Annotated in this window: 149 protein-coding genes, 2 rRNA genes, 5 pseudogenes and 2 riboswitches (1 of these 158 only partly in view); of the genes and pseudogenes, 99 read left to right on the top strand and 57 right to left on the bottom strand. The window is 74.3% G+C overall.

The annotated features are described in order from the left end of the window. From POF43_RS08075 to POF43_RS08035, 9 genes are all read left to right on the top strand, one after another. Positions 1 to 110 (top strand): 23S ribosomal RNA (locus POF43_RS08075); the annotation flags it as partial. A 76-nt stretch (positions 111 to 186) separates the two neighbouring features. Beyond that, a 5S ribosomal RNA gene (rrf, locus tag POF43_RS08070) occupies positions 187 to 303 on the top strand. Between the two features lie 191 nt (positions 304 to 494). Next, positions 495 to 1103: a cardiolipin synthase ClsA gene (clsA, locus tag POF43_RS08065; protein WP_271315788.1), complete on the top strand. Its 609-nt coding sequence runs from the start codon at positions 495 to 497 to the stop codon at positions 1101 to 1103. A 137-nt stretch (positions 1104 to 1240) separates the two neighbouring features. Next, positions 1241 to 3736: a mannose-1-phosphate guanyltransferase gene (locus tag POF43_RS08060; RefSeq protein WP_271315789.1), complete on the top strand. Its 2496-nt coding sequence runs from the start codon at positions 1241 to 1243 to the stop codon at positions 3734 to 3736. 591 nt (positions 3737 to 4327) lie between these two features. Beyond that, positions 4328 to 5173, top strand: a complete 846-nt coding sequence (locus POF43_RS08055) for a double zinc ribbon and FHA domain-containing protein (RefSeq protein ID WP_372515893.1) — start codon at positions 4328 to 4330, stop codon at positions 5171 to 5173. 27 nt (positions 5174 to 5200) lie between these two features. After that, positions 5201 to 5956: a transcriptional regulator FtsR gene (gene ftsR, locus POF43_RS08050; protein ID WP_271324172.1), complete on the top strand. Its 756-nt coding sequence runs from the start codon at positions 5201 to 5203 to the stop codon at positions 5954 to 5956. 56 nt (positions 5957 to 6012) lie between these two features. Then, positions 6013 to 6486, top strand: coding sequence for a bifunctional nuclease family protein (locus POF43_RS08045; protein ID WP_271315791.1), 474 nt, complete (start codon positions 6013 to 6015; stop codon positions 6484 to 6486). A gap of 304 nt (positions 6487 to 6790) precedes the next feature. After that, complete coding sequence (locus POF43_RS08040) at positions 6791 to 7327, top strand: MerR family transcriptional regulator (RefSeq protein WP_303659256.1); 537 nt, start codon at positions 6791 to 6793, stop codon at positions 7325 to 7327. Positions 7328 to 7629: 302 nt separating this feature from the next. Next, on the top strand, positions 7630 to 9072 hold the full coding sequence (locus POF43_RS08035; RefSeq protein ID WP_282704477.1) for a DNA polymerase IV: 1443 nt from the start codon (positions 7630 to 7632) through the stop codon (positions 9070 to 9072). A 528-nt stretch (positions 9073 to 9600) separates the two neighbouring features. Here the strand turns inward: POF43_RS08035 and POF43_RS08030 are convergent. Next, the gene (locus tag POF43_RS08030; RefSeq protein ID WP_271322342.1) at positions 9601 to 9999 is read right to left on the bottom strand and encodes a PRC-barrel domain-containing protein; all 399 of its coding nucleotides are present in this window, start codon (positions 9997 to 9999) and stop codon (positions 9601 to 9603) included. 156 nt (positions 10000 to 10155) lie between these two features. Further along, positions 10156 to 10264: riboswitch (glycine riboswitch) on the top strand. 1 nt (position 10265) lies between these two features. Continuing rightward, positions 10266 to 10393: riboswitch (glycine riboswitch) on the top strand. Between the two features lie 65 nt (positions 10394 to 10458). Between POF43_RS08030 and gcvP the strand changes: the two genes are divergently transcribed. Further along, positions 10459 to 13344, top strand: coding sequence for an aminomethyl-transferring glycine dehydrogenase (gene gcvP / locus POF43_RS08025; RefSeq protein WP_271322341.1), 2886 nt, complete (start codon positions 10459 to 10461; stop codon positions 13342 to 13344). A gap of 90 nt (positions 13345 to 13434) precedes the next feature. Here the strand turns inward: gcvP and POF43_RS08020 are convergent, their stop codons facing one another. Then, entirely contained in the window at positions 13435 to 14019 is a 585-nt protein-coding gene (locus tag POF43_RS08020) for a hypothetical protein (protein WP_271322340.1), read from the bottom strand. A gap of 585 nt (positions 14020 to 14604) precedes the next feature. On the opposite strand from POF43_RS08020, the gene POF43_RS08015 reads away from it, so the two are divergent. The 3 genes from POF43_RS08015 to POF43_RS08005 all read left to right on the top strand — a co-directional run bounded on the left by POF43_RS08015 (position 14605) and on the right by POF43_RS08005 (position 18389). Continuing rightward, a complete protein-coding gene (locus POF43_RS08015) occupies positions 14605 to 16101 on the top strand; it encodes a glutamate-cysteine ligase family protein (protein ID WP_271315701.1) in 1497 nt (498 codons plus the stop codon). 162 nt (positions 16102 to 16263) lie between these two features. Beyond that, entirely contained in the window at positions 16264 to 17439 is a 1176-nt protein-coding gene (locus POF43_RS08010) for a YhgE/Pip domain-containing protein (RefSeq protein WP_271322339.1), read from the top strand. A 182-nt stretch (positions 17440 to 17621) separates the two neighbouring features. Then, the gene (locus POF43_RS08005) at positions 17622 to 18389 is read left to right on the top strand and encodes a CPBP family intramembrane glutamic endopeptidase (protein WP_271315703.1); all 768 of its coding nucleotides are present in this window, start codon (positions 17622 to 17624) and stop codon (positions 18387 to 18389) included. A 315-nt stretch (positions 18390 to 18704) separates the two neighbouring features. Here the strand turns inward: POF43_RS08005 and POF43_RS08000 are convergent, their stop codons facing one another. After that, complete coding sequence (locus tag POF43_RS08000) at positions 18705 to 19526, bottom strand: PhzF family phenazine biosynthesis protein (RefSeq protein WP_271322338.1); 822 nt, start codon at positions 19524 to 19526, stop codon at positions 18705 to 18707. A 199-nt stretch (positions 19527 to 19725) separates the two neighbouring features. Here POF43_RS08000 and POF43_RS07995 point away from each other — a divergent pair, with 199 nt between their 5' ends. The 3 genes from POF43_RS07995 (at position 19726) to POF43_RS07985 (ending at position 22179) form a co-directional block, all read left to right on the top strand. After that, entirely contained in the window at positions 19726 to 20376 is a 651-nt protein-coding gene (locus POF43_RS07995; RefSeq protein WP_271315292.1) for a PadR family transcriptional regulator, read from the top strand. Positions 20377 to 20696: 320 nt separating this feature from the next. Further along, a complete protein-coding gene (locus POF43_RS07990) occupies positions 20697 to 21395 on the top strand; it encodes a pyridoxine/pyridoxamine 5'-phosphate oxidase (RefSeq protein WP_271315293.1) in 699 nt (232 codons plus the stop codon). Between the two features lie 223 nt (positions 21396 to 21618). Continuing rightward, positions 21619 to 22179 carry a Clp protease N-terminal domain-containing protein gene (locus POF43_RS07985; RefSeq protein WP_271322337.1) on the top strand — a complete coding sequence of 187 codons (561 nt, stop codon included), beginning with the start codon at positions 21619 to 21621 and terminating at the stop codon, positions 22177 to 22179. A 197-nt stretch (positions 22180 to 22376) separates the two neighbouring features. On the opposite strand, the gene POF43_RS07980 is transcribed toward POF43_RS07985, so the two are convergent. Continuing rightward, entirely contained in the window at positions 22377 to 23039 is a 663-nt protein-coding gene (locus tag POF43_RS07980; RefSeq protein WP_271322336.1) for a pyridoxamine 5'-phosphate oxidase family protein, read from the bottom strand. A gap of 50 nt (positions 23040 to 23089) precedes the next feature. On the opposite strand from POF43_RS07980, the gene POF43_RS07975 reads away from it, so the two are divergent. Beyond that, positions 23090 to 24421, top strand: coding sequence for an aminotransferase class I/II-fold pyridoxal phosphate-dependent enzyme (locus POF43_RS07975; RefSeq protein WP_271322335.1), 1332 nt, complete (start codon positions 23090 to 23092; stop codon positions 24419 to 24421). Between the two features lie 246 nt (positions 24422 to 24667). On the opposite strand, the gene POF43_RS07970 is transcribed toward POF43_RS07975, so the two are convergent. Next, positions 24668 to 25780, bottom strand: coding sequence for a DMT family transporter (locus POF43_RS07970; RefSeq protein ID WP_271322334.1), 1113 nt, complete (start codon positions 25778 to 25780; stop codon positions 24668 to 24670). 38 nt (positions 25781 to 25818) lie between these two features. Between POF43_RS07970 and POF43_RS07965 the strand changes: the two genes are divergently transcribed. After that, the gene (locus POF43_RS07965) at positions 25819 to 26739 is read left to right on the top strand and encodes a LysR family transcriptional regulator (protein ID WP_271315298.1); all 921 of its coding nucleotides are present in this window, start codon (positions 25819 to 25821) and stop codon (positions 26737 to 26739) included. 50 nt (positions 26740 to 26789) lie between these two features. Here POF43_RS07965 and POF43_RS07960 read toward each other — a convergent pair whose 3' ends face one another. Continuing rightward, positions 26790 to 27269 (bottom strand): Rieske (2Fe-2S) protein, encoded by a 480-nt coding sequence (locus tag POF43_RS07960; RefSeq protein ID WP_271322333.1) that lies wholly within the window; start codon positions 27267 to 27269, stop codon positions 26790 to 26792. Between the two features lie 256 nt (positions 27270 to 27525). On the opposite strand from POF43_RS07960, the gene POF43_RS07955 reads away from it, so the two are divergent. From POF43_RS07955 to POF43_RS07920, 8 genes are all read left to right on the top strand, one after another. Continuing rightward, complete coding sequence (locus POF43_RS07955) at positions 27526 to 28350, top strand: HipA family kinase (RefSeq protein WP_271322332.1); 825 nt, start codon at positions 27526 to 27528, stop codon at positions 28348 to 28350. Next, complete coding sequence (locus POF43_RS07950; RefSeq protein ID WP_271315301.1) at positions 28347 to 28730, top strand: DUF3037 domain-containing protein; 384 nt, start codon at positions 28347 to 28349, stop codon at positions 28728 to 28730. Before POF43_RS07955 ends, POF43_RS07950 begins: the two co-directional genes overlap by 4 nt. A 527-nt stretch (positions 28731 to 29257) precedes the next feature. Beyond that, positions 29258 to 30031 (top strand): 3-oxoacyl-ACP reductase FabG, encoded by a 774-nt coding sequence (gene fabG, locus POF43_RS07945; RefSeq protein ID WP_271316154.1) that lies wholly within the window; start codon positions 29258 to 29260, stop codon positions 30029 to 30031. A 22-nt stretch (positions 30032 to 30053) separates the two neighbouring features. Beyond that, positions 30054 to 30827 carry an SDR family oxidoreductase gene (locus POF43_RS07940; protein WP_271322331.1) on the top strand — a complete coding sequence of 258 codons (774 nt, stop codon included), beginning with the start codon at positions 30054 to 30056 and terminating at the stop codon, positions 30825 to 30827. Positions 30828 to 30970: 143 nt separating this feature from the next. Beyond that, a complete protein-coding gene (locus POF43_RS07935; protein WP_271322345.1) occupies positions 30971 to 31642 on the top strand; it encodes a uracil-DNA glycosylase in 672 nt (223 codons plus the stop codon). A 176-nt stretch (positions 31643 to 31818) separates the two neighbouring features. Continuing rightward, the gene (locus POF43_RS07930) at positions 31819 to 32289 is read left to right on the top strand and encodes a hypothetical protein (protein WP_271316157.1); all 471 of its coding nucleotides are present in this window, start codon (positions 31819 to 31821) and stop codon (positions 32287 to 32289) included. Between the two features lie 796 nt (positions 32290 to 33085). After that, positions 33086 to 34357: an MFS transporter gene (locus tag POF43_RS07925; protein WP_271322330.1), complete on the top strand. Its 1272-nt coding sequence runs from the start codon at positions 33086 to 33088 to the stop codon at positions 34355 to 34357. 90 nt (positions 34358 to 34447) lie between these two features. Next, entirely contained in the window at positions 34448 to 35347 is a 900-nt protein-coding gene (locus POF43_RS07920) for a Gfo/Idh/MocA family protein (protein WP_271322344.1), read from the top strand. 45 nt (positions 35348 to 35392) lie between these two features. Here POF43_RS07920 and lnt read toward each other — a convergent pair whose 3' ends face one another. Together lnt and POF43_RS07910 are read right to left on the bottom strand one after the other, a co-directional pair. Beyond that, on the bottom strand, positions 35393 to 36886 hold the full coding sequence (gene lnt / locus POF43_RS07915) for an apolipoprotein N-acyltransferase (RefSeq protein ID WP_271322343.1): 1494 nt from the start codon (positions 36884 to 36886) through the stop codon (positions 35393 to 35395). A gap of 712 nt (positions 36887 to 37598) precedes the next feature. Beyond that, on the bottom strand, positions 37599 to 38387 hold the full coding sequence (locus POF43_RS07910) for a VOC family protein (protein WP_271325103.1): 789 nt from the start codon (positions 38385 to 38387) through the stop codon (positions 37599 to 37601). A 147-nt stretch (positions 38388 to 38534) separates the two neighbouring features. Between POF43_RS07910 and POF43_RS07905 the strand changes: the two genes are divergently transcribed. Together POF43_RS07905 and POF43_RS07900 are read left to right on the top strand one after the other, a co-directional pair. Then, positions 38535 to 39434 (top strand): Fpg/Nei family DNA glycosylase, encoded by a 900-nt coding sequence (locus POF43_RS07905; RefSeq protein WP_271325104.1) that lies wholly within the window; start codon positions 38535 to 38537, stop codon positions 39432 to 39434. 164 nt (positions 39435 to 39598) lie between these two features. Beyond that, positions 39599 to 41650 carry a phosphocholine-specific phospholipase C gene (locus POF43_RS07900; protein ID WP_271325105.1) on the top strand — a complete coding sequence of 684 codons (2052 nt, stop codon included), beginning with the start codon at positions 39599 to 39601 and terminating at the stop codon, positions 41648 to 41650. Positions 41651 to 41663: 13 nt separating this feature from the next. Here the strand turns inward: POF43_RS07900 and POF43_RS07895 are convergent, their stop codons facing one another. Continuing rightward, a complete protein-coding gene (locus tag POF43_RS07895; RefSeq protein WP_271325106.1) occupies positions 41664 to 42239 on the bottom strand; it encodes an Rv1733c family protein in 576 nt (191 codons plus the stop codon). Between the two features lie 381 nt (positions 42240 to 42620). Here POF43_RS07895 and POF43_RS07890 point away from each other — a divergent pair, with 381 nt between their 5' ends. Next, positions 42621 to 42743: a hypothetical protein gene (locus POF43_RS07890; protein ID WP_282704476.1), complete on the top strand. Its 123-nt coding sequence runs from the start codon at positions 42621 to 42623 to the stop codon at positions 42741 to 42743. Positions 42744 to 42801: 58 nt separating this feature from the next. On the opposite strand, the gene POF43_RS07885 is transcribed toward POF43_RS07890, so the two are convergent. Further along, on the bottom strand, positions 42802 to 43311 hold the full coding sequence (locus POF43_RS07885) for a mycothiol transferase (protein WP_271318027.1): 510 nt from the start codon (positions 43309 to 43311) through the stop codon (positions 42802 to 42804). A 231-nt stretch (positions 43312 to 43542) separates the two neighbouring features. Here POF43_RS07885 and POF43_RS07880 point away from each other — a divergent pair, with 231 nt between their 5' ends. Both POF43_RS07880 and POF43_RS07875 read left to right on the top strand, forming a co-directional pair. Next, complete coding sequence (locus tag POF43_RS07880; protein WP_303659254.1) at positions 43543 to 44511, top strand: DMT family transporter; 969 nt, start codon at positions 43543 to 43545, stop codon at positions 44509 to 44511. A 94-nt stretch (positions 44512 to 44605) separates the two neighbouring features. Beyond that, positions 44606 to 45526: an alpha/beta hydrolase gene (locus POF43_RS07875; RefSeq protein ID WP_271325499.1), complete on the top strand. Its 921-nt coding sequence runs from the start codon at positions 44606 to 44608 to the stop codon at positions 45524 to 45526. A 163-nt stretch (positions 45527 to 45689) separates the two neighbouring features. Here POF43_RS07875 and POF43_RS07870 read toward each other — a convergent pair whose 3' ends face one another. Beyond that, positions 45690 to 46724 (bottom strand): NAD(P)-dependent alcohol dehydrogenase, encoded by a 1035-nt coding sequence (locus POF43_RS07870; RefSeq protein WP_271325531.1) that lies wholly within the window; start codon positions 46722 to 46724, stop codon positions 45690 to 45692. Between the two features lie 785 nt (positions 46725 to 47509). Here POF43_RS07870 and POF43_RS07865 point away from each other — a divergent pair. Next, positions 47510 to 48601 (top strand): LacI family DNA-binding transcriptional regulator, encoded by a 1092-nt coding sequence (locus tag POF43_RS07865; RefSeq protein WP_271325530.1) that lies wholly within the window; start codon positions 47510 to 47512, stop codon positions 48599 to 48601. 231 nt (positions 48602 to 48832) lie between these two features. On the opposite strand, the gene POF43_RS07860 is transcribed toward POF43_RS07865, so the two are convergent. The 6 genes from POF43_RS07860 to POF43_RS07835 all read right to left on the bottom strand — a co-directional run bounded on the left by POF43_RS07860 (position 48833) and on the right by POF43_RS07835 (position 54149). Beyond that, positions 48833 to 49621 carry a 3-hydroxybutyrate dehydrogenase gene (locus tag POF43_RS07860; protein ID WP_282704475.1) on the bottom strand — a complete coding sequence of 263 codons (789 nt, stop codon included), beginning with the start codon at positions 49619 to 49621 and terminating at the stop codon, positions 48833 to 48835. A 96-nt stretch (positions 49622 to 49717) separates the two neighbouring features. Beyond that, a complete protein-coding gene (locus POF43_RS07855) occupies positions 49718 to 49876 on the bottom strand; it encodes a hypothetical protein (protein ID WP_271323363.1) in 159 nt (52 codons plus the stop codon). 41 nt (positions 49877 to 49917) lie between these two features. After that, positions 49918 to 50355 carry an SRPBCC family protein gene (locus tag POF43_RS07850; RefSeq protein WP_271323362.1) on the bottom strand — a complete coding sequence of 146 codons (438 nt, stop codon included), beginning with the start codon at positions 50353 to 50355 and terminating at the stop codon, positions 49918 to 49920. 54 nt (positions 50356 to 50409) lie between these two features. Continuing rightward, positions 50410 to 51642, bottom strand: coding sequence for an FUSC family protein (locus tag POF43_RS07845; protein ID WP_271323361.1), 1233 nt, complete (start codon positions 51640 to 51642; stop codon positions 50410 to 50412). Positions 51643 to 51726: 84 nt separating this feature from the next. Beyond that, entirely contained in the window at positions 51727 to 53847 is a 2121-nt protein-coding gene (locus POF43_RS07840) for a putative bifunctional diguanylate cyclase/phosphodiesterase (protein WP_271316143.1), read from the bottom strand. Continuing rightward, positions 53844 to 54149: an SAM-dependent methyltransferase gene (locus POF43_RS07835; protein WP_271316144.1), complete on the bottom strand. Its 306-nt coding sequence runs from the start codon at positions 54147 to 54149 to the stop codon at positions 53844 to 53846. Before POF43_RS07835 ends, POF43_RS07840 begins: the two co-directional genes overlap by 4 nt. Before the next feature lie 712 nt (positions 54150 to 54861). Here POF43_RS07835 and POF43_RS07830 point away from each other — a divergent pair. Both POF43_RS07830 and POF43_RS07825 read left to right on the top strand, forming a co-directional pair. Further along, a complete protein-coding gene (locus POF43_RS07830) occupies positions 54862 to 55776 on the top strand; it encodes a L,D-transpeptidase family protein (protein WP_271316145.1) in 915 nt (304 codons plus the stop codon). 161 nt (positions 55777 to 55937) lie between these two features. Continuing rightward, the gene (locus tag POF43_RS07825; protein WP_271316146.1) at positions 55938 to 56714 is read left to right on the top strand and encodes an aminotransferase class IV; all 777 of its coding nucleotides are present in this window, start codon (positions 55938 to 55940) and stop codon (positions 56712 to 56714) included. A gap of 333 nt (positions 56715 to 57047) precedes the next feature. On the opposite strand, the gene POF43_RS07820 is transcribed toward POF43_RS07825, so the two are convergent. Continuing rightward, on the bottom strand, positions 57048 to 58067 hold the full coding sequence (locus POF43_RS07820) for a PHP domain-containing protein (RefSeq protein WP_271323360.1): 1020 nt from the start codon (positions 58065 to 58067) through the stop codon (positions 57048 to 57050). 245 nt (positions 58068 to 58312) lie between these two features. Here POF43_RS07820 and POF43_RS07815 point away from each other — a divergent pair, with 245 nt between their 5' ends. The 5 genes from POF43_RS07815 to POF43_RS07795 all read left to right on the top strand — a co-directional run bounded on the left by POF43_RS07815 (position 58313) and on the right by POF43_RS07795 (position 64158). Then, complete coding sequence (locus tag POF43_RS07815) at positions 58313 to 60424, top strand: SpoIIE family protein phosphatase (RefSeq protein ID WP_271323359.1); 2112 nt, start codon at positions 58313 to 58315, stop codon at positions 60422 to 60424. A gap of 448 nt (positions 60425 to 60872) precedes the next feature. Beyond that, positions 60873 to 61496 (top strand): GNAT family N-acetyltransferase, encoded by a 624-nt coding sequence (locus tag POF43_RS07810; protein ID WP_271317152.1) that lies wholly within the window; start codon positions 60873 to 60875, stop codon positions 61494 to 61496. Between the two features lie 173 nt (positions 61497 to 61669). Next, a complete protein-coding gene (locus POF43_RS07805; protein ID WP_271323358.1) occupies positions 61670 to 62005 on the top strand; it encodes a YnfA family protein in 336 nt (111 codons plus the stop codon). 606 nt (positions 62006 to 62611) lie between these two features. Then, the gene (locus tag POF43_RS07800; protein ID WP_282704474.1) at positions 62612 to 63646 is read left to right on the top strand and encodes an NAD-dependent epimerase/dehydratase family protein; all 1035 of its coding nucleotides are present in this window, start codon (positions 62612 to 62614) and stop codon (positions 63644 to 63646) included. A gap of 35 nt (positions 63647 to 63681) precedes the next feature. Further along, positions 63682 to 64158 (top strand): GNAT family N-acetyltransferase, encoded by a 477-nt coding sequence (locus tag POF43_RS07795; RefSeq protein WP_271316013.1) that lies wholly within the window; start codon positions 63682 to 63684, stop codon positions 64156 to 64158. A gap of 132 nt (positions 64159 to 64290) precedes the next feature. On the opposite strand, the gene POF43_RS07790 is transcribed toward POF43_RS07795, so the two are convergent. Next, the gene (locus POF43_RS07790) at positions 64291 to 64578 is read right to left on the bottom strand and encodes a hypothetical protein (protein WP_271316012.1); all 288 of its coding nucleotides are present in this window, start codon (positions 64576 to 64578) and stop codon (positions 64291 to 64293) included. Positions 64579 to 64680: 102 nt separating this feature from the next. Further along, on the bottom strand, positions 64681 to 65061 hold the full coding sequence (locus POF43_RS07785) for a hypothetical protein (RefSeq protein ID WP_271316011.1): 381 nt from the start codon (positions 65059 to 65061) through the stop codon (positions 64681 to 64683). Between the two features lie 202 nt (positions 65062 to 65263). Between POF43_RS07785 and POF43_RS07780 the strand changes: the two genes are divergently transcribed. Beyond that, positions 65264 to 66028 carry a uracil-DNA glycosylase gene (locus POF43_RS07780; RefSeq protein ID WP_271316010.1) on the top strand — a complete coding sequence of 255 codons (765 nt, stop codon included), beginning with the start codon at positions 65264 to 65266 and terminating at the stop codon, positions 66026 to 66028. 151 nt (positions 66029 to 66179) lie between these two features. Here the strand turns inward: POF43_RS07780 and POF43_RS07775 are convergent, their stop codons facing one another. Together POF43_RS07775 and POF43_RS07770 are read right to left on the bottom strand one after the other, a co-directional pair. Then, positions 66180 to 66953 carry a class I SAM-dependent methyltransferase gene (locus tag POF43_RS07775; protein ID WP_271324255.1) on the bottom strand — a complete coding sequence of 258 codons (774 nt, stop codon included), beginning with the start codon at positions 66951 to 66953 and terminating at the stop codon, positions 66180 to 66182. 275 nt (positions 66954 to 67228) lie between these two features. Next, positions 67229 to 67624 (bottom strand): rodlin, encoded by a 396-nt coding sequence (locus POF43_RS07770; protein WP_271316008.1) that lies wholly within the window; start codon positions 67622 to 67624, stop codon positions 67229 to 67231. A gap of 223 nt (positions 67625 to 67847) precedes the next feature. On the opposite strand from POF43_RS07770, the gene POF43_RS07765 reads away from it, so the two are divergent. The 3 genes from POF43_RS07765 to POF43_RS07755 all read left to right on the top strand — a co-directional run bounded on the left by POF43_RS07765 (position 67848) and on the right by POF43_RS07755 (position 72899). Next, positions 67848 to 68453: a dihydrofolate reductase family protein gene (locus tag POF43_RS07765; protein ID WP_271324254.1), complete on the top strand. Its 606-nt coding sequence runs from the start codon at positions 67848 to 67850 to the stop codon at positions 68451 to 68453. A 228-nt stretch (positions 68454 to 68681) separates the two neighbouring features. Further along, on the top strand, positions 68682 to 72122 hold the full coding sequence (locus POF43_RS07760) for a phosphodiester glycosidase family protein (protein ID WP_282704473.1): 3441 nt from the start codon (positions 68682 to 68684) through the stop codon (positions 72120 to 72122). A gap of 228 nt (positions 72123 to 72350) precedes the next feature. Further along, on the top strand, positions 72351 to 72899 hold the full coding sequence (locus tag POF43_RS07755) for a type 1 glutamine amidotransferase domain-containing protein (RefSeq protein WP_271318383.1): 549 nt from the start codon (positions 72351 to 72353) through the stop codon (positions 72897 to 72899). Positions 72900 to 72987: 88 nt separating this feature from the next. On the opposite strand, the gene POF43_RS07750 is transcribed toward POF43_RS07755, so the two are convergent. Continuing rightward, positions 72988 to 74640: an FAD-dependent oxidoreductase gene (locus POF43_RS07750; RefSeq protein WP_282704472.1), complete on the bottom strand. Its 1653-nt coding sequence runs from the start codon at positions 74638 to 74640 to the stop codon at positions 72988 to 72990. 510 nt (positions 74641 to 75150) lie between these two features. On the opposite strand from POF43_RS07750, the gene POF43_RS07745 reads away from it, so the two are divergent. The 4 genes from POF43_RS07745 to POF43_RS07730 all read left to right on the top strand — a co-directional run bounded on the left by POF43_RS07745 (position 75151) and on the right by POF43_RS07730 (position 79201). Next, complete coding sequence (locus tag POF43_RS07745) at positions 75151 to 75462, top strand: DUF3140 domain-containing protein (RefSeq protein WP_271318721.1); 312 nt, start codon at positions 75151 to 75153, stop codon at positions 75460 to 75462. A 930-nt stretch (positions 75463 to 76392) separates the two neighbouring features. Further along, positions 76393 to 77454, top strand: a complete 1062-nt coding sequence (locus tag POF43_RS07740) for a 2-dehydropantoate 2-reductase (protein WP_271325543.1) — start codon at positions 76393 to 76395, stop codon at positions 77452 to 77454. Between the two features lie 21 nt (positions 77455 to 77475). Continuing rightward, positions 77476 to 78219: a nucleotidyltransferase domain-containing protein gene (locus POF43_RS07735; protein ID WP_271325544.1), complete on the top strand. Its 744-nt coding sequence runs from the start codon at positions 77476 to 77478 to the stop codon at positions 78217 to 78219. A 166-nt stretch (positions 78220 to 78385) separates the two neighbouring features. Beyond that, complete coding sequence (locus POF43_RS07730) at positions 78386 to 79201, top strand: PIG-L deacetylase family protein (protein ID WP_271325545.1); 816 nt, start codon at positions 78386 to 78388, stop codon at positions 79199 to 79201. A gap of 201 nt (positions 79202 to 79402) precedes the next feature. Here POF43_RS07730 and POF43_RS07725 read toward each other — a convergent pair whose 3' ends face one another. Beyond that, positions 79403 to 81472 carry a phosphocholine-specific phospholipase C gene (locus POF43_RS07725; protein ID WP_271324577.1) on the bottom strand — a complete coding sequence of 690 codons (2070 nt, stop codon included), beginning with the start codon at positions 81470 to 81472 and terminating at the stop codon, positions 79403 to 79405. A 268-nt stretch (positions 81473 to 81740) separates the two neighbouring features. After that, positions 81741 to 83102 carry a protein kinase domain-containing protein gene (locus tag POF43_RS07720; RefSeq protein ID WP_271324576.1) on the bottom strand — a complete coding sequence of 454 codons (1362 nt, stop codon included), beginning with the start codon at positions 83100 to 83102 and terminating at the stop codon, positions 81741 to 81743. A gap of 272 nt (positions 83103 to 83374) precedes the next feature. On the opposite strand from POF43_RS07720, the gene POF43_RS07715 reads away from it, so the two are divergent. After that, a complete protein-coding gene (locus tag POF43_RS07715; RefSeq protein WP_271316541.1) occupies positions 83375 to 84190 on the top strand; it encodes a YhjD/YihY/BrkB family envelope integrity protein in 816 nt (271 codons plus the stop codon). 182 nt (positions 84191 to 84372) lie between these two features. Beyond that, the gene (locus POF43_RS07710; protein WP_372515897.1) at positions 84373 to 86184 is read left to right on the top strand and encodes an MFS transporter; all 1812 of its coding nucleotides are present in this window, start codon (positions 84373 to 84375) and stop codon (positions 86182 to 86184) included. A gap of 477 nt (positions 86185 to 86661) precedes the next feature. On the opposite strand, the gene POF43_RS07705 is transcribed toward POF43_RS07710, so the two are convergent. From POF43_RS07705 to POF43_RS07685, 5 genes are all read right to left on the bottom strand, one after another. Beyond that, on the bottom strand, positions 86662 to 87090 hold the full coding sequence (locus tag POF43_RS07705; protein WP_271317638.1) for a GNAT family N-acetyltransferase: 429 nt from the start codon (positions 87088 to 87090) through the stop codon (positions 86662 to 86664). Positions 87091 to 87325: 235 nt separating this feature from the next. After that, a complete protein-coding gene (locus POF43_RS07700; protein ID WP_271317639.1) occupies positions 87326 to 88090 on the bottom strand; it encodes an SDR family NAD(P)-dependent oxidoreductase in 765 nt (254 codons plus the stop codon). Between the two features lie 80 nt (positions 88091 to 88170). Continuing rightward, a complete protein-coding gene (locus POF43_RS07695) occupies positions 88171 to 89502 on the bottom strand; it encodes an MFS transporter (RefSeq protein ID WP_271325262.1) in 1332 nt (443 codons plus the stop codon). Between the two features lie 3 nt (positions 89503 to 89505). Continuing rightward, entirely contained in the window at positions 89506 to 90150 is a 645-nt protein-coding gene (locus POF43_RS07690) for a helix-turn-helix domain-containing protein (RefSeq protein ID WP_271325263.1), read from the bottom strand. A 110-nt stretch (positions 90151 to 90260) separates the two neighbouring features. Beyond that, positions 90261 to 90686, bottom strand: a complete 426-nt coding sequence (locus tag POF43_RS07685) for a YchJ family protein (protein WP_271325264.1) — start codon at positions 90684 to 90686, stop codon at positions 90261 to 90263. Positions 90687 to 91113: 427 nt separating this feature from the next. On the opposite strand from POF43_RS07685, the gene POF43_RS07680 reads away from it, so the two are divergent. Continuing rightward, positions 91114 to 91506: a GNAT family N-acetyltransferase gene (locus POF43_RS07680; RefSeq protein ID WP_271314908.1), complete on the top strand. Its 393-nt coding sequence runs from the start codon at positions 91114 to 91116 to the stop codon at positions 91504 to 91506. A gap of 281 nt (positions 91507 to 91787) precedes the next feature. Next, on the top strand, positions 91788 to 93110 hold the full coding sequence (locus POF43_RS07675; RefSeq protein WP_271324091.1) for a geranylgeranyl reductase family protein: 1323 nt from the start codon (positions 91788 to 91790) through the stop codon (positions 93108 to 93110). Between the two features lie 107 nt (positions 93111 to 93217). On the opposite strand, the gene POF43_RS07670 is transcribed toward POF43_RS07675, so the two are convergent. After that, a complete protein-coding gene (locus POF43_RS07670) occupies positions 93218 to 94081 on the bottom strand; it encodes a lysozyme (RefSeq protein ID WP_271324092.1) in 864 nt (287 codons plus the stop codon). 362 nt (positions 94082 to 94443) lie between these two features. Here POF43_RS07670 and POF43_RS07665 point away from each other — a divergent pair, with 362 nt between their 5' ends. Continuing rightward, the gene (locus POF43_RS07665; protein ID WP_271314905.1) at positions 94444 to 94809 is read left to right on the top strand and encodes a DUF1304 domain-containing protein; all 366 of its coding nucleotides are present in this window, start codon (positions 94444 to 94446) and stop codon (positions 94807 to 94809) included. Between the two features lie 80 nt (positions 94810 to 94889). Here the strand turns inward: POF43_RS07665 and POF43_RS07660 are convergent, their stop codons facing one another. After that, positions 94890 to 95267 carry a hypothetical protein gene (locus tag POF43_RS07660; RefSeq protein ID WP_271324093.1) on the bottom strand — a complete coding sequence of 126 codons (378 nt, stop codon included), beginning with the start codon at positions 95265 to 95267 and terminating at the stop codon, positions 94890 to 94892. Between the two features lie 139 nt (positions 95268 to 95406). After that, positions 95407 to 96861, bottom strand: a complete 1455-nt coding sequence (locus POF43_RS07655) for an ABC transporter substrate-binding protein (RefSeq protein ID WP_271324096.1) — start codon at positions 96859 to 96861, stop codon at positions 95407 to 95409. Positions 96862 to 98076: 1215 nt separating this feature from the next. Here POF43_RS07655 and POF43_RS07650 point away from each other — a divergent pair. The 12 genes from POF43_RS07650 (at position 98077) to POF43_RS07595 (ending at position 108118) form a co-directional block, all read left to right on the top strand. Further along, positions 98077 to 99006 carry a DeoR family transcriptional regulator gene (locus POF43_RS07650; protein WP_271324094.1) on the top strand — a complete coding sequence of 310 codons (930 nt, stop codon included), beginning with the start codon at positions 98077 to 98079 and terminating at the stop codon, positions 99004 to 99006. Further along, entirely contained in the window at positions 99003 to 100358 is a 1356-nt protein-coding gene (locus POF43_RS07645; protein ID WP_271324095.1) for a 6-phospho-beta-glucosidase, read from the top strand. The genes POF43_RS07650 and POF43_RS07645 overlap by 4 nt, the downstream gene beginning before the upstream one ends. 190 nt (positions 100359 to 100548) lie before the next feature. Next, positions 100549 to 101541 carry a pyridoxal-phosphate dependent enzyme gene (locus POF43_RS07640; RefSeq protein ID WP_271325657.1) on the top strand — a complete coding sequence of 331 codons (993 nt, stop codon included), beginning with the start codon at positions 100549 to 100551 and terminating at the stop codon, positions 101539 to 101541. A 189-nt stretch (positions 101542 to 101730) separates the two neighbouring features. Continuing rightward, a complete protein-coding gene (locus POF43_RS07635; protein WP_271314899.1) occupies positions 101731 to 101952 on the top strand; it encodes a hypothetical protein in 222 nt (73 codons plus the stop codon). Positions 101953 to 102044: 92 nt separating this feature from the next. Further along, complete coding sequence (locus POF43_RS07630; protein ID WP_282698569.1) at positions 102045 to 103265, top strand: mechanosensitive ion channel family protein; 1221 nt, start codon at positions 102045 to 102047, stop codon at positions 103263 to 103265. A gap of 108 nt (positions 103266 to 103373) precedes the next feature. Continuing rightward, positions 103374 to 104153, top strand: a complete 780-nt coding sequence (locus POF43_RS07625; protein WP_282704479.1) for a hypothetical protein — start codon at positions 103374 to 103376, stop codon at positions 104151 to 104153. Then, positions 104150 to 104509: an MrpF/PhaF family protein gene (locus POF43_RS07620; RefSeq protein WP_271322677.1), complete on the top strand. Its 360-nt coding sequence runs from the start codon at positions 104150 to 104152 to the stop codon at positions 104507 to 104509. The genes POF43_RS07625 and POF43_RS07620 overlap by 4 nt, the downstream gene beginning before the upstream one ends. An 8-nt stretch (positions 104510 to 104517) precedes the next feature. Beyond that, entirely contained in the window at positions 104518 to 104853 is a 336-nt protein-coding gene (locus POF43_RS07615; RefSeq protein WP_271322678.1) for a cation:proton antiporter, read from the top strand. Continuing rightward, on the top strand, positions 104850 to 105164 hold the full coding sequence (locus tag POF43_RS07610) for a Na(+)/H(+) antiporter subunit B (RefSeq protein WP_271322679.1): 315 nt from the start codon (positions 104850 to 104852) through the stop codon (positions 105162 to 105164). Before POF43_RS07615 ends, POF43_RS07610 begins: the two co-directional genes overlap by 4 nt. Then, positions 105161 to 105916, top strand: coding sequence for an MnhB domain-containing protein (locus POF43_RS07605; protein WP_271317623.1), 756 nt, complete (start codon positions 105161 to 105163; stop codon positions 105914 to 105916). Before POF43_RS07610 ends, POF43_RS07605 begins: the two co-directional genes overlap by 4 nt. Next, a complete protein-coding gene (locus POF43_RS07600; RefSeq protein WP_271322680.1) occupies positions 105913 to 106257 on the top strand; it encodes a sodium:proton antiporter in 345 nt (114 codons plus the stop codon). The genes POF43_RS07605 and POF43_RS07600 overlap by 4 nt, the downstream gene beginning before the upstream one ends. A gap of 10 nt (positions 106258 to 106267) precedes the next feature. Continuing rightward, on the top strand, positions 106268 to 108118 hold the full coding sequence (locus POF43_RS07595; RefSeq protein WP_271322681.1) for a complex I subunit 5 family protein: 1851 nt from the start codon (positions 106268 to 106270) through the stop codon (positions 108116 to 108118). Positions 108119 to 108554: 436 nt separating this feature from the next. On the opposite strand, the gene POF43_RS07590 is transcribed toward POF43_RS07595, so the two are convergent. Then, complete coding sequence (locus tag POF43_RS07590; protein ID WP_372515886.1) at positions 108555 to 109112, bottom strand: DUF5709 domain-containing protein; 558 nt, start codon at positions 109110 to 109112, stop codon at positions 108555 to 108557. Positions 109113 to 109830: 718 nt separating this feature from the next. Here POF43_RS07590 and POF43_RS07585 point away from each other — a divergent pair. Then, positions 109831 to 110010: a hypothetical protein gene (locus tag POF43_RS07585; protein WP_271317867.1), complete on the top strand. Its 180-nt coding sequence runs from the start codon at positions 109831 to 109833 to the stop codon at positions 110008 to 110010. Positions 110011 to 110106: 96 nt separating this feature from the next. On the opposite strand, the gene POF43_RS07580 is transcribed toward POF43_RS07585, so the two are convergent. Further along, positions 110107 to 110334 carry a hypothetical protein gene (locus tag POF43_RS07580; protein WP_271317868.1) on the bottom strand — a complete coding sequence of 76 codons (228 nt, stop codon included), beginning with the start codon at positions 110332 to 110334 and terminating at the stop codon, positions 110107 to 110109. 168 nt (positions 110335 to 110502) lie between these two features. On the opposite strand from POF43_RS07580, the pseudogene POF43_RS07575 reads away from it, so the two are divergent. The 5 genes and pseudogenes from POF43_RS07575 to POF43_RS07555 form a co-directional block, all read left to right on the top strand. Beyond that, positions 110503 to 110826, top strand: a pseudogene (locus tag POF43_RS07575) (HD domain-containing protein); the annotation flags it as partial. A 123-nt stretch (positions 110827 to 110949) separates the two neighbouring features. Then, positions 110950 to 112128, top strand: a complete 1179-nt coding sequence (locus POF43_RS07570; protein WP_271322682.1) for a tyrosine-type recombinase/integrase — start codon at positions 110950 to 110952, stop codon at positions 112126 to 112128. Next, a complete protein-coding gene (locus POF43_RS07565; protein WP_271322683.1) occupies positions 112125 to 114743 on the top strand; it encodes a tyrosine-type recombinase/integrase in 2619 nt (872 codons plus the stop codon). The genes POF43_RS07570 and POF43_RS07565 overlap by 4 nt, the downstream gene beginning before the upstream one ends. Beyond that, positions 114740 to 115327, top strand: coding sequence for a DUF6262 family protein (locus POF43_RS07560; RefSeq protein ID WP_271322684.1), 588 nt, complete (start codon positions 114740 to 114742; stop codon positions 115325 to 115327). Before POF43_RS07565 ends, POF43_RS07560 begins: the two co-directional genes overlap by 4 nt. A gap of 150 nt (positions 115328 to 115477) precedes the next feature. Further along, positions 115478 to 115690: pseudogene (locus tag POF43_RS07555) on the top strand (HD domain-containing protein); the annotation flags it as partial. Between the two features lie 195 nt (positions 115691 to 115885). Here POF43_RS07555 and POF43_RS07550 read toward each other — a convergent pair. From POF43_RS07550 to POF43_RS07515, 8 genes are all read right to left on the bottom strand, one after another. After that, positions 115886 to 116248, bottom strand: a complete 363-nt coding sequence (locus tag POF43_RS07550; RefSeq protein ID WP_271317870.1) for a DUF6479 family protein — start codon at positions 116246 to 116248, stop codon at positions 115886 to 115888. A gap of 124 nt (positions 116249 to 116372) precedes the next feature. After that, on the bottom strand, positions 116373 to 116645 hold the full coding sequence (locus tag POF43_RS07545) for a hypothetical protein (protein ID WP_271322685.1): 273 nt from the start codon (positions 116643 to 116645) through the stop codon (positions 116373 to 116375). Positions 116646 to 116913: 268 nt separating this feature from the next. Next, positions 116914 to 117081, bottom strand: a complete 168-nt coding sequence (locus tag POF43_RS07540) for a hydrophobic protein (RefSeq protein ID WP_271315957.1) — start codon at positions 117079 to 117081, stop codon at positions 116914 to 116916. Positions 117082 to 117188: 107 nt separating this feature from the next. Next, positions 117189 to 119048, bottom strand: a complete 1860-nt coding sequence (locus POF43_RS07535) for a phospholipase C (protein WP_271322686.1) — start codon at positions 119046 to 119048, stop codon at positions 117189 to 117191. Between the two features lie 180 nt (positions 119049 to 119228). Further along, positions 119229 to 121241, bottom strand: a complete 2013-nt coding sequence (locus POF43_RS07530; protein ID WP_271322687.1) for a M3 family metallopeptidase — start codon at positions 121239 to 121241, stop codon at positions 119229 to 119231. Between the two features lie 193 nt (positions 121242 to 121434). Continuing rightward, positions 121435 to 121542 (bottom strand): LPFR motif small protein, encoded by a 108-nt coding sequence (locus tag POF43_RS07525; RefSeq protein ID WP_271315960.1) that lies wholly within the window; start codon positions 121540 to 121542, stop codon positions 121435 to 121437. Between the two features lie 18 nt (positions 121543 to 121560). Further along, on the bottom strand, positions 121561 to 122511 hold the full coding sequence (locus tag POF43_RS07520) for an SRPBCC family protein (RefSeq protein WP_271322688.1): 951 nt from the start codon (positions 122509 to 122511) through the stop codon (positions 121561 to 121563). A 7-nt stretch (positions 122512 to 122518) separates the two neighbouring features. Continuing rightward, entirely contained in the window at positions 122519 to 123259 is a 741-nt protein-coding gene (locus POF43_RS07515; protein ID WP_271322689.1) for a histone protein, read from the bottom strand. 256 nt (positions 123260 to 123515) lie between these two features. Here POF43_RS07515 and POF43_RS07510 point away from each other — a divergent pair, with 256 nt between their 5' ends. Both POF43_RS07510 and POF43_RS07505 read left to right on the top strand, forming a co-directional pair. Beyond that, on the top strand, positions 123516 to 123695 hold the full coding sequence (locus POF43_RS07510) for a hypothetical protein (RefSeq protein WP_271315963.1): 180 nt from the start codon (positions 123516 to 123518) through the stop codon (positions 123693 to 123695). Between the two features lie 885 nt (positions 123696 to 124580). Further along, positions 124581 to 124907, top strand: coding sequence for a DUF3040 domain-containing protein (locus POF43_RS07505; protein ID WP_271315965.1), 327 nt, complete (start codon positions 124581 to 124583; stop codon positions 124905 to 124907). 285 nt (positions 124908 to 125192) lie between these two features. Here POF43_RS07505 and POF43_RS07500 read toward each other — a convergent pair whose 3' ends face one another. After that, positions 125193 to 126566 (bottom strand): MFS transporter, encoded by a 1374-nt coding sequence (locus POF43_RS07500; protein ID WP_372515885.1) that lies wholly within the window; start codon positions 126564 to 126566, stop codon positions 125193 to 125195. A 694-nt stretch (positions 126567 to 127260) separates the two neighbouring features. Here POF43_RS07500 and POF43_RS07495 point away from each other — a divergent pair. Continuing rightward, on the top strand, positions 127261 to 127578 hold the full coding sequence (locus POF43_RS07495; protein WP_271324765.1) for a hypothetical protein: 318 nt from the start codon (positions 127261 to 127263) through the stop codon (positions 127576 to 127578). Then, on the top strand, positions 127575 to 128645 hold the full coding sequence (locus POF43_RS07490) for a Rossmann-fold NAD(P)-binding domain-containing protein (protein ID WP_271324766.1): 1071 nt from the start codon (positions 127575 to 127577) through the stop codon (positions 128643 to 128645). Before POF43_RS07495 ends, POF43_RS07490 begins: the two co-directional genes overlap by 4 nt. A 252-nt stretch (positions 128646 to 128897) precedes the next feature. Here the strand turns inward: POF43_RS07490 and POF43_RS07485 are convergent, their stop codons facing one another. The 3 genes from POF43_RS07485 to POF43_RS07475 form a co-directional block, all read right to left on the bottom strand. Beyond that, positions 128898 to 129308, bottom strand: a complete 411-nt coding sequence (locus tag POF43_RS07485) for a VOC family protein (RefSeq protein WP_271318465.1) — start codon at positions 129306 to 129308, stop codon at positions 128898 to 128900. A 9-nt stretch (positions 129309 to 129317) separates the two neighbouring features. Continuing rightward, positions 129318 to 129776 (bottom strand): helix-turn-helix transcriptional regulator, encoded by a 459-nt coding sequence (locus POF43_RS07480; protein ID WP_271324767.1) that lies wholly within the window; start codon positions 129774 to 129776, stop codon positions 129318 to 129320. Between the two features lie 208 nt (positions 129777 to 129984). After that, positions 129985 to 130701, bottom strand: coding sequence for a SigB/SigF/SigG family RNA polymerase sigma factor (locus POF43_RS07475; protein WP_271318467.1), 717 nt, complete (start codon positions 130699 to 130701; stop codon positions 129985 to 129987). 796 nt (positions 130702 to 131497) lie between these two features. On the opposite strand from POF43_RS07475, the gene POF43_RS07470 reads away from it, so the two are divergent. The 7 genes and pseudogenes from POF43_RS07470 to POF43_RS07435 all read left to right on the top strand — a co-directional run bounded on the left by POF43_RS07470 (position 131498) and on the right by POF43_RS07435 (position 139442). Next, positions 131498 to 131905: an STAS domain-containing protein gene (locus POF43_RS07470; RefSeq protein WP_271318897.1), complete on the top strand. Its 408-nt coding sequence runs from the start codon at positions 131498 to 131500 to the stop codon at positions 131903 to 131905. Between the two features lie 683 nt (positions 131906 to 132588). Beyond that, on the top strand, positions 132589 to 134043 hold the full coding sequence (locus POF43_RS34835) for an FGGY-family carbohydrate kinase (RefSeq protein WP_271324726.1): 1455 nt from the start codon (positions 132589 to 132591) through the stop codon (positions 134041 to 134043). A 175-nt stretch (positions 134044 to 134218) separates the two neighbouring features. Further along, on the top strand, positions 134219 to 134887 hold the full coding sequence (locus POF43_RS07460) for an aspartate/glutamate racemase family protein (RefSeq protein WP_271324727.1): 669 nt from the start codon (positions 134219 to 134221) through the stop codon (positions 134885 to 134887). A gap of 410 nt (positions 134888 to 135297) precedes the next feature. After that, positions 135298 to 135771 (top strand): MarR family winged helix-turn-helix transcriptional regulator, encoded by a 474-nt coding sequence (locus POF43_RS07455; RefSeq protein ID WP_271324728.1) that lies wholly within the window; start codon positions 135298 to 135300, stop codon positions 135769 to 135771. A gap of 26 nt (positions 135772 to 135797) precedes the next feature. Beyond that, a pseudogene (locus POF43_RS35120) lies at positions 135798 to 137224 on the top strand (MFS transporter). Between the two features lie 116 nt (positions 137225 to 137340). Further along, a complete protein-coding gene (locus POF43_RS07440; RefSeq protein ID WP_271324731.1) occupies positions 137341 to 137625 on the top strand; it encodes a hypothetical protein in 285 nt (94 codons plus the stop codon). 965 nt (positions 137626 to 138590) lie between these two features. Next, positions 138591 to 139442: a hypothetical protein gene (locus POF43_RS07435; protein WP_282698567.1), complete on the top strand. Its 852-nt coding sequence runs from the start codon at positions 138591 to 138593 to the stop codon at positions 139440 to 139442. A gap of 159 nt (positions 139443 to 139601) precedes the next feature. Here the strand turns inward: POF43_RS07435 and POF43_RS07430 are convergent, their stop codons facing one another. Beyond that, positions 139602 to 140300 (bottom strand): DUF6882 domain-containing protein, encoded by a 699-nt coding sequence (locus POF43_RS07430; RefSeq protein WP_271316332.1) that lies wholly within the window; start codon positions 140298 to 140300, stop codon positions 139602 to 139604. A gap of 98 nt (positions 140301 to 140398) precedes the next feature. Here POF43_RS07430 and POF43_RS07425 point away from each other — a divergent pair, with 98 nt between their 5' ends. Further along, positions 140399 to 141520, top strand: coding sequence for a DNA polymerase III subunit beta family protein (locus POF43_RS07425; RefSeq protein WP_271324678.1), 1122 nt, complete (start codon positions 140399 to 140401; stop codon positions 141518 to 141520). A gap of 98 nt (positions 141521 to 141618) precedes the next feature. Here the strand turns inward: POF43_RS07425 and POF43_RS07420 are convergent, their stop codons facing one another. Continuing rightward, positions 141619 to 143448 (bottom strand): glycoside hydrolase family 2 protein, encoded by a 1830-nt coding sequence (locus POF43_RS07420; RefSeq protein ID WP_271324679.1) that lies wholly within the window; start codon positions 143446 to 143448, stop codon positions 141619 to 141621. Between the two features lie 152 nt (positions 143449 to 143600). Next, positions 143601 to 144617 (bottom strand): LacI family DNA-binding transcriptional regulator, encoded by a 1017-nt coding sequence (locus POF43_RS07415; RefSeq protein WP_271324680.1) that lies wholly within the window; start codon positions 144615 to 144617, stop codon positions 143601 to 143603. A gap of 208 nt (positions 144618 to 144825) precedes the next feature. Between POF43_RS07415 and POF43_RS07410 the strand changes: the two genes are divergently transcribed. The 8 genes from POF43_RS07410 to POF43_RS07375 all read left to right on the top strand — a co-directional run bounded on the left by POF43_RS07410 (position 144826) and on the right by POF43_RS07375 (position 155800). Further along, the gene (locus POF43_RS07410) at positions 144826 to 146184 is read left to right on the top strand and encodes an extracellular solute-binding protein (protein WP_271324681.1); all 1359 of its coding nucleotides are present in this window, start codon (positions 144826 to 144828) and stop codon (positions 146182 to 146184) included. Between the two features lie 90 nt (positions 146185 to 146274). Further along, the gene (locus tag POF43_RS07405) at positions 146275 to 147210 is read left to right on the top strand and encodes a carbohydrate ABC transporter permease (RefSeq protein WP_271325720.1); all 936 of its coding nucleotides are present in this window, start codon (positions 146275 to 146277) and stop codon (positions 147208 to 147210) included. A 3-nt stretch (positions 147211 to 147213) separates the two neighbouring features. Next, positions 147214 to 148128, top strand: a complete 915-nt coding sequence (locus POF43_RS07400; protein WP_271318478.1) for a carbohydrate ABC transporter permease — start codon at positions 147214 to 147216, stop codon at positions 148126 to 148128. A 520-nt stretch (positions 148129 to 148648) separates the two neighbouring features. Next, complete coding sequence (locus POF43_RS07395) at positions 148649 to 149680, top strand: glycoside hydrolase family 43 protein (RefSeq protein WP_282698566.1); 1032 nt, start codon at positions 148649 to 148651, stop codon at positions 149678 to 149680. A 318-nt stretch (positions 149681 to 149998) separates the two neighbouring features. Continuing rightward, the gene (locus tag POF43_RS07390) at positions 149999 to 151741 is read left to right on the top strand and encodes a TIGR03767 family metallophosphoesterase (protein ID WP_271325396.1); all 1743 of its coding nucleotides are present in this window, start codon (positions 149999 to 150001) and stop codon (positions 151739 to 151741) included. Between the two features lie 164 nt (positions 151742 to 151905). Continuing rightward, positions 151906 to 153087 (top strand): MFS transporter, encoded by a 1182-nt coding sequence (locus POF43_RS07385; RefSeq protein ID WP_282704471.1) that lies wholly within the window; start codon positions 151906 to 151908, stop codon positions 153085 to 153087. Between the two features lie 157 nt (positions 153088 to 153244). Then, entirely contained in the window at positions 153245 to 153676 is a 432-nt protein-coding gene (locus POF43_RS07380; RefSeq protein ID WP_271324809.1) for an SRPBCC family protein, read from the top strand. Between the two features lie 690 nt (positions 153677 to 154366). Continuing rightward, complete coding sequence (locus POF43_RS07375) at positions 154367 to 155800, top strand: mannitol dehydrogenase family protein (protein WP_271324810.1); 1434 nt, start codon at positions 154367 to 154369, stop codon at positions 155798 to 155800. 593 nt (positions 155801 to 156393) lie between these two features. On the opposite strand, the gene POF43_RS07370 is transcribed toward POF43_RS07375, so the two are convergent. The 4 genes and pseudogenes from POF43_RS07370 to POF43_RS07355 form a co-directional block, all read right to left on the bottom strand. Then, on the bottom strand, positions 156394 to 156807 hold the full coding sequence (locus tag POF43_RS07370; protein ID WP_271324811.1) for a hypothetical protein: 414 nt from the start codon (positions 156805 to 156807) through the stop codon (positions 156394 to 156396). A 138-nt stretch (positions 156808 to 156945) separates the two neighbouring features. After that, complete coding sequence (locus POF43_RS07365) at positions 156946 to 157218, bottom strand: hypothetical protein (RefSeq protein WP_271324812.1); 273 nt, start codon at positions 157216 to 157218, stop codon at positions 156946 to 156948. A 51-nt stretch (positions 157219 to 157269) separates the two neighbouring features. Continuing rightward, positions 157270 to 157503 (bottom strand): transposase, encoded by a 234-nt coding sequence (locus tag POF43_RS07360; protein WP_271315548.1) that lies wholly within the window; start codon positions 157501 to 157503, stop codon positions 157270 to 157272. Positions 157504 to 158029: 526 nt separating this feature from the next. Further along, positions 158030 to 158155: pseudogene (locus POF43_RS07355) on the bottom strand (IS481 family transposase); the annotation flags it as partial. Positions 158156 to 158877: 722 nt separating this feature from the next. Between POF43_RS07355 and POF43_RS07350 the strand changes: the two are divergent. The 4 genes from POF43_RS07350 to POF43_RS07335 all read left to right on the top strand — a co-directional run bounded on the left by POF43_RS07350 (position 158878) and on the right by POF43_RS07335 (position 162082). Beyond that, a complete protein-coding gene (locus tag POF43_RS07350; RefSeq protein WP_271315547.1) occupies positions 158878 to 159309 on the top strand; it encodes a cupin domain-containing protein in 432 nt (143 codons plus the stop codon). 155 nt (positions 159310 to 159464) lie between these two features. Then, on the top strand, positions 159465 to 160604 hold the full coding sequence (locus POF43_RS07345; RefSeq protein ID WP_271315546.1) for a baeRF2 domain-containing protein: 1140 nt from the start codon (positions 159465 to 159467) through the stop codon (positions 160602 to 160604). Between the two features lie 453 nt (positions 160605 to 161057). Continuing rightward, on the top strand, positions 161058 to 161483 hold the full coding sequence (locus tag POF43_RS07340; RefSeq protein ID WP_271325368.1) for a MarR family winged helix-turn-helix transcriptional regulator: 426 nt from the start codon (positions 161058 to 161060) through the stop codon (positions 161481 to 161483). 29 nt (positions 161484 to 161512) lie between these two features. Next, positions 161513 to 162082 carry a YbhB/YbcL family Raf kinase inhibitor-like protein gene (locus POF43_RS07335; RefSeq protein WP_271325369.1) on the top strand — a complete coding sequence of 190 codons (570 nt, stop codon included), beginning with the start codon at positions 161513 to 161515 and terminating at the stop codon, positions 162080 to 162082. 557 nt (positions 162083 to 162639) lie between these two features. Here the strand turns inward: POF43_RS07335 and POF43_RS07330 are convergent. Continuing rightward, the gene (locus POF43_RS07330; protein WP_271325647.1) at positions 162640 to 163362 is read right to left on the bottom strand and encodes a TetR/AcrR family transcriptional regulator; all 723 of its coding nucleotides are present in this window, start codon (positions 163360 to 163362) and stop codon (positions 162640 to 162642) included. Positions 163363 to 163417: 55 nt separating this feature from the next. On the opposite strand from POF43_RS07330, the gene POF43_RS07325 reads away from it, so the two are divergent. Continuing rightward, positions 163418 to 164992, top strand: coding sequence for an FAD-dependent oxidoreductase (locus POF43_RS07325; protein WP_271325648.1), 1575 nt, complete (start codon positions 163418 to 163420; stop codon positions 164990 to 164992). 224 nt (positions 164993 to 165216) lie between these two features. Here the strand turns inward: POF43_RS07325 and POF43_RS07320 are convergent, their stop codons facing one another. Beyond that, entirely contained in the window at positions 165217 to 166290 is a 1074-nt protein-coding gene (locus POF43_RS07320) for a LacI family DNA-binding transcriptional regulator (RefSeq protein WP_282704470.1), read from the bottom strand. Between the two features lie 99 nt (positions 166291 to 166389). Between POF43_RS07320 and POF43_RS07315 the strand changes: the two genes are divergently transcribed. From POF43_RS07315 to POF43_RS07305, 3 genes and pseudogenes are all read left to right on the top strand, one after another. After that, a complete protein-coding gene (locus POF43_RS07315; protein WP_271324707.1) occupies positions 166390 to 167751 on the top strand; it encodes an MFS transporter in 1362 nt (453 codons plus the stop codon). A gap of 656 nt (positions 167752 to 168407) precedes the next feature. Further along, positions 168408 to 168620 (top strand): annotated as a pseudogene (locus POF43_RS07310) (FAD-dependent oxidoreductase); the annotation flags it as partial. Between the two features lie 146 nt (positions 168621 to 168766). Continuing rightward, complete coding sequence (locus tag POF43_RS07305) at positions 168767 to 168940, top strand: hypothetical protein (RefSeq protein ID WP_271324708.1); 174 nt, start codon at positions 168767 to 168769, stop codon at positions 168938 to 168940. A gap of 189 nt (positions 168941 to 169129) precedes the next feature. On the opposite strand, the gene POF43_RS07300 is transcribed toward POF43_RS07305, so the two are convergent. Continuing rightward, entirely contained in the window at positions 169130 to 169651 is a 522-nt protein-coding gene (locus tag POF43_RS07300) for a hypothetical protein (protein WP_271314962.1), read from the bottom strand. 353 nt (positions 169652 to 170004) lie between these two features. Here POF43_RS07300 and POF43_RS07295 point away from each other — a divergent pair, with 353 nt between their 5' ends. Further along, positions 170005 to 170893 carry the 5' portion of a chitinase gene (locus tag POF43_RS07295; RefSeq protein WP_271324709.1) on the top strand. The gene runs 149 nt beyond the window's last position, so the window shows 889 of its 1038 coding nt (coding positions 1-889); the start codon lies at positions 170005 to 170007; its stop codon lies off the right edge, out of view.

Raw genomic sequence — 170893 nt, 5'->3', positions numbered from 1 at the left:
CCCCTTTGAGGGGTTAAGGCTCCCAGTAGACGACTGGGTTGATAGGCCGGAAATGGAAGCACTGCAAGGTGTGGAGTTGACCGGTACTAATAGGCCGAGGGCTTGTCCTCAGTTGCTCGCGTCCACTGTGTGGTTCTGAAACCACGAACTATCATGGTCATCATGAATGCAATGGTTTCATTGTGTTTCGGTGGTCATGGCGATGGGGAAACGCCCGGTTACATTCCGAACCCGGAAGCTAAGCCTTTCAGCGCCGATGGTACTGCAGGGGGGACCCTGTGGGAGAGTAGGACGCCGCCGAACATTTTTTGGGCCGTTGGCCCCTGGTAGTCGTTGAGACCGCCGGGGGCCAACGGTCATTTTTTATTTGTGGGGGCGGTTCCCGGCGAACCGCGATGCGGGCGGCCGACCCCTGTGGGGCGGCGGCCGGCCGTCCTTGTAGGGTCAGGTGGCATTGTCGGCGACGTGAACAGCAGGTACAGGAGGAACCCCGGGTGGAGGTCCAGGAGACACGGGTCCAGACGGACCGGGTCCTCACCATCCCGAACATTCTGAGCATGGCCCGCCTGGTCGGCGTGCCGGTGTTCCTGTGGCTCATCCTGTGGCCCGAGTTCGGCGGGCCCAACTGCGACGGCTGGGCCCTGCTGCTGCTGGCGCTCAGCGGGGTCAGCGACTACCTGGACGGCAAGCTGGCCCGGCGTTGGAACCAGATCAGCAAGCTCGGCAAGGTCCTCGACCCGGCCGCGGACCGGCTGTACATCGTCTCGACCCTGGTGGGGCTGACCTGGCGGGAGATCCTGCCCTGGTGGCTGACCGCGATCCTGGTGCTGCGCGAGCTGATGCTCGGCGTGATGGTCCTCGTACTGCGACGGCACGGTTACGGCCCGCCACAGGTGAACTTCCTCGGTAAGGCGGCCACGTTCAACCTGATGTACGCGTTCCCGTTGCTCCTTCTGAGTGCGGGCAGTGGCTGGCTGCACACGCTCGCTGCTGTTTTCGGATGGGCTTTCGCGGGTTGGGGTACAACGCTCTATTGGTGGGCAGGAATCCTGTACGTGGTCCAGGTCCGCCGACTTGTCCGGTCGGACGCCACGGTCGACTAGCCCGCGCAACCCGGCATGCCGCACGGCAGCTGGAGTCCTGATGCGAGGCCGGCGCGCAACGATGCGCGAGGTCAGCGGGTCATCCCGGAGGGATGAGGTCGGCTTACTGTCGTCTCTTCGAGGAGGACGCTTCCGACATGAAGGCCGTCGTGATGGCCGGCGGCGAGGGCACGCGCCTTCGCCCCATGACCTCAAGCATGCCCAAGCCGCTCCTGCCGGTCGCCAACCGGCCGATCATGGAGCACGTACTTCGGCTGCTCAAGCGGCACGGTCTGACAGAGACCGTGGTGACCGTCCAGTTCCTGGCATCGCTCGTCAAGAATTACTTCGGCGACGGCGACGAACTCGGCATGGAGCTCACCTATGCCCATGAGGAGAAGCCACTCGGCACCGCGGGGAGTGTCAAGAACGCCGAGGACGCACTCAAGGACGATTCGTTTCTGGTCATCTCCGGTGACGCGCTCACCGATTTCGACCTCGGCGATCTGATCCGCTTCCACCGGGAAAAGGGCGGGCTGGTCACCGTCTGTCTGACCCGTGTTCCGAATCCGCTGGAATTCGGAATCACGATTGTCGACGACGAGGGCAAGGTCGAACGTTTCCTGGAGAAGCCGACCTGGGGACAGGTCTTCTCCGACACGGTGAACACCGGTATCTACGTGATGGAACCGGAGGTCTTCGACTACGTCGAGGCCGACACCTCCGTCGACTGGTCCGGTGACGTCTTCCCGCAGTTGATGAAGGAAGGCAAGCCCATCTACGGCTACATCGCCGAGGGCTACTGGGAGGACGTCGGCACGCACGAGAGCTACGTGAAGGCCCAGGCGGACGTGCTGGAAGGGCACGTGGACGTCGAGATCGAGGGCTTCGAGATCTCGCCGGGCGTCTGGGTCGCCGAGGGTGCCGAGGTGCACCCGGACGCGGTGCTGCGCGGGCCGCTGTACATCGGCGACTACGCGAAGGTCGAGGCCGGCACCGAGATCCGCGAGCACACCGTCATCGGCTCCAACGTGGTGGTGAAGACCGGCGCGTTCCTGCACAAGGCGGTGATCCACGACAACGTCTACGTGGGTCCGCAGACCAACCTGCGCGGCTGCGTCATCGGCCGCAACACCGACGTCATGCGGGCCGCCCGGATCGAGGACGGCGCCGTCATCGGCGACGAGTGCCTCATCGGCGAGGAATCCGTCATCCAGGGGAACGTGCGGGTCTACCCGTTCAAGACCATCGAGGCGGGCGCGTTCGTCAACACCTCGGTGATCTGGGAGTCGCGCGGCCAGGCGCAGTTGTTCGGCGCCCGTGGTGTGTCCGGCATCCTGAACGTGGAGATCACCCCGGAGCTGGCCGTGCGGCTGGCCGGAGCGTACGCCACCACGCTGAAGAAGGGCGCGACCGTCACCACGGCCCGTGACCACTCCCGTGGCGCGCGGGCGCTGAAACGTGCCGTCATCTCCGCCCTGCAGACCAGCGCCATCGACGTGCGGGACCTGGAGAACGTGCCGATGCCGGTGGCGCGGCAGCAGACGGCCCGCGGCAGTGCCGGCGGTGTGATGATCCGGACGACCCCCGGGGTACCGGAGTCGGTCGACATCATGTTCTTCGACGAGCGCGGCGCGGACCTGTCGGCGGCCGGGCAGCGCAAGCTCGACCGGGTCTTCGCCCGGCAGGAGTACCGGCGCGCATTCCCCGGTGAGATCGGCGACCTGCGGTTCCCGGCCAGCGTCTTCGACTCCTACACCGGCGCGCTGCTGCGCGAGGTGGACATCACCGGGGTCCGGGAGGCCGGGCTGAAGGTCGTGGTGGACGCCGCCCACGGCAGCGCCGGCATCGTGCTGCCCAGCCTGCTGGGCCGGCTCGGCGTCGACGCGCTGACCATCAACCCGGGCATGGACGAGGCGCGGCCCACCGAGACCGCGGAGGAGCGCCGGGCGGGCCTGGTGCGGCTGGGGGAGATCGTCGCCTCGGCGCGGGCCTCGTTCGGGGTGCGGTTCGACCCGGTCGGCGAGCGGATCTCGCTGGTCGACGAGCGCGGCCGGATCATCGAGGACGACCGGGCGCTGCTGGTGCTGCTCGACCTGATCGCCGCCGAACGCCGCAGCGGCAAGGTCGCGCTGCCGGTGACGACGACCCGGGTCGCCGAGCAGGTCGCCGCCTACCACGGCACCCAGGTGGAGTGGACCACCACGTCGCCGGACGACCTGACCCGGGTGTGCCGGGAGGAGTCGACCATCTTCGGCGGCGACGGGCGCGGCGGGCTGATCGTGCCGGAGTTCAGCAGCGTCTTCGACGGCTCGGCGGCCTTCGTGCGGCTGGTCGGACTGGTCTCGCGCACCCAGCTCACCCTGAGTCAGATCGACGCGCGCATCCCGCGGGCCCACGTGATCAAGCGGGACCTGCCGACCCCGTGGGCGGTCAAGGGCATGGTGATGCGCCGGGTGGTGGAGGCGGCCGGGGACCGGTCGGTCGACACCACGGACGGCGTGCGGGTGGTGGAGCCCGACGGGCGCTGGGTGATGGTGCTGCCCGACCCGGCCGAGGCGTTCACCCGGCTGTGGGCGGAGGGCCCGGACGACGCCTCCGCGCAGGAACTGCTCGACGAGTGGAGCCGGGTCGTGCAGGGCGACGGCGAGTGAGGGTCAACTCGGTCGCCGGGTAGGGCGAACCGTTTCCGCGGTGCCCCGCCGGGCCGGCCGGCGGGGCACCGCGCGTCCCGCGCCGGCCGGCTCGGCGCGTCATGACCGCCGCGTTCGAGAACAGCCGGTCCGACGTGCGACGATGTGCCGCACGACGCGCCGGCCGCGGTCCGTTCACCGGTCCCGGCGGCGGCCCTGGCCGCTGCCCGCGGCCAACCGCCGTGCCGGGGCCGGCTTGTGGAAGTCGTCCCGCCGGTCGGGAACGCCGGGGCGGTCCGGGGCCGTTCAGCGGGTGATGTCGCAACACGTCGGCACGGCCGGGGAGTTGGAACGCAGGTCGGGCGGGAAAGAGCGGTGTGACGGCCTGGTCGGGGGTATTCGCCGGGACGAGGAAGAAGATCGTCCGCGATGCCTTGCGGTCGGCGAATCAGCTTGACTACGCTCGGTTGTCAGGTCAGTGAGGTGGGAGAACATGGAGTGGAGCGGGGGCTTGGGAGACCGTGCGGGGGGTCGGCGTTCGGGCGGCGCGGTCGGTAGGGGAAACTCTGTAGTGACCTGGTTCGTTGTCAGGACGGCCGGGTCGGTCGGCTGGTGTTGCGAGGGTTCGTCCTGCCCCACGGGCGGGTCTGTTTCGTTCAAGGGGAATCGCCCGTGAAGTTGTTTGGGAAGCTGTTCGGAAAGAGCGCACGGCAGGAGGGTGACCCGGCTACGGCGCGTCACCGGGCACCGCGCAGTGCGCAGGATGACGCGGCCGAGGGGCCGCGCCCGCTGTTCCGCGACGAGACCGTTGCCCCGGACGGCGGTACTTCGGGCGGCCACGGCGGGGCGTCTGTTGACCCTGCCGCCACCGGCCGCATAGGTTTCGAGGACTCATCCACCTCGGGTACGGGGCAGCCGCAGGAGGCATCGGCCTTGGTGTGCAGCAGGTGCGGACACCACAACGCGGAAGCCGGCCGCTTCTGCTCGAACTGCGGTGCGCCGCTTCGTGGCGGGGTTCCGTCGGAGCGTGCCTCCGAGACCACCTCGACCATCTCCATCTCCGGTCTTGAGGCGTACGACTCCGAGACCACCGGCCAGACGGCGCTGCCGTCGCTGTCGCCGGAGGCACAGGCCGCCGTCGAGGCGCTGCCGCTCGGCTCGGCGCTGCTGATCGTGCGGCGCGGTCCGAACTCCGGCAGCCGCTTCCTGCTCGACAGCGAGCTGACCACCGCGGGCCGCCACCCGCAGAGCGACATCTTCCTGGACGACGTGACGGTCTCGCGGCGGCACGTGGAGTTCCGCCGCGGCGAGGACGCCCGTTTCACCGTCTCCGACGTCGGCAGCCTCAACGGCACGTACGTCAACCGGGAGCGGATCGACGCCGTCGCGCTGGTCAACGGCGACGAGGTGCAGATCGGCAAGTACCGTCTGGTGTTCTACACGAGCCAGCGGGTCTGACCAGCGGAGACCCGCGAGGGAAGGGTCATGGTTCGCACACCGTCGGGCGGTGCCGGAAACGGCACCGCCGCCTCGGCCGGAAGGCTGATGAGCATCGGAGCGGTGCTCGGACAGCTGCGTGACGAATTCCCCGAGGTCACCATCTCCAAGATCCGCTTCCTGGAGGCGGAAGGACTGGTCGATCCCCGGCGTACTCCGTCCGGGTACCGCAAGTTCAGCGAGCCGGACGTCGCACGGCTGGCGCAGGTGCTGCGGATGCAGCGTGATCACTACCTGCCGCTGAAGGTCATCAAGGAACACCTGGAGGCGGCCGGCGGCGACGAGCCGCCCGCCGGCTCCGGCACGGGCCCGTCCGCCGGCACCCTCGCGGCCGACCCGGCCGCCGTGCCGCGCGAGAGCGCCGAGCCCGGCCCGCCGCTGCTGCTGCGCCGTGCGGAGCTGCTGGACGCCACCGGCGCCGAGGAGGCGGAACTGGCCCAGTGGGAGTCCTACGGCCTCGTGGAGGCCGACGACGAGGGCCGCTACGACGTCGGGGCGGTCACCGTCGGCGCGCTGCTGAGGGAACTGGGCGCCTTCGGCCTGGAGCCCCGGCACCTGCGGGCGGTCAAGGCGGCCGCCGACCGGGAGGCCGGACTGGTCGAGCAGGTCGTCGCCCCGCTGCGGCTGCACCGCAACCCGCAGACCCGGGCGCACGCCGAGGCCACCGCCCGCCGGCTGGCCGATCTGTCGGTGCGGCTGCACGAGGCACTGGTCCACTCGGCCCTGCGATCACGCCACGCCTGACCAGCCGATCCGCTCCCGACTACCCAAAGTCTTCGGTGACGGCCTAGGGTTGGTGTGTGAATGAGCTCGACGTCGTGGGTGTCCGGGTTGAAATGCCCTCCAACCAACCGATCGTGCTTCTGCGGGAAGTAGGAGGCGACCGGTACCTGCCCATCTGGATCGGACCGGGCGAGGCGACCGCGATCGCCTTCGCCCAGCAGGGTATGACTCCCGCACGCCCACTTACCCATGACCTCTTCAAGGACGTCCTGGACGCGGTGGGACAGCAGCTGACCGAAGTGCGGATCACCGATCTGCGCGACGGCATCTTCTACGCGGAACTGGTCTTCGCCGGCGGTGTCGAGGTGAGTGCCCGCCCGTCGGACGCCATAGCGCTCGCCCTGCGGACCGGTACGCCGATCTATGGCAGCGACGGTGTGCTGGACGACGCCGGAATCGCCATCCCGGACGAGCAGGAGGACGAAGTGGAGAAGTTCCGCGAGTTCCTCGACCAGATTTCGCCGGAGGATTTCGGCACCAGCAATCAGTAACTGTTTGCTCACGCTCCGTCCGGGCGGCGGGCGAAAGGCCCCCTATTCCCCGTTCGAGGTCACGTCAAACCACACTCGGGGTGGAAATCACCCGGCGTGGCGAGTGTGGCGATCGTTGACGCACCCGGAGTGACTCCCTACCGTCGAGTTGGAGTGTCCTGGACAGGATCCGCATCGCGCGTCGTCCAGCGGCGGCGGGCAGTGCCGTGAATGCGCGCTCCCGGGATGCGAAGGGACGGAGGTCGACGTGAGAAGCACCGGCGACGGGACGGCAGTGGGCAGTGTTTTCCCGGTTCGCGGGGCGCTGGCGCGCTCCTCGCAGCCCGGGGCCGGTGACGACGACGCCGCCGAGCGGGTCGGCTACCGCGGCCCCACCGCGTGCGCGGCGGCCGGCATCACCTACCGCCAGTTGGACTACTGGGCCCGCACCGGCCTGGTGGAGCCCTCGGTCCGGCCGGCCCACGGCTCCGGCACCCAGCGGCTCTACAGCTTTCGCGACGTCGTGGTCCTCAAGATCGTCAAGCGGCTGCTGGACACCGGCGTGTCGCTCCAGAACATCCGCACCGCCGTCGGCCACCTGAGCACCTGCGCGCCGCAGGACGTCGCCCGGATGACCTTGATGTGCGACGGCGCGACCGTCTACGAGTGCACCTCCACCGACGAGGTCGTCCGGCTGCTGGAAGGCGGCCAGGGCGTCTTCGGGATCGCGGTGGGCGTGGTGTGGCGCGACGTGGAGAACAACCTCTCCCAGCTGCACGGGGAGCGGCTGGACACCGGCGAGACCCTGATCGGCCACAACCCGTCCGACGAACTGGCCCGCCGCCGCACCCGCGCCGTCTGACCGGACGGGCGGCCGCGTGCCGCCGCCCGGCCCCGGCGTGCCGCGGGCTTGGTCCGGTGGTGCCGCCGGCTCGTGCCTGCGGTGTCGCCGGAGTGGTCCCGCTGTGCCGCCCGGCCTGCGCGCCCGGCCTGTGTCGGCTGTGCCCGCCGCCGTGTCCCGCTCACCCCCGGCCTGTCCCCGCGGTGCGGTGCCGTGCTTTCGGTGTGCCGCCCCGGCCTGTTTCCGCGGGGCGGCCGTGCCGTTGCCGTACCGCCGTCGCGCGTTCCCGCCCGTTGTCAGTGCGGTAGGGCAGCATCGGGGGTGTGAGGAGCACGCCGACCATCCTGCATCTCGACATGGATGCCTTCTTCGCCGCGGTGGAGCAGGCGTCCAAGCCGAGCCTGCGCGGCAAGCCGGTGATCGTCGGCGGGCTGGGGCCGCGCGGGGTGGTCTCCACCGCGTCCTACGAGGCGCGGGTGCACGGGGTGCACTCGGCGATGGCCATGGCGCACGCCCGCCGTCTGTGCCCGAACGCGGCCTACCTGTATCCCCGGTTCACCCTGTACCGCCAGGTGAGTGACATCGTGATGACCCTGCTGCACGAACTGTCGCCGCTGGTGGAGCCGCTGAGCCTGGACGAGGCCTTCGTCGACCTGGCGGCGGGTGACAGCGGCCGGCGGCTGGCCGGGCTCGGGCACCGGGAGGTGACGGCGGCGGCGCGCGGGACGGCCGAGGCGCTGCGCGCCCGGATCGCCGAGGCCACCGGGCTGACCGCCTCCGTCGGACTGGCCGGCTCCAAGCTGCTGGCGAAGATCGGCTCGGAGGCGGCCAAGCCGGACGGCCTGGTCGTCATCGAACCGGGTACCGAACGCGACTTCCTCGGCCCGCGCAGCGTCCGCACCCTGTGGGGCGTGGGCCCGGCCACCGCCGAGCACCTGCGGCGGGCCGGGATCACCACGATCGCCGAGGTCGCCGAGACCGGGGAGGCCGAGCTGGTGCGGCTGCTGGGCAAGGCGCACGGCGCGTCGCTGCACGCGATGGCCACCGGTCGCGACGACCGGCCGGTGGTGGCGGAACGGGACGTGAAGTCGATATCCGTGGAGGACACCTTCGACACCGACCTGACCGACCGGGCCCGGGTGCGGTTCGAGGTGGCCAGGCTGGCCGACCGCTGCGTGCGGCGGCTGCGGGAGGCCGGCCGGTCGGGGCGCACCGTGGTGCTCAAGGTCAGGCACTACGACTTCACCACGCTGACCCGGTCCGAGACGCTGCGGGCGCCCACCGACGACCCGGGGGTGGTCAAGGAGACGGCTGCCCGGCTGCTGGAGTCGGTCGTGACCACGGGCGGCGTGCGGCTGCTCGGGGTGGGGGTGGCCGGGCTGGCGGACTTCACCCAGGAGGACCTGTTCGCCCAGTTCGCCGAGGAGACCGCCGCGCGGGAGGAGGCCGCCGGCGACGGGACCGCCGCGGCCCCGGAACCCGGCGCGCCGCCGCCGGAGCCCGCCGAGCGCCGCTGGAGACCGGGGCAGGACGTGAGCCATCCGGAGTACGGGCCGGGCTGGGTGCAGGGCAGCGGCCTGGGCCGGGTCACCGTGCGGTTCGAGGTTCCCACCGGCCGGCCGGGCCGGGTACTCACCCTCGCCATCGAGGACCCCGCCCTCCAGCCCGCCGAACCGCTCCCCCTGACGTCCTGGACCCCGCCGCCCGGTTCCCCGGAAGCGGGACCCCCGGAGGCCGGACGGGACGGGGACGCGGGGGCCGCCTGACGCGCGCGGAGGGGGTCGCGGGGTCGCGGGCGGGGCGCGGAAGGGGCTGGACGGGACCGTGGGCGCCGGCGCGCGGCCGTGGACGGGCCGGGATGGGGCTGCACGTCGGCGCCGCTCAAGGTGGCGGACGGGGAGGTACGCGCCCGTGACGGGCGCGGAGGGGGCTCGGCGGGGAGCGGGTGCCGCCCGGTGCCCGGCTTGGCCGGCGGGTCGCCGAAGGGGCCATGGGCGTCGTCCGGAGCACGTCAGGGCCGGAGCGGGTCAGGACCGGAGCTGATCGAGGTCCGGCGCGTCAGGGCCGGAGCAGGTCGGAGCCGGAGCAGGTCAGGGCCGGAGTGTGGGGACCGGCGCGTCAAGGCCGGAGCACATCAGAGTCGGAGCAGGTCAGGGCCGGAACGTCGGAACCGGCGCGTCAGGGCCGGAGCACATCAGGACCGGAGCACATCACGACCGGCACCTCAGAGCCGGAGCCGCTTCGTCGCCCGTGCGGTGCGGGGATCGCACGGCGGTCGGCCGGAGAACGTGCGGTCAGCCGGCCGGCCGGGGGCCCTCCTGGTCGCCGGCGACGTGGCCGAACGGCGGTGCGTCGGGGGTCGGGTGCTCGGTCTGCGGGGGCGGCACCTGGAGGCCGTAGTGGTGGTAGAGCTGGAGTTCCTGCTCGGGGGACAGGTGGCGGCCGACGCCGAAGTCCGGGGCGCCCTTGACCAGGGACCTGTCGAACGGGACGCGCAGGGCGTCGTCGCGCAGCTCGCTGGGTTCCAGGGGGACGAACGCGTCGCGGCCGAAGAAGCCGGTGCGTACCGCGGCCCACTCCGGTTCGCCGGTCGCGTCGTCGAGGTACACCTCGTCCACCGTGCCGATCTTGACGCCGTTGCGGTCGAAGGCTTTGCGGCCGATCAGGCTTCGAGGATCGATATCGGTCTGCACGGTTCCTCCAAGTGGTCGCAACCGGTCCAACGTAATCACGAAAAGCCACAATCGCAGACATGTCGAATCGAGCCGGTCGTGCGGCGACCGTCCCGGAAGGCGACCAGCGCCACATTCGCCAACGTCGGCCCCGCTGGTACGCTGGTCAACGGCTGCTGACCCCGTGCGGGAGAGTCCCGGAGACCGAGCGAGAAGCGACGTCACCGGGCGCCGAAGGAGCAAATCCTCCCCGGAATCTCTCAGGCATCCGTACCGCACGGACGAGGTCACTCTGAAAAGCAGGGGGAAGTCCTTCCGGTGTGCGCGCGACCGGACCGGTTCCCCCTCACCGACGGTGAAAATCGCGCTGCCCCCGGGCGGGCGGTGAAACTCTCAGGTTGATGACAGAGGGGGAGGCCGATCGGGCATCCGAGCAGAGGGTGCCCCAGCAGGTCGTTTCGACCAGGAGGCCCTCCGCTGATGACCGACCGACGCATCCCTCTCGCGCGCCTGGAGCGCGGCACCCCCTTCGAGCAGCGCCACATCGGTCCCGACGCCGCGGCGCAGGCGAAGATGCTCGCCCAGGTGGGATACGGCTCCCTGGACGAGCTGACCGCCGCGGCGGTGCCCGGCACGATCGCGATGTCCGGCGCCCTGGACCTGCCCGAGGCCCGTACCGAGGCCGAGGTCATCGCCGAACTGCGTGCCCTGGCCGACCGCAACCAGGTGCTGCACCCGATGATCGGCCTCGGCTACTACGGGACGTTCACCCCGGCCGTCATCCTGCGCAACGTCATGGAGAACCCCGCCTGGTACACGGCGTACACGCCCTACCAGCCGGAGATCTCGCAGGGCCGGCTGGAGGCGCTGCTCAACTTCCAGACGATGGTCGCCGACCTCACCGGGCTGCCCACCTCCGGTGCCTCGCTGCTGGACGAGGGCACCGCGGCCGCCGAGGCGATGGCGTTGTCGCGCCGGGTCGGCAAGGTCAAGGGCGGCGTCTTCCTGGTCGACGCCGACTGCTTCCCGCAGACCGTGGCGGTCATCGGCACCCGGGCCGAGCCGGCCGGTGTCGAGGTGGTCGTCGCCGACCTGTCCGACGGCATCCCGGCCGAGGTCGCCGAGCGCGGCGTGTTCGGCGTGCTGCTCCAGTACCCGGGCGCCTCCGGCGCGGTCCGCGACCACCGGGCGGTCATCGACCGCGCCCACGAGCTCGGCGCGGTCGTCACCGTCGCCGCCGACCTGCTCGCCCTCACGCTGCTGACCCCGCCCGGTGAGCTGGGCGCCGACCTCGCCGTCGGCACCACGCAGCGGTTCGGCGTGCCGATGGGCTTCGGCGGCCCGCACGCCGGCTACCTCGCGGTGCACGACCGGTTCGCCCGCAGCCTGCCCGGCCGGCTGGTCGGGGTCTCGGTCGACGCCGACGGCGACCGCGCCTACCGGCTGGCCCTGCAGACCCGTGAGCAGCACATCCGGCGCGAGAAGGCCACCAGCAACATCTGCACCGCGCAGGTGCTGCTCGCGGTGATGGCCGGCATGTACGCCGTCTACCACGGCCCCGACGGGCTCGCCGCCATCGCCCGCCGCGTCCACCGCTTCGCCGCCGTGCTGGCCGCCGGCCTGCGTACCGGCGGCGTCGACGTCCGCCACGGCGCGTTCTTCGACACCGTCACCGCCGCGGTGCCCGGCCGTGCGGGCGTCGTCGTCGCGGTGGCCCGTGCGACCGGGGTCAACCTGCGGCAGGTCGACGACGACCACGTCTCCATCGCCTGCGACGAGACGACCGGCCGCGAGCAGGTCCTGGCGGTCTGGGAGGCGTTCGGGGTGCACGCCGACCTCGACGCGCTCGACGCCGCGACCGGCGACGCGCTGCCCGCTGAACTGGTGCGCTCCAGCGACTACCTGACCCACCCGGTCTTCCACCAGCACCGCTCCGAGACCGCCATGCTGCGGTACCTGCGGCGGCTGTCGGACCGCGACTACGCGCTGGACCGCGGCATGATCCCGCTGGGCTCGTGCACCATGAAGCTGAACGCCACCACCGAGATGGAACCGGTCACCTGGCCGGAGTTCGCCGCGCTGCACCCGTTCGCCCCGATCGAGCAGGCCCAGGGGTACGTCACCCTGATCACCGAGCTGGAGGAGCGGCTGGCGGAGATCACCGGCTACGACCGGGTCTCCCTTCAGCCCAACGCCGGTTCGCAGGGCGAGCTGGCCGGCCTGCTGGCGGTGCGGGCCTACCACCGCGCCAACGGCGACACCGGCCGCACCGTCTGCCTCATCCCGTCCTCCGCGCACGGCACCAACGCCGCCAGCGCCGTGATGGCCGGCATGCGGGTCGTGGTCGTGCGCACCAGCGAGGACGGCGACGTCGACGTCACCGACCTGCGGGCCAAGATCGACGCGCACCGCGACGAGCTGGCCGTGCTGATGGTGACCTACCCCTCCACGCACGGCGTGTTCGAGGACAACATCACCGACGTGTGCGCCGCGGTCCACGAGGCGGGCGGCCAGGTCTACGTCGACGGCGCCAACCTCAACGCGCTCGTCGGCCTAGCCCGGCCGGGCGCGTTCGGCGCCGACGTCTCCCACCTCAACCTGCACAAGACGTTCTGCATCCCGCACGGCGGCGGCGGCCCCGGTGTCGGCCCGGTCGCGGTCCGCGCGCACCTGGCGCCGTACCTGCCCAACCACCCGCTCCAGCCGACCGCCGGACCGGACAGCGGCGTCGGCCCGGTCTCCGCGGCGCCGTGGGGCTCGGCCGGCATACTGCCGATCTCCTGGGCCTACGCCCGCCTGATGGGCGCCGAGGGCCTCAAGCGCGCGACCCAGGTGGCGGTACTGGGCGCCAACTACGTCGCCAAGTGCCTCGCGCCGTACTTCCCGGTGCTCTACACCGGCCCCGCCGGGCTGGTGGCGCACGAGTGCATCGTGGACCTGCGGCCGCTGACGAAGTCGACCGGCGTGAGCGTCGACGACGTGGCCAAGCGGCTGATCGACTACGGGTTCCACGCGCCGACGATGTCGTTCCCGGTGGCCGGCACGCTGATGATCGAGCCGACCGAGAGCGAGGACCTGGCCGAACTCGACAGGTTCTGCGACGCGATGATCGCCATCCGCGGCGAGATCGACCGGGTCGGCTCCGGCGAGTGGCCGGCCGGCGACAACCCGCTGCGCAACGCGCCGCACACCGCCGCCACCCTCACCGGCGAGTGGGACCACCCCTACAGCCGGCACGAGGCGGTCTTCCCGGCCGGTGTGGTGGCCGCCGACAAGTACTGGCCGCCGGTGCGCCGCATCGACGGTGCCTACGGCGACCGCAACCTGGTCTGCTCCTGCCCGCCGCTGGAGGACTACCAGGGCTGACCCCGCGACACGACACGACCGCCCGTCCCCGGAACGTTCCGGGGGCGGGCGGCCCTCGTCGGCGGGGTCGCGGCCGTGGCGGCGCGGCGGTCACACGGCGCGGTCCAGCAGCGGCGCCGGGGTCAGCCGGACCGCCAGCAGCGGCAGCAGGTCGGCGGCGCGGTAGGGGCGGTGCGCGGCGATGCCGGGCGGCGCCGGGGCCAGCGGGATGAGCACGTCGGCCGGCAGCGGACCGGCGCTGTCGTCGGCGCCGGTGTCCCCGTGCAGCCACAGGCACACCATGTACAGCCCCGGCACCGACAGCAGACGCGGCTGGTGGTCGCCGCCGAGCGCCTCCGACTGGCACAGGGCCCGTTCGGTGGAGGCCAGGTAGGGCCCGCCGCTGAAGTGCGAGAAGACCCAGCCGGCCGGGGTCAGCGCGGTCTCGGCCGCGGCCACCAGTCCGTCGGAGCCGCGCACCAGGAAGCGCCAGCCGGTCAGCCGGGCGCCCGGCAGACCGCCGCCGGCCGGCTCCGGGCCCAGCACGTGCACCGGCAGGGGGTGTTCGGCGACCAGGGAGCCGCCGGACTCGGTCCAGGACGCGGGCCGGAGCGCGCCGGGGACGGCGCTGGAGCCCAAGGCCGCGTTGACGCACTGGGAGACGGGCTCGGGGACCGGGGGAAGGTACAGCGGCATGATGGGTCGCCTCTCGTGGAGACAGGGGTGGTGCGGGCGGGTGCCGACGACGCTGTCAGCGCGTGCTGGTGCGATGGCGTTACGGGTCGCAGGCCCGTCCGGTCCGGCGTCCGGCGCGGTTGCGCCGTACGCGACAGGTACCGGCGGTGGCATCAGGACTCCGTGCGGCGCGCCGGCGTGTGCCGGGTGCGTCCGGGGAGTGCGACGTCTCAGCCTGTGGACGAAAGCTTATACGAGCGGTGTTCTCTCCCGGTTTCGGGCAGGAGTACACCGGGTTACAGCAAGGGGGTAATCAGCCTGATGTCGCGGGCAATTGACCCGAATTATGCCTGGTCGGCACTCCGCCGCCTGCGCGTACCCCCGAAATACAGATGGCTCATTCCCGGTCCCGGAACGCCGCCGGAGAATACGCGGAGCGGCCCCAACACTCCGTATGCCTCGGGAATGTGCCAAACGGGCCGCTTCTACGAGCCTAGCGCGAACCCGGCGCGCGCGGGAGCGTTACGGATCTGTTCGGTTGGGCATCATCGGGTCACGGCCCAAATGGTGAACGGGGCACGACCGGCGCGCGAGGAGGACGCTTCGATGGGAGAGAAGGTCGTGGCCACCGGGTTCGACCTGTCCGATCGGCAGCGGTACCGCAGGAAACTGCAGCAGTGCCTCACGGCGCTCGACCGGCTGCTGACGGAGAAACGGTTCGACCGGCCCCGCAACCTCATGGGTCTGGAGATCGAGTTGAATCTCGCCGATTCCGGGGGGCTGCCCCGGATGGCGAACGAGGAGGTTCTCGAACGCATCGCGAGCCGGGATTTCGTCACCGAACTCGCGCAGTGCAACATCGAGGTGAATATCGCGCCGCACCGGCTGTCCGGCCGGGTGCTCGACCAGTTGGCCGAGGAGTTGCGGATCGGGCTGACGTACGCCGACCGCAAGGCCGGCGAGGTCGGCGCGCACATCGTCATGGTCGGCATCCTGCCCACGCTCACCGCGCAGGACCTGGGCGGCGCCAGCCTCTCGCGCGCCGACCGCTACAAGCTGCTCAACGACCAGATCATGGCCACCCGCGGTGAGGACCTGGTGCTGGACATCGACGGGGTGGAGCGGCTGACCACCACCTCCGGCTCGATCGCGCCCGAGGCGGCGTGCACCTCGATGCAGATGCACCTGCAGGTGACGCCCGCGCGGTTCGCCGCGGTGTGGAACGCCGCGCAGGCCGTCATCGGGCCGCAGGTGGCCATGGGTGCCAACTCCCCGTTCCTGTTCGGCCGCGAGCTGTGGCGCGAGACCCGTCCGGTGCTCTTCCAGCAGGCCACCGACACCCGTTCGCCGGAGCTGGCCGCCCAGGGGGTGCGCCCGCTGACCTGGTTCGGCGAGCGCTGGATCAACGGCGCGTTCGACCTGTTCGAGGAGAACGTGCGCTACTTCCCGCCGCTGCTGCCGATCCTCGACGACGAGGACCCGCTGCGGGTGCTCGAAGAGGGCGGTGTACCGCGGCTGAAGGAGCTCACGCTGCACAACGGCACCATCTACCGCTGGAACCGCCCGGTGTACGCGGTCGTCGACGGGGTGCCGCACCTGCGGGTGGAGAACCGGGTGATGCCGGCCGGGCCGACCGTCACCGACGTGCTGGCCAACGTGGCGTTCTACTACGGCCTGGTGCGGGCGCTGGCCGACGCGCCGCGCCCGGTGTGGACCCGGCTGCCGTTCTCGGCGGCTGCCGCGAACTTCGACGCCGCCTGCCGGGACGGCATCGACGCCGAACTGCTGTGGCCGGGACCGGGCCGCGGCGGCCCGGTGGCGGTGCCGGCCGTGCGGCTGGTGCGCGACGAGCTGCTGCCGCTGGCCGCCGCCGGGCTCGACGCCTGGGGGATCGCCCCGGCCGACCGGGACCGCTACCTCGGCGTCATCGAGGAGCGCTGCCGGCGCCGCACCAACGGCGCGTCCTGGCAGGCGGCCGCCTTCCACGGCGCGCTGGAGCGCGGCATGGACCGGCACAAGGCGCTGATCGCGCTGACCCAGCGCTACAGCGAGCTGATGCGGTCCGGCGAGCCGGTCCACACCTGGTCGCCCGAGCTGCCCTGACCGGATGTGACCCACCGGACGCCGGGTGGCGGTCGCCCACGCGGTCCATCGGTTGTAATGTGCAACGTAGAAGTTGTAAAAGACAACCGATGTCCGGCGGCCGGCGCGCCACGCGACGCCGCCCCGCCCGGACTGAACGCACTCGGTCTGGAGATCCACCGCATGCCGGCGACCACCCACCCGTCGCACGCCGCCACCCCGCCCGGCGCGCTGCGCCACGTCCTGGTCCACCTGCTCACCCCGCTGCTGATGTGCCTCGGCATGGGCCTGGCCTACCTCGGCGCCTTCGGCGACCCGGCCCCGCACCACATGCCGGTCGCCGTCGTCGCCCAGGACGCCGGCCCGCGCGCCGCCACCGGCGCCCGGGTGCTGGCCCAGACGCTCCAGGACCACGCCGCCGGCGGACTCGACGTACGCACCGCGCCGAACCGGGCCGACGCCGTACGCCTGGTGGAGCACCGCCAGGTCGCCGGCGCCTACGTGATGAGCCGCGGCACGCCGGAACTGCTGGTCGCCACCGCCGCCTCGGGCACCGACGTGACGGTCGTCCAGAAGGTCTTCACCCCGGTCGCCGACCAGCAGGGCACCCCGCTGAAGGTGACCGACCTGGTGCCCACCGCGCCGCACGACCCGACCGGGCAGGGCCTGTTCTTCCTGCTGGTCGCCGTCAGCATCGGCTCCTACGCCGCGGTCGCGGTCATCGGCGGCACCGGCGCGAGCCTGCGGCTGCGCACCCGGGCGCTGACCGCGCTGGGCATGTCCGCCGTCGTCTCCCTGGCCGGCGCCGTCCTGGCCGGACCGCTCTTCCACATCGTCGACCACAGGCTGTGGGGCGTGTGGTCGCTGGCCTGGCTGTACTCGGCCGGCATCCTGCTGCTGGGCACCGGACTGCACACCTTCCTGCGCCGCTGGACCACGCTCGGGGTGATGGTCTTGTTCGTCATGCTCAACTTCACCTCCTCCGGCGGCGTGCTGGCCCCCGACACGCAGAACGGCTTCTTCGCCGCCCTGCACTCCTTCTGGAACGGCGCCGGCTTCCTGGAGGGCGCCCGGAACCTGGTGTACTTCGACGGCCGCGGCACCGGCCGGCCCGTAGTGACACTGGCCTGCTGGCTGGTGGCCGGCCTCGGCGCGCTGCTGGCCGCCGGCCTGGCCGAACGCGCCCGCCGCGCCGAACAGCGGCGCACCGCGCTCGACGCCTCCGCGGTCGCCTCCGCGGCCCTGCGCGCCGCCGGCCCCGGCACCCCGGCGCCCGGTCCGGGGCATGCGGCGGCCCGCGACGACCTGGAGCGCTGGAACGCCGAGGAGGAGGAAGAGGAGGAGACCGTCGCCGTCTGACGCCCCGGCCCCGCCCCCGCCGCCGTGCCGTTGTCGCGTTCCACAGACGTCCGGTCTACGGTGTGCGGTCTACGGGGACGACACACCAGGAGGCACGGGTGCGGGCGCAGCGGGACGGCGGAGCGGACGGCACCCGGCCGCACCGGGACGGCGGCGGGCCCGGCGGCGCGTCGGCGCTGACCATGGCGGACGGCTCGACGCTCGGCCGCCGGACGCTGGCGCACGAGACGCTGCTGGTGCTGGCCCTGTCGCTGGGCGCGAGCGCGGTGAGCGCGCTGATCAGCTTCATCGGTTCGGTGACCGCACCGGGACCGCTGAAGAACCAGGCGGCCACCCTCGTCGGATCGCAGGCGCCCGGCCGGCCGTGGCTGGACCTGGCCTGGCAGGTCTTCGGCGTGGCGACCGCGCTGGTGCCGGTCCTCCTGGTCGCCCACCTGCTGACCCGGGAGGGCGTGGGCCTGCGCTCCATCGGCTTCGACCTGCGCCGGCCGCGTTCCGACCTGGCGTGGGGCGCCTGCGTCGCCGCGGCCATCGGCGGCACCGGCCTGCTGCTCTACCTCGGGGCGCGCGGCGCCGGCTTCAACCTCACCGTGGTGCCCGAGTCGCTGCCCGCCGTGTGGTGGCGCGTTCCGGTCCTGGTGCTGGCGGCCGTGCAGAACGCGGTGCTGGAGGAGGTCGTGGTCGTCGGCTACCTGCTGCGCCGCCTGGACCGGCTGGGCTGGAGCGCCGGCGCCGCGCTGGCCGCGAGCGCGGTACTGCGCGGCTCGTACCACCTGTACCAGGGCCTCGGCGGCTTCGTCGGCAACATGGTGATGGGCGTGGTCTTCGTCCTGCTCTACCGCCGCTGGGGCCGCGTCGGCCCGCTGGTGGCCGCGCACTCCCTCATCGACACCGTCGCCTTCGTCGGCTACGCGCTGCTGGCCGGGAAGGTCGGCTGGCTTCCGACGTGACGGGGCCCGGCTTCCGGCGTGACGGGGGCGGGGCGGCGGTGACGGGGCCGAGGCGCGGGGGCTGACGTGATGGCGGACGGGGAACGCCGGCCCGCGTACCGCGCCGGCCGTGGCGTGGCCGGCGCCTGACGCGGCGTCAGGTCGTCCCGCGTCCCGCACGTCGTCTCCCGGCGCGGTGGCGGCACGGGACCGGGGCCGTCTCCCGGCGCGATGCGGCGCGAGGCCGGCCGGCGCCGCGCCGTTGCCGCCGCACCCGTTCCGCGCCCCCGGCCCCGCCCCCGTAACGTCACCGCCGTCGGCTCGGACGCCCACGGCTCAGACGCCCTCGGCCAGTTCGGCCAGCATGACGGTCACCGCGGTGCCGGTGAGCAGGACGCGGTCGCCGCGCAGGCCGGTGCCGACCAGGCCGGTGCGGGCGGAGGCCTGGAGGCCGGTGAGGTCCGGGCGGCCCAGGCGGGCCGACCAGAGCGGTGCCAGCGCGGTGTGCGCGCTGCCGGTGACCGGGTCCTCGGCGATGCCGACGGCCGGGCCGAAGAAGCGCGAGACGTAGTCGTAGCCGGCGGACGGGTCCTCGGCGAGCGCGGTGGCGATGATCCCGCGGTACGGCAGCGCGGCCAGCGCGCGCGGGTCGGGCGTCAGCGAGCGCACCGCCTTCTCGTCCGCGAGCTCCACCAGCAGGTCGCCGATGACGTCGCCGGTGTCGTGGGCGGCGAGCACGGTGGCGCCCAGGGCCTCGGCGGTGCCGGCCGGCGGTTCGACCGGGGTCAGCGGCGCGGTGGGGAAGTCCAGCGTGATCGAGCCGTCCGCTGCGCCGGCCGCGGTCAGCGCGCCGCCGCGGGTGGCGAACGACAGGGTGCCGCTGTCCGCCGCCGTCGTCAGCAGTACGTGCGCGGTCGCCAGCGTGGCGTGCCCGCACAGGTTGACCTCGGCGGCCGGCGTGAACCAGCGCAGCGCCCAGCCCGCCGGCCCGCCGGCCGGCAACCGGTGCGCGAACGCCGTCTCCGACAGGTTGATCTCCGCGGCCAGCAGCCGCATGCGCTCCTCGGCGGGGAAGTGGTCCTCCTCCAGGACCACGACCGCGGCCGGGTTGCCCGCGAAGGGCCGGTCGGTGAAGGCGTCGACGATGCGGATTCTCATGACAGCGGACGTTAGGCGGTCGCGGCGGCCGCGGGCGACGGCCAATTCGGGGTTCGTGGCACCGAAGCTTGTCGTTGACGAGTTTCCGATATATCGTTGAGGCATCGCGATCGATTGGCGACTGATCCGCAGCGGTGAAGCGGCGGACGGCCGGTCGGAGCGCGAGCATCCATCAGCAACCTCACAGAAGGAGCGCGCCATGCGTTTCCCAGGACAGGAATCAGAGCCCGGCAGCCGCGCCCACCGCGGCGGACACCACCACGAGCACGGCTGTGGCGGCCACGGGGAGTACGAAGGGCGCCGTCCGGCGTTCGGACCGTTCGGGCCGCCGTCCGGCGGACCCTGGGGCGGCGGGCCGTTCGGCGGCCCCGGCGGCCGGGGCCGCGGCGGACACCGCGGCAGGGCGCGGCGCGGCGACGTCCGCGCCTCCATCCTGGCCCTGCTCAAGGACCGGCCCATGCACGGCTACGAGATGATCCAGGAGATCGCCGAACGCAGCGGAGGGGCCTGGCGCCCGAGCCCCGGCTCGGTCTACCCGACCCTGCAACTGCTGGAGGACGAGGGCCTCATCGAGAGCGCCTCCGAGGGCGGCAAGAAGCTGTTCACCCTCACCGCGACCGGCCGCACCGAGGCCGAGGCCGGACCGGACGCCCCCTGGGAGGAGGCCGGGCGCGGCGTCGACTGGGAGGCGATGCAGGAGATCAAGCAGGCCGGCTTCGGCCTGGTGGAGGCGTTCCGCCAGGTGTGGGCCACCGGCAGCGCCGGGCAGCGCGACAAGGCGCTGAAGGTCGTCACCGAGGCCCGCAAGAAGCTCTACCTCATCCTGGCCGACGAGGACGTCGAGGACTGACGGCGGATCGCTGACAGCCGACTCCACCGTCGTCCACCGCCAGGCCACCGGCCGCGGCACGGAACCCACGTTCCGGCGCCGCGGCCGTGGCATGTGCCAGGATCACCGGGAACGCTGCCGGACCGGCGGGCCGGCCCGCCGGCGCCGCGGCGGCGTTCACCGGACGCGCCGGAATCCGCCGTGCCCGGTGAACGCCGTGTTCGGCCGGACGCCGGCGGACGAGGCGGGATGCCGACGGGCGCCCGGTGGATGCCGGCGGATGCCGAAGAACACCGGCGGACGGCACCGGCCGGCCGCCCGAACCGCTGGGGGAGTGGACCATGACCGACGACGACCGCCCGGACTCCGGGCCGGTGGCCGCGCTGCGCGGCCGGCTGCGCCACGCCCCCTCGGCCGGCGTGACGCTGCCGGACTTCGACCCGGACGCCGCCCCCGCGGCCCCCGCGCCGCTGGTCGCCGAGTGGCTGCTGCGGGCGCTGGACGAACACGTTCCGGAACCGCAGGTGATGACGCTCGGCACGGTCGACGCCGCCGGCCACGCCTCCGCCCGGGTGCTGCTGATGCGCGGGCTGGACGACGACGCGGACGGCTGCGGGTTCCGGTTCGCCTCCGACGCCGCCAGCCGCAAGGGACGCGAGCTGACGGCACGCCCCTACGCGTCGCTTACCTGGTACTGGCCGCAGCAGGGCCGGCAGATCCGGGCGGCGGGACCGGTCGAGACCCTGGACGCCGCCACCGCCCGCGCCGACTTCGCGCACCGCGGCGAGGCGTCCCGGGTCGCCGCGTTCACCGGCACGATGAGCGACCCGCTGGACGGCCCCGGGCAGTACGCGCGCGACCGCGACCGCGCCGCCCGCGAACTGGCCGCCGACCCCGGCGCGGTACCGGCCGGGCACACCGTCTACCGCCTGTGGGCCACCGAGGTGGAGTTCTTCCAGCTCGCCGCCGACCGTTTCCACCGCCGGCTGCGCTACACCCGCACCGCCGACCGCTGGGAACGCGTACAGCTGTGGCCGTGAGGCGTCCGGGCGCGGACCGGACCCGACCCGGGGGAGCGACGGTGTCCTGACGCGGGGAGGGCGACGGTCCCCCCGGCGCGTCGGACGGTGGACCCTCAGACGTCCGTCCGGGTTGTCCACCTGAAGGATGAGACGCCGTTCGCGCGTGCCCTTCCGCCGGAGGACGGGAAGATGCCCCCCGGCGGGGACGCCGGGGCCGTCGGCATCTGATGGGGTGTGAGGTGTGCGAAGCGACATCCGGCCGCAGGCCACCTCACGTGAACACGGCCGCGGTGGACGCCCGGCGGCGGCGTCCTGGGCCGGCCCCGAACTGCGTGCGGTGATAGCCGGCGCCCGGCGGCGGGCGCACCGCGACGCCGAACGGCAGATCGACACCGCCCACCTGCTGCACGCGCTGCTGGAGTGCGACGCGGGCGCCCGCGAGGCGCTCGGCCGGGCGGCGAACGGTGCCGCGGCCGCCGATCCGGCCCTGCGGGTCGCCCGGGTACTGGCCTACCTCGCCCAGCGCAGCATCGGCTACGGGCTGCGCTGGCGCTCCACCGTCGAGGGCGCCGCCGACCGGCCGCCGGCCGCCGGCTCCACCGGCTACAGCCCCTGCGCCCTGATCGCGCTCACCGACGCGGTCGGTCGCGCCGCCGCCCGCGGGGCCGGCCGGATCGAGGGCGTCGACCTGCTCGGCGCCCTCGCCGCCGACCCGGACGCCCGCGCGGCCGAGGTGCTGCGCGCCGCCGGGGTCGACCCGGCCCGCCTCGCGCCGCCCGCCGCGGACGTCGCCGAGGGGTGACGCCGGAGGGCGGTGGGCGCGATCAGGGCGCGTGGGGTCGGTACGCCCGGACGGTGGATGCCGGCCGCGGAGCCGGTGCTACGACAGTCCGATGAACGGCTCCCCCCGCTGCCGCTGCCGCTGCCGCTGCCGCTGCCGCTGCCGCTGCCGCTGCCGCTGCCGCTGCCGCTGCCGATACCGGCTCCCGGCTCCCCGGCTCACCGTTCCGTGCTGAGGTACCCGGGCAGTGCGATCGTCGGGTCGAGGTCGGCGGCGGGGGCCGGGGTGCCGCGGTGCTCGGTGACCGGGACGACGCCGGACCAGTAGGGCAGGGCCAGGTCGGCCTCGTCGTCGTTGGGGCCGCCGGTGCGGATCTTGGCGGAGACCTCGGTGAGGTCGAGCCGGACGACGGCGGTGGCGGCCAGCTCCCGGGCGTCGGCGCGGCGCGAGTCGTCGGCGCGGCCGGGCACGATGTGGTCGACCACCGCGTCCAGCGCGAGGGCGCGTTCCTTCGGGTCCGTCACCTGGTACGCGGTGCCGTGGACCACCACCGAGCGGTAGTTGATGGAGTGGTGGAACGCGGACCGGGCCAGCACGAGGCCGTCGACCAGCGTCACCGTCAGGCAGACCGGCAGGCCCGCGTCCTGCCCGGCGCCGCGCAGCGGACGCGAACCGGTCGACCCGTGCACGTAGAGCCGTTCGCCGATCCGCGCGTACAAGGTGGGCAGCACGACCGGCGCGCCGTCCCGGACGAACCCGAGGTGGCACAGGTAGCCCTCGTCCAGGATCGCGTGCACGCTCTCGCGGTCGTAGGCGGCGCGTTCCTTGGAACGGGTGGGGACGTTGCGGTCGGTGATCGGGTACGGGGTGGCCTGCGACATGGACGCGCTCCTCCTGGCGGACGTCATTGCACTAGTGCATAATGCATTTTGTGCTAGGAGAGTATCGAATCACTGGCCGGCGCGCCACGGACATCGCGGCCGACGTCGAACGGGCCATCGACCAGGGCGTGTTGATGCCCGGTGCCGCCCTGCCCCCGTTGCGGGAGCTCGCCGAGGAGCTGTCGGTCAACCCCAACACCGTGGCCGCCGCCTACCGGCTGCTGCGCGACCGCGGCGTCATCGAGACGGCCGGCCGGCGCGGCAGCCGGGTGCGGCAACGCCCCGCGACCACCTCCCGCGACGCGGTCCGGGTCGACGTGCCGCCCGGCGTGCGCGACGTCTCCGAGGGCAATCCGGACCCGGCGCTGCTGCCCGCGCTCGACCAGGCGTTCGCCGCCGCGCTGGAACGCCACGCGGCCGACCCGGCGCTCTACGGACGCCCGCCGGCCGACCCGGAGCTGGTGGCGCTCGCCCGGTCCGCGTTCGACGCCGACGGGGTCCCGGCAGGGCCGGTCGCGGTGACCTCCGGTTCGCTGGACGCCATCGAACGGGCCCTCACCGCCCACCTGCGGCCCGGCGACGCGGTCGCGGTCGAGGACCCCGGCTGGGGCAGCGTCTTCGACATGCTGCCCGCGCTCGGTCTGCGGCCGGTGGGCGTCGCGGCCGACGACGACGGGCCGCTGCCCGGCGAGGTGGACCGCGCGCTGCGGCAGGGCGCCCGGGCGCTGCTGGTCACCGACCGGGGCCAGAACCCGACCGGTGCGGCGATCGGCGCCGACCGGGCCGCGGCGCTGCGCGAGGTGCTGGCGGGGCATCCGGGCACGCTGGTCATCGACGACGACCACCTGCACGGCCTGTCCGACCTGCCGGTGCACCCGCTGTCCGGCGTCACGACGCACTGGGTGCTGGTCCGCTCGGTCGCCAAGGCATACGGTCCCGACCTGCGGCTCGGCGTGCTCACCGGCGACCCGGTCACCGTCGGGCGGATCGCCGGCCGCCACCGGCTCGGCCCCGGCTGGGTCAGCCACCTGCTCCAGCGGGCCGTCGTCCACCTGTGGCGCACCGGCGCGGTGGACCCGGCCGCGGTCGCCGCCGCCTACGCGGTGCGCCGCGACGGGCTGCTCGCCGCGCTGGCGGACCGCGGGGTGGCGGCGACCGGCCGCAGCGGGATGAACGTCTGGATCCCGGTGCCCGACGAGACGGCCGCCGTCACCCGCCTGCTGGCGGCCGGCTGGGCGGTCGCCCCCGGCGCCCGCTTCCGCCTGTCCTCCGGCCCCGGCGTGCGGGTCACCGTCTCCCCCCTGACCCCTGCCGACGTCGAACCGCTGTCCGCCGCGATCGCGGCAGCGGTACGGACGGCCGGCGCCGGGCGGTACGGGTGAGGGCGGTACGGACGGCCGGCGCCGGGCGGTACGGGTGAGGGCGGTGCGGCTCGGGGTCGACGGTTCGGCGGCTGACGGTCGGGGGAGTGGCGGGCGGTGACGTCCTACGGCCTTAGTCGGCGGCCGGCGCGGTCCCAAGGCGTTCCCGGTGCTGCCGTACCGCCGGTGCCGCCCGGCCGCCCGTGCCGCCCTGTCGGCCCGCCGCCGTGCCCTCCCAGGACGTCCCCGTGCCGTCCCTGTGCCCTCCTACGACGTCCCGCCACCGGGCTTGCCGGGCTTGCCGGCGCTCCGTGTCCGGGTCTGGGCGATGGCGGCGCCGGCCAGGACGACGAGGGCGCCGACCGGCTCGTTCCAGCTCAGGCCCTCGTGCAGCACCAGTACGCCGGCGGCGGTGGCGATGACCGGGACCACGTAGGTCACCATCGTGGCGATCGTCGGCCCGGCCTGCTTCACCAGGTCGTACTGCAACAGGTACGCCAGCCCCGTCCCCAGGGTCCCCAGCGCCACCACCGCCAGCACGCAGCGCACCGGGAAGCCGGCCGGCGCCGAGGTGAACAGCGGTACGGCGATGGCCAACTGGACGGTGCCCAGGCCCAGTTGCGCCGTCGACAGCGAAAGGGACGACTCGGGGACGCCGGCCAGGGTGCGGCGTACCCAGATCCAGCCGACGGCGTAGCTGGCCGCCGCGACCAGGGCCAGCGCGGTGCCCCGCGGGTCCTCGCCGGAGAAGCCCTGCCAGACGCCCAGCACCGTCATCACCCCCGCGAAACCGATTCCGGCGCCGGCCACCCGGCGCCGCGTCGGACGGTCCTCCGACAGTGCCACGAACGACAGCACCATGCTGAACAGCGGTGTCGTCGCGTTGCAGATGCCGGCCAGCGTCGAGGGGATCGTCAGCTCGGCGTAGGCGAACAGCGAGAACGGCAGCGCGTTGAGCAGGAACGAGGCGACCAGCAGGCGTGCCAGGGTGCGCGGTGAGCGCGGCAGCCGGTCGCGCCGCACGACCAGCACCGCGGCCAGCACCAGCGTGCCGCACGCCATCCGGCCCAGCGTGACCTGGAGCGGGGAGAACGCCTCGGTGCCGACCTTGATGAACAGGAAGCTGAAGCCCCAGATCAGCGACAGCGTCAGGAACCGGGAGCGCCAGCCGCCGAACCACCGGCGGAGCGGGGAGGAGGCCCGGTGCGCGGTGCCGTCGCCGCCGGGGCCGCGGTCGCCGGCGACGTCCGCGGGCGCGGCGGGCGCGACGAGCGCAGGCGCGACGGCCGCGGCGCCGGGCGGCGGGATGTCGAGGGGTGAGGGGCAGTCGGCGGGGGCGGTCATGACGCTAGAGTGCCGGGCGAGCATCTCGTAGGACAAGGCAATAAGAATAAGCAACCATGCTTAGGAACGCTTACATGTTGAATCTCGACCGCCTGCGGGTCCTGAACGCCATCGGAACCCATGGCTCGGTCAGCGCGGCGGCCGACGTGCTGCACGTGACGACCTCGGCCGTCTCCCAGCAGATGGGCAAGCTCGAACGGGAGACCGGTCAGCAACTGCTGGCGCGGCACGGCCGCGGCATCCGGCTGACCGACGCCGGACGGCTGCTGGCCGGGCACGCCGAACGCATCCTGTCGATGGTCGAGGTGGCCCACTCCGAGCTGGAGGCGCACCGCGGCGCGGCCGTCGGCACCCTCGCGGTCGGCGCCTTCCCGACCGCCGCGCGCGGGCTGTTCCCCGGGGTGCTCACCGCGTTGCGCGACGAGCACCCGCAACTGCGGCCGTACGTGGAGGAGATCGAACCGGCCGAGTCCCTCCCGCTGCTCCTGCGCGGCGACCTCGACCTGGCCGTCGTCCTCGACTGGTACAACAAGCCGCTGCCGTTGCCCGACGGGCTGTCCAAGGCGCCGCTGCTCGACGACGTCACCGATGTCGTCGTCCCGGCCGGCCATCCGCTGGCCGACCGCGCGTCGGTCGTCCTGGAGGACTTCGCCGCCGACGACTGGATCGCCTGGCCGCGCGGGCAGTTCTGCCGCGAGTGGCTGCTGTTCACGCTGCGCGGCAAGGGCGTCGAGCCGCGCATCGTGCACGCGGCGGAGGAGCACCAGACCCAGATGGCGCTGGTCGCGGCCGGTCTCGGGGTCGCCGTCAGCCCCCGGCTGGGCCGCGGCCCGGTGCCCGACGGGGTGCGGGTGGTGCCGGTGCGCCAGACCATGCGCCGGCACGTCTACGCCGCCTGGCGCACCGACACCGACCGGCGTCCGTCGGTCCGGGTCACCGTCGGCGCCCTGCGCCGGGCCGGCCGGGAGATCGCCGCGGCCGACGCTGCGCGGTGACGGGCGTCCCGGGCCCGCCATGACGTGGCGGCGGACCCGGGAGGCGGGCGTCAGCCCAGGGTGATCTCGCCGCCGGAGACGGAGAACTTCTCCGCCGGCAGCGGGCGCGGTGCCGGGCCGCCGGCCACGCTGCCGTCCGCGATGTGGAACTTGCTGCCATGGCACGGGCAGTCGATCGTGCCGTCCTTCACCTGCGCGACGGTGCAGCCCTGGTGGGTGCACACCGCCGAGAAGCACTTGAACTCGCCCGCCTTCGGCTGGGTCACCACGACCTTCTGGTCGGCGAAGATCTTGCCGCCGCCCTCCGGGATCTCCGAGGTCTTCGCCAGCGCGGTGCCCGAGCCGCCGGCGGGCGCCGAGGAGGACCCGCCCGATCCGCCGGCCGCGGACGGCGCCGCCGACGAGGTGGCCGACTTGCTGCCCGAACCGCCGCAGGCGGCCAGTGCCACGGCCAGCCCGCTGGCGCCCGCCATCGCGACCACGGTGCGCCGGGTGGTGGCGCCGGTGGGGGTTGCGGAGGTGATGTCCATACGTGTGTGTCCTTCTCGGTCGTCCCGCCGGACCCGGTGCCGCCGGGACCCCGTGGGAGGGCCGCCGGCCGGCTGGTCCGTACGTCTCCACCTCATACGCGCCGCCGCCTGTCGCCGTTCACCGGCGCGCCGGGAATCCTCGCGATCGTCCGCGCCGGGAATCCTCGCGGCGGTCTTGGACGGTGCCGTCGGCCGGCCGCCGCGGGCCGTGCGAAATCCGGTGGGCGCGGCACCCGCGCCCCGATAACCTGGCCGGATGCTCTCCGAAGTGACCGCGATCCGCTACATCACGCCGTTGCGTGAGGGCGGATCGGTGCCGGGGATCGTCGAGGCGGACGACCTGGGCACGTACGTGGCGAAGTTCACCGGCGCGGCGCAGGGCCGCAAGGCGCTCGTCGCCGAGGTGGTCGCCGGTGAACTCGCCCGCCGCCTGGGGCTGCCGATGCCCGAGCTGGTGCGGCTGGAGTTCGACCCGGTGATCGCGCTCGGCGAGCCGGACGAGGAGGTGCAGGACATCCTCAAGGCCAGCGGCGGCCTCAACCTCGGCATGGACTACCTGCCCGGCTCGGTCGGCTTCGACCCGCTCGGCTTCGAGGTCGACCCCGAACTCGCCGGCCGCGTCGTGTGGTTCGACGCGCTGATCAACAACGTCGACCGCTCCTGGCGCAACCCCAACATGCTCATGTGGCACGGCGGCCTGTGGCTCATCGACCACGGCGCCGCCATGATCTGGCACCACAACTGGCCCGGCGCCGCCGCCTCCGCCGCCAAGCCGTACAACGCCACCGACCACGCGCTGTCGCGGTTCGCCACCGAGGCCACCGTCGCCGCCGCGGCCGCCCGGCTGGCCCCCGAGGTCACCGCTGACCTGCTCGCCGAGGTCGCCGCCGCCATCCCCGACGAGTGGCTGGCCGGCGAACCCGGCTTCGACGACCCCGACGACGTGCGCCGCGCCTACGTCGCCACCCTCGCTGGCCGCGCCCCGGACATCGCCGGCCGCATCACGCTGACCGGCGCCCCGCGGCAGGCCGATCCACCGCCGCAGTGGCTGCGCCCGTGGGTGGAGGGGAAGGCCAAGTGACCTCCAGGGACGTCTTCGAGTACGCGGTCGTACGGGTCGTGCCGCGCATGGAGCGCGGCGAGATGATGAACGCCGGCGTGCTGCTGTACTGCCGGGCCCGGTCGTTCGTGGCCGCCCGCATCCACCTCGACGAGGACCGGCTGCGTGCCCTGGACCCGGCCGCCGACCTCGCCGGGGTGCGCGCCGCGCTGCGCGCCGTCGAAGGGGTCTGCCGGGGCGGGGCGCACGCCGGGCAGGCCGCCGGCGACGACGCGGGACGCCGGTTCCGCTGGCTGACCGCGCCGCGCAGCACCGTCGTCCAGCCCGGCCCGATCCACACCGGCCTGACCGCCGACCCGGCCGCCGACGTCGACCGCCTGCTGGACCTGCTGGTGCGCTGACCCCGCCCACCGGGCGGGTCGGCGGCACCGGTGCCCGTGGGGTCGGGCCGGGGATCCGGTGCGGCGTCGGCCCGGTACGGGGGTGCCGACGGCGGACGGTGTGAGGCCCGGCGGCGGGCTGCCATTGCGCAACGGGGGACCGGCCGCGGTGTCGGCCAGCCGCTGACCCGGGCCCGCCACCGGTGCCGACCTGCCACCGGCCCCGGCCGCCACCGGTGCCGACGCGCCCCTGGCCCCGACCCCTGCCGCCCCGGCAGGCATACGAATGCCACCGGCCCCGACCAGCCGCCGGCCCCGGCCGCCACCGGTGCCGACGCGCCCCTGGCCCCGACCCCTGCCGCCCCCACAGGCATACGAATCGCCCCCCGCACGCGTACGGGTGCCCCCCGGCGGGCGTGCGCGGCGCGCATGCGGTGAGCCACATCCGCCCGTGGGGCGTTGACACTCGGTCATGGCCCCCCTACCGTTTCGATGCCGGATACTAAGCGGTCGCTCATGCACGGCCGCTCCCGAAGCGAGGAGAGCAGATGGCCATCGAGCAGTCCGCCACCGAAGAACGCGTCGCGATCGTCACCGGCGCCGCCCGCGGCATCGGCGCCGCCACCGCGATCCGGCTCGCCGCCGAGGGCCGCGCGGTGGCCGTGCTCGACCTGGACGAGGCCGCCTGCAAGGACACCGTCGAGAAGATCACCGCGGCCGGCGGCCGGGCCCTCGCGGTCGGCGCGGACGTCTCCGACGAGGAGCAGGTCACCGCCGCCGTCGCCCGGATCGCCGAGGAGCTCGGCGCGCCCACCATCCTGGTCAACAACGCCGGCGTGCTGCGCGACAACCTGATCTTCAAGATGAGCGTCTCCGACTGGGACACCGTCCTCAACGTGCACCTGCGCGGCGCGTTCCTGATGTCCCGCGCGGTGCAGAAGCACATGGTGGACGCCAAGTTCGGCCGCATCGTCAACCTGTCCTCGTCCTCCGCGCTCGGCAACCGCGGCCAGGCCAACTACGCCGCCGCCAAGGCCGGCATGCAGGGCCTGACCAAGACCCTCGCCATCGAGCTCGGCAAGTTCGGCGTCACCGTCAACGCGGTCGCGCCCGGCTTCATCGCCACCGACATGACGGCCGCCACCGCCGCCCGCGTCGGCATGGGCTTCGAGGACTTCAAGGCCGCCGCCGCCACCCAGATCCCGGTCGCGCGCGTCGGACTGCCGGAGGACGTCGGCAACGCCATCGCGTTCTTCAGCGGCGACGCGGCCGGCTTTGTCTCCGGCCAGGTGCTGTACGTGGCCGGCGGACCGCTCGACTGACCCGAGAGAAGGCATCCACCCCATGAGCACCCCCGAAGGCGCAGCCAGCCCCGAAGGCGGCCGCGTCGCGATCGTCACCGGCGGCAGCCGCGGCATCGGACTCGGCATCGCCCAGGCCCTGGTGGCCCGCGGCGACCGGGTCTGCATCACCGGCCGCACCGAGGACACCCTGAAGGAGGCCGTCGCCTCCCTCGGCGAGGGCAACGCCATCGGCGTGGCCGGCAAGGCCCACGACGAGGCCCACCAGGCGGAGGCCGTCGAACGCACCATGGAGGCGTTCGGCCGCGCCGACTTCCTGGTCAACAACGCGGGCACCAACCCGGTCTTCGGCCCGATCGCCGACCTCGACCTGAACGTCGCCCGCAAGGTGTTCGAGACCAACGTCGTCTCGGCGCTCGGCTTCGCCCAGAAGACCTGGCACGCCTGGCAGAAGGACAACGGCGGCGCGATCGTCAACATCGCCTCGGTCGCGGGCCTGGCCCCCTCGCCGTTCATCGGCGCCTATGGCGTCAGCAAGGCCGCGCTGGTCAACCTCACCATCCAGCTCGCCGCCGAGTTCGCGCCCGGCGTGCGGGTCAACTCCATCGCCCCCGCGGTGGTCAAGACCCGGTTCGCCGCCGCGCTGTACGAGGGCCGCGAGGAGGAGGCCGCGGCCGGCTACCCGCTCAAGCGGCTCGGCGTCCCGGAGGACATCGGCGGCGCGGCCGCGTTCCTGCTGTCCGAGCAGGCCGGCTGGATCACCGGCCAGAACCTCGTGGTGGACGGCGGGCTCTTCCTCGGCATCGGCGTCGCCTGACCCGGGCATCGGCGCCGCCCGACCCGCGTCCGGATCCCGGCGGCACCCGCCGCCGGGGTCCGGGCACGGTCGATGTCCGAGGGTGACGGTACGTTTCCTACTGAGTAACGGAACGCGTACCGGAGGTTGTCGACGTGCCCAGCATGCTGCCCGATTCCTGGCAGGCCGTCCTCGGTGAGGAACTGGAGAAGCCCTACTTCCAGGACCTCACCGAGTTCGTGGAGAAGGAACGGGCCGAGCACAAGGTCTTCCCGCCCCGCGAGGAGGTCTTCGCCGCCCTGGACGCCACCCCCTACGACCGGGTCAAGGTGCTCGTCCTCGGCCAGGACCCCTACCACGGCGAGGGCCAGGCGCACGGCATGTGCTTCTCGGTCCGCCCCGGGGTGAAGACCCCGCCGTCGCTGCGCAACATCTACAAGGAGATGACCGACGAACTCGGCCTGCCCGTGCCGGACAACGGCTACCTGATGCCGTGGGCCCGGCAGGGCGTGCTGCTGCTCAACGCGGTGCTCACCGTCCGCGAGTCCGAGGCCAACTCGCACAAGGCCAAGGGCTGGGAGAAGTTCACCGACGCCGTCATCAGGGCCGTCTCGCGCCGCGAGGACCCGGCGGTCTTCGTGCTGTGGGGCGGTTACGCCCGCAAGAAGGCACCGCTGATCGACACCGACCGGCACATCGTCATAGAAGGCGCCCACCCCTCCCCGCTGTCCGTCAAGCTCTTCCGGGGCAGCAAGCCCTTCACCCGGATGAACGAGGCGATCGCCGCGCAGGGCCATCCGCCGGTCGACTGGCGCATCCCCGACCTCGGCGTCTGACCGCGCCCGGCGGCCGGCCCCAGGGAAACCTTCTCCCGCCGGCCGGCCGCCTCAGCCGTTCGGCTGTTGCCCGCCCGAGCCGCGCGCTCCTACCCGGCATCGTCCGCGCCCCGCGGTTAGCGTCGTAGGGGGCAGGCGGCGGCGAAGGAGGCGGTGTGGCGGTCAACCATGACGAGATGACGACCCGGATCGGGCAGGTGGTGATCCTGCTGCACGGCGGCGACCGGGAGGAGGCCCGCAACCGGTTCGCCGCGCTGTGGGAGGAACTCGGCGAGGACGGCTCGGCCCTGCACCGGTGCACTCTCGCGCACTACATGGCCGACAGCCAGGACGATCCCGAGGACGAACTCGCCTGGGACCTCGCCGCCCTCAAGGCCGCCGACTCCGTCGCCCGGGGCCGCGCCCCGGCCACCCGCTGGCGGGAGACCCCGCAGCCGTTCCGCGGCTTCTACCCCTCCCTGCACCTCAACCTCGCCGCCGACTACCACCGCCTCGGTGAGCACCAGCTCGCCCGCGGCCACCTCGGCCGGGCCCGCGAAGCGGCCGGCGCCCTCGCCGACGACGACTACGGCGACGGAGTACGCGCCGCCATCGCCCGCATGGGCCAGCGCCTGCCGTCCGATCCCGGCGCCGACCAGTCCGCGTGAGCCGGACGGCGCACCGTCGCCGTCAGTCCCCGTACGCGCGGCGGCAGGCCCGCGCCGCCGGACCGCCCGGCGCCCACCGGCCGTACGCCTGACCCAGACCGCACACCCCGGAAGCCCCGGACCGCCGCGTGCGGCCGGCCCCTTCGGCATGCCCGGACACCGGCGCCGCGGTGCCGCGCGGCCGGAGCCCGGGCGATCCCGAGCCCCGGGCCACCGTGCCGCGCGGTGCGGTGGCCGGTGCCGCGGCCGCGGTGCGCGGTGCGGCGGTGTGCGGCCTGTCGGTGTGCGGCGGGTTCGCGGGCGGTGGCGCGGCATGTGGTGCCGCGGTGTGCGGTGCGGCCGTGCGGGGCGCCGTGGAGCCCCGGGGCACGGGCGGCGGAGCCGTCCCGGTCACCGTCGCGGTGGGGCCGGCGGCGGTGGGCACCGGGCGCGGCAGGCCCGGCGTGCGGAACGCGCCCGGCGCCGGGGTGAGGCCGGCGGACGGGCGGGCCGGCGTGGCGGAGCCCGCGGGGGACGGCGGCGCCGAGGCGGACGCGGACGGGCCGCGCGTCAGCAGCGACAGGTCCAGCGGGGGCAGGGTGCCGCTCGCCTCCGGCGGGGAGGAGACGTTCACACACCCGGTGACGGCCACCGAGGCCGCCGTCAAGATCATCACTGCCGGCATTCGACTCACACCGGCCACTTTGGTGCCTTCCCGCCCGCCTGACCATTCCCCGCACGAGTGATCGCGCGGGCGCCGTGCTGCCGGAATCCGGACGCGTTCCCTCCCCGCCGGACGGCGTGTAGCGTGCGCGAGGTGCCCCGAGGAATACCGGCCGGATCGCTGTGGCGCCACCGGGACTTCATGCTGTTGTGGAGCGGCCAGACCGTCAGCCTGTTCGGTTCGCAGGTCAGTTGGCTCGCCGTGCCGCTGGTGGCCGTCGTGGTGCTCAAGGCCAGCACGTTCCAGGTCGCGCTGCTCGGCGCGCTCAACGCCCTGCCGCCCCTGCTGGTCTCGCTGCCGGCCGGCGTGCTGGTCGACCGGCACCGCAAACGCGGGTTGATGACCGCCTGCGACATCGGCTCCGGGCTCGCCATGGCGTCGATCCCGCTGGCCGGCGTCCTCGGCCACGTCACCCTGGCCCAGCTCTACCTGGTCAGCCTCGTCACCGGCTCCCTCGGCGCCCTGTTCGATCCGGCCGCCTCCAGCCTCACCCCGCGGCTGCTGGGCAGCGGCCGGCTCGCGGAGGCCAACGGCCGGCTGAACACCGCCCGCGGCCTCGCCGAGATGGGCGGTCCCAGCGCCGGCGGCTTCCTCATCGGCCTGTTCGGCGCGGTCCGCGCGGTCGCGGTGGACTCCGTCTCCTACGGCGTCAGCGCGCTGGCACTGGCCCTGATGCGCCACCGCGACCCGCTGCCGGAACCCGGCCCGGCCGGCCGCGGCTTCCGCGACGAGCTCACCGAGGGCCTGCGCTTCGTCCTGGCCCACCCCGTACTGCGCCCGCTCAGCCTCACCAGCGCGGTCACCAACGTGCTGTTGCGCGGCGTCAGTTCGATCTGGCTGCTGTACGTCCTGCGCGACCTGCACTGGAGCGTGCGCACCGCCGGTCTGGTCTACGGCCTCAGCCTGGCCGGCGGCGTCGTCGGCAGCATGGGCGCCCGCCGGCTGGTCGACCGGATCGGCACCGGGCGGGCCATCACCCTCGGCGCGCTGCTGTCGGCGCCCTTCGAACTGGTCACGCCCCTGGTGCCGACCGGGCCCTGCGGACCGTGGGCGGTGGCGCTGGTCTTCACCTGGCTGACGGCCGCCGGCATGGTCTACGGCACGGCGTCCGCCACCGTGCGCCAACTGGCCTGCCCGCCGGCCCTGCTGGGCCGCGTCGCCGCCTCCGGACGCTTCCTGCGGATGGGCCTGGTACCGCTCGGCCCGCTGCTGGCCGGCGGCCTCGGCACCTGGATCGGGCTGCGCGCCACCTTGCTGGTGCTGGCCGGCGCCACCCTGCTGTGCCCGCTGCTGCTGCTGGCCACGCCGTTGCGCGACATGCGGGAGATCCCGGTCCACGAGGCGTACGCGCGGGTCGCCGCCTGAGGTGTCCTATGCTGCCCGGACGGCACCCCAGGACGTACCGCACCGGCACCGGGAGAGCACGTGGGACGCGACGGCAGGACGGGCGGCACGCTGCGGGTCGGCGTCATCGGCCTCGGCGACATCGCACGCAAGGCGTACCTGCCGGTGCTCACCGCGCAACCCGGCCTGGAACTGCACCTGCACACCCGCACCCCCGCCACCCTGGACACGGTCGGCGACGCCCACCGGCTGCCGCACCGGCACACCACGCTCGACGCGCTGCTGGCGCAGGACCTCGACGCCGCCTTCGTGCACGCCCCCACCGCGGCGCACCCGCGGATCACCGCGCGGCTCATCGAGGCCGGCGTCCCCGCCTACGTCGACAAGCCGCTGGCCCGCAGCCTCGCGGAGGCCGAACACCTCGTCGCGCTCGCGGAGCGGCACCGCACCGGTCTCATGGTGGGCTTCAACCGCCGCTACGCGCCCGGGTACACCCAGTGCCTCGACCACGCCCGCGATCTGATCATCATGCAGAAGCACCGGGTGGGCCTGCCCGAAGAGGCCCGCTCGACGGTCTTCGACGACTTCATCCACGTCGTCGACACCCTCCGCTTCCTCGCGCCCGCCGCCGTCGAGCACGTCGACATCCGCACCCGGGTCCGCGACGGCCTGCTCGAACACGTCGTGCTCACGCTGTCCGGCGCCGGCTTCACCGCCGTCGGCGCCATGAACCGGTCGAGCGGCTCGGCGGAGGAGGTCCTGGAGGTCTCCGGCCAGGACACCAAGCGGGTGGTGACCAACCTCGCCGAGATCACCGACCACAAGGGCCAGCCCTCGCTGCGCCGCCGCGGCGACTGGGTCCCGGTGGCCCGGCAGCGCGGCATCGAGCAGATCACCCTCGCCTTCCTCGACGCCGTACGCTCCGGTGCCTGCCCCAATGCCCGCGACGCGCTGGCCACCCACGAACTGTGCGAACGGGTCGTCACCGCCGCGCAGGAACAGGCCGGCTGACCGCGTCCGCCGTCGGCCGGCCGCACCGGCCGGCCGCGACCGCCCTCATACGCGGACCCCGGTGCCGCGGCGGCCGGCCGCCACCCGCGCCACCTCGTACAGCGCGGCGAGCGCCAGCAGCCCCACCGACAGCGCGATCACCCAGTCCCCCCACCGGTCGTAGACCGTCTCGCCGGAGGCCAGCGGCACCGTGTACAGGTGCGCGGTGGACGAGCTGGTGCTCAGCCGGGGGCCGACCTGACGGCCGTCGGCCGCGTAGACGGCGCTGATCCCGCTCAAGGTGGCGTGCACCATCGGCCGCCCGGACTCCGCCGCCCGCAGCGCCGCCAGCGAGGCGTGCTGCTCCGGTGCCCAGCTGTGCTGGAAGGAGGACGTCGAGGACTGGGCGACCAGCACCTGCGCGCCGCGGTCCGCCAGGTGCCGGCTCATGTCGGGGAACGCGGTCTCGAAGCAGATCAGCGGCCCGATACGCACTGCCCCGACGTCCATCACCACCTGGTGCGTGCCGCGCTGCCGGTCGACCGGGGCCGCCCTGCCCACCCGGGTCGCCCAGCCGAGCACCGAACGGAACGGGATGTACTCACCGAACGGCACCAGCCGCATCTTGTCGTACCGGTCACCGGTCGGTCCCTGCGGCCCGATCAGTACCGACGTCTTGTAGATCCCCTTGCCGTCGGCCCGCGGCGCGTCCACGTTGACCAGCAGGTCCGCGCCGACCCGCCGGGACAGCGCGGCCAGCCGCGCGGTCAGCTCCGGGTGCACCGACAGGTCGAACGCCACACTGCTCTCGCCCCACACCACCAGGTCCGGGTGCCGGCCGGCCAACTGCTCGGTCAGCGCCGCGCTGCGGTCGAACCGGGCGGTGGTCGCCTCGATCACGCCCGGCTGCACCACCGCGATCCGCACGTCACCGGCGGCGGCCGGCGCGGGCACCAGGGTCCAGACCGCGCCCGCGCCCACCGACACGCCGACCAGTGCGCCGGCCGCCAGCACCCGGGCCTGCGGGAGTACCAGCAGTTCGGCGACCGCGGTGTTGACCAGCACGACCAGGAAGCTCAGCAGCCACACCCCGCCCACCGACGCCATCCGCAGCGCCGCCGGAACCTGCCACTGGCTCGCCCCCAGCAGGCCCCACGGCCCGCCGAGGTACTGCCAGGAGCGGACCAGTTCGACCATCATCCAGGCCGACGGCACCAGCACCAGTGCCGCCAGCAGCGCCGCCCCGCCCGGCGCCCCGCCGAGCAGCCGCCGCACCAGCCAGCCCCAGGGCGCCCACAGCAGTCCCAGCAGCAGGGCCAGCACCACGATGAAGACGTTCAGGCTCGGCAGCAGCCAGTGGTGCACCGCCAGCATGAACCCGGCCCCGCCGAGCCAGCCGTCCAGCATCGCGCGGCGCGGCGTCGGGGCGGACCGCACCAGCAGGATCAGCGGCACCAGCGCCACGTACGCCAGCCACCACAGCGACGGCGCCGGGAACGCCAGGCACGGCACCGCCCCGAAGCAGGCGGCCGTGGCCGCCCGCCACCACGGCGACGCCAGCGACGGCCTGCCGCGCCGCCGGCCCGGGGCCCGCGGCGTGCGGTCTCCGGTCGCCGGGGCGGTGCGCCGCCGGGGACCGGTCAGTCTGGCGAGAGCGGTCACGTCACGACCCTTCCCAGGCCCCCCGGGCGACAACCCGGTCCGACCGGTATACGCCCGATCGAGGGAACCAGCGAGACGTTCCGCCCGCGCCGGCCGGCCACGTCCGCAGGCCGGACGCCTGCTCGGAGGCCGCCGGAGAGGCGTCCCGGACCGGCTCGGGAGGGCTGCGGGAGGGCCCGGGAGGGCCCGGGAGTTCCGGGAGGCTCGGGGAAGGCGCGGGAGGGCTCGGCGCTCAGGTCCGGCAACGACGGAACGGCCGACCGGGACCGCCCGCTCCGGCCCTGACGGGGTGACCGGGGACGGGTGGCGGGGGTGCCCCCGCCGACCGCCTCGCCACCGGCATGGCCGCCGCCGGCGCGGGCCCGTCCCCGCCACCCGCCGTGTGCCCCGCCGACCGCCTCACCGTCGGCCCCGCCGGATCGCCCGACCGTCAGCCCTGCCTGAACGCCGGCCGGCCCTGCCCCTCCGTCCGCCCCGAATCCCGCCGGCCCGGCCGCTCGCTCCCCCTGCCCCCGAACCGCGCCCGGAGGCTCGACCCCTGCCCGGAGGCCCACCGCCCGGAGGCCCGTCCGCCGCCCGGCGACCCCACCTCCGTCCGGGAGGGCCCCGCTCAGGACTCCGGCGGCTGTGCCAGGACCGCGAACACCCCGCCCTGGGGATCGGCGACGACCGACATGCGGCCGGCCACCATGTCGAACGGCGGCGCCAGCACCGACGCGCCCGCCCGGACGGCCGCGTCGACCGTGCTGTCCACGTCGTCCACCGCGAAGTACGTCAGCCAGTTCGACGGCGTACCGGGCGGGAAGGTGTCGTCCAGCGCCCGCATGCCGCCCACCGCGCGCCCGTCGACCTCCAGGGTGAAGTAGCCGGGCAGGTCCTTGAACGGTGTGACGCCGACGCCCAGGGCCCGCCGGTAGAAGGCCGCGGAGGCGTCCAGGTCCCGGGAGTTCAGCTCGTTCCAGGCCATGGCGCCCGGCTCGTTGACGATCTCGGCGCCGAAGAAGTCCAGCGGCTGCCAGACCCCGAAGGCCGCGCCGGCCGGGTCGGCGGCGACGAACATCCGGCCGGTGCGCCCCGGCACGTCGTCCACCGGGGTCAGCAGCCGCCCGCCGTTACCGGTGACCGCGGCGGCCGCGGCGTCGGCGTCGTCGGCGCACAGGAACGTGGTCCAGGCGGTCGGCGGCGCCGGCAGGTCGCCCATCGGCTGCGCCCGGGCGATCCCGGCCACCGCCCGGTCCTGCCACACGCACACCGCGTAGCCCCCCGTCTCCGGCGGCCCGACCCGGCCCGACCAGCCGAACAGGTCGCGGTAGAAGTCCAGTGCGGCCTGCTGGTCGGGGACCGACAAGGTGGCCCAGCAGGGGGTTCCGGCGGTGTACGGGGCGGTGACCTCGGGCATGGCGTCCTCCGGACGACGACCGCCCGCGCGGCCGCGGACGGGTGGGTGTGCCGACGCCTCCAGCGTCACCGCGGCCCGGCCGGCCCGCCACCCGGACGCCGCGGCGCCGCCCGCCCGCGTTCCGGCGCGCTGCCGCACACTGGAGGCATGCCGGAACTGCCCGAGGTCGAGAGCCTCACCGCCTTCCTCGGCGAGCACCTCGCCGGCCGGACCCTCGAACGCCTCTGGCCGGTGGCGGTGAGCGTGCTGAAGACCTACGACCCGCCGCTGACCGCGCTGGAGGGCCGCGTCGTGACCGACGTGCGCCGGCACGGGAAGTTCCTCGACGTCACCGCGAGCGAGGTCTCCGCGGACGGCGAGATCGGTGCGGACGACCTCCACCTGGTGATGCACCTTGCCCGGGCCGGCTGGCTGCGCTGGCAGGACGGGCTGCCCGACATCCCGCCGCGCCCGGGCAAGGGGCCGCTGGCGCTGCGGGTGCGGCTGGCCGGGCCGTCCGGCGCCGGATTCGACCTCACCGAGGCCGGCACCCAGAAGCGGCTGGCGGTCCACTGCGTCCGCGATCCGCAGGACGTGCCCGGCATCGCCCGCCTCGGCCCCGATCCGCTCGACCCCGGTTTCACCCGGGAGGCCTTCGGGCGGCTGCTGGCGGGCGAGCAGCGACAGCTCAAGGGCGTGCTGCGCGACCAGAGCGTGCTGGCCGGGGTGGGCAACGCCTACTCCGACGAGGTACTGCACGCGGCCCGCATGTCGCCGTTCAAGATCGCCGCGAAGGCCTCCGACGCCGAGGTGGACGTGCTGTACGCGGCGCTCGGCGAGGTGCTGCGCTCGGCGGTGGAACGCGCCCGGGGCGTGGCGGCCGGGTCGCTGAAGGCGGAGAAGAAGAGCGGGCTGCGGGTCCACGGCCGCACCGGGCAGCCCTGCCCGGTCTGCGGCGACACCGTGCGGGAGGTCTCCTACCGTGACTCCTCCCTCCAGTACTGCCCGACCTGCCAGACCGGCGGCAAACCGCTGGCGGACCGCCGCATGTCCCGGCTGCTGAAGTAGCGCGCGGCGCCGCAGCGCCGCCGGTGCCCGGCCGGTGGCGCACGGCTGCCCGTTGACGTGGCGCCCGGCGCCGACTTGGGTGGGGCACGTTCACCGTCCGATTGTCATGTTCAGGTCGGACGTGACTCCGCGGGCGATGCCCACCCACGCGAAGGAACGCATCGATGCCAGGTATCAGCCGAAGAGGTTTCGTGGCGCTGTCGGCGGGCGCCGCCGCCGGAACCGTCGTCGCGGCGGCGGGCCGGTCGGCCGCCGCCGCGAAACCGGCCGCCGGTGCCACCGGCACCATCGAGGACGTCAAGCACGTGGTCGTCCTCATGCAGGAGAACCGCAGCTTCGACCACTACTTCGGGTCGCTGAAGGGGGTGCGCGGCTTCGCCGACCGCGCCACCATCAGCCTGCCCGGCGGGGCGTCCGTCTTCGACCAGCCCAACGGCTCCGGACGGCAGTACCCGTGGCAGCTCAGCGCCACCTCCCCGTTCCTGGGCAACTCGCCGGAGAAGCTCGCCCAGTGCGACGGATCGCTCGACCACGGCTGGTCCACCCAGCACGCCGCCTGGAACAACGGCCTGATGGACAGCTGGGTGGCCGCCAAGGACAACGTCCGCACCCTGGGCTACCTCGACCGCGCCGACATCCCGTTCCACTACGCGCTGGCCGACGCCTACACGGTCTGCGACGCGTACCACTGCTCGATCATCAGCGCGACCGGCCCGAACCGCACGTACCTGTGGGGCGGCATGATCGACCCCGGCGGCACCGCGGGTGGCCCGGCCTACGACGGCGCCGACGAGTCGGGGCTGACCTGGCACACGTACGCCGAGGCGCTCCAGGACGCCGGGGTCAGCTGGAAGGTGTACCAGCGCGCCGACGACAACTTCGGCGACAACGCGCTGGCGTACTTCACCCAGTTCGCCCAGGCCGACACCTCCTCGCCGCTCCACCAGCGCGGCATGGCCTCGGTGCCGGACGGCGCCGGCAGCACCGCCGACGACATCGTGGCCGCCCTGCGGGCCGACGCGCTGGCCGGCACCCTGCCGCAGGTCTCCTGGGTGGTCGCCGACCAGGGGTTCTCCGAACACCCCGACTCCCCGCCCGGCGACGGCGCGCACTTCGTCAACAACGTCCTTCAGGCGCTGGCCGCCGACCCGGACGTCTTCGACTCCACCGCCGTCTTCCTCAACTACGACGAGAACGACGGCTTCTTCGACCACGTGCCGCCACCGGTGCCGGCCGGCGGCACCGCCGAGGAGTTCTACGACGGCGCGCCCATCGGCCTCGGCTTCCGCGTGCCGATGATCGTCATATCGCCCTGGACGCGCGGCGGTTGGGTCGACTCCCAGGTCTACGACCACACCTCCGTCATCCGCTTCCTGGAGACCTGGACCGCCGCCCTGGGCACCCCGGCCGCCTGCGGAAGCATCAGCGCCTGGCGCCGCCAGGTCTGCGGCGACCTGACCGGCGCCTTCGACTTCGCCAACCCGGTCAGCGGCCTGCCGCCGCTGCCCGACACCGGCGCCGTCATCGGCTGGCTCGGCTGCAGCCTGCTGCCCAACCCGTCGCCCACCACCAACGCCCTGCCGGTCCAGGAGGCCGGGACCAAGCCGGCCCGCGCCCTGCCCTACCAGCCCAACGCCTACGTCGACCGGCTGGAGTTCGACGCGGCCGGCCGAACGCTGATTTACCTCGACCTGGCCAACACCGGCCCGGCCGCCACCAGCGGCGCCCACTTCGCGGTCTACGCCAACGCCCACCGCACCGGCGGCCCGTGGCAGTACACCGTCGGCGCCGGGGCCACCGCCAGTGACTGGTACAACATCGGCGCCGGGTACGGCGACGGCGCCTACGACCTGACCGTCACCGGCCCCAACCGCTTCCTGCGCCGCTTCACCGGCGACGCCGGCGGCCCCGGCGCCACCGCCGAGGCCACCAGCTCCTACCGCGTCGAGTCCGGCACCGGCAAGCTCGCGATCTGGTTCACCATGACCAACGGCGGCGCCCAGCCGGTCACCTTCGACATCCGGGCCGACAACTACCGCACCGGCGGCCCCTGGACCTACCAGGTGGCGGCCGGCGAAAGCGTCACCGACTTCTTCAACGCGGTCGCGCTCAGCGACGGCTGGTACGACCTCACCGTGACCGTCAGCAGCGACTCCTCCTGGTCGCGGCGCTTCACCGGCCACCTGGAGACCGGGGCGGCCAGCGTCACCGGCTGACCTCCGCCGTCCGTCACGCGTGGCGGCCGCTCCACCGCGGGCCGACCCGCGCCCACTCCCGCTGCCACCGGTGGGACCGGCGCAGGTCGAGCCCGGCCCGCAGCCCGCGATGCGTCACCAGCGCGGCCACGCACAGCCCACCGGCCGCCGCCGCCCCCATGACGTCGGTCTGCACCGTCGTCTCCAGCCGGTCCAGCGGCGGCTCGGTGATCCGGCCGCGGCCGTCGGTCCACACCGGGGTCCTGCTGCCGGCGCCGGCCCCCGGTGCGACCACCACGTGCGCGCTGTGCGTGCGGCCGTCGTGCCCGGTCCAGCGCACCGGCGCCCGGACCACCCCGGGGGACGAACCGCCACCGGGGGCCGAGCCGGAGGACGGCGCGTCCCGCTCCAGCACCGCCGAGACCTGGTGGCGCCCGTCGTTCTGCGCGGCCAGCGTCGCGTGCATGGAGTCCGCCGCCGCGATCCCGGTCAGCGGCGCGCCCGCCACGATCACCAGCCCCGCCGCCAGCCCCGCCCACGCCTCGACGACGTCGCTACGGCGCCTGAGCGGGTTGCGCCGCCAGCGCCACAGTCGCACGGTCCGTCGCATGGTCTCTCTCCCGAGGGACTTCCAGTATGTCGTCCTTGTGGCCTATGTCGCATCCGCCGAGGCGTCCGGCGGTGCAGATCATCGGCTGATACGCCCGCACCCCCGACCGGCGCCCCGGAAGCGTCCATCCCGCACCCCCGGCCCACGCCCCGGAAGCCCCGTCCCGCCCCCGGGAACCCCCGCCCCGCGCGCCGCCCCGGCCTTCGCGCCCTGCCTCCGGTGCCCGCCTCGGATACCCGTCCCGGGGGCCGTCCCCGGCGTCTCCCGCGTCGCGGCGGTTGCACGACCTACGACACGCAGTCGCAGGCCTCCACGGCGTGCCGCAGCGGCAGGAGCTTCCCGCGGCGCACGATCGACCTGCCGGCCGGCACGACGTACTTCATGCAGGACGCCGAGGGCGACGCCGACACCACCGACTCCCACACCCGCGCCTCGAAGCTCTCCGACGGCTACGAGTACACCGAGTGCGCCTACGTGGTCCACGCCGCCGGCTTCGACTACTGACCGTCCGCCCGCCACCCCGGGCCGCCGCCGCACCCGGTGACGCCGGCGGCCCGCAGCGTCAGGCCCGCCGCTCGACGATCCCGCGGGTGAACGCCGCCTGACCGGCGTGCTGAAGCGTGTCGCCGACCACGCTGACCAGCCGCACGCCCAGCGTCACCGGCGGCGACCACCCCTCGTCCACCACCCGGTCGAAGTCGTCGTCGGACAGCCCGCCCACGTACGCCGTCGTCCGCTCGCACACCGCGTCGTGATACCCCAGCAGCAGCCCGGCGTCCACCCGGACCGCCGCCACGTCGTCCACCCCGTGCCCGTAGCCGGTGTCCGACGCCGGCAGCGGCAGGGCGAAGCGGTCCGCCCAGCCCTGCGAGGTCCACACCTCCTCCGTCCCGGCGGCGTCGCCGACGTGGTCGTCCTGAACCCGGGTCAGGTGCCACACCAGCCAGGCCACCGAGTTGCCCTCCGCGTCCGGCCGCGCCGCCAGCTGATCCACCGACAGCCCGTCCACCGCCTCCCGCACCACCTCACGTACCCGGCCGAAGGTGTCCACCAGCAGCTCCGCGCCCGTCATCCGCCCACTCCAACCGTCGTCGGCGCCGCCGCTGCTGACGGCGCCCCGGATGCCCCGATCCCTACCCCGTGCCGGGCCGGCACGCCTGCCGCGGGCCGCCTGTGCCCCGGACGGCTCCGGCCACCGCGCGGGCGCGCCCCCACCAGGCCATAAGGTGGACGGGCCGCGCCACAGGTGATCCACACCGGTACCGGGCGGCGGAACCGGTTCGGGAGGAGTAGGCGGGTGGCGATGACGCTGGCCGTGGTGTTCGCCCTGCTGGCGGCGGCGAGCAACGCGCTGGCCACCGTGCTGCAACGGCGCGCGGCACTGACCGTGCCGTTGTCGGCGGGCTTCAGCCTCCAGCTGATGGTGGACCTGGCCCGGCGGCCGATCTGGCTGGCCGGCATCGGCGCGGTGATCTGCTCCGCCTGCTTCCAGGCGCTGGCCCTGATCAACGGCGCGCTGGCCATCGTCCAGCCCATCTTCGTGCTGGAACTGCCCTTCGCGCTGATGATCGCCGGGGTCGTGCTGCGCCGCCGGCTGCCGCGGCGCGGCTGGCTGGGCATCGGATGCATCGTGGTGGGCCTGGGCACCGCGCTGGCCGCCGCCGACTCCTCGGCCGGGGCCCAGCAGGCGCCGATGAGCCGCTGGGTACCCGCGCTGATGGTCTGCGCGGCGGCGTCGATCCTGCTGGTCGGCACCGCGCTGCGCCGCCCGGCCGGCCCGACCCGCGCCGCCTGCTTCGCCGCCGCGACCGCCATCGGCTACGCCCTCACCGCGGCCCTGATGAAGTCGGCCACCTACGCGTGGGACGTCGGCGGCCCGGTGGGCTTCTTCACCTCCTGGCAGACCTACGCCTTCGCCGCCGCCGGCGTCAGCGCGCTGTTCCTGCTGGAGAACGCCCTCCAGTCCGGACCGCTCGCCGCCTCGCAGCCGGCGCTGACCATGGGCGACGCGCTGCTGAGCATCACGCTGGGGGTGTTCGTCTACCGCGAGCAGATCCGCACCGGCTGGTTCCTGCTCCCGGAGCTTCTCGGCGCCGCCGTCACCCTGGGCGGCGCCCTGCTGCTGGCCACCACCCCGATCGCCCGGTCGCTGCTGGCCCCACCAGGGGAGACCGCGCCGGCCCATGCCGGGGGCGGGGACAGCGGCGCCCGGCACGACGGCGACGACGGCGACGACCGCGAGGAGTACGGCGACCGCGACGACTGGGACTGACCCCGGCGCCGGGAGCCCGCGCCGCGGCCCCGTTCCCCTCCTCCCGGGGCGCCGTTAGGCTGGCGCCGCCGACCACGAGGGAGGGCCGCCCGCCATGACCACCAGCGCGCCGCAGGACCAGCAGCCGCCCGGCGTCACCCCGTTCGAGGAGTGGGCGGTCCCGGTCGACGGTGGTGAGCTGTCCGTCCCGCGCTGGCCGGCCACGGTGCCGGACGCGCCGGTGGTGGTCGCGCTGCACGGCATCACCGCCAACGGTCTGGCATGGGCCCGCGTCGCCCACCACCTCGCCGGGCGCGCCACGCTGCTCGCCCCCGACCTGCGCGGCCGTGGCCGCAGCGGCACGCTGCCCGGACCGTACGGCGTCGACGCGCACCTGGCCGACCTGCGGGCGGTGCTGGCGGCCGCCGGTGCCGACCGGGTCACGCTGACCGGCCACTCGATGGGTGCCTTCCTGGCCGCGGTGGCCGCCGCGCGCACCCCGCGGGCGTTCTCCTCGGTGCTGCTGGTCGACGGCGGCGTGGGCTTCCCGCGGCCGGCCGGGCTGTCGCCGGACGACCTGATCACCGCCGTCATCGGCCCGGCCATGAAGCGGCTGTCGATGACGTTCGCCTCGGTCGGCGCCTACCTGGACTTCTGGCGGCGGCACCCGGCGTTCGAGGACTCCTGGTCACCGTGGGTCGAGGCGTACATCCGGCGCGATCTGGCCGGCCGCGAGCCGGAGTTGCGGTCCGCCTGCTCGATCGACGCGGTCCGGGTCGACGGGGTGGGGCAGTTCGACGACGAGGTGCTCGGCGCGGTCCACCGGCTGACCGGCCCGGCCCGCCTGCTGTGGGCCGAACGCGGCGTGATGAACGAACCCCAGGGCCTGTACGACCCCGCCCGCCTGGCGGCCGCCGGCCTGTCCGATACCGGCACGCTCACCACCGAACCGGTCCCGGCCACCAACCACTACACCGTCCTGACCAGCGACGAGGGCGCCCGCGTCATCGCCGACCGGTTGCTCGCCGCGGTGTGATCCGTCTGCGTCGACCGGCCGCACGGGAGGCGGGGCGCGGTGTGATCCGTCAGCGTTGACCGGCCGCACCGCTCACCGTTGACCGGCCGCACCGGAGGCCGCCCGCGCCGCCAGCCGCCCGCCGTTGACCGGCCGCAACGACACCCGCCCACCCCCGCCGACCTCAACCCCCCAGCGTCACAACCGACTTGATGTGTCGCGGGTCGGCGCCGGCCAGCAGCGCGGACTCGGTCTCGTCGAGGCCGAAGTGGCCGGTGACCATGCGGTCGAGCCGGATCGCGCCGGAGGAGGCCAGGGCGATGGCGGCGGGCCAGGTGTTGGCGTAGCGGAAGGTGCCGGTGAGGTTGATCTCGCGGTTCTGCAGGACGCCGAGGGGCAGGGTGAGCCGGTCGGCGCCCATGCCGACCAGGACCGCGGTGCCGGCCGGGCGGACCGCGCGGATGCCGGCGTCGATGGCCGGGGCGGCGCCGGAGCAGTCCACGAAGGCGTCGAAGCCGGTGCCGGTGCTCTCGGCGCCGGCCAGTACGGTGCCGGTGGCGCCGAGTTCCGCGGCGACGCCGAGGCGTTCGGCGCCGATGTCGGTGACCACGACCTCGGTGGCGCCCATGGCACGGGCGATCTGCGCGGTGACCAGGCCGATCGGGCCGGCCCCGGCGATCAGCACCGAGCCGCCGGGTACGGTGCCGGCCTTGCGGTTGGCCCAGATGCCGACCGACAGCGGTTCCAGCAGGCCGGCGGCGTCGTAGGAGAGCGCGTCGGGGATCGGGTGGGCGAAGTCGGCGGGCACCCGGACGTAGTCGCACAGCGCGCCGTCGACCGGGGGAGTGCCGAAGAAGGCGATGTCCGGGCAGAGGTTGTACCGGCCGTGCCGGCACTGGTCGCAGGACCGGCAGGGGAACCCGGGCTCGATCGCGACGCGTTCGCCGATCCGGTCGGCGGGTACGCCGGGGCCGGTCGCCACGATGTCGCCGGACGCCTCGTGGCCCAGCACCAGCGGCTGCCGCACCACGAAGTCCCCGATGCGGCCGTGCTCGTAGTAGTGCACGTCCGAGCCGCACACCCCGACCGAGCGCACCCGTACCACGACCTCGCCCCGCTCGGGACGCGGCGCGGCGCGTTCCTCCAGCCGCAGGTCGCGCGGCTGGTGCAGGACACAGGCCCGCATGCTGTCGGGGACCGAGCCGGTGACGCCTGACATGGTCTCACTCCTCGTCCTGCGGTGGGGAAACGTTTCCAGCGTGCAGGCGAGCGTAGGACGCCCGCCGGGTGCGGTCAACGGCCAACCGGGGGCACACCGGACATCCCGTCCCGCCCGCGCCGGGCGACGCGGTCACGCCGACCGCGTGCCGTTCGGCGCCCGGCCGCTCGTGGCGGTCCGCCGCCGAACCACCCCGGTGCGCGCGGCGGGAAGGTGTCATCGCCGCCGAGGAACCGGCGTGGAACCGGCGTGGAACCGGAGTGGAACCGGGGCGGAGCACGACGGGTGTGAGCCGTGCCGGGGGATGCCGGGGGATGGTGGTGTCGACGCGTTCGGAGCGCCGGAACCGTTCCCGGAGTGCCGTCGTCGCCGGCCGCGTGCTGACCCGGACCCCGTCCGGCACGCGCGTGTCGCGCGACGTGTCCGGCCCCGCGCCCGCCGGACCGCGCGGAGCCGCCGTGGCCGACGTCGCCCCGGCGACGGGCCCGACGGCCGGGCCCGCTGTCGCCGGCCGTGCCGCGGGTCATCACGATCGTCATCTTCACCGGCGCCCGGATGCGGAATGGCGCCGTCCGCCCGCCGGTCCACCCGCGCGAGCGGGACAACCGCGTCGTCCCGGCGGGTGTCCCGCGGCTCCGGGACCGGTCCGCCGGCGCGTCCGGGACGCGGGCGGGCGCGCCCGCCGCAGGGACGGCACCGGCCCGGCTGGTGTATCTCGTCTTCAGACGCCGGTTCGCGCGCGGCGTCGTCCGGGGCGCGATCACGGGACGAACAGGGAGTCGGGGATGAGCGACCACGAGGCAGCCGGCGGCCGGTGCCCGGCGGAACCGGGCCGGGCCATGACCATGAAGGACGTCGCCGAGGCGGCCGGGGTGGGCCTCGGCACGGTCTCCCGGGTCCTGACCGGCAAGGGCCAGGCCAGCGCGGCCGCCCGCGAACGCGTCCTGGAGGCCGTCCGCCGGCTGGACTACCGGCCCAGCGCCCTGGGCCGCGGCCTGAAGCTCCGGCGCACCGACATCCTCGGGCTGATCGTCGCCGACCTCTGCGACCCCTTCTACGGCGAGTTCGCCGAGGGCGTGCTGTCCGCCGCCAGGACGCTCGGCAAGCACGTCATCGTCTGCGCCGGCGGCGAGGACCCGGCCACCGAACGCGAGTACGCCGAAGTCCTGCTCCAGCAGCGGGTCGACGGCGTCATCGCGTTCCCCACCGGCGGCAACGTCGACGTGTGGCAGGGCGCCCGGCGGCTCGGCGTCAACGTGGTGTTCGTCGACCGGGTCGTGGAGGCGCTCGACGTCCCCACCCTCGTCGTCGACAACGCCTCCGGCAGCCGCGCCGCCACCGAGTACCTGCTCGCCCTCGGCCACCGCCGCATCGGCTACCTGGGCGGCCCGCCCGGCGCCGGGCAGCACGAGGAGGGCTTCCGCGCCGCGTTCCACGCCGCCGGTGCCGCGGTCCCCGAGGAGCTGGTGGTCCGCACCCGTCCCACCCGCGAGAGCGCCGACGCCGTCGCGCTGCGGCTCGTCCGCGCCGATCCGGCGCCCACCGCGCTGTTCGCCGCCACCAGCGTCCTGGGCGAGGCCGCGCTGCGCGCCGTCCGGGCCGGCGGGCTGCGGGTCCCGCGGGACGTCTCGGTGCTGATGTTCGACGACGCGCCGTGGGCGAGCCTGGTGTCGCCACCGGTCACCGTCGTCTCGCGGCCGGCCCGGCGGATGGGCGTCGAGGCCGCCCGCCTGGTGACCGCCGCCGGGCCCGGCGGCCACCCCGTACGCGTCCTGCCCTACGAGCTCGTCGTCCGGGGCAGCTGCGGCCCCCGCAACCCGGCCGCCGCCCCCGTCGAAACCGTGCCCGCCGGCGCCGCCCGGGAGGCGGAGGAGTAGGCCCGGGAACGCGCCGGCCACCGCGGGGTCCGGGCCTGCGAGCCGGTACCGACCGGCACCGCCCGATCCACGCCGCCCGGCCCGCACCGCCGGCCCCGGGACGCCCGCGACGCCCGCCCCGCCCGGCCCGCACCGCCGGCCCCGGGACGCCCGCACCGCCCGATCCGCACCGCCGGCCCCGGGACGCCCGCGACGCCCGCCCCGCCGACCCCGCCCCCCGCGACGCCCCCCTCAGCCGGCCGTCCACCCGCCGTCCAGCGTCAAGGACGTGCCGGACACCGACGCGGAGAACGGCGTGCACAGCCACAGCACCGCCTCCGCCACCTCCTCCGGCGTCACCAGCCGTTTGACCGCGGTGCGCTCCAGCAGCACCGCATCCAGCACCTGCGACTCCGGGATGCCGTGCGCCGCCGCCTGGTCGGCGAGCTGGCCCTCCACCAGCGGGGTGCGCACGTAGCCGGGGCACACGCAGTTGCTGGTCACCCCGTGCGGCGCGCCCTCCAGCGCGGTCACCTTGCTCAGGCCCTCCAGGGCGTGCTTGGCGGTGACGTACGCCGACTTGTAGGCGCTGGCCCGCAGGCCGTGCACCGAGGAGATGTTGACGACGCGTCCCCAGCCGCGCGCGTACATCCCGGGCAGGGTGTGGCGCAGGATGCGGAACGGCGCCTCCACCATGATCCGCTGGATCAGCGCGAACGTCTCCGGCGGGAAGTCCTGGATCGGCGCGACGTGCTGGATGCCGGCGTTGTTCACCACGATGTCGGCGTCGTCCGGCAGCGTGCCGATCGTCGCACCGTCGGACAGGTCCACCACGTGCGCGGTGCCGCCGGTCAGCGCCGCGACCGCCCGGGCGCCCACCGCGTCCCGGTCGACCACCTCGACGGCCGCGCCCGCGGCGGCCAGGGCGATGGCGCAGGCCCGGCCGATCCCGCTGGCGGCACCGGTGACGAGGGCGGTGCGCCCGGTGAGGAAACGGCCGGCGGTCAGTGAGCCGGAGGCGGCGCTGTCGGTGATGTCCATGACGACACGTTAGGCAGACCGGCCGGGGAGGCCCAGGGCGGGGGCCGCACAATGAGCCACCCGGCGGTGCGGCGGGCGGACGGCGGGCGGACGACCCTACGAACCGGTGAGGACGTGCCGGACGATCCAGCCCGCCGAGTCCACCCCGGACGTGCCGCCCTCCACCAGCGAGGCCACCGCGTAGTGGTCGTCGTACGCCGTCGGCCAGCCGTTGGTGTGGGTCTGCTCCTCGGCGGTGCCGGTCCTGGCGCCCACGTCCGGCAGGTCGCCGGGCCGGCCGGCGGCCCGCGCGAGGCTCAGGACCCGGCCAGCAGCCCGTCCACCGCCCGGCCGAACATCAGCCGGCCGCCCGCCGCGGTCAGCCCGTCGAACACCGCGGGCAGCCGCAGCACCCGGATGTCCTCCCGCCACCGCACCACGCACCCGGTGCCGTCCGGCGCCACCTCGATCTGCGCCCACCCGGTGACGACCCGGCCGCGCTTCTCCAGCCGGCAATGCCCCGCCGCCCCCGGCAGCGGCGGTTGCCACCGCACGACCTCCATCGGGTCGTCGAACCCGGCGGCGCCCACCCCGGTGCGCGCCGTGAACCGGGTTCCCGGCCCGTTCGGCGGCGGGGTCTCGACGACGATCCGCGTCAACGGCACGTGTGCGGCGTGCCCCTCCCACCGGGTCAGCCGCCGCCACGCCTCTTCGGCGGGCAGCTCGCAACGCCGGGTGATCGCGATGAGCGCCATGCCCCGATCGTAGGCGCGCGCCCGCCGCCGCGCCGGGTGCGCCGGGCGGCGCGTTCAGCCTCCCCGGGGGCCCGGGCCGCGCCGCAGGCGGTACGACGCGGAGCGGGCGCCGCGCCGCAGCCGGTTGACCATGGCGCCCGGCACCGGTTTGTCCGCGCCGACCTGCTCGGCCAGCCAGCGCGACCGCCGCTCGACGTCGAGTTCGTCCATGATGCGGTCGATGCTGGCCAGCAGCGCGCCGTGCATCTCCCAGCCCTCCCAGTTCCGCTCGGTCTCGGCACGCAGCATCGCCGCCAGCCGGTCGCGCTCCGCGCGGCCCTCCCGCAGGGCCCGGGCCAGCTCCTCCTCGGCCTGGTCGGCCCCGGCGCTGACCTGGGCGGTGATGAGCTGCCCGAAGTTGTCGACCGCCGCGGCCGTACGGTCCATCAGCCGCTCCAGCGACAGGGCCACCTCGCCCTCGTACAGCGACTCGCCCGCGTCGTTGTCCGGCGCCAGGTCCCGCAGCGAACGGCACACCGCGCGCAGCAGTACCGCGCACACCTCCATGGTGTCCAGACCGCTGCGCAGCACCAGCCGGGCCATCGCCCCCTGCCGCACCCGGGGGTTGAGCCGGGTGCTCTCCTCGGCGCGGCGCAGCGAGGCGTCGAAGCGGGAGATCTCGTTGTCCAGGGTGCGCGCCTCGGCCAGCCACGACGCGGCCTGCCGGGCGGCGGCGCCCCGGGCCATGTCGTTGCCGATCCGGCGCAGCAGCGACGCCATCCACTCGGCGAGGTCCTGCACCGCCTGGCCGGCCGTCTGGACGAACACCGGCGGGGCGAAGAACGCGTTGAGCAGCACGCCGACCCCGGCACCGATCAGCGTCTCGGCGACCCGGTCCCAGGCCTGGCTGCCGGGGGTGGACACGCCGAGGATGAGCATGCCGCTGATCGCCACCTCGGCGACGAACTCGTCCACCCGGATGGCGTGGCCGATCAGCAGCGCCGTCATGATGATCAGACCGAGGCTCCACCACCGCAGCCCCAGCGCCTCGCTGAAGCCGACCGCGATCAGCACGCCGGCCACCACCGCCAGCACCCGGCGCACCCCGGTGGTCAGCGTCGTGTAGAGGGTGACCTGCACGACCAGCAGCGCGGTCAGCGGCGCGGTCAGCGGACGCGGGTTGGACACCAGGTGCAGCGCGACGACGTAGCTGAGCATCGCGGCCACCGTGGAGCGGACGAACTGTACGAGAACCGGCTCGTTACGCCGCTTGATGAGCCCGACGAGGCGGGCGGGGACTGCGCGCATCCTGCACGTATCCCCCCGCCGCCGCTCCGGGACACCGGCGCGCCGCCCGCCGGGTGAACCTGGGATCCGCCGTCCGGCGCGCCGTCAGCCGGCGGCCGGTCCCCGCAGCCCGTCGGCGATGCGCCGGGAGATCTCCTGCGGCGGTGCCGGGCGCCCGTAGTACCAGCCCTGCGCGGTGTCGCAGCCCATGGCGCGCAGCCGGGCCGCGTCGGAGGCCGTCTCGACGCCTTCAGCCGTCACCGTCAGCCCCAGGGTGTGCGCCAGCGACACCAGGCCGCCGACGATCCGCCAGCCGACCGCGTCGGGGCCGGACGCGCCGTGCAGGTCGCAGATGAACGCGCCGGCGATCTTCAGCTCCGACACCGGCAGGTCGCGCAGGTACGACAGGTTCGACCAGCCGGTGCCGAAGTCGTCCACGGCCAGCGACACGCCGAGGTCCACCAGCGCGTGCAGCGCCTGCAACGCGTGGTCGTCCGGCCCGATCACCGCCGTCTCGGTGATCTCCAGCAACAGCCGGCCCGGATCGAGCCCGCTCTCGCGCAGCACCCGCCCGACGTCGGAGACCAGCGCCGGATGCCGCGCCTGACGCACCGCCAGGTTGACGTTGAGCCGCGGTGCCGCGGTGCCGAAACGTTCCACCCAGTGCGCCGCCTGCTCACAGGCCCGCTCCAGCACCCACCGGCCCAGCGGCACGATCAGCCCGGTCTCCTCCGCCGTCGCCACGAACTCGTCCGGACCCAGCACCCCCAGCTCCGGGTGCCGCCAGCGCACCAGCGCCTCCACCGCGGTCAGCGAACCGTCCGCCAGCGCGCACAGCGGCTGGTAGTCGATGAAGAACTCGCCGCGGTCCAGCGCCATCGGCATCCGCACCGACATCGCGTACTGGCTGACCGCCATCGCGGTGCGCTGCGGGTCGAACACCGTCCAGCGGCCCCGGCCCTCCTTCTTCGCCCGGTACAGCGTCAGGTCCGCCGCCCGCACCGCCGCCCCCGGCGTGGTCGACGCCACCGGCCGCTCCAGCACCCCGATGCTCGCCCGCACCGCCAGCGTCTGGTCGCCGACCAGGAACGGCCGCGACAACGCCTCCAGCACCGCCTCCGCCACCGTCACACCGTCCTGCCGTCCCCGGCAGCGCTCCAGCAGCACCACGAACTCGTCACCGCCCAGCCGCGCCACCGGATGCCCCAGCGGCCCGATCACCGCCCGCAGCCGCTCCGCCACCGCCGCCAGCAGCCGGTCACCGGTCTCGTGGCCCAGGCTGTCGTTGATCGCCTTGAACCCGTCGAGGTCCACCGAGCACAGCCCGAACCGCGCGTCGGGCTCCGGGGCGTCGAAGACCGCCTCCAGCCGCTCGAAGAACGCCATCCGGTTCGGCAGCCCGGTCAGCGGGTCGTGCGTCGCCTGGAACCGCAGCCGTTCCTGGAGCCGGTGGCGCTCGGTGATGTCCTCCAGCATCGCCACCTGGTAGCACGGCACGCCGTCCTCGTCGCGGACCAGCGACACCGTCAGGTGCGTCCACACCACCGTGCCGTCCGGCCGGTAGAACGGCTTGTCGTACCGGAAGTGCTCCCGGCGGCCGGCGACCAGCTCCTCGTACGCCTCCCACACCCCGGGCGTGTCCTGCGGATGGACCAGGTCGGTGACCTTCACGTCGCGCAACTGCCGCGCCCCGGCGCCGAACATCTCCTCCAGCGCCCGGTTGACGGTCAGGACGGTGCCGTCCACCCCGGCGATCCCGATACCGACGGCGGCCGTTTCGAACACCGCGCTGAACCGGGCCTGCGACGCCCGCAGCGCCTTCTCCGCGCCCTGCCGCGCCAGGTCCACCGCCAGCCGGACCGCCTCCTGCTCGCGCAGCGTGCGGTCCCGCAGCGCCGCCGCCCAGCCCGCCGCGAACGCCCCGGCCACCGCCGCCGCCCGCCGCGCCGGGCACGGCAACCGGTGCAGCAGCACGACCGCGTCGGCCAGCAGCGCCGGGTCGGTGCAGTGCGCGTCGACCAGTTCGGCACCCGCCTGCCGGGCCGGTTCCGGGCCGAACGCGTCGCCCTGGCCGGCCCGCAGCAGCAACGCGGCGGTGCGCGACGCCAGCGGTTCCAGCGCCCGCGGCGGCACCGCACCGCCGTGCGGGTCCCGCAGCAGCCCGGCCCACGCCGTACGGAACCGCGCGCGGCCGTCGAGGTCCCCGCCCCGCGGTCCGGCGTTCACCCCGGCACACCCGCCCCGGCCGGGCCGGCCATCCGCACCGGACGCCCGCCCACCGCACCGGGGATGTCCGGGAGACGCCGGTGGCCGCGCTCCGCCGGATACCGCACCGCCCGGCGCGGGAGGCCGCGGTCCGCCCGCATGACGGGCGGCAGGCCCGGGCGCGGCCCGTCCGCCCGGCGGGCCTTCTCCCGGCCGGCGGCGACGTCGTGCGATCCGCCCGGACAGGCGTCGTGGACCCGGGCCGCGTCCGGCGTCCCCTGGTCGAGGCCCGGCGGAAGCCACTCGGACCGCGGTCCCGTCATCGCGCACCCCTCCGCCTGTCCTGCTTCCGGCACCAGGAAGCCTGCCCGCGTCCCCGCCGCCGCGCAACTCCTGTGTTGTCCCGGTTCCGGGTATCTTTCGCCGCCGCCGGCACGACCCACCGAAACGCCCCGGCCCCGGCCCGGCCACCGGCAGCGCCCCGCCGGCCGGGCGCGGTTCGCCCGGGGGAACGTGTACGGCGGTGCGGGACGGGCGAGTTGCCGACGCCCGCTCCGCCCGCGCGGGCCCGCGTCGACTTCACCGTTCCGCCCGTCCTCCGGTGGGGGTGCACCCGGTGCCGTGCGGCGGGCGGATGCCGTCGCGCGGTCCGGCTCCCGCACCCGCTCGCGCCGGGCGGCGTCTTCGCGTCGTCGCGGTCGAACGCCTGTCGTACGCCGACCCCCTTCGGGTCAACCGCCAGGCGGGTTCCGCTCGTCCGGGTGGCGCGACACGCCCGGACCACGCGGTGTGACGAATACCTGGCGGCCCCCGCTGCGCCCGGCGAACGAGCCGCTCCCACCGGCCCAGTTGAGCCGGTCGCGCACCCCCGCGGGCCGCTGACGTGCGCACCCGCCGACCGCCGGACGGGGGGACGGAGTTCGAGCGCGGGGGCCCGGCGCGTCTAAGGTGTCGATCGGCGTTCCCATCGGACAACCCCGCCAAACCCGGAACGCCGAACGGTACGGGAACCGGCAGACCCGACGAGGAGGAAGCGTGCCCCGACAAGCCAGTTCCGCCGGACCGACCTGGTCCGACGGAGTGGTCGAGACCCCGGACGCCAGGACCGCCACGCGGCCCGGCGCGCCCCGGGCACGTCACCGGGCACCGCGCGTCCGCCACGGCAGGCTGCGCGTCGCCGTCCTCGCCGCCGTCAGCGTCGGCGTCCTGGGCACGGTCGCGGTCCGCAGCTCGCCCGCCCTGTTCCGCCGCCCGACGGCCGAGGCCCTGCGCGCCGACACCGCCGCCCAGCCGCACGCCGCCACCCCCGCCGGCAGCCGCCGCGCCGTCCACCGCGACAACGCCGACAACGCCGCCGACGCCCCGGTCCGCCCCGGCATCGGCAGCGCGTTCGCCGCCCGCATCCCGGCCGGCGCCCGGCAGGCCCTCGTCGTGGCCGGCGACAGCTCGCACTCCGACGTCGCCGTCGCCACGCTGTGGACCCGCGACGCCCGCGGCCACTGGCACCCCGGCGCCGCCTGGCCCGCGCACAACGCGCTGCGCGGCTGGGACACCGACCACCAGGAGGGCGACCTGCACAGCCCGATCGGCGTCTACACCCTCAGCGCGGCCGGCGGCCTGTACGCCAACCCCGGCAGCCGGATGCCCTACGACCACTCCACCGCGTTCCGCGCCGTCGGCACCGGCTTCGAGGGCGAACCCCTCACCGACGCCTTCGACTACGTCGTCGCCATCGACTACAACCGGGTCCCCGGCTCCTCACCCCTCGACCCGCGCGCCCCGCTCGGCCCGCGCCGCGGCCAGGGCATCTGGGTGCACGTCGACCACGGCGGCCCCACCCACGGCTGCGTCACGCTGTCCAAGCCGCACATGGTCGAACTGCTCAAGGCGCTCAACCCCGCCGCCCACCCGGTCATCGTGATGGGCGACCGCTCCGCGCTGAACGCCTGACCCGCCCACGGCCCCTCGGCCGTCGCGACCGGTACGACACGCCCCCGGTGGCGCCACACCCACGGTGACGCCGCGCCCCCGTGACGTTGCGCCGGGGTCGCGTACCGGACGGTCCCTCAGGTTCCTGACAGCGGTGGCGGGCAGTGGCTAGGGTCGGCGGAATGAGCGAGCGGTACGAGATCGACGGCCGTCCGGTGACCGCCGAAGCGGTGCTGCCGCTGGCGACGGGCAACTTCGGCCATTTCACGGCGATGCAGGTGCGCGGTGGCGCGGCGCGCGGGCTGGACCTGCACCTGGGGCGGCTGGACTCGGCGACCCGGGAGCTGTTCGGCGGCGGCCTCGACGGCGGGCGGGTGCGGGAGGCGATACGCCACGCGCTGGCCGGCGGGCCCGCCGACGCCTCGGTGCGGGTGGTGGTCTTCCGGCCGGCCGGCGCGGTGGACGTCTCGCTGCTGGTGGCGGCGCGGGCCCCGGCGGAGGCGCCGCGCGAGCCGCAGAGCCTGATGTCGGTGGCGTACCAGCGGCCGGCGGCGCACCTGAAGCACCTCGGCGGTTTCGGCCAGGCGTACTTCGGGCGGCTGGCGCGGGCGGCCGGCTTCGACGACGCGCTGCTGACCGGGCCGGGCGGCGTCGTCAGTGAGGGCGCGGTCGCCAACATCGGCTTCCTGTCCGGGCGGACGCTGGTGTGGCCGGACGCGCCGGCTCTGGAGGGCACCGGGATGGGCGTGCTGGAACGGCGGTTGGCGGACGCCGGGCTGCGGGCCGAGCGGCGGACCGTGCGACTGGCGGACGTCGGCGGGTTCGACGCGGCGGTGCTGGTCAACTCGTGGGGCGTGTGGCCGGTCTGCCGGATCGACGACACCGTCCTGCCGTCCGGCGCGCCGGGCGTGGCCGAGCTGATACGGCTGTACGCCGGCGCGCCGTGGGACGTGGTCTGACCGCCGTAGGACGTGGTCCGGCCGCTCCGGGACGTGATCCGGTGCTGATGACGGCGCTGCGGACAGTGCCATCGGCGGCGGTGCTGTCGTTGAGGCCGTTCGACGTCGCCGTCCACGGGGGCCGTCCACGGGTGCGGTGCCGAGAGCGGTTCACGGGTGCCGTCCGCGGTGCCATGCGCGGTCGCCGTTCGACGTCACCGACCACCGGTGCCGTTCCACGGATGCCCTCCGCCGCGTCCCCCCGCCCCGGCCCGCGCCTCCGCCGCGTCCCCGCCCACGGCCCCCGCCTCCGCCGCGTCCCCGCCCGCGGTCCCCGCCTCCGCCGCGTCCCCCTCAGCGCCCGGCGCCCGTCCACGCCAGCAGCCGGTCCGCGCTCCAGGTCGTCACGATCCGTTCGGCCGGCACCGCGCAGTCCTCGGCGCGGGCGCAGCCGTACCCCTGCCAGTCCAGCTGGCCGGGGGCGTGCGCGTCGCTGTCCACGCTGAACAGCGTCCCGGCCTCCAGCGCCTCGCGGATCAGCGGCCGCGGCGGATCGAGCCGGTCGGGGCGGGAGTTGATCTCCACCGCGGTATCCGACGCGGCGCACGCGGCGAAGACCCGGGCCGCGTCGAACTGCGACTGCGGCCGGGTTCGCCCGCCGACCAGCCGCCCGGTGCAGTGGCCCAGCACGTCCACCAGCGGACTGCGCACCGCCCGCAGCAGCCGTTCGGTCATCTCCGCCGGGCCCATCCGCAGCTTGGAGTGCACCGAGGCGACCACCACGTCCAGCCGGTCCAGCAGCTCCGGCTCCTGGTCCAGCGAGCCGTCCGCCAGGATGTCGCACTCGATGCCGGTCAGCAGCCGGAACGGCGCCAGCCGCGCGTTGACCTCGGCCACCCGGTCCAGCTGCTCGCGCAGCCGGTCCGCCGACAGCCCGCTCGCGACCGTCAGGCTGGGGGAGTGGTCGGTCAGCACCGCCCACTCGTGCCCCAGACCGCGCGCCGCCCGCGCCATCTCGTCGATGGTGCTGCCGCCGTCGGACCAGTTCGAATGCAGGTGGCAGTCGCCGCGCAGCGCCGCCCGCAGCGCCCCGCCCGCCGCCGGATCGGGGCCGACGCGCCCGGCCTCCTCCTCCAGCGTCGCCAGGTAGTCCGGCGTGCCGCCCGCCAGCGCCTGCGCGATCACCTTCGACGTGGCGGGCCCGATCCCGGTCAGCGAGCCCAGCGTCCCGGCCCGGTCGCGGTCCGCCAGCTCCCGCCGCGACATCCCGCGCACCACCCCGGCCGCGTTACGGAACGCCCTGACCCGGTACGTCGACGCCCCGGCCCGTTCCATCAGGAACGCCACCCGTTCCAGCGCCTCCAGCGGCTCCACGCGCTCCACCTCCCGCGACCCGCCCGCCGGCCGGGGTCCGCCCCGGCCCGCACTCCACCGTGCCGCACCCGGCGCCCGACCGCGCGCCGGGGTCGCCGAGGGGGAAGCGACGCCGTGCCGCGCGGGCGCCGGGGCGGGAGGCCGCCTCGCGCTGCGGTGCCGCCGGGGCGGAGGCACGATGGGAGACGGTGGACCGCCGAACCCTGTCCTGGGCGGTTCGGCGACCGCGGCGGACGGAGGGTCGCATGGCTGCCACCGGACCGCCCGAGGGCGCCGGCCACGGCATCCCGCACGACGGGGCGGGCCAGGTCCGGCCGCCCACCACCGGGCTGCTCGACGACCTCGGGGTCGCCGCGGTCGTCCTGGAGGAGGACGGCCGCATCGCCCTGTGGAGCCCGCAGGCCGAGAAGCTGCTCGGTTACACCGCCGCCGAGGCCCTCGGCCACTACGCCAACCACCTCATCGTCGACGACGGCGACGCCCCCGACGCCGTCGCGCTGTTCGAACGCATGATGAACGAGACCGGCGCCTGGGCCGGGATCTTCCCGGTCCGGCACAAGGACGGCCGCATCCGCCGGGTCGAGCTGCGCGGCACCCGGCTGTGCGACGCCGAGGGCCGCGCCTACGCCCTCGGCCTGGCCGCCGAGGAGACCGCCGTCCGCGAGATGGAGACCGGTCTCGCGCTGTCCGTCCGGCTCGTCGCCCAGTCGCCCATCGGCCTGGCCGTCTTCGACACCGACCTGCGATTCGTCAGCGTCAACCCGGCCCTGGAACGCATCAACGGCGTCCCCGAGGCGGCCCACCTCGGGCGCACCAGCGCCGAGGCGCTGCCCGAGCTGGACAACGACACCGTCACCTCCGCCATGCGCGAGGTGCTGTCGACCGGCCGGCCGCTGGTCGACCAGCACGTCCTGGGCCGTACCGCCGCGGACCCGGGCGCCGACCACGCCTGGTCGGTCTCGTTCTACCGTCTGGAGGGCCCCGGCGGCCGGGTGCTGGGCCTGGCCGCCTCCGTGGTCGACATCACCGAGCGCTACCGCTCCGCCAGCGAGGCCGCCACCGTCCGCAGCCGCCTCGCCCTGATCGCCGACGCCTCCGAGCGCATCGGCACCACCTTGGACCTGGAACGCACCGCCCACGAACTCGCCGACCTGTGCGTGCCCGCCCTCGCCGACGTCGCCGCCGTCGACGTCCTCGACAGCGTCCTCAACGGCGCCCGCGGCGACCGGGCCGCCGGTTCCGGACAGCGCGAACCCGCCGCGTTCCGCGCCCTGGCGGTGGCCGCCGCCCGGACCGCCCTCGCGGTCCGCGCCGCCGACCAGCCCGGCGAGGTCGCCAACTACGACCCCGACCGGTTGATCACCCGCTGCGTGACCACCGCCCGGGCCGTCATGGTCCCGCACGTCACACCGCGCGACCTGAACCGCATCGCCCGCGACGAGGAGGCCGCCGGGCTGCTCGCGGAGGCCGGCGTCCACTCCTACCTGGCCGTTCCGCTGATCGCCCGCGGCGAGGTGCTCGGCGCCCTCGACCTCAAACGCGCCCGCAACCCGCTGCCGTTCACCCAGGACGACGAGACGCTCGCCACCGAACTCGCCGCCCGCGCCGCGGTCTGCATCGACAACGCCCGCTGGTACCAGAAACAGCGGCACGCCGCGCTCGCTCTGCAACGGCACCTGCTGCCGCACCAGCCGCCCGAACGCCCCGGCCTGGAGATCGCCTACCGCTACGCGCCGGCCGAGGGCCCCACGCAGGTCGGCGGTGACTGGTTCGACGTCATCAGCCTCACCGGCGACCGCACGGCGCTGGTCGTCGGCGACGTCATGGGCAGCGGCATCAACGCCGCCGCCACCATGGGCCAGGTCCGCACCGCCACCCGCACCCTGGCCGAACTCGACCTGGAACCCGACGCGTTGCTCCGCCAGCTCGACAAGATCACCTCCGGTCTCGAGGCCGGCATCGCCACCTGCGTCTACGCCGTCCACGACCCGCGTACCCGGATCTGCCGGGTGGCCGTCGCCGGCCACCTGCCGCCGGCGCTGAGCCGCCCCGGTGAACCGCCCCGGCTGCTGGACCTGCCCACCGGCGTGCCGCTCGGCGTGGGCGGCGTGCCGTTCGAGATCACCGCGATCCAACTGCGCCCCGGCGACCAGCTGGTGCTCTACACCGACGGCCTGGTCGAGACCCGCAACCAGTCGCTGGACGCCGGCCTCGACGACCTGCTGGCGCTGCTCGGCGAACCGGAGCGCCCGTTGCAGCAGACCTGCGACCTGCTGCTCGACACGCTGCGCCAGGGCAACGAGCCGGACGACGTGGCCCTGCTGGTCTCCCGCATCGGCCCCCCGCCCGCCGCCTGACGCCGGCGACGACGGACGCCGAGGGACAGGGTCTCCTCCCGGCGGGGCACGCCCCACCGACCCCCTCGCGGTGCGCCCTGGTTCGCCCGGCGGTCGTCAACCACCCTTCGGGCGACGGGTGTTGGCGCGCTTCGGCTCGGCGGTCGTCCCAGGAGCACGCGGACTCCGGAACGTTGTGAGGGCGGTCGTGCCGCCACGTCGGGCGGTCGCATCGCCACATCGGCGAACGGCGGACCGTGTCCAACTCGTCCCGCCCCGCCCGGCTCCCGGGCGGTTGATCTTCCCCGATCGGTTCCCGCTCCCGCCGGCGGCATGGCACCGTGGGCGTGTCGAACCGCAGCCGTGCCCCGGCGTCCGCCGGTGTACCGGCGCGCCCGCGGAGCCGAACCGGGCACCCGCGGCCGTACCCCGGCGCCCGCACCGAACACGCGTACCGAACCGAGGAGCCATGACGCCACCGCACACCTCCGCCCCGCCGATAGCCGTCCGCCGGGCCGCCGCCACCGACCGCGACGCCGTGGCCCGGCTGATCGGCGAGGCGTTCATGCGGGACCCGGTCAGCGAGTGGGTCTTCCCGGACGAGGAACAGCGCCGCGCGGTCCACCCGGCCTTCTTCGGCGTCTTCCTCGACGCGGCCCTGCGCGACGGCTGGGTCGACGTCACCGGCGACCTGACCGCCGCCGCGCTGTGGATGCCGGTCGGCACCGACGGCGCCCCGCAGAGCGACGCCGCCGGCGACGAAGCGTTCGCACGCCGGCTCGCCGAGGCCGGCGGCACCGAACGCGGCGGAATCGTGGGGGAGTTGACGGCCGCCGCGCACCCGTCGCAGCCGCACTACTACCTGCCGATCATCGGCGCCCTGCCCGGCCACCGCGACCGCGGCCTCGGCCGGGCCCTGATCACGCACGTCACCGACCGCTGCGACCGGGAGGGCGTCGCCGCCTACCTGGAGGCCAGCAACCCGCGCAGCCGCCTGCTCTACGAACGCCTCGGCTTCGTCTTCACCGGCACCAGCGTCGACCTGCCCGGCGGCCCCTCGCTGTGGCCGATGTGGCGCGCACCGCGCACGTAGTCCGCGTCCGGCGGGCCGGGGTGGTGCGGTCAGCGGGGCCCGGCGCGGTGCGGGGGCACCTCCCGGCCGGGCGCCGGGGGAGCGACGCGCCGGAGCGTCCCGACCCTAGACTGCCTACGCCCCGCCCCGCCCCCGTCGGCCGGGGCGTCCGACCGCCAGCAGGGAAGTCCGCCGTGCTCACCGCCCGTTCCGTCGCGTTGTTCGTACTCGCCGCCGTCTTCGAGATCGGCGGCGCCTGGCTCATCTGGCAGGGCGTGCGCGAACACCGCGGCATCGGCTGGATCGTGGCCGGCGTGGTCTCCCTCGGCGTCTACGGTTTCGTGGCCACCCTCCAGCCCAGCAGCGAGTTCGGCCGCATCCTCGCCGCCTACGGGGGCGTCTTCGTCGCCGGCTCCCTGATCTGGGCCATGGTCGCCGACCACTACCGCCCCGACCGCTTCGACGTGCTCGGCGCGGTGATCTGCCTGATCGGCGTCGGCGTGATCATGTACGTACCGCGCGGCCGCTGAGACGGCACGCCGTCCGCGCGGTGCTGTTGGGCGGTGCGCGGTCGGTGGTGCGGGTACGGGAGTTGACGCGGCGGGTGCGTGGACTCGTGCCGTACGCAAGGGAGTTGGCGCCCTCGGAGGGTGAGCCGCCATCGCGCGTCCGGACGTTGCGACCGGCGTCGCCGACACCGCCACCCGCGAGCCGAGCCGCCCTCGTGCGTCCGGACGTTGCCCCGGCCGGGGTGTGGACCGGCCTCGTGCGTACCGGAGTCGGCGCCCCCGGTGCGCCCGGCGCGTTACCCGGCACCGGAGTTGACCCCGCCGGCGCGCGCCTCCAGGACCTCACGCGTGCGCGTGGGTCGGCCCCCGCCACCGTTTCGCGCCCGACTGCCCTCGCGGACCTCACGCGTGCGTGTTGGTCGGCCCGGCGCCTGCGGAACCCGCCGTCGGCCGTGTGCGCATCGGCCTCGCACGTACCGGAGTTGACGCCTCCGGTAGGTGACCGGGCCTCGTACGCACGGGAGTCGACCGGGTGACGCGTTCTCTCGGCGGGTGGGGTGGTGGGCGGTCGCGGGGCGGGCGAACAACCGGGGGTGGCGTGGGAGCTTCGGGGGATACGATCCTGCGATGTCCCGCGCTCTCGTACTCGGCGGTACCGGCCTGATCGGCCGGGCCGTGGCCCGCCGGCTGCTCGACGCCGGGTGGCAGGTCGACCTGGCCGCCCGCGACGCCGCCCGGATGCCGGCCGGCCTCGCCGCCGACGGCGCCCGCTTCGTCACCGTCGACCGCGACGACCCGGCCTCGCTGGCCGGCGCGCTCGGACCCGGCGCCGACCTCGTCGTGGACTGCCTGTGCTACACCGCCGCGCAGGCCCGGCTGCTGCTGCCGCTGCTCAAGGACACCGCGTGCGGTGTGATGATCTCCGCGCGCGGGGTCTACGCCGACGCGTTCGGCAACCACGTCAACTCCGACGTCGCGCCGGTCTTCACCGGCCCGGTCCCCGAGACGCAGGCCACCGTCCCGCCCGGCGACGGCGACTACCGTACCCGCGAGGGCTACGGCGCCAACAAGGTCGCCGCGGAACACGTGCTGCTCGACAGCGGCCTGCCGGTGACCGTCCTGCGGCCCTCCCAGGTGCACGGCGAGGGCGGCGACCGGCCGCGCGAGTGGGTCTTCGTCAAGCGTGCCCTGGACCGGCGCCCGGCCGTCCTGCTCGCCCACCGCGGTGCCCGCCCGGTCCACCTGACCGGCGCCGCCAACCTCGCCGCCCTGGTCGAGACCGTCGCCGCCCGCCCGGCCGCCCGCGTCCTGAACTGCGCCGATCCCGACGCGCCCACCGGGCTCGACGTCGTGCGGCTGGTCGCCGCCCGCCTCGGCCACCGCTGGCGGGAGGTCCTGCTCGACGGCGACCACGACGGCCTGGGCCACCACCCGTGGAACACCCCGTATCCGCTGCGGCTCGACATGTCCGCCGCCGAGGCGCTCGGCTACGTCCCGGCCGGCGACTACGCCGCGCTCGCCGGGGTCGCGATCGACCGCCTCGCCGCCGCCGCCCGCCCCGGCGCCGCCGGACACGTGCTGCCCGGCGCCGACGAGGAGTACTTCGCGCCGCTGCTCGACTACGCCGCCGAGGACCGCTACCTCGCCGGGCGGACGCCGTGACGGCCGGGCGCGCTCCGGCGCCGCTCGTCGTGCCGATGACCGGCGGCCACGCCGGCCGGGTGCTGGAGATCTACCGGGCCGGCATCGACGAGGGCGACGCCACCTTCGAGACCGCCGTGCCCGCGTGGTCCGCGTTCGACGCCGCGAAGCTGCCCGCCCACCGGTACGTCGCCCTCGACCCGGTGCACGGGCACGTCATCGGCTGGATCGCCGCCTCGGCCGTCTCCGCCCGCCCCTGCTACGCCGGGGTCGTCGAGCACTCCGTCTACGTCGACCCCGCCGCCCGCGGTCGCGGGGTGGCGGCGGCCCTGCTCAACGCGCTCATCGCCTCCACCGAGGCGGCCGGCGTGTGGACCGTGCAGTCCGGGATCTTCCCGCAGAACGCGGCCAGCCTGGCCCTGCACGCCCGGGCCGGCTTCCGCGTCATCGGCACCCGCCACCGCGTCGGCCGGCGGCACGGCGTCTGGCGCGACGTCGTCCTGGTCGAACGCCGCAGCCCGCTGATCGACTGAGGCGGCGGGCGCACGCGCGGGGCGGGGACGCGCCGTGCAGCGCAGCCGTGGCGGAGGCGTGCGGTGGCGGGGAACGCGTGGCAGCCGGGGTTCCACGGCGCCGGTGCCCCGGGGCCCGTACCGCAGGGGACGTCAGGCGACCGCGCGTTCCGGCAGCGGCGTCTCGACGCCGCCGAGCAGGAGGGTGCACTGCGGCAGCCCGGAGCCGAACCTGGGCTGGTGCACCGTGACGCGGAACGGCAGCGGCGGATCGTCGGGCAGCTCACCGGCGACCAGCGTGGTCCCGGCGCCGCGCGGTGCGAGGTGGACGACCTCCTTGCCGTCCACCAGCAGATCGACCTCCCGGGAGACCCCGGAACGCACGGTCACGGTGATCGAGTGTCCGCCATGGTCGGCGTGGAACTGGTGGTGTCGGCCCATGACGCACCTCCGCGTTCGAGCCCCGGTCTCCGGCCGCCGGCGGTCGCGCGCCCGGCGCGGGCGCGTCGCGTCCGGCCGGGGCGGCGGGGTGCGGGCGGTCCGTCAGGACAGCCGGCGTCCGCGCCGCCGGGCCCGCCGGTTCTGCATGTTCGTGTGCGCGATGTAGTACACCGACGCGCCGAAGGCGAGCGCGCTCAGCAGCGCCACGCCCGTCGAACTCATCACCGAACGATGGGAGTTGAGGCTCAGCAGATAGCCCATCGCGACGCCGAGCAGCACCGCGTAGGCCACCGCGACCGTCTCCGACTGGCGTCCGTGCTGCCAGCGGCCGACCGCGTAGCACAGCACGAACAGCACGGCGGCCGACACCAGGGCGATCAGCCAGGTCAGGCCGGTGGACCAGCCGTTGTCACCGGCGACGAACGCGGCGTACAGGCAGTACACGACCGCCAGCGCCGCCGGCACCGCGACGGCCCCCGACACGCGTGGCAACGACGCTCGGTGGCCCCCGTGGCGCGATGATGGTCCCGATGAACGTGAACGATGCCGGGACGACAGACGGCGCAGGGCCGTGGGGTGCGTGGACATGGTGCCGCTCCTTCCTGCCTCCCCGTCCATCCAGCGCACACCCGCCGCCGCACCCCGGCAAGTCGATCACGCGCCCGGCGCGGGAAGGCGGGTTGCTGTGACGGCAGGTCCCGAACCCGGCGACCCGGATTTCCCGGCCCGCCGCGCCCCGGCCGCGCCGGACGTCGCGGCGCTGGACGAGGCCGTGGTCCGCTGCCGGGCCTGTCCCCGGCTGGTGGCCTGGCGCGAGGAGACCGGCCGGGTCCGGCGCCGGGCCTTCCGCGACCAGGAGTACTGGGCCCGGCCGGTCCCGGGGTTCGGGCCGCCGGACGCGGCGCTCGCCGTCGTCGGCCTCGCCCCGGCCGCGCACGGCGGCAACCGCACCGGCCGGGCGTTCACCGGTGACCCGTCGGGCGACGTGCTCTTCGCCGCGCTGTACGACGTCGGCCTCGCCTCCCGGCCGACGTCCACCGCCGCCGACGACGGCCTGAGCCTGCGCGGGGTGCGGATCGCGATGCCGGTGCACTGCGCACCGCCCGACAACAAGCCCACCCCCGCGGAACGGGACACCTGCCGCCCCTGGCTGGCCCGTGAACTCGCCCTGCTGCGGCCCACGTTGCGGGTCGTGGTGGTCCTCGGCGGCTTCGGCTGGCAGGCGCTGCTGCCGGTCCTGGCCGACGCCGGCTGGCGGATTCCGCGTCCCCGCCCGGCCTTCGGCCACGCCCGCGCGGTCGAACTGACCGACGGCACCGGCACGTTGCGCCTGCTGGGCTGCTACCACCCCAGCCGGCGCAACATCGCCACCGGCCGGCTCACCCCCGCGATGCTGCGGGACGTCTTCCGCGACGCGGCGGCCCTGGCGGAACTGAAGGCCGAGGACTGACATCCCGCACCCCACGCGGCCGCACCGGCGGGCGGTGGTCCTTCGCCGGCCGGCTGACGGCTCGCACCGGTGCCGTGCTGGCTGTCTGCGTCCCGGCGCACCGGCGTCCCGAAAGGCGCGGCGGGGCCGGCCGGCGCCCGTACCCCCGACGTCAGCGGGTCGCGGCCCAGACCGTCCAGTGGTCCGTCTCGTGGATGGGGCCGCTGCTCGGCAGCGCGGCGGTGACGTGGTCGGCGAGGCGGGCCAGTTCGGCGTCGTGGAGTTCGTGCAGGATGGAGCGCCCGGTGCGGGCCAGCAGGTCGTCGCGGACCTCGGCGCGGTCGTCGTACGTGCGGCGTTCCTCCGCCAGCGCCCGGGTGCGTACCCGGGCGAACCCGGCCCGTGCGAGCGCGTCGCCGACCGCCTGCCGCGAGGGGCGGCGGGCGCGTTCGACGTCCAGCAGCCGGGGGAACGCCTCGAAGAAGTAGCCGCGCAGGTGGGACGGGGAGCCGGGCCGTACCGCGTCCTGCAAGGTGCGGTCCTGCACGATCAGCGTGCCGGCCGGCGTCAGGATCCGGGCCGCCTCGCGGAAACACGCCGTCAGGTCGTCGAGGTGGTGCACGAGGGCGCGGGCGAAGACCACGTCGGCGCTCGCGTCGTCCAGGCCGGTGGCGCAGGCGTCGCCCTGCCGCAGCGTCACGCCGTCGACTCCGGCGAGGCGTTCACGGGCGCCGGAGAGCATCGCGGCGGAGAAGTCGACACCGACGACCCGGGCGGCGCCCAGGTCCCGCCATGCCGCGCAGTACACCCCGCCGCCGCAGCCGATGTCCGCGACGCGCAGGCCCGCCGGGTCGAGCAGGGCGCGCATCGCGTGGCGCCACGCGGCGCCGGCGTCGCGGGCCGCGTAGGTCAGGCGCTGCGCCTCGTCGTGGAAGTCGATCGGCATGGGCCCGTCCTCCGGATGCCTTGACGTCGTGCATCTTGACATCAAGGTAATACGACCGCGAGGCTCCCGGCAACGCCCTCCGGGCCGGGCGACAGTGCCGAGTCACCCCGGACACGCCGCCCACCTGTACGGACGGCGCTCGCGCGGATGCGGCCACGCCGCCGAACGCCGCGGCGAGGTGTCCGGCGCACGCACCCCGGTCATACGGACCCGGATCCGGACGCGCCGCCGGGACCGCGCGGTGGCGCGGTGGTCGGCGGCGCGGTGCGGGGACGTCAGCTGTTGGCGCCGTTGGCCGACAGGACGGGGATGTGGTCGGCGATGTGCGAGAGCGGGTCGTCGCCCTTGACCTGGCTGGAGTTCTCCGCGCACTGCTGGATCTGCGGCTGGGTCAGGATGTCCTGGACCCCGACCGGCACCAGGACGCCGACCAGCGAGGTGGCGTCCGCCTTCAGCGGCAGGCCGACGCAGAGCTTGTTGGCGGAACCCTGCACCAGGCCGACCTGCGGGCTCATCAGGCCCCCGGTGGTGGTGTTCCCGTACGCCTGCTGCGCGCCCGTGCCGTTGGAGGAACTGGGCCCGTGGTCGTTGTCGACGGCCATGGCCGGCGCGGCCGTGACACCGGCGGCGGCGGCGACCACCGCGGCGGTGGCGAGAATCTTCTTGATCACGCGAGTGTTCCTTCCGGTACCGAAGCGCTCTCGTGGCGGAGCGAACTGGACAACTGCGCTCACCGGGGGAAGTTGCTGGCGTTCACTCTCCCGGAGCAGATGTCCGCCGTCCGCCGTCCCGCGGTGCGCGCCGCCGGGACCCGGCAGGCCCCGGCGGCTTTACTGGGGCGGCGGGCCGGACGACCGGCGCGGACGAAAGCGAGGCCGCGGCATGCGGTTGACGATGACCAGTTTCCTCACCCTGGACGGGGTGACGCAGGCCCCCGGCGGCCCGGCGGAGGACACCACCGGCGACTTCCGCTGCGGCGGCTGGCTCGTGCCGTTCCACGACGAGGTGATGGGGGAGGTGGTGGGCCGGTGGTTCGGCGCGGCCGACGCCTTCGTGCTGGGCCGGCGCACCTACGACATCTTCGCCGCGTCGTGGCCGCGCAGCACCGACCCCGACGACCCGATCGCCGCCGCGCTCAACACCCTGCCGAAGTACGTCGCCTCCCGCACCCGGCCCCGGCTGGCGTGGTCGGGGTCCACCCTCATCGAGGGCGACGCGGCCGAGGGCGTCGCCGCCCTCAAACGCCTGCCCGGCCGGGAACTCCAGGTCCACGGCAGCACCGCCCTCGCGCAGACCCTGCTGCGGCACGGCCTGGTCGACGAACTGCGGCTGCTGACCTTCCCGGTGGTCCTCGGCTCCGGGCGGCGGCTGTTCGAGGACGGCACCGTCCCGGCCGCCCTGCGCCTGACCGCGCCGCCGGCCGTCACCGGCACCGGGGTCGTCATCACCACGTACGAACCGGCCGGGCAGCCGTCGTACGGCACGATGGAGGTCGACTGACCGCGCCGGCCGCCGGCCGCTGACGCCGGATCACCCGGCGCCCCGCCGCCCGTTGTTCGCCCGGCGCCCCGCTGGCTCGCCGCCCGCCGTCCACCCGGCGGCTCCCGGCGGCACCTGATCGTCGTGAACCCGTTCCGCCCCGCCCGAGGTGGCGGCCGTGCCGGAACGGGCAGCCGCGGAGCGGTCGCCGGACCACGGCCCGCCCCCGTACCCGCACCGGAGGCGGCCGTGACCGAACGCAGCAGAGCCCCGCACGCCCCGGGACGCCGCGCGCTGGCCGCCGTCGCCGCGCTGACCGCCCTGCTGGCGGCCGTGGCCGCGGCCCCCGGCGCCGCGGCCCGCCCGCTCCCCGCCGCGCGGCCGGCCGATGCCCCGGTCCGCCTTCCGCCGGCCGCCGCGCCCGCCGCACCCTCCTGGCTGCCGGCCACGCCGGCCGGCTGGCCGCAGGTCCTCGACTACACGCGCACCCGCGCCGACACCGTCACCCGGGGGGTCACGCACTACTCCGAGACCTACGACACGCTGGGCGGCCGCCAGCACACGCAGGTGCTGTCGGTCGACCTCGCCGACCCCCACGTGCGGGTCGGCGTGGTGCAGGCGGGCGACGTCGTCACCGACCCCGCCGACGAGACCGTCTCCTCGATGGCCGGCCGCACGCACGCGGTGGCCGGTGTCAACGGCGACTACTTCGAGATCCACGGCACCGGCCGGCCCCTCGGCGGGGTCATCAGCGACGGCCGGCTGATGAAGACGCCCAGGCCCGGGTTCGCCGCGCAACTGGGGGTACGGCCGGACGGCAGCATCGTGATGGGCCCGCAGACCTTCAGCGGAACCCTCGGCGACGGCACCGCCCGGCACGCCCTGACGTCGGTCAACACCGTCGCCGACCTCGCGGCGGGCGGCATCACCGAGGCCACGCCGTACCTGGGCGCCGCGACCGGGCTGCCCTCCGCGACCGTGGTCCTCGGCCACCGGGCGGGCACCGGCGCCATCGGCGTCGACAGCGTCCGCACCGGCGTGACGTCGCTGGACCGGCTGGCCGCCGGGCGGACCGCGCTGCTGGGCGCCGGCGCCGGCGGCCGGTGGCTGGCGGACACCGTCCACCCCGGCGACACCGTGACGACGGCGACGTCCATCGCACCGGACGACGACCTCACCCAGCTGATCAGCGGCGTGACGATGCTGGTGGAAGACGGCCGGGTCCACGACGACCCCACCGGGACGCCGCCCACCGGCACCAACCCGGAGACGGCCGTCGGCGTCAGCCGGGACGGACGGCACGCGCTGCTGGTCACCCTCGACGGCCGGGCCGGGAAGGCCACCGCCTTCGGCGTCACCGCGGCCCAGGTCGCCGGATACCTCGTCGCGCACGGCGCGTACACCGCCGAACTCTTCGACGGCGGCGGCTCGACCGAGATGGTCACCCGCCGCCCCGGCGACCGCGCGGTCAGCGTGGCCGGCACCCCTTCCGACACCGGCAACGCGGAACGTCCGGTCGGCGACGGGGTGTTCGTCTACGCCACGGCCGCCCGCCCCGGTCCGCCCGCCCGGGTCGTCATCGGCGGCGGCCGGCCGGTCACCACCGTGCCCGGCGGCTCGATCCCGGTCCCGGTGTACGCCACCGACCGGCTCGGCGGCCCGGCCACCGGCACGCCCCGGGTCCGCGTCGAACCGGCGTCGCTGGCCGGCTGGCGCGACGGGCGGCTGACACCGTCGCGGGCCGGCACCGGCCGGATCGTCGCCCGCGACGGCGGCGTGACCGCCTCGCAGCCGCTGCGCGTCGTCGACCGGCTCGCCACGCTGACGCTCGCGCCGAACGCCCCCGATCTCCCGGCCGGCGCCACCCAGGCGTTCACCCTCGCCGGCACCACCCGGGACGGCGTCGCCGCCGCCGTCCCCGCCGATGCCGCCGCGTGGCGCAGCGGCAGGCCCGGCCTGGGGACGTTCGACGCCCACGGGGTCTTCACCGCGTCCGCCACCGGGACCGGACTCGACCCGGTGACCGCCGAGGCGGCCGGGGCGCGGGCCACCGCGAGCGTCGCGGTCGGCGACCTCGCCCGCGCCGTCGACCCGGTGGACGACCCCGCGACCTGGCGGCTGTCCGCCAACAGCACCGGCGAACCGGCCACCCTGGCCGCCGACCCCGGGGCCGTACCGCCCGGCTCGACCGCCTCGGGGTCGCTGCGGCTGGACTACACGATGCCGGCCGGCAGCGGCGTCAGGCAGCTCGAGCTGACCGCCACCAAGCCGTTGCGCGTCGGGCCCGATGCCGACGGGCGGCAGCCGGCGGGGACCGGCCTGTGGGTCAGGGGCGACGCGGGCGGCCTGGAACTCGCCGAGTCCTGCGTCGGCGCCGACGGCGCACGCACCACGCTGTATCCGACGCACGTCACCTGGCACGGCTGGCGGCTGGCCGTAGCCCTGCTGCCGCCGGGCCTCGCCTTCCCGCTCACCGTCGGCCACCTGGACCTCCTCGCCGTCGGCCCGGGCCCCCGCACCGCCGGATCGCTCGACGTCAGCGGCCTGTTGGCGCTCTACCCGCCCCGCCCGCGCCCCGCCCCGGCTCCCAGCACGCCGCTGCCCGCCTCCTCCTGGCTGCGGTACGACGAGAGCGCCGCCGCCTTCGCCGCGGGCGGCGCGACCCTGCTGGCCGCCGCCGGCGCCCGGCTGCCGGCGGCGGGGGCCTCGCCCGGCGGTGCCGCGCTGGCGTCGGTGGCGCAGCGCCTGCCGACGCTGCCCGCGGTCGCCCGGCCGGCCCAGGCGCAGTTCCTCGGCGACATGTCCGCCGACGGCACCGGGGCCGCCCTGACCGCGGTGGCCACCGCGACCGCGGCTCTCGGCGGCACCGTCCACCAGGCGATCGGCGCGGGCGAGACCGACGGCGCCGCGCGCGACGGGGACTTCGCCCGGGGCTTCGGCGCCGCGCCCTACGCCTACACGGTGGGCGGCGCCGAGGTCCTGGTGACCGACAGTGCCCGCGGCGGCCTGCTCGCCCCCGATCCGCACCGGAGCCCGAAGCAGGCCCAATACCCCTGGCTCATCGACCGGTTGACCCGTTCCACCGCGCCGACCGTGGTGCTGGCGACCGCACGGCCGGCCTACCCGCCCGACCCGGCGCACGGCGCGGGGTTCACCGACGCCTGGGAGGCGCGGATGTACGTGCGCCTGGTCCAGCGCTGGCAGAACGCGCACCCCGGGCGGCACGCGCTGATGGTGTACGGCGGCGCCGGACGCTTCTGCGAGCGGCTGATCGACCCGGCGGGCGACACGGCCGGCGCGGCGGCCGGCGGGGTCGCCCAGCTGACCCTGCCGTCGCTGGCGCCGGCCGCGGGCGGCGACGGGCTGTCCGCCGTCGTGCTGCTGCACGTCTCGCCGCGCGGCACGGTCGGCCTCACCGTCGAACCGGTGCTGTCCGCCATCACCGTGACCGCGCCCCGCACCGCCCTCACGGTGGGCGGCCACGCCGCAGCGGTCGCCACCGGCGGCCAAGTCACCGGTGGCGACGTCCCGTTGGCCGATCCGGTCGCCCACGTGTGGTCCTCCGGCAACCCCCGGGTGGCCCGGGTCGACCCCGTCACCGGCCGGATCACCGCACGGCGCCCCGGCCGCGCGGTCGTCACGGTCGCCGCGGGGGGCCTGACCGGCGGCGCGACGGTCAGCGTGCGCTGAGCGGTTCCGCCCAACCCGCACCAGGGGCCGCCCCGGCACGTGCGCTGAGCGGGACCACCCGTCCCGTACCAGGCCCGCCGCCCGCCGGTACCCCCCGCGCGCCCGGCCCCGGCGGTCCCGGCGCCGACCGTCCCGCCGTTTCGTACCGATCCGGACGGGTACGCGGCAGCCTGGCGCGGGCAGCCGCGCCGGCAACCGGTTCCCAGCTGTCGGAAGGACGTGGCACGTATGAAGGTGGCCTTCCTCGTAGCCCCTGAGGGCGTTGAGCAGATCGAGCTGACCGATCCCTGGCAGGCGGTCCAGCAGGCCGGCGGTACGCCCCGGCTCGTCTCGACCGGTTCCGGCCGGATCCAGGCGTTCGACCACCTGGACAAGGCCGACACCTTCCCGGTCGACGAGACCGTCGCCGACGCCGACCCGGCGGACTTCGACGCCCTGGTACTGCCCGGTGGCGTCGCCAACCCCGACATGTTGCGTACGGACGCGGCGGCCGTCGGCTTCGCGCGGGCGTTCTTCGACCTGGGCAAGCCGGTGGCGGCCATCTGCCACGCCCCCTGGACCCTGGTCGAGGCGGGCGTGGTCTCCGGCCGGACCCTCACGTCGTGGCCCAGCCTGCGTACCGACATCACCAACGCCGGCGGCACCTGGCGCGACGAACAGGTCGTCGTCTGCACCTCCGGGCCCAACACGCTGATCACCAGCCGCAAGCCCGACGACCTCAAGGCGTTCGACGACGCGCTGCTGACCGAACTGGCCAAGATCTCCGGCGGCACCTGACATCACCTGCGGTGGCCGCGGCCGACATCACCTCCGTCGGCCGCGGCCGACGGGCCGGCGCCCGCCAGGCGCCCGCCGGGGTACCGGCTCACCCGGGCCCGGGGTCGCGCTGCTCCAGCGGCGCGGTCGCCGGGCCGTTCAGCAGCCGGCCGTCGGTGCCGAACCGTGACCCGTGGCAGGGGCAGTCCCAGCTGAGTTCCGCGTCGTTGAACGCCACCAGGCACCCCAGGTGCGGGCAGACCGCGCTCACCGCGTGCAGCGCGCCGACGTCGTCGCGGTGGATCGCGCACGGCAGCCCGTGCAACCGCACCACCGCACCGCCGCCCGGTTCGATCGCCGCCATCCCCTGCGGACCGTGCGCCGCCGGCAGCGGATCGTCGGCGAAGGCCCGGGGCACCGCTGGCGCTCCGCGATCCGCGGAACCGGTCACCTCCGCGGCCCTCCCCGCCCCCGCGGTTCCGATCTCTCCTGCGGCCCCGGTGGCCTTCGCGGCACCGGCAGCCCCCGCGGCTCCGGCGCCCCCCGCGATTCCGGAGGCCCCCGCGACTCCGGAGCCCCCCGCCGGCCGCGCCCGGCGCGGATCGTAGAGCGCGGACCACTCGGCCTCCCCGTCCCACACCAGGTCCGCCAGCAGCCGGCCCGCCATCGCCCCGCCGCTCAGCCCCCAGCCGCCGAACCCGGTGGCCACGTAGACATGGCGGGAGGACGGCCGGAAACGGCCCACGTACGGCACGCCGTCGGTCGTCCAGTTGTCCTGCGTCGCCCAGTGGTGCGAGAACGCCCGCACCCCGAACCGTTCCCGCGCCCACGCCGCCAGCCGGCCGAACCGCGCCGTGACCCCCGGATCGCCCGTCCTGGAGCGCTCGCCCGCCACGATCAGCAGCCGCCGCCCGCCGTCCAGCGGCGCGCCGCTCACCGACCGGACACCGCCGAACGGCGTCATGTACATTCCGTCCGGCGCCCGCCCGGCGTCCACCGGGCTCGCGACGACCAGCTCGCGGCGCGGGATCAGCCGGGTGAACGCCGTCGAGCCGTCGAGGACCGGGTAGTGCGTCGCCAGCACCACGTCCGCCGCCGTCACCGTGTGACCGGCCGACGTCGTCACCCGGACCGGGCGGCCCTCGTGCAGACCGGTCACCCGGGTGTTCTCGAAGACGCGACCACCGTGCCGGGCCAGGTCGTCGGCGAGCGCCAGCAGATAGCGGCGCGGATGGAACTGGACCTGGTCGCCGACCCGCAGCGCCGCCCCGGTCGGGAACGGCAGGTCGGCCGTGTCGAACAGCTCCGCCGGCACGCCCGCCTCCCGCGCCGCGGCCGCCTCCGCCGCCACCGCCGCGTCCTGCCCGGCCGCCGCCCCGGGTTCGGCCGCGTAGACCCAGGCCGGCCGCCGCTCGATCCCGCACCGCACGCCCAGCTCGGCCGCCGTGGCCACCACATGCTCGACCGCGTCGGCCTGCGATTCCGCGTACATCCGCGCAGCCGCCGGGCCGAGCGCCTCGCGCAGCCGGGCGTACACCAGCCCGTGCTGGACGCTGAGCTTGCCCGTGGTGTGCCCGGTGACCCCGCCCGCCACCCGTTCCGCCTCCAGCACCACCACCGACCGGCCGAGCCGGGCCAGCTCCCACGCCGCGCACACCCCCGCCATCCCACCGCCCGCCACTGCCACGTCGGCGTTGATGTCCTCATCCAGCGCCGGGTACGGCCGCGCGTCGGCGGTCTGCGCCCAATACGATTCCGACATCTGAGGAATGGTGCTCATTGTGGATGTTTACCCGAAATGATGACAATCGCACATCTGGGCGGGAGTAAATCGCGGGCGGGGCGTGGGGGCCGATCGCGATGCGGTTCCGGGGTCGAAGGCCAGGGTGGATCGGCGGTGTGGATCGCCGGTGCGGATCGGCGGGGCCGATCGACGGCGTGAGCCCATCCGTAGGGGCACCCGGTCCGCCGCGCGCCCGCCGCGTCACCGCGCCCGCCGCCCGCTCGCCGTGCCGGCGTCAGGACGCGCTCGTCCGGCCTCCGCCCGTCGCGTGCGTGGCTGCCGCGTGCGTGGCAGCCGCGCGTGGCTGCGGGGACCGCCCGCCGGGCTTTCGGCGGGGCCGTTTCCAGCCACCGCCGGGGTCGCCCGCCCGGCCGCCGTCCGGAGCGTTCGCCGTGCCACCGCCTCGTCCGTTCGCCGACCGCCGGGTTTGCCGCCCGCCGACGCCGGGAAGGCGCCGCCCACCCCCACCGCACACCCGGGAGGCAGCCCGTGACCGACACCCCCGACGGCATCTCCGTCCTCGAACTCGACGCGCTCTGGGAGGAGTTCCACCAGGTCGTCAACATGACGTCGATGGAGCTGGGCGCCTGGCTCGGCGCACTGCCCGACGGCACCGACACCGGCGAGGGCGAACGGGTCCTCGCCATCCTCCACAAACGCCGCGCCGACCTCACCGGCGAGGACATCAGCACCATGTACGCCGTCGTCGACCAGGTCGAAGCCGACCCCGACGGCACCGACCCCGACATCCGCCGCGGCGAACTGATGGCCCTGGGCCACGACCCCACCAAGACCGCCTGACCCGCCCGACACGGCGCCGTGCGGCCGGCCGGGCCGACGGCAGGGCGTGCGGTCCGCTCCGGGGTGGCGCGGGGATCGGCGGTACGTCGCCGGATCGCGGTACGGGCGGCGGAGTGACGGGCCGGAGCGGCCGGAGGGGTCCCGGTAACGAGCTGGGGGCCGGCCGGTGAGCCGGGGCCCCGGTGACGGGCCGAACGGACCCGGCCGCGAGGTGTCGCCGGTCCCGGCGAGGGCCGCTGCGGCTCCCCGGAGCAGTCCCGGCGACAGTCGATGCGGCTCCGGTGCCGAGCCGAGCCGACCGGCCCCGGAGAGCTCCCGCCACTGAGCCGCCGGGGCACCGCGAACCTCCCCGCCGCCGCCCAAGACCGGGAAGAACGCCGTCAAGCCGCGCACCGCAGAAGTCCCTGTCCCCGAGCGCCCGCCCCGGGAGCCGAGCCGACCGGCCCCGGAGAGCTCCCGCCACCGAGCCGCCGGGGCACCGCGAACCTCCCCGCCGAGCCGCCCGCGTACCGCGGAAGTCCCCGCCCCCGAGCACCCGGGAGACGAGCCCGTCCCGCCGGCAAGCCGCCGGGCCCCGCGACGAGTCCGCGATCTCCCGGCAGGGTCCCGCCCCGGCGCTCCCGGCGGAGTCCCGCCCCCGGCGCCCTCCCGGTGAACCCCCGATGAACCCCAGCCGTGATCCCGGCAAACCCCCGGCGAACGCCCGGCGAACCCCCGGTCAGTCGCCCAACGCATCCCCAACGCCCCCCGGACGCCGCCCGGCCCACCCCCCGAGCGAACGGCTCGCGCCGCCGAGTGGCACCCCGGCGTGACGGCGCGGGCGGGTGGCGGGGAGAATTCTCAACGGCCCGAGCCCGCACGCCGCTTCGGGGGACGACCGAGGCGGTGCGACGGGCAGCCCGCCGACCGCATGCCCTGGAGACCCGCCCGATGACGCCGCCCGAGCACCGTACCGAGCCGCACCCCCGGACCCGTCCACGCGTCGTCGTGTACGGCGCCGGAAGCATCGGCTGCCACCTCGGCGGCAGCCTCGCCGCCACCGCCGACGTCACCCTGGTCGGCCGTGAGGACGCCATGCGCGTCATCGACACCGAAGGCGTCACGCTGACCGGCGGCGGTCGGCCCGCCCGGCACACCCCCGCCGGCGCGCTGCGCACCGCCACCGGCCCCGAAGCGGTCGCCGGCGCCGACTACGTGCTCGTCACCGTCAAGTCCGCCGACACCGCCGGGGTCGCCCGCCGGATGGCCGCCCACCTCGATCCGGGCACCGTCGTCGTCAGCTTCCAGAACGGCCTGCGCAACGCCGCCGTCCTGACCACCGCGCTCGGCGGCCACGCCGTGCTGGCCGGCATGGTCCCGTACAACGTGCTGCGCGACGGCCCAGGCGCCTTCCACCAGGGCTCCGGCGGCGCGCTCATGCTCGACGACCGGCCGCAGGCCACGGACCTGGTCGCCGCGCTGCGGGCCGGCGGGCTCCCGGTCCAGCCGCGCACCGACATGCGCGAGGTCCAGCACGCCAAGCTGCTGATGAACCTCAACAACGCGATCAACGCGCTGTCCGGGCTGCCGCTGCGCGACCAGCTCGGCGAACGGTCCTACCGGGCGTGTCTCGCGCTGTGCCAGGGCGAGGCGCTGGCCGCGTTCCGCGCCGCCGGTGTGCGGCCGGCCCGGCTCGGCACGATCCCGGCCGCCTGGACCCCGGCCGTGCTGCGGCTGCCCGACGCGCTCTTCCGCCGGCTGGCCGGCGCCTCGCTGCGGATCGACGCCCAGGCCCGCTCCTCCACCTGGGAGGACCTGCGGCGCGGCCGTCCCACCGAGATAGACGACCTCCAGGGCGCCGTGGTGGCCCTCGCCGCCCGGCACGGCCTGCCCGCGCCCGCCAACTCCCGGCTGATCACGCTGATCCGGCTGATGGAGGCGGCCGGCCCGGAACAGGCCCGCAGCTGGCGGGGGCCCGACCTGCTCGCCGAAATCGCCGCGCCCCGCCGCTGAGCCGCCGCTACGGTCAGCCCGGTGTTCACCGGTGAACGACGCGAGCAGGTCACGGCGCTGCTGCTGGAGCGGGCCCGGTCCGACGAACGGATCACCGGCGCCGCGATCACCGGCTCGACCGCCCGGGGTGCCGTCGACCGCTGGTCGGACCTCGACCTGTTCCTCGGGGTCGCCGACCCCGGTCGGGTCGCCGCGACCGCGCGGGAGTGGACCGCGTTCGCCCACCGCGAGCTGGGCGCCCTGCACCACTTCGAACTGCGTGCGGGGGCGGCGGTCTACGTCGTCCTGCTGCTCGGCGACCTGCTGGAGGTCGACCTCGGCTTTACCCCGGCCGACGCGTTCGGCCCGCTCGGCGCCGGTGCCTTCCACACCGTCTTCGGCGATCCGGCGCCCCGGGCGCCCGCTCCCGCCGACCCCGGCGGCCTGGCCGGCCACGGCTGGCACCACGTGCTGCACGCGGCGGCTGCCGTCGACCGGGGACAGCTGTGGCGGGCCGCGTACTGGATCAACAGCCTGCGCGACCGCATCCTTGACCTGGCCTGCGTCCGCCACGACCTGCCCGTCGACCACGCCAAGGGCGCAGACCGGCTCCCGCCCGAGGTCACCGCGCCGCTGCTCGCCACCCTCGTCGCCGAGCTGACCCCGCCCGCCCTGCGCCGCTCCCTGCGCGCCGCCACCGCCGCCTATCTGACCGAACTCCGTTACCACGACGCCGAGTTGGCCGCCTCCCTGACCGGACCGCTGACGGACCGCACGACCGCGTGAGGCACGACCGCGTACGGCTCCTGACGCGACCCGGCCCGTGCCTGACGCCGACGCGACGCCGAGCCGTCCCCGAGCCTCCCCGGCGCCGCGTCCCGAGTTTCCGGTGCGGCCGGTGTCGGGCAGGCTGGAGTGGTCCGTCCGTCGCCGCCCGCCCGGGGAGCGCCCGATGCCCGAGGACCGCAAGCTCGACCCGATGCCCGACGACTGGCAGCGCGCGCTGGCGATCGTCGCCCACCCGGACGACCTCGAATACGGCGCGTCCGCCGCCGTCGCCCAGTGGACGGCGGCCGGCAAGGACGTGCGATACGTGCTGGTCACCCGGGGCGAGGCGGGCATCGACGGTCTGGAGCCGCACGAGTGCGCCCGGATCCGTGAGGCGGAGCAGCGGGCGAGCGCGGCGGCGGTCGGGGTCACCGCAGTCGAGTTCCTCGACCACCACGACGGCGTCGTGCAGGCCGGTACCGCGCTGCGCCGCGACCTGGCCGCCGCCGTCCGCCGGCACCGCCCGGAGCTGCTGATCACCCTCAACCACCACGACACCTGGGGCGGCACGTGGTGGAACACCCCCGACCACCGCGTCGTCGGCCGGGCCGTGCTGGACGCCGCCGGGGACGCCGGAAACCGGTGGATCTTCCAGGACCTGGGGACCGGACAGGACACGCGGGCCGGGCAGGAAACGGAGACCGGGCAGGAACCGGAGACCGGACGGGAAACGGCCCCCGGGCGGAGCCTGGGGGCGTGGAACGGGGTGCGCTGGACCGCGGTGGCCGGCTCGCCGCACCCGACGCACGCGGTGGCGGTCACCGACGGTTTCGAACCCGCCGTCGCCTCGCTCGCCGAGCACCACGCCTACATCACCGGGCTCGGTGTCCGGGAGACCCCGGCCGAGTACGCCCGCGCCTTCCTCACCGACACCCTCACCGCCGCCGGCCAGGCCTTCGGCAGCCGCCTCGCCGTCGCCTTCCAGGTCTACCCCCGCTGACCCCGGCCCCGCCGCGCGGACCACCCCGCCACCGCCACGGCCCCGGCGGCGGTGCCCCCTCGCACGCCGCCGATCGCCGCACCGGCCCCCGGAAGGCCCCCGCACCGCTCCGGCGCACCGCTCCGACCGGCGCACCGCTCCGGCGCACCGCTCCGGCCCACCGCTCCGGGCCGGCGGCCCACCCTCCGCCGGCCCCGGAAGTCAGTGGCCGCCGATCGCCGGGTCGCTGATCGACGGTGCGCCGGTGTCCACGTGGCCGGCCAGCCGGCGCAGGAACGTGCCGTCCTGGTCGCTGGTGACCGACAGGTCGTACCAGCCGCCGGAGCGCGCCGGGTCGGCGGTGCGGGTCAGCCAGGCTCCCGGGCGCAGCGTGACCACTGCGGGCGCCTCGTGGCCGTAGCCGTCCCGCACGGTCAGCCGGACGGTGCGCGGGCCGGTGTTGGCGAGCGTCAGCCGGACCTTCCCGGTGCGGGCGTCGTGCCGGGCGGTGACCTCGGGGCCGGCGTCCGCCAGCGTGCCGTTCAGCTCCTGGAAGAAGCCGTTCGGGCCGTGCACGGTGAAGCCGTACGCGCCGGTCGCACCGGACGCCAGGCTCCACGAACCGGTCAGTTCCTGGCCGGCGCCGACGGTGTACGTCCACGGGCCGTCGGTGTGTGTGGCGGAGCGGACGTGGAAGTTGGCGCCGAGCGGGCCGTGCGCGGCGAACTCCAGCGACAGCGTGCCGTGCTGGGCGCCGACGCTGGCGTCCGCCGACAGGTCGTAGGCCAGCGGCCGGGCCGGGCGGGTGCCGGGCTCCTGGACCGGCAGCCGCGGGTCGGCCGGCGGGACGGGCACGTAGTCGGGGTGGCGGTCGTGGTCCAGCGGCTGGTAGTCGCCGGTGCCGGGCAGCCCGGGAACCTTCACGTCGGTGCGCCCGAAGTCGAACGCGGCCGTCAGGTCACCGCAGACCGCCCGCCGCCACGGGGTGATGTTCGGCTCCCGCACGCCGAAGCGCTGCTCGATGAACCGGATGATCGAGGTGTGGTCGAAGACCTCGGAGCAGACCCAGCCGCCCTTGCTCCATGGCGAGACCACCAGCATCGGCACCCGGTTGCCCAGGCCGTACGGGCCGGTGACCTCGGGGTCGGCGGTGGTGGCGTGCCAGATCTCGTTCGAGATGTCGGCGGTCGAGGCCCCCTGGGCGGCACTCGTCGGCGCGGTCGGCGGCACCATGTGGTCGAAGAACCCGTCGTTCTCGTCGTAGGTGATGAACAGCGCCGTCCTGCTCCACACCTCCGGGTCGGCGGTGAGCGCGTCCAGCACCTGCGAGATGTACCAGGCGCCGTAGTTCGCCGGCCAGTTGGGGTGTTCGCAGAACGCCTCGGGCGCCACGACGTAGGACACGGACGGCAGCTTCCCGCCCAGCACGTCGGCCTTCAGCACGTCGAAGAAGCCGTCGCCGGCCGCCGCGTCGGTGCCGGTACGGGCCTTGTCGTACAGCGGGTCGCCGGGCTGGGCGTTGCGGTAACTGTTGAAGTACAGCAGCGAGTTGTCGCCGTAGTTGCCCCGGTAGGCGTCCTGGATCCAGCCCCAGCCGCCGGCCGCGTCCAGCCCGTCGCCGACGTCCTGGTAGACCTTCCACGACACCCCGGCCGCCTCCAGGCGTTCGGGGTACGTCGTCCAGTCGTAGCCGAGTTCGGCGTTGTTGATGACCGGGCCGCCGCCCTTGCCGTTGTTGCCCACCCAACCGGTCCACTGATAGTACCGGTTGGGGTCGGTCGGGCCGAGCAGCGAGCAGTGGTAGGAGTCGCAGATGGTGAAGGCGTCGGCCAGCGCGTAGTGGTACGGGATGTCCGCGCGTTCCAGGTGCGCCATCGTGGTCGGCGTCTTGGCCGGAACCCAGCTGTCGTAGGCGCCGTTGTTGAACGCCTGGTGGCCGGTGTCCCATCCGTGGTCGAGGTCCTGGAGGAACTGAAGGCCCAGGTTCTGCGCGTCCGGGTGGAACGGCAGCACGTCGCGGGTGCCGTCGGACTGGTACCACACCGGCTTGCCGTTGGGCAGTGTCACCGGCCGCGGGTCGCCGAAGCCGCGCACCCCGCGCAACGTGCCGAAGTAGTGGTCGAAGGCGCGGTTCTCCTGCATCAGGACGACGATGTGCTCGACGTCCTTGATCGAGCCGGTGCGCCGGTTGGCCGGAATCGACGCCGCGCGGGCGATGCCGGCCGACATCATGGAGGCGGCGGCGGTGCCACCGGCCAGTTGCATGAAGCGGCGGCGATTGACGGTCGTCATGAAGTGCCTGTCTCCCAGCTGTCCGACAACGGTTCGTCCGGAACGTCTGCGGGGAGTGTCGCCCGTCGGCCGCCAACTCCCCGAACCGCGTGGGTGAACAGCGCGAGAACCTTCCGTTGACCTCGTGCGTCGCCGGTCCGTCCCCGGCCCGCGCCCGGCGGCCGACTCCCGTACGGAGGCTGAGTCTTGACCGTCGGCGCGGTGTTGCGAAGCGCGACTTCCGGACAGATTCGGCCCGGCCGGACTCCTGCTTCGCCGGGCCGGCCGGTCAGTGGCGCTTGGCGGAGATCTGGACGCTGATGCCGGTGCCGGCCGTGACCCGGCTGCCGGGGGCGGGCTGCTGGGAGCACACCTGCCGGCCGCCGGGCAGCGCCGGGCAGTCACCGAGCCGCACACCGGCCAGCCGCAGGTGGCGGGCGAGGACCTGGCGGCGGGCCTGCGTCATGGTCTGCCCGCGCAGGTCGGGCGCCTGCTCCATTTGCTTGCCGGTGGCCGTGGTCCCGGTACCGGTCCCCGTGCCGGCACCGGCGCCGGCGGCCGTGCCGCCCGTGCCGCCGGCGCTCAGCGCGTGCACGCCCAGCGCGGCGGCGGCCACCAGGACGATCGCGGAGGCCGCCAGGGCGGTCCGCCGGCCGCGGCGGGGCGGCCGGCGCCCGGCCGCCCGGCCGCCGGCCGCGCGCGGTGCGGGCGCGGTCGCGGTGGGGGAGTGGGCGACGCCGGCCGACCGGCCGGCGACCGGGGCTGCGGCGGTCGCGGCGGCCGGGAACCGGGCGGTGCCGGCCGGCACCTCGTGCGGGGCGCGCAGCGCCGCCTGGACGGCCGCGCGCATCGCGGCGGCGTCCGGGTAGCGGTCCTCGCGGTCCTTGGCCAGCGCCCGCAGCACCACCGCGTCGCAGGCCGCCGGGATGCCGGGCACATGGGTGGACGGTGCGAGCGGCTCCTCCTCGACGTGCTTCCACGCCACCGCCAGCGGTGACTCGGCGACGAACGGCGGCCGGCCGGTCAGCAGCTCGTACAGCAGGCAGCCGGCGGAGTACAGGTCGCAGCGCGCGTCCACCGCGAGCCCGCGGGCCTGCTCGGGCGACAGGTACTCGGCGGTGCCCACCACCATGGCGGTCCCGGTCACCGTCATCCCGCTCACCCCGACCGGCCGGGCGATGCCGAAGTCCATCACCTTCACACCGTCGCGTTCCGACAGCATCACGTTGGCGGGCTTGATGTCGCGGTGCACGATGCCGTGCTCGTGGGCGTGCTCCAGCGCGTCCAGCACGCCGGTGGTCAGCCGCAGCGCCTGCTCCACGTCCAGCCCGGAGCTGTCGCGTACCAGGTCGGACAGGGTGTGGCCCTCGACGTACTCCATGACGATGAACGGCGGCTCGGTGCCGCCCGCCTCGTCGCCGGCGTCGAAGACCGCGACGATGCGCGGGTGGTTCAGCGACGCGGCGGCCAGCGCCTCGCGGCGGAACCGGATGCGGAACGCGGCGTCGCCCGCCTGGGCCGCCCGCAGCACCTTGACCGCGACGTCCCGGTCCAGCCGCAGGTCGTGCGCCCGGTACACCTCGGCCATGCCGCCGGCCCCCAGGAGCCCGGCCACCGCGTACCGTCCGGCAAGAACTGCCCCCTGGTCCATCGCAAGTCCCTCGCTCGGTGTCACCGGCCATCGCCCACGTGACCACCATCCGTGATGATCATCGGACCGCATGATCGCGCACGCGGCACGGTAGCCGCCAATCATGTGGAAATCCTGTGGCCCGAAACCGCTGGTGGGGGGATGCGTCCGGGCCGCGCCGTGCGTTGGTCCGCCCGCTCGGCGGCCGGTGCGGCATGCTGAAGCCGTTCCCCGCGGCGCCGCCTATCGCGCGGCTGCCGCGCCGCCCGTCCCACCGCCGGGGAGGAAGGCCGATGAGTTCCGTGCCGGAAAGCGCGCGGCGGCACGAATCGTGGCCGGTACGGGTGGTGCTGCGGCTGTGGGACACCGGCCGGGAGATGGAGCTGATGCACCGCGCGCTGGGCTTCTCCGCGCTCGGCCTGGTCACGCTGGTGCCGCTGCTCATCGTCATCGCGGCGGCCTCCGGCGGCGCCGGCGGCTTCGTCAGCTGGATGCGGGCCGGCCTCGGCGTCGCGGGCCGGTCCGCCGACGCGGTCGACGTGCTGTTCAGCCCGCCGGCCCGGGTGCTGTCGACCACCACCGCCATCAGTGTGGTGGCCGCCTCGGTCTTCGGGGTCACCTTCGTCGCCTCTGTCCAGGTCGGCTACGAACGCGTCTGGGGCCTGGTCGCCGCGCCCTGGCACGCCACCTGGCGCCGGGCGATCGCGCTGTCGGTGCTGGTTGGCTACCTGCTGGCCGCCGCCAACAGCGGCGCGCTGATGTCCGGCACCCCGGTGGAGCCGGCCTTCCGGCTGACGGTCACCGTGCTGGGCGGCCTGCTGTTCTTCTGGTGGCTCCAGTACTTCCTGCTGTGCGGCCGGGTCCGGCCCGCCGCGCTGTTCCCCGGCGCGCTGGCCACCGTCGCCGGCCTGGCGGGCCTGCGGTTCTTCTCCCACTTCGTCTTCTCGCCGTGGATCGCCTCCAGCGCCGTCTCCTACGGGCCGATCGGCACCGTGCTGGTGGTGCAGTCCTGGCTCATCGGCATCGGGTTCGTCATCTACGCCGGACCACTGCTGGGCTGGGCGCTGACCGAGCGCCGCATCGACCGGCGGCCGACCGGCCGGCCGTGACTCGTGTCACTTTTGGCTCGCTATGACCCCTACTGGTACTGATTTGCGGACGTTACGGTAACGCGAACTTCTTGGAGGTGGCACGTATCTCGCTCAGGAGCGCGATAAAGTTAGCTGCGTCAACCAACGAACTCCCCCGAGGGCGACCCGCGGGGAAGGGATGAGGAATCGCAGAAGTGGCTATATCCGACACCGCTTCGGGCGGGACGCCGGAAGCGGCGACCGGACCCGGGGGCGCGTACAAGTGGATCGCCCTGTCGAACACCACCCTCGGTGTCCTGATGGTGATGATCAACCAGTCGATCGTGCTCATCGCCCTGCCGGACATCTTCCGGGGCATCCACCTCAACCCGCTCGACCCGGCCAACACCAGCTATCTGCTGTGGATGCTGATGGGCTTCATGGTGGTCACCGCGGTGCTGGTGGTCACCTTCGGGCGGCTGGGTGACATGTTCGGCCGTGTCCGCATGTACAACATGGGGTTCGCGGTCTTCACCCTGTGCTCCATCGCGTTGTCACTCACCTGGCTGCACGGCAGCGCGGGTGCGTTGTGGCTGATCGGCTGGCGTGTCGTGCAGGGCATCGGCGGCGCGCTGCTGTTCGCCAACTCCACGGCGATCCTCACCGACGCCTTCCCCGCCAAGCAGCGCGGCACCGCGCTGGGCATCAACTCCATCGCCGCCATCGCCGGCTCCTTCATCGGCCTGATCCTCGGCGGCGTGCTCGCGCCGGTGAACTGGAAGATGATCTTCCTGGTGTCGGTGCCGTTCGGCATCTTCGGCACCATCTGGGCCTACCTCAAGCTCCGCGACACCGGTGTGCGCCGCAAGGCCCGGATGGACTGGTGGGGCAACATCACCTTCGCCGTCGGCCTGATCTCGGTGCTCGTCGGCATCACGTACGGCATCCAGCCCTACGGCTCCAGCACGATGGGCTGGAGCAACCCGAAGGTCCTGGCGGAGCTGATCGGCGGCGTCGTCGTCCTGATCGCGTTCGTCATCATCGAGATGCGCGTCAAGGAACCGCTCTTCCGGCTCACCCTCTTCCGGGTACGCGCCTTCACCGCCGGCAACATCGCCAGCCTGCTGACCGCGCTCGGCCGCGGTGGCCTGCAGTTCATGCTGATCATCTGGCTCCAGGGCATCTGGCTGCCGCTGCACGGCTACAGCTTCGAGAAGACGCCGCTGTGGGCGGGCATCTACATGATCCCGCTGACCATCGGCTTCCTGCTGTCGGCGCCGCTGTCCGGCTGGCTGTCCGACCGGTTCGGCGCCCGCGCCTTCACCGTGGGCGGCGCGCTGCTCACCGCGGCCAGCTTCCTGGCCCTGATGACGCTGCCGACCAACTTCTCCTACTGGGCGTTCGCCCTGCTGATCCTGGTCAACGGTCTCGGCTCCGGCCTGTTCGCCTCGCCGAACCGCGCCGAGATCATGAACGCGGTCCCGGCCGAGTCGCGCGGCGTCGGCGCCGGCATGACGGCGACCTTCCAGAACTCCTCGATGGTGCTGTCCATCGGCATCTTCTTCAGCCTGATGGTCACCGGCCTCTCGCACACCCTGCCGCACACCATGCAGACCGGCCTGGTCCAGCACGGCGTGCCGGTCGCCGAGGCCCACCAGATCGCCCAACTGCCGCCGATCGCGGTGCTGTTCGCCGCGTTCCTCGGCTACAACCCGTTCCAGCAACTGCTGGCCGGCCACCTGTCCAGCCTGCCGGACAAGGGCGCCTCGATCACCGGGAAGAGCTTCTTCCCCCACCTGATCTCCGGCCCCTTCCACCAGGGCCTGGTCATCGCCTTCTGGTTCGCGGTCGCCGCCTGCGTGGTCGCCGCGGTGGCCTCCATGCTCACCGGCCGCAGCAAGCCCGCCGCGGCGGTGGAGTCGCTGGGCTCCGAACTCGCGGCGGTCTCCGGTGAGGCGGGTGTGGCGCTCAGCGAGCTGGTGATCCCCGACACGACGGACGCGGCAACCCCGGCCAAGGACCCGATGGGCTGACCGCCCGCTGCGAAGGGAACGGCCGCCCCAAGGGGCGGCCGTTCCGCTGTCCGAAGCGTGCAGCGACGCAACGGGAGCAGCGAGGGAGGCCCTCCCCTTGCTGTCCGGCCCCGCTGAGCCCGATGGCCCAGGTTTTCCTTTCCCTCCCCACCCCAACGTTGCTGCGCGTCGCGAGAAAACGGGAGCGGGCCGGGTGGGGTGGGTCCAGAGGTGGGCGCTGTCGCATATTTGTGGCCCCCGTGTGCGCCGTCGAGTCTGCGAACGGCGGAGGCGGGGGCCGTAAATATGTCGGCCCACCGGGACCCGCCCCGCCCGGCCCCGACCCACGAACAACCCAGGCGCAGGACAACGACCCCCACCACCCCCCCGACAGAAGCCCAGCGCACCGGAGGGTGAGAGCGCACCGAAGGATGCAAGCTCAGCCGCCGAAGAAACCGAGCGCACCGGTGCGAGGGGGATGCGGCGAACCGCCGGAGGTCACCGGTGGCGGTAGACCGTCGTCTCGCGGGCGACGAACCCCACGCGCTGGTAGAGCCGGTTCGCGGCGACGCGGGACGGCCGGGAGGTGAGGTCGACGGAGACCGCGCCGGCCTCGTGGGCCAGGTCGATGGCCGCTTCGGTGAGAGCGGCGCCGACCCCGTGGCCACGGGCGGCGTCGTCGACGACGACGTCCTCGATCCAGGCGCGGATACCGGTCGGCAGGGGAAAGACGACGAGGGTGAGCGTGCCGACGACGCGGCCGTCGACCCGGGCGACCAGCACGGTGTTCGCGTCGTGCCGCATGACGCGGGACAGGGCGGCCGCGTCCAGCGGTTTCGCGGAGCGGGACAGCTGCGGGAGCAGTCGTGCGAAGTCCTCGGCCAACTCGTCGTCGGCGGTGGAAGCGATGGTGATCTCAGCACTCATGATCGCGCACCATAACCGAAAGCCCGGCGCAGCCGAAGGTGCGCCGCAGGCGAGCCGCGACGCGAGCAAGCGGACCGTAGGACCGAAGCCCACCGCAGGTGACGCGGTTGGCTCACGCCGAAACGGGTCCACGCCGAAACGTGCCGACACCGACCGACGCCGAAACCGGCTCACGCCGTTCGCATCCGCATCCGCATCCGCATCCGTGCCGGCCCGCGGTTCGCGGAGTGCCGTCCTACAGCGACCGCAGCATCCCGCCGTCGACCGGGATGATCGAGCCGGTGACGTAGGAGGCGACGGGGGAGAGCATGACGGCGGCGATCCGCCCGTACTCCTCCGGGCGGCCGAGCCGGCGCAGCGGAATGGTGGCCTCGCTGCGCTCCCGGGCCCGGGGGTCGCCGCCTTCGAGTTCCACGGTGCGGGCGGTCAGGATGCGGCCGGGCACCACGGTGAGCACCCGGGTGCCCTGGGGGCCGAGTTCGTCGGCGAGGTCCTTCGTCATCATCGCCAGGCCCGCGCGCAGCCCGTTGGAGACCGACAGGCCGGGGATCGGCGTCTTGACCGAACTGGAGAGCACCAGCGCGATCGCCCCGCCGTCCTCCCGGCCGGTGGCGACGTCCAGCAGCGGTGCCAGGTGCCGGACGATCCGCAGCGCGCCGAGGAAGATCGCGTCGAACTGCTGCCGCCACACCTCGTCGGCGATGGTGGTCGCCGTTCCGGCGGGCGGGCCGCCGACGCTGATGAGTGCGCCGTCGATCCGGCCGAACGCGGTCAGGGCCGCGTCGGTGAGGCGGGCCGCGGCGTCGGGGTCGGCGTTGTCGACCGGCACACCGATCGCGTTCTCCCCGAGTTCGGCCGCGGTGTTCGCGACCTTCTGCGGATCGCGCGAGGAGACGACCACCCGCGCCCCCTCCGCCACCAGCGCCTCGGCGGTCGCCCGGCCCAGCCCGGAAGTACCGCCGGTCACCAGGTAGACGCGCCCAGCCAGTCCGAGATCCATCTGTTGTGCCTCCTGCGGAAGGGGATGGGGAAACACGGTATCCGCTGGACGGAATCAGCCGCGAAGTCGCGTCACGCCCCTCACAGGATGCCGCCGCCCGGCCCAACGGCACCGGCCACCACGCCGTCCGCCCCGGCACCGTCAGCCACTCCTCCGCCAACCACCGCACCGCCAACCCCGGCGCCCTCAGCAACCGCACCGCCAACCCCGGCACCGTCCACCACCTCACCGTCCACCACCTCATCCCGCGCCCCCACACGCACGTACACCGCGGCCGCCAGCAAGGTCACCGTCATCGCGGCGAGCAGGGCGCGGAAGCCGACGACCGACAGCAGGGCGGCGCCGACCCCGATGGCGGCGGTCTGCGGGGCGGAGATCATCACGCCGACCGCGGTGTCGACCCGGCCCATCAGCCGGGCGGGCGTGCGGCGTTGCATGACGGTCAGCAGGGCGACGACGATCAGCGGGGTGCCGGCGCCGACCAGCGCCACGCCGAGCAGCACCACCGCCGTCAACGGGACGGCGTTCAGGGCGAACCCGGCACCGCACACGACCAGGCCGAGCGTCACCATGGCCGCCTCGCCGAGCCGCCGCATCAGCCGGGCGGCCAGCACTCCGGCGACGATCGCGCCCACGCCCTGCGCGCTGTCCAGCACGCCGACGAACGACGGCGCCCGGTGCAGCCCCTGGCCGGCCACCGCGAAGACCACCGTCTCGGAGAAGCCGAACCCCACGATCGCCAGCGCGGTGGCCGCCACCAGCCGCCGCAGCACCGGAACGCCCGCGATGTGCCGTACGCCGCCGGTCAGTTGGGACCACATCCGTTCCGTGGTCCGTTCCGGCCGGTCCTCGCGCACCGCCAGCAGGCACATCAGGCCCGCGCACAGTACGAAGGTGGCCGCGTCCCCGAGCACCAGCGGCCGGGCGCCGACCGCGGTCAGCAGGCCGGCGCCGATCAGCGGGCTCACCAGCCGAAGGCCCTGGAGCAGCGTCTGCGACAGCGCGTTGACCTCGCCGAGCAGCTCCCGCGGCACGATGGCCTGGGTCAGCGCGGTCTGCGCCCCGCCGATGACGCCGGCCATCACCCCGTAGCCGAACATGACCGCGTAGATCAGCCAGATGTCGCCGCGGCCGCGCACCAGCAGCAGCGGGGTCAGCAGCACCGCGGCCAGCAGGTTGAGCGCCACCAGTGCCGGACGGCGGCGGCAGCGGTCGACGACCAGGCCGCCGGCCGGGGAGACCAGCGAGCCGGCGGTGAACATGAAGAAGCTCAGACCCGCGGCCGGGGAACTGCCGGTGAGCATCTTGATCCAGATGCCCAGCGCGATCCACAGGGCGTTGTCGCCGAGCGTGGACAGTACCTGGCCGGCGAGCGATATCCGCACGTCGCGGTGGGCGAGCAGCGCGCGCACCGGTCAGCCCTCCGGACGGGTGACGGCGTCGAACGGGAAGCTGAACTGGATGACCTCCACCGGTACCGAACCGGCGGGGCGCAGCGCGGCGTTGTCGGAGCGCTCCTGGAAGCGGCGCAGCAGTTCGTGCGCGTCGCGGGTGAACTCCTCCGCCTCCTCGGGCGTCATGAACAGCACCGTCTCCGACATGCCGGTCAACCGCCGCCACCGCTCGGGGAATCCCGGACGCCGGGCGAAGACGCGGCGGATGCGCTCCAGCCAGGTCTCCAGCACGACGCCGGTCAGCGCGTCGGCGGCCAGTCGGCTCTCGGAGTCCTGTGGCGCGCTGCCGTCGGCCTCCAGGCTGAAGCCGGCCTGCGCGCGCCGCCAGGGCCGCCGCCGCCCGGTGCCGCCCTCGGCCTCCTCGACGAACCCGTACTTGGCCAGCGTGCGCAGGTGGAAGGCGCAGTTGGTCGGCGACTCACCGACGAGGTCGGCCGCCTCGGTCGCGGTCAGCGGCTCGCGCAGCATCAGCGCCTCCAGCAGCGCGAGCCGGGTGGGGTGGGCGACCGCGCGCATCGCCCTGGGGTCGGTCAGACGCAGATGCGGACGGCCGGTACCTGCATCGGTACCGGTGTCGGCACCGGCTCCGGGCTCTTCGGAAGACATGTTTCGAAACAGTACGCTCGAAAGAACTCTTTCGACAACCGGCGGGCCAACCGATGGGGGCTCGGACCCCGGGACGACGGCCGCGCTGGGGGCACGCCGGCCCCGGCCGTTCAGTCGGTGACGGTCACGTCCCCGTCGACGTAGACCCACGCGCCGTCCAGGTGGCTGAACCGGCTGCGTTCGCACATGGCGCCGTTGCGGCCCGCCTGCCGGTAGTGCGCCCGGAACTCCACGACACCCTCGCTGTGGAACGGGCCGCCGCCCTCCGTGGCCACGATCTCCAGCCGCTGCCAGCGCAGGCCGGTGTCCAGCTCCAGCGCGGGCGGCCGGGTCGAGGGGTGCCAGGTGCGCAGCAGGTACGCGGTGTCGCCGACGACGAAGGCGCTGTAGCGCGACCGCATCAGCTCCTGCGGTGAGGTCGCGTGGGCGCTGCCGCGGTGCAGCCGCCCGCAGCAGTCGGCGTACCCGGCGGGCAGCCCGCACGGGCAGGCGACCGGAGCGGAGGCGGTGGGGCGGCGGGATGAGCGGTGAGCCATGGACACCAGTGTGCCCGCCACGCGCCACCCCGGTGGACGCCCCCGCCCCACGGGCCCCGCGGCGCCGAGTCCGCAACGCGCCCCCGCGAGCCCCCGCCGACCCGCCACCACGCCGTATGCGCCACCACGCCGTACGTGCACCACCCCGCCGGTACGTACGCGACCACGCCGGTACGTACGCGACCACGCCGGTACGCACGCCATTCCGCCGTACGTGCGCCACCCCGCACGCCGTCGCACCACCCCGCCGGTACGTACGCGACCCCGCCGGTACGCACGCCGCCCCGCCGTACGTGCGCCACCCCGCGCTCCACCCCGCCACCCCGCACGCCGTCGCACCCCCCGCACGCCGGTGCGCCCCCCACCGGCCGGTCGGCGGCGGAGAAAACCGGGTGCCCCCCGGCCGGGCGCCCCCTACCCTGCGCCCATGCATCTCACCTACGCCTGGCGCGGCGGCGTCGACAACGACGCGGTCAACGTCCTGCACGCCGAGGGCTTCGGCCACCGCGTGCTCGACGTCGACTGGGACGGCCAGTTGCGCCGGCACAGTCTCGGCTGGGTCACCGCGTACGACGGCGCCCGGCTGGCCGGGTTCGTCAACGTGGCCTGGGACGGCGGCGTGCACGCGTTCGTGCTCGACACCCTCGTCGCCGGCGACCTGCGGCACCGGGGGATCGGGGCCGCGCTCGTGGCGGTCGCCGTCCGCGAGGCCCGCGCCGCCGGCTGCGAGTGGCTGCACGTCGACTTCGAGGAGCTCGACGCCTTCTACTTCGGCGCCTGCGGTTTCCGCCCGACGACCGCCGGCCTCATCGCCCTGTAAACGTAAGGGAGTTGGGGCCCGACACGTGCTGAACGCGGTGGGTTGCGCACGTACCGCGCGGTGAGCGCCGCCGAATCCCGTAGCGCGCGGCAGACGTTGCGGCGGACGTGCAGTTCGCTGACGAGATCCGGCGGGGCCCCGACCTGCCGCGAGCCCGGCCGCCGCCGTTCAACGGCCGTACCGGTGGCGGCCGGTGAGGGGTGGGGTCGAGCGCGGCCCCCTTGACCTGGCATGCTGCCCTCACCGCATCGGTGGACCGCCGCGAAAGGGCATCAATCGACATGACGACCCCCGACACCTCCCGACCGGACGACGCTCGCGCGGCCGCCGACGGCCCGGAGGAGGCCGACGTCATCGTGGTCGGCGCCGGCCCGGCCGGGTCCTCCGCCGCCTACCACCTGGCCCGGGCCGGGGTGGACGTCCTGCTGCTGGAGAAGGCCGAGTTCCCGCGCGAGAAGGTCTGCGGCGACGGCCTGACGCCGCGCGCCGTCCACCAGCTGATCCGGATGGGCGTCGACATCCAGGCGCCGGGCTGGACCCGTTCGCGCGGCATGCGCTGGATCGCCGGCCGGCGGCAGGCCGTCATCGACTGGCCGAGCCTGGGGCGTTACCCCGACTTCGGGCTGTCCCGCAGCCGCCACGACTTCGACGACATCCTCGCCCGGCACGCGGAGCGGGCCGGCGCCCGGCTGCGTACCGGGGTCAAGGTCACCTCGCCGGTCACCTCGCCGGCCGGCCGCATCACCGGTGTCGAGGCGCAGGCCGGGCCGGAGCGCCGCCCGGTCGCCTACCGTTCCCGGGTGGTCATCGCCGCCGACGGCGCCTCCGCCCGGCTGGCCCTCGCCATGGGCCGCGACCGCGACCCGCACCGCCAGGTTGCCACCGCCGCCCGCCGGTACTACCGCAGCCCGGAACGCTCCCAGGAGGAGTACCTGGAGCTGTGGGCCGACCTGCGCGTCCCCGGCAGCGACCGCTACCTGCCCGGGTACGGCTGGATCTTCCCGATGGGCGACGGGCGGGTCAACGTCGGCCTCGGCGCGCTGCCGCACCGCAGCCAGGGCGGCGCCGACCTGCGTGCCACCCTCGACAAGTGGCTGGCGCGGGTCCCGGAGCACTGGGGCCTGACGGAGGAGAACGCCGAGGGCAAGGTGCTCAGCGCCGCCCTGCCGCTCGGCTTCAACCGGCACCCGCAGTACGGCCGCGGCATGCTGCTGGTCGGCGACAGCGGCGGCATGGTCAGCCCCTGGAACGGCGAGGGCATCGCCCAGGCGCTGGAGGCCGGCGAGGTGGCCGCCGAGACCGTCGCCCTGGCGCTGACCCGCCCGGCCGGCCCCGGCCACGAACGCGCCCTGCACCACTACCCGGTGGAGATGAACCACCGCTGGGGCCGGCACTACCGCCTCGGCAACGCCCTCGCCAAGCACGTCTTCAGCAGGGCCGGGTTCCAGCCGCTGCTCAACCGCTACGTCATGGGCTCCCCGGCCGTCCTGAGCGCGCTGGCCCGGCTGCTGGTCGACCTGACCGACAACCCCTCGCGCGACGCGATCGACCACATCCTCAACACCGTCGTGCGTCTGGTGCCCGCGCCGGCCACCCGGCGCTGACCGGCCGCCACGACGGCCCGGCCGGCGTCACCGGGACCGGACGGGCGGCCGGGCCCGCCACCCGTGCGGCGGACCCGCGGCCGGCCCTTTGAGCCGGCCGCGGGCCGTCAGGTGTTGTTCGCCAGCGCCTTGATCCGCGCCGGGCCGCCGTTGAACCGGTCCTGGTCGCCGGGCAGGGCGCCGGAGTCGGCGTACTGCCAGACGGTCCAGGTGCGCCAGCCGGCCGGCAGGGCGCCGATGCGGGCCGAGTAGCGGGCCACGAACAGCGGGTCCTTCGCGGCGAACGCCGGGCTCTTGCCGGTGCAGGTGTTCCACCAGTCGGCGGTGGTGTAGATCGTCGGCCACCGGCCGGTCCTGGCGTGCACCTCACCGGTGAAGCTCTTGACCCAGGCGACCATGGCGGCGTGCGACTTGCCGTAGCACTCGGCGCCGTACGGGTTGTACTCGATGTCGAGTATCGGCGGCAGCGTCCTGCCGTCCTTCGACCACCCGCCGCCGTGCTTGACGAAGTAGTCGGCCTGCGCGCGGCCGGTGGAGGTGTTCGGGGTGGCGAAGTGGTAGGCGCCGCGGATCAGCCCCGCCTTGTACGAGCCGTTGTACTGCTGGGTGAAGTGGGCGTTGTGGTACGTCGTCGACTCGGTGGCCTTCACGTACGCGAACCGGGCGCCGGCCTTGCGGGCGGCCGTCCAGTTCACGCTGCCCTGCCGGGAGCTGACGTCCAGGCCCTTGGTGGTGGCGGCCTGCGGGGCGCTGCCCGGCGGTACGGCGGCGCGGCCCTCGTGCGCGGCGACGGTGGAGCCGGCCCAGTCCCGCTCGGGGTGGCTGAGGTGGGTGGCCGCGGCGGGAGCGGCGTGCGCGGTGCCCGGCAGGGCGACGGCGGCACCCGCCAGCAGACCGGCGCCGGCCGCGGCCACGAGTGCCCGTGACGCGAGGACGCCTCTTCGCGGGACGCGGATTCCCCGAGCGCGCATGACTTCTCCCTCCAGACGATGTGCCAGAGGCGTTGTCGCGCCCTCGTGGCCCAGCAGAACTTACGCGGGGCGGGGGCGGGCGGACGGCGTTTGCGGGGGACTCGCTGGTCCGAACCACTCGCCCGGCAGTCCGCGGTGCCGCCGCCCCGGTGACGTGGGCCTCCTCGCGCCGGCCGGCCGGGAGACCGCCCGGCGGAGCCGGCCGACCCGCCGGCCGGCCGGCTCCCCGGTCACCGGGACGACGCGGGCCCGACCGGATCGGCACACATCCGTAAGGCCCCCGTGTCCCGCGTTCTGGACACCCGCCCATAAAGTTCGGTCAGACATTCGGCAAGATCGAACGGGCAAGGGGTCGAACGAGCGTGAACACGATCGCGATCGTGCTGGTCGCACTGGTGGCCGTACTGCATGTGTACTTCCTGGTGCTGGAGATGTTCCTGTGGCAGAAGGCCCCGGGCCGGGCGCTGTCCGGGTTCGACGCCGACCTGGCCCGGACCACCGCGCCCCTGGCGGCCAACCAGGGCCTCTACAACGGCTTCCTGGCGGCCGGCCTGGTGTGGGGGCTGATAGCCGCCGACCCGACCGGCCGGCGGGTGCTGATCTTCTTCCTGATCTGCGTGGTGGTGGCCGGCCTGTACGGCAGCCTGACCGCCAACCGGCGCATCTTCTTCGCCCAGGGCGTGCCCGGCGCGGTGGCCCTGGCCACCGTGCTGGCCAACACGCACTGATCCCGCTCCGGCGGTCTCCGCGGCCCGGGACGCGCACCGCACCGGTGCCGTCTCCCGGGCCGCGACGCGTCCGGCCGGGATCAGGCGTCGTCGTGGCCCGCCTCCAGCCACCTGACCATCCCGGCGCGCCAGCGGTCCCGGACCTGGTCCCAGGCGCGTTCGGCGTCCTTGTCGGCCCACTCCTGGCCGTTGTCGGTGTACTCCGGCACGTCGGCGGTGGCCGGGTCGGCGGCCTGGCGGCGTTCGAGGTCCTCGGCGAGCCGATGGTCGAGGTCCAGGCGCAGTTCCGCCAGCGCCGGCACCCGGCGTTCGATCTCCTGGTAGATGTCCTCGTCGAGGTTGTCCATCGGCCAGGACTGCGGGCCCCGGTGGCCGGTGCCCTCCAGCATGATGCGCGTGTGGGTGCGCAGTTCGTTGTCGGTGAGCACTTCAAGCCCGGTTGATCTCCGCTGGGTCACCGCGGGTGCCTCGTCTCTGGGGTCGTGACGGCCGGCGGCCGTGGCCGCCCTCACCGGCGATCATGCCCGGTGCGGGGGCGCGGAAAAGCCCCCGCGCGCCCGGGAGTTCGGGCGGGCGGGGGCTTTGGTCGCGCTGCGGTCAGGACGTGCTGCCGACGCTGACCATCCACAGGCAGGTGACACCGCTGGCCGAGGTCGACAGCGCGGCGCCCTGCACGTTGGAGGCGGACACCGCGTAGTCCTTGCTCTGCCACAGCGGCACGATCGGCGCGTCGGCCGCCTCCTGCTGCTGGATCTTGCCGAACAGGCCGTCGGCGGCCGGCCGGGAGGCCATCGTCCGGCTCTGCTTGAGCCAGGAGTTGATCGACGCGTTGTGGTAGCCGTTGTTGAAGACGCCCTGGTCCTCCAGCAGCGGCGCGATGAAGTCGTCGGCGTCCGGGTAGTCGGCCGACCAGCCGACGGTGAACGCGTCGTACTTGTTGTGCGTCCAGCCGGTCTCCATGGCCGCCAGCGTGTGGACGTCCTGGATGTCGACCTGGAACAGCCCCGAGGCGTTCAGCTCCTTGGCCAGCTCCACGGCCTCCGGCTTCGGCGCCGGGCCGGTGGCGTAGCTGAGGGTGAACTTCACCGGCGTGTGGATGCCGGCCCGCTGCAGGTCGGTGGCCGCCGCCTGCTCGTCGGGGTCGGAGCCGTACTTGTCGAAGAACGGCGTGGTGTGGCCCAGCACGCCCTGCGGGACCAGCGAGTACAGCGGGGTGACGGTGTGCTGGAAGACGGTGCCGACCAGCGCCGAGCGGTCCACCAGCGAGGCGACGGCCTGCCGCACCGCGGGCTGGTCGAACGGCGCGTGCGTGGAGTCGAACACCATGATGTTCTCGGTGCCGCTGCTGATCGCGATGGTCTGGTAGGCGCTGGAGCCCTCCTGGTACTGGTTCTCCACGGCCGGCGGCAGGTCGCGCGGTACGAAGTCGACCTTCTTGGCCTTCAGCGCGGCCGCCAGCGCGGCACCGTCGGCGTAGTACCGGATCGTCGCGCCGGCGTTGGCCAGCTTGAAGATGCCGTGGTAGTCCGCGTTCGGCGTCAGGTCCGCCACCTTCTGCTTGGTGTAGTCCTTGAGCGCGTACGGGCCGGACCCGATCAGCTTGCCGCCGGTCAGCAGTTTGTCGGCCGGGTAGACCTTGCTGTCCACCAGGGCGCCGGCACCGCTGGATATCTTCATCGGGAAGGTGGCGTCCGGCTCGGACAGCTTGAAGGTCACCGTGTCGCCGGAGGCGGTCGTCGAGGTGAGGTTGGACAGCAGCGACTCGGGACCGGCCGCGGCGTTGATCTTCTTGATCCGGTTGAAGCTGAACGCCACGTCCTGGGCGGTCAGCGGGTCCCCGTTGGAGAAGGTCAGGCCGGCGCGCATCGTGCAGGTGTAGACGGTCCGCGAGGCGTTGGTGAACCCGCAGGACTTGGCGGCGTCCGGCTTGGGCTGGTCCTGGTTGGGCGGGAAGCTCAGCAGCGTCTGGAAGGTGTTGCCGTACAGAATCCACGACCCCTGGTCGTAGGCGCCGGCCGGGTCGAGGTTGCTGACCAGGTCGGTGGTCCCCATCACGGGGTGCCCGCCGTCGCCGCTCCCGCTGCCGCCCGAGCAGGACGTGCACAGCGCTAGGACAAGTGCTGAGGCGAGGACGGTCCCGGTCCGACGCATGGGCGGCTCTCCCAAGAAGCAGGCAAACATGAGTTCGTAACGAGGCATGATGCTAAGCCCTGGAGGTAGGTACGTCTGCACAAGATCATCACTCTTGCCGCCGTTGCGCTCCATCGTGTGTCTTCGCCGATCACAGTAACGACACCACTGATCCCGGAACGTGACGAACGGACCTGTCCGAAAACCGTCGTTCAGCGCTTCACGGGTCCGCCGGTATTCCCGGAACGGAATATCGCTGGGGCACCACCTGGAACGCGGCGGCCGTGAGCACGGTGATCGGTCGGGCCGCGCGGGCAATGCGAAACGCGGGGTGTGTTCACGCCCGAAGAAGGCCGGCCCGTGCGTTCGCCCCGGCCGGCGATCGCGATGAGGGTGTTCACCGCCCGCGCGGACCGCCGGGTCGTCCGGTGAGCACACCGGCGGCGCCGACCGGTGCCAGGACGCGCCACGGCCCGGCCCGCCCCGGGGAGTCGGCCACCTGCGCCGCCCCGACGACGCCGGGCGGCGCCGACCGGCACCGGACGCAGGAGAGCCCGCGTCCCCAACGCGCCGAATGCGGGCGGCCACGCGGTCCGCGACCGGAACAACGACCTGCGGGAATCCCTGAGTCCCGCGCCCCGCACGCCGAAGTACGGCGGAATGGCGAATGCCGGAAACGGCGTGATCAGGCTGATCGGCGTCCGATGAAAAGGCGGCGATTTCCCCGGAACCCCGAAGAACGCGAACAAGTGGCCGACCGGTACCGGAGGGACGGCCGTGAGAACCACCACACTTCCGGCCACCCGTACAACCGGGGCCGGGATATGACGCGAAGTGACCCCGTGCCCACGCCCCGGAGAAATTCCCGAAGTATGTTCGAGAGGCCCGGAGAACGACCGGACCGTCCCGCCCGGCGCGATGCGTCCCGCCCGGCGCGATGAGTGCCGAACCAGCGCCTGCCCCGGTGACGTCGGCCCCGGGGAGCCCCGCCGGCCGGACGCGGCAGCCGCCGGACGAGCAGACCCTCCGCGACGACCGGCGAGGTCCGGTCACGGGACGAGGGCCGTACCGCACGGCCGACCGACCTCCGTCAGCGGTAATGACCGAGGCCGGTCATCGGCTGGTAGCTTGAGCCGGATGACAGCGACCGACCGGCACGCCAGGAGCGTGGAGTCGCTCCGGGCCGCCGGGGAGGCGACGGTGCGCGAGCTCGCCGCCACGCTGCGGGTCGGCGAATCCACCGTCCGCCGGGACCTGGAACAGCTGGACCGCGACGGCGAACTCGTGCGCTCCCACGGCGGAGCCGCGCTCTCCTCCCGCCGGCGCCGGGGCGGCGAGGAGCCGGAGGAACCGTTCGGCGCGAGCGCCCGCCACGACCGTGCGCACCACGCGGCGATGGCGGCCCGCGCCGCCGAACTCGTCCCCGACACCAGCGTCGTCCCGCTCGGCACCGGCGCCGGCACCGCCCGGCTCGCCCGCCGACCGCGCGGCCGCCCGGTCACCGTCATCACCGGCACCGGCACCGGCACCGGCACCGGCACCGGCACCGGCACCGGCACCGGCACCGGCACCGGCACCGGCACCGGCACCGGCACCGGCACCGGCACCGGCACCGGCACCGCCCGGCTCGCCCGCCGACCGCACGGCCGCCCGGTCACCGTCATCACCGGCACCGGCACCGTGTTCGACGAACCGCGCGACGACCGGGCCGTCCGCCTCATCCTGCCCGACGGCGTGCCGCGCCGCAGCTACCTCTCCCCGGTCGGCTCGCTCACCGGGGCCGCGCTGCGCCAGGTCGGCGCCGACATCGCGTTCCTCAGCCGCACCGGGGTGCGTCCCGACGGGCAGGTCCTGGACGACATGGAGGTCGAGGCGCCCCTCGGCCAGGCCGTGCCCGGCGTGTCCGACCGCCGGGTGCTGGTGGCCGCCGGCAACACGTTCCCCGGTACCGGCTCGCTGCGGCTGTGCGCGCCGGCCGATATCGACACCCTGATCACGACCTCCAACGCCGACCCGTCGACGGTCGGGGCCTACCGGCAGGCAGGCGGAAAGGTGACAACCGTATGAAGCTGTCCATCCTGGGCGGCGGCGGATTCCGCGTGCCGTACGTCTACCAGGCGTTGCTGCGCGACACCGGCTCCCCGCGGATCGAGCACGTCGTCCTGCACGACATCGACGAGGGCCGCCTCGCCTCGATGGCGCGACTGCTGGCCGAACTCGCCGAAGGACACGGCGACGCGCCGAAGGTCACCGCCACCACCGACCTCGACACCGCCGTGGAGGGCAGCGACTTCGTCTTCGCCGCCATCCGCGTCGGCGGGCTGCACGGCCGCACCTGCGACGAGCGCGTCGCCCTCGACCTCGACGTCCTCGGCCAGGAGACCACCGGCCCCGGCGGCCTCGCCTTCGGCCTGCGCACCATCCCGGTGATGCTCGACATCGCCCGCCGGGTCAAGGCGCTCGCCCCGCACGCCTACGTCATCAACTTCACCAACCCGGCCGGCATGATCACCGAGGCCATGCAGACCGTGCTGGGCGACCGGGTCCTGGGCATCTGCGACACCCCCTCCGGCCTCGGCCGCCGGGTCGCCGCCGCCCTCGGCGTCGACGGCTCCCGGGTGCGGATGGACTACGTCGGCCTCAACCACCTCGGCTGGATGCGCGGCGTCCACCACGACGGCCGCGACCTGCTGCCCGAGCTGCTCGCCGACGACGACCTGCTCGGCGGCCTGGAGGAGGGCATGGTCTTCGGCCGCTCGTGGCTGCGCGACCTCGGCCTGATCCCCAACGAGTACCTGTACTACTACTACTTCAACCGCGACGCGGTGCGCTCCATCATCGACTCCGGCCGCACCCGCGGCGAGTTCCTGGTCGAGCAGCAGACCGCCTTCTTCGACCGCGTCGCCCGGGAGGACGGCCCCGGCGCGGTCAGCCTGTGGCGCGAGACCGTCGCCAACCGCAGCGCCAGCTACATGGCCGAGGCCAAGGCCGACCACGCGGCCGGCGCCGCCGCCACCGACGTCTCCGACCCCGAGGAGCACGGCTACGCCCAGGTCGCCGTCGGCGTGATGGCCGCCATCGCCCGCGACGAGCCGGTCAGCATGATCCTCAACGTCCGCAACGGCACCACCGTCGCCGCGCTGCCGCCCGACGCGGTCGTCGAGATCCCGGTCACCGTCGACGGCCGCGGCCTGCACCCGCACACCGTCACCGCGCCCGACCTGCACCAGAGCGGCCTGATGCAACAGGTCAAGGCGGTCGAGCGGCTGACCATCAGCGCCGCGGTCACCGGTTCGCGCTCCGACGCCCTCCAGGCGTTCTCGCTGCACCCGCTGGTCGGCTCGGTCACCGTCGGCCGCCAGTTGCTGGACGGGTACATCGCCCGCATCCCGCAGGTCGCCGCGGTCTTCGACCGCTGACCGCCCCGGCGGCGGCCGCCCCCTGCCCGGCCCCTGACGGCCGCGCGACCGGCCGCCGCCCGGCGGGCCGCCGCCCGCCCCCCGCACCCGACTGCCGCACCCGGCGCCGACCGCCCGGCCCCACGACCGCCGCGCCCCGACGCCGACCGATGACCGCCGACCGCCGACCGCTGATCCGGAGGGCTCCCGCATGACCAACGCCGACGGCACCGCGCCCCGCGCGCCGCTCAGCAGCTGGCCCACCCCGCTGGAACCCGCCGCCCGGCTCGGGCTGCGGCTGGGCCTGGGACCGGACGACCTGTGGATCAAACGCGACGACCTCACCGGGCTGGGCGGCGGCGGCAACAAGGTCCGCAAGCTGGAGTTCACCTGCGGCCAGGCGCTCGCGGCCGGTGCCACCACCCTGGTGACCTGCGGCGCCCCGCAGAGCAACCACGCCCGGCTGACCGCCGCCGCGGCCGCCCGGCTCGGCCTGGACGCCGTCCTGGTGCTGGCCGCCGACCCCGGCGTGCCGCACGGCGGCAACCTCGCCCTCGACGGGCTGTTCGGCGCCCGGGTGGTGTGGGCCGGCCCGGTCGGCGAGGCCGAACTGGGCGCCCGGACCGCCGCGGTGGCCGACGAACTGCGGGCCGGCGGTGAGATCCCGGCGCTCGTCCCGTTCGGCGGCTCCAGCCCGCTCGGCGCCCTCGGCTACGCGCGGTGCGCCCGCGAACTCCTCACCCAGGCACCGGACCTGGACACCGTCGTCGTCGCGCTCGGCTCCGGCGGCACCATGGCCGGCCTGGTCTCCGTCCTCGGCGCGCACCGGGTGCTCGGCGTGCACTGCGGCGCCGTCGAGGACCCGGCCGGCACGGTCGGCGCCCTGCTGTCCGGCATGGCCGGCCCGGACGGCGGCCACCCGGACGCCGGTGAGCTGCGGGTCCGCCACGACCAGGTCGGCGCCGGCTACCCGGTGCTCACCGAACCGGTCATGGCCGCCCTCACGCTGGCCGCCCGCACCGAGGGCGTGGTGCTCGACCCGGTCTACACCGGCCGCGCCATGGCCGGGCTGATCGCCGCGGTCTGCGACGGCGACGTCCGGCCCGGCCACCGCACCGTCTTCTTGCACACCGGCGGCCTGCCCGGCCTGTTCGGCCACCCCGACACGCTCGCCCGCGCCGCCGAGGACCTCACCGGCCGCTGACCCCGGCCCGAATCCCCAACTGCCCGCTCTGCACGGCCAGTTGACCCCGTAGGACGGCAAACGCCCGCGGCGCCACACCCGTTGGGGTCGCGACGACCGCGACGCGCGGCTCGTTCGGTACGCATATCGGCCACGGCCCCGGGCAGGCGAGTGGTTGGAGAAGCACAAAAGACCTACGGAGGCAGCATCATGGGCATCGGAGGATGCATCGGCCTGATCGGCCTCGGAGCGATCCTCACGTTCGCCGTCAACTTGCACATCAAGGGGGTCAACACGGACCTCATCGGCCTGATCATGATGGCCGTCGGTGTGATCGGGCTGGCCGCTTACGTGAGCATCTTCAAGCGTCGTCAGATGCAGCCGCCCCGGCCGGCCGCGCCCGTCGTCGAGGTCGAGGAACGCAACTGGTAACGGCTCGGCGAGGACCGGCGGCCCAGCCGTACGACAGTGTGCCGTCCCCGCGGGGACGGCACGCGGCTTACCGGTGAGGTTGTAGCACTGTGATGGAGACCTTGCTTCGTCCGCTGGCCGTGGCGGGCGGTGCCCTGGTCGCCACCCTGGCGCTCGGCTGGGTGGTGGACCGCGCACTGCGCCGCGTCGACGCCCGGCACCCCGAGACCCCGCTGTGGCACCTGCTGCGCCGCTGCCGGATCCCGTTCCAGGTACTGCTGTGCGCCCTGCTGCTGCTCGGCGCCTTCCCGGCCGCCCGCGTCGGCCACGGCCACCGCGACGGGATCGAACGCGCGCTGGCCGTCGTCCTGGTCGCCTCGCTGACCTGGCTGGCCGTCCGGGTCGCCACCGCGATCAGCGAGTCCGGCTTCACCCGCTACGCCAGCGTCTCGCACGACCCCGCCCGGGTCCGCCGGGTGCGCACCCAGGTCACGCTGATCCAGCGGGTGGTGTTCGTCGTGGTGGCCGTGGTGGCCGCCGCGGTCGCCCTCATGCAGTTTCCCGCGATGCGCACGGCCGGCACCTCCGTGCTCGCCTCGGCCGGCGTCATCGCCGCCGTCGCCGGCATCGCGGCCCAGTCCGTCCTCGGCAACCTCTTCGCCGGCCTGCAGATCGCGTTCGGCGACATGGTCCGGCTCGGCGACACCGTGGTGGTCGAGGGCCAGTGGGGCACCATCGAGGAGATCACCCTCACCTACCTGGTCATCCGCACCTGGGACGAACGCCGGGTCACCATGCCCGTGTCGTACTTCACCAGCCGCCCGTTCGAGGACTGGACCCGCGGCGGCGCCCAGCTGACCGGGGTCGTCCTCTTCCACCTCGACCACGCCACCCCGGTCGAGGAGATGCGCTCCGAGCTGCACCGGGTGCTGAAGGAGAACGCCACCTGGGACGGCCGCGGCTGGAGCCTGGCGGTCACCGACACCACCCCCACCACGATCGAGGTACGGGCCCTGGCCACCGCCAAGGACTCCGGCGACGTGTGGACGCTGCGCTGCACCATCCGCGAGGTCATGCTCGACTGGCTGCGCCGCGAACACCCCTACGCCCTGCCCCGGATCAACACCGCCCCGGCCCCCGGCCACCACCCGCTCGACGACACCCCCACCCGCCACACCCGCCACGACGGCTGCGCCTCCCGCCACGACGGCGGCCCGCGTCACGACGGTGTACGGGATCACGACGGCGTCCGGGACCACGCCGGCGGCGACCGGGGCCCGCACGACGGTGAGGTCCGCGGCCCCTCGCACCCCCGCCCTGCGCCATCGCGGTGAACCCCGCCCGCGCCCGGCACCCCGGCCCGGCGCGCGCCCCGCATCGTCGCCGGAGCGCGGGGTAGACGTGGCAGACCCGGCCGGGGCCCCGCGTCGAAGGAGGAACGGATGCGCCGCACCACGCGCTCCCTCGCGGCGGCCGCCGGTGAAGTCGCCGCCTGGTGGCTGGTGCTGACGGCGCTGTACCTGGTCCTCATCTCCGACGTCACCCCGCTGGAGTTCGCGGTGGGCGCCGCCGGTGCCGTCCTGGCCGCCGTCGCCGCCCGGCTGGCCCGCACCGCCGCCGAGGCCGGCACCGGGGGAGGCGGCCGGGCGCTCGCCGCCGCCCTGCACTGGCCGGCCGCACTGCTCACCGACACCGCCCGGCTGGCCGCCGTCACCGCCGGCGTCCTGTGCGGCCGCCCGGCCCCGGGCCGCTTCCGCGTCCTGCGCCTGCGCCCCGGCACCGGCGCCGCCTGGGCCGGGGCGCTGCTGTCCGCCACCCCGGGCGCGTACGTGGTGGACGTGGGGCGCTACGGGGAGGAGGACACGGGCGCTACGGAGGGGGAGGGGGCCTGCGGGGGAGGCGCTTCCGCTGCCGACGCCTCCGCCTCCGCTGCGGACGCCTCCGGTGCGGACGCCTCCGGTGCCCCCTCCGCCTCCGGTGCGGACGCCTCGGGGACCGACGCCTCCGGTGCCCCCGCCCCCGGGATCGACGCCTCCGCCTCCGGTGCCCCCGCCTCCGGTGCCGACGCCTCCGCAGCCCCCGCCTCCGGCGCTCACGCCTCCCCGGCCGGTGAGAACCCCGCCCCTCGCCCCCGCCCGCGCGGCGAGACCCTCACCGTCCACGTGCTGACCGACGACGTCACCGGCCTCGAACGCGCCCTGACGCTCGGGGACCGTTCGTGAACGCCTGGCTGCTGGCCGCCGCCGTGCTGCTCACCGCCGGGCTGCCGCCGTGCGGCTGGGTGGTGCTGCGGACCGAGCCGCACGAACGCGTCGCCGGGCTCAACCTCGCCTCGGTGATCACCGCCGTCGCGTTGCTGCTGATGTCCCAGGGCTTCGGCCGCACCTCCTACCAGGACCTCGCCCTGGTGCTGTCGGTGACCGGGCCGGCCGGCATCCTGGTGTTCGCCCGCTTCCTCGGCGGCCGGGGCCGCGACGCGCTCACCCCGCCCGACGCGGCCGACGACGCGAACGACGCCGCCGACGCGGCCCGCACCGCCGACGCCGGCCACCCCCGCCACACCGACGGCGGCCGGTGATCCGGCACATGACGATCCGTCACCTCGTCGCCCTGGTCCTGCTGACCGCCGGTACCGCCGTCGTACTGCTGTCGGCCCTCGCCCTCGTCGTCCTGCCGCGCCCGTACGGGCGGCTGCACGCGCTGTCGCCGGCCAGTTCGCTCGGCGCGCCGCTGATCGCGCTGGCGCTGGCCGTGCAGACCGGCCCCGGCCGCGCCGCCGTCAAGCTGCTCGCCATCGCGGTGGTCCTGGCGGTCGGCGGCCCGGTCACCACGATGGCCCTCGGCCGCGCCACCGCCCAGCACGAGAACACCGACCGCGCCCCGGGCCCGGCACTGGACCCCGAAGGGAAGCAACCGCAGTGAACGACGCGAACACCCTCAACGGATACCTCATCGCCGTCGCCCTCGTCCTGGTCACCGCGACCGCGACCGCCGCGGCCCTCACCCGCGAACCGGTGCGCCAGGCCATCGTGCTGGGCCTGCTCGGCCTCGAACTCGCCGTGCTGTTCACTGCGTTGCAGGCCCCCGACGTCGCGCTGTCCCAACTGGCCGTCGGCGGCGCCCTCACACCGCTGCTCATCGTGCTGACCGTCCGCAAGGTCCGCCGTGAGGCCGCCGAGCGACCCGACGCCTCCGGCGACGGCGACCCCGGCGCCGGGAGCGGACCACGGTGAGCCGTACCGCCCGGGTCGGGCTCTTCCTCGCCGCCGCGGCCGTCTTCGCCGTGGTCTTCACCCTGGCCTGCACCGGCCTGCCGCACTTCGGCGCCGCCTCGCACCCCTACGGCACCCGGGCGGTCGCCGCCGCGCTGCGCCACCGCACCGCCAACGTCATCTCCTCCGTCAACTTCGACCAGCGCGCGTTCGACACGCTGGGGGAGGAGTCGATCCTGTTCGCCTCGGTGCTCGGCGCCGTCGCCCTGCTGCGCCCGGCCCGCGACGAACGCGAGAGCAGTCCGCTGCCGTTGCGCGTGCCACCGTCCACCCGGCTGATCGGCGCGATCCTGCTGCCGCTCACCCTGCTGACCGGCGTCTACATCGTCGCCCACGGACAGCTCTCGCCCGGCGGCGGCTTCCAGGGCGGCGTGGTGCTCGCCACCGGACTCCACCTGGCCTACGTCGCCGCCGACTACCGCGCGCTGCGCCGGGTGCGGCCGCTGGTGGTGCTGGAGGTCGCCGACGCGGTCGCCGCCGGGGCCTTCGCGCTGCTGGGGCTGGCCGGGCTGATCGCCGGCAGCGGCTACCTGCGCAACGTCCTGCCGCTGGGCACCTTCAACCAGTTGTCGTCCGGCGGCCTGGTACCGGTCATCAACGCCGCGGTGGGCCTGGAGGTCGGCTCCGGCCTGGTCGTCCTGCTGGCCGGCTTCCTCGACCAGGCCGTCGAGATCGACACCCCGCCCGCCGCGCAGGACGGAGACCGCGCATGACCATCCTCCCCTACCTCGCGGCCGGCTGGATCTTCCTGGCCGGCCTCTACGGCATGGTCACCAGCCGCAACATCATCCGCACCATCGGCTGCCTGTCCGTCGCCCAGAGCGCCACCTATGTCCTGCTGCTGGCCATCGGCTACCGGCGCGGCGGCACCGCGCCGGTCTTCTCCGACGCCTCACCGCGCAGCCGGGTGGTCGACCCGGTCGTGCAGGCCCTCACCCTGACCGACGTGGTGGTCGGCGCCACCGTCACCGCGCTGCTGCTCGCGCTCGCCATCCAGCTGCGCAAACGGCACGGCACCCTGGACCCGGACGCGCTGACCGGGCTGAAGGGCTGAGGCCGGCCGGGTGACCACCGCAGACCTGCTGCCGCTCGCCGTCGCCGTCCCGCTGCTCGGCGCCGTCCTGCTGGCCGCCGCCGGCAACCGGCTGCCGCGGCTGGCCCGCGACGTCATCGTCACCGTGGCCGCCGCGGCGGTCCTGGCCGACCTGGTGGCGCTGTGGCACGGCTCGGCGCACGGCCGGGTGGTGAACTGGCTCGGCGGCTACCGCCCGCGGCACGGCGTCAGCGTCGGCATCGTCCTGGTCGGCGACCGCACCGGCGTCGCGGTGGCCCTGCTCGCCGCGCTGCTGGTGCTGGCCGTCGTCTGCTACTCGTGGCGGTACTTCGCCGAACCGCCCGCCCGGCACGCCGGCACCTTCCCCGCGCTGATCCTGCTGTTCGAGGCCGGCATGTGCGGATTCGCCCTCACCGGCGACCTGTTCGACGCGTTCGTCTTCTTCGAGCTGATGGGCACCGTCGCCTACGCCCTGACCGGCTACCACATCGAGGACCCCCGGCCGCTCCAGGGCGCACTGACCTTCGGTGTGGTCAACTCCCTCGCCGCGTACGCCACGCTGCTCGGCATCGGGCTGCTGTACGCGCGCACCGGTGAGCTGGGGTTCGCCTCGATCGGCGCCGCCCTGGAGGGGCACCGGGCGGACGCGCTGCTGGTGACCGCGTTCGTGCTGGTGCTCACCGGGCTGCTGGTGAAGGCCGCCGTGGTGCCGTTCCACTTCTGGCTGCCCGACGCGCACTCCGTCGCCCCCACCCCGGTGTGCATGCTGCTGTCCGGCGTCATGGTGGAACTGGGCGTCTACGGCGTCGCCCGCGTCTACACGGTGGTCTTCGCCGGACCGCACGGCATCCCGCACGGGGCGTTCCGCGACACCTTCGTCGGCTTCGGCGTGCTGACCGCGCTGACCGGCGCCGTCATGTGCTGGCAGCAGCGGCACCTCAAGCGCATGCTGGCCTTCTCCACCATCGCCCACGTCGGACTCTTCCTCACCGGCGTGGCCCTGCTGACCCCGCAGGGCCTGGCGGGCACCGCGCTGTACGTGGCCGGGCACGCCGGGGCGAAGGCCGCGCTGTTCGGCGTCACCGGGGTGCTGCTGGATCGCTACGGATCGGTCGACGAGGACACCCTGCACGGCCGGGCCCGTGAACTCCCGCTGGCGGGCGTGCTGTTCACGCTGGGCGGCCTCGCGCTCGCCGGACTGCCGCCGTTCGGCCTGGGCCTGGGCAAGGCGGTCGCCGAACACGCCGCCGCTGCGGACCTGCGCTGGCTGCCGGCGGTCTTCGTCGCCGTCTCCGCCGCCACCGGCGGCGCGGTGCTGCGGGCCGCCCTGCACGTCTTCGCCGGCGCCGGGACCGCCGACCACCACCGCCCGGGCCCGCAGGCCACCGGGGACGCCGAGGAACCGGAGATCCGCGAGGCGTCCCGCCGGGTACCGGCACCGATGCTGGTGGTGCCCGCGGTCCTGCTGGCAGGCTCCCTGGCGGTCGGCGTGCTGCCCGCCGTGGCCCACGCGCTCGCCGGTGCGGCCGCCTCCTTCACCGACCGGGCCGGCTACCTCAGCGCCGCCGCCGACGGCCCGGCCGGCCGCACGAACCCGGTACCCCAGGCCGGCTGGACCACCGAAGGCGTCCTGCTCGGCTGCCTGTCCGCGCTGCTGGCGGTCGCCTGCGCCGCCGGATCGGTGTGGGGCGCCAAGGTGCCGTGGCCGGCGGGCCGCCGGGCCGCCCTCACCGTGCGCACCGCGAGCCGCCGGGTGATACTGCCGCTGCGCCGGCTGCACTCCGGCCACCTCGGCGACTACGTCAGCTGGCTGGCCGGCGGCATCGCGGTCCTGCTCCTGGTGTTGCTGGCGCAGGTGTGACGTGTGGTGCCGGCGCGGACGTGACGGGTGCTACTGCTGGCCCAGGTACGACGTGCGGGCCGCACCCGGTCGGCTGCGGGAGGTCCGCGGAAAGGTGGGAGGTCCGCCGGAAAGGGGGCCCGCACCGCCGCGTCCGGCTCGTCGGCCGACCGGTACGCGTTCCGCACGTGCGTGCCGCGGAGAAACGCGCGGCATGCCGGCCACCATGAGCCCGGCGGCCCGTACGCCATCGAGGCGGAGCCCGACCACCCGGACCCGGGCGGCCACGACGGGGACGAGGGCAAGACGGGGACGAGGGCAAGACGGGGAAGAGGGGAGCCGGAAGCCGCAGCGGCCCGCGCCCCTGGACGCCGGAAGGCGCCGGGCCCCATGCCGGGGCCGGCGCCTTCCCGCCGTCCTGCGCGTCTTCGGCACCCCGCGCGGCGCCGCGGCGGCCTCACCGTTCCTGCGGGGAGCCGCCCTCACTGCCGCCGGTCTCGTCCGCGTCGAACGGCACCGCGTCCTCGTCCTCCACGGTGTGCACGGCGGCCTCCTCGGCGGACGCGGCGCCGCCCGCCAGGCCCGCGTCGGTGGCGGTGACGTCCTCCACCCCGGAGCCCGGCCGGCGCGGCACGCCCTCGTCGGTACCGATGAGCCGCCCGGAGCGCTCCTCACCGGCCTGCGGGTCCACCGGCTCGCCCTCGGCGCCGGGCGCGTCACCGATGCCGTCGCCGGCCAGGTCGCGCGGGTCGGGCTGGTCCGGCAGCTCCTCGGCGAGGCGCTGGTCCAGGCTCTCGCCCTCGCGCTGCTCCGCCACGGTGGTTCCCCGGCGGTCGACCTCCAGCGGCTTCTCCGGGGGCGAGTAGCCCTCGTCCAGCGCCGGGTCGATCCCCCGGTCGTCCAGGGTGTCCTCCGGGTCCAGCACACCCGCGTCGTCGGTGACCTCCTCGTCCGGCTGCGGCTGGTAGACCTCGTCCCCGGTCATTTCCTCGTCGGGGATCTCGGGCTCGGACATGCGGCCTCCTCGGTCGACGGTGATCACTGTCCGCGGTTTCGCCTGCCCACCGGCACCGCCGCCATCCATTCTCCCGGCCGCGGGCCGTCCCGCCAGGCGGGCGACATCGGCGGATACCGGGTGCGGCGGCGGGTACCCGGTCGGTGCGGCCGTCGGCGGGCAGGGGTCTGCTGACGCGGGTCCGGCGTGGGTCGAGCGGCACACCGGTGGCCCGCTGGCGCCGATCGGCTCGGGCCGAGGCGCCGGGACCATGACGCCGGGGCGGGCCCGTGCGAAGACGGTGCCGGGCGGCCGGATGACGCCGGGGCGGGCTCGTGCGAAGACGGTGCCGGGCGGCCGGATGACGCCGGTGCCGGGTCGGACGGTCGCAACATGCGCCGACCACGCCCCTCGCCGGTCGCGCCGGCCCCCCAGCCACCGCTTCCCGCCGGTCCCACCTCCCGCAGCGCCGGCGGCAGGCCGTACCGCCTCCACGGTGGTTCGCGGCCGGGAGGGAGCGCCTCGGCCGGCACCCCGTGCCGGCCGTCGGCCGCTCGCCAGGCCGGCCGGGCGCTCCCCGCCGGCGCCCGGAAACACCGGTGGCCCGCAGGCGTACGGACGCGCGGACGTGCGCGGACGTGCGGAAACCCGCCGGTGCCCGGGGCGTGCCACCGTCGCGTGACATATCACCTGGGACGCGATGGGCGCCACCGTCACTTTTTCGCCGTAGGATCAACACATGACCCCCACCGTTGAGCCCTTGCCGCCGCCTGCCCAGGTGCGGCTCGCGCGTGCTCAGGCGGCGATACGGGCGCTGACGGAGCGCGGCGGCCTCACGCCGGGACAGCGGCTGGAACTGGCCGAGTGGCAGCGGGAATGGGTGCGGGCGTGGCGGGAGACCGTCAGCGTCGCGGCGTGACGGTGCCGCGGCACCCCGGTTCGTGCCGCCGGCTCCCCGCTCGCGGCCGGTCCTCTCACGGTTGCGCCGGTTCGTGCCACCCGGACGGGCGATCGGTCATATCGCCTCTCCGTCGGGCAGTGTGAACCGGTGGCCGCACGGGTCGGCGAGGACGTGCGGGGGTGCGGGGGTGTTGGTCTGGTAGAACGTGGCGACGCGACGGGCACACATGGGGCAGTGGGGCCCGCGCCCGGCATCCGGCAGGCTCTTGTCGAGTTCGGCCCGGAGCAGGTAGTACTGCTCGACGGTGAGCTGCATCGGTGTGGACTCTGGCGCGTGGGTCATGACCACATTCTCTCGCGCCCGGCCCACCTTCCGGGCGCGCTCCGGTCGGCCGCCGTCCCGACGGCGGGGGCCCGGCTCCGGCGCCCGGGGATCACCGGCCGCCGAAGGCCGCACGGTCGCCGGCCGCGTTCCGCGCAGCGGCCCGCCACGCAGTGAAGGAGAGCCTGAGTGAGGACCGTTGGGGAAGTCGACGCGTTCGTGGCGGTTGCCCACGCCGGGCAGGTCGACAAGGCCGGCGTGCCGTACGTCGAGCACGTCCGCGCTGTCGCGGCCGGCGTCGCGCCGTTCGGGCCCGAACTGCGGATGGCCGCCCTGCTGCACGACGTCATCGAGGACACCGGCTGGACCGCCGGGCAGTTGCGGGCGCTCGGCGTCCCGGACCGGGTCGTCGGCGTGGTCGAGGCGGTCACCAACCAGCCGGGCGTGCCGTACGCCGAGAAGATCCGCCGCATAACGTCCAGCCGCGAGGCGACCCTGGTCAAGATCGCGGACTTTACCGACTGCCCGTAGTCCTGCCCGTGATGTCCGTCTGGGACTGTGACCAGCACGTCCTGGGCTTGTTTACCGACCGTGTCCGGGACGTCTGTCATGTTCTGGAGTCGGTACGGAGGACAAGTGGTACGGCACGTCGTGGTTGGGGACCTGAGGGTCCAGCGGATCGAGCGGAAGGACGGGCAGCGGTCGTGGACGATCGTCTGGCCCGAGGGAACACTGCACACTGAGGCGGATCGCTTCCTGCGTGAGCACGAGGGCTCGGGAACGCAGAAGACGTACGCGTACTACCTTGTGGATCACCTGCGATGGCTGGAGCGCGAGTGTCTGGCGTTCGACACGGTCCAGCTGCGAGACCTGGAACGGTACATGGGGATCGTCGGCGCCGAGGTTCGCATGCCGCTCGGGGAACCGTGGCGAGTGGGCAAGCGCCCCTACGGGCGCTCGGCGCTGTCGACCGCGGCGGCCTGTCTGAAGGGTTTCTACCTGCAGCAGGCTTCTCGCGGCATCGACGGCGAGCTCGGCAAGAAACTCGATCAGTCTCGGCTGCCGACGCGGGCGGACAAGCGCCGCTCGTTCCTGGGGCACGTGAAGAACACACTGCCGACCAACCCGCTGGCGCCGAAGGGACCGCACCGCCGGCACCCGAAGATGCTGCCGGAGGGGGCCAGGGAGAGGCTGCTGGGGACGGTGAACGCCGCCCGGGACCGGCTGGTTGTCGACTGGCTCGCCGACGGGGGCTTGAGGATCGGTGAGCTCTGCGGGCTGCACCTGGTCGACTTGCACCTGCGGGAGAACGCGGCCTGCGGCGAGTGCCGCACCCCGCATCTGCACGTCTGCCACCGGCCCGGCAACCCGAACCGGGCCGAGGCCAAGACCAAGCACTCCTGGCAGGTCGAGCGCGGGACGGTGACCGGCGGGCTGATCAAGCGGGTCAGCCCGGCGATGGTGCACTCCTACTTCGAGTACATGACGACCGAGTACCCGCGCGGCGCCGGGCACGGCATGCTCCTGGTCCAGCTGCACGGTGCCGATACCGGCCAGCCGTGGGCACCGGTCGGAGCCCGGAGGATGCTCGGCCGGGCCGGGAAACGCGCCGGGTTGGGGCTGGTGAAGCCCCACGCCTTCCGGCACACCTTTACCTCGGCGGTTCTCGATGCCGCGAACGGCAACACCCTGATCGCCCGGGACGCCGGCGGCTGGGCGTCGGCCGCGATGGTCGACGAGGTCTACGGGCATGTCGATGTTCATGACCCGGTCTTCGACGCCGCGCTTCGCACGGTCTGGGGTGAGACGAAGTGACCGCGAACTCGTTGCTGCCGCTCTACACCGAACGTCCCGACCGCGAGAGCCGGGACCGACTGGAGATCCTCACTGCGTTGATCGGCGCCCCTTCCTTCGACCCGATCTTTCGCGCCGAAATTGTGCGGATTCCCCGTAATCATCCAGTCTTCAGCTGGGGATGCGTCGTCCGAGACTGCGAGCGAGGCCGCTCCGGCGGCTCTCGCCTCTGCAAGGTCCACGGCCTGGAGTGGGCCGGGTCTCGCGCCGCCGGGCGCGGCATGGCGGCCTTCCTGGAAAACGCCCAGCCGCTGGAGGCGGTGGGCTGGCAGGAGGAGGCGGTCTGCCGTCTCTGTCCCGAGCGCCCGGCCTCCCACATCACGCTGCAGCTCTGCGCCCGCCACCATGTGAATTGGAAGTTCTACCGCGCTCAGTCCGCTGGCGAAGCGGATATCGCGGAATGGCTTGCCGACGGAGTTTCCTACCCCGGTTTCGGGAGATGCAGTGTCCTGGTCTGTCCAAGTCTGGCCGCCTCGGGCAACGGCCTGTGCTCCGGGCACGCCACCCGATATGAGAAGGACAGGCGCCCCGCGGGAGTCGAGGTGTCGAAGAACGGCTCCCACGGGGACAAACTGCACGGCAGTTTGGCGCCGGTGAACTGCACCGACGAGGCCGCCTTCCGTGACTGGTGCGTGTCGGCGAAGCCGATCCTCTGGCCAGGACAGATCAATCTGCGGGGGCTGCGGCCACTGCTGCGGGCGGAGATCCAGTACAGCTTGTTCGCCCACACTCAACGCGATCGCCCTGGTCTCTGGGGCCTGTCCTGGCTTCAAAAGCTCGCCAACCTCTGCCGGGAGCAGGAGGCGAACTCTTTGGTCGATCTTGACTTGGAGGACGCCCCACGCTTCTGCGGTGGCATAGTCCGAACCATGCTCCACCTGCTGCGGCAGGTCTACTTCACCCCGGACGACGCCAAAGAGGCTGGGTTCCTGGAGATCGACCATTTCGGAGTGCGCCTGCACCATCGTGCCAGCCACGTCGACCTCACTGCTGTCCCACAGCGCTGGCTGCGGGACCTGCTCTGGGACCACATCGCCGACCTGCTGCGGTCACCAGTCAGCCCGCGGAGTGCGATGCCAATCGACACAGTCCGCCGCGGCATCACAGAACTTGGTGTCTTCCTGGAGATCGACGCCCCCGGAGGGGGCCACGACCCACGGGTGCTGACGGTTGATCACATGCGACGGTTCATCGCCGACCAGCGCCAGCGCGAAAACGAGAAGCTGCCCTCCCTGGCGATGAAGGGCCGGGACGGCAAGCCGTCCACCGTTACTTCCGTCACCCGCAGCGTGGTCTTCAACACCGTCCGAAAGGTGCTGCGCGAGGCAATGGAGACCGGCAGGGCCGAACAGATTCACCTGCAGCGGGAGTTCATCACCGAGATGCCTGCCGCCGGCGGCGTCACGATCCGGGCCCGCCGCCCGTTTCCCGACGAGGTCGCCCGCGCGCTCGCGGACGAGGTGAACCTGAACCGGTTCGCTGAGGATTACGACCCTGAGGATCAGGGAGTACGCGACATCTGGGAGGCCATCGTCATCACTGGCCGGCGCAGTGGCGAGGTGCTGAACCTGCGCTGGGACTGCATCGGCCGCTACGGCGGACTACCGATGTTCTGGCACGACCAGACCAAGGTCGGCAACTACGACGTCGCGATCCGCATCCCCGAACGACTCTACAACCTGATCGTGGCCCGGCAGAGCAAGACGATGGATCGCTATTTCGCCCGCTTCGGGCGCCGGCCCACCGGCGCCGAGCGCGCGAACATGGCGCTTTTCCCCAGCAAGGTCCGTAACCCTGACGGCACGATCTCGATCTCCTACCAGTGGTTCCACAGTCGCTTCAAACCCTGGACTGACGACCTCGATCTGGGACGCTTGGTCCCCCACCAAGCTCGGCACACTCTGGCTACTAGCCTGCTGCGGCACGGCGCGACCCTCACGCATATCCGCCGTTACCTCGGCCAGGTCTCCGACCGGATGGCCGAGCACTACGTCCATCTGACCAGCGACGACCTGGAGAACGTCCTCCAGCACGTCTGGGTCACGGGCCCCGGCACTGCCCAACCCGGCGAACTCCTTGCTGGAGAGACCGCCCCGCTCACCCGTGAGCGGGCCCAGGCTCTCGCCATCGATCTCGCCCGCCGCAGCACTCCCGCCGAGGGCGGCTTCTGCACCTTCCAGCCCGTCGTGGACGGCGGCGCCTGCCCCTGGAACCTCGACTGCCACAACTGCGACAAGTTCGTACTCTCCGGCGCTGACCTCCTCTATTGGCGACGGAAGCGCGAACAGTGGCGACTGCTGGCCGAGGGTGCCCCCGACGACGCCACGGCCGATTATCTCCACCGCCACTTCGAGCCCACCGCCCGCGCTATCGACGGGCTGGAGAAGGCCCTGGCCGGTCTCGGCCTCCTCGATGACGCCCTCGCCCTGGACCTGCGCAAACCCCAGGACTATTTCCACCGCATCTGGTCCACCGCCTTCCGCGCCGCCGACCTCGCCGACGTGGGAGACGACGAGCAGAGCGAGTACAGCGATACGTGCACAACCGACATCGACCCCGAGCAGGACATCGCATGAAGACCGCTGCAGTTCCCGAATCCCGCACAGCCGCAGCTCTGGCTGCCCGCCGCCACAAGACCGAGACGGCTCTGAAGCGGGTCCGCGAAGCCATCACCCGGCTCCGGCGCGAGAAGGCCCAGATTAGCGTCGCCGCCGTTGCCCGTCGCGCGGACGTCTCCCGCACTTTCCTCTATGACAATCCCGAGGCCAGAGCCGTCATCGCCTCCGCACTGGCCGAGGCCGGAGGCCTCCGAACCCAGTTGCTCGCCGACCAGGACGAGGAACGTCAGGCAACCTGGCGCGAACGCGCTCTGAACGCTGAAGACGCCCTCAAGGCCACCCACGGCGAGATCCTCACCCAGCGGACCCGTATCGGTGAACTCCTTGGCCAAATCCGGGACTTGGAAGCCGAGTGGACCGAGGAAGCCATCCAAAGGATCACCACCGAGAACACCACCCTCAAGCAACGAGTCCGTCAGCTCACGGCCGACAACCGAACGCTCGACGAGCGACTCAAGGCCGCCCGCTCCAACCTCCGCTTCCAGGACCGCCGCGTCGCTGACCTCGAGGCCCGCATCACCGACCCTGGAGCAGTCACCTGATCGTGTTCCGCTGACCAGATCGCGGCCCGTCCACCGTCCCGGTGGACGGGCCGCCCCATGAGACCATCCAGACGAACTCCAGCAACGGCCCCAACTCCCCGTCGCGGACATGTAGTCTATGAAACGTCGCAGTTCAGAGCCGGTTCATGAGCTCCTGCGGTCGGTAAAGCGGACAACGCGCACAACAGCCGTCCGGACCGCGCCGCCGCACTGCCGCCCGACCAGCGCGAACGCCTCGCCGCGAAGTACCGGGCCGCGCGCGACGTCCTGTGGGCCGCGATCGACCGCCGCGACATCGAGACCGTCGTCGGCATCGTCAACCCGGCACTGCTGCCGGAACTCGCCGAGCGGCCGGCCCCGTGACCGACAGCGGGCGGGGCAGCGGCCGACGCCGGACCGGCGACCACTTTTCCCCGTGGCCCAGCCCGTAAGCACCGGGTGCGGTCCGGTCCGGACGCACCGGCGTCACCGGTGCGTCCGGCCCGTAAGCACCGGCGCGGGGCCGCGCCCATCCCTCGGCCACGCCGTGGGGGGCCGGCCGGGCCCGCTCCGCCGGGGTCAGCTGTGGGGGCCCTGGTGCGGGCGGATCTGCTGCGGTCGCAGCCGCTCGCGCTGGGAGGTCCGCTCGATCTCCTCCGGCTCCTGGTCCTCCGGCTCGTACTCGTACTCCACCGGGTGCGCGTTCTGGTGCCCGGGGCCGTGGTCGGCCGGGGTGTCCTCGCCCAGCTCCTGGCGAATGTGCCAGGCACCGGCCCGGGGCTGCGGCTGTTGCGGCGCCGGCGGTTCCTGCGCGCGCCGGCGGCGACCGTAGACGACGGCCATGACGAGGCCGATGACGATGATGACGCCGATCACCGCGGGAACGATCCCGACCAGGTAGTCGCGGGCCACGGCGATGTTTTCTTCGCTCAGTACCCTCATGTCTGTCGGCTACCCCGTGGACCAGCGCTGATTCACGGTGGCCCGTACCGATACGGCGACCGCGGCGAAGGCGGTGACGCGTCGTGACCGGCCCGGGCGCACGGGTGACGGGGTCCGGGGCCGGTCAGTGGCGCAGGGTGCGGCCGTGCCGGCCGCGGGGGCGCACGCCGTCCGCGCTCTGGGCGATCAGCAGCACCGAGATCACCGCCAGCACGATCTCCAGCGTCAGGCCGGCCGCGGTGTGGCCGCCGTCGGCCAGCAGCTTCGACAGCGCCTCGACCAGCAGGACGAAGCCGACCGCCAGCCCGACCCAGCCCAGCGGCTTGATCCAGCGCGACGACCGCCCCCGCGCGCCGGGCTCGGACCGTTCACCGGTGTTCGGCGTGTTGTTCGCCATGACCCCGATTCCCCTTTCCGTTTCCGCCCGTCCGCCGGCCCGGTAATGCACCGTACGCGGCCTCAGGAACTGACGACTTGTCAATACGCCTGCCCCGGAAGGCGGGACCGAAACGACGGGCGGAACGGCGCGGGGAAACCGGCGGACGAAATCGGGGTACGAAAGCGCCGCGGGCGGCGCCCCGGAGGTCCGGGGCGCCGCCCGCGGCGCGTCACTGTGGTGTCCCTCGCTCACCGTACGGCGTGGAAGCCGTGGTCAGGGCGGTGGATCACCATCGGTACCAGCGGCTGCGGCCGCCACCGGAACCCGAGCGCATCACGAAACCCAGCAGCCAGACGACCAACACGATGATCGCCACCCACCAGAGGATCTTGACGGCGAATCCGACGCCGAAAAGGATCAGTGCGAGAAGCAGTACCAGAAGAAGCGGACCCATTGTTATCAACCTCCTGGGCCACCTGTGCCCCGGGGTTTCGCCGTCACTCCACATTCGTGGCGGGCGGCGGATACCGGGTCCGCTCCGTCCGGCGGATCAGCGCGCGGTCAGCCCCTGGCGGCGACCGAGCGGCGGCGCAGGGCGTAGCCGACGCCCGCCGCGGCGACCACCACGAGGGCCGCGCCGGCGGTCAGCGGGCCGGACGGCAGGCCGGAGCCGGCCGACAGCTGCTGGGTGTCGGAGGCGAACGTGATGCCGCCCGACGTCGGGTCGCCGGACTCGATGTCGCCGTGGTGCGGGATGGGCCGGACCGAGGCGACCGAGCCGTCGGTGTTCAGCAGCACCTGCTGGTCGTTGGGGTGGCGGAAGTCCATCAGCGCCGCCAGCGAGTTGGCGCGGGCGTCGAAGGAGGAGTCGCCGATGCGGCCGGTGTGCCAGTTGTCCTCGATGAAGTGGATGATCGAGGTCTGCTCCAGCGGCGTGTGGTTGACCGCGTCGGTCCTGGTGAACGGCGAGATCAGCAGCATCGGCAGCCGCGGCCCGGGACCGCAGCGGTCCTGGTAGCCGGCGACTGCGGCCGGTCCGGCCTGGCAGCCGGCGGCGTCGACCGTCTTGCCGTTGACGACGGTGGTGTCCTTCGAACCGTTCTTCGGCGGCGCGTAGACGTGGTCGTACCAGCCGTCGGAGTCGTCGTAGGCCACGACGACCGCGGTGTCGGCCCACTGCGGCGACTTCTGTACGGCGTTGACCTCGTTGACGATGAAGTGCTGCTCGTCGATCGGGTCGGAGTAGCCGGCGTGCCCGTCCTGGTAGGCGGGCGCCTTGAGGAAGCTGACGGCGGGCAGCTTGCCGGCCGCGGCGACCTTGTTGAACCAGCTCAGGTCGTAGTTGTGGTTGGCCTGGCCGTTGTGGCCGACCTCGTCCAGCGACACCGGGGGCAGGTGGTGCGGGTTGGCGGTCGACTTGTAGTAGTTGAACGGGTCGTGGTGCGGGCTGTAGTCCTCGACCGGGTTGCCGGCCACGTTGGCGTGGGTGACCGAGGCGCACTTGGCGTAGTCGCCGGACTTGCCGTCCCACGCGGTGCCCGGGGTGAAGCCGCCCTGGAACCAGCCCCAGCTGATGCCCTTGGCGTTGAGCAGGTCGCCGATGTTGCGGCCGGTCAGCTCACCGAGCGCGTCGGTGGCGGTGTGGTCGGTGTCCGAGCAGTCGTCGAACGCCGGGTCCGGGTCGTTGATCATGGTGCCGACGCCCTGAGCGTTCGGCGAGGCCACGGTGTACGGGTCCGGGGTGGCGGTCTGCTTCGGGTCGGTGGTGCCGGAGGCCGGGTCGGTGGAGATGATCCCGTGCGTCTGCCCCGACGCCAGCTCGATCGCGCCCGGCGAGGAGGGGCCGTAGGCCGAGCCGAACGAGTTGTCCGACAGCGTGTAGTGCTGGGCGTAGTTCCACAGCGCGGTGACGGTGTTGCCGTCGAAGTAGTCCATCGACAGGCCGGGCTCGCCGAACAGGCCGCCCGAGCACTTGCTGGTCTCGGTGCTCTGGACGAACTGGTCCGCCTTGCCGCCGTCGTAGGCGTACTGCTCGGGGCTGTAGGAGTGGTTCTGGTCGCAGGTGACCGCCTCGGCGGGCGTCAGCCGCTGCGGCGCGTACTCGTTGGCGTTGCTGGTGAGGTTCCCGGAGGTGACCAGGTTGTTGACGTCCTTGGGCGTGCGGGGGGACGCGGTGAACCGGGTGCCGTCGGTGTTGGCGGCCTTCGGGTAGGTGCCGAAGTAGTGGTCGAACGAGTTGTTCTCGTCGAACAGCACCACGACGTGCTTGATGGGGGTGGCGGTGGCGGCTATGCCCCCCTGGTGGGCGGGAACCGCGGATGCCGGAGCGGAGGCGGCCGCTGCCGCCAGGACCGCGGCGCCCGCCATTCCTCCCCAGCGGGCGGCTCGGCGTCTGGCGCCGGACCGTGTGCCCCTGCTCATTCGGTGTCTCCTTCGCCGGTGGTCGGCCCGGACGGCACGCCGCGACGGCGGCCGGCCGGGCTCTGAACGCATCACCATGTCACGGAGGTGAACACCGGGTCACGATTGACCAGGGATGTCTTGACCTACCTTTGACTTGAACCTGACATGCGGCGCCGCCGTCCGGGGCACGGCCCCGGATCAGGACCGTTCCAGGCCCAGTTCCCGCAGGAAGGCGGCGTTGTCCGGCTCGCGCTCCAGGAACTCGCGCACCATCCGGTCGCCGTCCGCACTGCCGCCGCGCTCCAGCACCAGCCGCCGGTACCGGTCGCCGGTCGCCGGGTCCAGGGCGCCGGCCGCCGCGAACCGGGTGTACATGTCGTCGCCCAGCACCCGCGACCACAGGTAGCCGTAGTACCCGGCGTCGTAGCCGAACAGGTGGCCGAAGCCGGACTGGAAGTGGGTGCCCGCCAGGTACGGGATGCCGTGCAGGGCGTGCACGTCCCGCAAAGCGGCCGTCGTGTCGCCGCCGAAACCGGGGGAGTGGTAGGCGAAGTCCAGGGTGGCGAAGAAGATCTGACGCATGGTCGCCACGCCCGAGCCGGCCTGCTTGGCGGCGATCATGCCCTCCAGCAGCTCCTTGGGCAGCGGCTCGCCGGTCTCGTGGTGCCGGGCGAACCGGTTGAGCACGGTCGGCTCCCAGCACCAGTGCTCCAGCATCTGCGACGGCGCCTCGACGAAGTCGCGCTCGGTCGCGGTGCCGGCGAACCGGCCGCGCTCGGTGCGCGTCAGCGTCCCGTGCAGGACGTGGCCGAACTCGTGGAAGAGCGTGACGACCTCGCTGTGCCGCAGCAGCGACGGCTGCCCGGCGGCCGGCTCGGTGAAGTTGGCGACGATCGCCGAGACCGGCCGCTGGTAGCCGCCGTCGGCCCGCCGCCGCGCCCGCTGGAGCGAGAAGGCCGCCGCGTGCTTGAACTTGTTGGGCCGCGGAAACAGGTCCATGAAGAACCGGGCGAACGGCTCGCCGCCCTCCCGCCCGCCTCCGCCGTCCTCGGCGCCGCCGCTCCCCGCGGCGTCCGTGACATCCGTGACGTCGAAGGCGCGTACGTCCGGATGCCAGACCGGGACGTCGGGCCGCTCGGTGAACCGCACCCCCAGCACGTCCCGCATGACGCCGAACAGCCCGTCCAGGCAGGCGTCCAGCGGGAAGTACTCCGCGATCCGCAGGTCGTCCACGGCGAACCGGGTGCGCTTGAGCCGGTTGAGCGCGAAATCGTAGTCCCACGGCTGCACGTCCCGGCTGCCGACGGCCGCCTCGTTCGCGTCCGCGTACTCCGCCAGGTCGGCGGCGGCCTTCACCGCGACCTTGGACCGCAGGTCGTCCAGGAACGCGGTGACCGCCTCCGGCCGCCCGGCCATCCGCGGCTCGACGGCGTACGCCGCCCACGAGTCGTAGCCCAGAATCCGGGCGATCTCCGCGCGCACCGCGATGGCCCGCTCCAGCCGGGCGACGTTGCGCGGACCGCCCTTGCGCTGGTTCTTCGCCATCAGCTCGCGCCGCAGCGCGGAGGAACGGGCGTTGGCCATGAACGGGACGTACTGCGGATAGTCCAGCGTGACCCGGTAGCGCTCCCCGGCGCGTTCCAGACCGGCGACGAACGCATCCGGCAGCCCGGCCAGGTCCGCGCGGTCCACCTCGATGCCGTCGTCCCACTCGGCGATCTCCTGCTCGAACCGCGAGCCGATCTCCACCAGTTCGTCGAACAGGGCCCGCAGTCCGGCGCGTTCGCCGCCCGACAGCTCGAAACCGTTGCGCCGGTAGTCGCGCAGGACGCGCTCCAGCAGCCGGGCCTCCTCACCGGTCAGCGCCGCGGCCGCGCCGGTGCCGGCGAACTCCTTGACCGCGCGGTACTGCTCCTCGTCGAACCCCAGGCCCACCTGGTACTTGCCGAGCTTCTCCTCCCACTCCCGCGCGGTCTGCCGCAGCGCGTCGTCCGGGGAGGTGTAGGACAGGAACGTCCAGGCGCCGGACGCCTTGACCACCGCCTCCTCGGCCTCCTCCAGGGCCAGCACCGTGTTGGCGAAGTCCCGTTCGGCGGCCGGGATCGCGGCGACGGCGGCGACGGCGGCGTCGCACTCGGCCATGGCGGCCCGGCAGGTCTCGGCGAGCAGGTCCGGGGTGAGCGCGGAGTAGTCCGGCAGATCGTGGTCCATGGCCGCAGCGTAGGACAATCCCCGCGCCCGTCGCGGGGATTGCCCCGGGTCCGCCGAGCCACTCATCCTGCGGCGTGGGCGGGGTGGGTGCCGGTTTCTGGCTTCCGGGTACCGGCTTCCGGGTGCCGGGTTCTGGCTTCCGGACGGTGGCCCGGGCACGGGCGGACCCGGCCCGGTTCGCCCGGGGTGGTGGTTACCGGCCGCCGCCGAACAGCCGGGCGACCAGCCGGAAGGGCGCGGACACCACGGTGCCCACCGCGTTCCCCACCGATGACAAGACCTCCGCGATCGTTCGGAACACCGCTGCCGCCTCTCCTGGTCAGTCCTCGTCGTCGTCCTCGTCGTCTTCGTCAGCCTCGTCGTCTTCGTCAGCCTCGTCGGCTTCGCCGTCCTCGCTGTCTTCGTACTCGTCGTCCTCCGGCTCCTCGCCGCCGTCCTCGTCGCCGTCCTCGTCGGCCGTCGCGTCCTCGTGCGAGCGGACGATCTCGCCCTCGCGGATCTCGCCGCGCCAGCCCTCGGCGTCCTCGGTGGAGAAGGTGACGTACCGCTGGAAGTGCTTGAGGTCCAGCCGCATGCGGCGGCCCTGGGCGCGCCAGAGGTTGCCGGTCTTCTCCAGGAAGCCGGACGGGTAGTACTCGACGACGAGCACCACCCGGGTCAGCGTCGGGGCGAGTTCGTGGAAGCTGACCACGCCGTGGGTGGTGCCCTTCGGGCCCTCGGTCTTCCACACGATGCGGTCGTCCGGCAGCTGCTCGACCACGGTGGCCTTCCAGCTGCGCATCGACGGGCCGATCTTCATCTTCCAGTCGCTGGTGATGTCGTCGTCCTTCGAGACGCTCCGTACGCCCTTGGTGAACTCGTCGAACTTGTCGTACTGCGTCCAGTGGTCATAGGCGGTCCGCAGCGGGACGCCGACCTCGACCGCCTCCACGATGCTGGTGGCCTTCACGTCACCAGGACCGTCCTGGGAGCCGCCGGACTGCTTCTCGCTCTTGTCACCGGAGGACAGCCCTGGCACCTTGTCCTTCACCTTGTTCATGGTCTCTCCCGCCGCGGCGCTCACCGGGGAGTCGCCCTTGAGGATGCGTGAACCGATCTTCAGCGGACTGCCGTTCTCCGCCGAATCGGTCAGCGCCCCGGTCAGGTCGGTCAGCTTGTCGCCGGCCTTGGACGCCATGTCGTCGATCCTGGCGCTGACGAACTTGCCGACCTCCTCCTTGACTCGGCCGAGTATCGGATGGTCGGGGGTCTGCTGTTTCGCGGTGGCCATCTACGGCTCACCTCCCGCGCTGGGAACGGCTGGTGGACTTGCGCGCGGCCGGCTTCTTCGCCGCCGCGCTCTTCTTCGCCGGCGTCGCACGGCCGGACGGCTTCGCGGCTGCCTTCTTCGGCGCGCCCGGCTTCTTCTCCGGCGACTTCGGCGGGCTCTTGGGCGGGCTCTTCGACGGGCTCTTCGGCGGAGGACGCCGCCCGCCGCCCGCACCGCGCCGGGAGGCCGGGGCCCGCTCCGGCGGCTCCTCGTCGTCCTCCGCTGCGTCGTCGGCCTCGTCGTCGGTGTCGTCGCCGGCTTCGTCCTCGGCGTCGTCGTCCACTTGGTCCTCCGGCGCGTCGTCGGTTTCCTCGTCCGCTTCGTCCTCCGGCGCGTCGTCGCGCTCCTCGTCGGGCTCGTCGGACTCCGGCTCGTCCTCGTCGGTGTCGTCCGCCTCGTCGTCGGCGCCGTCCTTCGCCTCGCCGCCGCCCACGGCACCGGTGAGGCCGCCGAGGCGCCTGCTGACCGCGGCTCCGACGGCGGTACGGGCGGCCTGGTAGACCTCACCGCGCAGCTGGTCGCCGAGCGCGGCGACCTGCGGGACGGTGCGCAGCCGGCGCGCGCCCTCGATGAGGAGCTGGCGTGGTTCGAGGCTGCGCCCCATCAGCAGGGCGGCCCCGGTGAGTGCGAGTCGTCCCTTCTTCGTGCGGCCGAGCACATAACCACCCGCCAGGGCCGCGGCGATGGTCACCTTCGTCTGGTCGTCCATCAGGCGTCGCCTCCTTCGCTGTCGTGCGAGTGTCGAGCGAATGTCGAGCACTCTCCGGGAGGCTGGGTACCCCCGGATGGCCCAGTGCGGCGCCGCTCGCCATGTCGCCTGTCAGCGGCCCCTCCGGGGGCGTCCCCGCCACCGGTCCGCCGGTTCTCCTGCGCGGACGGTGACCCGCTCCCATAGCATCCAGTCTGGTATCAATCCGGCAAAAGGTACAACGGGCAGCCGGATGCCCCGGCAGGAAGGACCCGTCATGGACCGTGGAACGCCGACATCCGCCCAGCTCAGTGGTGGCGCGCAGCCGCCGGCGGACGAATTCCAGGACTCGCGCCCCCCGACCCGCTCCCGGCGGTCGCCGACCCCGGTCGCGGTCGACCGGACGGCCTACGAGGAGATCGTCCTCGAACCGCACATCATCCTGGGCGAGAACTGACCGCTGGTCCCGGGCGGGAACTGATCACCGCCCGGGGCGGGAGCCGGTCACGCACGTCGTGACCGCCGCCGGCCCCGGGGCGGGGCCTCATGCGGTGCGGCCTGAAGTGGTTGGCGCCGGCCTGCGGTGGCCGGTGCGGACCTGAGGGGCGCGGACCTGCGACGGTGCGGGCCCGATACGACCGGTGGCACGGAGCGCCTCGTGCGGGTTCGCGAGGATCGGGTCGGCCGTACGCCACCCGTCCGTGTCAGGGGCCCCGGCCGGTGCCGGGCACGCCGCCGGCCACCGGCCGGGCCGAACGGCTGTGCGGGCGCGCGGCAGGGTCCCGCCGGCGACGGTGCGCGGTGCGGTGAGCCATGCGGTGCGGTGAGCCGTGCGGTGCGGTGACTGTACGGCGCCGTGGACCGTGCGGTGCCGTGGACCGTGCGGTGCCGCCGACGTGCGAAGCCGGGCCGGCCCGGGCCGTGGTGTCGCGCGCCGCATGCTCGGACGAGCGCGGGGTATCCGACAGTCATGTCGTCCGGCGGAATTCCGAATGACGCCTCCCCCTTCGTCTCCGAAGGCGTCGGCGTGCCGGATTCCCGCGCGGCCGTCGTGACATCGCCGCACGGTCTCCCCGGCTCCCGGTGGAAGCAGGGCGCCGAGCCGCTCGCCGCTCCGGCGGTGTGGCGGCCGGTCGCGCGCGCACCGCGGGGCGGTCGTCGGTACACGTCGGAACCGCGCCACCCGGTGGCCGGGCGCCGCACGTCCGGCGTTCACGTTCCGGCGGCCCGGCGGACGGGCGCGTGGCAGAGGATGTCCGGCGGATCGGTGGCCGGATCGCGCGAAGTGGTGGGCGAATCGGGCTGATCCGCCGGCGGCGGGTCCTGTCGAGGAGGCGAACGGGTGGAAGGGTACGAGATGTCGCAGGGCGAGCGGCGTGCTCTCCAGGCGATCGAGGACACGCTGCGCCTGGAGGCGAGCGGCCTGGACCGGCGGCTGAGGGAGATGACGCCCGGACTCTGGCTGAGGTTGCGCCGTCGCGCCGGACAGCCGCTCGCGGGCCTGGCGATCCTGTTCGGCGTCGCCTCCGCGGTCCTGCTGGTCACCGCGATGCGCAGCTCCAGCATCGGCGTCGTCTGGGGCTTCGCCGCCTGCTGGACGGCGACCCTGCTGACCACCGCCGTGGTCTCCCGCAGCGCCGCGGCCCGGCGCCAGGCCCCGGCCGGCTGACACTCACCGAGCGGTGGGCGGTGCTGTTCTCCGCAGGCGGACACCGGTGGCCCGGTGGGCGGCGGGCTCGGTGGACGACGGTGAGCCGCCGGCGCCGCCCGCCCCGACCACGCCCCCATCCACCGGCGCCGCCCGACCCGTTCCGACCCCAGCCCCGACCTGCCTCCGCCGACCTGCCTCCGCCGAACCGCCTCCGCCGACCTGCCTCCGCCGACCTGCCTCCGCCGAACCGCCTCCGCCGACCTGCCTCCGCCGAACCGCCTCCGCCGAACCGCCGTCGCGCCCTCAGGTCTTGCCCGGTTCGGCCGAGCGCCGGCCGCCGATCACATCGGTGAGCGCCACCGCCAGGGCCGCCAGTACGAACGCGCAGGCGATCTCGACGCCGAGCTGGAAGGCGCCGGCCCAGTCGCCGTGGTGCGAGGCGACGTGCGAGAAGAACAGCGACCCGACCGCCGCGATGCCGACGGCCGAGCCGATCCGCTGTGCCGTCTGGAGCACGCCGCCGGCGCTGCCGGCCCGCACCACGTCGACGTCGCGCAGCGTCAGCGTCTGGTTGGGGGAGATCACCAGCCCGCTGCCGATGCCGGCGAACAGCAGCGGAGCCGCCGTCAGCCACCCCACCCCGCGCCCCGATCCCACGTGCACCGCGACCGCCGCGCCGACCAGTCCGACAAGCACCATGGACAGTCCGCCGACCACCAGCGGCCGGCCGATCCGGTGCACCACCCGGCCGCCGACCGCCGCCGCCACACCGGAACCGAGTGCGAACGGCGTGATGGCCAGCCCGGCGTCCAGCGCGGTGTAGCGCAGGCCGCTTTGCAGGTACAGGGTGAAGATGAAGAAGATCGCGGTGAATCCGGCGAAGTACACCAGCGACAGCGCGGTGCCCAGCGTGTACGAACGCGCCCGGAACAGCACCATGTTGACCACCGGCTCGCCGCGCCGCCCGTAACGCCGTTCCCACAGCACGAAGCCGGTCAGCAGCAGCGCGGCGCCGACCAGCAGCAGCCACTTCGCCGAGCCCTTCCACTGCTCCTCCTGGACGAACGGCAGCAGGAGCAGCACCGTCGAGCACCCCAGCAGCAGGACGCCGACCGGGTCGAAGTCGCCGCGCATGCGCTCGCGTTCGGCCCCCGAGGTGTCGGGCGCGGGCAGCAGCCGGTAGGCCAGCGGCAGCGCGACCAGACCGATCGGCAGGTTGACGTAGAACACCCACCGCCAGCCCTCGGAGGTGCCGAACGCCTGGATGAGCAGGCCGCCGAGCAGCGGGCCGACCGCGGTGGACAGGCCGATGGTGGCGCCCAGCAGGCCGAACGCCCGGCCGCGTTCGGCGCCGCGGAACAACTGCTGGATGAAACCGGAGTTCTGCGGTACCAGGATGCCGCCCGCGATGCCCTGCAACAGCCGGGCGCCGACCAGCCACCCCTCGTTCTGCGCCGCGCCCACCAGCGCGCTGGTCACGGTGAACAGCGCCAGGCCCGTCATGAACACCGCCCGGCGGCTGCGCGCGTCGCCCAGCCGACCGGCCGGCACCAGCACCAGGCCGAACGTCAGCGCGTATCCCGACAGCACCCACTGCAACGCGCTGTCGGAGGTGTGCAGACCCGAACGGATGGACGGCAGCGCCACGTTGACGATGCTGACGTCCAGCAGCGTCATGAATCCGGCCACCAGGCAGACCGCCAGCGCCGGCCAGCGGTTGCCGAACGGCGCCGACCCACCGGTTCCGCTCCCATCGGCTCCGGTTCCTGCTCCGGCTCCGGTTCCGTCGGTTCCCTTCCGGCCGCCCGCCCCGCCGCCGTGCGCGGAGTGCGACGGGGAGTCGTCCGATGGTCGGCGCGGTGAGGTCACGGCTGCTGCCTTTCGTCGACGGTCGTCGTTCGGCCGGGCGGCCGGGCGGCCGGTGAGGGCGGGGGTACGCGGCGTTCGTAACGGATCATGGCGGATCGCGGCACACCCGCCGCCGCACCCGGCGGCCCGGCGCGTCCCGCTCGCGCCGGCCTCCCGCCCGCTGCCGTGCTCTCCCTGCCCTGTCCCCGGGCTGCCCCTGCCCTGCCCGGACATCCCGGACGGCTGCCCCGGCCGGTCACCGCGAAACGGCACCGGGCGGGCGTCGCGGCCCGGCGTCCGTCGCCCGTACGCCGGGGGAACGTGCGCGCACGGCGGTCGGCGCGGGCGTGCGGAGTGCGCCCGGGGGCGGGCCGCGCTCCCGCACACCGGGCCGCGGGGATTTTCCCCGGCGCAACCCATGGAAAGAAAGGTGAAGTCCACACGATCCGACCAATGCAGACAGGGGAGGCCAAGGGTGGCGGAGAGGACGACAGTGCCGGAACGCACCGACGCGCGAGTTCACATGACGCGACGACGGCCCCACACCGGCGACCAGCCGCTCGATCCGCACCGCGGCCGCCCCCGCCCGGTTCCCGGCTCGGACGTGACGGGTCGTGCGGTCACCGCGAACGCGGGCGGCGCGGTTGCCGCCGTCAGCGGTCGCGCGGTCGGCGCCGGGAGCTGGACGTCCGTCACCGGCACCGGCCGCACCGGCACCCGCACCCGCTCCACCGCCATCGGCCGCACCGGCATCGGCCGCACCGGCATCGGCCGCACCGGCACCGGCCGCACCGCCATCGGCTCCGCCGGCCACGGCGACCGCGGTCCGGGCGCGCGGTGACCGGCCGGGCCGTCCCCGACGGGGCGATCCGGGTCCGGCGCTTCACCGGTCCCGGCGGGGCGACGCTGCACCTGGCCGTCGCCCGTGCCGACCCCGCCCGGCGCGCCTTCCCGGCCCACGGCGCCCTGCGGTGGTGCGCCGGCCGGGTCGGTGACGCCGAGGCCCGCAGACTCGCCCGGCGACTCGCGCACGAGTCCCGCGTCACCCACGAGATCCACCGCACCGGTTTCCGCGGCGCCGCGATCGTGGTCACCGGCGCCGCGCCGGACGACCGCGTGCTGCTGCGTACCGTCGCCGAACTGCTGAACCGTCAGCGTGGCGACCTGCTCGCCGGGGTCGGCGCCGGGGTGACGGCCGCCGCCATGCGGGAGTTGGGCGCGCTGACCCCGTACGTGCTGGACACCGCGGCCCACCGCGTCGACCCCAGCACCGCCACCGCCCACGGTGTGCTGGGCGCCGTCGAGGCGTGGGCGCCGGGCCCGGTCCACGGGCTGCGGGTCGTGGTGCACGGGATCGGCAAGGTCGGCACGGTCGTCGCCGCCCGGCTGGCGGAGGCCGGCGCGCTGGTCGTCACGCACGACGTGCGGCCGGGCGTGCGGGTGCCGGGCTGCGTACCGTCCGACGACTGGCGGCACGACCCGTTCGACGTGCTGGTGCCCTGCGCGGTCGGGCCGCTGGTCGACGCCGCGCTGGCGCACCGGCTGCGCTGCGGCGCCGTCGTCGGACCGGCGGAGGCGCTGCTGGACGACGAGGCGACCGTCTCCGGCATCCTGCACCACCGGGGCATCGACTATCTGCCGGCCCCGCTGGTCGGCGCCGGTGCCGCCCTGCTCGACTCGGTAGCCCGGCACGCCCCGCACGCGCTGCGCGCCGCGACCCCCGACGAGCTGTACGGCTTCGCCCGCTCCACGGTGCGGCACGCCGCCGCCGACCTCGCCCGGGCCGCCCACCACGCGGACACTTCACCGGCCGCCCTGCTGCTGGGCCGGCCGCTGATACCGGGCGACGGGATACGCGGCGCCGAGTTCCAGCCGCTCACCGGAGGACGGAGGCTGCCGGTGCGGTGAGGGACGGTGGCGGAGGAAGGACGCCTCCGGCGGCGGGGCGTCGGTGCGGTAAGGGACGGTCGCGGGGGAACGGAGGCGGGGGAGGGCACGGCCCCGGGAATGGGGGCGCCGGTGCGACGTCAGCCGTTGGGCACCGCCCGCACGATGCCGGCCTCCTGCGTCCGCCCGGACGACCTCAGCCCCCGGCTCCGCCTGCGTGACCGCCTCCGGGTCCGCCTGCGTGACCGCTCCCCGGCTCCGCCCCCAGGAACCTCAGCCGCGCGGGGCCTGGGCGATGCGGATCAGGTTGCCGGACGGGTCCCGGAACGCGCAGTCCCGTACGCCCCACGGCTGGTCGGTCGGCTCCTGGAGGACCTCGGCGCCCTTGGCGCGTACCGACTCGAAGAACGCGTCCACGTCGTCGGTGCGGAACAGCACGCCCGGCAGTGAACCCTTGGTCAGCAGTTCGAGGAGTGCGTCGCCGTCGGCGGCCGGGCGGCCGCCGTGCGGCTGGGAGAGCACGATCTCGACGTCCGGCTGCTGGGGAGAGCCCAGGGTGACCCAGCGGAAGCCCTCGTTGGCGACGTCGTTGACCACCCGCAGACCGAGCGCGTCGCGGTAGAACGCCAGCGCCTCGTCGGGGTCGTGCACGGTGATGAAGAAGTGGGAGACCGAGATGTTCATACGACCACGCTAGAGCCCGCCGGCCTGCGGTGCTTCTTCGTTCCTGCTCGGTGCGGCAGCCCCGGCCCGCCCCCGGCTCGGCCGGCCGCTCGCCTTCGCCACGCAGGCCGGCACCGGCCGGGCCGCCGAGTGGTCGCCGGCGCGGTACGCGCTCGGGCTGAGGCCGACGAGTTCGGTGAAACGGGCGCTGAACGACCCCAGCGACGTACACCCCACCTCGACGCAGACCTCGGTCACCGACAGGTCGCCGCGCCGCAGCAACGCCTTGGCCCGCTCGATCCGCCGGGTCATCAGATAACCGTACGGACTCTCCCCGTACGCCGCCCGGAAACGGCGGGAGAAGTGCGCCGACGACATGAACGCCGACCGGGCCAGCGTGGGCACGTCCAGCGGCCGGGCGTACTCGCGGTCCATCAGGTCGCGCGCCTTCCTCAGTCGCGCGAGCTCCGCCAGCGCCTCCGGTGTCATGCGCCCAGCCTACGGTCGCCGCCCGGCCCGGCCGCACAGCTCGCGCGACGGCCCCGGACCCGCCCGCGAACGGCGGACCTGCCGCGATACGACTGCCGGTGGCGGGCCTTGCCGCGACACGACCACCGGCGACGGGCCCGCCGCGACACGACCACCGCGGACGGGCCTGCCGTGGTACGACCGCGACCGCGACCGCCGGGCGGGCGGGTCAGCCGTCGGCCTGGACCTGGGCGCGTACCTTCTCGCAGGTGCTGCTCAGCAACCGCGAGACGTGCATCTGCGACAGGCCGAGGCGGTCCGCTATCTGCCCCTGGGTCATGCCGCGGAAGTACCGCAGGTAGAGGATGGCCCGCTCGCGGTCCGGCAGGCAGCGCAGGCACGGTTTGGCGGCCTCGCGGTCCAGCACCAGGTCGATGCGGTCGTCGGGCAGGCCGAGGGTGTCCAGCAGCGAGTGCCCGTCGGAACCGGGCGGGGCGAGGTCCAGCGACAGCGTGGAGTAGCTGTGCAGCGCCTCCAGGCCCAGCAGGACGTCCTCCTCCGGCAGCCCGGTGTGCCGGGCGACGTCCGCCACCCGCGGCCCCCGGTCGTCCACCGACACCGCCAGCTCCCCGCAGGCCGCGCGCACCCGGGCCCGCAGTTCCTGCACCCGGCGCGGGACGTGCAGGCCCCACAGGTGGTCACGGAAGTGCCGTTTGATCTCACCGGTCACCGTCGGCACCGCGAAGCTCAGGAACGACGAGCCCTTCGCCGGGTCGAAGCGGTCCACCGCCTTGATCAGGCCGACCACCGCGACCTGCCGCAGGTCCTCCGCCTCCTCGCCCCGGTCGCGGAACCGGGTCGCCAGCCGTTCCGCCACCGGAACCCACTGCTCGATGACCTCGCCGCGCAGGGCGTCCCGCTCCGGCCCGGCGTCCAGCACCGCCATCCGGGCGAACGCCTGGTCGGTGTCGGGGGTGTCGTCGTGCCGCCGCCGCAGCCCGTGGGCCGCCGGGCCTGCGGGGACGGGGGTGCTCGCGGGAACGGGGGGCCCTGCGGGGCCGGGCGTACCCGTGGAGCCGGGGGGCCCGGTGGGACCTGCGGGGCCCGCGGGACCCGCGGAACCGGGGGGTCCGGTGCGGCCGGTGGGGGGCGGACGACGCGGGGAGCCGCTGGGGGAGGTGCGCAACGTGGTCTCCGTGGTCACTCGGGCGGCAGCCCTGATCCGGCGGCCCGCACGGGGCGGTACGACGGACGGGTGTCCTCCGGATGGAGCACACGTAGCCCTTACCCCTACAAATCGGTTGGAATCGGATATCACACCGCGACCCTCGAACGGCCGCGTTCGACTGGCGTGACCGGGTCACCCGTGCTGGCGGGCGGGCCCTCGCCGGACCCCGCCGTCGGCCGGGCCCCCGCCGGCCCGCCGCCCGTCCCATCCCGGCGCGCTCCCGTCCCCCGCGGCGCCGGGATCGCCGGGTGCCCGCCGCCGGACGGGGACAAACGCGCCGGTAGACCGGTATCCGCCCTGGCGTGGGCCGCACGCGCTGTGCGATGGTGGGCGCAGACCGGCCTGGCCCGGCTCATCCCCGCACCGCCACCGTGGTCACGTTCCCCGTGACCACTTCCGGCGCGGGTGCGTCGCCGGACTGCGCATGGTGTCGACCACCGTGCAGCCGGCGGTGCCACGGATGGCGCCGCGGCGGGCCCATGCCCCCAGGGAAGCCCCCAGGGAAGGGGGAACGATGCCGCACACCCTCGCGGTGAGCACCGGACTGCGCGGCGGCGTGTACACGCTGCGCGTCACCGGTGAGATCGATCTCGACTCCTGCCCCCGGCTCGACGCGGCGCTGCGTCTGCCGGTCGGCTGCACCTCCGTGCTGTTCGACATGTCCGAGGTCTCCTTCATGGACTCCTCCGGCCTCAACCTGCTGCTCCGGCTGCGGCTGCGCCTGCTGAAGGCCGACATACGGCTGGTCGTCGTGGGCCTGACCGGCCAGCCGCGCGGCCTGTTCGACCTGGTCGGCGCGCACGAGGTCTTCGGCACCGCGGACCACACCACCCCGCCGCGCCGCGTCACCGCCAGCCCGACCGGCGCCCCGCCGACCGTCCGCAGCCGCCCGCCGGGTGACCGTACGACCCCGGCGCAGTAGGGGGCCCGCCGGGGGGTGCGCCGGGGTGTCCGGGGTGGCCGATGTGACCGGGGTGACCGGCTGGGCGGGGGAGCGGGGGACGGGGAAGGTGGGTTTCCGGCGCGGTGGTGTCCGGGCGTCAACGTCCGGCGCGGTGACCTCCGGTGAGGTGACCTCCGCCACGGTGAGCTTGGCCGCGCTGACGTCCCACCGGGCTGACGTCCCACCGGGCTGACGTCCCACCGGGCTGACGTCCCACCGGGCTGACGTCCCGCCACGGTGATGTCCGCCACGATGGCCCTCCGCACGGTGACGTTGAGGGCTTCGCGTTCGGAACTCCGGCGGCCGGCCCGCATCCGGAATGCGTCCGGCCCGCGTTCGGCCCGCATCCGCAACGCTTCCGGCCCACGACGGAACGCTTCCGCCCAGCATCCGGGAACGCGGCACTCCGACCGTGCCGCGTGCCACGTACCGGTGATGTCCGGTCCCGCCAGGCCACCACGGGGTATGCGACAGGGCGTATCCGACGCCGATCCGGCTGTGCCGTGACCCGGCCGACCCTGGAGCCGCCCCATGACCCCCTTCACCGGGCCCGCCGCCGGGCTTCCCCGCCGGGCAGGCATGACGGCAACGGTTGAGCCCCTCACCGCCGGTGAGCCCGCCGCCGGCGCTTCCGCCCGCCTGCGGTGACCGGCGGACCGCCCGTGCTCGCCGGGGTCGACGTCGGCAGTACGCACTGCAAGGCGGTGCTGTGCGCGCCGGACGGCGGAGTGCTCGCGCGGGCCGAACGTCCGACGCCCGGCGATCCCACCGGCCGCACCTACGACGTCCGGGCCCTCACCGGCGCCGCGCTCGGGGCGCTCGCGGACTGCGTGCGGCACGCCGGACGCCGGCCGGACGCCATCGGGCTGACCGGCATGGCCGAGACCGGCGCGCTGCTCGACGCCGGCGGTGAACCGCTGACCCCCGCGCTGTCCTGGGCCGACCCGCGCCCCGCCCGGTACGCCGACCGGCTGCGCCGCGAGGTCGGCGCCGGGCACCTGCACGCGGTCACCGGGATTCTGCCCTCCGCCAAGGTGCCGCTCGCCAAGTGGCTGTGGCTGGCGGCGGAGGAACCGGGCCTGGTCCGCCGCGCCCGCCGCTGGGCCGGTGCCGCCGACCTGGTCGCCCAGGCGCTCACCGGGGTGGTCGCCACCGACGGCACGTTCGCCCAGCGCACCATGGCGTGGGACCCGCGCGCCGGGGCCTGGCACGAGGACCTGCTGGCCCTCGCCGGGCTCGACGCCGCCCGGATGCCCGACGTGCGCCGCCCCGGCGAGCCGGCCGGCCGCACCGCCGACGGCGTACCGGTGGTGGTCGCCGGCCACGACCACCTGGTCGGCGCCTGGGCCGCCGGGGTGCGCGGGCCGGGACAGGCCGCCGACTCCATGGGTACCGCGGAGGCCGTACTCACCGTCGCCGACCACGCCCCCGACCCGGCGGCCGCCGCCGCGCAGGGCATGTCCTACGGGCGGCACGCCGACGGGGAAGCCTGGTGCGTGGTCGCCGGGCTGCCCAGTTCCGGCGGCCTGGTCGAGTGGTTCTGCGACCGCTTCCTCGGTCTGGCCGACCGCCCGTCCGCCGAACGGTACGCACGCTTTCGCGCGCTGGTCGCCGAGGCCGGCGACGGGCCGACCGGCCTGCTGGTCGAGCCCTACCTCGCCGGCCGGTCCGCACCGCTCCCCGACCGCGGCAGACGGCTGGCGGTGCACGGGCTGGGCGCCGGGCACGGACTGCCGCAGCTGGCGCGGGCGTTGCTGGAGGGCGCCGCGCACCAGGCGCGGTGGATGGCCGACATGCAGGGCGAACTGACCGGCGCCGCACCCGCGAGCGTCACGCTGCTGGGCGGCCCGGTGCGGCTGGCGGAATGGACGGCGATCAAGGCGGCCGTCAGCCCGTGGCGTACCCGGGTGTGCCGGGCCGCCGAGGCGCCCTGCCTCGGCGCCGCGGCCTGGGCGGGCGCCGCGCTCGGCCTGGACCCGACCGCGCTGACCTGCCCGGTTCGGATCCTGAGTGCTCCCGGCGACACCGGGCAGGCCTACCAGCGGGAGCACCGGCAGCGCTTTCTGCCCGCCGTGACCGCACCCCGACCGCAACCGACCGAGGAGAGCCAGCCGTGACCCACCTGCCCGCCCAGCCCGTCCCGGCGCCCACCCCGGCCGACCCCGCTCACGGCGCCGTCCCGGCTGCCCCGGCTCGCCCGTCGGCCGCGGCAGCCACGGCGCCCGTCCCCGCGGAAGCCGTCCCCGGCGGCCGGCCCGTTCCCGCCGCCCGCACGGCCGACGGGAGCGCGGCATGACCTGGAGCGCCGAATCATCCCGGGTGTGCGTGCTGCACACCGTCGCCTCGCTGCCGGCCGTCTTCGGCCCGCTGATCGCCCGCGAGGCGCCGCGCACCGCCGCCTACCACGTGGTCGACGAGAGCCTGCTCGGCGACACGGTCGTGCACGGGCTGCTGCCGCAGACCGTGCGCCGCCTCGCCGCGTACGCCACCCTCGCGCAGGACGCCGGCGCCCGCGCGGTGCTGGTGACCTGCCCGTCCATGGGCCGGGCCGTCGAACTCGCCCGCCCGCTGGCCGGCATCCCGCTGCTGCGCATCGACGAGCCGATGGCCCGTGAGGCGGTCGCCGGCGGGCACCACGTCGGCGTACTCGGCACGCTGCACGCCGCCCTCGACCCCACCGCCGACCTGATTCGCCAGGTCGCCGCCGAGACCGGTGCCGCCGTCGACGTCACCACGTCGGTCTGCCCCGGTGCCCACGAGGCATGGGTCGCCGGCGACCACGCCGGCCACGACCGGCTGATCGCCCAGGAAGCGGTACGCATGACGCACGAGGTCGACGTCCTGGTCCTCGCCCAGGCCCCCATGGCCGAGGCCGTCGCAACCGTCCCCACCGGCGGCATCACGGTCCCGGTGCTCACCTCACCGCTCAGCGGCGTACGGCAGCTGGCGGCACTGGGCTGACGGCGTCCCGGGCCGCGGTGACCGCTCAAGGCGGGAGGCCGGCGGCCCGGCGGCCGGTCGCCCGCGTACGCATTCACGCGGTCGGCGGACGGCTCCAGCCACGCCTGCCACGGCGCCCGGGCCGCCAAGCAGTGCGGGTTGGAGCCGGTTGACCTCGGGCGGGACACCGGTACGGAACGTCGGGACGGAACGTACTGACGGACCGATGTAGCGATGTACCGATGTCCCGACGAGCTGACGTACCGACGTAACAACAGACTGACAGGACTACGGAGCGACGTACCGACAGAACTACGTACCGACAGGACTACGTACCGACCTTCCTACCGACGTCACGCCCCCGGCGGCACCCCCGAGAAATGGGAAGGCCAGCCTTGCAAAGCCGCATTCAACAGCCTAGCCTGTCGAATGTGAGCGAGATCAGGAGAGCCGGCGGCGCGAGCGGTGCCGGCGGGAAGGTCGCGGTCCGGGAGACGGCGACACGGCTGCGGGTCGGGGTGGGGGCGTTCCAGCGGCGGGCCCGCGAGGCCACGACCGAGGGTGAACTGACCGGGCCCGAGCTGACGGCCATGTCGCGGCTGGACCGGCGCGGGCCGGCGACGACCGCCGAGCTGGCCCGGCTGGAGCAGATCACCCCGCAGGCGATGGGGGCCACGGTCGCGAGTCTGGAGCGGCGCGGCCTGGTCGCGCGCGAGCCCGACGCCGGTGACCGGCGCCGGTCGATCCTCACGCTCACCGCAGACGGCCGGAACGCGGTCGGTTCGGGCCGCAGCGCGCTCGTGGACAGGATCGCCGCGGTGCTGGACGCGTCGTTCACCGATGAGGAGATCGCGACCCTCGACGCCGCCGCGTTGCTGATGCAGCGCCTCGCCGATCTCGTCTGACCCGCCCGGAACCCCTGGAGTACGTGATGCCCACCGGTGGCCCCCCGGCCGCTCCCGAGGGGGAGCCCGCGGACGCGGCACGCCGGCGCGGCCCAGCCTTCCCGTACGGATTCACCGCACCGCTGTTCCTCGGATCGGCGCTCAATCCGATCAACAGCTCGTTGATCGCGACCGCCCTGGTGCCGATCGCCCGCGGGCTGGCCGTGCCGATCGGGCAGACCGCCGTGCTGGTCACCGCCCTGTACCTGGCCAGCGCGATCGCCCAGCCCACCGCCGGCAAGGCCGCCGAGGTGTTCGGGCCGCGACGGGTGTTCCTGGTCGGGATCGTGCTCGTCGCGATCGGCGGCCTCGTCGGCGGCCTCGCACCGGACCTGACCACGCTGCTGCTCAGCCGGGTCCTGATCGGGCTCGGAACGTCCTGCGGCTACCCGACGGCGATGCTGCTCATCCGCCGCCGCGCCCGCGACGCCGGCCTGGACCAGCCGCCGGGCGGAGTGCTGGGCGGACTGCAGATCGCCGGCATCGCCACCTCCTCCCTCGGGCTGCCGCTGGGGGGTGTCCTGGTCGGCGCGCTCGGCTGGCGCTCGGTCTTCTCGTCAATCTGCCCGTCGCGGTGATCGCGCTGGTCGCGACGCTGGCCTGGATCCCGCCGGACGGCCCGCCGGACCGCTCCCGCAGCGCCCGCGCCGTCGCCTCCGACCTCGACGTGACCGGCATCGCGGGCTTCGCCGCCGCGATGGCCGCCCTCCTGCTGTTCCTGTTCGAGCTGCCCACCGCGCACTGGTACGTGCTCGGCCTCGCGATCGTGCTGTGGTGCGCCCTCGTGGCCTGGGAGCTGCGCGCCCGCAGACCGTTCCTCGACGTGCGGCTGCTCGCGAGCAACAGGGCCCTGACCAGGACGTACGTGCGTTTCGGGCTGGTGCTGCTGTGCGTCTACGTCGTGCTGTACGGCATCACGCAATGGGTCGAGACCGTCCGCGGCCTGTCCGAGACGGAGGCCGGGTTGCTGCTGCTCCCGATGACCCTGGTCTCCGGCGTGGTCATCTCGCCGATCTCCCGCCGCAACCTGGTCCGCGGCCCCGCCGTCGCGGCCGCCCTGACCTGCCTGATCGCCTCCGCCGGTGTACTCCTGCTCAGCGCCTCGGCGTGGATCGGCTGGCTGGTCGTCATCACGGTCGTCTTCGGCGTCGCGATGGGAGCCGCCAGCGCCGGCAACCAGACCGCCCTCTACGCCCAGGCCCCGGCCGAACAACTCGGCACGGCCTCCGGGCTGTTGCGTACCTTCGGCTACGTCGGCTCCATCGCGTCCTCCGCCATCACCGGAATCGTCTTCCGCCGGCACGTCACCGACCGCGGCGTCCATGTCATCGCCTGGATCATGATCGGCGTCAGCCTCGCCCTGGTCGCCATAACCCTCACCGACCGCACGCTGCGCACCCGATCCGCCCCTTGAGCCCCTTTGCCCGGTCGCCCGTGTTCGCCCCTCATGAGCACTCCAACGCGCTCTGCGGCAGCGGTGGTTGGCGAGCGCGACCGGTGGCCGTTCCGGGGCCCGGGTGCCGTGGCGGCATGACGGTCTGCCTGCCCGACGCTCTACGGGAGGTGGTCGCCGCCCCGCTGCCCGGCCAGGACCTCACCGGCACGCTGGTCACCGCCGGCCAGTCGCACACCGTCGTCCTGCTGCCCGGTGCCGCCGCCGTCCGGATCGCCCGTACCCCGGCGGCCGCCGCCGAACTGCCGCGCCGCACGGCGCTGTTGGAGCGGCTGGCGTGGGCCGGTCCGCCGTTCGACGCTCCGGTGCCGCAGGGCGGGGTGACCGCGTTCGCCGGCCGGACCGCCGTCGCGCTGCCCTGACCGGACGGCGCGGCCTGCCCGAAGGGCCAGGGCGACCCGGCTCAACCGGCCGCCGTACCGGCCGCGTTGCGTGATGTCGACCTCGCGCCACTGGACGGCGTCCTGGGCGTCCCGCACGAGCTCGCCGGCCGCGAGCGGTGGGCGGAACCGATGACCGGCCAGGTCGTCGCCCTGCTGCCTGCTGCCTGCTGCCTGCTGCCTGCTGCCTGCTGCCTGCTGCCTGCTGCCTGCTGCCTGCTGCCCTGCCGTCCGCCGTCTGGTGGCCGGCGGCGTTGCGCCGGGTGCGGGTCGCCCCGACCTCCCCGCGCTGCCGTCCCGCCTGGTCCACGGTCACCTGGCTCCGGCGGCACCACCCACGGGGACGCGGCCGGCCGGCTGACCGGTCTCCTGAAGCGGGACCTCGCCTCCCCCTTCCGCCGCGCCGTGGACCCCGCTCGCCTGTCCTGGCACGGCTGGGCCGGGGTCCGCGCCGCGGTCGACGCGGAGACCTGCGCCGCGCCCGCGTCCGGTACGCCACGTTCGGCCTCGAACAGATCGGCGATCCACCTGCTCGACGGAACACCGGAGGACGCCGTCGCGGCCTGGGCGGCCCGAACCGCCGCCTGGCTACGCCGCACGACCTCTCGCTGAACGCGCCACTGCCTGGGGGCTGTTCGCGTGCGGTCGGCCGAACGCGCCGGTGGGCGGGAGCCGTTCGCACGCCCGGCGACTCCGCACCGTTCGCGCGGGGGCCGTTCACCTCGGGCGGGCGACTGCGGACCGTTGTCCTGGGATCGTTCCCGCATGACCCTCGCCCCGGACCCCGCCCACGCCGTGCGGGCGCCCCCGGACCGTCCACCCCCGGCGGGCGACCCGGGGCCGCGCACGCCGTGCGGGCGGTGGTGCTTGCCGTTCACGCCGGGCCGTGGCGATGATGGCCCGGCGTGAACGGTCGGCGGGCGGCCGGGGCGGGAAGGTGGTGGGCGGTGACCGGCGGACGACGGTGGATCGAGGCGCTGCCCGCGGAACTGGTGGCCCAACAGCGCATTCTGCGGCGGCTGTTGGACTTCTGCGAGGCGGGGCAGGACGCACGGTGGTTCGCGCTGTCCTGCTCGCTGGCACGCGGTGCCGCCGACCGGCTCTCCGACGTGGACGCCGGGATCGGGGTGGCCGACGGCGCGGTCGAGGCGGTCACCGGCCGGCTGGCCGAACTGGACCTGGGCGAACGGGTCGACACCCTGGTGCAGGAGTGGCCCGGCGCCCACCTCTCGCGGCGGCTGTTCGTGCAGTTCGCCGACGACTCGCAGCTCGACCTGGTCGTCCTGCCCGCCGCCGCCCGGCCCGGCGGCGCCCCCGACGAGGTGACGCTGCTGGACCGGGACGGCCTGCTGGCCCGGCCGTTCACCCCGGGCGCGGACGTGGTCACCGCCGACAAGGTCCGCGCGTGGGCGTTCCTGGGCTGGAACGCGCTGACCGACCTGGCCAAGTACCTCGAACGCGGCTCGTTCTGGGAGGCGCAGGCCCGCCTCCAGGAGGCCCGCGACCACATCTGGGCGCTGTGGGCCGCCGACCGCGGCGCCCGCTACCCCGTCTTCGGCCTCTCCCAGGTCCTCGACCACGACCCGCACGACCTGCCGCCCGGCATCGCCGCCACCGTCGGCGACCTCACCGCCGCCGGACTGGCCGGGGCCGCCCGGCACGCGGCCGCCGTGCTCGCCGACGTCTCCGCCCGCGCCGCCGCCCGCTACGGCGCCACCACCCCCGACGCACTGGCCCGCTACGCCACCGCCCGCCTCGCCGCCCTCCCCGGCCCGGGCCCGGTGTCCGCCGGCCCGTGACACCCCCGGCGGACCACCACCCGGCACGGTCCGCGCCCGGCACGCCCACCCCGGCTCACCGTCCGCGGAGGAAACCCGGACCCCGTCCGCGCCCACCCCGGCTCACCGTCCGCAGAGGAAACGTTCCCCCGTCACCCCGCGCCCGCCGCGAAGCGCCCCTCACCCCATGACACCCCCGCTGGCCACCTGCACCGACGCGATCCGGCCGGCGGCGTCGAACCGCACCTCGGCCGTCGCGCCGGACGGCAGTGCCGCGCTGATCGACTCCTCGCTCTCGTGCCAGGGCAGGCCGTGGTGCTCGAAGTAACCGGCCACCACCGGCCGCGCCGGGACGTCGAGCAGTTCCACCCCGTACATGAGCACCCGCGGCAGTACCACCGCCTCCGGTGCGGCGCGCGGCACCGCGGGGTCGTCGGCCAGCAGGTACAGCCGGGTGCCGGGGCCGGCCTCCACGCCGACGTAGCCCGCCGCGCCGAGCACGCCCATCGCGCCGAACGCCAGCATCTCCACCGCCCGCCGCACGTCGGGGAAGCCGGCCAGCGGCACCATCCGCTCGGCGAACTCCGGGACCCCGTAACGGGTGCCGATCTCCCGCAGCGTCCCGGCCGTCCGCGTCACCGGGGAGCCCTGGAAGCCGGGGTTGGCCCAGCCCCACAGCCAGGAGCCGTCCTCCTCGCTGAACGTGCCCAGCATCGAGATCCGCAGATCGCGCCCGCCCTGCCGGTAGCGGCAGGTGTCGAGGTCGGCGCTCCACTCGCCGTCCGGCAGGAAGCCGGTGAACGACTGGAGCTGCTGGGCCGCCCACGCGGCGTGCCGCTCGGTCGCCCTGCCGAAGGCGTCACTGAACGTAGTGATCATGTCACCGGACACTACACCGGCCCAGTGACAGCGCGGCCACCGGGAAGTACGGGCCACCGCTTGACCCTCGACCTGGTGCAGGCCGCAGGGTGAGGGGCGTGGAGAACGGGATGCGCGGGATCGGCGACACGGCCAGGGACAGCGGACTGAGCGTCAGCGCGCTGCGGTTCTACGACGGGGCCGGCGTCCTGGTGCCGGGCCGGGTCGATCTGGTCACCGGTTACCGCTGGTACACCCCGGCCCAGGTCGAGGAGGCCAGGCTGCTGGCGGCGCTGCGCCGGGCGCGGATGCCGCTGGCCGACATCCGCCTGGTGCTGGCCGGCTGGTCCGGCCGTGACGCCGGACTGGTCGGCGACCTGCTCGCGGCGCACCTGCGCCGGATGGAGAACGCCCTGTCCGACGCGCGCGTCCAGCTGTCCGCGGTCCGTTCGCTGATCGCCCGGAACGCCCGGAGCACCCAGAAGGAGAATCCCATGACCGAGACCGCTCTTCCCGCCGGGCCCGTCACCGTGACGGTGCAGACCCCGGCGCTGGCCGCCGCGCTCGACGCGGTCCGGTTCGCCGTCAGCGCGGACCCCGAACTCCCGGTGCTGAACGGGGTGTTGTTCGAGGCGGGAGTCGCGGGGGAGGAGGCGCTGAACCTGGTGGCCTCCGACCGTTACCGGCTCGCCGTCGCCGCGGTGCCGACGGCCGGCCCGGCACGGTGCCCGGTCCGCGCGGTGGTGCCGGCGCCGCTGGCCGACGCCGCGCGGGCCCTGCTGACCGGTGACGAACCGGTCCGGCTGGTCCTCGCCGGCGGCCGGGTCGAGATCGGCGCCGGCGGCCGGCAGGTGACGGGGGAGTGCCTGGACCAGGAGTTCCCCGACTACCGACGGCTGGTCGCGGTACCGCAGGGCCGGCGGCTCGCGGTCGCGACGGCCGCGTTGCGCGCGGACGCCGAGGCCCACCCGGTCGACGGCGACGAGCCCGGCCGGCCGCTGACCGTGCTGGCCGTCGGCGCGGACGGCACCCTCCAGGTCTGCCCCGACGGTGACCCGAGTTCCTGCGGCGCGGGTGAACGGGTCGCCGTCAACCGGGAGTTCCTGTGCCAGGCGCTGGACGCGGCCGGCGCCGACCGCCTGGTGCTGGAGTACGGCGGACCGACCGCCCCGCTCGTCCTGCGGCCGGCCGGCGCCACCGGCCGCCTCTCGCTGCTGATGCCGGTCCGGCAGACCGCGTAGCGGCGACGGCTGCTGCCGGGCCGGCCGGCCATGCGTTGCTGCTGCCGCCCGTCCGACCGGCCGCCTGACGACGGCCGACCGGGCGGAGCGGCCCCCTCCTACGCGTCCTTCGACTCCGAGGCGGCCGGCCTGAGTTGGGCGGCGCGCAGCCGGGCGACGTCGAGCTTGCGGCCGCGGTGGAAGGTGTACAGGCCGTTCTGCTCCTGGTGGACGTCGGTCAACTGCGTGTAGCAGTAGCCGAACATCAGCGGGTCCGCCAGGAGCGCGCCGGTCAGGCCCTCGAACCGGGTGTAGAACTCCTCCTCGTCGCGCGGCGCTTCGCCGTACCCCCACGAGTCGTCGCTCGACGTGCGGTCCGGGTTCCACCGGATGCCGCCGAACTCGCTGCAGAAATACGGCTGTCCGCGGTACGCGACGGACCAGGCGGTGCCGTCCTCCTCGGTGTTGGTGTACGGCCTGCCCTCGGCGAGCGGTGCCATCGCGGCGGCGAACCGTGCCGGGTCCTGCTCGTAGAGGTGGGAGTCGTAGACGTCGGTGAACGGGACGCGGTGCGCGTAGCCGGAGGCGTCGATGACCGGCCGGGTGCCGTCGGCGGCCTTGGTGGCCAGGAACATCGCGGTGGTGACGTCGTCGAGGCCGGTGAGCCGGTCGTGCAGCACCTGGTGCGTCTCGTTCAGCGGGCACCACCCGACGACGGACGGATGGGAGTAGTCGCGGGCCACCGCCTCCAGCCACTCGGCGACGAACGAGGCGTCCGGGCGCTGGAGATCGGTGCGCGGGCCCTCCACCTTGGCACCCCAGTCGCCGAACTCGCCCCAGAGCAGGTAGCCGAGCCGGTCCGCGTGGTACAAGTACCGCTCCTCGAAGACCTTCTGGTGCAGTCGCGCGCCGTTGAAGCCCGCGGCCAGGCCGAGTTCGATGTCGCGTACCAGCGCGCCGTCGTCCGGTGCCGTCATCACGCCGTCCGGGTAGTAGCCCTGGTCGAGCACCAGCCGCTGGAAGAACGCCTCGCCGTTGAGCCGCAGCGAGGTGCCGTCCACCGACACCGACCGCAGCCCCGCGTAGGAGTCGAAGGCGTCGACGACCTCGTTGTCCCCGTCGCGCAACTCCAGCCGCAGGTCGTACAGATGGGGGTCGGACGGCGACCACGGGCGGACCCGATCCGGTGGCACCGCCAGCGTCAGACGCGGCGTCAGGTCCAGGTCGGCGCGAGTGCGCGCGGAGCACACCACCCCGTCGGCGTCGCGCAGTTCGGCGACCAGGTGCTGCCCGCGGCGGTTGGCGCTCAGCGGCACCTCCAGGTGGAACGCCGCACCGGCCAGGTCCGGGGTCACCCGGGGCCGCCGCAGGTGGGTGTGCGGCACCGGTTCCGCCCAGACGCTCTGCCAGATGCCGGTGGTCCGGGTGTAGTGGCAGCCGGTGTTGCCGTACCAGGTGGCCTGCTTGCCGCGGGCCTGCGGGCCGTGCCGGGTGTCGCGGGCCCGCACGACCACCACCGCCCGCGTCCCCGGCTCGGCGACGCCGTGCAGGTCGGCGGTGAACGGCGTGAAACCGCCGCGGTGCCGGGCCACCTCGCGGCCGTTGACCCACACCGTCGTGTCGTGGTCGACCGCCTGGAAGTGCAGCAGTGCGCGCCGCCCGGCCCACTCGGGCGGAACGGTGAACTCGCGGCGGTACCAGACCGCTTCGAGGAAGTCGGTCTCCCCGATCCCGGACAGGGCCGACTCCGGGCAGAACGGGACCGTGATGCGGGACATCAACTCCCGCTCGCACAGCCCCCGTTCGAGGCCGGAGTCGCCGGGGTCGGTCTCGAACTGCCAACTGCCGTTCAGGCAGAGCCAGTCCGGCCGCACGAACTGCGGACGCGGGTATTCCGGCCGGGGGAGTGAGGTGGTGTCCGCGCCGGACACCGAAGAGACGCTGGTCACGGTGAGTCCTCGTACTGGTCGGAAGACGGGGCCTGGCGGTGCGGTGGCGGGGTGCGGCGGACGGTCCGCCGGTCCGCACCCGCCACTACTACAACGTTGAATCACGACTCCGCAAGAGGCCGTCACCGGCCCGCCCGCGACGCCGGCCGCGGTCAGGACCCGCTGCTCTCCCGCACCCGCAGCCCGTGCGAGGCCGTGAGGACCCGCTGCTCCAGCCGTTTGCCGCCCGCCGAGATCCGTTCCAGCACCGCGTCCAGCGCCAGCCCCGCGATCCCGGCGCGGTCCGGGCGCACGCTGCTGAGCGACGGGACCGAGAACCGCGACTCCTCCACGTCGTCGAAGCCCACCAGCGCCACGTCCCGCGGCACCCGCACCCCCGCCTCGTGCGCCGCCCGCAGCGCCCCCGACGCCAGCACGTCCGCGAAGCAGAACACCGCGTCCGGCGGCTCGGGCAGCGTCAGCAGCTCGCGCATCCCGGCCGCCCCGCAGTCGCGCGAGTACCACGGCACCGCCGGGGCCAGCGCCGGATCGAACGCCACCCCGGCGGCGTCCAGCGCCTCCCGGTAGCCGCGCATCCGGGTCGCCCCCGTCGCGAACAACGGGTCGTCCTGCCGGCCCAGCACGCCGATCCGCCGCCGGCCGGCCGCCAGCAGGTGCCGCACGGCCTCCCGCGCCGCGGCCACGTTGTCGATGCCGACGTGGTCCGCCGCCACGTCGTACTCGCGTTCGCCCAGCAGCACCAGCGGGAAGTCGCCCTCCCGCGCCGCGAGCCGCTCGCGGTCCAGCCGCAGCGGACTGAGCACCACTCCGTCGATCAGCGGGCTCACCATTCCGGCCGCCAGCCGCAGTTCCTCCTCCGGATCGCCCTGCGTCTCCTCGATGAGCACCGTGCACGGCCGTTCCTTCGCCGCCGCGATGAACGCCGCCGCCAGCTCCGCGAAGTACGGCGACAGCAGCTCGGGAACCGCCAGCATCACGATCCCGCTGCGGCCGGTGCGCAGCTGCCGTGCCGAATGGTTGGGCCGGTATCCCAGCTCCGCCACCGCCGCCAGCACCCGCTCCCGGGTGGCCGCCGACACCCGGCCCTCCCCCCGGACCACGTTCGACACGGTCTTGAACGACACCCCGGCCATGGCCGCGACGTCCTTCAGGCCGATCCGTGCGCCCACCCCAGCCCCCCTTCGCCAGTCGTCAACGACTCACATGCTGTCACGCGAACGTGTCATCTCCGTCCGATGCATTGACACCCCCGTGACGCCGAAGATACAACGTTGAAGCTCCAGGGCGAGGATGCCGCGGCGGCGGCGGTCCGCGTTCTGGGAACGCGCCGGCGCGACCCCCGCCGGCGTGGTCCGCCACCCGCCCGGGAGGACCCTGATGCCGCGTCCCGCCGAAACCAGCCGTCCAGGCCGCCGCAGCGTGCTGCGGGCCGCCGCCGCGCTCGCGTTGGGCGGCGCCGGCGCGGCCGGCCTCACCGGCTGCGGAACAGCCGTCGGACAAGGACTGTTCGGCGCGGCCGACCCGGCCGGGACGCTGACGTACTGGAACCTGTTCGGCGGCGGGGACGGCACCCGCATGCAGCAGATGGAGAACGCGTTCCGGGCCGCGCACCGCGCGGTGCGGCTGCGGCCGGTGACGCTGGCGTGGGGCAACCCGTACTACACGAAGCTGACGCTGGCGACCCTCGGACGGCGGCCGCCGGACGTCGCCGTCACCCACCTGTCGCGGCTGCCGACACTGGCCGCCTCGTCCCTGCTGACCCCGCTGCGCTCCGCCGACCTGGAACGGCACGGGCTCACCGCCGCGCGGTTCGACCCCAGGGCGTACCAACAGGCGCACTACCAGGGCTCGTTGTACGCGATGCCCCTGGACACCCACCCGTTCGTCCTCTACTACAACACCGCCGTGTGCCGCAAAGCCGGCCTGCTCGACGCGGCGGGGAAGCTCAAACCGCTGCAAGGCTCAACGGAGTTCACCGCCGCGCTGGCGGCCGGGGCCAAGGCGTGCGGCGGAGCGGGCGCCGTCATGAGCATCACCAACGACCCGTCCATGTGCTGGCGTTGGTGGTGGACGTGCTACCGGCAGCTCGGCGGCGGCGACCTGCTGGCCGGCGACGGGCGCACCGTCGTGCTGGACGAGGACCGGGCCGAACGCGCGGCGGCGTATCTCGCCCGGCTGACCGGGCGGCGGCTGATGCCCGGCGAGCTGGACCAGAACGGCGCGGTGTCGCTGTTCACCTCCGGCAAGGCCGCGTTCATGCTGGACGGCGAGTGGGACGTCACCACCGTGCAGAGCACCAAGGCTGCCTTCGGGATGGTGCGGGTGCCGCGGCTGTTCGACGACGCGCCGTACGCGGTGTGGGCCGACTCGCACGCGCTGATCCTGCCGCGCTCGCCGCAGCGCGACGCCGCCCGGCTCGACCTGGCGCTGACCTTCGTCACCTCACTGCTCGACGACAGCTACGTGTGGGCGCAGGGCGGCCACATCCCCGCCTGGCTGCCCACCCGCGACTCGCGGCGCTACCGCGACCTGCGGCCGCAGGCGGACTACGCGGACGCGGTGGCCGGCGCCGCCTACGACCCGCCCGCCTGGTACTCCGGCGCCGGCTCGGACCTGGAGACGGTGGCCGGCGGCGCCGTCGGGCTGCTGCTCGGCGGACGGCTGACCCCGGCCGGATTCGTCCGGAGTCTGCGCGCGGGCCTGCGCGAACTCGCCTCCCGGCCCAGCCCGTTGTGACCGCCCGCCCCGCCCCGGCCGCCGCCGGGCCCCCGCTCCCGTCCCTGTTTCCGTGCCCGTTCCGTGCACCGCGAGGAAGGTAACCCCGCCATGGCCGTCCACTCGCCGACCGCGCCGGCCGCCGGCCCGCGCGCGGCCCCCGCCGCGGTCCGCCGCCACCACTGGGCGGGCCCCGGGATGGTGCTGCCCTTCCTGCTGCTGTACCTGCTGTTCATGATCGGCCCGGTCGCCTACAACCTGGTCGTCTCGCTGTTCAACACCAGCCTGGTGCACTCCGGCCTGGGCCCGTTCGTCGGACTGCGCAACTACGGCGAGGCGCTGACCAGCGCGGACTTCTGGCACACGCTGTGGCACACCGTGTGGTTCACCGTGCTGACCACCGTGCCGCTGGTGGCGCTGAGCCTGGCACTGGCGCTGATGGCCGAACGGGTCCGGCGCTGGCGGTGGCTGTTCCGCACGGTCTTCTTCGCCCCCTACGTCCTGCCGGTCTCCGCCGTCGCGCTGGTCTTCACCTACGTCTACGCCGACCGCATCGGCCTGTTGCAGCACCTGCTGTCGCTGGTCGGCGTCACCTCGCCCGGCTGGCTGTCCGACCCGCGCTGGGTGCTGCCGTCGGTCGCGGCCGCCACCGTGTGGTGGACCCTGGGCTTCACCTTCGTGCTCTACCTCGCCGCCCTCCAGGACATCCCCGCCGACGTGCTGGAGGCCGCCGCCATCGACGGCGCCGGGCCGGTGCGCCGGCTGCGCCACGTCGTCGTGCCGATGCTGGGCCGCACCACCGCGCTGGTCACCGTCCTGCAGGTGATCGCCTCGCTGAAGGTCTTCGACCAGGTGTACCTGATCGCCGGATCGGGCGGCGGCCCGGCGGGCGCGGCGCGTTCGTCCGTGGAGTACGTCTACGACTCCGGCTTCACCGACATGCGGGTGGGATACGCCGCCACGGTGTCGTTCCTGCTGTTCCTGGTGATGCTGGCCGTCTCCGCGGTCTGGTTCGCCGTATCGCGCCGCACCGATCAGGGAGTGTGACCCATGGCCACCGCCACCGCGCCCGTCCCCGCGGACCGTTCCGCCACCGGTGCGCCCGCCCCGGTCCGCGCCGGCCGCCGCCGCCCGCGCCGCGAGCCGTCGGCGGAACGGGCGTTCACCCGGCTGTGCGGCGCGGTGCTGGTGGTCTTCGCGCTGCTGTGGCTGCTGCCGCTGGCCTGGGCGCTGGCCACCTCGGTGCGGCCGGACGGGGAGATCAACACCGCCCCCACCCGCTGGTTCGGCGCCCACCCCACGCTCGCCGCCTACCGTTCGGTGCTGGACGCCGGCCACATCGGCCAGTGGTACCTCAACAGCCTCATCACCTCGGCGCTGACCATGGTGATCACCGTCGTGGTGGCCAGCGCGGCCGCCTTCGCGCTGTCCCGCGTCGACTTCCGCGGCCGGCGCGCGCTGTACTGGCTGGTCCTGGCGGGCGCGATGATCCCGGCGCAGGTGCTGGTGGTCCCGCAGTTCAAGGAGCTGAACTCCGTCCACCTGCTCAACACCTACTGGGCGGTGATCCTCCCCCAACTGCCCAGCGCCATCGCGGTGTTCGTCTTCAAGTCGTTCATCGACGGCATCCCCGGCGAACTCGTCGACGCCGCCCGCGCCGACGGCGCCGGATGGTGGACGGTCTACGCCCGCATCGTCATGCCGCTCACCCGCCCGGCGGTCTCCGCGGTGGCGGTCTTCACCTTCGTGTGGTCCTGGAACAACTTCCTGTGGCCGCTGCTGGTCGACACCAGCGTGTCGATGATGACGCTGCCGGTGGGCCTGGCCACCACCCAGGACTCCTACGGCATCCGCTACGCCGAACTCATGGCCTCCGCGGTACTCGGCGGCCTGCCGCTCATCGTGCTCTTCCTGTTCTTCCAGCGCCGCATCGTCGAGGGCATCGCCGGGACGGGCTTGAAGTGACGACGGGGGGCGCTCGGCGCGATCCCGGCGGTGCGGGGTGTGCGGGGGTGTCGTCCGGTGCGATCTCGGCGGTGCGGGGGTGCGCCGGTGCGGGGGTGCCGTCCGGTGCGATCCCGCCGGTGCGATGTGCGACCGCGGGAGCCACCCCGTACGACCCCGCCGGTGCGATGCGAGCCGCCGGTGCGAGGCGACCGCGCCGCGGCGGAGATCCGGTGTGAAATGCCCCCGCTGTGACGGGAGTTGCGCCCAACGGCCTGCCGGTGCGTGCCCGCCCGCCCCACCGGCCCGGTGAACGCGGTGAGTTGATCGCCGATCGGCCCGACCGACCCGTGTCACAGGGCTGTTCGCACGGCGATTCAACGTTGTACTCTCGCTCGGAGAGTCCCGGCCGGCCGCCCTCGCCGGACCGGCGACGGGCCGCCTCCCCGCGACCCGGCCGGGCGGGACGCTCGAACGGCTTCCCCACCCCCCCACGCGCCCCCAACGCCGCAAGGCCGTACGGACAGCAGGGAGACAAGTCGTGTTCTCAGCCCCCACCCCCCATGCGCCCCGATCCGCCGCGCGCCGCCGTACCCCGATCCGCGCCGCCGCGGCCGGCGTACTGCTCGCCGCGGCCGCCCTCCTCGCCCCCGCGGCTCCGCCGGCCCTCGCCGCCGGACCTGCTCCGCGGGCCACTCCCGCCGCGCAGGGCGTCACCCTCGCCCTCGACCGGGACTTCCCCGACCCGTCGGTGGCCACCGACGGCACCACCTACTACGCCTACGCCACCTCCTCGGCCGGCCTCAACTACCAGACCGCCACCGCCTCTTCGCCCGCCGGCCCGTGGAACTGGACCGGTACCGACGCGATGCCGAACCCGCCGGCCTGGGCGAACGGCGGCTACTGGGCGCCGGACGTCTCACGCCGTTCCGACGGCTCGTGGCTGATGTACTTCACCGCCGACGACCCGGGGCTGGGCCACGAGTGCGTCGGTGTGGCCACCTCCGCCGGCCCGCTGGGCCCGTTCCAGCCGCAGGGCGCCGCGCCGCTGGTGTGCCCCGGCGACCAGGGCGGCGCCATCGACGCCTCGGCGTTCACCGACACCGACGGCAGCCACTGGATGATGTGGAAGAACGACGGCAACTCCATCGGCCAGCCGACCCACCTGTACGCGCAGCCGATGAGCGCCGACGGCACCGCCACCGCCGGCGACCCGGTGTCGCTGCTCACCGACGACCGCTCCGACGAGTCCGGCGTCATCGAGGCGCCCTACCTGGTCCACCAGGGCGGCCACTACGTGCTGTTCTACTCCGCCGGCTCCTACGCGGGCGCCGGCTACGAGGAGAACTACGCGACCGCCACCTCGGTCACCGGGCCGTACACCAAGGCGGGCGGCACCTGGATGACCTCCTCCGGCACCGGCGTCACCGGACCGGGCGGTGCCAGCGTGCTGCGCACCGGGTCTGGCGACTGGCTCTACTTCCACGGCTGGCGCGGCGGTACCTCCTACCGCGGCCTGTACCTGGCGTCGCTGGGCTGGACCGGCTCCGACACACCGGTACTCGGCGGCTGACCGCGTCCGGAGGTAAGCCGGCGGCGGCAGTGGCCCGGCGGTGTGGTGTGGCGGGGGCGGACGATGCGGTCCTGTGCGCCGGTGGCGGACGGGCGGCGGCGGACGAGCAGTGGCGGACGGTGCGGTGCGCCGGCGGACGGTGCGGTACGCGGTCGCGCCGCGCGGCGGGGCGGCGGGCAGGGGTGAACCGATTGGCTACGCCATGTTCACGTCAGGTCCATCGTGGTCCATGATGCTGGCGGGCGGTGTGTTACCGACAGGTAAATACGCCGTCCGCCGCACCCGCCGTCCGCCTGCCCGACGTCAGGAGCCCATGGCATGCCGCCCTACAGCAGACGCCAGTTCGTCGCCGGTGCAGCCGCCGCCACCGCGGCGCTGACGCTGGCCAACGCCCCCTACGCCTCGGCCGCCGCCCGCGACCGCGCCCTGGCCGCCACCGCCGCCCGCGCGGTCCAGGTCGCGGGCACCACGCTGGAGCAGGCCGCCACCGCGTCCGGCACCGGAACGTACCGGAAACTGACAGCCGGCCCCGGCTGGCCGCTGGTGGTGCGCACCGACCTGGCCGCCGCCGGCACCGGCCGCGACAGCCGCCGCACCGGCCTGGCGAGCTTCGTGCAGTTCACCGACCTGCACCTGGCCGACACCGAGTCGCCGGTCCGCTTCGAGTACCTGGCCCGCTACATCGACTCCGCCTACCGCCCGCACGACCTGCTGACCGTGCGCGGCGCCTCCTCGCTCGTCGAACGGGTCAACTCCCTTGCCGGCGGCCCCTACACCGGCCTGCCGTTCTCCCTGGTGATCGCCACCGGTGACAACACCGACAACCACGAGAACGCCGAACTCGACTGGTACCTCACGGTGATGAGCGGCGGCACGATCACCCCCACCACCGGCAGCACCACCGCCTACGAGGGCGTCGCCAACTCCGGTTCCACCACGTACTGGAACCCCGAGTCGCCGCTCGACGACACCTACAAGCAAGCCGGCTTCCCGCAGATCCCCGGCTTCCTGTCCGCCGCCGTCAAGCCGTTCACCGCACCGGGCCTGACCACCCCCTGGTACGTCACCGCCGGCAACCACGACGACAGCATCATGGGCACCCTGCCGGACCTGACCCTGCTCAACTCGGTCTACACCGGCGGCCTGAAGCTGGAGGGCCTCGACGACGCCGACGCCGCCCAGCTCGCCGCCGCGCTGGAGGACGGCGACCCGGCCGAGGCGCTCACCCTGCTGGTCAAGCTCATCGACGGCGGCCCGGTCCGGCACGTCACCCCGGACCCGGCCCGCGAGCCGTTCACCAACGCCGGTTTCGCACAGGCCCACCTGGAGACCGCCTATACCGGCCCCGGCCCCTACGGCCACGGCTTCACCTCCGCCGCCGCCTCCAACGGCGAGCTGTACTACACGTTCCCGATCGCCCCCGGCGTCCTCGGCGTCAGCCTCGACACCACCAACCGGGCCGGCGACGCCGACGGCTCGATCGGCACCGCCCAGCTGACCTGGCTGGAGTCCACCCTCCAGGCGCACAGCGGCCACTGGTACGACACCGACGGCAACCCGGTGCGCGGCTCCCACGCCGACCAGCTCGTCGTGGTCTTCAGCCACCACACCAGCACCAGCATGGGCAACACGCTGCCCGACCCGTACAACCTGCTGGAGGGCCGCCACACCGGCACCGAACTGCTCACCCTGCTCCAGCGCTACCCCAACACGCTGGCCTGGGTGAACGGCCACACCCACGAGAACCGGATCACCGCGCACGGCCACGCCGTCCCCGAACGGGCCCTGTGGGAGATCAACACCGCCTCCCACATCGACTATCCGCAGCACGCCCGGATCATCGAGATCGCCGACAACGCCGACGGCACCCTGTCGCTGTTCACCACCCTCATCGAGTCCGCCGCGCCCTACACCGCCGACCCCGGCGACCTCTCGGACGCCGGACTCGCCTCCTGGTACCGGGAGTTGGCCTACAACGACCCCTACGCCGACCCGGCCGGCAAGCTCGGCGGACCCGGCGACCACAACACCGAACTGCTCATCACCAAGCCGGGCGGCTGACCCGCCGGCCCACGGTGGCGGTGGGCCGGTGGGCCGGGAGACCGCAACGTGACGGGACGGCCGACGTGCGGCGGCGGGCCGCTGCCACGCAGGGCCCAACCCGCAGCTACGGCAGGGTGCGGCCCGCCGCCGGCCGGCCGCAGTGCGATGGGACAGGGAACGCCGTGACCGTTGTGGACCCAACGACCGGCTCCTACCGCCGGTTGCTCGCCCGGCCCGACCTGCGGCGGCTCGCCGTCACCGACGTCTGCGCCCGGCTGCCGCAGGGCATGGTCAGCATCACCTTGCTGCTGGTCGCCTCCCACCACGCCTCGCTGTCCGCGGCCGGCGCGGTGGTCGGCGGCTACTCGCTCGGGCAGGCCCTCACCGCGCCGCTGCGCGGCCGGCTCGCCGACCGGCACGGACTGCGCGCGGTCGTACCGCTCTGCCTGGCCGGCTACCTCACCGCCCTGCTCGGCCTCGCCCTCGCCGTCGACCGCACCGCCCCCGCCGCCGTGCTGACCACCACCGCCGTCCTGGCCGGCCTCCTCACCCCGCCGCTCAGCCCCGCCCTGCGCGGCCTGTGGGCCCGCGGCACCCCGCCCGGCCTGCGCCGCACCGCGTTCGCGCTGGACGCGGTGATCTTCGACCTCACCGCCATCGCCGGCCCCGCGCTCGCCGGCGCCCTGGCCACCACCGCCGGCCCGTACGCGGCGCTCGGCGTGCTGCTCGCGCTCACCGCGACCGCCGCCGCGGTGGTCGCCGCCCGTTCCGCGCCGCCCCCCGCGCCCACCGCACCCCGCCCACCCGGCCGTTCCGCCGCGCAACGCTTCCCGGCACCGCGCCGGCTGCTGGTCACCGCCGCGCTGACCAACCTGGCGCTGACCGCCACCGAGGTGTCACTGACCGCCTGCGTCCGGCAGGCCGGCGCGCTGTGGGCCGCCGGCCCCCTGCTCGCGGCGCTGTCGGCCGGCAGCATCGCCGGCTCCCTCGCCCTGGGCGGCCGTGCCTCCGGCGCCCGGCGCGCGGGCCTGCCCCTGCTGCTGACCGGTTACGCGGCCGGCCTCGCCCTGCTGGCCGCCGCCGCCCTCGACCCACCGCTGCTCGCGGTCGCCGCGCCGGTCGCCGGGCTGTTCCTGGGCTCCACGCTCGCCGCCCTGTTCTCCGCCGCGGCCGACGCCGCACCGCGGGGCGCCGCCATCGAGGCGCAGTCCTGGGTCAACACCATCATGTCCGGCGGCGCGTCGGCCGGCGCCGCCCTGGCCGGCGGGCTCGCGCCGCACCCGCCGCTGGGCCTGGCACTGGCGGCCGGCTGCGCGGCGCTCGGCGCTCTGACCGTCCGGGGCCTTGACCGTTCGTCGTCGTAACCGTCCGGAACCCTGACCGCTCGACGTCGTAACCGTTCGGCGCCCTGACCGCCCGGCCCCGCCGGTGTCCGCGCGCGGCGGTGCGCGGCGGATACGGGCATCGGGGGCGGACCGGGGTAGACGGAGGTCGTCACAGCCCCGGCGAAAGGACCCCACCGTGATCCGCGTACAGCGCACCATGACCGTACGGCGGCCGGCCGAGGCGGTCGTGGACTACCTCAGGGACTTCTCCCGCACCGAACAGTGGGACCCCGGTACGGTCAGCTGCGTCCGCGAGGACGACGGCCCGCCGCGCGAGGGGGCCCGCTGGCACAACGTCTCGCAGTTCCGCGGCCGGCGCACCGAACTGACCTACCGCCTCACCACGTCACAGGACCGCCGCCTGGTCTTCACCGGCGAGAACCGCACCGCCGAGATCACCGACGACCTGACCTTCCGGACGGTCGACGGCGGCACCGAGGTCACCTACCGGGCGACCATCCGCTTCAAGGGCCTGGCCGCGCTGGCCGGCCCCTTCCTGCGCAAGGAGTTCGAACGCCTCGGCGACGAGATCGTCCACACGCTGCCCCGAGCGGTTGAGCACCCCTGACGGGGCAGCGGGCGCCTGCGGCAGCGTCCATGGGGTCGCGGCGGCTGTCCTCCCGGGGGACGGCCGGGCCACCCGGTGGCCGTTTCCGCTGCGCCAGGTGCTCCGCTCCGTTCCGCCGGGCTGTACGGGGTCGTGCTTTGCGTCCCCCGGAGCACCACCCGGGCTTCGGGGCATCGTCCGCCGCGCCGCGTGCTCCGGTCCGTTCCGCCGGTCGCGCGGCTCGCACCGTGCCACCGGCGCGGTCGATGGCAGCCGCGCGGGTGGCGCCGCTCGCATCGCGGCGGACGTGGCGCCGTTCATGCTGCGGGTGCGCCCCTGTACTCCCGGCCGTACCGCCCGTCAGCGAGTCACCGGCCCCGTTGGGCGGAACGCCACGGTGCCGAACGGACGTCGTCACGGCACGCCCTCGACCCGGCGGCACGAGGTGGGCTCCCGGTTCGGCGCCGGGCGTGTTCCCCGGCGGCCTCGCGGTCCGCGTCCCGCTCGACGTCTCCCGGCCCGGCTTGGTATCCAGGAGCACATGGCTCACGACCAGCGGACCGCTGAGTTCCCTCGCCGCCCCCGCCTCCGGCCACGCGACGGCGCCCCGCGCCCGTCCGGCGCACCCGGCCACGGGGAGCGGGCCGACGCCGGTTTTCCGTACGCGTACCCCCCGACGGGCGGTCGGCGCGACGGCTCGGCGCCTGTCTGGTGAACGCCGTCTCCCCGCGCCTGGACCGCGCCGCGCTGTCCGCCCTGCCGCGGGCGGTCCGGCCCGCCGTCGACCCGGCCGCCCTGCGCCCGCGCGTCGTCCACCTCGGCCTCGGCGCCTTCCACCGCGCCCACCAGGCGCTCTACACCGAGGACGCCGAGGCCGCGCACGGCGGAGGCTGGGGCATCGCAGCCGTCGCCCAGCGCTCCACCGCCGTCCTCGACGCCCTGCGGCCGCAGGACTGCCTGTACACCTGCACCCGCCGCGACCCCGGCGGCCCGGCCACCCGCGTCGTCGCCGCCGTCACCGAGGCCCTGCACGCCACCGCCGACGCCGACCGCCTCCGCGCCCTGCTCGCCTCGCCGGACGTCACCGTCGTCACCCTCACCGTCACCGAGAAGGGCTACCGGCGCGATCCGGTCCACCACGGCCTGGACCTCGACGACCCTGCGGTACGCGCCGACCTCGCCGGCGCCGGACCACCCGCCACCGCCGTCGGACAGCTGGCCGTCGGACTGCGTGCCCGGTACGCCGCCGGGGGCCCGCCGCTGTCGGTGCTCTCGTGCGACAACATGACCGGCAACAGCACGGTCCTCGCCCGGCTGGTCCGCGACCACGTGACCGCCGCCGGCTGGCCGGAGCACGCCCGGCTGCTGGAATGGCTGGAGACCTCGGTCGCCTTTCCGCCCACCATGGTCGACCGCATCGTCCCGGCGCCCACCGAAGCCGACCGGGACGCCGCCGCCCGCGCCCTCGGCGGCCGGCGCGACGAGGCGGCGGTGGCCGCCGAACCGTTCACCCAGTGGGTGATCGAGGACGCCTTCACCGCCGACCGCCCGCGCTGGGAGGCGGCCGGCGCCCAGCTCGTCGCCGACGTCGCTCCGTACGAACTGACCAAGCTGCGACTGCTCAACGGCTCCCACTCACTGCTCGCCCACCGCGGCCTGGCCGCCGGCCTCGACACGGTCGCCGACGTGCTGGACACCGCGTGGGGCGAGCGGGCGGTCCGCGACTACGCGACCGAGGTCGCCGCCACGCTGCCCGCAGCGCCGGGCCTGGACACCGGCGCCTACGTCGACAGCCTCGTCGAACGGTTCGCCAACCACGCCATGGGCCACCGGCTGCGGCAGATCGCCTCCGACGGCTCACTGAAGATCCCGGAACGCTGGCTCGCCCCGCTGCGCGAACTGCGCTCCGCCGGCCGGCCCGCCCCCGCGCTCACCGGCTGCCTCGCCGCCTACGCCCGTCACACCCGCGCCGCGCCGCTCGACGACCCGTCCGCGACCGCGCTGCGCACCGCCTGGGACGCCGGTACCCCGGCCGACGCCGTCCGCCGCCTGCTCACGGTCCTCGGCGCGGCCGATCTGGCGGACGACGCCGAGCTGGCGGCCGACGTGGCGGCCGGGGTGCGTGAGCTGGACCGGGGTGCGTGAGGCTTTTTGGCGGGGGTGCATGAGGAGCTGGCTGGCGCCGTATGACGATCGGGGCGGCGTTTGTCTGCCGATCGGACCGGCACCCCTCGTCGTTCGTACCGGCGATCGGGACGGGCTGACCAGCAGTGAACGCGAGGAGTTGGCCGCGCTGCGGCGGGAGAACCGCCGACTGCGCGAGGACGTCCACGTTCTCAAACAGGCCACGCTTTCTTTGCGAAGGGACCCGGTGAGCGTGCACCTGTTCCTCGAGGCGGGGAAACGCGCAGGTCGCAGTGCCAAACGGGCGCGTGAACTGCTGAGGGTCTCCCGAACCGCACCCACTACGCCCGCCGAACGGGCGGACCCGGCCCCCGCGCGGTCCGCGATGCCTGGCTGACCGAACGCATCACCGCCGTCCACGCCAGGTTACGCGGAACTTACGGCGTTCCCCGCCTCCATGCCGCTCCCCAACACGAGGGCGCCGCCGTGTCGCACAGCTGATGCGTTCGGGCCAGCCCGACCGGCCGACACCGCGGACGACGGCACCTGACCACAGTCCCCGATCCGCGCCCCTCCACCCGTCCCGATCTCACCGTCCGCAACGTCCAGCCCGCTCACGATGGGCTGTACGCCCATGTCCGACCGACAAGGGCCGGCTCTACCTGACCACCGAAGATCGCGGTGCGGGCGGCGGTCCGGCTGGGCCAGGCGGTGGTGTCGAGCGCTTCGCGTGTGATGGCGGCGAAGAACGATTCGGCGAGTGCGTGGTCCCAGCACTGTCCGGTGTGGCCGACCGACAGACGGACTCCGTATGCCAGAGCTGCGACTTGCCAACTGGCGTACTGGCTTCCGCGATCCGAGGGCAAGATCACCGGACGGGTGGGGCGGCGCTGTCGGCAGGTGGCGACCGGATCTGTGCGCACCTGGTCGGCGGTTGCCCAACCGACGATGCGGTGCGAGGCGATGTCGATAACGACTTCATCGAGTGCTGGTACAACTTGCACCGACTGCACAGCGGCCTCGGCCACCGCAGCCCCGCCGACTACGAAACCACGCTCGCAGTCTGACCAGCGCACCAACGGTGTCCGTCACAGCGGAACAAGCTCACCCCCCTCCGACGCGGCCACCGAAGACTCGGGACAAGGCCCTATGAGCTCGTAAGACGTTCATGGTTGGGCTCGTTTGAGGCGTCTCCAGCAGATGAGGCCGCATGTGAGGGAGATGAAGGCGTCGTGGAGTTCGGTGCGTCGCTCCCAGCGGGCGGCGAGGCGTTCGAACTGGTGGAGCAGGGCGAAGGTCTGCTCCACCACGTAGCGGAGCTTGCCCAGTCCGTGGATGTTTTCCTCGCCGCGGTGGGAGATGGCGGGCAGGATCATGCGTCTTCGCAGTTCACGGTGGTTGGCGCGGGAGTTGGAGCCCGGCGATTGGCGGGATGTCATCGAGCAGGGTGAGGGGCTGCGTGATGTCGTTGACATGGGCGGCCGTGGTGATCACCTTGAGTGGGGTGCCACGTCCGTCGCACTTCGGGAGCCGTCCACACACGCGTGGGCCCAGTCCAGTTCCCCCGCCGCATTCAGTCCGGCGAGCAGGATTCGGTGCAGCCGGTCGAAGACTCCGGCCTGCTGCCACCGTTTCAGGCGGCGCCAGCAGGTCTGACCGGAGCCGAACCCCAGCTCCGTCGGCAGCAGTTGCCAGGCGATGTCGTTGACGAGATCGTGTTTCACGCCCTACGGCCAACCATGCACGAACTCGTATATGACGGACCGGCGTGTCGCGCCGGAGGAGCGTTGCTGTTCGCTGAAACCGTTGACTGGTCGTTGACTTCGACAATGACTTTGAGTCAGTAGACCGTTGACATCAACAACGACCAGTCAACGAATTCGCGAAATGGCACGGTTGTCGTCGTCCGACACGCCGGGGAAATTACCGCTCGTCCACAGGTGCCACATCGTTCCATTCAGCTCACACCGAAAGGACGCGCTGATTTCCCGCGAGCGGCCACCGGAACTCGCTCCCGATCGCGCTTTCACTGAATGTTTCGCCGTGGTCGACTATTGGTTTTCGCGCCAGCGGCGGACCGCAGCTGTCCGCACCTCGGCTGCCCAGCCGCACGGTTCACGCATCCAGCGCCAGCTCGACTTCCAGGTGTAGTGACCTGCGGGTTCGACGCGGGTGATCGGGGGTGGCCTCCGAGGGTGGTGTGGCAGCGGTGGTAGTTGTGGTCATACAGGAAGGCGGTGGGCGGCGGTGCGATTCCTGGCGTTCGTCGGTGAGGACTTCGCTGTAGGCCGGGCGGGAGTGGTCGTCGACAGCGGAGTGGATGTGGCTGTAGCTGATCACCGGCCTGCCGCTCTTGCGCTCGCTGGTGGTGGCTGCCGGTTGCGGGCATCCTCGCTGGGGTCCTGGACAGCTCCACCCCGGACCGGAGGTCTGCGTGCATAGACCCGACGCCTGTCAACAACGTTCATGGTCAATACACCGGGGGAGTGCCGTTCCGATCATCTGATCGTTGGACCGGTCGCGAAGGGAATTGAGGGCGAGATACCTGATGTCGCGTGGTCGCTGATTGGTCCGTTGTTGCCGGCTCCGGGTCGTGTCTGCCGATCGGGCGGACGAAGATCGTAAAGTCGCATTTCGTGCGGGATTGATCGATCCCGGCGCCTACCGTAGGAGCGCCCACCGCCGGTAGTCCGTCGGCGGCCGCAGGCCCTCCGCGTCCGGACGATCGAGGAGTGACATGCCCCCATCGGAGAACCCGGTCCAGGGGATGGGGATCGAGTCGTTCAGGCCGCGCGCGGGGCGCGGGTCACCGGCAGGAGTCGCCTTCCGCGGGATCGCGACTCCCACGGCCGCCCGGCCGGCGGGCCGCCCACGGAGTACGGCCCCCGGCCACCGCGTGCCAGGCTCACCACGATCCTGACGCGCCCGGGCAGCTCAGGGCCAATTCTCGGACGTGCTCGCCCGCGTCGCCCGATGCGATCGCGTCGACACACACGCCTCCGCCAAGCCCCGCCTCCATCAGGCCCCCGCCTCCGGCCAGCCCCCCAGGCCTCGCCCCACCAAGAACCCCCGACCGGACGACCGACACGGAGACCACCATGCAGATCATCCGGGGCCGCGCGGCGCACGGCCGGGCCGAGCAGCGTTCCGCGACCTTCACCGGCACCGTCTGGGCCGACCCGGTGCTGCCCGCCACCCGTGCCGGCGCGGCCGGCACCGTCACCATCAACACCGTCACGTTCACCCCGTACGCGCGCACCCACTGGCACCGCCACGAGCACGGCCAGATCCTGCACGTCACCGCCGGTGAGGGGCTGATCGGAGTCCGGGACGAGCCGCCGCGCCCGCTGCGGATCGGGGACACCGTGTGGGTGCCGCCCGGCGAGACCCACTGGCACGGTGCCTCCGCGCACGGGCTGCTGGTCCACACCGCGGTCTCGCTCGGGCGCACGATCTGGCTGGAGCCGGTCACGGATCCCGACTACGCCGGGGCCGTGGAGTCGCCGAAGCCCGCCGCGCCCGCGCGATGACCTTGGCGCCGTGCCGTTATGTGCGCGGGTGACCGTTTCCGCCGCCGGGTGCGTGGAACACGGTGGGGGGACCGCTTCGCACGCTCGCCGTCCCGGCCGGGCCTGCGAGCGTGCGGATGGGGTCGTCGCAAGGATCACGCTCGCGAGAAGCGGAGATGACGATCATGGACCTCGGATTCCTCGGTACCGCCGTCGAGCGCGCCGGCCCCTGGGCCAGTGTGTGGATCGACGCCACCTACGACACGCCCGACGCCGAGCACCGCCGCGAGCTGACCGCCCGGGGATCGCGGGAACGCCTGGGGTCGCTGGGTGCCGACCAGCGCACCAGGGAAGCGGTCTACGAGACGCTCGCCGCGCCGCCGCGGGCCGGGGTCTCCGGCCGGAAGGCGGGCCGTTACGTGCTGGCCACCCACGGTGACATCGTCGCCGACCTCGCCCTGGCCGGCCCGCCCGCCCGCTCCGGTGAGACGTGGTCGGCGCTGCCCCGGCTCACGCCGCTGCTCGACGGTCTCGCCGACGACCTGCCGTGCCTCGTGGCGCACGTGGACCGTACCGGCGCCGACCTCGAACTCCGCGACGGCCGCAGCCACCCACTGGGCACCGTCGACGGCGCCGCGACCCCGGTCCACCGCACCGGGCGCGGTACCTGGGACGAGCGCCACCACGACCTCGCGGCGGAGAACGCCTGGGAGCAGAACGCCCGTGAGATCGCCCGGCACATCGAGGACGCCTGGCAGGACAGCGGCGCGCAACTCCTGCTGCTGGCCGGCGGCGCCCGGGAACGCCACACCGTACGCGAGAACCTGCCCGCCGCCATCGCCGAGCGCACCGCGGAGACCGACCACGGCGGCCGGGCCCCGGGGTCGGGTACCGGACTGCTCGAACGCGACCTGGCCGCCGCCCGTGCCTCCTACGAGCGGGAGAGCACCGACCGCGACGTCGAGCGCTACCAGGCCGGCGGCACGCCCTCCGCGTCCGACCTGGAGACGCTGGTGGAGGCGGCCCGCGAGCACCGCATCGACACCCTGCTGATCCACCCGCGCGGCGGCGCCCTGGCCCACGAGGTGTGGGTCGGCACCGGGCCCGATCAACTGGCGGTACGCAGCAACGAGTTGAAGTCCCTTGGCGCCTCCGACCCGCAGTCCGCCCGCGCGGACGACGCGCTGTTGAGGTCGGCCGCCGCGAACGGCGCCCGCGTCGTCACCGTCCCCGACCCCGGCCAGGCGCCCCCCGGCGGTCTCGGAGCGCTCCTGCGCTGGAGCGAGGAGCCGACGCCGGCGGGCAGCCTGAGCTGAGCCGACGGGCTCCGGCCCGCCGGACCGCTTCGGAGCGGCCAGCGGTTCCGGGCCGCCGGGCCGACCGGACCGACCCGTCTGAACGGTAGATACGACTGACGAACTGGCCGATCGACCGATCGGACGACTGCCTGACCCACCGGCTGACCGACTGGCTGACCCACCGCCTGACCGACCGGCTGATCCACTGGTTGATCGACTGTCCGGCCTGACCCGACCGGCCGGGGCCCGCCAGGACTGACCTGATGTGACCGGGCATGACGAGGCCCCACCGCGCGGTCGACGAACCCCTCCCGCGTGCGGGATTGCCCTCGCCCCGCGCCTGTTCCCCGGCTCGCGTTCGCGTCGCATTTCACCGGCTGCCGGGCCGTCGGTCCGGTCGGCCTCGCCGCCTCATTTTGCTTAGTAGGATTAAGTAGATGCTATGGTCTACTAAGCAATGGGGGGTGTGGCGTGACCGAGCACATCGACGAGGTCGGCGCGGAGCTGCGGCGCGCGGTCGTGCGGCTCTACAGCCGGTTCCGCTCCGAACGCGTTGAGGGAGAGGTCTCCGAGGAGGCGCTGCTCGTCCTCATCGTTCTCGACAAGCAGGGCCGGCTGAGCCTGAGCGATCTGGCCGCGACGGCGAGGGTCACGCTCGGGTCGATGAGTCAGACGGTCCGGCGGCTCGAACAACTCGCCTACGTCACGAAGTCCCGCGGGACGGAGGACCGGCGCAAGGTCTTGTTCGCGTTGACCGCGGAGGGCCGGGAAGCGTCCACGGCGTCGCGTCGCCACCGGCAGGACTGGCTCAACGGCCGGCTCGCCGAACTCACCGCCGCCGAACGCGACGACCTCCTGCGGGTCGCTCCGCTCCTCCTCCGCATCGCCGACTCCTGAAGCGTCGCCGACTCCTGAACAGGAACACCGTGCATCCCGTAGAAGCCCTTCTCGTCCCCGTCGGCCGACTGCTGCGCAACCGGCGCCCCGACGAAGCCGCGAGCATCGCCAACGCCCCCGAACTCGCGACCGGCAACCGCATCACGCTGACCTCGCCCGCCTTCCGCGACGGGGACGTCGTGCCCGCCAAGCACTGCGGGCAGTTCATCGGCGACGACGTCTCGCCCGCCCTCGCGTGGAGTGCCCTTCCGGCGGGGACAAAGGGCCTGGTCTTCGTGCTCGAAGACCTCGACAATCCCGGTGCCGTGCCCGGCATCCACACGGTCGCCGTGTTCGCGCCGAGCGGGGGTGGCCTGCCGGAAGGCGCCCTGACGCCGGACGACCCGCGCTTCCGGTTCCTCCCCAACCACCGCCGCCAGGCCAAGTACGTCGGACCGAGGCCGCTCCCCGGCCACGGCACGCACCGCTACCGCTTCCACCTCTACGCCCTCGACACCGACGTCGACTTCACCGAGGTCGCCGACATGCAAGCCGTGCCGTCGACCCTCGCGGGACATGTCCTGGCCGCCGGAACGCTCACCGGCACGCGGACGACCTGAGGGCCGGGGTCCAGGACGGCGGTGCGGCGTCAGGGCTGATGCGGCGGACGGCGTCGACCGGCACGCGCGGGTTGACGCCGCTCCGCCGTATGCGCCGCTCCGCCGTATGCGCCGCTCCACCGCATGCGCCGCTCCACCGCACGCGCCCCCTCCCGCGCCCCCGGCTCGCAAGCGGTCAGCCGTCGTGGCCGAGCCGTTCGACCGTGGCCGTGACGTGTAGACCCGGTCGGCCACCTCGCCCGCCGGCATCTCGACGAGGTCGTAGCCGAGCCGACGAGGTCGTAGTCGGAGCGCCGGTGGCTCGGTTCATGCGCCCGAACCCGCGCCGCGCCGGCGCCCGTAGCATCGTCGGTCTTCCCGGAACCCGGCGTGCCGGTGAGGATGCGGCGCTCAAGGACCGCCCCCAGGACGAGAGTCACCACGCCGGCCGACCGCGGAACCACCGTTGCCCGCGAGTTCGGCCCGCCCACCCCGTGAATGCGGCCCGCCCACCCCGCGAATGCGGCCCGCGCCGCCGACCCCGTGTCCGCGGCGCGGTCCCATCGCGCGCCGGCGCCCTAACGGTGGGCCAGGCCATCGATCATCAGGGTGACGGTGAAGTCGAACCGTTCGTGGCCCGTGCCGGCGGTGAGTTCGGCCGCGTGGCGGGTGGTGTGCGGGAAGGTCTCGGCGGGCAGTGCGGTCAGCCGGCGCCGGAGTTCGGCGGTGTCGACGACCCAGTCCGTGTCGTCGTCGGCCTTGCGCTGCCTCATGACGGAGATCTCCAGGCAGTAGGCGGCCACGTACAGCAGGAGGGCGTCGGCGGCCCAGGCGGCGGCCTGCGGGGTGACGCCGCCGGCGAGCAGGATCGCCAGCATGCCCTCGCTGACGCGCACGGTCTCCAGGTCGGTGGGGGCCATGGCGAGCGCGGCGCGGGAGATCCCGGGGTAGGCCAGGTACTGGTCGCGCACCTGGGCGCACACGCCGCGCAGCTGCTCCCGCCAGGTCGCGGGTTCGGGCTCGGGCAGGACCAGCCCGGCGCACAGCCGCCCGATGAGCAGCTCGTCGAGGTCGGCCTTGTTGACCACGTGGGCGTAGAGCGAGGCGGGGCCGGTGTCGAGCGCGCCGGCCAGCCGGCGCATGGTCAGTGCCTCGTAACCCTCCGTGGCGACGAGGCCCAGTGCGGTGTCGACGACCTGGTCGACGGTGATCGGGTCCTTGCGGCGCCGCGGCCTGGAGCCGGGTTCGGCCTCGGGGTTCGGCGGCCGGTGGCGTGCCGCGCGTCGCTCTTTCGGGTTCACCCGGTCATCCTATTTGACACGAACGGTGTTCGTATATAGAACGGTGTTCGTGTCGATGACGATGATGACGACGAAGATGAACCAGGACGCGGACGTGACCGTGGTCGGAGCCGGACCGGTGGGCCTGGTGCTCGCCGCGGAGCTGGCGCTCTCCGGAGCGACGGTGCAGGTGATCGAGCGGCGGGCCGAGCCGGACGAATCGATGAAGGCGGGGGCGATCAACGTTCCGACGGCCGAGGCGCTCGACCGCCGCGGCCTGCTGCCCGCCGCCGAACAGGTGCAGCGGGAGCTGCTCGAACGGGTCGGACCGTTCGCTCCCCGGGCCGATGACCGGCGGACCGATGGCGGTCGGGAGGCGCGCGGGTCGCGGTTCACCGGGCATTTCGCGGGAATGGTCCTCGACGCCGACCTCGTGGACGCCTCCGACCCCGACCTCGCCGCGCACACCGCGGTCGACGGAGCGCGGATGGTGCCGCAGCGCGAGCTGGAGGAGCTGCTGGCCGGCCATGTCGCGCGACTCGGCGTACCGGTGCGACGCGGGGTGGAGGTCACCGCGTTCGAGGACACCGGCGACGGCGTGGTCGTCGGCACGACCGCCGGCCCGGTGCGCACCGGGTGGCTGGTCGGGTGCGACGGCGGGCGCAGCACCGTGCGGCGCCTCGCGGGCATCGGCTTCCCCGGCACCGACCCCGAACTCACCGGGATGATGGGGACCGTCGACCTCGACGACCCGGGCAAGCTCGCGGACGGCTGGACGTGGTCGGCCCGGGGGGCGTACCGCTACGGGCCGCAGCCCGGCCGGGTGGTCACCGTGGAGTTCACCGGCGCCCCCGCCGACCGTTCGGCGCCGGTCACCCTTGAGGAGCTGCAGGCCGGCCTGCGCCGGGTCTCGGGCACCGACGTCACGCTGACCGCGCTGCGCGCCGCCGGGTCCCGCTGGACCGACAACGCCCGCCAGGCCGCGAACTACCGGTCGGGGCGGGTGTTCCTGGCCGGCGACTCGGCGCACGTGCACTCGCCGTTCGGCGGTCAGGGGCTCAACCTCGGGGTGGGCGACGCGATGAACCTCGGCTGGAAGCTCGGCGCGGTGGTCGCCGGGTGGGCCGCCGAAGGGCTGCTCGACACCTACGACGCCGAGCGCCGCCCCCTCGGCGCCTGGGTACTGGACTGGACGCGGGCCCAGATCGGGGTCATGCGCGGGGACGCCAAGTCGGCCGCGCTCCGGGAGGTGGTCGCCGACCTGCTGAGCACGCGGGCGGGCACGACCTACGCGGTCAAGAAGATCTCCGGCGTCGCCCAGCGCATCGACCTGCCCGGCGACCATCCGCTGATCGGCCGGTTCGTGCCCGACCTGTGGCTGACGGACGGCTCCCGCCTGGTCGACCACGGTCACCACGGCGGCTTCCTGCTGCTCGACCGCACCGCGGACGGCGCGTTCGCCCGCCTCGCCGCGCCCTGGACCGGCCGGGTGACCGGCGTGACCGACGACCACGCGACCCCGACCGGGGTGCTGGTACGCCCCGACGGCGTGGTCGCCTGGGCCTCCGACACCACCGACGCCACCGGCCTGGAGGCCGCTCTGCGCCGATGGGCCGGCGAGCCGTCGCCCGCACCCGAGCCGGCCGGCTGACGCTCTGTCCGCGCGGCCTGCGGCCGGGGTACGCCCGACTGAGGCTCCGCGCCGTCAACGGCCGGGGTGCGTCGGGGCGGCTTCGTCGCTCCGGAAGCCCCATCCCTCCGGCCACCCGACTGCCTCCTCCGCCCGTCCGGAGCGCCGGCCCGGCCCGTCCGGAACCCTGCCCCGGCCCGTTCGGAACCCCCGTGCGGAGCCCCGGCCCGTCCGGACCCCCCGCCTCACCCCCGCGTGCTCGCGCGCCGCACCACGGTCCAGGGGGCCGCCACCGTCACCGCCGGGCCGCCGTCGAGTGCCGCGCGGGCGCACGCGGCGCCCTGGTCGCGCAGGGACTGGGCGACCGAGGTCAGGCCGAGTTCGACGGCCACGTCGGCGTCGTCCCAACCGGTGACGGACAGCTCGCGCGGTACGGACCGGCCGGCCGTGCGGGCCGCCCGTACGACGCCGGCCGCCTGCTCGTCGCTCATCGCGGCGATCGCGTCCGGCGGCTCGGGCAGCGCCAGCAACCGGGCGGCGACCGCCTCGGCCTCGGCGGCGTCGTTGCGGGCGCAGACCGCCACCGTCACCCGGTCCCAGCGGAACCCGGCGTCGGCGGCGGCGAGCCGGTAGCCCTCCAGGCGGTCCCGGGTCACCGGGAACAGCACGCCGTCGGTCGCCGCGCCGGGGCCGACGGTGGTCTCCCGGCTCCGGGACAACGGGAAGCTGATCACCGCGGGCCGCGCGGCGCCGGCGAACGCGGCGGCGCCCACCGCGCGGGCCGCGGCCCGGTTGTCGACGCCGACCAGGCCGAGCCCCGGCACCGCGGGCCCGCCGTGCACCACGGCCGGCCGCCGCACCGCCCGCACCGCGTCCAGCACCGGGTCGTCCTCGGCCGTCGTCCACACCACGAACCCGTCGACGGCCGCGGCCCGCACCCGCGCCGCGTCCTGCGGGGCGCCGGTGACCGGCAGGATCGTCATGCCGTAGCCGCGTTCCGTGCACACCTGCGCGATACCGGCCAGGAAACGGGCCGCCTGCGGATCCTCGAACGCGTACGTCAGGTGCTCGCCCAGCACCACCCCGAGCGTCTGGGTGCTCCCGCGCCGCAGCGACCGCGCCCGCGGGTCGGGACCGGCGTAGCCCAGGCGTTCCGCGGCCGCCAGCACCTTCGCGCGGGCCTCGTCGGAGACCCGGGCCGGCCGGCTGTACGTGTACGACGCGGTCATCACCGACACCTCCGCCAGGGCGGCCACTTCGGCCAGGGTCGCCCGTTTCGCACCGGGGGAGGAGCGCCGGGCGCCGCCAGACGTCGTCATGCCGCCAGTCTAGGTGTGTATCGTTACACACCAACGGAGACACCAACAGGGACGCCGACGGGGACACCGGCGGAGTCGGAACGGCGGAGGGCGGAAGCGATGTCGGCGAAACCTGGCGGGCCACCGGGAGGGCTGGCCGCCTCGGCGTACGTGGCGTTCGCCGCCTTCGGCGCGTTCTGGGGGGTGTGGGGCGCCTCGGTGCCGCGGGTGCGTGACCAGGCGGGCGTCAGCGACGGGCAGTTGGGGCTGGCGCTGCTGTTCGTCGGGGCGGGGGCACTGCCGGCGATGCTGCTGGCCGGCCGGGCGCTGGACCGATTCGGGCTACGGGTCGCGGCCGGCGTCATCGCGCTGCTGGGGCTCGTCGGCACCGCGCTGGCGCTGACCGCGCGGAGCCTGCCGGACCTGTGCGTGGGACTGGCCGTCGCCGGGGCGGCCAGCGGCGCGGCGGACGTGGCGATGAACGCGGTCGCCGGCCGCGCCGAACAGCTGGCCGGGCGGCCGGTCATCGCCCGTGCCCACGGCACCTTCTCCGCCCTCGTCGTGGTCTCCGGCCTGGCGACCGGCTTCGGCGCCGCCCGCGCGCTGCCGCTAGCGGTGCCGTTCGCCGTGGTCGCGCTGATCGCCCTGGCGGCCGGCGCCGCGATGCTCCGCACGCTCCCGCCGCACACGCCGGCGCCGCCCGAGGGTGATGCCGCCGGCGGTCCGGGCGGGGGTGCCGCCGGCGGTTCGGAGGGTGACGCCTTCGGTGGTTCGGGCGGGGGTGCCGCCGGCGGTTCGGAGGGCGCTGACGGTGATGCCTCCGGCGGTTCGGGGGGTGCGCGGGGCGCCGGGGTCCGGCGGTCGCCGCTGCGTCCGCTGCTGCTGATCGGGGTGCTCGGGGCGATCGCGTTCGCCAACGAGAACGCCCAGCAGAGCTGGAGCGCCGTCTACGCCCGCGATCAGCTGCACTCCGGCACCGGACTCGCCGCGGTCGCGCCCGCCGTCTTCGCCGCGACCGTCTCGGTCACCCGCTTCGGTCTCGGCGGCCTGAAGCGGGTTCCGGCCCGCACTGTGGTACTGGCCGGGGCGCTGATCGCGGCGGCCGGCTCGCTGACCATCGCCTCGGCGCCGAACCTGCCGGTCGCCGCCTGCGGCCTGGTGCTGTCCGGCGCCGGGACCGCGGTGCTCTTCCCCACCCTGATCGGCGTCGTCTCGCGCAACGTCGCCGAGTCCCGCCGCGGCCGCGCCACCTCGATCGTCGGCACCGTGTCCTACCTGGGCTTCCTGCTCGGCCCGGTCTACATCGGCACCTGGGCCGGTGCGGCCGGTCTGCGCGGCGCGATGGTCGCCGACGCGGCCCTGGCCTGCGTACTGTTCCTGCTGACCGCACCCCTGTTGCGACTCACCGGCTTCACCCTCACCGGCGGCGAACCCGCCACGGGGACGGCACGGGCCGAGTCGCCCGCGGAGGTTGCTTCCTGACGCCTTATCAGGTCTGATGCCCCGTCAGCAACGGTCCGCCCGCGCGACCTCGCGGACCGGCTCGCCGGGCATGATCGGCGGCGCTGTTCGTCTGCGCGGCCCGGGAAGGCGCGGACCGCGCGGGCCACGTCCACCGTTCCGCCGGGTCGCAGGGTGGGCCGGGGTAGTCGGTGCGGTGCGGTGTGGTGACGGATGGCGGTCACGGGGGTCGGCGGGGCGGAACCCTTGAAGGGGACGCAGGCGTCGTCGCCGAGAGCGTGCGGTCACCGGCACCGTACCTCCCACGCCGCAGCCGAACGGGTGCGGCAATCCCGACTGGGGAGCGCCTTCCGGATGGCCGAACCTCTGCCGCCGGCACTCGTGCCCCAGTACGCACGTGGCGTCGCCGCCGAAGTCGGGTTCGTCATGGGCCGGATGGAAGCTGACGGCGCTGGCTGACGCATCGTCATCAAGTTGAGAGAGCGCGCCCCCGCGCTCCCGTGCGACCCCCGCCGACCGCCCAGCCGTCCAACTCGGCGTCGTGGCGCGGTGGTTCGCGCTGCTGAACGGCGCCGTGGCCCGGCTCCCGGACCGCCTGCGGTGCCCACCGCGGTTGCGGCGATACGCTCGTTCGCCAACACGACGCGGAGAGGGGCCCGTTGGCCGGGATCGTGGTGATGGGTGCGGGGATCAGCGGTATGGCGACGGCGCTGATGGCGGCGCGCCGCGGTCATCCGGTGACGCTGGTCGAGCGGGGTTCCCGGTGGGCCGGCGACGACCTCGACGCCGACTTCCTCCGCTGGCGGCGCCCCCGGGTGCCGCAGGCGGTGCAGCCGCACTCGCTGCTCGCGCCGGTACGCACCGTACTGCGAGCCGAACTCCCCGACGTGTAGGAGGAGTTGCTGGCCCGCGGCGCCCGTGGTTCGACGCCCAGGTCGCGGGCGACCGAGCCGGTGAACGTGGGCTGTCCGGCCCGTCGGCCACCGCGGGCCGCCGGGCCGCCGAACAGGCCGCCGCCTGGGACGATCCCGTCGTCATGCGGGCCCGCGCCCCGGTCCGCCACCTGCTGTGCGGCGCCGACCGGGCCTACGGCGCCGAGGACGTCCGGCGCGGCGTCGGCAGCCGGCTGGCCGCGCGCCCCGGCTTCGCACCCGCGCACGACGGCCCGGACCGCGCCGCGTGGGAAGCGCTCGTCACCGCCGCCGATTGATACGGCTCACCCTGACGCGGCTTCCGTGGGCCTCGGCACCGCGCTGCACCGCACGCTCCCGTCGCCCTGTCGGGCCTTCGCCCCGGTGGACCTTCGCGGCGCCGGCCCCGGCGCCGCGCGCCGGCGTCGCGCCGTCGCGCCCGGCACCGTAACCCGGCCCGGGCTCCGCCGCGTTGAACACCGGTGTGGTCAGCCGCCGGTGACCTTGGCCTGCAACCGCACCAGCCCGGCCACGCCGAACTCGATGATCACCGGCACGGTGTGCTGGGCGGTCACCCCGTGCACGCCGCGCAGGGTGGCGCGCGGGCCGCCGTGGGAGCCGAAGACGACCGAGCCGCCCGACGGGATCAGGACGCCGGCCGACGTCAGCGGGCCGTCGGTGACGCTGCCGCCGGTCAGCCCGGCCCGGGCGGAGTCCGGCAGGCCGATCATGTCGACGTGCTCCGGCACGCCGCCGCCGTTGGCGATCCGCATGCTGAGCTCGCCGTTGCCCGAGGCGTCCAGCCGGGCGACCGCGTCGGTGATCCGCAGGTTCATGTCGGCGAGCTTGACCGTGACCTGCCCCGGGGTCGTGCCCACGCCGGCTCCGGTCGCGACGTGGCTGGGGGGCGGCGACGTCGGTTCCCGGTCGCACGCCGTGGCCACCAGCGCGACAGCGGCGACGACCGCCGCGACGCGCCCGACCCTGGCGATGCCGTTCTTCGCGTTCATGCTCGAAGTATGTCAACACGGGCTGACGGCGGGATGCCCGGGGCCCGACCCGCTGAGCACGCCGCTGACCTGCGACGCAGTACCGCCGGAGCGCTTCAAACGTCAACCATCGCTGACGCCGTGCGCCCGCCGTCACGCCCTCCGCGCCGCGTCCGACGCCTCCCCCTTCCGGGCGGCAGGCGGCGCCCGATCGGTTTCAGGACGTCCAAGAACGCTTTCGTGCAGTGGTCTTGACGGGACCTTTGGTCTAGTCCAACTATGGTCCACACCACAAGCGCCGCACCCCACCCGGGTCAGCACAACGTCCCGGGCGGCGCCGACGGTCCCCCCACTTCTGTCATCGGAAGGACACGATGATGCGCCGCCGTCTGCTCGGTACGCTTCGCACCGCGAACCCGCCCGCCCGCGCCACGCTGGCCCTGACCGTGGCCGCGCTGGCCCTCGGTGCCGCCGCCGCGGCCACCGCGCCGGCCACCGCCGCCACGACGGCCAAGCCGGCCACGGCCGGGGTCTTCGCGCCCTACACCGACATGTCGAACTCGCAGGAATCGCTGCTCGACACCGCCATCACCTCGCACGGTGTGAAGAACTACACCGCCGCCTTCGTGATCGGCAGCGGCTGCAACGACATCTGGGGCGACACGCTCCCGGTCGGCGCCGACTCCTACACCGACCCGCTGATCGCCAAGGCCAAGTCCGAGGGCGCGAACGTCATCATCTCCTCCGGCGGCGCGGCCGGTGAGCCGCTGGCCTGGACCTGTACCGACCAGGCGTCGATCAACGCCGGGTACCAGAAGATCCTGGACTCCTACGGCGTCAACTCCCTCGACTTCGACATCGAGGGCGCCGCCATCGCCGACACCGCCTCGGTCGCCCGGCAGATGCAGGCGATGAAGTCGATCCAGGACGCCAACCCCGGCTTCACCTTCTCCGTCACGCTGCCGGTGCTGCCCACCGGTCTGACCAGCGACGGCGTCAACATCATCCAGGCGGCCAAGACCGCGGGCGTCAAGATCGGCGTCGTCAACATCATGGCCATGGACTACTACTCCGGTTCGCCGGAGATGGGCCAGGCCGCCATCAGCGCCGCGCAGGCCACCCTGGCGCAGATGCAGGCCGTCGACTCCTCCTACACCTACGCCAACGTCGGCATCACGCCGATGATCGGCACGAACGACGACGGCTCGACCTTCACCCTCGCCGACGCCTCCACGGTGGAGAGCTGGGCGGCCTCCAACGGCA

This window comes from Streptantibioticus silvisoli (assembly GCF_027947535.2).
In the GTDB taxonomy this organism is placed as follows: domain Bacteria; phylum Actinomycetota; class Actinomycetes; order Streptomycetales; family Streptomycetaceae; genus Streptantibioticus_C; species Streptantibioticus_C silvisoli.
The sequence above is the reverse complement of the archived record's forward strand: the minus strand, read 5'-3'. Positions and strand labels throughout refer to the sequence as shown.

What these genes read in the sequence shown, in the direction of transcription:
- gcvP (WP_271322341.1), top strand. Translation starts at nt 10,459, where the DNA reads ATGACCGACCGACGCATCCCTCTCGCGCGCCTGGAGCGCGGCACCCCC.
- POF43_RS07545 (WP_271322685.1), bottom strand. Translation starts at nt 116,645, where the DNA reads ATGGCGAACAACACGCCGAACACCGGTGAACGGTCCGAGCCCGGCGCG.
- POF43_RS07800 (WP_282704474.1), top strand. Translation starts at nt 62,612, where the DNA reads ATGTCCCGCGCTCTCGTACTCGGCGGTACCGGCCTGATCGGCCGGGCC.
- POF43_RS07875 (WP_271325499.1), top strand. Translation starts at nt 44,606, where the DNA reads ATGACCACCAGCGCGCCGCAGGACCAGCAGCCGCCCGGCGTCACCCCG.
- POF43_RS07350 (WP_271315547.1), top strand. Translation starts at nt 158,878, where the DNA reads ATGCAGATCATCCGGGGCCGCGCGGCGCACGGCCGGGCCGAGCAGCGT.
- POF43_RS08010 (WP_271322339.1), top strand. Translation starts at nt 16,264, where the DNA reads ATGCCGGCGACCACCCACCCGTCGCACGCCGCCACCCCGCCCGGCGCG.
- POF43_RS07690 (WP_271325263.1), bottom strand. Translation starts at nt 90,150, where the DNA reads ATGTCTTCCGAAGAGCCCGGAGCCGGTGCCGACACCGGTACCGATGCA.
- POF43_RS08015 (WP_271315701.1), top strand. Translation starts at nt 14,605, where the DNA reads ATGGGAGAGAAGGTCGTGGCCACCGGGTTCGACCTGTCCGATCGGCAG.
- POF43_RS07890 (WP_282704476.1), top strand. Translation starts at nt 42,621, where the DNA reads ATGCAGGACGCCGAGGGCGACGCCGACACCACCGACTCCCACACCCGC.
- POF43_RS07675 (WP_271324091.1), top strand. Translation starts at nt 91,788, where the DNA reads ATGACGACCCCCGACACCTCCCGACCGGACGACGCTCGCGCGGCCGCC.
- POF43_RS07940 (WP_271322331.1), top strand. Translation starts at nt 30,054, where the DNA reads ATGAGCACCCCCGAAGGCGCAGCCAGCCCCGAAGGCGGCCGCGTCGCG.
- POF43_RS07740 (WP_271325543.1), top strand. Translation starts at nt 76,393, where the DNA reads ATGACGCCGCCCGAGCACCGTACCGAGCCGCACCCCCGGACCCGTCCA.
- POF43_RS07725 (WP_271324577.1), bottom strand. Translation starts at nt 81,472, where the DNA reads ATGACGACCGTCAATCGCCGCCGCTTCATGCAACTGGCCGGTGGCACC.
- POF43_RS07600 (WP_271322680.1), top strand. Translation starts at nt 105,913, where the DNA reads ATGACCATCCTCCCCTACCTCGCGGCCGGCTGGATCTTCCTGGCCGGC.
- POF43_RS07900 (WP_271325105.1), top strand. Translation starts at nt 39,599, where the DNA reads ATGCCAGGTATCAGCCGAAGAGGTTTCGTGGCGCTGTCGGCGGGCGCC.
- POF43_RS07615 (WP_271322678.1), top strand. Translation starts at nt 104,518, where the DNA reads ATGACGATCCGTCACCTCGTCGCCCTGGTCCTGCTGACCGCCGGTACC.
- POF43_RS07325 (WP_271325648.1), top strand. Translation starts at nt 163,418, where the DNA reads ATGACGATGATGACGACGAAGATGAACCAGGACGCGGACGTGACCGTG.
- POF43_RS07440 (WP_271324731.1), top strand. Translation starts at nt 137,341, where the DNA reads ATGACGGTCTGCCTGCCCGACGCTCTACGGGAGGTGGTCGCCGCCCCG.
- POF43_RS07400 (WP_271318478.1), top strand. Translation starts at nt 147,214, where the DNA reads ATGGCCACCGCCACCGCGCCCGTCCCCGCGGACCGTTCCGCCACCGGT.
- POF43_RS07825 (WP_271316146.1), top strand. Translation starts at nt 55,938, where the DNA reads ATGAGCGAGCGGTACGAGATCGACGGCCGTCCGGTGACCGCCGAAGCG.
- POF43_RS07315 (WP_271324707.1), top strand. Translation starts at nt 166,390, where the DNA reads ATGTCGGCGAAACCTGGCGGGCCACCGGGAGGGCTGGCCGCCTCGGCG.
- POF43_RS07990 (WP_271315293.1), top strand. Translation starts at nt 20,697, where the DNA reads ATGACCGACGACGACCGCCCGGACTCCGGGCCGGTGGCCGCGCTGCGC.
- fabG (WP_271316154.1), top strand. Translation starts at nt 29,258, where the DNA reads ATGGCCATCGAGCAGTCCGCCACCGAAGAACGCGTCGCGATCGTCACC.
- POF43_RS07485 (WP_271318465.1), bottom strand. Translation starts at nt 129,308, where the DNA reads ATGAACATCTCGGTCTCCCACTTCTTCATCACCGTGCACGACCCCGAC.
- POF43_RS07885 (WP_271318027.1), bottom strand. Translation starts at nt 43,311, where the DNA reads ATGACGGGCGCGGAGCTGCTGGTGGACACCTTCGGCCGGGTACGTGAG.
- POF43_RS07640 (WP_271325657.1), top strand. Translation starts at nt 100,549, where the DNA reads ATGACCAACGCCGACGGCACCGCGCCCCGCGCGCCGCTCAGCAGCTGG.
- POF43_RS07515 (WP_271322689.1), bottom strand. Translation starts at nt 123,259, where the DNA reads ATGGACGACCAGACGAAGGTGACCATCGCCGCGGCCCTGGCGGGTGGT.
- POF43_RS07860 (WP_282704475.1), bottom strand. Translation starts at nt 49,621, where the DNA reads ATGGACATCACCGACAGCGCCGCCTCCGGCTCACTGACCGCCGGCCGT.
- POF43_RS07590 (WP_372515886.1), bottom strand. Translation starts at nt 109,112, where the DNA reads ATGTCCGAGCCCGAGATCCCCGACGAGGAAATGACCGGGGACGAGGTC.
- POF43_RS07345 (WP_271315546.1), top strand. Translation starts at nt 159,465, where the DNA reads ATGACGATCATGGACCTCGGATTCCTCGGTACCGCCGTCGAGCGCGCC.
- POF43_RS07560 (WP_271322684.1), top strand. Translation starts at nt 114,740, where the DNA reads ATGAAGACCGCTGCAGTTCCCGAATCCCGCACAGCCGCAGCTCTGGCT.
- POF43_RS07390 (WP_271325396.1), top strand. Translation starts at nt 149,999, where the DNA reads ATGCCGCCCTACAGCAGACGCCAGTTCGTCGCCGGTGCAGCCGCCGCC.
- POF43_RS07410 (WP_271324681.1), top strand. Translation starts at nt 144,826, where the DNA reads ATGCCGCGTCCCGCCGAAACCAGCCGTCCAGGCCGCCGCAGCGTGCTG.
- POF43_RS07645 (WP_271324095.1), top strand. Translation starts at nt 99,003, where the DNA reads ATGAAGCTGTCCATCCTGGGCGGCGGCGGATTCCGCGTGCCGTACGTC.
- POF43_RS07500 (WP_372515885.1), bottom strand. Translation starts at nt 126,566, where the DNA reads ATGACGCTGCTGGACGTCAGCATCGTCAACGTGGCGCTGCCGTCCATC.
- POF43_RS07635 (WP_271314899.1), top strand. Translation starts at nt 101,731, where the DNA reads ATGGGCATCGGAGGATGCATCGGCCTGATCGGCCTCGGAGCGATCCTC.
- POF43_RS07880 (WP_303659254.1), top strand. Translation starts at nt 43,543, where the DNA reads ATGACGCTGGCCGTGGTGTTCGCCCTGCTGGCGGCGGCGAGCAACGCG.
- POF43_RS07530 (WP_271322687.1), bottom strand. Translation starts at nt 121,241, where the DNA reads ATGGACCACGATCTGCCGGACTACTCCGCGCTCACCCCGGACCTGCTC.
- POF43_RS07755 (WP_271318383.1), top strand. Translation starts at nt 72,351, where the DNA reads ATGAAGGTGGCCTTCCTCGTAGCCCCTGAGGGCGTTGAGCAGATCGAG.
- POF43_RS07795 (WP_271316013.1), top strand. Translation starts at nt 63,682, where the DNA reads ATGACCGGCGGCCACGCCGGCCGGGTGCTGGAGATCTACCGGGCCGGC.
- POF43_RS07705 (WP_271317638.1), bottom strand. Translation starts at nt 87,090, where the DNA reads ATGAGTGCTGAGATCACCATCGCTTCCACCGCCGACGACGAGTTGGCC.
- POF43_RS07300 (WP_271314962.1), bottom strand. Translation starts at nt 169,651, where the DNA reads ATGAACGCGAAGAACGGCATCGCCAGGGTCGGGCGCGTCGCGGCGGTC.
- POF43_RS07650 (WP_271324094.1), top strand. Translation starts at nt 98,077, where the DNA reads ATGACAGCGACCGACCGGCACGCCAGGAGCGTGGAGTCGCTCCGGGCC.
- POF43_RS07460 (WP_271324727.1), top strand. Translation starts at nt 134,219, where the DNA reads ATGACCTGGAGCGCCGAATCATCCCGGGTGTGCGTGCTGCACACCGTC.
- POF43_RS07995 (WP_271315292.1), top strand. Translation starts at nt 19,726, where the DNA reads ATGCGTTTCCCAGGACAGGAATCAGAGCCCGGCAGCCGCGCCCACCGC.
- POF43_RS07510 (WP_271315963.1), top strand. Translation starts at nt 123,516, where the DNA reads ATGGACCGTGGAACGCCGACATCCGCCCAGCTCAGTGGTGGCGCGCAG.
- POF43_RS07810 (WP_271317152.1), top strand. Translation starts at nt 60,873, where the DNA reads ATGACGCCACCGCACACCTCCGCCCCGCCGATAGCCGTCCGCCGGGCC.
- POF43_RS08020 (WP_271322340.1), bottom strand. Translation starts at nt 14,019, where the DNA reads ATGCCGCTGTACCTTCCCCCGGTCCCCGAGCCCGTCTCCCAGTGCGTC.
- POF43_RS08060 (WP_271315789.1), top strand. Translation starts at nt 1,241, where the DNA reads ATGAAGGCCGTCGTGATGGCCGGCGGCGAGGGCACGCGCCTTCGCCCC.
- POF43_RS07430 (WP_271316332.1), bottom strand. Translation starts at nt 140,300, where the DNA reads ATGATCACTACGTTCAGTGACGCCTTCGGCAGGGCGACCGAGCGGCAC.
- POF43_RS07480 (WP_271324767.1), bottom strand. Translation starts at nt 129,776, where the DNA reads ATGACACCGGAGGCGCTGGCGGAGCTCGCGCGACTGAGGAAGGCGCGC.
- POF43_RS07715 (WP_271316541.1), top strand. Translation starts at nt 83,375, where the DNA reads ATGAGTTCCGTGCCGGAAAGCGCGCGGCGGCACGAATCGTGGCCGGTA.
- POF43_RS07845 (WP_271323361.1), bottom strand. Translation starts at nt 51,642, where the DNA reads ATGCGCGCAGTCCCCGCCCGCCTCGTCGGGCTCATCAAGCGGCGTAAC.
- POF43_RS07765 (WP_271324254.1), top strand. Translation starts at nt 67,848, where the DNA reads ATGACCAGTTTCCTCACCCTGGACGGGGTGACGCAGGCCCCCGGCGGC.
- POF43_RS07625 (WP_282704479.1), top strand. Translation starts at nt 103,374, where the DNA reads ATGCGCCGCACCACGCGCTCCCTCGCGGCGGCCGCCGGTGAAGTCGCC.
- POF43_RS07320 (WP_282704470.1), bottom strand. Translation starts at nt 166,290, where the DNA reads ATGACGACGTCTGGCGGCGCCCGGCGCTCCTCCCCCGGTGCGAAACGG.
- POF43_RS07905 (WP_271325104.1), top strand. Translation starts at nt 38,535, where the DNA reads ATGCCGGAACTGCCCGAGGTCGAGAGCCTCACCGCCTTCCTCGGCGAG.
- POF43_RS07750 (WP_282704472.1), bottom strand. Translation starts at nt 74,640, where the DNA reads ATGTCGGAATCGTATTGGGCGCAGACCGCCGACGCGCGGCCGTACCCG.
- POF43_RS07835 (WP_271316144.1), bottom strand. Translation starts at nt 54,149, where the DNA reads ATGACGGGACCGCGGTCCGAGTGGCTTCCGCCGGGCCTCGACCAGGGG.
- POF43_RS07815 (WP_271323359.1), top strand. Translation starts at nt 58,313, where the DNA reads ATGGCTGCCACCGGACCGCCCGAGGGCGCCGGCCACGGCATCCCGCAC.
- POF43_RS07895 (WP_271325106.1), bottom strand. Translation starts at nt 42,239, where the DNA reads ATGCGACGGACCGTGCGACTGTGGCGCTGGCGGCGCAACCCGCTCAGG.
- POF43_RS07520 (WP_271322688.1), bottom strand. Translation starts at nt 122,511, where the DNA reads ATGGCCACCGCGAAACAGCAGACCCCCGACCATCCGATACTCGGCCGA.
- POF43_RS07305 (WP_271324708.1), top strand. Translation starts at nt 168,767, where the DNA reads ATGCGGGCCCGCGCCCCGGTCCGCCACCTGCTGTGCGGCGCCGACCGG.
- POF43_RS07475 (WP_271318467.1), bottom strand. Translation starts at nt 130,701, where the DNA reads ATGGCGGTGCTGGACGCCGGGCCGGAGCGGGACGCCCTGCGCGGCGAG.
- POF43_RS07470 (WP_271318897.1), top strand. Translation starts at nt 131,498, where the DNA reads ATGCCGCACACCCTCGCGGTGAGCACCGGACTGCGCGGCGGCGTGTAC.
- ftsR (WP_271324172.1), top strand. Translation starts at nt 5,201, where the DNA reads ATGGTTCGCACACCGTCGGGCGGTGCCGGAAACGGCACCGCCGCCTCG.
- POF43_RS07670 (WP_271324092.1), bottom strand. Translation starts at nt 94,081, where the DNA reads ATGCGCGCTCGGGGAATCCGCGTCCCGCGAAGAGGCGTCCTCGCGTCA.
- POF43_RS07580 (WP_271317868.1), bottom strand. Translation starts at nt 110,334, where the DNA reads ATGACCCACGCGCCAGAGTCCACACCGATGCAGCTCACCGTCGAGCAG.
- POF43_RS07730 (WP_271325545.1), top strand. Translation starts at nt 78,386, where the DNA reads ATGCCCGAGGACCGCAAGCTCGACCCGATGCCCGACGACTGGCAGCGC.
- POF43_RS07775 (WP_271324255.1), bottom strand. Translation starts at nt 66,953, where the DNA reads ATGCCGATCGACTTCCACGACGAGGCGCAGCGCCTGACCTACGCGGCC.
- POF43_RS07685 (WP_271325264.1), bottom strand. Translation starts at nt 90,686, where the DNA reads ATGGCTCACCGCTCATCCCGCCGCCCCACCGCCTCCGCTCCGGTCGCC.
- POF43_RS07955 (WP_271322332.1), top strand. Translation starts at nt 27,526, where the DNA reads ATGCTCTCCGAAGTGACCGCGATCCGCTACATCACGCCGTTGCGTGAG.
- POF43_RS07960 (WP_271322333.1), bottom strand. Translation starts at nt 27,269, where the DNA reads ATGGACATCACCTCCGCAACCCCCACCGGCGCCACCACCCGGCGCACC.
- POF43_RS07865 (WP_271325530.1), top strand. Translation starts at nt 47,510, where the DNA reads ATGAGCGACCACGAGGCAGCCGGCGGCCGGTGCCCGGCGGAACCGGGC.
- POF43_RS07980 (WP_271322336.1), bottom strand. Translation starts at nt 23,039, where the DNA reads ATGTCGCAGGCCACCCCGTACCCGATCACCGACCGCAACGTCCCCACC.
- POF43_RS07680 (WP_271314908.1), top strand. Translation starts at nt 91,114, where the DNA reads ATGCATCTCACCTACGCCTGGCGCGGCGGCGTCGACAACGACGCGGTC.
- POF43_RS07965 (WP_271315298.1), top strand. Translation starts at nt 25,819, where the DNA reads ATGTTGAATCTCGACCGCCTGCGGGTCCTGAACGCCATCGGAACCCAT.
- POF43_RS08000 (WP_271322338.1), bottom strand. Translation starts at nt 19,526, where the DNA reads ATGAGAATCCGCATCGTCGACGCCTTCACCGACCGGCCCTTCGCGGGC.
- POF43_RS07550 (WP_271317870.1), bottom strand. Translation starts at nt 116,248, where the DNA reads ATGAGGGTACTGAGCGAAGAAAACATCGCCGTGGCCCGCGACTACCTG.
- POF43_RS07700 (WP_271317639.1), bottom strand. Translation starts at nt 88,090, where the DNA reads ATGGATCTCGGACTGGCTGGGCGCGTCTACCTGGTGACCGGCGGTACT.
- POF43_RS07720 (WP_271324576.1), bottom strand. Translation starts at nt 83,102, where the DNA reads ATGGACCAGGGGGCAGTTCTTGCCGGACGGTACGCGGTGGCCGGGCTC.
- POF43_RS07850 (WP_271323362.1), bottom strand. Translation starts at nt 50,355, where the DNA reads ATGGCGCTCATCGCGATCACCCGGCGTTGCGAGCTGCCCGCCGAAGAG.
- POF43_RS07535 (WP_271322686.1), bottom strand. Translation starts at nt 119,048, where the DNA reads ATGAGCAGGGGCACACGGTCCGGCGCCAGACGCCGAGCCGCCCGCTGG.
- POF43_RS07405 (WP_271325720.1), top strand. Translation starts at nt 146,275, where the DNA reads ATGGCCGTCCACTCGCCGACCGCGCCGGCCGCCGGCCCGCGCGCGGCC.
- POF43_RS07935 (WP_271322345.1), top strand. Translation starts at nt 30,971, where the DNA reads ATGCTGCCCGATTCCTGGCAGGCCGTCCTCGGTGAGGAACTGGAGAAG.
- POF43_RS07585 (WP_271317867.1), top strand. Translation starts at nt 109,831, where the DNA reads ATGACCCCCACCGTTGAGCCCTTGCCGCCGCCTGCCCAGGTGCGGCTC.
- POF43_RS07930 (WP_271316157.1), top strand. Translation starts at nt 31,819, where the DNA reads ATGACGACCCGGATCGGGCAGGTGGTGATCCTGCTGCACGGCGGCGAC.
- POF43_RS07630 (WP_282698569.1), top strand. Translation starts at nt 102,045, where the DNA reads ATGGAGACCTTGCTTCGTCCGCTGGCCGTGGCGGGCGGTGCCCTGGTC.
- POF43_RS07655 (WP_271324096.1), bottom strand. Translation starts at nt 96,861, where the DNA reads ATGGGGACCACCGACCTGGTCAGCAACCTCGACCCGGCCGGCGCCTAC.
- POF43_RS07910 (WP_271325103.1), bottom strand. Translation starts at nt 38,387, where the DNA reads ATGCCCGAGGTCACCGCCCCGTACACCGCCGGAACCCCCTGCTGGGCC.
- POF43_RS08005 (WP_271315703.1), top strand. Translation starts at nt 17,622, where the DNA reads ATGGCGGACGGCTCGACGCTCGGCCGCCGGACGCTGGCGCACGAGACG.
- POF43_RS07495 (WP_271324765.1), top strand. Translation starts at nt 127,261, where the DNA reads ATGACGCGACGACGGCCCCACACCGGCGACCAGCCGCTCGATCCGCAC.
- POF43_RS07870 (WP_271325531.1), bottom strand. Translation starts at nt 46,724, where the DNA reads ATGTCAGGCGTCACCGGCTCGGTCCCCGACAGCATGCGGGCCTGTGTC.
- POF43_RS07790 (WP_271316012.1), bottom strand. Translation starts at nt 64,578, where the DNA reads ATGGGCCGACACCACCAGTTCCACGCCGACCATGGCGGACACTCGATC.
- POF43_RS07540 (WP_271315957.1), bottom strand. Translation starts at nt 117,081, where the DNA reads ATGGGTCCGCTTCTTCTGGTACTGCTTCTCGCACTGATCCTTTTCGGC.
- POF43_RS07365 (WP_271324812.1), bottom strand. Translation starts at nt 157,218, where the DNA reads ATGACATCCCGCCAATCGCCGGGCTCCAACTCCCGCGCCAACCACCGT.